The sequence below is a fragment of the Cronobacter malonaticus LMG 23826 genome, from assembly GCF_001277215.2.
Taxonomy (GTDB): domain Bacteria; phylum Pseudomonadota; class Gammaproteobacteria; order Enterobacterales; family Enterobacteriaceae; genus Cronobacter; species Cronobacter malonaticus.
Window position 1 is genome coordinate 1,655,948 of sequence record NZ_CP013940.1, and the last position, 223,234, is coordinate 1,879,181.

The following is a 223,234-nucleotide window of genomic DNA, read 5'->3' on the forward strand; positions in this document are numbered from 1 at the left end:
GCGCGAGCGCGATATGGCGGTAAATTTCGTGGTGCGCGAAGAAAACCTCTGGAAGGTGGCGCGCCATATGCCTGGCTCGCTTGGTGAGCTTGACGGCATGGGGCTTTCCGGCAGCGAAATCCGCTTCCACGGCAAGACGCTGCTGGCGCTGGTCGCCGAGGCGCAGGCGCTGCCGGAAGACGCGCTGCCGGAGCCGCTCTCGAATCTGGTCGATATGCCGGGCTATCGCAAGGTGTTCAAAGAGATCAAAGCGCTGGTGCAGGAGACGAGCGAGGCGCACAAGATCAGCGCCGAGCTGATGGCGTCGCGCCGCCAGATTAACCAGTTGCTGAACTGGCACTGGAAGCTGAAACCGCAGAATCAGCTACCGGAATTAATCAGCGGCTGGCGCGGCGAGTTATTAGGCGATGCGTTAAAAAAGCTACTGCAACATTATTAATGGCGTGACCTGTAATTATTTACAGGAAAAGTTAATTTCACTGAGAATATATACAGTGAAGCGGCTAAAAAAATACCCCGGCATGCCGGGGTATTTTTTATCGTTATTTCGTCTCTTCCGCTTCCGGTAAAGTGACGTTAAGTTCGAGAATCGAAATATCGTCGCCTTTTTGTTCCAGCTGAACGGTGACCATTTCCGGATCAATCTGAACGTATTTGCAAATCACTTCCAGAATATCCCGCTTCAGCTGCGGTAAATAATGCGGTTCAGCATCGCTACGACGACGCTCAGCAACAATAATTTGTAAGCGCTCTTTGGCGATACTGGCGGTGTTCTTTTTTCTGGAGAGAAAAAAGTCGAGTAATGCCATAACTTATCCTCCGAACAGGCGTTTGAGGAAACCTTTCTTCTCTTCTTCAATGAAGCGGAAAGGACGTTCTTCTCCCATCAGGCGATCAACGGTATCGGCGTAGGCTTTGCCTGCATCGGATGTGGCGTCAAGAATGACCGGCTCGCCCTGGTTAGAGGCGCGAAGCACAGACTGGTCTTCCGGGATGACGCCCACCAGAGGAATACGCAGGATCTCCAGCACATCTTCCATGCTGAGCATGTCGCCTTTGCTGACGCGGCCCGGGTTGTAGCGGGTCAGCAGCAGATGCTCTTTAATCGGCTCTTCGCCATTCTCGGCGCGGCGCGATTTGGAAGCCAGGATGCCCAGGATACGGTCGGAGTCGCGCACGGAGGAGACTTCCGGGTTAGTGGTAATGATGGCTTCATCAGCAAAATAGAGCGCCATCAGCGCACCGGTTTCGATACCGGCAGGGGAGTCGCAGACAATAAAGTCGAACTCCATCTTTTTCAGCTCATCCAGCACCTTTTCCACGCCTTCGCGGGTCAGCGCGTCTTTGTCGCGGGTCTGCGACGCAGGCAGGATATAGAGGCTTTCGGTGCGTTTATCGCGGATAAGCGCCTGATTCAGCGTGGCATCGCCCTGAATCACGTTCACAAAATCGTAGACGACACGGCGTTCACAACCCATGATGAGATCAAGGTTACGCAGGCCGATATCGAAATCGATAACTACGGTCTTCTTTCCCTTCTGGGCCAGACCCGTAGCGATGGCCGCGCTGGAGGTGGTTTTGCCAACGCCCCCTTTACCTGATGTAACTACAATAATGCGTGCCATAAAGGAATTCCTTGTTAAAAGGGCTTAATTTAATGGTTGAACCGTCAGCGCGCCGTCGGCCAGTCGCAGGCGTGCCGCTTTGTTGTAAAACTCGGCCGGGATTTGATCGCTCAGCCAGTAAACCCCGGCGATGGAAACCAGCTCCGCCGCGAGATTCGTTGAAAATATTTGTGCTTCTTTATCGCCGCTGGCGCCTGCGAGGGCGCGCCCGCGCATGGTGCCGTAGACGTGAATATTGCCGTCGGCGATAAGCTCCGCGCCCGCGCTAACGTGGCTTGTGACCACCAGATCGGCGCCCGGCGCGTAGATCCGCTGGCCGGAACGCACCGGCAGATCGATTAACCGGGTGCGTAGCGCAGCCGTGGGGGCTGGCGGAACTGGCGCTTCAGCAGGCTTTGCAGCGCGTGGTGCGCTGGCCTTTCCTTCGGTGAGCAGCGCCAGGCCCGCACGCGAAATTTCCGCTTTCAGCGCGTCATCCTGACAGCCGCTGATGCCGACCAGATGCAGCCCGCTGTCGATAAATGTCTGATGCAGTTGCTGCCAGTTTATCGACCCATCAAGCCCCGCAACATTCACCACCACCGGCGCATTTTTGAGAAAGGCCGGCGCCTGAGCAATTTTTTCTTCAAGCGCCTTGCGAATAACCTCAGGGTGAGCATCATGCAAATGAACCACTGATAAAGTGAAACTACTGCCTTTTAGCTCGATGGGCGTGTTTGACATCCTGGCCTTACTCAATTCAGTTTAAATCCCCACCGCAGTGGGATGATATTCCGAAGCACATCAGGCATGTTATAGTCACCCTTATATTCAGGCAAGTAACCATCTGGCTAAATTAGAGTAAAAACATGTTTTGTGTGATCTATCGAAGCGCGCGTCGCGAACAAACTTATCTTTATGTTGAAAAAAAAGACGATTTTTCGCGAGTGCCGGAAGAATTGCTGGCCAGTTTCGGGCAGCCAATTATGACCATGATGCTTCCGCTGGATGGTCGTAAAAAATTAGCCAACGCCGATCTCGAAAAAGTGAAACAGGCGCTAAAAGATCAGGGCTATTATTTACAGATCCCGCCGCCGCCGGAAAATTTGCTTAAACAGCATCTCGAATCGCTCGGTAAAAAATAGTCTGACGCGCCGTTTTATACGGCGCTTTTTTTTGCCCCGACGTCCGCGGTTTGACTTTTGGCGTGACCAGGACGAATAGTTACGTACTGTCTTACCACGAATACAGAGGGAAGCTATGTACCAACATCATCACTGGCAGGGCGCGCTGCTTGATTATCCTGTCAGCAAAGTGGTTTGCGTCGGCAGCAACTACACGAAGCATATTCAGGAGATGGGCAGCGCCACGCCGGAAGAGCCGGTGCTCTTCATTAAGCCGGAAACCGCGCTGTGCGATCTGCGCCAGCCGCTTGTGCTGCCGCAGGGACTTGGCTCGGTGCATCATGAAGTGGAGCTGGCGGTGCTGATTGGCGCAACGCTGCGTCAGGCGAGCGAAGAGCATGTCGCCAAAGCGATTGCCGGTTATGGGGTTGCGCTCGATCTCACGCTTCGCGATATTCAGGGCAAAATGAAAAAAGCCGGACAGCCGTGGGAGAAGGCGAAAGCGTTTGATAATTCCTGCCCGATCTCCGGGTTTATTCCGGCAGGGGAGTTTACCGGCGATCCGCAAAACACGTCGCTCAGCCTGTGTATTAACGGCGAGGTGCGCCAGAGCGGCAATACCGCCGATATGATCCATAAGATCGTGCCGCTTATCGCCTATATGAGCCGCTTTTTCACGCTGCGCGCAGGCGATGTGATCCTGACCGGCACGCCGGAAGGCGTCGGCCCGCTCAACAGCGGCGACGCGCTGGAAATCACCTTTGACAATCACTCGCTCTCGACGCGCGTTCTGTAAAGATGCCGCCCGCAGGGCGGCAAAACTTGCATCCTGGCGTCAGAGTGTTTATAAGGTGCAGCTTAATTTTTGATGTGCGGACACCGTTATGACCGAAACGCCTTTCTGGCAGCGTAAAACCCTGGATGAGATGAGCGACGCCGAGTGGGAATCGCTCTGCGACGGGTGTGGTCAGTGCTGCCTGCATAAGCTGATGGATGAAGACACCGACGAAATCTATTTCACCAACGTCGCCTGCCGTCAGCTTAATATCAAAACCTGCCAGTGTCGCAACTATGAACGGCGCTTTGAATATGAACCGGACTGCATCAAGCTGACCCGTGAAAACCTGCCTACATTTGAGTGGCTACCGCCGACCTGCGCGTACCGTCTGCTGGCCGAAGGGAAAAACCTGCCGCTGTGGCATCCGCTGCGTACCGGCTCCAAAGCCGCGATGCACGCCGAACGTATTTCGGTGCGTCATATTGCCGTTAAAGAATCGGAAGTGCGCGACTGGCAAGCCCATATTTTAAACAAACCGGATTGGGCAGATTGAGGCGTTGATATGAAAGGGATTTGTTACTTCTGATTTACTGCCTGGGGCATCTGTGGGGCATTTCCTCCAAAATTAGCGTTCAGTATGCTCATTTGATCCACATTGTTATCGTTCATCCATTTCCCGTAAACGCTGTAAACCATCTGCGCTGAATTGTGACCCATCTGAGATGCTATGAAGTTAGGGTTGGCCCCGGCACTTAATGCCCAGCAAGCGTATGTGTGTCGAGACTCATACGCCTTCCTGTGCTTAATCTTCGCGCGCTTCAAAATTTCATTCCAGGTGGCACCGAAAGAGCCAGGGGCATACCAGTCACCACCTTTCCCATTTCTTGCTGTTAGCCGCGGCACAAATACGAATGTGCATAAGTCCATCCGTGTCCTGCCAAATTCCCTCAAATTAACTTCTATGTGGTGCTGCTTGCCCATCCTTGTGTATGCCATTTGGCTTTTTAGAGCCTCTATCGCCGGGAGAGTCAGGTTTATCACCCTATTGCCTGAATCCGTTTTAGGCGGCGTAAAGTGATCCTTAATTGCCATATTCCTCGACACCGTTATTGTCCAGTTGACCATGTCGATATCTTCCCAGGCTAGTGCGCATATTTCTCCGTGCCGCATGCCGGTATTGATTGCCAGAATCCACAGGTTCTTTATTTGCTCGGAAGGGCAAGCCATCAGTAGACGCTCATACTCATCCTTCGTAAGTGGCTCCGGTTCGGACCTGCTCTTTCTGAGCGGATCAATACCTGTCATTGGCGATTTATCTATGTAGCCATTAAGCTCCGCAAACCTCATCATGCTGCCCATCGTTGACATATAGACATTTACAGTCCTCACTGTTCTTCCCTTTTTGGAAAGGCGTGACTTTTGGTGGTTGCTGACAATTTGGTTTCCTGTAAGCAACTCCTTTCTTAGTCTAAGCATGTCCTCATTATTAAGGCTGGAAACAGTACGTGATGCCCCAAGAATATCTGTAGCGATGGTTATATATGATACGTATCTAAGATGAGCATTTTTTGTTATCTCCATTTTCTTAAGTTCCAGCCATCGCGCAGCAAGCTCGCCCAGCGTCACACCCTGCCTCACAAAACCGAATCGCTTGAGGTTAGGCGACGATGGAAAGCGGGCTGCGTAGTTAAACGTGCCGGTCTTAATCTCATAGCCGATTGAGGTCCTTAACTCTCCGGCCATTTTCCTGTTTTTTGGTGTATCAGGGACGCCGAGGTTTTCCCTTACCCTGGCGCCCTTATAGATGAACCATATCCGCAGTGTTCCGCCGTGATTCTCCACTCCTGTTGGATACTTCGTCATAACGATTCCTCGTCAGTTAATGGGGAAGGGTATTTAAGCAGATTTCTGGCGGGGGATCGCTGGGCGTTGACGCTCAACCCATGCGTCGACTTCATGCCGGTTGTAGAGGATAGGGGAGTTGTCCTTAGGCTGGCAGTCGCCGGAGTAGTGTCGGTACTCCTTACCTTCCATCCAAGACTTCTCTCGCGCTGACTTAATGGCGTTTTTCGTCAGTCCGGTGATCGCCATCAGCACTTCTTCGGATACCCATTTGTTGGGGACAAGCTGAATCACTTCATTCATTCGATTATCTCCAGGCGTAAAAAAGCCGCCATCAGGCGGCTCACTCGATGCGGATGCCAGCTATTTCACCGGCTGCTATTATGTCGTACAGTTTGTACCATCCGGGCGATGACAGTTCGCCATCAATCGTCTTTCTGCCATATTCGAAATGGACATCACCTCCGGCCTTTGCTAAAGCTGTTACGACTGCCGCTCGCTTCCTGTCAGCTTCTGAGCGGATGGGGCGGAACATCCAATTATTCCCTTGAAACTCTTCCGTAAAATTTCCAATCTCAACAAGACGCATTCCATTATTTTCGCTGGTCGCCTTATACGAACACCATGAGCGACCACCATCGACAGACACTTCAGCATTCACGCCAACCGGCGGCAAACCTTCGCCATCCCATACCGGCTCTTGCGCAGCGGCGAGTGCGGCTTCGTATTGCTCGCGAGTGACCTGGTCGCCATCCCAATCCTCAAAATACGAGTAATGATGATTAACAAAAAAGGTTAATTTGTTTCTTTTAAGAAAATCATTCAGGTACTGGGAAAGCCCTTCCGGCCACCCGCCACGCTTCGGCAATTCCTGCACCAGTAAATCAATCAGCTTCATATCTTTGCTCCAATAAAAAACCCGCCGAAGCGGGTCATGGTGTTAACTCAAATTCATCGTCCCAAGGTGGGAATGTGCTCATCCGTCTGTGCGACATGATGTATTCCGATGCCACGGTCATCGAACATGGCTTCTCGAACTCAAGCATGAACACATCGTCGTATGCCCGTCCTAGCCACCACCCTCCGCCGTACTCCTTAGCACGCTGAATGAGCACCCACCGACCTGGCGTTATGCGGTGATGTATCTCGCCGCGATAGATGATTAAGTAGTCCGAGTCTTTGCTCATGACGCACCCCAAAATAACTGTATTTATATACAGTAAATTGAGGTTGGCGGGCTGTCAATTCTTGGCCTTACTGCTTTTCTTTAAGTGTCCACTTAACAGGCTTGCTAGTCTTTTCCTGCCCCTTATCGAAACCTGATTTCGCATCGTTGTAACCACACGGAACGCAAACATAATCTCCAGACCAACCACGCATTGTTGTCTCTTTGGAAATTGCAGTAGAACCACATTTTGGACAAATCATATTAATGAACTCCTCGCTGTTTGAGAGGGTATGATAAACAGTGGGAAGGTCATTTATGCAGCAGAGAATTGAAAAGGTTGTGTAAGAGCTGCTTTGCGCTCTGCTGCGGATTTAGCCATTACTTCCAACTCCTGAAGTCTTAACGCAAGTTTGATAGGTGTCACGAGTTATTTTTTTGACATCATCATTCCATGCCTTGGCAGCCTTTAAACACGCCTCCTCAGTTGCAAAGTTTGCCTTCTGAATAGAAACCCCCGTAGGGCCAATGAGAGTTAAAATTAAAAGCCACTCACCCATCATCACCCATCCTTGCCCGGCGCTGCGAGCATGGCTGCGCAGCAGGCGTTCCAGGTTATCTCGGCAACTTCGCGGAATTCCGGGCGGTACAACGTGAGCTGGATTTCGCATCGACGCGACCATTCTTCAAAGGTTTCAACAGGCACAACCGGCGCGGGCGGTGCGGGCGGGTAGTTAGCCAGCATCCAGCTAATTACATAATCGGCTTTAAACCTTTCAACCGGAAACCCTTCATTCAAGTCTCGGAAGTGGTAAATGACTTTATGCAGATCGGGCGCGGTCACAGGCTCCGCCCGCTCCCGCAGCGCCAGCAGCGCAAGACCGGCCAGCGCTTTAACCTCACTCGGCTTTACGTCATGACATTCGAGAATATTCGATGCCAGCGCCTCAACTCGTTCTTTGCCCAGTGTCATGGATTAGTCCTCCCACTCCGTATCCCATTCAACCCAGGCACCTTCACCATCAGCATTGATAACGCCCTGATTTCCACACTGAGGGCATTTCACAGCGTCACCAGCGTAGAGGTATATGCCTGATAGCGATTGGCTTGTAACTTCAATTCCATGACTGCACTGGCAGTGTTCGCAAGCATTCAGCCAGTCAACACGGTATAGCGTGGGATCCCACAGCATTGTCCTTTTGTCGCGTTGGAATAGTTCTCTGCTCACGCTTCACCCCCTGTCTCAAGATTGATGCCCGCAGCACCGACGCGCTTCTCAAGCTCCGCGATGCGGCCTTCCACTGCGTCTACAGCATCAGCGTAACCAAACCAATTGCTCAACTCCGGGGCTTCTCCGGTCGCCGCCTTGTACATATCGGCCAGCGCTGCCTCGGCATAGTCGCGCTCTTTGATTAGCTGATATTCGCTCTGCTCCAGCTCAACTACACGCTTCTCTGCGGCTTCCAGCGCTGCTATCAGCTCGCCAACCAAATCAGCCGAGCGCCGGCACTCTTCGACAATGCTCACGTCGCAGCCGGTGTCACAGCCGTTTTCATCTTCGAAACGTAAATCAACTGTGTCGCTGTCGATATCGCCTGGCTCATAGCTGGCGATATACGCAAGAATAGATTTTTGGCGTTCAGCAGCCGCTTTCAGTTTTGCTGTGCTTGTCATGCGGCACGCTCCTGCTTCTGTTTGTTGTACACAGCCCAACTAAGCGCATCGAGTTTGTCACGTCCCGCTTTATCGTACATGTGGATACCGTCACTAGCGGCGTGCTCTTTCTTGACCTGCTCTTCAAGCTCAGATAGCTGATCGTATGACAGCGTTGCGAGCTTAAGACGATTCCAACCAAAGTTTCTTATTCTGCTCATGCGGCACCGCCTTTAACAAAAATAATCCAGTGCGTTTTGTCGGATTTGCCCGTTCGTTGCCAGATAGCTGGCTTCTCGTCTGTGAGTTCCAAAATACGGCGAACAGGTATCTGTGTTTCGTTCCATTTGAAAATGAGCACGCCGTGTGGCCGCAATACGCGAAATGCCTCTTCGAACCCGGTGCGCAGGTCATCACGCCAAGTTTCCCGGTTTAATTTTCCGTATTTTTTCCCCATCCAGGCGTTATCACCGACACGCTCAAGGTGTGGCGGATCAAAAACTACAACAGGGAATGAAGCATCAGAGAATGGCAGCGCGCGGAAATCGGCAACTACGTCTGGACTGATAACAAGACTCCGGCCGTCGCAGAGGGTGTGCCGCTCAGCGCGGATATCGCTGAAAATCGCTCGCTCGTCCTGTTTATCGAACCAGAACATACGGGAGCCGCAGCACATGTCGAGAATGGATAAATCTGTCATGCGGCACCGCCTTGACGCAGCTCGGCTGCGAAGACATTTCCATCATCAGCTACAACACGATTGTGGTCAGCCCATTCATGACGTCCGTTTTTATCGTAAATATCAGCTGAATCACGCAGACGTTTTACAAATTCCTCCACACCCTGCGCCCTTACTTCGCGCAGGAATTCGTCGGTGGATGGAAGCACCATAACCGCAAGTTTCCTGATGATTTTCTGCACTTGCGGAGGGCATTGGTCGTAGTGATCATCAGTAATGAATACGGCGTCGCTGTGAATGGCTTCTACGGCGTTAAGTTCATTAGCCAGCGCGTCGCACTGCTTCGTCTTTTCGCGCAGCGCCAGAGTGGTAACTTCAATGCGGTCATTCAGATCGGTAAACTTACGCACCAGGTATTGCGCATCGGTTTCGTTAACCAGCATGTCGCCCGGAACGCATTTGCCGCGCAGGAATCCTTCCATTTCGTAGAGTTTCATTTCTTCGCTCCAAACCAGCGATTCAGATAGCGGTTGTTATTCACAGAGCCGAAGCTGTTGCGCTTCATCAATTCTTCGCGGCTCGGCATCGGAGTGTGTTTGCGGTCAGACTTACCGCCGACCGTGACGGTTAAATAATTTGCCTGGTCTCTGGACATGGTTAACTCCTTAATCGATACGAACGTGACCGTAGCGACCGAGGAAGCGGCGCATACGGTTATCTGTTTCTTCAGGGCGGCGCGGGCCTGTAGTGACGAATCCGGGCATGAACGATGCCGCAAGGTTGTCGTCCCACAGCTGCCGGTCAGCCAGCGCATCAGCCTGGCGGGTCATGCGAGCTTCCTTGCTCTCGGTTTCGTACTGCTTTCCTAACGTCTCGCACAGGTGTGCTTTAATGCGCGCCAGCACCTCTTCTTTGGTGCCGGATCGTTTTGGCGGGCGTGCGTATCCCGCCCCGGGAAGAGGTGATGACATTTGGTTGGCCTTATTTGGTTAAATCAGGATGGGGAGGCGTATTTGCCGGATTATCTTCTGGATAGATAGGTTTGTTATTCCGATGCCATTCGACATGACATTCATGGCAAAGCCACATAACGTCTGTTGGCTTGCTGTAGTCACAGTGGTGCGCCTGTGGTTTGCATTTTGATCCGCACTGCTCACATTGAAGTGGCCGCGCTATCTTTCCATCGCGTAAAAAATTGCCCACGATGATGTGGGCTTTTCTTTTCCATGGATTGCGCTGAATGAACCGTTTTTTGGCTGCATTACATCGCTTTCTACCGTGTTCGGAAGATTGATATTCCTTCCTGGCGGATATTCTATGTGGCAACCCGGCGCGGGCTTTGTCGTACTTCGACAGACATGACCTGCACGCCGCTGTTAATCCATCATTGGACGCTCTTCTTATCTGAAAATCCCTTTCTTCCTTCTGCTGATGGCATCTGGAACAGACTTTCATCTTCCCTCCTTCTAAAAAGGAATATCCGAGTCATCAAAATCCATCGGAGGCGCTTCCTGTGCTGGTCGCGGCTGCGCCTGCTGCCGACGTTGAACTGGCTGCGAAGGCGTTGATTCCTGATGTTGCGCTCCACGCGGCGGCAGGTCGATATCCCGCACGAGAATTGTCGGTGTTTGCGCCTGCGTACCATCAGTACGAGTCCATTCTTCAATCAGGAATTCCCCGGAAACGGTGACCTTTGCGCCTTTGACCACAGATGCGGAAAGCTTTTCAGCCATCGCGCCAAACATCTTGCAGTTAAGCCATGAGGTTTTTTCGTTATCCCCAAAACCTGACTTGGCAGGAATGGAGAAATTTGCAATATGCTTCCCGTTAGGAGTGACGCGAAGAACGGCGTCCTTTCCAACATTCCCTGAAATTGTGATTACGTTAATTGCCATTTATGCCGCCTGTTTCAGTTCTTTGATTCGGATTCCGGTTACGTCTTTGCACTTCGCCTGGTGCTCAGGGAAGCCGTTAAGGCGCGTCCATGTTGATGCGTAATGCTCCTGCAATTTCTTCGCGTCGTTCTCGGTGCCTGCATACTGGGTGAACTCAGCCAGAATGGTGTCAGCATCAGCAGGATGGATGTGGTGAACCTCCGCGTCAGCATCAATCGCCGTCTCTTCTGTCGGAATGCAGAACGCCTGAAACGCTGCGTATTTGTAGGCAATCGACATGGCCTTGTTCGTTGCCTTGTCGCCGCTATCCATCGCTTCGCCGTAGGTGACTACCGTGTGAACGCTGCCGTCCTTTGTGCTCACAAAATCGAACTCTGCTTTAACCACCACATAGAACAGGACAGTGCCTTTTGGAGTCGTGCGCTCGGTTACGGTGCGCTCAGTGATGCGGGGGAGGATGAGGAGTCCGTGATTAACCAGCGCCGGAGCCAGTGCGTTATAGACCTGATCGATGCCGCGAAACTTGAAGTTTTGCTGGGTGTTCGTCCTGTCCTTGCTGATGCCCGTTGCCGCCATTTCCTTGGCTACAGCGCTGATTGCCTGATAAACAAGCTTCTCTGTCATGAGTAATTCCCCGCGAACTCTTGCCATGTAATAGGCTGATTCATGCGTTCAGCCGCCAGGTTAATTTGCTGCTCCACCTCTTCTTCAATTTCAGGAGAGATGAGAGCGATAAAGTCGTCGTCTTCTAATTCATGCAGCATGTTTTTTGTTCCAGTCGTCGTCCTGAATATCATTCCATCTCATCGCGATTTCCCACGCCCATTCATAGGCTAAGTGCCGTCCGTCATCCGTGTCCGGGAATGCAGCTTCATAGAGCTTGTTGAACTCGCGATTACCTTGTTGAACCAGAATGGTTCCGTTAACAGGGACAATAGTCATGGTTAGGCACTCCGGGTTGAGAGAGGATGTCGGCCAGCTTTTTCCAGCCAGTGCGTAACTTGCGTGTGATGCGATCGAGTAGGGATTCGTGTAGCTGGAAAGCACCCATGCGAGCGCCTCCCGCGATTGCTAGAATCATGGGTGGTTCCTTTTGTTTAGATTTATTAGTAAGCGATGCGAGTGGCGAAGACTTCGCCTTTTACGATTGCGGTGATGATGCTCTTGGCTACATCCTCGCTTGCTCCGACCTTGATAAGGTCAGCGAGTATTTTGTTATTCACTTCTTTGCGATGCGCTTTATCTTGTGCGCGGCGCTTTTCTTCATCCTTGATTCGTTTTTCCTCTGCCAGTCGTGCCGCTTCTTTTTCTTCTGCTTCACGACGAATGCGGTCGGCTTCATCCTGAGCTTTCTTTCTCTCTGCTTCTATAGCTTCCTGCTTCTCACGTTCGGCTCGCTCTAGCGACTCTTTGGCTTCGCGTTCAGCTTTTTCTTTTTCCTGCTTAGCAAGAAGCTCTGCCTGTGCTTTTGCAGCAATGGCGTCTTCTTCGCGCTTCTTGGCTGCTGCTATTTCTGCTGCTGCTTTTTCCTCTGCCTCACGCTTAGCGCGCTCTTCAGCCTGCCGTTTGATTTCCTCTTCATGTGCAATGCGCTGGCGTTCCTGTTCAGCTTTCTTTTCTGCTAACTCACGGTCGAAAGCGTCATTCATCAGCAAAGCCATTTCATGATCTGATTCAATCTTCTTAGCTAGCTCCTCTGCAGCCCGCTTAGCTTCTTCTTCCTGCTTAATGCGTTCTTGCTCGACTTCATAATCAGTCAATGGCTGACGGGCTTTTTCTTTCAGCTCATCCAGGCGATCGCGAACTGTCTTGCGGTTTGCATCGATTAGCTTTGGAATCTCTTTCAGCTCAGCAACTAGGTCTTTGCCAAGACCATCAAGATAGGTTTTTGTCTGTGCAACTTTATATGCCAGAGAAGCGATCTCCTTTCTGCCCTTTGCCGTAGTAACATCAGGCACAAAGGACATAACTTCACGCTCAACTTTCTGGAGAATATCTTCAATCTGGTCAGTAGATTTGAAGACTGTCATTGCATTCGCTTTCTCAATAACAACTAAATCCGTTGTTTCACTCATGGGCTGGTTCCTTATGTTGTGTGTGATTGCATAGCGATAGAGACTCGTGAATCTCTGTTGATATGCAGGCATGAAAAAGCCGCGCTTAGGCGGCTTCAGTATCGTCAGTGATTGTGTATCCTTTCTTTTTAAGCCACTCGATCACATCCTGTTCTGATAAACAATCCAAGGCTTCCTCAATGTCTCCATTGCGTTTAATTGCCTCCATTACATCATCAGTATCAACCCAGTCAGCAACCACTCGAATAAGGTCATAGCGCACACCTTCAATGCGAACTTCACGGCAGTCGATTTGCATTTCTGCAATGCTCATATTTCCTCCAGGCGAAAAAAAGCCCTCCGGAGAGGGCGAACAACTTCAGGGGATGATGAGGGTTTCTCCAATAACCAGAACAGGTCTTCGTCTCCTGTCTTGGTTATGATGCGGATTGCATCAGATAACCGACTCCATGAATCGGCTATCGGATATCGGCTGATATTCAACGGCCTCATCATCAATGTCGTAAATGTCGTGATAACATTCGTGGCACAGCTCTTCATTGCCATCTCCGCTGTAAACTGCAACCGCAGCAATACCTTTGCCGCATACGTCGCATTCGACTTCATCATCCATATCTCACCTCAGATAAGTGGCTTGCTGCCAAAAAGAAAGGCCGACTATTCGGCCTGTGATTATTTGACCAGTGATGCTGCGTATTCGATAAGGTAAAGCTTGGGAGCCAGCCAAATTTTCAGCCAGTCAAGCTCAGTAACGGCACCAAGGGAAATGACAAAAAGAACAATAGAAGACAATCCAGCAACAAGTGTAATCGCCCAGCCCGATCCTGTAATTGAATCAAAAGAATTGCTAGTGACACTGCTTCCGGGTCTGTATCTAGTCCATGCCTTGCCTTGCTCAAAGTCAGCTAGAGCCTTTTGAACAGCATTCTCGTGCCATGATTTGGCTCTCTTGTAATAACGGGCTATGAATTTAGGGCCAAAACAAATAAGGCATAACCCTATGAAGAAGATTAAGAAACTACTGGCTGCTTTCCAGAGCAACAATTGGTTTATGACATCAGGAATCTGAGCCTGACTAAACGACACCGCTGCATCAATGCCATTACTGGCTTTTTGCAGCAGGTCTACAAGTATCTTGTTAGCTTGTTCGTTCACATGTCACCTCGGTCATAATAAGCAGGAATCGATTTACCGCGCATTTTCTGGTGCGCGTTAATCAAGTGGGTAGGGTGGTTAACCGGCTTGCGGTTGGCCGGGTTACGCTTGCGTTCGGTTACTTCCGGCTTCTTGCCGCGGAGAGCTACGAGCGAAGTGGCCCGGTCTGCTCTGACGCAACCAGAGAGCTTCTGTTCGATTCGGCGCGCAAGAGAAGCGTCTTGCTGTGCCTGTTCAATCTTGGCGGCCCGGCGCGCTTTATAGCGGCTCTTGGCAGTGCCTTTTGCTTCTTTCCAGATGATGGTTGCCATGCTGACCTCCGGTTAAGTGGTTTAGGTACATGGCGCGCCAGATGCTTATCTTCTGGTTGCTTCTGTGAGCTGCAATTCGCGCCATCTCCAAAACCACCTGGGTTCTGGTCTCAACGGTTAGGTTGAGAGTTCATCGATGTTAAAGAGCGTTGCCAATCTGTTCCGTTTGGCTACCAGCGTCCTGCTGTTGAGATGAATAATATGCGTATAGCGCATATGCGTCAAGCGCATAATATGAGGGTGTAGTTAAAAAAGTTGGGAATTTTATGTATGCGTATGAAACAGAAAGAGAAAAATATTTAGGCAGGGTTTGCTACAGGCACAAAAAAGCCCGCACGTGGCGGGCTTAGTAAGCAAAAGGTGGGTTATCCGTGACGGCGGAACTGCTGAGACTGGCTCAGCATTACACGTCCAGCCACATGAAACATATGCATTTCTTCTTCTGAAATTGTCCACTCACGATAGCGAGGATTGTCAGAAATCACGATCAGCTGGCTCTTCACCTTTTGCAGTCGTTTAACAAACATGTCGCCATTGAAGCTGAAAACGTAAATGCCATCACCGTCAAAAACACTGACTCCGACATCTACAAAGATGAGATCGCCTGGCTCTATGGTTCCTTCCATGCTGTCACCGCGAACGTTGATGAGCTTCACAGATGATTCCGGCCGGTTGCCAAAAATTACCCTGGCCTGGTCAGGCACGTACTCGATAGACCGTATAACTTCTACAACGTCTTTCGAGGCAGCCCCATCACCTGCGCTTGCTGAAACATCAAGAACGTCAATTCGATACACATCATTCCTCCCCTTTTTTATAATGGAACCAACACTGTATGTATCTACAGTATCACTGGCTTCATTAGAAGAGAATAGCTCAGCTACAGGAACTCCGAGAGCTTCTGCAATCTTTTGAATGAGGGTGTCGCTATAACCCTGCATGCCGCGCTCCAGGCGAGACAGATTCCCTACGTCGCTATCGACGCGCAACGCAAGCTCGCTGAGGGTCATCTTATTCGCTTTGCGAATTTGTCGGATCTTGTCGCCTATTTTCATGGCTCATATTCAATCTTTTTTATGCGTGACACGCAAAGCGCCTTGCGCATATTTTTTATTTCGCATATTATGCGTATAGCGCATTACGGAGGTGCAATATGCAGACGCCACTTAGAAAAATGCGTGTAGAGAAAAAGCTGACAATCGCCGAAGTAGCCATCGCAACACAGTTGGACGTTGGCAACCTGAGTCGAATCGAAAGGGGAATGCAGGTTCCATCTCTCGAAACAGCTGAGAAGCTCGCAAAGTTCTTCAAGGGGAAGATTAGCGAGATGCAGATTCTCTACCCGCACCGATACATGAAGGCGACTGATTCAGCCGCCTAAGCAGTACCCGCTCTTTAACAGTTCTGGTCGCTCACCTCTAACCGGGTAAGCAAACATCTAGTGGCAGACCCCACGGTCTGCGCACGTATCTATCTAAACAACAAAGGAAGAATACCGAATGGAACTTACAAGCACACGCAAGAGAGCCAACGCAATTACCAGCAACATTTTCAACCGCATCGCTATTCGCGGTCAGCGAAATATCGCATCGCAGCTGGGCGTTGATGAGTCGCAAATTACCCGTTGGAAATCCAGCATGATCCCGAAGATGTCGATGCTGCTGGCAATTCTGGAGTGGGGAGTTGAAGACGAGGAATTATCGAAGCTGGCAAAGCAGGTAGCGTTGCTGCTTACAAAAGATAAAGCCCCTAAGAACGGTGAATTCTTAGAGGCTTAAGCACACTGTGTTACGCCGAGTAACAGGAGTAATTATGTCAAAAACACTCAGTCCTGACCAGGACAAATTACACAAAAATATTATTCGTGATCGCTACCTGTCCGGTTTTAAGCAGCCTGGTCGATTCCGGGCTGAGTGGGAACGGGTGAAACAGTCATTCAGAGGTAAAGGTCATGAGTAATCTCGCAACAGTAACACCAATCAGGCCTCAGGTTGAGGTCGTGGAGTCACGCGTGGCAGAACTCGAAGATGGCTACACGCGGACTGCTAACGCATTGCTTGAAGCGGTGATGCTTTCTGGCCTCACTCAACACCACCTCCTGATAGTTATGGCCGTATGGCGTAAGACGTATGGCTATAACAAAAAAATGGACTGGATAGGCAATGAGCAGTTCGCAGCGCTTACTGGTATGGCAGCAACTAAATGCTCCACTGCCAAAAACGAATTAATCAGGATGGGGGTTCTCACTCAGGCAGGGCGTCTGGTAGGCATGAACACCAACCTGTCAGAGTGGAAAACTAAGTTTAACGGAATCAGTAAAAGCTTTACCGAATCAGTAAAAGAAAGCTTTACCGAATCGGTAAAACGCACTTTACCGAATCAGTCAAACACAAAAGACAATATACAAAAGAAAGAAAGACAATATAAAAACACTATGCCTGAACAGGTTCAGGCGAAGCAGGAAAAAGCACCTTCCCGGCACGAAGAAACGGACAAGGCTTTCGAGAGCATTTTCTGGTGTGCAGGCATGGTAAAAAAGGGCAAGCAGAAAGCCATGTCTGCATTCAGATCTCAGTTTCAGGAGTGGAGGAAAGAATCACGCGGAACGCCGGAGCAGTTTGCTCAGATGCTGGCAGAAGACATCGCCTGCCGGAAGGGTAAGCAGTTCGGCTTCGATAATCTGCATCCTGCAACGTACCTCAACGGGAAGCGCTGGAACGACGACAAGCCGACTTCCGAAACCCCACAGGCCAAATCATCTTCCACCATCACCGTGTCGAAAACCGGTTATGTATTCTTCGACAGGTGAGACATGAAATCCAGAATCAAAGCGTTACTCATCGCTGGCTATAACCATGGCTTGCTAAGTCCTGCATTCGTTGAGTTCTGGTTTAACCGTCTGGATCTGAGGTCAGTTTGATGACACCAAGCGAACTAAGTGACCTGCTGTGGTCGCAGGTCGACAGGGTAGCGCCGCACCTGTTGCCGAACGGCAAGAAAGACGGGCATGAGTGGGTGACGGGCAATGTCCACGGCGACAAAGGCTCCAGCCTGAAAGTAAACCTCAACGGCAAAAAGAAATGGGCTGACTTCGCTGAAGGCGATGGCGGCGACATGCTTGACCTGTGGATGGCGTGTCGTGGTATCAGCCTCCATCAGGCGATGCAGGAAGCCAAAGCGTTTCTCGGCATCCGTGACGATGACCACCACTTCGACGCAAAGCGCGAAAAGAAATTCTCCCGTCCTGACCGAAAGAAAGTCGCCCGATACTGCAATAAAACCGAGCATCACATCGAATACCTCCAATCACGCGGCATCTCTCCGGAAACGGCGAAAGCGTACGAAGTCGTCAGTGGCAAGGTGTGGAACGGCGAGAGGGAGCTGGACGCTCTGGTATTCCCGTATAAGCGCGATGGAGAGCTGATTCAGGTAAAACGCATCAGTACCGAGCGACCCAACGGCAAGAAGGTCATCATGGCTGAAGGTGACTGTGAGCCCTGTCTTTTTGGCTGGCAGGCGCTGGACAGTAAAGTTCGCTCTGTTGTTCTGTGCGAAGGCGAAATCGACTGCATGAGCTATTCACAGTACGGCATCAACGCACTGTCAGTACCGTTCGGCGGCGGCAAGGGGGCGAAGCAGCAATGGATTGAGTTTGAGTTTCACAACCTCGACCGCTTTGAAGAAATCTGGATATCGATGGACAACGACGAAGTAGGACAGGAAGCCGCCAGAGAGATAGCCAGCCGCCTCGGTGAGCATCGTTGCCGGATGGTCAGGCTACCACGTAAGGACATCAACGAGTGTCTGATGGATGGCATCTCCGAAGATGAAATCTGGCAGTGTCTTGGCGGTGCCGCATTCTTTGACCCGGAAGAACTCTACAGCGCCCGCGAGTTTTACCAGGATACCATCAACGCGTTCTACGGTAAGCAGCAATACCTGTTTAACCCGCCATGGGAATCCCTTGCCTATAACTTCCAGTTTCGCGAAGCCGAGTTGACGCTTGTCAACGGCGTTAACGGCCACGGCAAAACGGAAGTCGTCGGTCATATGGCTCTGGAAGCCATGAGGCAGGGCGTAAAAACATGCGTTGCTTCTCTGGAGCTTAAGCCCGGCATACTGCTTAAGCGCCTTACGCGCCAGGCCACATGCTGCAAAATGCCTCCGGTTCTGGAGATTGAGTCGGCATTCAACTTCTACGATGACCGGTTATGGTTATTCGGTCTGACTGGAACGGCGAAAGCCGAACGCCTGATTGAGATATTCACCTATGCCCGCCGCCGATATGGAATCCGGCTTTTCATCATCGACAGCCTCATGAAGTGCGGCATTGGCGATGACGATTACAACGGGCAAAAAGCGTTTGTCGACGCACTGTGCGACTTCAAGAACAAAACCAACTCTCACATCATCCTCGTCACTCACTCCCGAAAAGGAGACAGCGAGGAAAAGCCCACCGGCAAAATGGATGTGAAAGGCTCTGGTGCCATCACCGACCTCACGGACAACCTGTTCATCATCTGGCGCAACAAAGGCCGGGAGAGAGCATTACAGCGCGTCCAGGCGGGTGAGCAACTCAACGATAAAGACCAGCAACTGTTAGCCGCTCCGGCATCTGTTCTGATGTTGGAAAAGCAGCGAAACGGAGAAGGCTGGGAAGGTGGCGTACCGCTGTTTCTCGATGACCAGTCTCACCAGTTTCTACAGGTCGAAGGCGCATCCCCATACAACTACGTCGCTAACATGCCTAAGTCGGAATATGACGAGGTGTGGCAGCAGGAAAACGTTTCTCAAATCTGACATTACAAGGATTAACCATGAGCACGATTAGCACAGAACAAGCCAAAGACCTGCGCAACGCATTTGAATGCTGGCAGCAGGACTATGACCCGGTAGAAGACAAAGAGCAGTACGAGATGTTTGGTCTCGGCGTTGTAGCGATGGACGAGCTTCTGGCGCTGCGCAAAGATCGGGAGCGGGTGGTGCCGGCTGCATGGGCGCACCGGTTGGTCAACAAGCATAGTGGTGTTATTCATCCGTGGGTTTACGGTAGCGCCGAGAAGTCACCGAGCGAATGTGATGTGTTCCGTATTGAGGTGATGCCACTCTACGCCGCCCCGCAGCCCGTCGCGGTGCCGGATGCAGCTACAGCAATCCGTGCATGTCTGGATGAGTTTCCTGAATCGGTGCATGACATTGTTGAAGAATGCGCAGCCATTGCAGAAAACGCCAGTCGTGCCGCGATGATTAAGTCTGCTATGCAGTCATGCGAAAAATGCGGATTAACAGGCATTCATGCTTGCATGGGGAGCATGGAAACCGACACCACATCACAGCAGTTCGAATCGCTGGCAGGTAAGGCGGTTGGCGGCAGTGATGGTTTCGAGTATACGCCTGTAGCTGACCTGTATGAGCTTCTGACCAAGTGCGGGGAATGTTACGACTATACAACCTCGGCAAAAGTCGCCGCTGACTGGATTAATTATGGTTATTCGGCACGGGAATACGTGAAGCTTGAACGCCTGCAGGAAGCTCTCCTTTTTGCGGCACCCGAGCCATGCAAATAACACTCGACGACATCCATGTAATCTCTGCCTACATCGGCACTCCTCGCTTCATCGACATCGAAACACTCACTAAACAATATCTCTTTACCGGCCAGCTGATAATGCTTCAGGCAATCAGTAAGGCGAGGTATTGAGCGGAGCAATCCCATGAAAACGATACGAGCCAAAATTCTCGCCATCATGAATACCGGGATGGTTTTAACCACGAACGAAATATCCCGTAGGACAGGTAACACTCTCGAAGCAGTGCGTGTCGTACTCAACCGTATGCAGAAAGACGGCGAGCTGACCGGAACAAGCCAGAAGCCCCGGCGCTGGTGTCTGGTCGACTCTGTTAATCACAGAGCCGAGCTTATCCGCTGCGTGAAAGAGTTCGGCGCGCTCACTGCGATTCAGGCCAGCGAGATTACCGGGCTATCTCCGGTGTACTGCATCAACACCCTGCGCGTGCTGGAGATGAACGGCGAGCTGACACGTAAGTATGTCCACACCGAGCTATCGGATGGCCGCAAAACGCGCTGCTACGAGTATTACCCGGCACCTGAACGCAAGCCGATTAACCAGACTGCGCCGATAAGCCCCTTCGCAAAACTCATCACCTCACGAATCGGAGCCTGATATGAGCATCATAATGCTGGTATTCATCGGTCTGTGCTTCATGTTCGCGGCCATCGTTCAGCAGGACGGCCTGATGTTCACTGACGCACTGATACTGCTGTGCAGTGCATTCGTATTGGCTAAAGAGGAGAAGCGCCGTGGATAAGAGCAGAGAACAGTTTGAAGCCGCAATAAAACAAAAGTATGACGACCTTATCGACCAACGTGTCTGTAAGAACGGCGATGGCGATTATATGGCGTGGGATATGCAGGTCGCATGGTGGGCATGGCAGACATCCCGCGCAGCGGTGGAGATTGAGCTGCCAAAACCAGCATATCAACGTTATGAAATTCAGGCTATTGCCAACCACACAATACACAAATGCAAAAGGTCAATTATCTCAGCCGGCCTCAAGGTTAAGGGGGAGTGATGACTAAAGAAGAGCAAACAAAGTTCATTATGAACCTGTGCGATCAAATGAGAAGCCGTCAAATCCCTGACCTGATGGAGTTGTGGCGGAAAACTGAGGAAGGATATCGTCGACAGCTAAGCCAGTCTGGATATTCAAATTGCACATCAGCATACAGAACAGGATATAGCCTATACACATATTGAGGCGCATCATGAGGAAACAAACGTTTGAAATCCGCACCCCGCTAGTCCAGCAAAACGCCATCCGCACCATCCAGCAGATTAACCCCGACCCCGAAAGACCTCTCATCGTGACCATTCAGGAAATGACGCGCTCAGTAGAGCAGAACAAGCGTCTTTGGGCCACGCTGCGCGATGTGTCTGAGCAAGTCGTCTGGCATGGCATGAAGCTGGATAGCGAAGACTGGAAGCACATCTTCACCGCGGCTCTCAAAGGCCAGCGCTCAGCACCGGGCATCAAAGGAGGTTTTGTCGTGCTCGGCCAGTCGACCTCAAAGATGCGAGTAAGCGAATTCAGTGAGCTTCTGGAGCTGATTTACGCATTCGGCGCAGAGAGAGACGTCCAGTGGAGCGAGGACGCTCAGGAGGCGATTGAATGGGCAAAACGAACAGGAAGGAAGGTGGCAGCATGACAGACAAATCAAATACGCCAGTTGAGATAAAAGACCTCTGGCAAACCCCGCCGGAAATATACCGAGCATTGCGTAGCGAGTTTCCGTTTTTCCTCGATGCGGCGGCCAGTCAGAGCAATACGCTTTGCACCAAATTCATTGATGAAAAGGAAAACACTCTCGAAGCGAATTGGCTCTCGAAAATGCCGATCGGAGTAGGCCGGGCTTACGCATGGCTGAACCCACCATACAGCGCGCCCATGCCTTTCATTAAGAAAGCAGCACAGGAGAATGCAGATCACAGTGTTGGCTGTGTGATGCTTCTACCGGCTGATACCTCTGTCCAGTGGTTCAAAGAGGCAATCAGGACAGCGCATGAAGTCAGATTCATTACTGGCGGGCGGCTCTCATTTCTGAACGCAAGCACAGGAAAGCCGGCAGAAGGAAACCCCAAAGGTTCAATGCTCATCATCTGGCATCCATGGCCGCGAGCTGGCGAATGTCGGATGACGACCGTCGAGCGCGATGAGCTTATGGCGTATGGCAGAAAACGCCTGGAGGCGCTGAAATGCGAAAACGGAAAAGCAGCCTAGTCGCTGTAATGGAAAACTGCATATTCATCGTCCGACCCCGCCGCAAGAAGAAACCTGAATTACCTCCCTCTCAAATCCCAACTTTCGCGTATACGGCCCACCTGGCTGATGTCCGGTGGCTGCGTCAACGCGCCAGGATGAAACATGACAGCTGAATATGAGTACGCAGAGCGCTTCGCCGATTTGATGGAAGACATGCAAGGTGATGGCGTGGACGCCATGAACATCCCGATGAATTACCTGATGGGCTTCGTCGAGCAGGCGACAGAAGGTGACGAGGACAAAGGGCTCATCTGGCAACTGGAAGACAAAGAGCTGGTTATCACCATTGAGCCAGTCGACGGCACAAACACAGCGAGGCTGCACTGATGGACTATTCAAAGTTAAGTGATTTCGAAATTAATAAACTGGTTGCTGAGGCTACCGGCACGAAGGTAGAGGAAACTTATCAGTTCGTAAATGGCGGTGAAGACATTTCTGACCACATGAGCGGCATTGTGCTGATGCGCAAGATAACCAGCAACCGCAAGCACTGGAAGCTGTATGACCCATGTAATAACCCGTCAGACGCATGGCCGATTATTGTTAAAAACCGAATCAGCATCATTAACCTCGATGAAAACGAATGGGGCGCGCGTGGAGTTGCTGACCGCAATTCTAAGCGAGCTATACATGAGAACTCCCTCCGTGCCGCCATGATTGTCTTCCTCATGATGCAGGAAAGCCACCATGCTTAACCCCATCCAAACCCAAACCTACGAGCAGCAGAGCATAGCCAGGGCTCTCTGCGCAGGATGCAACAAGCAGCTGGATGCCGATGAGGTATATGCCTGCGGCGAGTGCATCAACGAATGGCTTGTGTATCGAGATCCGAATCATTTTGTGGCGGAGGATGAAGATGAGTGAGTTACGAGCTGGCGGATTTGCAATAATCATCGGACTTAAGCGATACGCGCATTACAACGGTAAATGCGTGCAACTCGATCAATTAGTGAATGAAGGTGAGATATTCAAATCACCAATAAACGATCGCAGGTGGATACAGGATATGGATGGATATTCCTGGATTGTTACCGGAGATGTTACACACCCTGAAGGTGAGTATGGATGGGGTGCATTATCACCAGAAAATCTCATGCCAATCGACGGAGAAGATTTCTCTCACGAAGATGAAGAGCATAAGGAGATTACCAATGGCTAACTCACCTCGCAGGCGCTGTAAAAACGAAGAGTGTAGGGAATGGTTCCACCCGGCATTCGCTAATCAGTGGTGGTGTGGACCGGAATGCGGCGCAAAGATAGCGCTGGAGCGACGAAGCAGGGAGCGTGACAAAGCACTCAAAGCAGCAGAGAAGAAACGACGAAGAGAAGAACAGCAGCAGAAAGACAGACTCAAGATTCGAAAGCTCGCCTTAAAGCCCCGCAGTTACTGGATTAAACAAGCCCAACAAGCCGTAAACGCCTTCATCAGAGAAAGAGACCGCGACCTGCCATGCATCTCGTGCGGAACGTTCACGTCTGCTCAGTGGGATGCCGGTCACTACCGGACGACTGCTGCGGCACCTCAGCTTCGCTTTGATGAACGCAATATCCATAAGCAATGCGTCGTATGCAATCAGCACAAGAGCGGCAACCTCGTGCCGTACCGCGCAGAGCTTATCCGGCGCATTGGCCTGTCAGCAGTCGAAGACATTGAGTCCAACCACAACCGCCACCGCTGGACTATCGAAGAGTGTAAAGCGATCAAGGCGGAGTATCAGCAGAAGCTTAAAGACCTGCGCAATAGCCGGGAGGAGGCAGCATGATTATCGTTCAGACAGTTCCTCGCTTACTTCAGGAATGTAACGGATGCCTCAGCGAGGTAGCCCGTAAGCTTTCATGCCACCGTGATACTGTCAGGAAGTACATCGGTGATATTCACGCTCAGCGTCACGCAGTCATTAATGGCGTGCTGATGACCAGCGCCCGCTCTCATGAGGAGGCATCATCGTGACCACAGTAACCAGTATCGCATTAGCACAGCAGCGCCAGAAAGATAAGGAGATGCTTGAAGACCTCGACCATGCGTTAAGGACGAATGACGAGACGCGCAAGCGGCTCGAAGCAATGCGCCGGGAAGTCATCAATCGACTCGGACTCAATAAGCCTGATGGAGGAAGCGCAGCATGACGGCATCTGAAATGACGATTTACACCCTGGCATTCATTGGCCTCGTTTGCTCAATGCTATTCGGCTTCGTGTGGATTTGCGCGGCGTTCAGGATTCTCTGGTGCTATGCGAATTACTCAGCAAGAAAAGCTATTCGGGCTCATCGGGCATGCCTTCGAATTAAAGCCAGAACGAAAGCAGCCTGGAAAGAGTGGGGTATTGAAGAATGAGGCACACACCAGTATTCAGCATGGTTAATTTCATTGACGATGCGCACTTCCGCCGCGTGTGGAAGCATCCGAAGAAAACCATCAACTCCCGCCAGAAAGCATGGGTACATTACATGCTGCAGGTCTGGGGTAAAGTTAATGCAGGTGACGATTCGCCCGCCGGGGCTATCAACGTTATCGGGCGTCTAATGATTCGCAGTCAGTGGAGCGATGATAAGGCTAAGCAGATAGAAAGCGTTGTCATGCGGCTATACGAGGAAGAAGGCTTGCGGGGTGACGCTCTGTATCAGAAAGCTCGCGAACTGGTCATCCCGCAATCTTCATTCAGCAACATCATCGCTCTCGCCAAAGAATCAGATGATGCTGCGTTTGTTGAGCGCGTAATGGTTAAAACCTTTCACCGTGAAAGCCCCGTCCGCGATGTAGCTATTAAGCGATACTGCAACCGCAATTGCACGCAAGATATCGCTAAGCTGATGAGCCATGTCACCGGAATGGATGTGCAGTCATGTCGGCGTCGTGTTGTCTGGTGCGAGAATGTGCTCGACTCGGAAATATTTTTCGCAATGAAGCGTGAAATTGAGAATGAATTTCCTCAATTAGCGGCTTAAGTAATAAATATTTTCCGAAAGCATTGCAATCGCGAAATCGAAGTAGTACATTTTGTGTATGCTCGGAGCAAAAGCGAACTGAGCAGCCAAACAAAAGAAAAAAGCCCTGAGTTAATAGCTCGGGGCTTTTTTATTGGCTCAACCCAACCAACAGGTGTTCATATGAAAAGCTGCAACGCTACTCAGGGTTTCGATAACCCGACTAAATTTCGTGAAGAGTGGGATCGTCAAACCAAAGAAGCATGAGACGAAACCGGCAAGGGCATTTATGGAACAGGCAGCGTAACCCTCTCAATGCTCTTTCCAGTTTTCGTCACGTTAGCGACTTTGCGGCATTTTAGAAACTGACCACAAAGATAAATGCAAACGATGATCTGATGTTGATGGCGGCGTAACAGCCTTAAATCACGGGGTCTTCCGACTCCCCGCTACCAAATTCGGCGCACTGGCCCGGTGTGATTAATAATGGGCGCACACCAATGAGAGCATTACAGAACAGGTAGCGTAACCGCTTGGCGGAACAGGCAGCGTAACTGATAGTGCTTTCATTCGTGGGTAACAACGGGCATATCGCCTTAGTAAATCCCATATCGGTGCTGGGTTGATCGCCAGCCGTTGCTCCACGAAACGGAGCTCATAACAGGTAAGGGAGCTGAACTTTTTAAGCCAGGTAAGCGCTGGCGTCGGTGCGATTCCGGGCAGTTTCCTTTCCGTTGTGGTGAATGCGCAGGCTGATGCGCTATAGCTGTATATCTCTATGTGGGGTCATCGTAAGCGGGTCACGGAAACCACTGAGGAGTTGCGACCTCGGTAATAAATCGCGATATACAGGAAACGCTATGACCGGAGATCAGCACCGGCCACCACACATATTCAGACGGCAGAAAAGAAAATCCCCGCCGAAGCGGAGAACATCTTAACTTGGTTGGTTATGGGACATCTCTTCGCGGACTGTAAATCTTCCCGTTGAGCACTATGCACCCCATGCTAATCCACTTAGTAACCTGTTGAGGTAGCACTCCACACGCTAAGGCGAAATCAGCCTGGCTCGGGAAGTTCTTCTCAATGTACTCTTTGATCGGCATAGTCGCAGATCAAAACTCAGCGAAACATTTTTCGACGAATCGCTCGCTTTCTTCGTCAACTGAAATTGCTTCATCAAACGCCACGTCATAACCGAGAGACTCGGCCTTGCGCTGAACGAAAGCGAAAAACTCTTTCGCTTCCTCCTTGCTCATGTCGAAACGTGAATCCGGTGCGTAGGTGTTAATGGTGATAGTAGTCATGATGTTCCCTCTTGTTAAGATGAACTCATCATAAGCCATTTTGGTTTATAAGGCGTGATTTGAATCATGACTTCACACAAATTTTAAGGCTCGCTTCGGCGGGCCTTTTTCGTATTAGGCCACAGGCAATCAATCACAGATGAACCCTCGCATCCAATGCCTCGCTGGCCTTTCCTAACTACACCACAGCACTTCCTATCGGAGGTGTGAGATGTCACATATGAGCAAATTAGCTTCTGGCGCAGCTTATGGCGCATCTGCCGGGACGGTGGCTAATGGGTTGTTGACCCGGCTAAGTCCTGACGAGTGGAGCGCAGTAGGCGTTATCGCCGGTATTGTCGTGGCGCTACTGACGTTCGGTATCAACTGGTATTACAAACGCAAAACCACGCTGGCGCAGATACAGGCGTATGAGCGATGGCCTTCCGCAGCCGGGCAGTTATCAAAGGAGGACTAACGATGGCTATCCCGTCCTCACTGAGAAATAAACTGATTGCCGCAGCGGGTGCAGGTTCGATGGTCATCGCCACGATATTCATCGGTGGCAAGGATGGCGTAGAGGGTCGCAAGTATCAGGCCTACAAAGATGTCGCTGGCGTCTGGACTGTCTGCGACGGCCATACTGGCAACGACATCATTCGCGGTAAGACCTACACCGACAAAGAATGCGATCGGCTTTTATGGAAAGACCTGCAACCAGCTAAAGCGACAGTAGACAGGCTGGTCAAGGTTCCGCTTAACGAATACCAGCGCGCCTCGCTTTACAGCTTCGTTTTCAACGTAGGCAGTGACGCCTTCGCTAAATCGACGCTTCTTCGCAAGCTGAACAAAGGCGACCAGGAAGGGGCGTGTGAAGAAATGCGCCGTTGGGTGTACGCAGGAAAGCAGAAATGGGCGGGCCTCGTTAATCGCCGAGAAATGGAAAGATCGCTTTGTATAGGCGATTTCGACGGAAAGAAATAAATCCCCTACAGCGCCATGCCCGGCGCTATCACGCAGAGCCTTTCAGAAACGAACCTTGGAGAATCACCGCTAAAGACGGCGGCCTCTCTGCGGGCGGTGCTTCTGGGCAACAAGGCTCGTTTTTTAAAGGTAATACGCATGAAAATATCTCAAGATCAACTAAAAGATAACTTCCATTTCCGCAATGATATCGGCCGATTCATATGGAAAGTCGCAAAAGGCTGGGTGAAGCCAGGAAGAATCGCTGGGACTTTAAATGAGGCTAGCGGGTATAGATACATCAAACTTAACGGTGTGCATTATCTCGAGCACAGAATGGTTTGGTTATTTACCCATGGTCGCCTACCAAAAGGCGAAATTGACCACATTAATGGCGATAAGCAAGACAACAGGATTGAAAACTTGCGGGAATGTACGCGTTCGCAAAACGAGATAAATAAGGGCTTGTCATCTGCAAATACAAGCGGATGCAAAGGTGTTAGCTGGCATGCGCAAAGCAAAAAATGGCGCGCCAGAATCAAGGTAAACAAAAAAGAAATACACCTTGGAACGTTCGAATGCAAGGCTGATGCTGATATGGCCTATAGGTCTTTCCTTGAAAGGACGCATGGTGATTTTTTAGCATCAGGGATGCGCTCCATGTGCCTGGCGGAAAGCGAAAATGACCTTTAACTGGAGGCTCATTCTATTCGCCGTGATGGCTCTGCTACTGGCAATCGCTATTGTCATCGCCAGTCATTACCGGTCAGCGCTCACAGAAACGAAGGCATCTTTAACCAGGGTAAACCAAGAATTAAATCTGGCTAAAGACACTATCACAGATATGCAGACTCGCCAGCGCGATGTCGCAGCGCTCGACGCCAAGTACACACAGGAGCTTGCAGATGCTCAGAGCACTATCAATCAGCTTGAGCGCGATGTTGCTACTGGCAAGCGTCGGCTGCAGCTCAACGCAACCTGCGCTGCGAACGGAACGACCGGCACCGGCAGCCTGGGCGATGCTTCCACCGCCCGACTTACAGACTCCGCTCAACGGGATTATTTCACCCTCAGAGAGCGAATCGAAACAGTGACCAAACAGGTTAACTATCTGCAGGACTACATCCGGCAGCAGTGCCTGAAGTAACCGAGCCTCGCAATAGCGGGGCTTTTTTATGCGCTTCGCACGCGCAAACAATAACCCGAGCCTTTCAGAAAGCTGAGCCTGAGAACAACCGTTGGCATCATGGCGGCCTCTCGGGTGGCGGCTGTTCTGTGCGACAGGCTCATCTTCCTAAAAGGTAATTGTCATGAAAGAGATGATCTCGGTAGAGCGTGAAGTGTCCATGAGCAGCCTGGACTTCCTGAATAGCATTATTAACCCGGCTCGCGTCGAAGCCGGAGAAACCCCTCATGAGCCACGTAAGTTTCTGGCAAAAATTGAGGATGAGCTGGAGCTGGACGGAACCGGAAAAAAATTCCGGTTAAACAATAACCACACTCAAACAGCTTATTACGATCTCGACTTTGACCAGATGATGCTGGTAGGCATGAGAGAGTCAAAGGCTGTAAGGCGCTCAGTGCTGGCAAAGCTGAAAGTGATGCACGGCCCGCAGATTCCGCAGACGCTTCCCGAAGCACTTCGTCTCGCAGCAGACCTCGCAGAGCAGAATGCCCAACTGGAAAGCAAGCTCGCTATTGCCGCGCCTAAAGTCGAATTCGTTGATCACTACGTCGAGGCAACAGGCGCGATGGGCTTCCGAGAAGCAGCGAAACTGCTGAAGGTGAAAGAAACAGACTTCCGGTTGTTCCTGATTGAGCAGGGCATCATGTATCGCCTGGCCGGAAAACTGACGCCGTATGCTCAGCATCTCGATGCTGGCCGCTTCACCATGAAAACCGGAGAGAACCAGAATAACGGCCATGCCTTCACTCAGGCCAAGTTCACTCCGCGTGGCATTCAGTGGGTAGCTGCATTGCTGGCAGGTCACGACCTCAATGACCAGGCAGCCTAAGAAGATGTGAGAGCCCCTTTCACAACGGCTTTCATCACAAGGCGCATTTGCGAGTGCGCCTGATGATGATATTTTGATCACTGTTGAAACAGGAGGTCATATGTCAGGCGAATCAATCAGCATTAAAGAAGTTTATGAGTTAGCAAGGAAAATAATTCCTGAAGGCCATCTAGCTGTAGAAATTTGGGACATAGGGTTACGTTTTGTTTGGGAATCGGAGTCAAATAGCGGATCCGCTTTCCTGCAAGAGCCTCTCAACAAAATTTCTGCATCAACCATCTTAGGTTTTCTGGACGCTGAATTTAAAGAGCCTAATTACTCAGAAAATGGCTCAACACACTAACCGCCTTCGGGCGGTTTTTTCTTGGGGCAAACATGGCTGAAACCTACCGCATCACCGTCAAAACCAAAACAGGCGAAACGCATGAAGGTCTGATGAAGCGATCTCAGCCAGAGATTATTAACGGCTTCATCGGCATTGCTCGCGAAGACGGCTCATGGGTATACCTGGCACCTGATAACGTGCAGGAGATGGAATACGTGCCCGAGCCGGACAAAGGGGAACAAACATCGTAAGGAATGACTATGGCGACCGAATCAAAAACTGGCCGCCCTTCTGATTATCTACCAGAGGTGGCTGCTGACATCTGCTCACTGCTTGCCGATGGTGAAAGCCTGCGCAAGGTGTGTGAGCGTCCAGGCATGCCGAATAAGTCGACTGTCTTCCGCTGGCTTGCTCAGCATGAAGAGTTTCGCGACCAATACGCGAAAGCCACGGAGACGCGCGCCGACGCAATTTTCGAAGAGATGTTCGACATCGCTGATACGGTAGCTGAAGAGGCTGCCGCAGTAGGTAAGGCGCGGCTTCGAATTGATACCCGCAAGTGGGCACTGGCCCGAATGAACCCTAAGAAGTATGGCGACAAGGTCAGTCAGGAGATCGACCACAAGTCTTCCGATGGCAGCATGACCCCTCAGCCAACAACCATTCAACTCGTACCGGTAGAGCCAACACATGAGCCAGACAGTACAGCTACCGATACCGGCGAAACTGGCACCACTTTTCATAGCGCCGAATAAGCGATATCGCTGCTCACATGGCGGGCGAGGTAGCGCAAAAACACGAACATTTGCACTAATGACAGCCGTTAAGGCCTATCAGGCTGCCAGTAATGGTGAGTCAGGCGTCATTCTGTGCGCCCGTGAGTTTATGAACTCGCTGGAAGAGTCGAGCATGGAAGAGGTGAAGCAGGCCATCAGGGCCGTTCCATGGCTCGCTGCTAACTTCGATATCGGTGAAAAGTACATTCGCACGCTGGATAAGCGGGTGAGTTATGTGTTCTGCGGCCTCCGCCACAACCTCGACAGCATTAAGTCGAAAGCGCGCATCCTCCTGTGCTGGGTGGACGAAGCCGAGACAGTCAGCGAGGTAGCATGGCAGAAGCTTGACCCCACCGTGCGCGAGGATGGCTCTGAAATATGGGTTACCTGGAACCCTGAGCGCGATGGCAGCTCAACAGACAGGAGATTCCGCAAGGAAGTTGGAGATGACTGCATAACGGTCGAAATGAACTACCAGGACAACCCTTGGTTCCCTTCAGTACTTGAAGGCGTCAGAAAGAATGACCAGAAACGTCTCGACCCAGCAACTTACGCCTGGGTATGGGAAGGTGCTTACCTCGAAAACTCCGATAAACAGGTACTGGCTGGCAAATACCGAATAGCCGAATTCTCTGATGAACTGTGGAAAGAGGCAGAGCGCTTGTTCTTCGGTGCCGACTTCGGATTTGCTAAAGACCCGAACACGCTGGTTCGCTCCTTCATCCTGCACAACCGGCTGTACATCGAGTACGAGGCTTATGGGCAGCAAACTGAACTTGACCACATGCCAGCGCTTTACGACACCGTTCCGGGTGCGCGCGAATGGCCCATTAAGGCTGACTCAGCACGACCAGAGACAATCAGCTATCTCAAACGCCAGGGATTCAATATCTCCGCCGCTGATAAGTGGCAAGGCAGCGTAGAAGACGGCATAGCTCATCTGCGAGGCTTTGACGAAATCATTATCCATCCACGATGCAAAAACGTCGCTCGTGAGGCTCGTATGTGGTCGTACAAGACCGACCGCATTACCGGTGAAGTGCTGCCTAAACTCGCTGATGGTGACGAGCATACATGGGATGCGATCCGCTACAGCCTCGACGGATACATCAAGCGTAAAGGTCAGATGGCCGGGATGATGATTCCTAAGCGCCTGCAAGGGCGTTAAAATTCATATGTGATGAATGCGTAGGCTGATACGCCAAACCAGACCCTTTAAGGTCGGGAGTCAGGCAAGACAAAGCCGATAAATCCGGTGGCACGCCTCTGAACACGGAAAGGTCAAAACGACCGATTGGATCAGGGGGTTTTACTCGCGGGATGGCAATAAATATCACTGCTACTGCGGCCAGATCCCGGTGCTGCTCAACGACGACCACAACCTGTTCAACAAAGGCCTTGCGGAGAAGCTCGAAGAAGAGCGTAAGAGGTGGGTTAAGTAATGATTTATCCTTTCGATGCCGCATACGCTCAGGAAGTCCTGCGAAAAAACTATGAGTATGCAGCAATGCTCAGCACCACACGGGAAAGGCTGGCGGCAAAAGCTCAGGGGCTTGTTAGTCACGACAGGCTGCTTGCCAATTGGGATTCTGAGACGGAGAAAGCCCACATCAGGAGCATAGCTCTTGATAGATATGGATGCCTTACAAAAAACCCATCATGAATTTTAACAGGTCGCTCCGGCGGCCTTTTTTATTGCCATAAATCCACCAACCGGATAAACCATGACTGACAAATTAACACTGGCCGTCAACCATGCGTTGAACGATGCCAGGCTTGCGCGCGCCCGCATGATGATGGCTAACCCGTCTATGGGTCTGGATGCAAAACGCAGCACGGCGTGGTGCGAATATGGCTTCAAGGAAGATTTAGACTTCCATGACCTCTATAAGCTTTATCGCCGCGGCGGCATCGCTAACGGTGCTGTAAATAAGTTGGTATCCAACTGCTGGAAAAATAACCCTGAAGTCATTGAGGGTGATCCGGATGATGAATCACGCCAGGAATCGACGTGGGAGAAGTCCAGCAAAGAGCAGGTATTTACGCACCGCTTCTGGCGCTCATTCGCTAAAGCCGATACGCGCCGACTGGTTGGTCGCTGGGCTGGCATCCTTCTGCACATCAAAGACAACAAGCGCTGGGATGAGCCGGTAGTAAAAGGCAGGGCGCTGCAAAAGATTACTCCAGCATGGGCCAGCGCACTGAAGGTTGCCAGTCGTGATAACAACGGCAATGTCACTAAATGGCAGTACACAGAAGTGCAGCCTGACGGGAGTAGAGTTCAGCGCGATATCCACCCTGACCGAATCCTGATTATCGGTGATATGTCCGATGATGAGATCGGATTTCTGGAGCCTGGCTACAACGCAGCCGTAAGCCTCGAAAAGGTAGAGGGAGGTAGTGGGGAATCTTTCCTGAAGAACGCAGCACGCCAACTGAACGTCAATTTCGATAAAGAGATTAACTTCAGCAACCTCGCGTCACTTTATGGCGTTAGCGTCACAGAGCTGCAGGAGAAGTTCAATGAGGCTGCCGTAGAAGTTAACAGCGGCAATGATGTGCTTCTGACCACTCAAGGGGCATCTGTTACGCCTCTGGTAACTTCGGTTGCTGACCCTTCACCTACTTACGATGTAAACCTGAAGACCTTTGCGGCATCGGTTGATATTCCCTCTCGCATTCTCGTTGGCAACCAGTCAGGCGAGCGCGCCAGCACGGAAGACCAGATTTACTTCAACGCTCGTTGTCAGTCTCGGCGAGCAGAACTGTCATTCGATATTGAGGACATGGTGGACAAGCTGATAGACCTGCAAATCCTCAAACCGGTAGCGAAGTTCAGTATTATCTGGGATGACCTGAATGAACAGTCATCAGCCGACAAGCTGGATAGCGCCAGCAAAATGAGTGACATCAACCAGAAGACGCTGGCAACCGGAGAGCAGGTATTTACTGCTAACGAAATCCGCGTTGCTGCAGGATACGAGCCGCTTGGCGAACTGCTGACTGAGGATGAAGATGACCAAGAAAGCGAACAAGCCAGCGAAACCAGCGATACTGCCAGCCAATAAGCAAGACCCGACCGGTGTGGACAGGCTGGAGCGCGGCGCAATGCGCGAGTTCAGCAGACGGCTACGGAAAATAGGAAAGGGGTACATAGAGTTACTTAACCGTATACCTTCAGAGCCAGCAGTAAACCAGCGCTACACCTTCCGCCTTGACCAGACACTTCTTTCCATGCTGCTTCAAAACGGTGAATCGCTCGTCGATGAAATTTTGTTGCAGGGTGGTGAGTTGAATCTGTGGTTCTGGCAGGACTACGTGTCTACGGCTTATCAGCGAGGAACGGCGCAGGAGTTTAGCAATCTGTCGCAGCAATCCCCGGCATACGCCGCCGACAGGGAAAGCATTGAGAAGATCCTGCTAAGTGACGCCTATCAGTCACGCTTGATACTTGTCAGGGCTCGCGAGTTTGAAGAGATGAAAGGCCTGAGCAATCAGGTTAAAGCCAATTTGTCTCGTGTGCTGACAGACGGTATCGGACGCGGACTGAATCCTCGTGACGTCGCCAGAAATATAACCGCGCAGACAGATATCGAGCGCAGCAGAGCCAACCGCATCGCACGTACGGAAATCACTACCGCACTCCGGCGTGCGCGATGGGACGAACATGACCAGGCAAAAGATGATTTAGGCCTTAACGTCATGTTGCTTCATATGTCCGCTTTAAGCCCCACAACGCGACGCACACACGCTCTCAGGCACGGACACCTCTATACCTCGGATGAGGTCAGGGAGTGGTACAGCATCAACGGCAACGCGATTAACTGCAAATGCACACAGGTCACCGTTCTGGTTGATGAGAAGGGCGTGCCGCTTAACTCCAGCGTTATCGATATTGCCAAAAAAGAGTTTGCCCAGACATGGGGCAAGCGCATGGCTGCGAATAAATCACATCACTGCTGCAAACACGCGGCATAGACAAGAGTAATCACCCATGACAATGCAGGTTAACGTCACCACAAAGGTGAACAGCCAGTCTATTCGCCGTGAAACGTATAACGGGCGCGAACATCTGGTTCTCCCCAGCTATACGCTGCCGGCTAACGTAGTAATGAACGGTGGTCTTTACCCCGCATCAGAAATCGACGCGCACTATCAGGGGCTGGAAGGCACTCTGGCACCATTGGGTCACCCAACGGTCAATGGTCAGTTTGTATCAGCTTTCTCGCCTGAGGGAATCAACGTAGGCCACATCGGCGCATGGAACCGCAACGTGAAGAAATCCGGCAATCGGGTTTATGCGGAGAAATGGGTTGATGTTCAGGTTGCTAATCAGAGTGAGGGCGGGCGTGAACTGCTGGAGCGCGTTGCAGCGATTGAACGCGGCGATGATGTACCACCAATTCATACCAGTGTTGCAGTATTTCTCGACCAGCTTGAGGCGAGCGAGCAACAGAAGTCTCAGGGCATTGAATGGGTCGCCAAAATCAACGCAATGGACCATGACGCCATCCTCCTTCATGAAGTCGGTGCGGCACAGCCAGAGCAGGGCGTTGGTCTGATGGTTAACGCTGACCAGGCAAAGTCCATCAAAACCAACTCTGGCGCACTGGTAGGCGAGTCCTACCGCGAACGTGAACGCCGCCTTGAGAAAGCTGCCCGCGACAAATTTGCGACCGGGCCTGACGATTACGCATGGATTGCTGACTTTACCGATTCACAGGCGATTGTCATCCGTAACGGCGGTGATGCACAGGTGTACGGGTATAACAGTGATGGTGGGCAGATCACCTTCGACGACACCGGCACCAAAGTAACGCGCCAGGAGTCGTGGGTCGCAATTGTAGCCAACAAATTCAAATCTCTTTTCACACCGCAGGATGCTCCTGCAACAAACCATAAAACGGAGGGCGACATGCCTTTAACCAAAGAAGAACTGGAACAAATCGGCAGCATGATTGGTGAGGCTGTGGCTACCAATACGGAGAAGGCAATTAAGCCGCTTTCCGAGAAGGTTGAAGCGCTACAGGCCAACCAGGAAAAGCTGACAGAAACCCTGACCGCCAACTCTCGGGCTGAAGAACAGACCAAGCGCGCCGCAGTAGCCGCTAAGCATGGCGAGGTCGTAGCTAACGCGCTGTCAGGCGAAGCGCTCGATGCAATGTTTAAATCTCTGGGCGAAGCCGCTCCGCTGGGTACTAACTCTGCACAGAACCAGGCAGAAACCGGCGCGCCTGATTACAAAACCTACTTTGGAGGTGCTGCGTAATGGCACGTTATCGTCGAATCAATATTGACGGTCAGTCGCTGTACAAGACCGAAACCCGAGTGGTCGCTGCTGATACCCTGCCGGGAACTGCAGTAGTCATTAATGGCGACAACGAGTTTGCACAAGCAACTGCTCTGACTGGTCGTCTCTACATCGTTGAAACCGGTTATCACCAGGGCCTGACCGTTAATGAGCCAATCCCTGCCGGTGATTCTGCCGTCGGCAACTATCTGGAGGAGGGTCGCGAACTGGCGCTACGGTGTGCTGCTGGCACCTACGCAAAAGATGACCCGATCAAGCTTGGCACTAATGGTCAGTTCACCAAAGCGACCGCCGACACTGACTCAGTGATTGGCTACAGCCAGGATGACGCCACCATCGCCGCCAGTACTACCGATTTAATCCGCGTACGCGCTCGCGTAGGCACCGTTGCCGCAGCAGCTGGCGCTTAATCAGGAGAATAAGAATGTATTTTACCGCTGAAACACTGGCTGCTAACAGCCGACTGCGCGGACACTGGAACGAGCTGTGGGCTAACCGCAACATCTTCAATCAACAGCATGACATGATGGTTAATGCCTACCGACCAAGCATGACCGCAGAAATGCTGGCGGCTAACGCTGTTGGCGGTTTTACCCGCGAATTCTGGGCTGAGATTGATCGCCAGATTATCCAGATGCGCGATCAGGAAGACGGCATGGAAATTATCAACGATCTTCTGGCTGTCCAGACCGTACTGCCTATCGGCAAAACCGCGAAGCTCTACACCGTTTCCGGTGATATTGCTGATGACGTATCAATCAGCATTGATGGTCAGGCACCATATTCCTTCGACCACACCGAATACGGCGGCGATGGCGACCCTATTCCGGTGTTCACCGCAGGTTATGGCGTTAACTGGCGTCACGCTGCAGGCCTGAGCACTGTTGGTATTGACCTGGCGCTGGACTCGCAGGCGGCCAAGATGCGCAAGTTCCACAAAAAGCGCGTCGGGTACTACCTGAATGGCGATGACAGCATTTCTGTCGATGGCTACAAAGGTCAGGGCATCCGTAACCACCGAAACACTGCGAAGATTAACCTCGGCAGCGGCGCTGGCGGCGCGAATATCGACCTGACTACGGCCTCACCGGCTGACATGCTGGCATTCTTCGGCCCGACTGGTGCTTTTGGCCTGACTGCTCGCCGTAACAAAGTTGCTGCCTATGATGTTCTGTGGGTGAGTGCTGAGATTTGGGCAAACATGTCCAAACCATACCTCATCAACGTAAACTCCGGCAGCAACGCTCTGGTAAGCGGGACTGTGGCTGATGCGATCTCTCGCTTCATTCCTGCCAAGGAAATCCGCCCGACCTTCGCGCTAAGCGGCAATGAGTTCTTCGGATATCAGCGTCGCCAGGACGTAATTTCACCGCTGGTAGGCATGGCTGTTGGCGTAGTTCCGCTGCCGCGTCTGATGCCGCAGAGCAATTACAACTTCCAGATCATGTCTGCAGAAGGCTTGCAGATTAAGAAGGACGGCGAAGGCCTGTCTGGTGTGGTTTACGGCGCTAATCTGGCATAAGGGATAAATCATGGCTGATAAATACGAAGTAACACGTCCTTGGCATGGTGTCTCTTTAGGCGATGTGGTTGAACTGGAAAACCTGCACCCTTCGTTGAAAGCTCATGTCCGTAAGCTTTCCGGTAAGGCGTCAGCAGAGCTGACTCCGACTACTCCTGATGCATCTACCGATAAGCAGGCCCGCAAGCAGGCTATCACCCAGCGACTTGATGATCTTGGCATTGAGTACAAAGGCAATATGGGCGTCGACAAGCTCGCAGACCTTCTGCCAGATGGCGAGCTGGATAAGCTTTTCCCTGCTGAGTAACATCCGCCTCGATGGCGGTTTTTTATGCCCTCTGCGGAGGGCTATATCTGAGGTCAGCATGATAACCACAGCACAGGCGAAGGAATACCTATCGTCGGTCGGCATCACGCTGCCCGACTTTATTCTTGACGCGCTGATTGAGCAGGTGAACAGCATTCAGGAATGCCTTGATGCTCATTACCCACCTGCGACAGCGCTGCTAATTCAGATGTATTTGTTAGGACTGATGGGGCTGGGGCAGGGCGATCGCTATATCAGCTCTCAGACAGCCCCGTCAGGTGCCTCAAGGTCGTTTCGATATCAGTCGTTTGCGGATCGGTGGTCAGGCTCTCTGTCCTTACTGCGAGGGCTTGATAAGTATGGCTGTGCAACCTCGCTGATTCCCCCAGACCCCAGCAATAAGGCTTTTGCAGGAATCTGGATAGGGAAAGGTGGATGCATGTGTAACGGTGAACGCTAATGACGTGGATATCCGTTAAAAATCGACTCCCGCGGTCATTCGAGCGCGTATGGGTACTTACTGACACAGGTCGGCAGACAACCGGATACGTTAAATCGGATGGGGAGTGGTTTATCAACTGCCCGCGCATCCGGGAGAGTGGTGCGAAGGTGCTGCGCTGGAGGGAATAAGAATGTCAGAGTTGGCCCGCTGGTCATACACCGGCAAAGCGACGTTCTGGAAGCGACTGGAAGGCCAGAATGACTATGGTGATCCGTTGGGTTTCGCAGCTCCGGTGGTCATCGATTGCGGATATGAAGGTGGGTTAAGCAAGCGGCTCGGCGACATAGGCGCTGAGCGGGTTGTTAAAAACACGTTCTGGACTGAGTACGCCCTGGCGGACACCGGCGATTACATACTGATTGGCATATCCACCGAACCCGATCCGCTGGTGGCAGGCGCAGATGAAGTGATGCAAGCGGTGCGGTTTGAAGACACCTTCGACCGTCTTGTTGATGACTGGGCCATTATCACAGGGGCATAGCGTGGGCGTAAAAGTTAATGGTATTCCTCAGGTCGTCATGAAGTTGAATAAATTCGTGAAGAACACTGATAAAAAGGCCATCCGCGCGATTTATATGGCGCTCGATGTGGTTGCCGCTGACGCAGCGCTAATGACGCCAATCGACACCTCCAATCTCGTTAACTCCCAGTTTAAGGATGTGGACTTGAGCGGCGTCCGCATTACCGGAAAGATCGGTTACTCGGCTGCATATGCGCTCTACGTCCACAACGCATCCGGCAAGCTTAAGGGCAAGCCGCGTGCCCACTTCGGTAAAACCAGCAACCGTTCCGCTGTGGGACCGCAGAAACCGAAAGAGTTTGGCGGCGGTACCGGGCAAGGCAACTACTGGGACCCGGGCGGCGAACCTCAGTTCCTGGTAAAAGCGATGAACAACAACAAAGAGATCATTAATGACATCTTCAGCAAGGAGCTTAAGCCATGAAGCCACCAATGTACGAAAGGGTGAAAAACATGCTCACCAGTGCAGGCCTGACGGATGGCTATAAGGTGCAGATGCTTCTTTTTGTCGATAGCGGAAAGCCTGCCGAAGCCTTTCTTGTTTTTCGTCCTGCCGGGGGCACGACAATTCGCGATGACCTGGCGTCGGATTACTACGTCGAGGCGCTGCTGATAGGCGCAAAAGAAAATCTTCGGGCGGCAACCGGGCGGATGCTTGAAATCATCGACTACGTTCAAGGCAACCCCACCGCTGACGAGTGCGTGAACTACATCGAGTGCATGGGAATCCCATCACCGACACTGTCCGCTGAGGGTCGGCCGATATTCACGATTCGCTTTCGCTGCGTTTACGGCGATTAAACTTTTCCCAACCAACAGGCTGCCATCAGGCGGCCTTTTTTATTTGAGAGGTAACACATGCAAGGCTGTGCTAATGACTTTGGCAAGCTGATCGGGAAAGTAGCTGTGCTCCGCATGGCCTTAGGCTGCCCCGACACTGTGCCAGCGCTTTCGGAATGGAAGCGTCTCGGCGCTATGACGACAAAGGGTTTCGACTACTCAATGAACACCGTCACTTCGGAAGCGGATGATTCAAAAGGGCTGGTAGAGAACCTCGTCAATAACATGGACTTTACTATTTCTGGCGATGGTGAGTTCCGTAAAAAGGATAAGGGTAGTGAATTTGGCGCCATTCGCATGGCGAAGTACATTTTCGACGAAGTGCAGGCTGGCCGACAGCCAACCGTCTGGGTGCGTTTCGATTTCGCAGGCGAAGATGCAGGCACTTACATCATGGGGTATTTCAACACCACTTCATGGTCAGGTGACTTTGGCACCAGCGATATTTCCACCTATTCCGGTGAGTGGAAGGTTTACGACGCAGATACCGTGGTGTTTAACATCGCCGATCCAATCGCCGCAACTGGCGTAAGCGTGACCCCTGCTACTGCCTCGCTGGTGGAAGGGTCAACGCAACAGCTCAGCGCCATGATTGCACCGAACGATGCCACCAACAAATCGGTAACCTGGGAAAGTTCCGCTCCGGCTATCGCGACGGTCAGCACCACAGGCCTGGTTACAGCAGTCAGCGAGGGTACGGCAACAATCACCGCCACCACCGCTGACGGCGGCTTTACTGACACCTGTGCAGTAACAGTGACCGAAGCCCCGTAAACAGTACAAAAGGCACCGAATGGTGCCTTTGATAGTGCTTATGGAGATGTCAGATGATTCCTTTAACAGACCTGGGCGAAGTGGTGCTGAGTGACCGCGATGAGCGGGGGAATGACTATCTTCTCCGGCCCTCGTTCGCTGCTATGACGCGCATCGGAACCGGGGAAGAGATAGTTCGCGTTTATGCCACGATTCACGGTGTGGAGGTGCAGAACCTGCTGGCTCAGTGCGCAGCGCACCTCGGCGGGATTCCCTCCTGGCTTAACCCGCAGCTCTACCGGATCGCTGATAAGGTTCTGAAAGCAGCAATGCAGGTCTTGCAGGCCTGTTGTGATGATGACCTTACGCCAATGATCGGGGAGTGGAAGGGCTGGTCACGCTATATCGTTTACCGACCGGGAAAGCTGAGCCGCAATGACATCATCGTGATTGCGCAGCATCTGATGACGCACGGGATAATTGGCAAAGCCAGGGTTCGCAAGTTGCAGCGGCATGAAACGAACGAAACCACCAAAGAATTCAATGCGGTTGAGTACATCAACGCGGCGCGAACTCACTTTGGGCTTACGGCTGAAGAAGCCGCACGGCTTACGATGACCGAATTTGCCCTGTTGCTTAACGCAAAATACCCGAACCAGAAAGGCCTTACCCGCGAAGAGTATGACCAGGTGATGGACGAAGATGAGCGTCGATGGCAGGAGATGATGGAGCGAGAAATGACCACACCTCGTTCGGCTGCATGATTTTGATTAATCATCTGCTCTGCCCATTAACTGATATGATTTAATGTATTCATTAAGGGATAGGGTAACAAAGTGAAAAGACTTGCTTCATGCGCTCTGCTGATGACGCTGCTTGCTGGTTGCAACGACAGTGACCAGGCTAAGGATCATGACAACAGCGCCAAAGCCATTGAGATATTCAAGGTCAAAGCGAGTGAGGAGAACAAAATTGCTCCATTCACATACTCTGGCCTGGCTTTTCATCCTGATGAAAATAACTCGGCAACTACTACCAGCGGGTGGGTTTGCGGCGACGCCAAAATGACTCACTCGGGTGGGACATTTGAATTTAAGGTCAGAGGTCATGTCCTTCAAAACGGAAACATTAAGCAGGTTGGTGACCTGGCCGCGTTACCAGCTGGTTCTGAGATAGAGTCGAATGACGCGCTTTATAATCGACACTGCAAATAAATAAAACAGATTTCATGCAACCCCGCTTCGGCGGGTTTTTTATTGCCCGGAGAAAATAAATGTCTGAGAACCTCGGCGGCATTGATATCACTATCTCGCTGGACACCGCGCAGCTCCTTGATGGTGCGAAAGACGTTGAAAAGGCGCTAAAGCAGATTGATTCGGCCTCGAAAACCACCGGGCAGGAGATGGCTGGTCTCGACAAGAGCACAGCTGCGACAGGTGACTCGTTTACGGAGCTTGCCGGGTATGCGAACTCAATGGACAGTTCGCTGAAAAAGCTAAATACGAACGTTACCGCCATCGCGCGGGCAATGGATGAAGCCAGAAGCGGAGCTGGTGGAGCGAGCAGCGAATTTAGCCGTGCAGAGTCCATTATCGAGGCTTTGGGCAATCAGTTGGCTGTGCTGGAAGAGGCGCAGGAAGGTTCGGCTCGTAGTGCGGCTATCCTGGCTGCTCAATTGCGCGCTGGCTCAAAAGCCACGGATGAAGAGAAGCAGCGCATCGGAGAGCTCACCGGGCGCCTTTACGATATGAAAACCGGCGCTGAAACGGGGGCAAAGGGAACCGGAAGCTGGAAAACGAGCCTTCAACAGGCTGGCTTTCAGATGCAGGACTTCATTGTGCAGGTGCAGGGCGGGCAATCCGTGCTGGTGGCATTCGCCCAGCAGGGCTCGCAACTGGCTGGGGCTTTCGGCCCGGGCGGGGCAGTCGTGGGCGCCCTTATCGCGCTCAGTTCTGTACTGGCTGGCGTGCTGATCACATCGCTCAACGGTGGCAAGAACGCCATGGACGCGCTGAAAGATGCTGCTGAAGCGATGGATAAGGTCATTACCGTATCGCAAAACGGTGTGGCCGCGCTTTCTGATAAATACGCCTACCTGGCTAAAACCAATGCCCAGGTAGCTACTCTTATGCGCAATCAGGCGCTGCTGGAGTACAACGAGGCGATCAACAAAATACCGAAAGCTATCAGCGACGCATCAAGTTCGCTGCTCTCGTTCGGCGATAAAGCACTTTCCGCGCTTGGCGGTGGTTATGCCTCCGTTGATGGGTTCAATGACCGCCTTGCCGCGCTGAACATTACTACCAGCAATTACGCGCAGGCTATGAAGCAGGCTCTGGCCGCAGGACAGCGTTTCAGCGCTACCACGAACAGCATTGCTAACACTGTTGGTGCAGTAGCGGATAAGTTCGGCATATCTGAACAGCAGGCGTTTGAGTTCAGTAAGCAGTTATCTGACATTGCCAAAAACCCGTCACCAGAAGCTCTTCAGCGGCTCGCCACTGAATTACAGAACACGAAGAGCTCAACACAGGATGGGCAGACGGCCCTCACTGCATTTATCGGGACGCTGGTTAATCTTTCACGGGAAGCCGTTGTCGCAAAAGGCAACGTCGCCGCGCTGAAGCAGGAAACGGATAACCTGACCGCAGGACAGAAAAACCTGATAAAGCAGTCAGAGCGCAACCTGGCTCTGTCGAAGCTGCAAGGAGAGGCGCGCGCCAGATTACAGGCACAGTATGCGGCTGAAGACGCGGGTCTATCCAAAGACGATCCGCATACAAAGCAAATGGAAAACGACGCCGCGGCAACGTACCAGAACACGGAAGCCCAGAAGAAGCTCAACGCGGAAAACAAAAAGGGAGCATCGCAAGCTGAGTCCATCGCACAAAAGCTCGCAAACCTGAAGCAGCAGGCAGAGATTGCCGCCGGCACAACGAATGAGCTTAGCCGCGAGCAGGCAATGCTCAACGCTGAGCAATCACTGGGCAAAGCGGCGACACAGGCGCAGATTGCAGAGGCCCGCTCCTATGCTGCGGCAAAATGGGATACCGCCAACGCAATCAAAGCACAGGCGGCCGCAGAAAAGCTTTTGCCTGAGGCGCGGGAGAACGCGAGCTATAAGCAGGATGTCGAGGCGCTGAACACTGCGCTGAATGCCAAAAAGATAAGCCAGGAGCAGTACAACGAGACGGCTGAGAGGCTTGAGGCTACGCACCAGGCGAATCTTGCCAAAATTCGCTCGCAACAGGCGGTAACACCGCAGCAGGAAGCTGTCGGTTCAGTCGATCCGGTGCAGCAGCTTGCTAACGAGAATGCCCGCAAAATTGCACTCATCCAGGCTTTTGAGCAGCAGAGCCTGATCACTCATCAAAACGCCCTGGCGCTGCGGGCGGCAGCTGATAATGAGTATGAAAAAGCACGGATTGCCGCCCAGTGGGAAATCTGGCGCAACCAGAGCGCTGGCAATGAGGCGCTGGCGGCATCTTTTGATGCCCTGGCTGGCAACGCCTCTAACGCTTTGACCGGAATCATAACGGGCAGTATGACCGCTTCCGATGCCCTCCGCTCTGTTGGCAACACCGTCCTGAACAGCCTCATCAATAGCTTCGTCCAAATGGGTGTTGAGTGGGTTAAGTCAGCAATCATGGGCCAGGCGGCACAGACAGCGGCCATCGGCACGGTAACTGCTGTTCAGACGGCTGCAACCGGCGTGCAAACAGCAACTAGCGTTGCTGCGGCTGGCACTGTGGCTGCTGCATGGACGCCTGCGGCAATCCTTTCTTCTATCGCGTCTATGGGCACCGCTGCGGCGATTGGGCTCGGTGCGGTCGCTGGCGTAATTGGTGCGAATCTACTTGGCAAGCGCAAAAATGGTGGCCCGGTATCAGCGGGTGGGATGTATCAGGTTGGTGAAGGTGGCATGCCAGAAATTTATCAGGCCAGTACCGGGAAGCAATATATGATTCCTGGCGACAATGGCCGGGTGATAAGCAACAAGGAGATGACGGCGGGGGCAGGTGGCGGCGTGGTAATCAATATCCAGAACTACACATCGTCCTCTGTGGATGCTCAGGCCGGAACTGATGGCAATGGTGGAGTGACTGTGGATGTAATCGTCGCCGACCTTAACAATGGCGGTCCAATCAGCAATGCCATAACCAGCAATATGAACGTTAAACGCACGCCAAGAGGGCAGGGCTGATGGCTATTATCGACTATCCTGACTGGCTGCCGCTGGCGCAGAAGGCCAGCAAAAATATGACCTTCGACACCGGGTTTCAGACTGACCAGCCAGCAGTCGGCCCGGCTATTTTCCAGAATCTTACTGACGACCTAAAAACCACATGGTCACTGACGTGGATTTTCACACTTGATGAAGAACGCGCTTTCCAGCAATGGTTGCGCAGCCCGAACTACCTTAACCGCGGCGTTAACTGGTTTCGGATGCCCATCAACATTGGCGGCAGTGGCCTACAGGTTCAGGAGCTTCATTTCACGCAGATGCCGGTGCAAACCAGTATAGACGGCGGCGTGGTGACCTGGACTGGTACCGTTATAGCCAACCACCTCTATAACCCTGACGACGAGTTCGACGACATCATTGTTGAGCTGCCGCCGCCGTGGGATTCGTGGCTGGATATCGTTGTAACGGGTTATCCTGACAACAGAGACCCAGAATCACTACCGAGGGTGCCGTAATGCCGTCCTTTCGTGAATACAAGCAACAGCGACCGACGCGCGGACTGTTCGATACCATCACTTTCTATCACCCGTCATTCGGATACGTCCGCCTGGTAGATAAGCAATTCTTCGACAAAACGCTTGGCGGCCAGGTTTACAAGCCTGCGCGTTTCGAGATTGAAGAGAGCCAGCAAAGCGGGACTCCTGTGATTGATGCCACTGTGAAACTTGGCCGCCTTTCATCGGACATCAAAACGCTGATGAAGAAGTGGAAGGGAGTATCCCGATTGACGGCAATCACAGCGACGCGGCAGATATTCGACAGTGGAGATGTGTCTGCGCCGATTAAGTCGTGGCAACTGTACGTCAAAACGGTAGATATCGACGCAGATGCTGCATCGGTAACCCTTTCAGTAACTAACCCGTTAAACAACAACGTAGGCCGACTTTATGATCCGCAAGAATACACGGGACTTCAGTACCTCTGAGTTCGTCAGGCGGGTTATTGGCGTGCCTTGGGCGAACCGCGCCTGCTCGTTCGAGAAAGTAGACTGTTGGGGGCTGGTTGTTCTCTATTACCGCCACGTGCTCGGTATTGAGCTACACCAGACACCGGACTACGAAGCTGGCGAGGACTTCTTCACCTGTTATCAGGGCGACGTAGTCTTCTGGCGTCAGGTCGATAATCCGGTAGAGGGTGGAATATTCGTGGGATACCGAGGCGCACAACCGGCGCATGTTGGACTGGTGCTCAACAGGCAAGCGTTGCACTCTCGCGGCGAGAACGGAAGCGTGCGCATGGACTCGTTGCTGGTCATTCAGCGGGCATTCACTAAAGTGGAGTTTTTCGAATATGGCGTTGATTGAGATTCAGCGTTTCCCAGGGACGCCAAAAGAACGCTACAGGGTGCCAAACGGCACCCTTTTTTATGACTGGCTGGCGGCCAATGACGCCACCTTTCACCGTGACCTGCTGATCATCCGCAACGGCGTGAAGCTGAGTGACGACGATGAGCTGGCGTTTGAGCTGAGCGAGCTGGATGTCATTCAGATTTTCGACCAGCCAAAAGGCATTGTGGAAGACATACTCAGCCCTATCTTTAAAGTTGTTGGGCAGGTCTTTTCGTTTCTTGCGCCCAAACCTGCTATCGCTAATACGGGTGGAAATTCGGTTGACTCGCCCAACAACAGTCTGACAGGGCAAACTAACACCGCTAGGGTATATAAGGCTAAGCCTGACATTTACGGGCAAATCAGATCGTTCCCTGACCTGATTCAGGAATCCTTGTTTGAATACGTCCGGCAAAGCGAAAATGATGGCGGGCTGAAGTACGTCACAGAATGGATGTGCGTAGGCATAGGGAAATATGACTACGAGTCGGTAAGATATTCAGAATCCAGCCTTGGCAGTATGGCTGGCGCTGAATATCAGTTTTATCAACCAGGGGAAACCATCCCTACGATTAATGAAGGATATTCCTTTGATGATGTGGACGGACAGGAAATTCCAGGCCCTAACGAAAGTGATAATTTTCCTGTTGAAACTGCATCGGCTAACACGGTAGTTAGTGGTAACTATGCAGGCGGACAAATATCCATGAAGATAGTCAAACAGACTGAGTTCGACTATTTTATGGGTCTCGTATTACCTCACGCGGTAACCTTCACCATAAACGTTACTTACAATACTTCCACGGGCTCTGTTACGAAAGACGCGCTTTTTTCAGGCGTGTTAATATCGGCTGTCGAGACGAATGATGGAGCAGTCACCAACCCTGTCCGCTGGTATACATTTACTATGAACCAGTTGAGTGGTCCTCCAGATATTCCGGCAGGGGCAAAAATTAATACTACCAAATTTATACTTAATGATAACGAGGCTTTGGTGGTTGGGCCGTTTTTCTCGCCAGTAGAATCACGAGAGCTATGGCTGCACACTCAATCGTCGCTGGGTGGGGGAGACTACGCTGACTGGAAAGTTGTCATCTGGAAAATAGACGACAACTATAACCAGATTCCTGGTACTCAGCAGACTTTTGTTTATCATCAGGGAACGCCACACGATTCTGATAGTGAAGTATTTTACCGAACAGACAAAATAAGGCCTGCGGGAGGTTTTGGTAAATATGCCATCAATTTCCAGCGCACCAACAATTCAAATGACCACTCAATTTTAAAGGTCGAAGAGATACACGCCGTTAACGTGAGGAGTAATGTTGTTCATCCTACAGATACCCTCGTTCGCGTAAAGGTAAGGGCAACAGAAAATGCGTTAGGCAGTCGCGATCGAAAATACAATGCGTTGGTAACCCGTCACACCATCAGTTACAACCTGGACACCCAGGTTGTAGATTACACGCTGAGGCCGTCGCGCTCCTTTGCGGATGCTGTTGCGCACACCTGGCTGATTATGGGGGAGCAACCCGAAAGCAGCATTGATTTATATGGCCTGTACTCTATTGCAGAAAGTTTGCCTGACGAGCGTCTTGGCTACTTCGACTATACGTTTGACGACGAGAACGACTCGCTCGGAGATCGTGTCCAGGCTATCTGTAATGCTGCCAGTGTTGTCGCTTATTGGGATGATGGTGTACTGACATTCACCAGAGACCAGAAAGTGGACTACCCGGCGGCAGTATTCAACCGGGCAAACATGAAGACGGACGAGTACAAAATGACGTACGAAGCCACGCTACCAGGAGGGTATGACGGTGTGCAGGTGTCCTATGTTCATCCCACAACGAACAACAAGACATACATCAATTATCGCGTGCTGAACGGCGCTATCGTTGAGCAGGAGGCAGAGAATCCGAACAAACTGGAGATTGTCGGATTCCGCAACGAGTATCAGGCGCGTGAAAGGGCGATGAGGGAAGTTAAACGCCTTATTTATTCGCGTGTGAAGATGAATGCAAAAGTTTTCGAAGACGGGATCATTCAGGTGGGTAGTGTCATTCAGATGCCTGACATCTACGACAGTAATCAGCAGCAGGGTTATATTACCGGGCGCGCCGGAAACAACTTCGATACCAGCGAACCGATCACATTCTCTGGTTCGATGTATGTGCTTGTCACAGACAGCCTGGGAAATCCGACGTTACGCTATCCAGCTTCGCCTCGAACGGACACCAAATACGGATTTACCGCGGCCATACCCAACATTCAGCTCAATATCTGGAATGGAGACACGGTGCAGCTACCGTCGCGTTATCTCATTGCGACAGTAGAAGAACTGGATAGCCAGTTATGGACGGTCAACAGCATCAAACCAAATACCGATAATACCGTATCACTAACAGTCTCAGAATATAGCGACTCGATTTACTCATAACACCCATTCAACCATCACGACCCGGCTACCGAGCCGGGTTTTTTTATGGAAAAAATATGGCTACGCAACCTACTCAAAATGCAGTTCCCAGTGAATCGCCGCGCGACCTCAAGTTTAATGCCGGGAAGATCGACGAGTTCGTCACTTCGCTGGTAAATACCTACACTGACCGATTTGGAAATCAGCATTACACCATTGAAGGGCTGCGTTGGTTGGCGCAGCAAACTATCGCACAATATGGATGGATTCTTGTCGAATCATTCCAGGATGGTGCTGTTATCACTCTGCCTAATCAGGCTCTACGTGATGACTCAACAGGTGAATACTATCGCTGGGATGGGGCTCTTCCCAAGACGGTTCCTGCTGGATCTACCCCTGCCTCAACAGGCGGCATTGGCATAGGGGCGTGGATTGGCATTGGTGATGCTGCTCTTAAAACTATGCTGTTGAGCAATGCCGGGAGCTCAATGATAGGTATGCAGGAAGGAGGGACGTTAAAGGATGTAATTAAATGGGTTACTCCAGAGCAGTTCGGAGCAAAAGGTGATGGGGCTACAAATGACACCGCAGCCATTCAGGCTGCTATCGACTGGTCATTCAACAATGGTGGCGGGGTTGTTCGATTGGGTCCAAAGGTTTACCGGGCAGCGAATTTAACACTGAAACCGCGAGTGGTAATCGAAGGTGTTACAAAAGAAACGTCCATGATCATGGCACCAAATGGATGGACTGGTAATGCTGTAATTATGGGGCAGGGATATCTGACCTATAAGACCGATAGCGCCTCTCAGGTGGTTCCAGCTTGCTATAGCTCTGGTCTGCGTAACGTTACCGTTCATGGTAACAAGTCCAACTATTCAGGCACACCGGCTAAAGACGTTGGTTGCGGCGTTCTTTTGGCTGGAGCCAACATTATCCTGGATAACATCAAGATAATTTACGTTCCTTCAGTAGGGCTGGTTACTCTCGATTGGGGGACGAACCGTAGTCTTTATATGGCTGCAGATCCGAACCGAGGTTGGGCGCACATAGGCATGATCCGCACCATCCGAATCCAGTTCTGCGGTAATGACTGCTGGCACTGTGAAGCACAAGATTACTTTCTTGATGACGTTGAAATTGTAGGGGCTGGCGACGGTTTCACATCAGCAACTGACACGTTTTCATTCTGGCAGCCAGATGAGCTCGTGGCTAACTTCAGGGTGTGGCGAAACGTAGATCTTGGTTTCTTCCATAGCTATGGTAATTACAATGGCTACGGGTTGGTGGCTGGAGGAAACACCTCTACATTCTTTATCAGGATAAAGTATGACTCACTCATCCTTGAAAGTTGCTGCGTAGCAGGGTGGTTTAAATCCAGCAGCTACGTACAAGGTGGGAAACTTGATTATCACGAAATAAGCCAACAAAAAGTCATAGCAAAACACGGCTCACTGATGCCTGCCGCGTTAATAATTGAGTGCTCTAATACCCGGGCCAGCAACTTTGGCTCTGTTGAGTGCGTGCAATCTGGAGGTGATGCGACTATCCCGGACTACTCTGGCGTGTTGCTTTATATGGCAGGACAATTCAATATAATTGAATGCCTAAAAATTAGCAGGAGCCCTACGGTAGGAGACGCCTTGAGAGGAACTGGTGTAGTTCTGGAAGGGGCGAACAATCGAATAAACAGCGGAGTATTGAAAGGGTTCTTTGGAACCGATAACCGTGCTACAGCCAGTAGCTGCATAGTAGCAAGCTCTGGATATCACTATATTAACATTGCTATCGGTTTTGCAAATGTCGGCGTACGTCTGGTTGGCGGTCACCTGCAGGGTGAAATTAAGAATATGGGGAATCTCACTACATGGCAAATTGGCATGGAAAGTGAGACAACCCATAATAGAGCAATGCTAAAACTTTATTCTGATTCAGGTTCTAACATTGGAGTTATACGAGGAGGAGCGGGGGCTGTTAACACTGGAATCACAACAGTGCAGACAATATCGATAACCGGACTTTCTCTACCCTATCTGCCAGCAGCCTCAGAAGTAACTCCCCACATTGTTATTGACGCTTCCAATGGGAGCTCTATACCTCCTCAGGTTGATTCAATAACCTACATTGCATCCTCAAGCACGGTAAATCAGCTTACATTCTTGGTAAGGCTAACCAACTCCAACAGTCCAATGCAGGTAACAATAGGCGCAAGGCTTAACTAAAAAAAAGCCCCGAAAGGGGCTTATTTGAATTGAACATAAGGGACTCCATCGCAATCACTTATGGTGTAATTTCTTCTAACTATCAATGGCTTGGTTGCGCATAATTCTTTTGTATATGTGACATTCATTCCAATATTCTTGTAACGCAGAAGAGCATTTGTTTGATAGGCAGAATAAAAGTAATCCATAACCATCATTCTTAACGGCGGAAAATAATTCAGGTTGTTTATCATTTCTCCGCTTTTAGATGGTGTCTTGCTCATCGGAACATATATCGTCACAGATCCATCGTCACTGAAATAATTATCAGGAACATGATAATAAACATCACTCAGAATCATTGATGTTCTTTCTGTAGAGTAATTTTGAGCAGAAACAAAAGCGGATGCTGTCATAATATTAAATACAGAAAGTATAGAGATGCACCAAACAGAAATTCTATTGGCAAGCCTTATATTAATGCAAAGACATACAAGCAACGCCAGAACAAGTGAAACAGTAGTTAATGTTCGCTGTTCAATAACAGGGTTATAAACCAATAAAGATGGAAGAACAACCATTAAGCATACTACGGGCGGCGCAATCAATAAAGATAATGCAGAGCCAGCATCCCGTCTGGATGACGCTTTAATCATCATGTATAACCAAGAAGCAAATGATAGGAAAGTCAGGATTTTAAAAACTAATAGTTGTAGATTATTATAAGTTAAGGATAACGCCCAAGACATTACGTTAATATTTCTAGTTAGCCTGCCGTTAAGAAAATCCTGAACTGTCATAAATGAACTGTGCTCATTAAAATATTGATCATGAGCGAAAAAGTGTTTATACAGCAAGGCCATGGATACGGCACAAAAAATTGGAATCAACTTTACTAACGATGCCCTTGCAATTGCATATGTGGGTACTTTATTGTGCAGAGAGTGCAACAGTAAAAATATTGCACTTGCTGCTATATAGTAATTAAAAGATAATTGATAAAAAAAGGTTGCCACACATAGTGTAAGAGTTTGTGCTAAAACACATCTTAAACTCAAGTTTCTCACAAATGACCCTGCAATTACAGACGCCATCATTGAGATAGTCATTCCTATGTTGTCAACATGAAACGCCATGCTCTGAATTATTCCAGGTGAGGAAAATATGCAAATAAAAAGAGCGGTAACTGGCACTTTCAGATTTTCATCATGCTTTCTGACTACAAGAAAGTAAGACAAAATAGATATAAACCATATGGCAACTAGGTTGAAATTGTATATATTGGGAAATATTTTACTTTCAAAAAGGTTGTAAGTAAAATATAGCCACTCCGTGAAAGGTCTACCTTGATTAGCTAGGTTGGTTGTTGTTGAGCTAAATCTATGTAAATCGTCATAGTATGGCGTTAACCCCCAAAATTGTATTAGGAAGATAGCAAGAAATATCGGAAAAATAGCATGTATTTTTTCTAAACGGAAATCCCTCATTTTTTACCCCTCAATATGTAGCGCGGGCGCTTTTTAACCTCAGTGTAAATTCTTCCAATATACTCACCCAAAACTCCTATCCCGATTAGCTGCACGCCACCCAGAAAAAGAATAGATACCAGCAGGGATGGGTATCCGCGAACAGGGTTACCAAAGGCCAACGTGTCGACAATCATCCATGCACCATAGAGGAAAGACAGCCCGGCCACTAACAAGCCAATGTACGTCCACATCCGCAGAGGGAAGGTTGAGAAGCTGGTAATCCCTTCCAGCGCAAGGTTCCAGAGCTTCCATCCGTTAAATTTGGTACTTCCTGCCACGCGTTCTGCGCGCGAATACTCAACCACATCAGTGCGCCCACCTACCCATGACAGCACTCCTTTCATGAACAGGTTTCGCTCAGGAAGCAGCTTGATATTCTCTACAACCTCCCGAGACATCAGGCGAAAGTCGCCGACATTCTCTTCAATCTGCGGATTGCTGATTTTGTTGTGAAGTTTATAGAACATTTCAGCGCTCTTGCGCTTCAGCCTACCGTCTGTGGAGCGGTCTGTGCGCTTAGCCAGCACGACATCTGCGCCAGCCTGCCAGCGTTCTATCAGTTGCGGGATAACTTCAATCGGGTCCTGCAAATCTACGTCTATTGGAATCACTGCGTCGCCGGTGGCGTGGTCCAGACCTGCAAATAGCGCGGGCTCTTTGCCGAAGTTACGAGTAAAGGACAAAGGCACCACGAGCGGATCTGAAACGGCCAGCGCATTGATAATCGACTCTGTAGCGTCTTTACTACCATCATTAATGAATACGATCTCCACCTCAAATGATTTAAGCGGCTCATATTCCCTGACGGTTTTATAGAAAATAGGGATAGTGTCTTCTTCATTGAAGACAGGGACGACGAGTGAAATCTTCATTTTGCTTCCCTGAAGACGATGTATTTCGAATAGATAAACCCGCACACCAGGCTGATAGCAGAGAACACGACAAGCGTTAACAGTGGCGGGAGAGAGCATTTATCAGCAGCCCATCCGACAGCCGCGCTAAGCGATCCCATGAAACCTACGTAAAGCATGTAGCGCGTCGTGGTCGTAGAACTGTTGAACGTAAAGCGGGCGTTTGCAAAGAAGCTAAAGCTTACCGCAACAACGAATCCGCTGAAGTTCGCCAGCGCCTGGCTGGTTCCTAATGCATAGAAGCATGCTGCGAATACTACCCAATGGATTAGCGTGTTGAGCACGCCCACGGAGGCGTACTTCGTGAAGAGCTTGAGCATATCTAAGTCCGTTAGATTTGAAGGGGAAGAGTCTATCATCGGACGCGGCATCGATCGACGGTGAGTGGGGCATGCATGGGGCAAAAAATTAGCGCAAAACAACTCAAAACCTCGGAAGGTGTCGATTCGTCTTGCGCTAATGCATTGCTTGTAGCCTAGTTTTCTACCACATCAACACGCTTCCACGCTGAACGGCTGCCTATTTTAAACAAACCGGATTGGGCAGAATAATCGCATATCGCCTTTTATGATGGCCGCGAATATTAACGCCGCTAAATAAAACATATAAAAAAGCCGCTAATCAGGAGCGGCTTTTTTTTATCCGGTATATCAGCTTTTGCGCTTCTTCTCGCCCGCCAGAGCAGGGGGACACCACATGGCCAGCGGGTTTGCTGAGGGGCGCGAGGCTCAGTGGGCCTCAGATCCAGCCAAACCTGACGGATAAGGAAAGGAGTAGACCAGCAAAGGCGAACATATTAAGTAAAACCGCAGTTCTGCTTGAAATCTCCATACGATACTCCGGGGCATCTTGTTTACGACACAGGGAGTATAGCTATTGTTTATTGCGGCGCATCTTCAATTTTCAAAAATCAGATTATTCGCGCAGTGCATTCTGAGATATTTCTTAAGCATGCCTGAATAATTGCATTTTCATTTATTGCCGCGCAATAACCAATTATTCCGGTTCGCCGAATTGCTCAAGGAACTGACGCAGCGCAATGCGTTCATCATCTGTAAGGGACAAAAAGCGGACAACCTGCTCTTCAAGATGACTGCAGGGCTGTGCAATGATGGTCATCAGCGTTTCATTATCAGATTGTCGAATAAGCGAGACGCCGCGCAGCGTACCGGACGCCGTAAGAACGGCTTTAATGCAAATATCGTCACGTAAAATCAGTGGGTTCATAGTGCCGGGAAGGTTTAGCAAAATCATCTGCCCACACAAATAGCACATCTCTTGCCTTGATACAATTCACCTTTTTATAGTGATTGAACTGATAGCCTTTATCTATTGTAGTAATAATTAACTCTTTGTTTTGACAGTAAAGATACGTAAATCTCTGTCTGTGTAATAAAGCAGCATTTGTAAATAAAAAGTATAAAAAAAGGCCGCCTGCGCGACCTTAGGATTACTTCTGATTCGGACTGGGTCTTTTATCGCCAGATTCCGGTGCTTCGTTCGGATCATCTTTTTCGACGTTCAGCGGATAGTTATTCATCACGTTCTCCTGTCGTTAATCAAACACCTGTTAAGTATAGACAGCAGAAAGCAGAACAAGCCAGGCGGCAGAGGGCAATGCGTATCCAGAACCAATAAAAACGCCCACCGGCCGGAGCGCGGTGGGCGTGGTGTGGCGCAAGTGAGAAGCTCTCAGTAGCGGCCGAAAAGATCGCGTTTTTTGGGTTTGAACGCCTGCGCCAGCAGCACCAGCAGGGCAACCACCAGATAGGCGGTGAAAATGCCTATCAGCCACTGCGGCATCTCCAGCGTCAGGAAGGACCACTGGCGCTCGGCGCAGTCGCCGCTGGCGACAAACACCTGTGGCAGCCATTTGTCGAGCGGCAGCCAGGTCGGGAAACGGGCTGCGAAATCGCAGGTGACAAACGGCGAAGGGTGCAACTGGATGTTTGTGTGCTCAATGGAGAGCATCAGGCCTTTCCAGGCGCTGTAGATCCAGATGCCCATCGCGACAAAGCGTAACGGGGTTTTTGGTGCAATGGCTCCCACCAGCCCTGCGCCCATGACGCCAAACAGCGCACAACGTTCATAAATACACAATACGCATGGCTTCAGCATCATGACATGCTGGAACCACAGCGCCACCATCTCCAGCGCGAAAGCGGTGAGCGCCAGCAACAGCCATGCGCCGCGCCCACGCGAACACTGGTTTAAATATCGCAACATAATGATTATCTCTGCAATCTGCGTTGAACCGGCAGTGTAAACGAAAACGGGTTAGACGCCACTAGCCACATCAAAAATAACGCATTAAACCCCTGCCTATAAACAAAAAATCGGGCCGCGAAGGCCCGATTTGCGATTAATGCAGCAGCGCCGTGGTGGCAGGCGTGCTGACCCAGCCGCTTTGCAGCAGCCAGTCGGTGAACGGCACCAGCGTAAACTGTACACAGGCGAGCCCCACCAGCGTCAGTACGATTGTATACGGCAGCGCCATCCAGACCATGCGGCCATAGGAAAGACGGATTAGCGGCGCCAGGGCTGACGTCAGCAGGAACAGAAACGCCGCCTGGCCGTTAGGCGTGGCGACGGACGGCAGGTTGGTGCCAGTGTTGATTGCCACCGCCAGCATCTCAAACTGTTTCGCGTCGATAACGCCCTGTTGCAGCGCGCTTTTCGCCTCGTTGATATACACAGTGCCGACAAACACGTTATCGGAAATCGACGACAGCAGGCCGTTGAAGAGATAGAACAACGACAGTTGGTTATGCGGCGAGGCTTCTAGCACATACGCGATAATCGGCGCGAACAGATGCTGGTCGATGATAACGGCAACTACGGCGAAGAACACAGTCAGCAGGGCGGTAAAGGGCAGCGCTTCGGTAAATGCTTTGCCGATAGCGTGCTCGTCGGTGACGCCGCACAGCGAGGAGGCGAGAATAATGACCGAAAGACCAATCAGTCCCACTTCAGCCAGATGCAGCGCCAGCGCGGTAATCAGCCACACGCCGATAAGCGCCTGGATAATCAGCTTCATGGTGTCCTGACGGGTACGCTTCTGACGGCTCTTGTCGTCGTATTCGCGCAGGATCTTACGCACCGGCTCCGGCAGCGGTTCGCCATAGCCAAACGATTTGGTTTTCTCTACGAGAATGCAGGTGAGGATGCCGCAGATAAAGACCGGCACGCTCACGGGCGCGACGCGCAGCAGGAAATCGCCGAAGCCCCAGCCTGCCGCGTGCGCGATAATCAGGTTCTGCGGCTCACCGACCATCGTCATCACGCCGCCAAGCGCAGTGCCGACGCCCGCGTGCATCATCAGACTGCGCAGAAACGCGCGAAAGCGCTCAAGCGTGGCGCGGCGTTCGTCGTCAAGCTGGGCATCATCTACCAGCTCCTGCCCCTCATCACGATTCGACGCGACGCGATGGTAGATACCGTAAAAGCCCACCGCCACGCTAATCACTACAGCAACGACCGTCAGCGCGTCGAGAAACGCGGAAAGAAACGCCGCCGCAAAGCAGAATGCCAGCGAGAGCAGGGTTTTAGAGCGAATGCCCAACAGCAGGCGGGTGAAAATGAGCAGCAGCAACTGCTTCATAAAATAAATGCCCGCCACCATAAAAATCAGCAACAGCACGACGGCGAGGTTATTTGCCACTTCTTCGCGCACGTGTTCGGCGCTGGTCATCCCGATAAACAGCGCCTCGACGGCCAACAGCCCGCCCGGCAGCAGAGGGTAGCACTTCAGCGCCATCGCCAGCGTGAAGATAAACTCAATGACCAGCAGCCAGCCGGCGGTGAAGGGGCTTACCCAGAAAACCAGAGGATTAAGAATCAAAAAGCCAAGTAAACAAAGCTTGTACCAGTCCGGAGATTGTCCTAAAAAGTTACGATACAACGCCCGGCCATATGAAATTTCCATGCCATGATCCTTTACGGTTATTTTTCGTTAACATGTCAGGGTACCCGGCAGTGGTGCGGCAATCAAGCCGCAGGCGCGTATGGCGGGCCGGTGGGGATTGTTAAAAACCGAACCACGATCCCTTTTTTACATTTCGTCATGCTATCTGCGCCCCGGCGCGTCTGGTATGATGAGTGAATTTTGCATCTCAGGTGTATTGGAAAGCTCATTATGGTGATTAAGGCGCAGAGCCCGGCGGGTTTCGCGGAAGAGTACATTATTGAAAGCATCTGGAATAACCGCTTCCCTCCGGGATCTATTCTGCCTGCTGAACGCGAACTCTCTGAACTGATTGGCGTTACGCGCACCACCCTGCGCGAAGTGTTACAGCGCCTGGCGCGCGATGGCTGGCTGACTATCCAGCACGGTAAGCCAACGAAAGTAAACAACTTCTGGGAAACTTCAGGCCTCAATATTCTCGAAACGCTGGCGCGTCTCGACCACGAAAGCGTCCCGCAGCTTATCGACAACCTGCTTTCCGTGCGCACCAACATCGCGACGATTTTTATTCGTACCGCGCTGCGTATGCACCCGGATCGCGCGCGCGAAGTGCTCGCGACGGCGGATGAAGTCGAAGACCACGCAGACGCTTTCGCGGAGCTCGATTACAACATTTTCCGCGGTCTGGCGTTCGCCTCCGGCAATCCGATCTACGGGCTGATTCTCAACGGCATGAAAGGGCTTTACACCCGCATCGGCCGCCACTATTTCTCCAACCCGGAAGCGCGCAGCCTGGCGCTGGGCTTTTACCATAAGCTCGGCACGCTCTCGCGCGAAGGGCTGCACGATCAGGTCTACGACGTGGTGCGTACTTATGGCCGTGAAAGCGGCGAGATCTGGCACCGGATGCAGAAAAACCTGCCGGGCGATCTGGCGATGCACAGCCGTTAACGCATGGCGCAAACATAAAAAAGGCTTCCTTCGGGAAGCCTTTTTTGTTGGGCGCGCGTCAGAGCGTATTGATCCGCGGCGGGCAGCGCTCCAGCAGCTCCACGCTGCCGTCTTCGTTCTGCTGCTCCAGCAGCACGTCGAAACCCCACAGGCGATGCACATGTTTCAGCACTTCCCGACGGCCCTTATCGAGCGGCGCGCGGTGCTGCGGAATGTAGCGCAGCGTCAGCGCGCGGTCGCCGCGCAGGTTAACGTTCCACACCTGAATATTTGGCTCCAGGTTGCTCAGGTTATACTGTGCCGACAGCTCATTACGAATCGCCCGGTAGCCCTCTTCGTTGTGGATCGCCTCAATTTCCAGATAGTTGTTGCGATCGTCATCGAGCACCGTAAAGAAGCGGAAATCGCGCATGACTTTTGGTGACAGGAACTGGCTAATAAAGCTCTCGTCTTTGAAGTCGCGCATCGCGAAATGCAGTGTTTCCAGCCAGTCGGATCCGGCGATATCCGGGAACCAGTGGCGGTCTTCGTCGGTCGGGTTCTGGCAGATACGCTTGATATCCTGGAACATAGCGAAGCCGAGGGCGTACGGGTTAATGCCGCTGTACCACTGGCTGTTATACGGAGGCTGGAATACCACGTTGGTGTGGCTGTGTAAAAATTCCAGCATAAAGCGCTCGGTCACTTTCCCTTCATCATAGAGATGGTTCAGGATGGTGTAATGCCAGAAGGTTGCCCAGCCTTCGTTCATCACCTGCGTCTGTTTCTGCGGGTAGAAATACTGGCTCACCTTACGCACGATGCGCAGGATCTCGCGCTGCCACGGCTCCAGCAGCGGAGCGTTCTTCTCCATAAAGTAGAGCAGGTTCTCCTGCGGCTCGGCCGGGAAGCGGTGGTGCGCCTCGACGGCTTTCTCCTCTTCACGTCTGGGGAGCGTGCGCCACAGCATATTGACCTGGCTTTGCAGATACTCTTCGCGGCTTTTCTGGCGCGCTTTCTCTTCCTGGAGCGAGATCTTCTGCGGGCGTTTATAACGATCCACGCCGTAATTCATCAGCGCGTGACATGAATCCAGCAGCTTCTCCACTTCATCCACGCCGTAGCGCTCTTCGCACTCGGTAATGTAATGACGGGCGAAAATCAGGTAATCAACAATCGAGCTGGCGTCGGTCCAGCTGCGGAACAGATAGTTATTTTTAAAAAACGAGTTGTGGCCGTAACAGGCGTGCGCCATTACCAGCGCCTGCATGGTAATGGTGTTCTCTTCCATCAGATACGCGATACACGGATTGGAGTTAATCACGATTTCATAGGCCAGCCCTTGCTGCCCATGTTTGTAGAGCCGCTCGGTCTCGATGAATTTCTTACCAAATGACCAGTGCGGGTAGTTAATCGGCATCCCGACGCTGGAATACGCGTCCATCATCTGTTCGGAGGTGATTATCTCAATCTGATGCGGGTAAGTGTCCAGCCGGTAGAGTTTCGCCACGCGATCGATTTCAGCGAGATAGACATCCAGCAGCTCGAATGTCCAGTCCGGTCCGTCGCTCAGACGTTGGGTATCCTTTTTCAGGGAATCAGTTACGGTAGCCATCAGCGCGCCCTCATTGTTAGCGGCTCTCATCCGGGGAGAGCTTTAATTTCAAGCATAGATCACCCCCGACTTATCAGCGCCACGGCAAAAATTTTTTCTGCGCGATTTCCTGAGCCTGCCTGTCGGTAAATGCCGGGCGTCACAGAATTTTATTTTGTCGGAAAGGGAAGGGAAGCAGGAGATTCTGAAAGCGCCATCCATGCTGCGACGGGGAAAGTTGTGAGTCGGTTCACCATAAAAAAGCCATATGTTGAATAATATTTTCTTCTGGGTTATCAATTTGTAATCAGTTAATTATTCTTTAGCCTGAGAAGGAAGAGGACATGCATGTAGTCGTGCTGGGGAGTGGAGTTGTCGGCGTCGCCAGCGCCTGGTATTTACGCCAGGCGGGGCACGAAGTGACGGTTATCGATCGCGAGCCGGGCCCGGCGCTGGAGACCAGCGCCGCCAACGCCGGCCAGATCTCGCCCGGTTATGCGGCACCCTGGGCCGCCCCCGGCGTGCCGCTGAAAGCCATCAAGTGGATGTTCCAGCGTCACGCGCCGCTGGCCATCAGCCTTGACGGCACGCACTTTCAGCTTAAGTGGATGTGGCAGATGCTGCGCAACTGCGACACCCGCCACTACATGCAGAATAAAGGCCGCATGGTGCGGCTTGCGGAGTACAGCCGCGACTGCTTAAAAGCGCTGCGCGAATCCACCGGCATTCAGTATGAGGGCCGTCAGGGCGGGACGCTGCAACTGTTCCGCACCGAACAGCAGTATGAAAACGCCTCGCGCGATATCGCTGTGCTGGAAAGCGAAGGCGTGCCGTTCCGTCTGCTGAAAGCCGCTGAACTTGCGCAGGTTGAACCGGCGCTGGCTGAAGTAGCGCATAAACTCACCGGCGGGCTGCAACTGCCGAACGATGAAACCGGCGACTGCCAGCTTTTCACCACGCGCCTCGCGCAGATGGCGGAAGCGGCGGGCGTGGTGTTCCGTTACAACACGCCGGTAGACAGACTTCTCTCGGAAGGCCAGCGTATTTACGGCGTGAAGTGTGGCGATGAAGTCATCAAAGCGGATGGCTATGTGATGGCGTTCGGCTCCTATTCCACCGCTATGCTGAAAGGCATCGTGGATATTCCGGTCTACCCGCTGAAGGGCTATTCGCTCACCATTCCGATTGCCGATGAAAGCGGCGCGCCGGTCTCAACGGTGCTCGATGAAACTTATAAAATCGCCATTACGCGCTTTGATGACCGTATCCGCGTCGGTGGTATGGCTGAAATTGTCGGCTTTAACACCGAGCTTTTGAAACCGCGTCAGGAGACGCTGGAAATGGTGGTGCGCGATCTCTACCCGCGCGGCGGCCATATCGAACAGGCGAAATTCTGGACCGGCCTGCGCCCGATGACGCCGGACGGCACGCCGGTGGTCGGGCGTACCGAATTTAAAAACCTGTGGCTCAATACCGGCCACGGCACGCTTGGCTGGACGATGGCCTGCGGCTCAGGCCAGCTTCTGAGCGATATTATCTCCGGCCGCACGCCCGCCATTCCGTTTGAAGATCTGTCTGTCGCCCGTTACGCGCCGGGCTTTACGCCGTCGTCCTCCCACCGCCTGCACGGCGCGCACCCCTGATAAGGAACCCGCATGTCTCGTCCGATACAGGCGAGCCTGGATTTGCAGGCTCTGCGTCACAACCTGGAGGTGGTGCGCCGCGCGGCGCCCCGATCGCGCGTCTGGTCAGTGGTCAAGGCGAACGCCTACGGCCACGGGCTTGACCGCGTCTGGTCGGCGCTCGGTGCCACCGACGGTTTTGCCATGCTCAATCTGGAAGAGGCCATTCTGCTGCGCGAGCGCGGCTGGAAAGGGCCGATTCTGATGCTGGAAGGTTTTTTCCACGCCGATGAACTGCCGCTGTTTGATAAATACCGGCTCACCACCAGCGTGCACAGCAACTGGCAGTTAAAGGCGCTGGCGGAGGCGAAGTTGAACGCGCCGCTGGATGTCTATCTTAAAATCAACAGCGGCATGAACCGTCTCGGTTTTGTGCCGGAGCGGGTGCATACCATCTGGCAGCAGCTTAAAGCGATTGCCAACGTGGGGCAGATTACGCTGATGGCGCACTTCGCCGACGCCGATCGCCCGGACGGCATCGACGCGGCGATGGTGCGCATTGAGCAGGCGGCGGAAGGCATTGACGCGCCGCGCTCGCTCGCGAACTCCGCCGCCGCGCTCTGGCATCCGCAGGCGCATTTCGACTGGGTACGCCCTGGTATCGTGCTTTACGGCGCGTCGCCGACCGGGCAGTGGCGTGATATCGCCACCAGCGGCCTGCAACCGGTGATGACGCTGAAAAGCGAGATCATCAGCGTGCAGACGTTAAAGCCGGGCGACACCGTGGGCTACGGCAGCCGCTACCGCGCAGCTGGCGAACAGCGTATCGGCATTGTGGCGGGCGGCTACGCTGACGGTTATCCGCGTCATGCGCCGGACGGCACGCCAGTGCTGGTGGATGGCGTGCGTACCGGCATTGTCGGTACCGTGTCGATGGATATGCTGGCGGTCGATCTCACGCCCTGCCCGCAGGCAGGCATCGGCAGCCCGGTGGAGCTGTGGGGCAACGAGATTAAAATTGACGATGTCGCCGCGGCCTGCGGCACGATTGGCTATGAGCTGATGTGCGCGCTGGCGCCGCGCGTGCCGGTCAGCACGCGCTAAGCGCGCTATAAAGGCGATAAAAAAGGGAAACCCGCGGGTTTCCCTTTTGCGTTTGTGTTGTGCGATACCGTCAGTCGTCGCTGTCTTCGGCCACTTTCAGACCGATGCGGCGGATCTGGTTATTCTCTTTCTCCGCCACCGTCCACGTCATGCCCGCGAAATCGACCTGGTCGCCCACGACAGGCGCGGCGCCAATCAGCGCCAGCACCACTTCGCCAATGGTGCGGTTTTGATCCACCGCCGACTGGTCATCCAGCCCGTAGATAAACGCCACGTCGGAGAATTTCGCGTCGGCTTCGAGGATAAAATCACCGAAGAAGCGCTGGTCAAGCGCCACCGGCGGAGACTGGCTGAAAAGCTTGCCGAGCGCAGGCAGGTCGCGCTCGCGGCCAATCACACACAGCACATCGCCTTCACGCAGCCGGGTACTGCCGGTCGGGTGCATCAGCTGGTTTTCACGAAACAGCGCCGCGATGCGCGTCTCTTTCGGCATATGCAGGTCGCGCAGCGCCGCGCCGACGCACCATTTATCGGCGCTCAGCTGATAAACAAACTGCTCCCACGGGTTTTCCGGGTGAATGTCCAGCCCCACGCGCGACTGCGGGCGGCCCACTTCCGGCACCACCACTTTGGCCTTTTTCGCGGCCCAGCCGAGCGTCGTTCCCTGGAAGAGCAGCGACACCAGCACCACGAAAAACGCCACGTCGAAGAACAGATTCGCGCGCGGCAGCCCGGCCATCATCGGAAACACCGCGAGGATGATCGGCACCGCGCCGCGCAGACCCACCCAACTGATAAACACGCGCTCACGCAGCGTAAAGCCGCGAAACGGCAGCAGTCCGGTAAAAATAGAGAGCGGGCGGGCGATGAAAATCATCCACAGCGACAGCAGCAGCGCCGGAATGGCGATCGGCAGCAGATGTGACGGTGTCACCAGCAGGCCGAGCACCAGGAACATGCCAATCTGCGCAAGCCAGGCGAGACCGTCAAAGGTTTGCTGAATGCCGTAGCGGTTGCGAATCGGCTTATTGCCGAGCACAAACCCGCACAGATAGACCGCCAGAATGCCGCTGCCATCCAGCGCGGTGGTCACGGAGAACACCATGATGCCGCCGCTTAACGCCAGCAGCGGGTAAAGCCCGGAGGGGAGCGGAATACGATTAATGGTTTTCAAAAGCAGCCAGCCGCCGCCGAGACCAATAAGTATCCCGAGCCCGAACTGCTGAATGATATGCACCAGGAACAGCCAGCTCAGCGCGGTCTGATGTTCCTGTATCATCGAAATCAGCGTGATGGTGAGAAACACCGCCATCGGATCGTTACTGCCGGACTCAATCTCAAGCGTTGAGCTGACACGCTCGTTCAGGCCTTTGCCGCCGAGCAGCGAGAAAACCGCCGCGGCGTCAGTAGAGCCGACTATGGCGCCTATCAGCAGCCCTTCCATGATGTCCAGATGGAACAGCCATGCGGCGGCCATGCCGGTCAGCCCGGAGGTAATCAGCACCCCGACGGTCGCGAGCGACAGCGCAGGGCCGAGGGCCACTTTAAAGGAGCTGGCCTGGGTGCGCATCCCGCCATCCAGCAGGATGACGGCCAACGCAAGGTTACTTATCAGATACGCGAAAGGGTAGTTGTCAAACGGAATTCCGCCCACGCCATCCACGCCCGCGAGCATGCCGATAGCCAGGAAAATCACCAGGATGGGGATACCAAGACGTGACGAGAATGAACTTAACAGGATACTGCAGGTGACCAGTACCGAACCCAGAATAAAAAGACTAATTATCGTCCCGGCGTCCAACGTGCGCGATCTCCTCTGCTGATGGGTTTTCTAAAAACTTAACATACTAATTATGAATCAATCGGTTTAATTAGCATGGTGAATGACATTTTCCCGATGTTTGCGTAGCGTAACTGTCAATCAGGGTAGCAGATCACAAGGGCCAGCCGGTTACCCATTCGCAACATCTTTGCCCTCAGGGCGCTGTTTCGCAGGCGGTTCGGGATTTATCTTACGTCTCACTGGCAGCCAAATGCGCTGTCTCGCTGTCGCTAATGCTCGCGTCAGGCAAAGGACGGTTGCAGGATCTGCGTCCAGCCCGTGAAGCAGCTGAAGCGCTGCGATATTCCCGTGTCGATTATTCCTCTTTCAGGTAACAGTGTGTTCTGTTTTTGCGTATTTATAACCCTCTCTGTACCTAATAGACTGCCTCACATCGCGTAACCGCATGACACCTGCTGGTATTGATACAAAAAACAACAAACCCACCTTGCGCCCGTTCGGTCTCTCGCCAGCGCGAGCATAAAATCCACTGTTATTAAAGGAAAAGAAAATGAAGAAAGGCTATCTGGTGGCTCACGTGACCATCACCGATCCGGCTGCCTACGCGGAATATGCTGAAGCTGCCGCACAGGCTCTGCAGCCCTTTAATCCAAAAATTGTGGCCTGGTCAGGGCAGTATGAAAATCTTGAAGGCGAGGCCCACGGGAAGCACCTCGTTCTGGAATTTGATTCGTTCGACGACGCGAAGCGCTTTTACGAAAGCCCGGCGTATCAGGCCGCCAAAGCCATGCGGCTGAAAGCTGCAACCGGCACGCTGGTGTTAGTCGAAGGGCCGGAAGTGTGATGCGTTAAAGCCGGAACGTCCGCTTCGTGAAGGGAGCGGACGTTGCGAATAATGCACATTGTCAGATTGATGTCTCAACATATTATTTTTATTAAACAGATAGTCATATTCTGGCCTTAATCAAATAACATTGGTCAGCTTAATTAAATTATCTCTGGCTGAATAGATTGCTGAATAAACGTCAGGCGGTTTTTTAGCGTATAGTGAGCTTTTTGTAACGCTCTTTATCTCCAGCTATAGCTGCGCCAGGGAACGGAATAATACACCTCTGGCAACTCCAGAACGCCACTACGAAAAACCATGGAAAAACAATGAGGGAAATATTATCTTTACTGATGTCTGGAATGGACGACAATGGCCTAATGAGGTGAGTGTATGGATACTACTGAATGGACTTCATTCTGATGACTATTACTGATGAAGTTCTGGCGCTTTTTCGTGAAGAAATACCGGGTTATCTTGATCGGAACTGGAAAGAAGTACCGTTAGAACTGGATTCGGATTTATATGATTGCCCGCGTGACGATTTGGAAGATGCAATCAGGAAGTATAAGGAAAGATTTAATATTAGTCTTGAAGATTTAAATTGGTCTTTATATTTTCCGTGGGAATATAAATCATGTTTACAACGCTGGTTTAAGCTGAATAAAAAAGAGGTTGAGCTGACCCGTCGGCCTCTGACGATAAGAATGTTTGCAGCATCAGCGCAAGCAGGTAAATGGTTGTATGATTAAGCCAAGCCAGGAAGCGGTATTTAAAAAAATATAATTTCCGCCCCGTGCGTATTCTGAATAAAGTCCTTTGTGCCTGAGCAGCCATGCTGCTCAGACACATCTTTCACTCACTTCCCTTACTTAAACCCCGTAGCTATCGAAGCAGGTAACACCGGATGACCGCTCAGGCGCAGCTCGGCGCGCTCGCCGTCGTGGTGCAGTTCGCCATGCGCGCCGAGCGGCAGCGTGACGGTCTCCTGTTCATGACCGAAGGCAAGGCCAGTCAGCACCGGGATCCCGAGCCGCTCGCGCAGCAGGGCGGCGACGCTTTCAAGGTTATAGCCGTCGTCGTAATCGTTAACGGCGGCGGCGGTGAAACTGCCCAGAATCAGCGCCTTCTGACGCGCAAGAATCCCGGCCGCGTGCAGTTGCAGCAGCATTCGCTCGACGCGGAACGGGTGTTCGTTGATGTCTTCGACCACCAGAATGCCGCCGTCGATGACCGGCATCCACGGCGTGCCGGTGATGGACGCCAGCATCGCCAGGTTCCCGCCCCAGACGGTGCCTGCGGTTTCGCAGGGCGCGCCGTCGCTGCGCCACGCAAGCGTAAATTGCGGTTCGGTGAGCGCCTGCCAGAAGTGTCGCCAGGTAAAATCGTTCATCTCCGGCGCGCCGAAATTCCCGGCCAGCATCGGCCCGCTGAAGGTTACGGTGTTGCCGCGCGCCAGCAGGAGCATCTGTAGCGCCGTGAAATCGCTGTGGCCGCAAATCAGCAGCGGGTTTTCCCGCTGACGGGCGATTAAGGGCTTCGGATCAAAACGCTCCAGCAGGCGCGTCATCCCGTAGCCGCCGCGTACCGGCATCACGATCGCGCCATTTTCAGACAATGCGCTTAACGCCTGTAAATCGCCAAGTCGTTCGTCGTCGTGCCCGGCGAAACGCTGCATTCGTCGCGTGATAACTTGCTGATTTTTTACCACTATTCCGGCATCTTCGAGACGGCGAACGCCGCGCCAGGCCGCCTCCTGATTAATGCAGTAACCTGACGGGGCGATAAGATGAACAGAGACCATAACAAATCCTTGCTGACATACCAGGCGAAACCGCTATCATGCCGCTAACCTTAGCGGTTGTCATCCGGATGCCCGCGTGGCGGCCCGGTGTGATGCGTCGTTTAGCACTGATATCGAAAGGAAAGTTGCGTGAAATTAAGATGGTTGATGTGGTTAGTGGTGTTCCTCGCCGGGTGTTCTTCCACGCCGGATTATAAAAACCCGCCCTGGAACCCCGAGGTGCCGGTGAAACGCGCAATGCAGTGGATGCCGATTACGGAAAAAGCCGGCAACGCGTGGGGCGTAAGCCCGCGTCTGGTCACGGCGATTATCGCAGTGGAATCGGGCGGTAATCCGACGCTCGTCAGTAAATCCAACGCGGTCGGGCTGATGCAGATTAAAGCGTCCACCGCCGGGCGCGAAGTCTACCGTTATATGGGCTGGAGCGGACAGCCGTCGTCCAGCGAGCTGAAAAACCCGGAGCGTAATATTTCGATTGGCACGGCGTACTTAAGCATTCTTGAGCACGGCGTGCTGAAGGGCATTGAAGCCCCGGAAACGATGCAGTATGCGCTGGTGGTCTCTTATGTGAATGGCGCGGGCGCGCTGCTGCGCACGTTCTCTTCAGACCGCAAAGCGGCGATTGAGAAGATAAACGACCTGAGCCCGGATGAGTTTGTCGAACATGTCGCGAAAAATCATCCGGCGCCTCAGGCCCCGCGTTATATCTGGAAAGTGCAGCAGGCGATGAACGCCATGTAATCAGCGCACCCGGCTGGCTTTTTCCCGGGCGATACGCTCCAGCGCGAAGATAATGCGCTGGAGTTCACGCTCTGTGCCCGGGCTTACGTTCATAAAACGAAAGCTCAGGCGCGGCGTGGCGATAGTCTCGTTTTTACTGTCCACCACTTTGCGCTCGCTGATGGTCAACAGCTGCGCATCGACGCGGAATTTTCCCCACTCCAGCAGATCAAGCTCCAGCGGCGAAAACTGCATTCCCGCTTCCAGTCCTTCCGGCAGGGTGCCTTCCAGCAGCGTGCCCATCCCGCCAAGCGAGAGATCCTGCAGGCGGCCGCGAAACAGTTTGCCATCCGGCATCCGCGCCAGGCTGTAGAACTGCGGCTGTACTGGCGCGGTGATGCGAAAATGCTCGCGGCGCTGCACAAACCAGACGGCTTCTGGCAGCGGGGCGACAAAGGCAGGCAGATCCTGAAACTCCCCGACGTTCAGCGCAGGCAGGTTAAATTCCACCTTGGCGCCCTGGGCTTCAGCGCTGAACTGGATATTTTTCGCTTTTTGCACGGCCTGGTTTTCGCTCGCCTGGCTACCGAAATCCAGCACCAGCTGTTCCGGCGAGGCGTCAAGAATACGGCTGATAAACTGCCAGCCGCCCCAGGAGAGGCGTATCGGCGCCTGGCTTTTTTGCAAGTCGCGTAAAATCCCCAGTACGGCCAGCGGATTTTGCTTCAGAAACTGCTCACTGTAATTGCTCACGTCGCGTGATTCCTCAAATGACTGACAGAGAGATGTGAACGGTTATCGGCCCGCCCGGCAGAAACTTAAGATTTATCCTAAAATAAATTGTTTTTAGTATGAGGATAATCCGAGCTTACCGGAAGAATCTTTTTTTATTACCTATACTTGAACCACTTCGGTTTGTCGCGCGTTGCGGTGAACCATTCAATGAGACTTAACCAAGAGGGTGGAGACTATGGGTATTTTGTCCTGGATCGTATTTGGGCTTATTGCGGGCATCATTGCCAAACTGATCATGCCGGGCCGTGATGGCGGCGGTTTTATCCTGACCTGCGTGCTCGGTATTGTCGGTGCGGTGGTCGGCGGCTGGCTGGCGACCTTCTTTGGTATCGGCGGCAGCGTGACGGGCTTTAACCTGCCGAGCTTCCTGGTGGCGGTGGTCGGCGCCATTGTGGTGCTGCTGATCTTCCGTATGCTGCGCAGGGATTAAAAACGGTCCATTTGAACCGTCTTAATCACCAGAAAAAACGGCCCCGCGGGGCCGTTTTTTTACGTCAGAAATCGTAGCCGACCGTTGCGGTCACGCTGCGCTCCGCGCCCCAGTAGCAGTAACCGGTGCCGTAGCAACCCGCCACGTAGTCACGTCCGGTCAGGTTATTCGCATTAACCTGAACAAACGCACCTTTCAGCGCGCTGTTCCACGCCCCCAGATCGGCTTTAACCATCGCGTCTACCAGCGTGACGGAAGGCACGCGGCGCGTGTTTTCGTTATCCGCCCACTGTTTGCCGATGTAGCGCACGCCCGCGCCCGCGCTTAAGCCATAATCGAACTGATAATGGCCCCACAGGTTCGCCATCTGATCCGGCGTTACGTATGGCGTGTTCTTGTTGTTGCCGTCGATGGCGTCTTCAAAGCGCACATGGTTCCAGGTGTAGTTGGCGATAGCGGAGAAACGCGATGTCAGCTGCGTGTGCGCTTCCAGCTCTACGCCCTGCGAATGCACTTTGCCTGCCGGTTCGAAATAGCTGCCGACCACGACGCGGTTGCCGACATCTTTCTGCATCAGATCGTAGACCGCGATGCTGTAGAGATCGGACGTGCCCGGCGGCTGATATTTCAGGCCGCCTTCATACTGCTCGCTGGTGGTGGGCTTGAGCAGCTTGCCGCGGGCGTCGGTCAGCACCTGCGGCGTCACCGCCGTGCTGTAGCTCAGGTACGGCGACAGGCCGTTTTCAAACGCGTAAAGCAGCGAGGCGCGGCCGCTGAAATGATCATCCTTGCGGTGATCGGTGGTATCGGTGCCTGCCGACGGCGTGATCACGCGGTTTTTGGTTTCCAGATGGTCAAAACGCCCGGAAAGATCCATATGCCAGCGGTTCCAGACCATCTCATCCTGCAGATAAACGCCGGTTTGCTCATAGACGCGCTTCATGTCCTTGCGTTGCAGGCCCTGCAGACGGGTGGCGAAGGTCGGGTCGAGCGGGTCGTAATACCAGAAGCCGCCCGCGCCGCCGGAGACGCCGGTCCACGGGTTGAGACTGGTGGTGTAGCCCGCGTCGTCGGAAAGATTGTTGGTGAATTTATGGTATTCGCCGCCCAACACCACGGTATGCGCGAGGTCGCCCGTGTTAAAGCGCGCCTCTAACTGATTGTCCATCGCCCAGGCGTTCAGCGAAGAGTGTTCGCCGCTGTAGTAGCGGGTCAGCTCGTTCTTCGATGCATCGGCCCAGCCAATCTGGTAAGCCTGCTTTAGATCCAGATTTGAGTGCGTGTAGCTGCCGTTCGAGCGGAATGACCAGGTGTCGTTGAAGTCGTGCGAAAACGCGTAGCTGTAGAGCTGCTGGTAGCGTTTGAATTCGTCGTTGCCCGGCTCGACGTCCGAGAAGCCCGTGTCGAGCTTGCCGTGCGAGGTGGCGTCGAGGCTGCCGCTTGCCGGTACCGAGCCGTGATAGCCACCGGACGGATCTTTTTCCAGATACGCGCGCAGCAGCAGCGACGTGGATTCGCCCGGCTGCCACAGCAGCTGCGGAGAAATCGCGTAGCGTTCGTCACGCGTTTTTTCATACTGCGTGTCGGTGTATTTCGTCAGGCCGGTAATGCGGTAAGCCCACTCGTCGTTAATGGCGTCAGTGTAATCAAAGGCGGTGTTGCGGGTGTTGTGATTGCCGACCGAGGCGCGCAGGTGGCCTTCCGGGCTAAAGAGCGGGCGCTTTGAGCTTTCCATCACCACGCCGCCGGGAATGGTCTGGCCGTAAAGCGCGGAAGAGGGGCCTTTAATCACATCAATACGTTCAAGGAACCACGGGTCTACCTGTAAAACGTTATAGCTGCCGCCGTCGCTCATCAGACGCAGACCGTCTAAAAACGTGTTATTGACGTCGCCGCCGTGGAAGCCGCGCAATGAAATGGTGTCGTAACGGGTTGCCCCGCCGGAGAACCCGGTAAACGCGCCTGCGGTGTAATTCAGCGCGCTGTTAACCGACAGCGCCCCCTGGTCTTCTATTTGCTGGCGTGTGACGACGGAAACCGACTGTGCGGTGGTGATCAGCGGCCGATCGGTTTTAGTCGCCCCCGTGCTGGTTTTCACCGTATAGCCTTCGGTGGGGGACGCAGCGGTTTGCGCCGGAGCGGCGCTTACGGTGATGGTCTCTTCGGCGAGCGAGGCGTGCGGTGCCGCCAGCGCCAGCGCGCACAGCGCGGCGGAGCGTTTCAGGGTTAAAGCCATTGTCATTATTGTCTTCTCTGGTTGCCAACTGCTCCCTGTGTGACAGGGGCGTAACGATGCTAATAAAGAATGCGAATTATTATCGTTATCAGCGAGAGGGGCAACTAGCAGAATTGGCGGGGAGGATATATCGGGTTGGAGGAGGTAAAAACTGCCCTCCGCAGAGGGCAGTGGTGTGGAGCATGTGAATTACTGGGCCGGCGCGGGTTGCGCAGCGGCGTTATCCTGCGCGCTGCTGTTCGGCGCGCCCGGTGCGTTATCAGCAGGCGCGCTATTGCTGGCGGGCGCAGCGGTGTCGGTTTTCGCCGGGGCAGACGTTTCCGTTTGCGCCGGAGCCGGTGCTTCTGTTTTCGCTGGTGCTGACGTTTCGGCTTTTGCTGGCGCAGAGGATTGTGCCGGTTGGCTCAGCATTTTGCCTTCCTGCTTCTGCTGCGGCGCAGGCTCGCTGCCCGGACGGGTCTGCGGCACGTCGTCGCATGGCTTTTCGGTGCCGCACAGCAGGTCGAGCATTTTCAGCGTCACGCCGTTGGTCCAGCCAAAGCCGTCCTGGAGCGGGTATTCACCGCCGCCGCCGCCCGTACCGGTCGAAGAAACGTCATATTTCTCCACCAGTTTCTGCTCGCGGTTATAGGTGTGCTGAACGTTGGTCAGGAACCGCCAGGTGACGTCCATCGCCAGATCTTTCTGCCCGTAATTCATCAGGCCTTCGGTCGCCACCCATTGCAGCGGTGCCCAGCCGTTCGGCGCATCCCACTGCTGGCCGGTCTTCTCGGTAGTGGTGACAAGACCGCCCGGTTTCAGCAACTGCGCACGCGTTGCCGCCGCCACTTTCTCGGCGCGATCCTGCGCGGCGGCTTTGACATACAGCGGGAACAGCGCGGCGGCGGTCAGCTGGTCACGCACCTTGTTGGTTTTCAGATCGTAATCCGCATACCAGCCATGTTTCCCGTTCCACAGATGGATTTCGATCGCCTGCTGACGCTGGCTGGCGAGCGATTCATAGCGGGCGGCACCTGTGCTGTCGCCTGCGGCTTTGCTGGCGCGAGCCAGCGTTTTTTCCATCTGGAACAGCAGGGCGTTGAGATCGACAGGCACGATGCTGGTAGTGCGGATAGAGCCAAGCTGCTGCGGATTATCCATCCAGCGCGAGCTGAAATCCCAGCCGGACGCCGCGCCCGCGCGCAGGTCGCGATAGATGTCGGTCGCCGGACGATCCGGGTTATTTTTGGCGGTGGTCACGTCATCAAGCCAGGATTCGGTACGCGGCGCGTCGCGATCGTCCCAGTAGCGGTTCAGCACCGCGCCATCTTTCAGTTTCACTACGCGTTCATGGGCATCGCCCGGCGCCAGATTTTCGCTGCCTTCCATCCAGTAGGCGTACTCTTTCTGCAATTGCGGCAGGTATTTTTTCAGCGTCTCGTCGCCGCCTTCATGGGTCGCCAGCAGTTCGACCATAAACGCGAAGAACGGCGGCTGGGAGCGGCTCAGGTAGTAGCTGCGGTTGCCGTTCGGAATATGGCCCCAGGCATCGATTTCATGGGCGAAGTTATCGACCATATCCTGCACTTTATCCCAGTGATTGCTCTCGGCGAGCCCCAGCATGGTGAAGTAGGTGTCCCAGTAATAGACCTCGCGGAAACGCCCGCCCGGCACCACGTAAGGCTTCGGCAGCGGCAGCAGAGAATCCCATTTGCTGGCGGAATCGGTCGAGCGCGTCAGTACCGGCCACAGGCCGTCGATATGCTCGCGCAGGCTTTGTCCGGCTGGCGGAACATAGGCTTCGCCTTTCTGCGGCAGGGTAAAGTTAAGCTCAACGAAATGGCGCAGGTCGAAGCCCGACTGGTTACGCTGCATACGGTAGTCGGCCAGGATCATCAAAGGATCGCTGTTGGGTACCGCGTCGGCGAACGTTTTCTGATCGGGGAACAGTTTGGCGCTCTGTACATCCGTAAACAGCGGGCCAAGAAGCTGGTCCGGTGATTGCGGGGCGGGGCGCTCTGCGCCAGACGCCTCTTCCGCGCTGGCGGGAAGGGTGGAGAACGCCAGCAGCGCGCCGCTAAGGGCGACCTGAATGGCGAAAAACAGCGTCCGGGGACGGCGCGTGACGGATTGTGACATCAATGAATTCTCCTTAAGGGGGGCAGCGCACACCACTGCGAATCAACCATATGAAAACCTTAGACGAATATTCCCGTTTCGAGCGTACGTAAACGGGAAATTTCTGTTTTTCGCGTTCGGTTAAGCTGCCGTTTACGTCAACCGTTAAGCAGCGCCAGCGTCTCTGCACGGGCGCGCGTCAGCAGGGCAACGGCCTCTTCTGCGGAGCGAAGATTGGCGTAGCCGATAATCAGGCCGTAGCGCTTGTCGGGCCGCCGGTACCAGGGCGACAACGCACTGACCTGCAACTGGTGCTGGTGCCAGAGTCGGGCCAGCGCCTCGTCGCAGGTAGCGTTTTTCAGATATGCCACCACGTGCATGCCGCCATCTTCCAGCGGCGTTTCGAACACGCCAGGGTAAACCGCGTGCAGCGCTGTGATAGCCATCGTCCGCCGCTGCTGATAGAGCGTGCGCATTTTCCGCAGATGGGTATAAAACTCGCCGCCGGTCAGAAACGCGGCGAGGATCTTCTGTATCAACAGCGGCTGCCCGCCCGTCAGCAGCGCGCCACTTTCCAGAAACGCGTGCCTTGCCGCACGCGGCATCACCAGATAACCAATACGCACCGACGGCATAATGGTTTTACTGAAGGTGCCGATGTAAACGACACGGTCATCGGTATCCAGGCTTTTGAGCGATGGCAGCACGTTGCGGGTGAAGTGAAACTCGCCGTCATAATCATCTTCCACAATCCATGCGTTATGGCGCGACGCCCACGCCAGCAACTGCTGCTTTCGCGGCAGCGACAGCGACACGCCAAGCGGGCTGTGGTGCGTTGGCGTGACAAACGCGAGCCTGGCATCCGGGTGATGGTGTTGCAGAGCGTCCACCTGCAACCCTTCGGTGTCCACCGGAATGGCGTGCAGACACGGCGTGAGCGTTTTCAGCAGACGCTGCCCCAGAAAATAGCCAGGATCTTCCATTGCCACGCTCTCACCCGCGCCGAGCAACGCCTGGACAGTGAGCAGCAGATTGCCGCGGTAGCCGTTCGTAATAAAAATGTCGTCAGCGGTGCACACCACGCCGCGCGACAGCGTGAGATAGCTCGCAATAGCCGCCCGCAGCGGCGCGAAGCCTGCCACCGGCGGGTTGACCATCTCTTCAGGGCGCATGGCGCGCGTCGCTCTCGCGCTCAGCAGCAGCCACTTTTTATAAGGAAATCGATCCAGCGCTGGCAGGCCAGGGCGCAAAAATCCCTCGTGCTCGTTCAGCGCCAGAAGATCGTGGTTATCGCACTGACGTACAGGCGCTGTCTCTGCCGCGCGCGGCGGCACCGTAAGCGCCGGGTTCACCTGCGTGCCCTGCGGGCCGCGGCTCACCAGATACCCTTCGCCCACCAGCACGGCATAGGCCGCCTCCACCGTTTTCTTCGCCACCTGAAGTTCCTGCGCCAGCACGCGGATGGACGGGACGCGGTCGCCGGGCTTTAGCAGACCGTCGTGGATATTCTGGCGATAGCGTTGGTAGATTTCCCGATAACCCGGTTTCATGTCCTGCCTTGTTTCACACTTTTTGACCCTTTTTACTATGTCATGGCTCCGTATGATAGACGAGAAGAATCTGACACGCTCCGCACCGCGCGGGGTGATTTCTCTTGTGATGTAAGGAGTTTCCATGAGTACGCGCGTGAACCATTACCAGACCATTCCGGCGCTGGTTAACACTCTGATGAACGCCAGCGCGGCGCTGAAAAAAAGCAGCCTGACGCCAACGCTTAAACAGCTGATCGACATGCGCGCTTCGCAGCTCAACGGCTGCGCGTTTTGCGTCGATATGCATGCGAAAGAGGCGAAGATGGCGGGCGAGCGTGAATTGCGCCTGTACCATCTGCCGGTATGGCGCGAATCGCCGCTGTTCAGCGCGAAGGAGAAAGCGGCGCTGACCTTAACGGAAGCGATGACGCATATCAGAGAAGAAGGAATCAGCGATGCGGTTTACCAGCAGGCGCGTGAGCATTTCTCTGAAACGGAGATCGCGGAGATCGCGTTTGCCGTTGCCATTATCAATAGCTGGAACCGTCTCCAACTGGTGTCGCAAATGGCACCCGGCAGCCAGGACGCGGCGTTTGGTCTGGCTCGCGCCGGGCTTGAATAACCTTGTTTTTAACCTTCTGAAAAGCCCGCCTGCGCGGGCTTTTTTTTTATGGGTGCTGTTGGCAAGTGTCGCGGGAGGTAGCAAGAAGGGTTTAATTTTTAATCACATAGCGGACCACTCATCGCAGGCCGCGTCTCGCCTGTAACTTAAGTAAAACCGATTAAAAAATCTACTGGATATTTAAACAGGTGCCTGTATACTATTTCTACAAAGCACCAGGTGTTGTTGTAATTGAGTTAGTGAATGAGTGGTGAAACCTATGATGATTCCGCTGGAAAATCTTAATGCTCAGGATCAATCGGTCACAATGAGCAGCCGTGAAATCGCGACGTTAACAGGGATTGCCCACAGTGAAGTGAAGCGCATGATTAAAAGCCTGGAAACGGCGCAGCGTCTGTCCCAGCCCATCGGCATTAATTTGTACGAGCGGGAAGGGGAGATGCGTCAGGAGTTCTTACTGAATAAACGCGACTCGCTGCTGACGGTGGCGCGCATTTCGCCCGCCTTTACCGCCGAAATGCTCGATCGCTGGCAGGAACGTGAGCGTAACGCCAGCCTGCCGGATTTTACCAACCCGGCCGCCGCCGCGCGCGCCTGGGCTGAGCAGTATGAAAAGCGTCAGCGGGCGGAGCAGCAGCTGGCTCTCTTCGCCCCTAAAGCCGAGTTTTTCGACCGTTTCGTCCAGGTCGATGAGTCGCTTGGCTTTCGCCAGCTGTGCAAAATGCTCAAGGTGAAGGAGCCGGAATTCCGCCAGTTCCTGCTGGAGCGCAACATTATGCAGCGCGCCAACGGCACGCTGGTGCCGCAGCACCATCACCTGCAGGCGGGTTACTTTACGCTGCGCTCAGGCGTGGGTGAAAACCTGCATACTTTCGCCCAACCGCGCTTTACCGCGCGCGGCGTGAAATGGGTGGCGAGCCTGTGGGCCGCGCACCTCGCCGCACAAACCAACGGCGCTGCGGCCTGACGGCCCGGCGCACTGTGAGTGCCCGGCAGCATCTTGATTCGCTTTTCGCCTGCGTTTAGTGGTGGGCTTTAGTGCAAAAGCGTGGCGCGCCGGGTGTCAGTTTCCCCCGCTGTTATTCCCGTTTTATCTCTGTAAACCTTCCCATAGCGGATGCGCTTATGCGGGTGCGGTAAAAATCTCCGCGCCCAGCGCGCGTGCGCGCTCAAGGGCATCTTCCGGCGCGCTGAGATCCGGCAGAAATAAAGTTTCGTTAGTAATGACCGGCGCGCCGCAGTAATCGAATATTCCGTGGGCAATCTGCGTGTCCCAGGCCTGGTGATAACCGTGTTTATCGAACGTTTTTCTGTCCGCGCCGCCGATGCTCACCAGGTGCACCGGCAGATGGCCCAGTTTTTTGATTACCTTCCCTTCAGGGTTTTCTTCATACGCCCAGCCGTTAGAGAAAACGCGATCGATCCAGCCTTTCAGCAGCCCGGGCATGGACCACCAGTACACCGGAAACACCAGCACCAGCGCGTCGGCGTTTTCAATACGCGCCTGCTCGCGGGCGACGTCCGGCGGTACCGGCGCGGTTTTTATAAACGCGGCGTAGTCGTGCTCATTAAAGACCGGGTTGAAACCTTCGCGTGTGAGATCGGCAATCTCGGCGGTATGGCCGCTGCTGGCGCGGGTAATGCCTTCGGCCAGCGCGTGCGCCAGGCGGTGGGTCAGGGATGACGCTAACGGATGGGAAACCACGATTAATGCGTGCATATTCACTCCTCCTGCGTTGCCAACAGGTGACAACAGACGTAATCTGATATACCAAAGGTAACCTACCAATAGTAAGTTACTTTTAGTAGGTAATTCTGTCAAGGAGAATACCCGTGTCTGAAATTCGCACGCGCCAGCGGTTGAGCCGCGATGCGCGCCACACCCAGCTTATCGAAATGGCCTGGCAGATTATCCGTGAAGAGGGCACCGAGGCGCTGACGCTCGGCAGGCTCGCAGAGCGGGCGGGCGTCACGAAGCCGGTGGTCTACGATCATTTCACCAGTCGATCCGGCCTGCTGGCGGCGCTTTATCACGAATATGAAGTGCGCCAGAACCGCAAAATGGATGAGGCGATAGCGTGTACCCCGCCTGAACTGTCGCCGCTGGCTACGGTGATCGCCGATGCGTATATCGAATGCGTGCTGCTGCAGGGGCGTGAAATGCCGAACGTGATGGCGGCGCTCACCGGCACACCGGAGCTTGAAAAACTGCGCCAGGATTACGCGGTGGAATTCATCAATAAATGCCGTACGCTGTTTGCGCCGCTGCGGGCGGATAACGCGCTGCGCGACGCCGCGCTCTGGGCGATGTTCGGGGCCGCCGAAGGGCTTTCCTGGGCCGTAACAATGGGTGCTATCGATGCCGGGCAGGCAAAAGCCGAATTACGCAATGCGATTGTCGGCATGGTGGAGGGAAAATAAGTTCTTCCTGAAGCGTATAAGCCATATCAGGCGCGGAACAGACAGGTGAACAGGAGTGCCGCACAGAAAAGTTTACGGCGGCCTGCCCGGTTTATTCAGACCATACCGTTATTACCATGACGCAAAAAGGCGGGACGGCTATTTAACCTGGCAAACCAGGCGTCGATGGCGGGCACTTCAGGGTGATCAAAGGGCGTCATTTTCCAGCGATTGACGGACAACCCGATCACAATATCCGCCAGCGTAAATGTTTCACCGGCAACCCACGCACCTGTGGCGCGCAACTGCTGTTCAACGATAGCAATGCACTGGTTCCATGCGACAATGCCCTGGGCAATAGCGTTTTTATCGTTATAAGCGGGGTTGTTACGGGCGAGCGCCGGGAAGACATAACGCCAGGCATTGTTGAATTCCGTCGCCTGCCAGTCCATCCAGTGCTCCACATTTGCGGCGGCCTGCGGTTCGCAAGGGAGAAGATCGACTCTTATGGCCTTACGCGCCACATAGCGGCAAATGGAATTGGATTCCCATAAAACGAACTCGCCGTCCATCATCACCGGAACCAGCGCGTTTGGATTCAGCGCTTTAAACGTCGCGGTTTGCGTCGAGGCAAAGCCGCTGCCGTAATCTTCCTGGAGATAATCGATACCTGCCTCTTCACACGTCCACAGTACCTTGCGCACGTTAATGGACGTTTTCTTGCCCAGTATTTTTAGCATATCCCTGTTCTCTGTAAGTGAAATGGTTAAACGCCATATGACTGTTATTTATCATGACGGGATTTATTTAACAGAGTAAAGCCCTTTTAAGGATATTCTCCCTGTTTATCTTATTGTGAGTAAAACTCACACTGTGTGCGATTATTTGTCGTTTTTCAAAACCATGCCCAGCCGGATATTATTTTGTCAGCAAATTCACTCCGACAGGGTGACAATGAATGTGCTAACGACAAATAAAAACATGGATAACGGGGGGCGCATGACACTTGATGTTTTAATCCATTTAATAAACGCGCTGTCAGACGATAAAATCGATGATATTCACTATGCCATAAATACGCCCGAGGCAGATCTACAGAGGCTTATCGCGCGGCTTTCAGCAGACGCCAGTCGCACAGCAGGCCTGTCAACGTTGATACAGCGATTGCATGTGCTTTCTGCTGCCAGTGGTGATGCGACAAAAGCGGGAGAGTTGCTTAGCGCGCATCTGATAGAGGTGGAGAAAACGCTGCCGGTGCTTGACTTCACGGGCTGGCCAGAGGTGCGTTACGCGGTTTCCGGGGAATTACAGACCGCAGAGTCACAGGCCTGGTTCCATGCGGTAACGGGCGCGGCCAGCGTGCTGTGCGCGGCTATCGTCCATGCGGAGCACACCAGCGGAACGCCTTCACTTTATATTCTCGATAAAGTGATTAACCTGAAAAGCGCTTTACCGGAAAGATATAAGGCAATGGCGAGCATCCTTTATTAATCTTTTCAGGAAACCATTCTTTAATAAAATACTGATGTGGCACGTTATTAAAAAATAATTTCAGGTGCGCGCCGGGCTACATTCACCATCGGTTTTATAGTGAGGAGTGCTCCTCGTGGAGTACTCCTGAAGAAAGGGTTTTCTGTTTGATCTATTCATCAGCAGTAAGATACAGAATATCGCAAGAAGGGAGCGCCGGGATATGAGCATTAAGCCACGCCAGCAACAGTGCGATGCTCTTTTTTCTGGCGGCATTTTTGGGCCAGACGATGTAATAGGCGTCACCGGTTGCCACCGCTTCTCTGAAAGGCAGCGCGAGCAGGCCGTTATTCACGGCTTCCAGCGTAAGACGAAGGTCGACGATGGCGACACCGTGGCCGTTCAGGGCGGCGAGGGTGCCCTGTTCGAGCGTGTCAAACACTTTCCCGCCGCTCATATCAACCCCAGAGGGGAAGCCCGTATTTTTCAGCCAGCGCCGCCAGTCACGCCGGTCCTGAGAAGGATGAATGAGATCGCACCCGGAGAGATTTTGCCGCGCCGCGTTGACCATCCCGGGTGCGCACACCGGAATGAGCCATTCATCGAACAACAACCGGCATTCTGTCGACTCGCCAAAATGGCCATTACCGAGCAGGATGGCGCAATCATAGGGCTCACGAGTGAAATCAACGTTATCGATATCCATCCAGACGCTGACCATTTCAATTTTCGGGCTCGGATGGTTTTCGCGAAACGATTTCAGGGCTTCAAGAAGCCATCGGATAGTCAGTGTGGTCGGCGCTTTAAGACGCAGAAGATGGCTTTCGCTTTTAAAGGCGCGGCAGGCCCATTCAATATGGGTGAAACTCTCGTTGAGCTGGCCTGCGAGCACGCGCCCGGCATCACTGATTTCCACTCTCGGGCCTTGTCTTTTAAAAAGCTCACAGTCGAACCACATCTCCAGGGTTCTGACATGTCTGCTGACCGCGCCCGGCGTGATATTCAGCGCTTCGGCGGCTTTACTGAATGAATTTAACCGCGCGGCGACTTCAAAAGCACGCAGCGCATACAGCGGCGGTAAAGACATGGTTTTCCTTAAAAGCGAAAGGAGCGTCAGCCATGACGGGCTTTGCTAACCCATTAAGACCTTTCCCAAAACAGAGCATAACGGGAGTGATATGTATACCAGCAAGCGCGATGGCTCGTGATTCATGCTTTTTCCGGCCGGCTTTCAGTGGGAAACGTGAGTAATAACGTTCTCAACAGTGATTCGAGTTGCGCGCGTTGAGGCGCGGATAAATTTTTCAGCATCGATTCCTGTGTCGCCGTGTGGACGACCAGCGCCTCTTCGATACGTTGAACCCCTGAAGCGGTCAGGCTCACCAGGGTGCTGCGCTTGTCATCAGGATCGGCGATTCGCTTAATCAGCCCTTGCTCTTCGAGATGATTAAGACGATTGGTCATGGCGCCGGATGTGACCAGCAGCGAGGTATAAAGCTGTGTGGGCGAAAGACAATAGGGCTTGCCTGAGCGACGCAGGGTGGCCAGCACGTCGAATTCCCCTTCGCGAAAGCCGAACGGTGCCATGGCCTGCGCGCGTATTTTTCCAAGATGTTTTATGAGCCGCAGCATTCGACCAAAAATTTTCATCGACGAGGCATCCAGCTCCGGCATGGCGCTGTTCCACTGGCTGACAACAACATCTACATGGTCTTTCATCGTTACCCCTTGACGTAAGAATTTATCGAGTTGTGCGGTACATCTTACACCTGTGGTTATTTTATCTTAACGTTAAGATAAATGCTCGCGGCATTTTGCCGGGGCGATCATCGCTTAAAAGGAGCCTGGTTTGAAACGCATCGCACCTTCGCCGTTTATCTTCGCTATTATCGCTTTTATCGTCGGGTTAAACCTGCGCCCAATTCTGGCTTCCATCGGGCCGTTATTCACCGTACTCCAGCGCGAAGCGGGGTTATCGGCCACGGCATTTAGTCTACTGACGACGCTCCCGGTGGCGATGATGGGCGTGGCGGCCTTAAGCGGGCCCTGGCTGTTGGCAAACGTCGGGGCCGTTCGCGGTATTATGGCAGCGCTTGTGATTTTGCTTCTGGCCTGCTTAGTCCGGGGCTTCACGGCAACGTTGACTGGCCTGATGATCACCGCGTTAGCGGGCGGAACGAGTATCGGGATAGTCCAGGCGTTGATGCCCGCGCTGATTAAAAAAGCGTACGCGACATCGGCCAGCACATTCATGTCGCTATTCAGCACCGGCATTATGGCGGGGGCGGCGATGGCAGCCGCCAGCGCCGAGCCGCTCTTTGCACGAGTGGGGCTGAAACCTGCACTTGCCAGCGCCGGTGCGTTAGCGCTGCTGGCATTAGTGCTCTGGTTTGCGCTGGTCCGGCACCGTCAGGCGCAAGAGACTGTCTCTGCGCCGGTTTCTGTGTCTTCGTCCCGTACGTGGCTGCTGTTACTGTTTTTTGGCATTGGCACTGGTGCCTACACGCTGGTGCTGGCATGGCTGCCGCCTCTCTATATTCAGGCAGGGTGGAGCGCTCGCCACAGCGGCTATATGCTGGCCTGGCTCACGTTAACGGAAGTCGTCGCGGGTTTTGTGGTGTCCGCGCTGATCCATCGCTTCCCCGATCGCCGTTTTCCGCTGATCGTCGTGTTGCTGGTGCTGCTGGCGGGGTTACTGTGTCTCGTGTTTTCTCCGGGTACGACGCCGGTACTGTCAACGTTGCTGCTCGGGACAGGCATTGGCGCGCTGTTCCCGCTCTCGCTGATTGTCACCTTTGATCACGCACGCACGCCAACCGAAGCCGGAAAGCTACTCTCAAAAGTCCAGGGCGGCGGCTATATGATAGCCGCGCTCATGCCACTGATTGCGGGTATCGTGCGTGACAGCAACGTCCCGCTAACGGCCGCGTGGCTCGTTATGAGCGCAGGGGTGGTTGTGCTGATGCTGATGGTCACCGCGTTTAAACCCGTGGCTTTGCGTTGAGCGTCAACAGAAAGCCGCAATGAAGTAAAAATACGCCTGGCTCCAGCCAGGTAAAGTATGGCGGATACGTCATTTAGCCCGGTAAGGGAGTGTCTGTAATGAATAAATTGCCCGGAGTAGACGTGCTGTTTGTCGCAGGGTTTGGCCCGGTCTCACTGAGTACGTCAGCCAGTGCTGCGTTTTATATTGATGCGCTCGGACTGCCGCTTAAACCCCTGGAAGGGAACAACGATTATCTGCTGGCGGAAGAGGGCGCGCTTAACGGCGTCGCCCACTTTGCGGTCTGGCCGCTCGCCCAGGCCGCCAGCGCCTGTTTTGGCGTCGCGCAGTGGCCCGCACAGATGCCGGTACCGCAGGGGTGGATTGAATATGAAGTCGACAATCTCGAAACGGCAACCCGCAAACTGCGTGAACTGGGCTATGACCTGCTGGTGGAAAACCGCGAGGAACCCTGGGGGCAAACCGTCACGCGGCTCCTGAGCCCCGAAGGGTTGCTAACCGGGCTTACGGTGACGCCGTGGCTTCGCCAGCAGGAACAAAAGCGCTGATGTAAGTAAAAAGCATTGCGCCTGCCGTGGCCTAAAAAAATGCGCCCGCAGGCGCATTGTGTTCAGTGCAGGCAGCAGTGCTTATACTTTTTACCGCTGCCGCAAAAGCAGGGATCGTTGCGGCCCGGCTTCTGTTCGGCCACCACCGGCTGCTGCGCTTCTGGCACCGCTTCCGGCTGGGCTATCCAGTAATCGTGCAGCGCCAGCGCGGCGGGGCGGATAGCGGCGAAACTCGCTTCGAGTTCTTCCGGGGAGAGTGACTCCAGCTGTGGGAAATTCTCTTCCTTGCCGTGCAAAGCGATAGCGTCCAGCGCGGGCTGCAACGATTCCGGCAATGATGACCAGTCGCTGAGCGCCACGCCGCGCAGATAGCCAAAGCACCACTCTTCAACGACGGTAAACTCCTGGCCTTCGGTCTCGCGCACGCCAAACAGCGGATCGAACTGATCGGGTAACTCCGCGAGACGATCGGCAATATCGTTCATATGCTGGAAGCACAGATCCATAAAGCGGTTCATCTCACGCTCGTTGCTCCAGCGGGGAATGCGGTTCTGTCCGCCCCAGAGCGCGACCAGCCATTCGCTCGGCTCAATCGTTTTTGGGCCGGAGAGCACGGCGGTCAGCAGGCCATCGAGCTCGGCGACATCGACAATCGAATCTTCGCTGCCATATTTTTCCAGCATCTCATCAAGCCATTCCAGCTCTTTCTCTGTCAGCGGGCCTTCTTTCATCATGTTGCCTCCTGGGCGCTTAGTTTCAAAACCGCAGCAGTGTACACGCTTCTCATCTCACTTTAGCCATCAATCTGGTAAAAGCGGCGTTATCAGTGCCGATTTCAAAACAGCAATATAAAAAAGAAAAATCCACGCCGGAGCGTGGATTTGAATAATGGCATCTTATGAAGCTTTACCACTCATAAGACAAAAGCAACGGTTTAGACGTTAAACAGGAAGTTCATGATGTCGCCATCTTTGACGATATAGTCTTTCCCTTCGGCACGCATTTTACCGGCTTCTTTCGCGCCCTGTTCGCCTTTGTAAGCGATGAAGTCGTCATAGGCGATGGTTTGCGCGCGGATAAAGCCTTTTTCGAAATCGGTATGGATTTTACCTGCCGCCTGCGGGGCGGTCGCGCCGACAGGGATAGTCCAGGCGCGTACTTCTTTCACGCCCGCGGTGAAGTAAGTTTGCAGGTTCAGCAGGGCGTAACCGGCGCGGATCACGCGGTTCAGGCCCGGCTCTTCAAGGCCCAGCTCCTGCATAAACTCATCGCGCTCTTCATCGTCAAGCTCAGCGATATCTGCTTCCACAGCGGCGCACACCGGCACGACCACAGAGCCTTCTTTCGCGGCGATTTCACGCACCTGATCCAGGAACGGGTTGTTCTCGAAACCGTCTTCGTTGACGTTCGCGATGTACATGGTCGGCTTGAGCGTCAGGAAGCTCAGGTATTTGATGAGATCTTTCTCTTCTTTGCTCAGATCCAGCGCGCGCAGCATACCGGCGTTCTCAAGCTGCGGCAGGCATTTTTCCAGTACGGCCAGCTCGGCTTTAGCGTCTTTATCGCCGCCTTTGGCTTTCTTGGAGATGCGGTGAATCGCACGCTCGCAGGTATCGAGGTCAGAAAGCGCCAGCTCGGTATTGATGGTATCAATATCTTCCGCCGGGTTTACTTTGCCCGCGACGTGAATGATGTTGTCGTTTTCAAAGCAGCGCACCACGTGGCCGATAGCTTCGGTTTCGCGGATATTGGTCAGGAACTGGTTGCCCAGACCTTCACCTTTAGACGCGCCTTTAACGAGACCGGCGATATCCACGAATTCCATCGTGGTCGGCAGAATACGCTGCGGCTTGACGATCTCGGCGATTTTGTCCAGACGCGGATCGGGCATAGGCACGACGCCGGTGTTCGGCTCAATGGTACAGAACGGGAAGTTCGCCGCCTCAATACCTGCTTTGGTCAGCGCATTGAACAGAGTGGATTTACCGACGTTCGGCAAGCCGACGATACCGCATTTGAATCCCATGGTTTACATTACCTTAATTGCTTGTTTATCAGGGGGTTAAGATTAACCCGATGATGAGAAATGATGTTATTTGGCTATTATACACGTAACAGGCGCGTAACGGGGGAGAAATCGCCCTCACGCCGCGCCGCCGCGCGGTTTATTGCGCTTTAAAACTGTGCAGACGGTTAGTGGCTTTGGTTAAGCCGTCCTGTAGCCAGATTTCGGTGCAGCGCGCCGCTTCGTCCACGGCCTCGTCAATCAGCTTTTGCTCGCTCACCGGCGGCTTGCCGAGCACAAACCCGACAACTTTGTTTTTATCGCCCGGATGGCCGATACCAAGACGTAAACGGTGAAAATTAGGGTTATTGCCCAGCTTGCTGATGATGTCTTTCAAGCCGTTATGACCGCCATGACCGCCGCCTAACTTGAACTTCGCCACGCCCGGCGGGAGATCAAGCTCATCATGCGCCACCAGAATTTCATCCGGCGCGATACGGTAAAAGGTGGCCATCGCCGCCACGGCTTTGCCGCTCAGGTTCATAAAAGTGGTCGGCACCAGCAGGCGCACGTCATTGCCGTTCACATTGATGCGCGAGGTATAACCAAAAAATTTGGCTTCTTCTTTCAGCGGGGCGCGAAAGCGATCCGCCAGCAGATCCACATACCATGCGCCCGCGTTATGACGGGTGGCAGCATATTCCGCGCCGGGGTTCGCCAGCCCGACTATCAGTTTAATCGTCACGTTACTGTTCCTGAAAACCTCTGTTTGCGGCGTAGTTTACTGTGGTGTAGCGCAGATCACAAAACCGCGTCGCTTCGCTAAGAATAAATCAATAATCACGATTATGAATCATTAGATTTTCATGTAATTCATTGGTTTATTTGTAAAGTTTCGTCCTCAGAATGTTCATAAATGTGATCCCCGGCGCAATCCTCACTCATAAGCGTTGCCTATACTTTACACATAAATCGCAGGGATAATTTCCCGCCCACCAATCCGGAGGTGACTATGAAACGCAAAAACGCGTCGTTGCTCGGCAATTTTCTGATGGGTCTGGGGTTAGTGGTTATGGTTGTTGGCGTCGCTTACTCCGTTCTGAACCAGCTGCCGCAGCTTAACCTGCCGCAGTTTTTTGCGCACGGCGCGATATTAAGCATCTTCGTTGGCGCCGTGCTGTGGCTGGCGGGTGCCCGCGTCGGCGGCCATGAACAGGTGTGCGACCGCTACTGGTGGGTGCGCCACTATGACAAACGCTGTAAGCGCAATCATCACTCCAGCTAATGCTAAACGCTGTGAAAAAAGCTCCCGCCGGTCGGGAGCTTTTTTTATGGTACGCTCTTGACCCTTACGTTACGTCAGGGCTCACAGTGGGCTTCGCAAGGGAAGAGGAGAGGCGTTATGTTGCTACAGGTAGGTGAACTCGCGAAGCGGGCCGGACTGACGGTTCGCACGCTGCATCACTACGAAAGCCTCGGTCTGCTCATTCCCTCCGGCCGCACGGCCGCCGGTTACCGGCTCTATAACCGCGATGATATTCAGCGCCTGCATCATATTCAGGCGTTAACGCGAATGGGGCTGAGCCTGGCGCAGGTGCGGGAATGCCTGGAGAGCGGCAGCATGACGCTGCCGGAAGTCATCGATGCGCAAATCACCCAGCTTAACGCGCAGCTTACGCGTACCGCACTACTGCGTGACCGGCTGGTGGCGCTGCGTGACGGGCTTCTGGCCGGATGTGAGCCGGATCTTCAGGAGTGGCTGAAAACACTGGAGTTAATGACGATGTATGAGAAATGGTTTTCGCACGACGAACTGAAACAGTTGCCGTTTGCACAGGAGAACGCCGAGCGCGAGGCGCAGTGGACAGCGCTGATTAATGAAGTTAGCGATGCGGTGTCACAAGGGGTGCCGGTCAGCTCCCCGGCTGCGCAGGCGCTCGCCACGCGCTGGATGGAAACGCTGGAGCGGGATACCGCGGGCAACCCTGCGTTCCTGACACGCCTCAACGACATGCATGCCGCCGAGCCTGCGATGCGTGATAAAACCGGCATCACGCCGGAGATTATCGACTGGATCACGCATGCATTTGCCGAAAGCAAGCTTGCTATCTACGCGCGTTATCTCACGCCTGAAGAGTACGCATTCACCCGTGAGCACTATTTCGATCGCATGATGGAGTGGCCGCCGCTGGTGGCGAAACTTCACGCGGCGGTGAACGCGCAGCTCTCCCCGCAAAGCGAAGAAGCGCGAGGGATTGCGGCGCACTGGCTGACGCTGTTTTCTTCGTTCGCCGGCAATGACCCGCAGACGCAGCAGAAGTTTCGTGAGGCGATGATGCGGGAACCGCATCTTTCTAAAGGCACCTGGATGACGCCGGAAACGCTCGCCTGGCTGCAACAGGCGTTTGCCGCGCTGATGCAGGCGCAGGGGGCTGCGCCTGCGCGTTGAGTTACGGCGCGGCTAAGGCGGCGTCGCTCCCCGGGAAGAAAGCAAGACGCCTAGGGATGGGCTGAACGCCTGCGCGCGCCAGCGTGCGCAGCGGCTGGAATTCGAGATGACAGATGCGCAGCTCGCAGCCATCCGGCAGGCGTTCAATAAAGCGTTGCAGCGCATCGAGGCCGCCCGCGTCCAGCACTGGCACCGCGTCCCACTGCATCACGATGACGCGTTTGCCTGCCGCCTGCGCCAGCAGCGGTGTGAAAATGCCTTCCGCGGCCGCGAAGAATAGCGGCCCGGTTACCCGCACGGCCAGCACATCCTCCGGAACCGAGACATTCAGCGGCGCGAGTCGCGTCATGCGCGCCACGCGGCGCATAAAGAGCAGCGACGCCAGCACCACCCCGACGCTAATAGCAATCACCATATCAAACAGCACCGTCAGCGACAGGCAGATAAGCATTACGACGATGTCATCCTTCGGCGCGCGGCGCAGCAGGCCAATCACCTTATGCGCCTCGCTCATGTTCCACGCCACCATCAGGAGCAGGGCGGCCATCGCCGAAAGCGGCAGCCAGGAGAGCAGCGGGGCGAGTGCCAGCAGCGCTAACAGTACCAGCAGCGCGTGAAACACCGCCGCGAGCGGCGAGGTGGCTCCGGCGCGTACGTTGGCCGCCGAACGGGCAATCGCGGCGGTGGCGGTAATGCCGCCAAAGAACGGCGCAACCAGATTCCCTAAGCCCTGGCCAATCAGCTCGCTGTTGGCGTTGTGGCGCGTGCCCGTCATGCCGTCCAGCACCACCGCGCACAGCAGGGATTCGATAGCGCCCAGCATCGCCATGGAGAATGCGGCGGGCAACAGCGCGCGCAGCGCATCAAAACTAAGTGTGAACGACGACCCAGGCAGATCCCACGGCAGCACCAGCTGCGGCAGGAGCGGCGGAATACCGCTGCCCTGGGTGCCGTCTGCCAGCAGGTAGTGAAAGCGCGAACCAATGGTTGCGACATCGCCGCCCAGCAGATGAACAACGCCCATCACCGCGCAGCCCGCCAGCAGCGCCGGTAAATGCCCCGGCAGGCGGATGCCGAGACGCGGCCAGAGCACCAGCACGCCCAGCGTGACGATGCCGATCGCCGCATCGCCAGGATTCAGGCCAGGCAGGGCCACCGCCAGCGCCGCCACCTTCGGCAGGTAATGTTCCGGCATATGCGCGATTTCGAGGCCAAAGAAATCTTTGATCTGCATGGTGGCGATGGTAATGCCGATACCAGAGGTAAAGCCCAGCGTGACCGGCAGCGGAATGTATTCGATGAGTCTTCCGAAACGCGCCAGTCCGAACAGGATCAGAAAGACGCCGGAGAGCAGCGTCGCCATCAGCAGCCCTGAAAGCCCGAACTGCTGCGCGACCGGGTAGAGAATGACGACAAACGCAGCGGTCGGGCCGGAGACGCTGTAGCGCGAGCCGCCGCTCAGCGCGATGACAATCCCTGCAATCGCGGAAGTATAAAGACCATACTGCGGCGGCACGCCGCTGCCGATGGCCAGCGCCATCGCGAGCGGGATGGCGATAATGCCGACCGTGATACCGGCAATCAGATCGCGGCTCAGCCGGGAAACGGTATATTTTTCACGCCAGCAGGCATCCACCAGCGCGCGGAAAGGAAGAATTTGCGAGAGATACTGTGTGTTCATGATACGTCATCCATGCGTTCATCATCATGTAAACAAATATAAGATGGTGAATACATAAATCATACAAATAAAACAAAAGAATAAAAAAACCCGCCGGGGCGGGTTTTTAAGCTCAGTCCGATTAATGTTCGAACATGGCGGAGATAGATTCTTCGTTGCTGATACGACGAATCGCTTCGGCCAGCATGCCGGAGAGGGTCAGCGTGCGCACGTTCGGCAGCGCTTTGATCTCTTCCGCGAGCGGGATAGTGTCGCAGACGACCACTTCATCAATCACGGAATTACGCAGGTTGTTCAGCGCATTGCCGGAGAAGATCGGGTGGGTGGCGTAGGCGAACACGCGTTTGGCGCCGCGCTCTTTCAGCGCTTCAGCCGCTTTGCACAGGGTGCCGCCGGTGTCGATCATGTCGTCAACCAGCACGCAGTCACGGCCTGCGACGTCACCAATGATATGCATCACCTGAGAGACGTTCGCACGCGGACGACGTTTGTCGATGATCGCCATATCGGTGTCGTTGAGCAGTTTCGCGATGGCGCGGGCGCGCACCACGCCGCCGATGTCCGGAGAAACCACAATCGGATTATCCAGGTTCTGCTGCAGCATATCTTCCAGCAGAATCGGGCTGCCGAAGACGTTATCTACCGGCACATCGAAGAAGCCCTGAATCTGTTCTGCGTGCAGGTCCACAGTGAGAACGCGGTCAACCCCTACGCTGGACAGGAAATCCGCCACCACTTTCGCGGTGATAGGCACACGCGCGGAACGTACGCGACGGTCCTGACGGGCATAACCAAAGTAAGGGATAACGGCGGTAATACGACCTGCGGAAGCGCGGCGCAGGGCGTCGACCATAACAACCAGTTCCATCAGGTTGTCGTTGGTGGGGGCACAAGTGGACTGGATGATGAAAATATCACCACCGCGTACATTTTCATTGATTTGTACGCTGACTTCGCCGTCGCTAAAGCGACCGACAGCAGCGTCGCCGAGGGAAGTGTACAGGCGGTTGGCAATACGTTGTGCTAGTTCCGGGGTGGCGTTACCAGCAAAAAGCTTCATATCAGGCACGAGAAGAACCTCAGGCATGCGTCCAGTGGTGGATGGCGGCGCCGCAAAACGCGACAGGAAGCAGGTTCGCCATCCAGGCGGTGTATTTAAAGAGCATGGCGCAACGTCTGGAACAGGGGTGACGTTGTCACCAGGACTCAGTTTGCCCGGCGATGGCTTGCTGTAACGGGGAGTGGTTGACGCCTCGCGCAACAAAACCCTTCAGCCATTCCGGGGCTTTCTCAAGCACCCGGCGGGCCTCGGATTCGGTGTTAAATTCAGCAAACACACAAGCTCCGGTGCCGGTCAGGCGCGACGGCGCGTATTCTAACAGCCAGGAAAGCGCGGCATCAACCTCACGAAAACGTTTTCTTGCGATATGCTCGCAATCGTTGTGAAATTCACATTTTAGTAACGTTTCCATTGACCGGACAGGCGTATCGCGCGTCAGTTCCGGATCGCCGAAAATCACGGGGGTCGGAATGCTCACGCCAGGGTGCGCCACCAGATACCATTTCTCCGCCGGGCTTGCAGGCGTCAGTAGCTCACCCACCCCTTCGGCGAAGGCCGCGCGGCCGCGCACAAACACCGGCACGTCGGCACCGAGTTGCACGCCAAGTTGCGCCAGTTCATCTTCGCTAAAGCCGGTTTGCCAGAGGTGATTGAGCGCCACCAGAACCGTCGCGGCGTTAGACGAACCGCCGCCCAGCCCGCCGCCCATCGGTAAGCGCTTCTCCACGCCCAGATCGGCGCCCGCGCCTTCCGGCAGTCGTCCGGTTTCACGGGCGCGCGCCATCAGTAGCCTTGCTGCGCGCACGATGAGGTTGTCTTCTTGCGCCACACCATCGACCGGCGTCACCAGCCGAAGCTCGCCGTCCTTGCGCGGTGTTATTAACACCGTGTCGCCATAGTCGAGAAACTGAAACAGCGTCTGCAGATTGTGGTAGCCGTCATCACGACGGCCAGTGATATACAAGAAAAGATTAAGCTTCGCCGGAGAGGGCCAACGGGTCATTATTTAACAATCCAGTTATCCATTTTGAGCTTAATGCGCTGGTCGCCTTCGCGCAGCTCCAGGTTCGACGGCATGGCGGGCTGGGTTTTGGTGTCATAACCGCCATACACCACTTTCCAGGTTTTACCGTTCTGGGTGTAGTTCACTTCGCGTAAGCGGTATTGATCGTCGAGCGAGTAGTCGGTCGCGTCGCCCGGCAGGCCGACAATCCACTGGCGCAGGCTGTTCAGAGGAATCGGCATACCGGTCAGTTTGCCAATCATCTCTTCGGCGTCCGTCGCCTGATAGTGTTTACCTTTGTTATCCACCAGTTCCACGGCACCCGGTTTCGCGTTCAGCTCAAGCTCGGTGCTGCCAAGCGGATTGGTGAGCAGCAGGCGATAGTTTTCTTTGCCGGTCTGCTGCCAGAAGAAACGCGCATAGACTTTTTGCTGGTCTGAAAGATAGGCGAAGGCGCCGCGGGTCTGGAACTGAGCGAGGTTTTGCACCTGCTGCTGATGCTGTCGCCACTGAGGGGAGTCGGGGCTTTTGCCAGGGCCTTGCGGGGCGTGGCTGACGCAGGCGGTCAGCACCAGGCTCGCCAGCGGGGCGAGAGACCAAAAACGCACAGAAGAAATCGCCATAACAGGAACAAATCCTTGATGTTGATTGAGGTTATAACCCTTCATGCTAGCGTCAGGGGCTAAGGGCGTCTATGGTCAAGTTGTCTTAAATCATGAATCTGTCTATTACTCCAAAAGAGGCGGTTCTCTTTTATTGACCTTACGCATCCTGTATGATGCGCACAGCAAACCTTATCAACGCTGGTACTATTCCCGCTCCATGACCCTGTTAGCTCTCGGCATCAACCACAAGACGGCTCCTGTTTCGCTGCGAGAACGCGTGACGTTTTCGCCGGATACGCTCGACCAGGCGCTGGAAAGCCTGCTGTCGCAGCCGATGGTGCAGGGCGGTGTGGTGCTCTCGACGTGCAACCGCACGGAGCTTTACCTGAGCGTTGAGGAGCAGGACAACCTGCACGACAAGCTCGTGCGCTGGCTGTGCGATTATCATCATCTCGATGAAGAAGAAGTGCGCAACAGCCTCTACTGGCACCACGATAACGACGCCGTCAGCCATCTGATGCGCGTCGCCAGCGGTCTCGATTCGCTGGTGCTGGGCGAGCCGCAAATTTTAGGCCAGGTGAAAAAAGCCTTCGCCGATTCCGGCCGCGGCCACGCGAACGCCAGCGAGCTGGAGCGCATGTTCCAGAAATCCTTCTCCGTCGCCAAACGCGTGCGTACTGAAACCGATATCGGCGCCAGCGCGGTGTCGGTGGCGTTCGCCGCCTGTACGCTGGCGCGGCAGATCTTCGAATCGCTTTCAACGGTCACCGTGATGCTGGTCGGCGCGGGTGAAACTATCGAGCTTGCGGCCCGTCACCTGCGCGAACACAACGTACAGAAAATGATCATCGCCAACCGTACCCGCGAGCGCGCCCAGCGTCTGGCGGATGAAGTCGGCGCAGAAGTCATCGGGCTTGGCGATATCGACGAGCGCTTAAAAGACGCGGATATCATCATCAGCTCCACCGCAAGCCCGCTGCCGATTATCGGCAAAGGTATGATGGAGCGCGCGCTGAAGGCTCGTCGCAACCAGCCGATGCTGCTGGTGGATATCGCCGTACCGCGCGATGTCGAGCCGGAAGTGGGCAAGCTTGCCAACGCCTATCTTTACAGCGTCGACGATCTCCAGAGCATCATCCAGCACAACCTCGCGCAGCGTAAAGCGGCGGCGGTGCAGGCGGAGTCTATCGTCGAGCAGGAAGCCTGCGAATTTATGGCCTGGCTGCGCGCCCAGAGCGTCAGCGAGACCATCCGCGAGTATCGCGCCCAGGCCGATCAGGTGCGCGAAGAGCTCACCAGTAAAGCCCTGGCAGCGCTGCGCACCGGCGGCGACGCCGAAGCCATCATGCAGGATCTGGCGCGTAAGCTGACCAACCGCCTGATCCACACCCCAACTAAATCTCTTCAGCAGGCTGCCCGTGACGGGGATGATGAACGCCTGCATATTCTGCGCAACAGCCTCGGGCTGGAGTAGCACAACACAATTCTAATTACAGGGTGATCTACCGCCTATGAAGCCTTCTATCGTTGCCAAACTGGAAGCCTTGCAGGAGCGTCATGAAGAAGTTCAGGCTCTGCTGGGCGATGCGGGTACGCTTGCCGATCAGGAGCGTTTTCGCGCGCTGTCGCGCGAGTATGCCCAGCTGAGCGACGTTTCGCGCTGTTTTCTTGAATGGCGTCAGGTCCAGGAAGATATGGAAACCGCCCGTCTGATGCTAAGCGACCCGGAAATGCGCGATATGGCGCAGGATGAGCTGCTGGAAGCCAAAGCGAAAGGCGAAGCGCTGGAGCAGGAGCTTCAGCTATTGCTGCTGCCGAAAGATCCTGATGATGAACGTAACGCGTTCGTCGAAGTGCGTGCGGGCACCGGCGGCGATGAAGCCGCGCTCTTCGCAGGCGATCTCTTCCGTATGTACAGCCGTTATGCCGAATCGCGCCGCTGGCGTGTGGAGATCATGAGCGCCAGCGAAGGCGAGCATGGCGGTTATAAAGAAGTCATCGCCAAAATCAGCGGCGAGGGCGTCTACGGGCGTCTTAAATTTGAGTCCGGCGGGCATCGCGTACAGCGCGTTCCGGCGACCGAATCCCAGGGCCGTATCCATACCTCCGCCTGCACCGTGGCGGTGATGCCAGAGCTGCCGGAAGCCGAACTGCCGGACATCAACCCGGCGGATCTGCGTATCGACACCTTCCGCTCCTCCGGCGCGGGCGGTCAGCACGTTAACACCACCGACTCCGCCATTCGAATCACCCACCTGCCGACCGGCATCGTGGTGGAGTGCCAGGACGAGCGTTCTCAGCATAAAAACAAAGCCAAAGCGCTGGCGGTGCTGGGTGCGCGCATCCACGCCGCGGAAGTGGCTAAACGCCAGCAGGCGGAGGCCTCCACGCGCCGCAATCTGCTTGGCAGCGGCGATCGTTCGGACCGCAACCGCACCTACAACTTCCCGCAGGGCCGCGTGACCGACCACCGCATCAACCTGACGCTTTACCGTCTTGACGAAGTGATGGAAGGTAAACTGGACGCGCTCATCGAGCCGATTATCCAGGAGCATCAGGCCGATCAGCTGGCGGCGCTGGCTGAGCAGGAGTAATGGAATATCAGCAGTGGCTGAAACAGGCCATCCATCGTCTCACTACAAGCGAATCTCCGCGCCGCGACGCGGAGATCCTGCTGGAGTTTGTGACCGGCAGGACGCGCACGTTTATCCTCGCCTTTGGCGAAACCGCGCTGACTGACGATGAACACGCGCGGCTCGATGCCCTGCTGGCGCGCCGCGCCGCGGGCGAGCCGGTGGCGTATCTCATCGGCCAGCGTGAGTTCTGGTCGTTGCCGCTGGAGGTTTCCCCGGCAACGCTTATCCCCCGTCCCGATACCGAATGTCTGGTTGAGCAGGCGCTGGCGCGTCTGCCGGCCACGCCGTGCCGCATTCTCGATCTCGGCACCGGCACCGGCGCGATTGCGCTGGCGCTCGCCTCCGAGCGGCCTGACTGTCACGTCACCGCGCTGGATGTTATTCCTGAGGCCGTCAAACTTGCGAAACGCAACGCGCAGCGGCTCGGCATCGATAACGTCACGGTTTTGCAAAGCCATTGGTTTTCCGCGCTGACGGACGGGCGTTTTTCGCTTATCGTCAGCAATCCGCCCTATATTGACGGCGATGACCCTCATCTTTCGCAGGGCGACGTGCGTTTTGAGCCGAAAAGCGCGCTGGTGGCGGATAACGCGGGCCTGGCAGATCTTGAAACGCTGGTGACTGAAGCGCGGCGCTTTCTTGCGGATAACGGCTGGCTCATGCTGGAGCATGGCTGGCAGCAGGGCGAGGCGGTGCGCGAACTTTTTATGCGTGCGGGCTATCAGGGCGTTGAAACCTGCCGCGATTACGGCGGTAATGAACGTCTGACGCTGGGACACTATCGCGACACACAGGATCGCAACACACAGGAGTAAGGCAGCATGGCCGCTTATTTTGCAGTAAAACACCTACATATTCTGACGGTGGTAATTTCCATCAGTCTGTTTGTTTTGCGCTACTGGTGGCAGTACCGCAGCTCGCCGATGTCCTCAAAGCGCTGGGTGCGCATCGTGCCACACGTCAACGACACCGTGCTGCTCGGCAGCGGCGTCGCGCTGGTGCTTATCACGCATTTTTATCCGTTCACCCCGCAGGGCGCATGGCTGACTGAAAAACTCTTTGGCGTTATCATCTATATCGTTTTAGGCTTTATCGCGCTCGGGCGTCGCCCGCGCAGCCAGCAGGTCCGCTGGATTGCCTTCCTGCTTGGGCTGGTGGTGCTTTACATCATCGTGAAACTCGCCACCACTAAAGTACCGCTATTGGGGTTGATATGAAGTCGTTGGCCGATTTCCAGTTTAACAACGCGCCGCTCTGTGACGGCATGATTTTGATTTCACAGCATATTCGCGACGATTTTCCGGTGCAGGACGTCTACGACCAGCTCGAAAGCCTGGTGTGTCTCGCCCGCGAGGAGATCTGCGAAGGCTCGCATCAGGATACGCAGCTTGAGCGCCTGCTGGAGCTGTTTTACGGCGAATGGGGTTTTAGCGACGCGCGCGGCGTTTACCGCCTGTCTGACGCGCTGTGGCTGGACAAAGTGCTGAAAAAGCGCCAGGGCAGCGCGGTATCGCTCGGGGCGATTCTGCTGTGGATAGCCGGGCGTCTTGATATTCCGCTGATGCCGGTGATTTTCCCGACGCAGCTTATCCTGCGCGCCGACTGGATGGATGGCGAAATGTGGCTCATCAATCCATTTAACGGCGAAACGCTGGATGAACATACGCTTGAAGTGTGGCTCAAAGGTAACGTCAGCCCGGTGGCCGAGCTTTATATGGACGACCTCGAAGAGTCTGAACACAGTCTGGTCATCCGCAAACTGCTCGACACGCTGAAATCGGCGCTGATGGAAGAGCGGCAGATGGAGCTTGCGCTGCGCGCCAGCGAAGCGCTGCTGGAGTTCAACCCGGAAGATCCGTATGAAATCCGCGACCGCGGACTGATTTACGCCCAGCTCGACTGCGAGCACGTGGCACTTAATGACTTAAGCTATTTTGTGGAGCAGTGCCCGGAAGATCCGATTAGCGAGATGATTCGGGCGCAGATTAACTCGATTTCGCACAAGCAGATTACCCTGCACTAAGCGCGGCGTGTACCGATTTACACAGGATAAAGGCGACAATATGAAACAAAAAGTGGTTAGCATTGGCGACATCAACGTAGCGAACGATCTGCCGTTCGTACTCTTTGGCGGCATGAACGTGCTGGAGTCGCGTGACCTGGCGATGCGCATCTGTGAGCACTACGTCACCGTGACCCAGAAACTCGGCATTCCTTACGTTTTCAAAGCGTCTTTTGATAAAGCCAACCGCTCCTCCATTCACTCCTACCGCGGCCCTGGCCTCGAAGAAGGGATGAAAATCTTCCAGGAGCTGAAGCAGACCTTTGAAGTGAAAATCATCACCGACGTGCACACCGCCGAGCAGGCTCAGCCGGTTGCGGATGTGGTGGACGTTATCCAACTGCCGGCCTTCCTGGCGCGTCAGACCGATCTCGTTGAAGCGATGGCGAAAACCGGCGCGGTTATCAACGTGAAAAAACCGCAGTTCATCAGCCCGGGGCAGATCGGCAACATCGTCGATAAATTCAAAGAGGGCGGCAACGAGCAGGTTATCCTGTGCGATCGCGGCACCAACTTTGGTTACGACAATCTCGTGGTCGACATGCTGGGCTTTGGCGTGATGAAGAAAGTCTCTGGCAACGCGCCGGTCATTTTTGACGTGACCCACGCGCTGCAGTGCCGCGACCCGTTCGGCGCCGCGTCCAGCGGTCGTCGCGCCCAGGTCACCGAGCTTGCCCGCGCGGGTATGGCGACCGGCCTTGCAGGGCTGTTTATCGAAGCGCACCCGGACCCGGAAAACGCGAAATGCGATGGCCCGTCCGCGCTGCCGCTGGCGAAGCTCGAAGCGTTCCTCACGCAGATCAAAGCGATCGACGATCTGGTGAAAAGCTTCCCGGAACTCGATACCGAGCATTAATCGACCCGGCCGTAAAAAGAAAAACCCCGCGATGCGGGGTTTTTTATTGGGCACGCGGCGTGCCGCTCAGTTGTTATTACGATAACAAGGCGGGTGCGCAGGCTTACCCGCCCTACATTGCTGCTTGCCTGTTTTTGTAGGGTGGGTAAGCGCAGCGCACCCACCGTCGGAAGCAGAGACCCTTTGTAGGGTGGGTAAGCGAAGCGCATCCACCGCCCCAATGCACCAATTAAGTTGACGTAGGGTGGGTAAGCAATGCGCACCCACCGTCCCAGTGCAGCGCACCCACCGAAACCTACGCAAAAATCGTCATCAGATAGGCCGCGAACAGCGCCAGATGTGCGCTGCCGTTCAGCACATTCGTGCGCCCGGTCGAAAACGAAATCTGACATAGCATCAACGCCGCGAGCATCACCACCATCTCCGGCGCGCCAAGCGCAAACTGCAAATCGTTGCCGGTCAGAATCGCGATAATCGTCACGGTCGGCACGGTCAGCGAAATGGTCGCCAGCACCGAGCCGAAAAAGAGATTCATCGCGCGCTGCACCTGATTATTCAGCACCGCTTTCAGCGCGCCCAGGCCTTCCGGCGAGAGGATCAGCAGCGCCACCAGGAACCCCGTGAACGATACCGGCGCGTTAAGATGACTCAAGAGCGCTTCAAGCGGGTTCGCGTTCATCTTGGTCACCGCGATCACCGCAACCAGATGTACAACCAGCCATACCGCGTGCCAGAGGCTGCTGTGCGCCGACGGTTTGCCGTGGTGCGGGTCGTCGTCGTCGCTCTCGTCTTCATGCTCGTAAACAAAGAGGCTCTGGTGCGTTTTGGTCTGGATCAGCAAAAACACGCCGTACATCGCGGCGGAAATCATCGCCACCAAAAGCGACTGGCCGGTAGAAAAGTTGCCGCCCGGCAACGCCATCGGAAAAACCAACACAATCACCGCCAGCGGGAAAAGGGCGATCAGGTACTGTTTAATCCCGAAGAGATTCACATATTGCGTGGCGAACTTGCGCCCGCCGAGCAGCAGCGCCACGCCCACCAGGCCGCCGCTGACAATCATAATGATCGAGTAAAGCGTATCGCGCATCAGCGTCGGCGCGGCATCGCCTGTCGCCATGAGTGCGGAGATCAGGCTCACTTCGAGGATAACGACGGAAAGGCTCAGAATCAGCGATCCGTACGGCTCGCCGAGGCGATGCGCCAGCACATCCGCGTGGCGCACCACGCTAAACGCGCTGCTAAGGATAGCGACGAGCGCCAGCGCGTTGATGCCAACAATCACTGGCAGCGACTGGCTGGAACCCCAGAACGCCAGCACCGCCAGCGCTAATACCGGGAAAATGAGAGAAGACTCCTTATGGCGGGTCTTCACCGCCTCATGGCTTGTTTTGGTCACGTTAATTCTCCAGAGAAGCAGGTGATAATCATTATAGTGAGGAGTAAGGCTGACCGTAAAACTACCAAAAAATGCGCGGTTATGAGGGTTTATTTACGCTTTTTTACGGCTACACGCTAACTTTGCATTAAGTGAGGCAAAAAACGCATTTTCATTGAGAATCCATTTATCAAACAGGGCATTGTGAGCGTCTGAATTTACGCTTCGTTTACGGCTGGCGCGGAAGCTGTTCGTGTTCCACACTTATCTTTTTGTCAGATAAAGGAGCGTAGCGATGCCTTACTCTTCAAGAACCGATTTGCCCGATAATGTCCGCAACGTGCTTCCGGCGCATGCGCAGGATATCTATAAAGAGGCGTTTAACAGCGCCTGGGATCAATATAAAGACGAAGATGACCGCCGCGGCGACGCCAGCCGCGAGGAGACCGCGCATCGCGTCGCGTGGGCTGCCGTTAAACATGAGTATGAAAAAGGCGATGACGATAAATGGCATAAGAAAAAATAATGCTTTGTTAATCGCCTGATTCCTCTCCATCTTTGCCTTTATCTCCGCGCCCTGCGCGGGGACAGATAAGTTTTTTGTCGGTTGAAAACGCCGCTGCGGTCTTGTCAGCGGCGCGTTAATCCCCTATCGTCACCCCGTAATTGCTTTCTGATTGAGCGATAAAAAGATTCTGAAAGCGCTTAAAATCGCAGGGAAGCAGCCGTGGTGGAGGTAGAAGGTGTTAACACGTGATTTCTTAATGACAGCAGACTGTAAGACGGCTTTCGGAGCCATTGAGGAATCGTTACTGTGGACGCCAGAGCAGCGGGCGGCGTCACTGACCGCCACGCTCGCCTGTCGTCCTGAAAACGAACCGGTCTGGATTTTTGGTTACGGATCCCTGATGTGGAACCCGGCAATGGTCTTTGAAGAGCGCTGCGCTGCGACGCTTAACGGCTGGCACCGCGCGTTTTGCCTGCGGCTCACCGCCGGGCGCGGCAGCGCCTGCAAGCCCGGGCGCATGCTGGCGCTGAAAGAGGGCGGCGCCACGACCGGCGTGGCGTATCGTCTGCCGGAGGCGGAACTTGAAACCGAACTGACGCTCCTGTGGAAGCGCGAGATGATCACCGGCTGTTATCTGCCAGGCTGGTGCAAGCTCACGCTTGACGACGGCCGCACCGTCCATGCGCTGGTGTTTATCATGGATCCGAGCCACCCGCTGTATGAAGCCGACACCCGTCCTGCGACCATCGCGCCGCTGATCGCCCGTGCGAGCGGCCCGCTCGGCACCAATGCCCAATATCTCTTCTCGCTGGAGCAGGAGCTGAAAAAGCTCGGCATGTGTGAAGCATCACTTGATGAGCTGGCGTCTGAAGTGCGCGCGTGTCAGGCGCAAGATGATGACGAGAGTGGCGATCTGCAACCGCATTTCGCCTGAAAAACCCCGGCGGGCGCCGGGGGAGAATGGTCAGGCCGGAACGTAGCTGATGGAGTGTTCCAGCGTCTGGCTGTGACTGTCGATAAGCACATCCCAGACCCCGCTGTAAGGCACGCTGATGTACGCGCTGTTGCGGTTCTGGACGCTCAAAATATCTGCGCCCGCGCGCTTAGCGCGTTCACCCGCGTTCATTAAATGGATATGGCAATTCGCTGAACAGCGCACCACCACCGTGTCTCCGCCAAACAACTTCAGGCTTGCTTTTACCCGCGCCATCTTTAACCCCTCTGTCAATGATAAATCCTTCAGGACAGCCTTTCGAACGTGAGGCTGTTCACAAAACCTGTCGGAAATAACACCAAAGGGGGAGGCCGCGAACGCTGATTTTGATCAAAAAATGCGGCCGCAGCTCGATATTCATCACATTGTTCGTTAAAGCGGCGGGCAGGCGCGCGAAAAATGTCTGAATGCGCGCCTGCGCCTGATTAAATGCGGAAATGTCCGGCGGTCTGGGCGAGTTCTCCGGCCTGGCCCTGCAACGCGCCCGCGGCAGCGGCCGACTGCACCACCAGCTCGGCGTTCTGCTGCACCATCTGATCGAGCTGCAACACCGCGTGGTTAATCTCCTGAATGCCTTTCATCTGCTCGCTGGTAGCGACGGTGATTTCACGCATAATGCCGGAAACGTTGCCGATGCTGCTGACAATCTCCTCCATCGACTCACCTGCGAGGCGTACATAGCGCGAGCCAGTCGCGACGCTCTGCGTCGTTGAGTCGATAAGCGATTTAATCTCTTTCGCCGCCTGGGCGCTGCGGCTAGCGAGGTTACGCACTTCGCCCGCCACCACCGCGAAGCCGCGGCCCTGTTCACCGGCGCGCGCCGCCTCCACCGAGGCGTTCAGCGCCAGAATGTTGGTCTGGAACGCGATACCGTCGATAACGCTGGTGATATCGCCGATTTTCGCCGAGGCGCTTTCAATCAGCTGCATGGTGGAGATGGCTTTGGAGACCACTTCACCGCCGCGCGAGGCGGCATCCGTCGCGCTCTGCGCCTGGCTGTTAGCCTGCGCCGCCGCGTCGGTGGAGTTGGCGACCGACGCAGTTATTTGTTCTACCGCGCTTGCCGTTTCACGCAGGCTGGAGGCGGCCTGTTCGGTGCGCCCGGAGAGATCCTGGTTCCCGGCCGCGATTTCATTCGCCGCCACTTTCACCGAGGCGCTGGCGTCGCGCAACTGGCCCATTACGCCTGCGAGCTTATCGCAGAAGGCGTTAAACGCATGGGCGATTTGCGCCACTTCGTCACGGCCATCTTCCGGCAGGCGCTGAGAAAGATCGTTGGTGCCGCTGCTGATAGCCACCAGCGCGTCGCGGATCATCAGCAGGCGTTTTAACAGTCGGGTGACCAGGAAATGCATCAGCGCGCCGGTAATCAGCAGCAGCACCAGTACCGAAATGGCCGACGTGCTGAGCAGGGCGCGCATGCCTGACGTCGCGTCGCTTTCATCAAGCGCGACCACCAGATACCACTGGGTGCCCGGCACGCGCGTGGCCAGTAGTTCTTTTTGCGCGCCGCCGATATCGCCTTCCAGCGCCGTATCGCTCGCTTTCAGTTCGCTGAACGCGACGCCTGATACCGCTTTATCAAAGGGTTTTGACGTCAGCGCCGGGTCTTTCGCGGCAATCAGCGTCCCGTCGTCGTTTACCAGCAGCCCGCTGCTGTTTTCCGTCGGGTGAATGCTGCGTACGTTGGCAATCACGCTCTCCATAGAGAGATCGCCCGCGACCACCGCCGCAATGACGCCGTTTTGCTTCACCGGCACCGCGAACGTCACCACCAGCTTGCCGGTGCCGGCGTCCACGTAAGGCGCGGTCACGACCGGCGCGTCGGCTTTCACCGCCTGCTGATACCAGGGGCGGATCGTCGGATCGTAATCCGCCGGTACGCCTTCCGGGTTGGAGAATTTGGCGGTTTTGGTGGCGTAACCGGCGTAGACGTTCATAAAGCCGCCCGCTTTGGCCATCTGCGTAAAGACCGGCACCGGATCGGCACCCAGCGCGACGGTATCCAGCGACTGGATCATGGCGGTCTTGCTGTTCACCCAGTCGCCAATGGCGAGATTGTGGCTGGCGCTGGTGCTGCGCAGCGTATTCAGGCTCGCCTGCTGATTATCCAGCCGGGTGACCTGGTAGTTCATGATGGTATTGAGTAACAGCGCGGCGACCAGGCAGCCTGCGGTGGCTGCGATGATGCGCGCGCGAATGGACGTTAACATAGGCGTATACCCTGCTGTGTGTTGTGTGAGCGTTATGTTTGGGACGAGCGTGTTGTAATAGGTTTTAAGTAAAATATCGGCACACAGGGCGGGGACTTGATGGGCAGCGCAGGTGAATAAGTAAATATTATTACACCTGCGTGATTATCAGAAGGTCAGGACTTTGTCAGCCTCGAGCGTCCACCCGGCAAGCTCTACCAGCGTGCCAATCTCCACGCCGTCAATCAGCGGCAGCGCGCTCACGCCGCGCCCGTCGGCGCAGGTTTTGCACAGCTTCACCGGGACGTTCTGGGCGGTCAGGATCTCCAGCATCTGCTGCACGTTATAGCCTTCAGCGGGTTTCTGGCCGCGCAGCCCAGCGGTGACGGCATCCGACATCAAAAAGAGCTTCAACTCAGGGGACTGCGGCTGGTCGCGCAGGGCGATGGCAAGACGCAGGCTGTTAAACAGCGATTCGCTGCCGTAAGCCGCGCCGTTGGCGATAATCACGATTTTTTGCATCCGGAACTCCTTTGCCATACCGGCATAGTTATTGCTTAGTTCCTGTAAAGGCGATAACAGGAGAATGAGCGATGGCAACACCCGCGACATCTTTGCAGGACGCGCAGGCATGGTTTCGTTTCGCCCGGGAGAGAAAACGCAGCCAGCTTGAGGCGTGGGCGGGCGTCGGCGACTGGGCAAGCCAGATAAGCCATCTGGTGCATATGCTACAGCGCGAGCGCGGCGCGTCCAACATCTGGCTCTGTTCCGGCGGGCAGCTATTCGCGCGCGAGCGCGCCTTTTGCGTGACGGAGACGGACCAGCGCGCGGCGCAATTTCGCGCGGCGCCTGTGCCGCTTGCCGCCGCGGGCAGCCTGCTTTCCTGGCACATGGCCTGCGCGCTCTGGCAGCTTGAGCAGTTGCCGGCGTTGCGCGCGCGCATCCTCGCCCGGGAAATTGAACCCGGCGAAGCGATGGAGAGTTTTAATCTGGCGATCCGACATCTGCTGGATCTGGTGCCGGAGGCGAGTGAAAGCGTGGATGAAGCCTCGCTCGCCCGCGCGCTGACGGCGCTCTACAGTTTTATGCAGGGTAAAGAGCTGGCGGGCCAGGAGCGCGCCACCGGGGCTATCGGTTTTACGCAAGGCGCGTTCAGCGAGCCGCTGCGCCAGCGGCTGGCGGATCGTATCGACGGCCAGCAGCGCTGTTTCGAGACGTTTTTATCGCTTGCCAGCGCGGATATTCGCGAGCGTTTCTACCGTCACGGCGAAGCCACGCGCGAGCTTGAGCGGTTGCGGCGTCTCGCCTGTACGCGGCTGCCAGCCGATGATGACAACCGCGCGCGGGCGGTGCGCTGGTTTGGGCTGCAAACCACGCGGCTCGACGCGCTGCGCGATATCGAGGAGGCGTTGATCGCCGCATTGCTGGCGGAGGCCCGCAGGCTTCTGGCGCAGGAGACGCACAGCGAAACACCGGAGGCGGCCCTGGCGCGTCGCGCGAGCCTGCGAGACGAGCCGCAGACGCCAGCGCTTGAGCGCCATCTTTTGCCGCTGGTGCGCCAGCAGGCCCGCGAGGTGGAATCGCTTACGCGCCAGCTCGCCTCGCTGCAGGCGAACCTTGAAGAGCGCAAGCTTATCGATCGCGCCAAAAGTTTGTTGATGAGTCATCAGCAGCTCAGCGAAGAGCAGGCGTGGCACCAGTTGCGCAAGCTCGCAATGGATCAGAATAAACGGATGGTGGAGATTGCCGAAGCGATGCTGGCGGTGGCCCAGCTCTGGCCCGTAACCCCAAAGGAGTAGCTGCACAGCGAGCGGGCATTTGATGCATGGAAATGGGGCAGAGTGGGGGAATAGCGCGGCGCGTTTCTTCGGATGTCACTGGCGGGTGCGCTGCGCTTACCCGCCCTACAATATCGGTCCTCATGTTTTACGTAGGGTGGGTAAGCGCAGCGCACCCACCGCCCCTCCCGATACCCAGGAAAAGAAGGCTTGAGGAGAGGGTTTTGCTCCGGCTAAAAAATCGGCCTCGCCGTTTCGTCGCAGCTCCGTAGGGTGGATAAGCGTAGCGCACCCACCATCAGGATTACACTTTTTCCTTCAGGCTGAGGGATATATATACACGACCGGTGAACATGTTCCGTTCGCCATAATCTCACCTTTATATGAGCGCTCCCCTCACGCGAACGTGCAAAGGGGGCTCGCCGCCGCCCCCTTTGCAATCCCGGCTCCCGGCGGAAAATCGCCCCGTTGGGGCGATTTTTTTTAGCCGGAGCAAAACCACCGGATTTGACCATATCTCCTTTGTAGGGCGGGTAAGCGCAGCGCACCCGCCACGGTACCCACTCTAAAACCTGGCACACCCCTTGCTTAATAAATCCTGACAACCATTTCCCGGCAGCTCGCCAACGGCGGCGGGCAGACCGGAAAGGATAAAGGCGTCCTGCAATGTCTTCGGGCATTGGCGGACGCCTTTTTTATTTTCAGGAGCAGCCATGAGCGATTCATCCTTTTCTCTTTCCCGCCGCCGCTTATTGCAGGCCGGAGCCGCGCTTAGCGGCGCGATGTTGTTACCGGGGCTGATGGGCAGCGTCTGGGCCGCGGGATCTGACAAACCCGAGCTCAACACCGTACGCGTCGGTTTTATTCCGCTCACCGACTGCGCGCCGGTGGTGATGGCCGCGCTGAAAGGCTTCGATAAAAAATATGGCATCCGCATTCAGCCCAGCAAAGAGGCGAGCTGGGCGGCGGTGCGCGACAAACTGGTCTCCGGCGAGCTCGACGCCGCCCATGCGCTCTACGGGCTCATCTACGGGCTGGAACTCGGCATCGCCGGTAAAGCACAGCCGATGGCGACCCTGATGACGCTCAACCAGAACGGCCAGGCGATTACGCTCAGCGCCGATCTCCTGGAGAAAGGCATCACCACGCCCGACGCGCTGCAAAAGCTGATTGCCGCAAGCGAGCCTGGCGCTTACACCTTCGCCCACACCTTTCCGACCGGCACCCACGCCATGTGGCTCTACTACTGGCTGGCGGCGGCGGGCATCCATCCTTTTAACGATGTACGCACCGTCGTGGTGCCGCCGCCGCAAATGGTGATGAACATGCGCATCGGCAACATGGTCGGCTTCTGCGTCGGCGAGCCGTGGAACGCCCGCGCCATCAACGACCGCATCGGTTTTACCGCCGCCACGTCGCAGTCCATCTTCCCGGATCACCCGGAAAAAGTGCTTGGCACCCGCCGCCTGTGGGTGGACCAGCACCCGCACACCGCCCGTGCGCTCACCGCCGCCGTGCTGGAGGCCGCCCGCTGGATAGACGCCTCGGACGATAACCGCCGAGAAACCGCGCAGGTGCTGGCGAAACGCGCGTATCTCAACACCAAAGTGCAATACCTCACGCCGCGCATGCTCGGCGAGTACGACGACGGCGCAGGAAAGCGCTGGAAAGATGACCATGCCATGCGCTTCTTCCGCGACGGCGAAGTGAGCTACCCGTGGCACTCAGACGGCATGTGGTTCTTAACGCAGTTCCGCCGCTGGGGGGTATTGAAAACCGATCCGGACTACGCGGCTATCGCCGCCCGCATCAACCGCACCGACATCTATCAACAGGCCGCAGCGGCGGTGGGCGGCGTCGCGCTGCCCGCGTCAACGTGGCGGACGAGCCGTCTGATGGACGGCAGCGTATGGGACGGGCGCGATCCCGCCGCGTATGCCGCCAGTTTTGCCATGAAACGTTAAGGGGAAACCATGAAAGAGCGTAAACAGACCGTGAGCGCGGTGCCTGAACAGCCCGCCGGTGAAGTGATAGTGATGCCCCGCGTGGCGGTGCGTAAACGCCGCACGCCGCTCGCGGCCACGGTAAACGCGCTGCTGGCCCGCGTGGTGCCGGCCATTCTTGGCCTGGCGCTGTTGGTCATTGCCTGGCAAATCGCGGCCGTCAGCAGTAAAGGCTTTCCGACGCCGCTCAGCACGCTCGACTCGGCGCTGACGCTGTTCGCCGACCCGTTCTACAACGAAGGGCCGAACGATCAGGGCATCGGCTGGAATGTGCTGGCCTCGCTCAGCCGAGTGGCTGTGGGCTTCGGGCTGGCGGCGCTGGTGGGGATCCCGCTGGGTTTTCTGATTGGTCGTTTTACCTTTCTCGGGCGCATGTTTAATCCGCTCATCGCGCTCCTGCGCCCGGTCAGCCCGCTTGCCTGGCTGCCTATCGGCCTGCTGCTGTTTCAGAAGGCCGAGCCCGCCTCCAGCTGGACCATTTTCATCTGCTCTATCTGGCCGATGGTCATCAACACCGCCGAAGGGGTGAAGCGCATCCCGGAGGACTACCTCAACGTGGCGCGGGTATTACAGCTCTCCGAATGGACCGTCATGCGCCGCATTCTCTTTCCGGCGGTGCTGCCCGCGGTGCTTACCGGCGTGCGGCTCTCCATCGGCATCGCCTGGCTGGTGATCGTCGCCGCCGAAATGCTCACCGGCGGCCTCGGCATCGGCTTCTGGATCTGGAACGAGTGGAACAACCTCAACGTGGAAAACATTCTCATCGCCATCGTCATTATCGGCGTGGTGGGGCTGTTGCTGGAGCAGGGGCTGATGCTTATCGCCCGCCGCTTTAGCTGGCAGGACAAATAAGGAGCGAACATGAAACCGATCATTCAGGTACAGAACGTCAGTCAGCGCTTCAACACCGCCAGCGGCGAGTTCCTGGCGCTGCAAAATGTCAGTTTCGACATCAACGCGGGCGAAACCGTGAGTCTTATCGGCCACTCCGGCTGCGGCAAATCGACGCTGCTCAATCTTATCGCGGGCATCACGCTGCCGAGCGAGGGCGGGCTGCTGTGCGATAACCGCGAAATCGCCGGGCCTGGCCCGGAGCGCGCCGTGGTGTTTCAGAACCACTCGCTGCTGCCCTGGCTCACCTGCTTTGACAATGTGGCGCTGGCGGTGGATCAGGTGTTTCGCAAAACCATGGATAAAGCGCAGCGCCGGGAGTGGATTATTCACAACCTGGAGCGGGTGCAGATGGGACACGCGCTCAACAAACGCCCCGGCGAGATCTCCGGCGGCATGAAGCAGCGCGTCGGCATTGCCCGCGCGCTGGCGATGAAACCGAAAGTGCTGCTGATGGACGAACCGTTCGGCGCGCTCGATGCGCTGACCCGCGCGCATTTACAGGATGCCGTGATGCACATCCAGCAGGAGCTTAACACCACCATTGTGCTGATTACGCATGACGTGGACGAGGCGGTGCTGCTCTCCGACCGCGTGCTGATGATGACCAACGGCCCGGCGGCGACGGTGGGCGAGACGCTGGAGGTGAATCTGCCGCGCCCGCGCAACCGGGTGCAGCTCGCCGACGACAGCCGCTATCACCAGATGCGTCAGCAGATCCTGCATTTCCTCTACGAAAAGCAGCCGAAAGCGGCGTAAGGAGCGGCGATGGCGCAACGACTGGTGATTATCGGCAACGGCATGGCGGCGGTGCGTCTGGTGGAGCAACTGCTGGCGCGCGCGCCGGAGCGCTTCGCCATCACGCTTATCGGCGATGAACCGTTGCTCCCTTATAACCGCATTCTGCTCTCGCCGGTGCTGGGGGGCGAAAAGCCTGCCGCGCAGACGCAGCTGCACGAGGCGTCATGGTATTCACGTTACGGTGTCACGTTATTAACTGGTGAGCGGGCGCTGGCGGTGGATCTAACCGCGCGCACCGTCACCACCGCGGCGCGCACGCTGTCCTGGGATGAACTGGTGTTCGCCACCGGCTCGACGCCGTTTATTCCGCCTATTGAGGGCAGCAAGCTGCCGCACGTACGCGCCTTTCGCACGCTGGCGGATGTCGGGGCGCTTCTCGCGACGCCCGGCCCCGCCGTGGTGCTGGGCGGCGGCCTGCTTGGGGTGGAAGCGGCCGCGGCGCTTGCCCGACAGGGCGCGGCGATGACGCTGGTGCATCGTCACCCGTGGCTGATGGAGCAGCAACTGGATGCGCAGGCGGGCGAGTGGCTCGCCGAAAGCCTGCGCGCGCGCCACATTCGCGTGGTGACCGGCAGCGGCATCACGCGTATTACGCCAGATGACGTCACGCTCGCCTGCGGCGAAACCGTCGCGGCGCAGCGGGTAGTGATCGCCACCGGCGTGCGTCCGGCCATTACGCTGGCGCAGTCCGCCGGGCTCGCTTGTCAGCGCGGCATTGTGGTGGATGGCACGCTGCACGCCTCGCACCCGGCGGTAAGCGCCATCGGCGAGTGCTGCGAAATCAACGCGCAGACGTGGGGGCTGGTGGCGCCCTGTCTGCAACAGGCGGACGTGCTGGCGGCGAGGCTCTGCGGCGAGACGGCGCGCTTTGGTTATGAGGAAAAAGGCACGCGGCTCAAAGTCACCGGTATCGCGGTTTTCAGCGCGGGCGCGGTGACGCCCGGCCCGCAGGCGCAGACGCTGATAAGCCTCGACCCAATAGCCCGCCATTATCGCCGCCTGATTATTGAGGGCGGCAGGCTCACCGGCGTGCTGCTGTATGGCGATACCGACAGCGCCGGCGCGCTGATGAATCACTTCGGGCAGCCGCTGCGCGCCAGCGCCGGGCTGCTGTTTGATGAAACCGATGAAACGCAGCCCGCGGCTGCAGGATATGACACGATGACAAAACAAACTCTGGTGGTCGTGGGCCACGGCATGGTTGGGCACCATTTTCTGGAGCAGTGCGTCAGCGCCGGGCTGCATGAGCGCTTTCATATCATCGTCTTTGGCGAAGAGCACCACGCGGCCTACGATCGCGTGCATCTCTCGGAATATTTCGCGGGGCGCAGCGCGCAGTCGCTCTCGATGGTGCAGGGCGATTTCTTCGCGCAGACGGGCATTGAACTACGCACCGGCTGTCAGATTGTGGCGCTGGATCGCGCGCGGCAGATCGTGCGCGACGCGCAGGGCCACGAGACGCATTTCGACCAACTGGTGCTCGCCACCGGCTCCTGGCCGTTTGTCCCGCCCGTACCGGGTCGCGACCTGCCGGGCTGTTTCGTCTACCGCACGCTTGACGATCTTGATGCCATCCGCGAGCGCGCGCAGCACGCCACGCGCGGCGTGGTGGTGGGCGGCGGCCTGCTGGGGCTTGAGGCGGCGAATGCCCTTAAACAACTGGGGCTGAAAACGCATGTCGTGGAGTTTGCGCCGGGGCTGATGGCGGTGCAGCTTGATGCGCCAGGCGCTGCGATGCTGCGCGAGAAAATCGAGGCGCTGGACGTCAGCGTGCATACCAGCAAATCCACCACCGCGATTGTGGAAGAAAATGGCGGCCTGACGATGCAGTTTGCCGATGGCGACAGCCTGCATACCGATCTGATTGTCTTTTCGGCGGGCATTCGCCCGCAGGACAGTCTTGCGAAGTCGGCGGGGCTCATGATTGGCGAGCGCGGCGGCATTGTGATTGACGACCAGTGCCGCACCAGCGACGCGCCTATTTTCGCCATCGGCGAATGCGCGCTGTGGGAGAACAAAATTTTCGGGCTGGTGGCGCCCGGTTATCAGATGGCGCGGGTCGTCGCGGCGACGCTTGCGGGCGAGACGGCGGCATTCCGCGGCGCGGACATGAGCACCAAACTGAAGCTGCTTGGCGTCGAGGTCGCGTCGTTTGGCGACGCGCACGGACGCACGCCGGGTAGCCAGAGCTATCAGTGGACCCACGGGCCGAAGCAGATCTACAAGAAAATCGTCGTTTCGGCAGACGGCAAAACGCTGCTCGGCGGCGTGCTGGTGGGCGACAGCAGCGAATACGCCACGCTGCTACAGATGATGCTCAACGGCATGGCGCTCCCCGCCGAGCCGGAGACGCTGATCCTGCCCGCCAGCAGCGGCGCGCCTGCGAAAGGGCTCGGTGTGGCGGCGCTGCCGGAAAGCGCGCAGATCTGTTCGTGCCACAACGTCAGCAAGGCGGATATTTGCGCGGCGGTGTCGGGGGGCGCAGGCGATATGGGCGCGGTGAAAAGCTGCACCAGAGCGGCGACCGGCTGCGGCGGCTGTAGCGCGCTGGTTAAACAGGTGATGGAATATCAGCTTGAGCAGCAGGGCGTAACGGTCAAAAAAGATATCTGCGAACACTTTGCGTATTCGCGCCAGGAGATTTATCACCTCGTGCGCGTTAATCATATCCGCACGTTTGACCAGCTTATCAGCCGCTACGGCCAGGGCCACGGCTGCGAAATCTGTAAACCGCTGGTCGGCTCGGTGCTGGCGTCGTGCTGGAATGAATACCTGCTGAAACCGGCGCATCTGCCGCTCCAGGACACCAACGATCGCTACTTCGCCAATATCCAGAAAGACGGCACCTACTCGATCGTCCCGCGGATGGCGGCGGGCGAAGTGACGCCGGACGGGCTTATCGCCATCGGCCAGATAGCCAAACGCTATCAGCTCTACAGTAAAATCACCGGCGGCCAGCGCATCGATCTCTTCGGAGCGCGGCTTGAACAACTGCCTGCTATCTGGGCCGAACTGGTGGCGGCGGGCTTTGAGACCGGCCACGCCTACGGGAAATCGCTGCGTACCGTGAAATCGTGCGTCGGCTCCACCTGGTGCCGCTACGGCGTGCAGGATTCGACGGGGCTCGCGGTAACGCTTGAGAACCGCTACAAGGGGCTGCGCGCGCCGCACAAAATTAAAATGGCGGTCTCCGGCTGCACGCGCGAATGCGCCGAGGCGCAGGGTAAGGATGTCGGCGTGATCGCCACCGACAAAGGCTGGAATCTCTACGTCTGCGGCAACGGCGGCATGAAGCCGCGCCACGCGGATCTCTTCGCAAGCGATCTCGACCGGGAGACGCTGCTGCGCACCATCGACCGCTTTCTGATGTTTTACATCCGCACTGCCGACCGCCTGCAACGTACCAGCACCTGGATGGATAACCTGGAAGGCGGCATTGAGTATCTGCGCGAGGTCATTCTTGAGGATTCGCTCGGGATTGGCGAGGAGCTGGAGCGCGAAATGGCGCAGGTGGTCGAAAGCTACCAGTGCGAATGGCAGACCACGCTGGCAAGCCCCGACCGGCTGGCGCTGTTCCGCTCGTATGTCAACAGCGATAAACCGGATGAAGCCGTGCAGCGCCGCGAGCTCAGAGGCCAGCCGCAGCCGGTGGAGGTCGTGCAGCCGGTGACGCCGCGCGCGCCGGAGCGCCCGTGGCAGGCGGTATGTGAGCTGAAAGACATTCCACCGCAGGCGGGCATCGGCGCGCGGCTTGGCGACATGCAGATTGCGCTGTTCCGCTTCGGCGATCGCGTTTACGCGCTCGATAACCTGGAGCCGGGCAGCGACGCCAATGTGTTGTCGCGCGGGCTGCTGGGAGATGTCGGCGGCGAACCGGTGGTGATTTCACCGCTCTACAAGCAGCGCATCCGGCTGCGCGACGGGCGGCTCGCGGAAGGGCTCGCCGAGGCGGTGCGCGCCTGGCCGGTGAAAGTGGAGGGCGGCAAGGTGTGGGTAGCTGGTCAGGCGCTGCTGTTACAGGCGCAGGCGTCATGAACGGCGTTAACACCACCTGCCCCTATTGCGGGGTGGGCTGCGGCGTGGTGGCGCAGCGCGACGAGAGCGGCGCGGTGAGCGTGCGCGGTGATGAAAACCATCCGGCGAACTTCGGGCGGCTGTGCGTCAAAGGCGCGGCGCTTGGCGAGACGACCGGCCATGACGGGCGTCTGCTCTACCCGGAAATCAACGGCGAACGGACGAACTGGGAGACAGCGCTCGACGCGGCGGCCTCGCGGCTTGGCGCAATTATCGATACACACGGCCCGCAGGCGGTGGCGTTTTACGCCTCCGGGCAGTTGCTTACCGAGGATTACTACGCCGCCAACAAGCTCATGAAAGGGTTTATCGGCGCGGCGAACATCGACACCAACTCGCGGCTCTGCATGTCTTCCGCCGTGGTGGGCTATAAGCGGGCCTTCGGCGCTGACGCGGTGCCGTGCAGCTATGCGGATCTGGAGCAGACCGATCTGCTGATTTTTGTTGGATCGAACGCCGCCTGGGCGCATCCGGTGCTGTATCAGCGCATCGCGGCCGCGAAACAGGCGCGCCCGACGATGAAAGTCGTGGTCATCGATCCACGGCGTACCGCGACCTGCGATATTGCCGATCTCCATCTGGCGCTGGCACCCGGCAGCGACGCCGGGCTGTTTGTCGGGCTGCTGAACGCGCTTTCAGAATCGCTCGCGCCTGAGACGTTCGACGGCCAGGCGCAGGCGCTCGCGGCCGCACGGGAATGGAGCGTGGCGCGCGTGGCGCAGTTCTGTGGGCTGCCAGAAGCCGAAGTGGCGCGCTTTTACGACTGGTTTTTGCACGCGCCCACGGCGATGACGCTCTACACCATGGGCATTAATCAGTCCTCCAGCGGCAGCGACAAGTGCAACGCCATCATTAACGTGCATCTGGCGAGCGGACACATCGGGCGGCCCGGCTGCGGGCCGTTTTCGCTGACCGGTCAGCCGAACGCGATGGGCGGTCGTGAAGTGGGCGGGCTGGCTAATCAGCTCGCGTGCCATATGGGTTTTGATCCGGCAGACATCGCCCGTCTCGGGCGGTTCTGGGGCAGCGAGCGCATCGCGCAGACGCCCGGCCTGATGGCCGTGGAACTCTTCGAGGCCATCGGGCGTGGCGAGGTGAAAGCCGTCTGGGTAATGGGCACCAACCCGGCGGTGTCGCTGCCGGACAGCGACGCGGTGCGCCAGGCGCTGGCGCGCTGTGAACTGGTGATGGTCTCCGACATTACCGCGCAGACCGACACGGCCGGTTTTGCGCATATTCGCTTTCCGGCGCTGGGGTGGGGTGAGAAAAACGGCACGGTAACCAATTCAGAGCGGCGGATCTCGCGCCAGAGGCCTTTTCTGTCTGCGCCCGGCGAGGCGCGCCCTGACTGGTGGATAGTCGCGCAGATGGCGCGCCGGCTGGGCTTTGGCGAGGCGTTCGGCTGGCAACATCCGCACGAGATTTTCTGCGAGCACGCGGCGCTGTCGGGGTTTGAGAACGACGGCGCGCGGGCGTTTGATATCAGCGCGCTGGCCACGTTAACCCGTGAGGCGTATGACGCGCTCGCGCCGGTGCAGTGGCCGGTGACGAACAAACAGCCGCAGGGCACGCCGCGCCTGCTGGAAACCGGGACAGGCTGGCGCGGCGGCAGGCTGAATATGGTTGCTGTTTCTCCGGCGCTGCCGCAGGCGCGGCCCGACGCGCGTTACCCGCTGTGGCTTAATACCGGGCGCATCCGCGATCAGTGGCACACCATGACCCGTACCGGCCGCGTGGCGCGGCTGATGCAGCACCAGCCGCTGCCGCTGGTGGCGATGCATCCTGACGATGCGGCGCGCTACGATGTGCGCGAAGGCGATCTGGTGGAGGTGGCATCCACGCAAGGCTTTATGGTGGGCTGGGCGGCGCTTGATGACGCCCTGGCACCCGGCGCGCTGTTCGCCCCGATGCACTGGAACGCGCAGTTCGCAAGCCACGGGCGCGTCAATACGCTGGTGGTGCCGGTCTGCTGCCCGCATTCCGGCCAGCCGGAAAGCAAGCAGACCGCGGTGCGCCTGCAACCGCGCCGCACCGCGTGGCAGGGCGAGCTGTTCTGCCGCGATCCTCTGACGCTTGCACCCGATCTGCTGTGGTGGCGTCAGGCGCTGGACGGCTGTCTGCACTTTACGCTGGCGGGCAATGAATCGTCGCAGCGCTGGCTGCGTGAAATGGCCGCCCGCGAAAGTTGGCAACTGCAGTATGCGCAGGGAGAAGGGTTTTTTCATCTGCTGGCGTGGCGCGATGGCGCACTGATGCTGGCGTTTTACAGCGCGGCGCGTCGTCCGGCCGTTCAGCGCGAGGCGATCGCGGCGGCGTTCGTCGCTCCGCCCGCAGACGCTGCCGCGCGCCATGCGCTGCTGGCGGGCAAAAGTGCACAGTATGCGCCCGCGAAGGGACGCACAATCTGCAGCTGTTTTAGCGTGGGTGAGAACGCCATCCGGGCCGCCATCAGCGCCGGGTGCGACAGCGCCCGGAAGCTTGGCGATGCCCTGCGCTGCGGCACGAACTGCGGCTCGTGTATCCCGGAGCTGAAAGCGCTGCTGGCGCAGACGGCGTCACTGCCCGAAGCGGCCAATCAGACCGGTGGCGGCGAGCGCGTGGCCCTTGAGTTTCGTGAAGAGTTCCTCGCGCGTCAGGCCGGGCGGGAGATCGGCCGGTAGGTCGGTTGCGATAAGCGTGAAGGTGTAATGGTGCGCGCCGCTGCCCGGCGGAGGGCAGGGGCCGTGCCAGACGCGGGTGCCCGGCGTATTTTTCCCGCCGGTAAAGCCTTTGCCTTCCGTCAGCGCATTGGCGGCAAGGCCGGTGGTGGTGGCGGGAATGTTGTAGGCCACCAGGTGCGTCACGCCGAGTCCCTTCGCGCCTTCCGGATCGTGCACCACCAGCGCGAAACTTTTAGTACCCTGGGGCGCATGGCTCCAGATCAGCGCAGGCGACTGATTTTCGCCGGTACAGTTCGGGTTTTGCTTCGCGTTACCGGCGAATTTTTTCTCCATCATGCCGTTATCGGCAAACGACGGGGACTGCAACATAAAGATACCGTCATCGGGCGCGGCGGCGGCGTTAGCAGCGGCAACCGCCAGCAGGCAAGCGAGCAAGGTTTTTTTCATCGGCGTGTCTCACGCAGGGTGGGAATCATAAGCGTAGCGCACCGCGCGTAAACGGGCTGAGGATTATCCTTAAAAGCCGCGCCGGGGCTTGCCGGGAGCGGCAAACGCGATATGGTATACTGTATGAATGTGTACATTTTCCGGCAAAACCGGTCCAGGAGAGAAAACTTCATACGTGATGCGGTGGTTATTCGTTGTCCTTCCCTCAGTGGTTACCGCCGCGCTGTTGCCGGTCCATGCATTGCCGGCCAGCCAGAGCGACGACTACGTGCGCCAGGCGCAAAATCCCTTCGATGAAAATGGCGATAACCTGCCCGATCTCGGCATCGCGCCGGAGAATAACGCGGCGGAGAAACATTTCGCCCGCGTACTGAAAGCCTTCGGTGAAGCGAGCCAGACCGACAGCGAGCTCTCGCCCGGCCAGCAGGCGCGCCACTTCGCGTTTACCCGTCTGCGTGACGCGGTGAGCAGCAGCATTACCAGTGAGGCCGAAAGCCTGCTGTCGCCGTGGGGCAACGCCACGGTGGATCTGCTGGTGGATGAAGAGGGCAATTTCAACGGCAGCAGCGGATCGCTGTTTACGCCCTGGCAGGACAATAATCGCTATCTCACCTGGAGCCAGGTTGGGGTCAGCCAGCAAAATCAGGGGCTGGTGGGCAATGCGGGCATCGGCCAGCGCTGGGCGGCTGGTCGCTGGCTGCTTGGCTATAACACCTTTTACGATCGCCTGTTTGACGACGACACCTCGCGCGCCGGGTTTGGCGCAGAGGCGTGGGGCGACTATCTGCGTCTTTCCGCTAACTATTATCAACCTCTCGGCGGCTGGCAGCATCGCGCTGGCCTGCTGGAGCAGCGCATGGCGCGCGGTTACGACGTCACCGCGCAGGCGTATCTGCCGTTTTATCAGCACATCAATACCAGCGTCAGCTTTGAGCAATATTTCGGCGATCAGGTGGAGCTGTTTGACAGCGGCACCGGTTATCACAACCCGGTCGCGGTGAAAGTGGGGCTGAGCTATACGCCGGTGCCGCTTGTCACCGTGAGCGCGCATCACCGCCAGGGCGAGAGCGGCGTGAGCCAGAATGATTTAGGGCTGAAGCTGAACTACCGTTTTGGCGTGCCGCTCACTAAGCAACTCTCGCCGGATGAAGTGGCGGCCTCGCGTTCGCTGCGCGGCAGCCGCTATGACCGCGTGGAGCGCACGAACGTGCCGGTGATGGAGTTCCGCCAGCGTAAGACGCTGTCGGTGTTCCTCGCGACGCCGCCCTGGGATCTCAGCGCAGGTGAGACGGTGGCGCTGAAGCTGCAGGTGCGCAGCCGCCACGGGATCCGCCAACTCTCCTGGCAGGGCGACACCCAGGCGCTGAGCCTGACGCCGCCGCTCGACAGCGCGAGCGCCGATGGCTGGACGGTGATTATGCCCGCCTGGGATAACACGCCGGGAGCCAGCAACAGCTGGCGGCTGTCGGTGACGGTTGAGGATGAACAGGGCCAGCGCGTAACGTCAAACTGGATAACCCTGAAGCTGTCAGCGCCGGTACAGACGCTGCCGCAGGACGATCCGCGCTACGAATTGCTGGCGCCTGTACCTTAGAAAATGCGTTCCTGATGCACCCAGACCGCCGCTTCGACGCGCGATTTGAGCTTCATCTTTTTCAGCAGATGCTTCACGTGCACTTTGACGGTGCTTTCGGTGATATCGAGCTTGCGGGCGATCATTTTGTTCGGCAGGCCCTGGGCGATGAGCTTGAGAATATCGCGCTCGCGCGGCGTGAGCTGGGAGACATCGCGCCCTGACGTCGCGCGGCTCGCGCGCAGGCTCGCCGCCAGCACCGGTGTTAGCGCTTCGCTTAATACCATCTCGCCTGCCGCCGCCTGTTGCAGCGCCTTGAGCAGATCTTCCGGCTCCATATCTTTCAGCAAGTACCCGTCCGCGCCGCGCTTGAGCGCCGTGACCACATCCTCTTCATGGTTCGAGACGCTGAACACCACTACCCGGCCCGACAACGCTTTTTCGCGCAGTTTATCGAGGGTCTCTAGGCCGTTCATACCGGGCATGTTGAGGTCAAGCAGGATCAGATCCGGGTCGAGCGCTTCGGCCATTTCAATGCCTTGCTCGCCGTTTCCGGCTTCGCCGACCACCGTGATAGCGGGCGCCATGCTGACCAGCTGTTTTACGCCGCTGCGCAGCATCGGGTGGTCGTCTATCAGCAGAATGGTTGCCGGTTCCGGGTTATTCATGAACTTCTCCTTCTGGAATAGCGGGTACGGATGAGAACGGCGCATCGGGGATAAAGGTCACCACCACTTCGGTGCCGCCTTCTGTCCGTCGCCGTACCTGACAGTCGCCGCGCAAACTCTGCGCGCGGTCGCGCATAATAATTAAGCCGTAATGATTGGTGCGCCCGGCGTTGTCCGGCAGGCCGCGGCCATTATCGGCCACGCACAGCCGCACCTGGCCTTCCTGCAGCGTGACGCTGACGTAAATTTCGCTCGCGTCGGCATGCTTAAACGCATTGTTGAGCGCCTCGCGCGCGATCTGCACCAGATGAATCGCCTGATGCGACGGCACCAGCCGCGGCGGAAGCTGATAATCGAGCACCACCGGGAAACCGAGCCGCGCGCTGAACTCCTGACAGCTGGCCACCAGCGCCGCTTTCAGCCCCGGCTCGTTCAGCTGCAAACGGAAGGTTGTCAGTAGCTCGCGCAGCTGCCGCCAGGAGGCGTTAAGTTCATGGCGGATCTGGCCGAGCAGCTCGCGGCTCTCCTGCGGCAGCGCGTCGCCCTGCATTTGCAGGCAGCTTACCTGCATCTTCATGCAGGAGAGCGACTGGGCGATAGAATCGTGCAGCTCGCGCGCGATGGCGGCGCGCTCTTCCATCACCAGCAACTGCTGTTTACGCTCCTGCTGACGCTCGAGCGCCAGCGTCGCGGTGAGCTGTTCCATCAGGGTATCGAGCATCTGCTGCTGATCGCGGCTCAGGTGGCAACCCGCAGGCAGCGTCGCCAGCAGAAGGCCGTACTGGGTATGAAGATCGCCAAGCCGCCATTTCAGCGTGGTGCCGGTTTCGCTCTCTGTGGGCAGGCGACGCGGGCAGAGATGACAGCCGATTTCGTCGCAGTGCTCGTCCGGCTGCCAGACAAATTCCTGATAATGCTCTTCGTCATCCACTTCATACACGCGCAGCGCGATATCGCGCAGCAGCGTGAGATTTTGCAGGCGCGTCAGCACCGGCGCCAGGCGCTCGCACAGCGGCACATCGGAGTGCAGGCGGCGGTTCGCCTCCCACAGAAACGACAGGATCTGGTTTTTCTGCTCAAGCCCGGCGGTTTTCTCCTGTACGCGTTGCTCAAGGCTCGCGTAACTTTCGGCAAGCTCCGCCGACATGCTGTTAAGCGCATGGCCAAGCGTTGCCATCTCATCGCGCCCGGAGACGCAGGCGCGCTGGCTGAAATCGCGATGGCCGACGGCGCGGGCAATCTCAAGCAGCTGACGCCACGGACGCAGCAGACGGCGGCGCAGCCAGAGCAGGGTAAAGAGCAGCAAAAGGCCCATCAGCAGCGCCATACCGCGTTGCAGCATGACTATCTGCGCGATGCGGTGTTCGGTGGAGCTGTCGAACGCGCTGACCAGTGCGTCTATCTGGCCGACAAACTGCGTGACCTGCTCGCTCACTTCCTGCGGCGAGCGGGCGTCGCGCAGCGCGGGCGCCAGTTGCTGACGCCAGTAGCGCTGGATAGCCAGCAGCGCCGCCTGCTGCCCGTCGCGTACCGCCGCCTGTTGCAGCTCATCGCTCCACGCGGTGCGTTCCATCTCGTTAAACATGTCGGTGCGGGTAGTGCCGACCGGTACGGCGGCGAGCAGGCGGTAGCTCTGCATACGCAGTGAACCCGCTTTGTTAATCGCGTGCGCGCTGCCCTGAACGCCCTGCGCCAGCCATCCCGCCAGCGCCATGCCGCCCATGCCGAGACCGGCAAGCAGCAGAACGATGATCGCCAGTTGATTAGCGAGAGTGAGCGGGGAAAAGCGTCGTTTCAGCATGGCGGTGCACGCTCCTTAACATGACGTCGGGACAGACGTGGGTTCTATTCTCAGGTATCCCCCGGAGTATACCCATACCCATTGTGGATTACTCCTTAATTGCCATTCATGTCACCCATTGTACTCCCGCGACACAGGTAGCAGCGCTGCGTCTGAAAAACCACACTTTTTTTAGCGCTTAAGCCTACTCCCTGGGGAGTAAGGCGGTTTTTTGCACAGATCACAGAGCGTATATCCATTGATTTACATCAACTTAAGCGCGCGTCCAGGCTCTATCGTGGCGGCATTATCCCCATCATGTTTGAGGTGTTTATGAGTGACTCTTCCGCTGCGGCACGTTCCACAAGCGGGTTGATTACCGACTGGCGGCCTGAAGATACCCAGTTCTGGCAGCGTACCGGCCAGCACACCGCCCGTCGTAATCTGTGGATCTCCGTGCCTTGTCTGCTGCTTGCGTTCTGCGTCTGGATGTTGTTCAGCGCAGTGGCGGTCAATCTGAATAAGGTGGGCTTCCGTTTTACCACCGATCAACTGTTTATGCTGACCGCGCTGCCGTCGGTTTCCGGCGCGCTGCTGCGCGTGCCATACTCCTTTATGGTGCCGATTTGCGGCGGCCGTCGCTGGACGGCGTTCAGCACCGGCATTTTGATTATTCCGTGCGTGTGGCTGGGTTTCGCGGTGCAGGATCCTTCCACGTCCTTCGGCACGTTTATCATCATCTCCCTGCTGTGCGGCTTTGCCGGGGCGAACTTCGCCTCCAGCATGGCGAACATCAGCTTTTTCTTCCCGAAACAGAAACAGGGCGGGGCGCTCGGCATTAACGGCGGCCTCGGCAACCTGGGCGTCAGCGTGATGCAGCTGGTCGCGCCACTTGCGATTTCGCTCTCCATCTTTGCCGCGTTCGGCAGCGAAGGCGTGGCGCAGGATGACGGCACGCGCCTTTATCTGGAAAACGCGGCATGGGTGTGGGTGCCGTTCCTCGCCGTGTTTACGCTGGCGGCCTGGTTTGGCATGAACGATCTGGCGACCTCGAAAGCGTCTTTCCGTGAGCAACTGCCGGTGCTCAAACGCGGCCACCTGTGGGTGATGAGCCTGCTCTATCTCGCGACCTTCGGCTCGTTCATCGGCTTCTCGGCGGGCTTTGCGATGCTCTCAAAAACGCAGTTCCCACAGGTGAACGTGATGCATTTCGCCTTCTTCGGGCCGCTGCTCGGCGCGCTGGCGCGCTCGGCGGGCGGGGCGATTTCCGACCGTCTGGGCGGTACGCGCGTGACGCTGGTGAACTTCATTCTGATGGCGATATTCAGCGCGCTGCTGTTTGTGACGCTGCCGTCAGGCGGCGTCGGCGGGAATTTCGCGGCGTTCTTCGGCGTGTTCCTGGCGCTATTCCTGACCGCCGGGCTGGGTAGCGGCTCGACGTTCCAGATGATTTCGGTGATTTTCCGCAAGCTGACGATGGATCGCGTGAAAGCGGCGGGCGGCAGCGATGAGCAGGCGATGCGTGAAGCGGCGACGGACACCGCTGCGGCGCTCGGGTTTATCTCCGCGATTGGCGCCATCGGCGGGTTCTTTATCCCGAAAGCCTTTGGTACGTCGCTGGCGCTGACCGGCTCACCGGCAGGCGCGATGAAAGTTTTCCTGGTGTTTTATATTGCTTGCGTGGTGCTGACCTGGGCTGTGTATGGCCGTAAAGCAGCACGCTAACCCGTTAACTTTTTGGTTATCCTTTGCGCGGCCTGGCCGCGCTTTTTTTATGTTCGAATTAGTTACAACATACTTTTTATTCGCGCTGGCGTTTCAGCGCGGGCGGCTGGCAGGAAAACGGCAAATAAGCGTGGCGGGGAGCACCGTCACTTTCAGACTACCCCTTAATACCCGACGGTTAACCGAAAGCGATTAAAAACACGCCGTTTTTATAAAAAACATAATATATCCAAGAGGTTGTTTAATCTCACCAGATTACCCTTTGGGGGTACTGGCGTTCTGGCGCGCATTTTCTAAGCCAGACCGTGTTGATCGCCGTCAATTCTGTACCTTAAGCCGCGCGTTACCGTCCCGCACATTGAGCCAATGTCGATTTGACCAGAGAGCCAACAGGCTCCACACAGGAGAACACCCCGATGAGTAAATTCCTGGACAGGTTCCGCTATTTCAAGCAGAAAGGCGAAACCTTTGCCGATGGGCATGGACAACTTCTGGATACGAACCGGGACTGGGAAGAGGGTTACCGTCAGCGCTGGCAGCATGACAAAATTGTCCGCTCCACTCACGGCGTTAACTGCACCGGTTCCTGCAGCTGGAAGATTTACGTCAAAAACGGTCTGGTTACCTGGGAAACCCAGCAGACCGACTACCCACGCACCCGCCCCGATATGCCGAACCACGAGCCGCGCGGCTGCCCGCGTGGGGCCAGCTACTCCTGGTATCTCTACAGCGCCAACCGTCTGAAATATCCGCTGATGCGTAAACGCCTGATCAAACTGTGGCGCGAAGCGAAAGCGCAGCACAGCGATCCGGTGAACGCCTGGGCGTCCATCATGGAAGACAGCGAAAAAGCGAAAAGCTACAAACAGGCGCGCGGACGCGGCGGTTTTGTGCGCTCTTCCTGGCAGGAGGTGAATGAGCTTATCGCCGCCGCCAACGTCTGGACCGCCAAAACCTTTGGCCCCGACCGTATCGCGGGCTTCTCGCCGATCCCGGCGATGTCGATGGTCTCTTACGCCTCCGGCGCGCGTTACCTGTCGCTTATCGGCGGGACGTGCCTGAGCTTCTATGACTGGTATTGCGACTTGCCGCCCGCCTCGCCGATGACCTGGGGCGAACAGACGGACGTGCCGGAATCCGCCGACTGGTATAACTCCAGCTACATTATCGCCTGGGGTTCAAACGTTCCACAGACCCGTACCCCGGACGCCCACTTCTTTACCGAAGTGCGCTACAAAGGCACCAAAACCGTCGCCGTGACGCCGGACTACGCCGAAATCGCCAAACTGTGCGACCTGTGGCTCGCGCCCAAACAGGGCACCGACAGCGCGATGGCGCTGGCGATGGGGCACGTCATGCTGCGTGAATTCCACCTCGACAAACCGAGCCAGTATTTCACCGATTACGTGCGCCGCTACACCGACATGCCGATGCTGGTGATGCTCGAAGCGCGCGACGGCTTCTACGCCGCAGGCCGTATGCTGCGCGCCTCGGATCTGGTCGATAATCTGGGCCAGGAAAATAACCCGGAATGGAAAACCGTCGCGTTTGATAACCGTAATGGCGATATGGTCGCGCCGAACGGCTCTATCGGTTTCCGCTGGGGAGAAAAAGGCAAATGGAACCTGGAACAGCGCGATGGCACGACCGGTGAAGAGACCGAACTGCGCCTCTCGATGCTGGGCCATCACGACGAGGTGGCAGAAGTTGGCTTCCCGTATTTTGGCGGCGAAAGCAGCGAACATTTCCAGAGCGTGAAGCTTGAAAACATCCTGCTGCATAAACTGCCGGTGAAACGCCTGCAGCTTGCCGACGGCTCCAGCGCGCTGGTGGCGACGGTCTATGACTTAACGCTTGCCAACTACGGTCTGGATCGCGGTCTTGGCGATGGTAACTGCGCGGCGAGCTACGACGACGTGAAAGCCTATACCCCGGCCTGGGCCGAACAGGTGACCGGCGTGCCGCGTGCGCAGATTATTCGTACCGCGCGCGAATTTGCCGATAACGCCGATAAGACTCACGGCCGCTCAATGATCATCGTCGGCGCCGGTATGAACCACTGGTATCACATGGATATGAACTACCGTGGGCTTATCAATATGCTGGTGTTCTGCGGCTGCGTCGGTCAGAGCGGCGGCGGCTGGGCGCACTATGTGGGCCAGGAGAAACTGCGTCCGCAAACCGGCTGGACGCCGCTGGCGTTCGCGCTGGACTGGAACCGTCCGCCGCGCCATATGAACAGCACGTCGTTCTTCTATAACCACTCCAGCCAGTGGCGATACGAATCCCTGACGACCGACGATCTGTTGTCGCCGCTCGCGGATAAGTCGCGCTACAGCGGCCATCTGATTGACTTTAACGTGCGCGCCGAGCGTATGGGCTGGCTGCCGTCCGCGCCGCAGCTTGGAACCAACCCGCTGCGCATCAAAGCCGCGGCGGACGCCGCCGGCATGAGCCCGGTGGATTACACCGTGAACGCGCTGAAATCGGGCGACATTCGCTTTGCGGCCGAAGAGCCGGAAAACGGCAAAAACCACCCGCGCAACCTGTTCGTCTGGCGCTCCAACCTGCTGGGTTCTTCCGGTAAAGGGCATGAGTACATGCTCAAATACCTGCTCGGCACCGAGAACGGCATTCAGGGCAAAGATCTGGGCCAGCAGGGCGGCGTGAAGCCGGAAGAGATCGAATGGCAGGACAACGGCCTCGACGGCAAACTGGATCTGGTGGTCACGCTCGATTTCCGTCTCTCCAGCACCTGTCTCTACTCCGATATCGTGCTGCCGACCGCCACCTGGTATGAGAAAGACGATATGAATACCTCGGATATGCATCCGTTTATTCATCCGCTTTCCGCCGCGGTGGACCCGGCCTGGGAATCCAAAAGCGACTGGGAGATTTACAAAGGCATCGCGAAGAAATTCTCCGAGCTGTGCGTCGGCCATCTTGGCGTAGAGACAGACGTAGTGACGCTGCCCATTCAGCATGACTCCGCCGCCGAACTGGCGCAGCCGCTCGATGTGAAAGACTGGAAAAAAGGTGAGTGTGACCTGATCCCCGGCAAAACTGCGCCGCACATCATCGCCGTACAGCGCGACTACCCGGCGACCTACGAGCGCTTCACCTCCATCGGCCCGCTGCTGGAGACCATCGGCAACGGCGGCAAGGGCATCGCCTGGAATACCCAGAGCGAAATGGATCTGCTGCGCAAGCTTAACTACACCAAGCAGGACGGCCCGGCCAAAGGCCAGCCGATGCTGAACACCGCGATTGACGCCGCCGAGATGATCTTAACGCTCGCGCCGGAAACTAACGGCCAGGTGGCGGTAAAAGCCTGGGCGGCGCTGAGTGAGTTCACCGGCCGCGACCATACGCATCTCGCGCTGAACAAAGAAGACGAGAAGATTCGCTTCCGCGATATTCAGGCGCAGCCGCGCAAAATTATCTCCAGCCCCACGTGGTCCGGGCTTGAAGATGAGCACGTTTCGTACAACGCCGGTTATACCAACGTTCACGAGCTGATCCCGTGGCGCACGCTCTCTGGTCGTCAGCAGCTCTATCAGGATCACCCGTGGATGCGCGACTTCGGCGAGAGCCTGCTGGTGTATCGCCCGCCGATCGATACCCGTTCGGTAAAAGCCGTGATGGGGCAGAAATCCAACGGCAACCCGGAGAAGGCGCTGAACTTCCTGACGCCACACCAGAAATGGGGCATTCACTCCACCTACAGCGACAATCTGCTGATGCTGACGCTGTCGCGCGGCGGCCCGATTGTCTGGATGAGCGAGGACGACGCGAAAGATCTCGGCATTGCGGATAACGACTGGATTGAAGTGTTTAACGCCAACGGCGCGCTGACCGCCCGTGCGGTGGTGAGCCAGCGTGTGCCTGCCGGGATGACCATGATGTACCACGCGCAGGAGCGCATCGTGAATATTCCGGGCTCGGAAATCACCGGCCAGCGCGGCGGTATTCATAACTCGGTGACCCGCATCAGCCCGAAACCGACGCACATGATTGGCGGCTATGCGCAACTGGCCTACGGCTTTAACTACTACGGCACCGTCGGCTCTAACCGCGACGAGTTTGTGGTGGTACGTAAGATGAAGAACATTGACTGGTTGGACGGCGAAGGCAACGACCAGAAACAGGAGAGCGTAAAATGAAAATTCGTTCACAAGTCGGCATGGTGCTGAACCTTGATAAGTGCATCGGCTGCCACACCTGTTCGGTGACCTGTAAAAACGTCTGGACCAGCCGCGAAGGGATGGAATACGCCTGGTTCAACAACGTCGAAAGCAAGCCGGGCGTCGGCTTCCCGAACGACTGGGAAAACCAGGAGAAGTGGAAGGGCGGCTGGGTGCGCAAAATCAACGGCAAACTGCAACCGCGCATGGGCGGCCGTGGGATGCTGCTCGGTAAAATTTTCGCTAACCCGCATCTGCCGGGCATCGACGATTACTACGAGCCGTTCGACTACGACTACCAGCATCTGCATAACGCGCCGGAAGGTAAACACCAGCCGATTGCCCGCCCACGCTCGAAAATTACCGGCCAGCGGATGAACAAAATCGAAGCCGGTCCGAACTGGGAGGAGATCCTGGGCGGCGAGTTCGAGAAACGTTCGCAGGACAAGAACTTCGAAAACATGCAGAAGGCAATGTACGGCCAGTTCGAAAACACTTTCATGATGTATCTGCCGCGCCTGTGCGAGCACTGCCTGAACCCGGCGTGTGTGGCGACCTGCCCGAGCGGCGCGATTTACAAGCGCGAAGAAGACGGCATCGTGCTGATTGACCAGGACAAATGCCGCGGCTGGCGTATGTGCATCACCGGCTGTCCGTACAAAAAAATCTACTTCAACTGGAAGAGCGGGAAATCTGAGAAGTGTATCTTCTGCTATCCACGTATTGAAGCAGGGATGCCGACGGTCTGCTCTGAAACCTGCGTGGGCCGCATCCGTTACCTCGGCGTGCTGCTGTATGACGCAGATGCTATCGAGCAGGCGGCGAGCACCGAGCATGAAACCGATCTCTATCAGCGCCAACTGGACGTATTCCTCGACCCGAACGATCCGGCGGTCATTGAGCAGGCGCTGAAAGATGGCGTGCCGCAAAGCGTGATTGACGCGGCGCAGCAGTCGCCGGTGTGGAAACTGGCGATGGACTGGAAGCTGGCGCTGCCGCTGCACCCGGAATACCGCACGCTGCCGATGGTCTGGTACGTGCCGCCGCTGTCGCCGATTCAGTCCGCCGCCGACGCGGGCGAGCTTGGCCGCAACGGCATTCTGCCGGATGTCGACAGCCTGCGTATTCCGGTGCAGTACCTGGCGAACCTGCTGACCGCGGGCGATACCGCCCCGGTGCTGCTGGCGCTGAAACGTATGCTTGCGATGCGTCACTACAAACGTGCTGAAACCGTTGACGGCGTGAACGATACCCGCGCGCTGGAAGAGGTGGGCCTGACCGAAGCGCAGGCGCAGGAGATGTACCGTTACCTGGCTATCGCGAACTACGAAGACCGCTTCGTGGTGCCGTCGAGCCACCGTGAACTGGCGCACGACGCGTTCCCGGAACGTAACGGCTGCGGCTTTAGCTTTGGCGACGGTTGCCACGGTTCGGACAGCAAATTCAACCTGTTCAACAGCCGCCGCATCGACGCCATCGACGTGACGGTGAAAACGGAGCCGCGCCAATGACCGAACTGCTGATTATCTCCCGCCTGCTGGAGTACCCGGATGCTGCCCTGTGGCAGCATCAGCAGGAGCTGTTCGACGCGCTGACCGATACGCAACATCTGTCGCTGCAAAACGCCCATCATCTGGGCGTCTTTATCCGCGATCTGTTACAGGAAGATTTGCTGGATGCGCAGGCGGCTTACGGCGAGCTGTTCGACCGCGGCCGCGCCATGTCGCTGCTGCTGTTCGAGCATGTCCATGGCGAATCGCGCGATCGCGGCCAGGCGATGGTGGATCTGCTGGCGCAGTATGAACGCGCGGGTCTTATGCTGGACAGCCGTGAGCTGCCGGACCATCTGCCGCTCTATCTGGAATACCTGGCGCAGCTTCCGGCGCAGGACGCCATTAACGGCTTGCGGGATATCGCGCCGATCCTGGCGCTGCTCGGCGCGCGTCTTCAGCAGCGCGAAAGCCGCTACGCGGTGCTGTTTGATCTGCTGATTGCGCTTTCTGACACGCAGGTGGATACCCACAACGTGCGCGAGAAAATCGCCGATGAGGCGCGCGACGACACGCCGCAGGCGCTGGACGCCGTCTGGGAAGAAGAACAGGTGAAATTTTTCGCCGACCAGGGCTGTGGCGAGTCTGACATCGCCGCGCACCAGCGCCGCTTCGCCGGAGCGGTCGCTCCGCAATATCTGAATATCTCTGCCGGAGGACAGCAATAATGCACTTCCTGAATATGTTCTTCTTTAGTATCTACCCGTACATTGCCGGTACGGTATTTCTGGTGGGCAGCTGGCTGCGTTACGACTACGGGCAATACACCTGGCGCGCCGCCTCCAGCCAGATGCTGGATCGCAAAGGGATGAACATGGCCTCGAACCTGTTTCATTTCGGTATTCTCGGGATTTTCTTCGGCCACCTGTTCGGGATGCTGACCCCGCACTGGATGTACGAATCGTTCCTGCCGATTGCCGTGAAACAGCAACTGGCGATGATCGCAGGCGGGATCTTCGGCGCGATGACGCTCGTTGGCGGCCTGCTGCTGCTCAAGCGTCGCCTGTTCAGCCCGCGCGTGCGCGCGACCTCCACCGGCGCCGATATTCTCATCCTGGCGCTGCTGCTGACGCAGTGTACGCTCGGCCTTATCACCATTCCGTTCTCCGCGCAGCATATGGACGGCAGCGAGATGATGAAGCTGGTGGGCTGGGCGCAGAGCGTGGTGACGTTCCGTAGCGGCGCGGCTGAACATCTGGACGGTGTGGCGTTTATCTACCGCGTGCATCTGGTGCTCGGTATGACGCTGTTCCTGGTATTCCCGTTCACGCGTCTGGTGCATGTCTGGAGCGCGCCGGTGGAATATCTGACCCGCAAATACCAGGTGGTACGCGCGCGTCGCTAAGGTTGTTGATACGCAACGCTAAACGCCAGTCCCGTCGGGCCTGGCGTTTTTTTTTACGGCTTTACAGGCCGTTACGGCGTTACCCGCTTCTCTTTCTTTCCCTGATTTCACCGGGCTAAAAAACGCTTTTAACAGTGATGCCCATTATCAGGCCAGTGGCTCCTCTTCGTGCAGGGCTGTCTGAACCGACCGCGCAGTTCTGCTCCGGCGGCGAAATTCGCCAGGCGGCATGCCCGCGTGTTTAGTGAAGGCGACGCTGAACGCGCTCGCTGACTGGTAGCCTGTTCGCAACGCAATCTGTTCGATTTTATCCTGGCCACTCATCAGGGCTTTTCTGGCAAGCGACATGCGCCAGAAAAGCAGGTATTGCATGGGCGACATGCCGACGGTCTCGCTGAAGGTGGCGAAAAAAGAGGATCGGGACATCGCACACTCACGGGCGAGGTGCTCGATTTGCCAGTCCGCGCCGGGCTTTTCATGGATGAGATGCAGGGCGGTAGCGATCTTTTCGTGTTGTAACCCGCGCAGAATACCTGCCGTTTTCGCGAGCTCCGGATCGCTTCGCAACGACTCCACCAGCAACAGTTGCAAAAGATGCGTCATGACCACCTCACGCCCTGGCCGCCGTGTCCGGCTTTCATCCAGCAGGAGTTCAAAGAGCGTGACGAAACGGCGTTGTCCTTTAATCAGGATCTCATTTGGCAGTAACGCGACGATAAGCGCTTTATCCGGCGTGTCGAATTCACAGTGACCCACATTCATCAGCAGTTCAGCCGGCCCCGCTGTTGCGCCAATTCTTACGTGCCCGTCGCCGAGGAGGGTTGGCATTGAGATATCTGCGGGCGGCGCGGCGCCCGCGCTGGTGGTCTCAAAGGTATACGTGGCAGGGATCAGTATGAAATCACCGGCTACCAGCAGTCTGGGCGCTTTACCGTTAATGCTCATCAGACATTCGCCCTGCAACACGGCGCAGTAAAACGCCTCGCCGGCAGACTCGCGGAGAATACGCCACTGACCTGCGCCTTCAACGAGTTTTGCACGCGTTGGCCTGGGGTTAAGCAAAGCAACAATATCGGTTAACGGATCGGACACTGGACGCTCTCTAAAGTTAAGCGGATTTTTGATTATATATTGTCCAGCTGACGGCGGCTATGATTGCCGCTCTTGCCAACAGAGAGGATGAACCATGTCAACTGCACTGATTACCGGATGCTCTTCAGGTTTTGGGCTCGTCACAGCTCAACTTTTTTTAGACAAAGGCTGGAATGTGATTGCCACCATGAGAACGCCTGACCCGACACTGTTTCCTGAAAGCGACAGGCTGACTATCCTGCCGCTGGATATTACCGCTGAAGAGAGCATCAACGAGGTGGTGCAAAAAGCGGGCGCAATTGACCTTCTGGTGAATAATGCAGGCGTCGGCGCGCCGGTCCCGGTTGAACTGACGCCGCTTGCCACCGCGCGGCAATTAATGAATACCAATGTTCTGGGCACGCTGTTATTGACTCAGGCATTTCTCCCGCTAATGAGAGAACAAAAATCAGGAGTGATCATCAATGTGTCGTCGTCGGTCACCACCAAAGCGATGCCGCTGATTGGGGTGTATCGTGCCAGTAAAGCGGCGCTGAATGCCTGGAGCGAGTCATTAGCCCTTGAGGTTCGGCCTTTTGGTATTCGCGTTCACGTGGTGTTACCGGGGCGCTCGCCTGAGACGAAGTTTGGCGAAAATGCCCGCGCGTTTTTTGGCGGGCGGGACGATCCGGCGTATGGAAAAATGGTGGATGAGTTTATCCGCATGGCAGGTGATGCCGGCTCGCCCGTGACGCATGCCGATGATGTGGCGAACGCCATTTTTGCCGTAGCTCGGGATCAAAACGCACCGCTGTACACCGCGGCGGGTGAAGATGCCCGGCAATTTCTTACAGAAGCGCAGCAACATTCCCCGTTTGCTTACTGAGAACCTGTAAGTCACTACATGGCGGATAAGCGAAGCGCATCCACCAAAAGCAGATGACGCGAAATACGATTTTTCTGTCGCTCGGCTCGAACCTTCGTCGACGCTTCTCATCCTTCCCCGGTCCATGACATATGTAAGATGGGAGAGTGCATGAGTCTGGGGAGATATTTGAAGGAGATGGTGGTGGGGGAAGGATTATTCGTCGCTTCGCTCCTCACCCTTCGGGCCGTTGCCTGCGGCAACGTTGTCTCGCTGTTGCTCGACTCGAACCTTCGTCGACGCTTCTCATCCTTCCCTGGTCAATAACATATGAGGCGTGGGAGAGTGAATTAGCGTGAGGAGTACTTAAAAGAGATGGTGGTGGGGGAAGGATTATTCGTCGCTTCGCTCCTCACCCTTCGGGCCGTTGCCTGCGGCAACGTTGCCTCGCTGTTGCTCGACTCGAACCTTCGTCGAAGCTTCTCATCCTTCCCTGGTCAATAACATATGATGCGTGGGAGAGTGAATTAGCGTGAGGAGTACTTAAAAGAGATGGTGGTGGGGGAAGGATTCGAACCTTCGAAGTCGATGACGGCAGATTTACAGTCTGCTCCCTTTGGCCGCTCGGGAACCCCACCAGGGGTAATTCAAATTGTAGAGGTAGTGCGTGAGATGGTGGTGGGGGAAGGATTCGAACCTTCGAAGTCGATGACGGCAGATTTACAGTCTGCTCCCTTTGGCCGCTCGGGAACCCCACCACGGGGTAAAACGCTTTATTCCGCATTATCGTAGCATGGAAGGATTATTCGTCGCTTCGCGACTCACCCTTCGGGCCGTTGCCTTCGGCAACGTTCTCTCACTACGCTCGAGTCGCACCTTCGAAGTCGATGACGGCAGATTTGCAGTCAGCTCCCTGATGTACGCTCGGGAACCCCACCACGGGGTAATGCTTTTTACTGGCCTGCCTCCGCTGCGGGAAGCGGGGCGCATAATATCAAATGTCGCGCCCCTGTAAAGCCTTCCGTTAGCGAATAACGATTGTTTGCGTAATTTTTGCCCGTAACGTTTTAAACCTAAACAGAAACGGGCAATGGCTTACAAAATAATCGTCCGGTTGCCGTAAACAAACACGCGCTGGGCCAGTACCTGGTAGAGCGCGCGGCTGAGCACGTTTTTCTCAACGTCGCGGCCCGCGCGCATCATATCTTCCGCCGTGTAGGTATGATCCACATGAATCACGTCCTGCATAATGATCGGGCCTTCATCCAGATTGTCATTCACGTAGTGCGCGGTCGCGCCGATGATTTTCACGCCGCGCTCGTACGCCTGGTGATAAGGGCGCGCGCCAATAAACGCCGGCAGGAACGAGTGGTGAATATTAATAATCTTGTTCGGGAAACGGGCGACGAAATCTGGCGTCAGGACGCGCATATATTTCGCGAGCACCACGTAATCCGGCTGATGGGCATCAATGGCGTCCGCCATTTGTTTATCGTGCGCTTCGCGGGTCAGCCCTTCATGGCTCACCAGCTCAAACGGAATATCGAAACGCTCAACCAGCGGGCGCAACGTTTCGTGATTGCCGATGACTGCGGCGATATCCACATCCAGACCGCCATAATTGGCTTTCATCAGCAAATCGCCAAGGCAGTGCGCCTCTTTAGTCACCAGAATGACGATGCGGCGGCGTCCGGCCGGGTTCAGCTCGCGAACGGAGCCTGCAGGCAGCGCGCTGTCGAGATCGGCCAGCAGCGTGGCGTCATTGAAGATCCCTTCAAGCTCGGTACGCATAAAGAAGCGGCCGGTGCGGTGATCGACGAACTCATTGTTCTGTACGATGTTCAGCTCGTGCTTGTAGCAAATGTTGGTGATGCGCGCGATAAGCCCTTTCTGATCCGGGCAGATGGTGCGCAGTACTTTACGTTGTAATGCTTGCATTGCAGGGGTGATCCTGTTGATGGTTTGCCAGTGTGTTGTCAGTCAGCGGTATTATTGCCCGCAACACTTTTTAAATTTTTTCCCGGAGCCGCACGGGCACGGATCGTTGCGGCCGAAAACCGGACGCGTGCCGTCGATGTAGTACCAGCGGCCCTGTTCGTTGAGAAAACGCGAACGCTCAATAATCGCGCCGGATTTGCCATTTTCCTGGAAACGCGCCACAAAACTGACGTACGCTTCGCTTTCGCTATGACCCGGCGCTTCTTCAAAAATCGTCAGGCCAAGCCACTGTGTATGGGCGAAACCCGCTTCAATCTCGGTTCGAAAGCTGTCTGCATGACAGGCGGGATGCCAGGTCTTAATCAGATATTCCGCATTTTTCATCACGAAAGCGCAGTAGCGAGAGCGCATAAGCTGTGATGCAAGGGCTGCGCTCTTGTTGCCGGAAAGATAAGGCTGGCAACATAGGCTATACTCCAGAGCGCTACCGCAAGGACAAAGTTGCGACACGATTTCTCCTTGAGGACAAAATTAAGGCGTTAAACGCCACAGCGGCACTATGTTAACCGAGCGACGGCCTTGATGCCACGCCGCCGCCAGATATGCAGACTTTTACGCCCGTGGCGTGATGCCGGGGCGAACACACACAGCAAGGCTTAGCCTTACACAAAGGTATAAAATAAAGTATCCACATGCTGCAGTTTATCTTTTGGTCACAGGGCACTATCACTCCCGCTTCATTGCGCCAGGCGCAAAAGCGTTATGTTTCTTCCTGTTGCGCTGACATTCTTCGGGCAATTCTGACAGGCACAGCCCGCCTGAGCATGCCAAACTTGGCAACAAGTCATTCAGGGGGGGAGAGATGACGCAACCATTAGCCGGCAAACAGATCCTCATCGTTGAAGATGAAGCCGTTTTTCGTTCAATGCTTGACGCATGGCTGTCATCACTGGGCGCGCAGACGCATCTTGCTGAAGATGGCGTTGACGCGCTGGAGAAAATGCACGACGCCGCGCCAGATCTGCTGATTTGCGATCTGGAAATGCCGCGCATGAATGGCCTGAAACTGATCGAGCGTCTGCGCAACGACGGCAATCAAACCCCGATTCTGGTGATTTCCGCGACGGACAATATGTCCGATATCGCCAAAGCGCTGCGCCTTGGCGTGCAGGACGTGCTGCTAAAACCCGTCAAAGATTTTAACCGGTTGCGTGAAACCGTTTACGCCTGCCTCTATCCCAACATGTTTAATTCGCGTGTTGAGGAAGAAGAACGCCTGTTTCAGGACTGGGACGCGCTGGTCAATAACCCTCACGCCGCCGCGAAGTTACTGAAAGAGTTACAGCCGCCGGTACAGCAGGTGATGTCGCACTGCCGCGTGAATTACCGCCAGTTAGTTGCCGCCGATGAACTTGGGCTGGTGCTGGATATTGCGCCGATTTCCGACAACGATCTGGCGTTTTATTGTCTCGACGTGACGCGGGCGGGCGACAACGGCGTGCTCGCTGCGCTGTTATTACGCGCGCTGTTTAATGGATTACTTCAGGAACAGCTCTCGCAACAGCGTCAGCGTTTACCCGAGCTTGGGGCTTTACTTAAGCAAGTAAATCAATTGCTGCGCCAGGCAAATTTGTATGGTCAATTTCCTTTGCTGGTTGGTTATTACCACAGCGAATTAAAAAACCTCATATTAGTCTCTGCGGGCCTTAACGCGACGTTAAATACCGGAGATAACCAAATTCAGCTCAGTAATGGTGTTCCTTTGGGCACCCTGGGTAATACTTACTTAAATCAAATCAGCCAGCGCTGCGAATCCTGGCAGTGCCAGGTATGGGGCGCAGGCGGCCGCTTAAGACTCATGTTGTCTGCGGAATGAGCATTTGATTTATCTGATGCAGATAGCTTTTCCCGGCTGTCTGCACGGGTGGTAATATCGCGTCAGTTTTCTTCGTATTTGTCCTAAATTGCCATGACGCAAGGGTATTCAGACTCTTTCCCCATTTTTTAACTGATATACTCGAACGCGTTTTTAATTGACGAACAAGTGTGAAACTTGAACAGTCCAGGAGAATATTCAATGGCTGCCATTAATTCGAAAGTGAAAAAAGCAGTAATCCCGGTTGCGGGATTAGGAACCAGGATGTTGCCGGCCACGAAGGCGATTCCAAAAGAGATGCTGCCGCTGGTGGATAAACCGTTAATTCAGTATGTCGTTAATGAGTGTATTGCCGCTGGCATTACTGAGATTGTTCTGGTCACTCACTCCTCAAAAAATTCCATCGAGAACCACTTCGATACCAGCTTTGAACTTGAAGCGATGCTGGAAAAACGCGTTAAGCGCCAGCTGCTGGAAGAAGTGCAGTCCATCTGCCCGCCGCACGTGACCATCATGCAGGTGCGTCAGGGTCTCGCGAAAGGTCTGGGCCACGCGGTGATGTGCGCGCATCCGGTTGTCGGCAACGAGCCGGTCGCGGTCATCCTGCCGGACGTTATCCTCGATGAATTTGAATCCGATCTCTCCCAGGATAACCTGGCGGAAATGATCAAACGTTTCGACGAAACAGGCCGCAGCCAGATCATGGTGGAGCCGGTAGAAGACGTTACCGCGTATGGCGTGGTGGATTGCCAGGGCGCGCAGCTGCAGCCGGGCGACAGTGTGCCGATGGTCGGCATCGTTGAGAAACCGAAAGCCGACGTGGCGCCGTCTAACCTCGCGGTAGTTGGCCGTTACGTGCTTGGCGCGGATATCTGGCCTCTGCTGGCGAAAACGCCTCCGGGAGCGGGCGATGAGATCCAGCTGACCGATTCCATCGCCATGCTGATGGATAAAGAAACCGTCGAGGCGTACCACATGAAAGGCAAGAGCCACGACTGCGGCAACAAACTGGGTTACATGCAGGCCTTTGTGGAATACGGAATTCGCCACAATACGCTGGGTGAAGAGTTCAAAGCCTGGCTTAATGACACCGTCGGCGGCAAGAAGTAATTAATCACCCGGGACAACGTAATGAAAGTAACCGTATTTGGTATTGGCTACGTGGGGCTGGTACAGGCCGCTGTACTGGCGGAAGTAGGGCATGACGTTATGTGCATTGACGTTGATGCCAACAAGGTAGAAAACCTGAAGAAAGGGATTATCCCGATCTATGAGCCAGGTTTGACGCCGCTGGTGAAGAAAAACTACGAAGAAGGGCGTCTGCATTTCAGCACCGACGCCGCGGAAGGGGTAAACCACGGCGTGATGCAGTTCATCGCTGTGGGTACGCCGCCAGACGAAGACGGCTCTGCCGACCTGAAATATGTCACCGCTGTGGCGCGTACTATCGCCCAGCATATGACCAGCCATAAAGTCGTGCTGGATAAGTCCACCGTTCCGGTGGGCACCGCCGATAAAGTGCGGCAGGTCATGAGCGAAACGCTGAAGGCGCGCGGCGCGGATTTCCCGTTCGATGTGGTTTCCAACCCGGAATTCCTCAAAGAAGGGGCGGCGGTTGCCGACTGCATGCGTCCTGAGCGTATTGTTGTGGGTACAGACAACGACGATGTGGTCGAATTGCTGCGTGAGCTCTATGAGCCGTTCAACCGCAACCACGACCGCATGATCCTGATGGATATCCGTAGCGCCGAGCTGACCAAATATGCCGCCAACTGTATGCTGGCGACTAAGATCAGTTTTATGAACGAGATCTCAAACCTGGCGGAGCGTCTGGGTGCGGATGTCGAGAAAGTGCGTCAGGGTATCGGCTCCGATTCCCGTATCGGTTACCACTTTATCTATCCTGGCTGCGGTTACGGCGGCTCCTGCTTCCCGAAAGACGTTCAGGCGCTGATCCGTACTGCTGAGCATATCGGCTATGTGCCGCGTCTGCTGAAGGCTGTGGAAGACGTCAACAACGATCAGAAGATGAAGCTGCCAGAGTTTATTCGCCGTCATTTCGGCGAGAATCTGGAAGGCAAAACCTTCGCGCTGTGGGGACTTTCTTTCAAACCGAATACCGACGATATGCGTGAAGCTTCCAGCCGCGTGCTGATGGAAGAGCTGTGGAAACATGGCGCAACCGTACAGGCTTACGATCCGGAAGCGATGGATGAAACCCAGCGTATTTACGGTCATCGCGCAGACCTGCGTTTAATGGGCACCAAAGAAGCGGCGCTGCAGGGCGCGGACGCGTTGATTATCTGCACCGAGTGGCAGGCATTCCGCGCGCCGGATTTTGATTTCATCAAAAATTCCCTGAAAGAACCGGTTATCTTTGATGGACGTAACCTGTATGATCCGGCAAGGCTCAGCAAACGCGGCTTTGTTTATTATGCAATCGGCCGTGGAGCATCCATTAACATTGCATAATTAATGAGGATCGTATGAAATTTCTGGTTACCGGCGCAGCAGGCTTTATTGGTTTTCACGTTAGCGAACGTCTGCTGGCAGCCGGTCACCAGGTTATCGGTATCGATAACCTGAATGATTATTATGACGTCAACCTCAAACACTCCCGCCTCAATATTCTTAAACAACACACCGCATTTCATTTCGAAAAAATTGATCTGGCCGATCGCCAGGCAATGGAAATGTTATTTACGCAGCATCAGCCACAGCGCGTCATCCATCTGGCTGCGCAGGCAGGGGTGCGTTATTCGCTGGAAAATCCTCATGCCTATGCGGATGCCAACCTGACCGGGCATTTAAATGTGCTTGAAGGCTGCCGTCATCATAAGGTTGAGCATTTATTATACGCGTCATCAAGTTCCGTTTACGGACTGAACCGTAAAATGCCTTTCTCTACGGATGATTCGGTCGATCATCCGGTCTCTTTATATGCCGCGACGAAAAAAGCCAACGAGCTGATGTCGCATACTTATTCGCATCTGTATGGCCTGCCGACGACGGGGCTGCGCTTTTTTACGGTATATGGCCCCTGGGGGCGTCCGGATATGGCGCTTTTTAAATTTACCCAGGCGATTGTCAAAGGCAACAGCATTGATGTTTATAATCACGGCCAGATGCGACGCGATTTTACTTATATCGACGATATTGCTGAGGCGATTGTCCGTTTGCAGGATGTTATTCCACAGGCTGACCCGCAATGGACCGTGGAAAACGGCTCTCCGGCCACCAGTTCCGCGCCGTACCGTGTTTATAATATCGGCAACAGCTCTCCCGTTGCGCTAATGGATTATATTTCCGCACTGGAAAAAGCGCTGGGTAAAGAAGCGCAGAAAAATATGCTGCCGATGCAGCCGGGCGACGTACTTGAAACGAGCGCTGATACGTCAGCGCTTTATAAGGTGATTGGGTTCAAGCCGCAGACCTCGGTAGAAGAGGGCGTTAAACGCTTTGTAGAGTGGTATAAAGCGTTTTATAACGTAGCAGGCTGACCCTCGCTGTGTAGCCGCAGAAAGCCTCTTACTTATTGTGAGGGGCCTTAAAAACAAAAATCCCGCCGAGGCGGGATTTTTTATACAGCACCAAAAGCACTGTCTGAGAGAAATTAATCCTTGATCAGGAAATCGTCCAGCTGTTTACCCTGCTCGTCGATGGCTTTCTTGATCACTGCAGGGGTACGGCCCTGGCCAGTCCAGGTTTTGCTCTCGCCGTTTTCATCGGTGTAACGATATTTAGCCGGACGCGCAGCACGTTTAGCTTTAGTACCGGTTTTAGCGGCAGACATGCTGTTCAGTAATTCATTCGGATCAATACCGTCAGCGATCAGCATTTCACGGTACTGCTGTAATTTACGAGTACGTTCTTCGATTTCCGCAGCGGCGGCGCTTTCTTCTTCACGGCGCTCATTTACAACCACTTCTAATTTCTCCAGCATCTCTTCCAGAGTTTCCAGAGTACATTCTCTCGCCTGTGCACGAAGAGTACGGATGTTGTTCAGAATTTTAAGTGCTTCGCTCATTGTAGTAATCTCAAACTTATAATGGGGTGGTGTGTTGAGCTAATAATAGAGCCTTAAATTCAGTTCTGCAATAGGCCGAAATGTAAGGAAGTCAAAATATCGGATTATTTGTGCGCATTTAATAATGCGACACTTAAATTTTTCTTGAACTGACGCACAAAGTTATCGGCACAAAATGCGCTTGTCCTGCACGGCACCAGGCACCAATTCTTCAGAGAAACACCATTTTTTAAGGGATTATTATCAGCCCGGTGAAATATCCCTCCTTTGTATTAGCGGAACCTTGAGCAGCCTTTAGCGGCCACTTATTAGAATAGCTGGCGCCAAAAGCATATTTGATTAAGCGGCTAAAATGACTGCTGTCTCCACAGTTTATCCACAATAAGAGCCATAAATGTGTTTCAAAGTGTTGGGCGTCGCTCCTTGCTATAGTCGCCATATAAGAAATATCTGCTGCGGTTCAGGGCAGCTGCATGCCAGTTGCAGAGAATATGATACACTGGCGTCAATGTACCAACACTTAAGCCAGGGTTATCGAGCAGATGGCGCAACTCTATTTTTACTATTCGGCAATGAATGCCGGTAAATCGACAGCATTACTCCAGTCGTCATATAACTACCAGGAAAGGGGAATGCGTACCCTGGTTTATACCGCGGAAATTGACGATCGTTTTGGCGCAGGCAAGGTGAGTTCGCGTATAGGATTATCCTCGCCAGCACGCCTTTATAATGTGCATACCTCTTTATTTGACGATATTCGCGATGCCCACCAGGAAGCACCTGTTCATTGCGTTCTGGTGGATGAAAGCCAGTTTCTGACTCGCGAGCAGGTTTACGCCCTTTCTGAAGTTGTCGATAAGCTGGATATTCCCGTGCTCTGTTATGGCCTGCGTACCGATTTCCGTGGCGAGCTGTTTGGCGGGAGTCAGTATCTGCTGGCGTGGTCGGATAAACTGGTGGAGCTGAAAACCGTCTGTTTTTGCGGTCGTAAAGCAGGCATGGTGCTTCGTCTCGATCATGAGGGGCGGCCTTACAATGAAGGCGAGCAGGTCGTCATAGGCGGGAATGAGCGCTATGTGTCGGTGTGTCGTAAGCATTATAAGGAAGCCTTAGAAAAAGGCTCTTTAAAAGCGATTCAGGGCCGTTAAAACACAACAGGCTGTTGTCACCCATTATCGCTAATGAAGAAGCCTCACAATCGCGTTGAGGCTTTTTTATAGATGCTAACAACCTGAACGTGCATTTTACGAGCAGGTTAGCGTTGCGCTGTACGCAAGAGAATAAGTTAAAAATTTCTTTATCGTCACAACGACAGCCGAAAGAGGGAACAGGCGATATTCATACGTCATGCTTCTGTAAAACGCGGCAGGATATTGACAGCTCTGTTTTATAGCAGGCAAAAAAAACCCGCCATACGGCGGGTTTTTGAGTTCAGACAACCTTAAACGGTTTTCTTCGCTTTCTTGTCAGCTTTCGCGACAGGAGCGGCTTCAGCTTTTACCGCTTCAGCGCCTTCTTTGTATTCACGACCGTAGAAGCTGTCCAGCAGGATCTGTTTCAGTTCGGCAATCAGCGGGTAGCGCGGGTTAGCACCAGTACACTGGTCATCGAAGGCATCTTCAGACAGTTTATCGACATTGGCCAGGAAGTCGGCTTCCTGAACGCCTGCTTCACGGATAGATTTCGGAATACCCAGCTCAGCTTTGATGCTTTCCAGCCATGCCAGCAGTTTCTCAATTTTCGCTGCGGTACGGTCGCCCGGAGCGGTGAGACCCAGGTGGTCAGCGACTTCAGCGTAACGACGACGTGCCTGCGGACGGTCATACTGGCTGAAAGCTGTCTGCTTGGTCGGGTTATCGTTCGCGTTATAGCGGATAACGTTCGAGATAAGCAGGGCGTTCGCCAGACCGTGCGGGATGTGGAACTGCGACCCCAGTTTGTGGGCCATAGAGTGGCACACGCCCAGGAAGGCGTTCGCAAACGCGATACCTGCGATGGTAGCGGCACTGTGAACACGTTCACGCGCTACCGGGTTTTTCGAACCTTCATGGTAGGACGCCGGCAGGTTTTCTTTCAGCAGTTTCAGTGCCTGCAGAGCCTGACCATCGGAGAATTCAGACGCCAGTACGGAAACGTAAGCTTCCAGCGCGTGGGTTACCGCATCCAGACCACCGAAGGCGCAGAGCGATTTCGGCATGTCCATCACCAGGTTGGCATCGACAATTGCCATGTCCGGCGTCAGCGCGTAGTCCGCCAGCGGATATTTCTGGCCGGTTTCGTCATCGGTAACTACCGCAAACGGCGTTACTTCAGAACCGGTACCGGAAGTGGTGGTGACAGCGATCATTTTCGCTTTCACGCCCATTTTCGGGAACTTGTAGATACGTTTACGGATGTCCATAAAGCGCAGCGCGAGTTCTTCGAAGTGGGTTTCCGGATGTTCGTACATGACCCACATGATTTTCGCAGCATCCATCGGGGAGCCGCCGCCCAGTGCGATGATGACATCCGGTTTAAAGGAGTTCATCAGCTCGGCGCCTTTACGAACCACGCTCAGGGTTGGGTCAGCTTCTACTTCAAAGAACACTTCAGTTTCAACGCCAGCCGCTTTCAGCACGGAAGTGATCTGATCGGCATAACCGTTGTTGAACAGGAAGCGGTCAGTCACGATCATTGCGCGTTTGTGACCATCAGTAATCACTTCATCCAGCGCAATCGGCAGTGAGCCGCGACGGAAGTAGATAGATTTCGGAAGTTTATGCCACAACATGTTTTCAGCTCGCTTAGCAACGGTTTTCTTGTTGATCAGGTGTTTCGGACCAACGTTTTCAGAGATGGAGTTACCACCCCAGGAACCGCAACCGAGCGTCAGAGACGGTGCCAGTTTGAAGTTGTAGAGATCCCCGATACCACCCTGAGAAGCCGGCGTGTTGATAAGGATACGCGCGGTTTTCATTTTGTCGCCGAAGAAGGTGACGCGAGCCGGCTGGTTATCCTGGTCGGTGTACAGGCAGGAGGTATGACCGATACCGCCCATCGCAACCAGTTTTTCCGCTTTTACTACTGCATCTTCGAAATCTTTTGCGCGGTACATTGCAAGAGTCGGAGAGAGTTTCTCGTGCGCGAACGGTTCGCTTTCATCAACCAGAGAAACTTCGCCAATCAGAATTTTGGTGCTGGATGGCACGGTGATACCTGCCATCTCGGCGATTTTAACGGCTGGCTGACCTACGATAGCCGCGTTCAGCGCGCCGTTCTTCAGAATGATATTTTGCACTGCTTTCAGTTCTGCGCCCTGCAACAGGTAGCCACCGTGGCTGGCGAAACGTTCGCGCACTGCATCATAAACAGAATCAACAACGATGACAGACTGTTCTGATGCGCAGATAACGCCGTTATCGAAGGTTTTGGACATCAGGATAGACGCGACAGCGCGTTTGATATCGGCCGTTTCATCGATAACTACCGGCGTGTTACCGGCACCTACGCCGATAGCCGGTTTACCGGAGCTGTATGCCGCTTTCACCATGCCCGGGCCGCCCGTGGCCAGAATCAGGTTGATATCCGGATGATGCATCAGTGCGTTAGACAGCTCAACGGAAGGCTGATCAATCCAGCCGATCAGATCTTTCGGCGCACCAGCGGCGATAGCGGCTTGCAGCACAATATCCGCTGCTTTATTGGTTGCATCTTTCGCACGCGGATGTGGGGAGAAAATAATCGCGTTACGGGTTTTCAGGCTGATAAGCGATTTGAAAATAGCGGTAGAGGTTGGGTTAGTGGTCGGAACGATACCGCAGATGATGCCGATAGGTTCAGCGATAGTGATAGTACCAAAGGTGTCATCTTCGTCGAGGATGCCGCAGGTCTTCTCATCTTTATAGGCGTTGTAGATATATTCAGAAGCAAAGTGGTTTTTGATCACTTTATCTTCGACGATACCCATTCCGGATTCGGCAACGGCCATTTTAGCGAGGGGGATTCGAGCATCTGCAGCGGCCAGGGCGGCGGCGCGGAAGATTTTGTCAACCTGTTCTTGGGTGAAGTTGGCATATTCACGCTGGGCTTTTTTGACGCGCTCGACGAGGGCGTTTAGTTCAGCGACATTAGTAACAGCCATAATGCTCTCCTGATAATGTTAAACTCTTTTAGTAAATCATCTGCTCGAAACGACAGTATAGTCAGCCCCAAACAGCGTGCGTTACAGACAGGTTTATCAGCACAACGACCACAAACCTCCGCTGATTTACTAAAAGAGCCTTGCCTTAAAACATTTTTCTGGAAAATGTCTTACTCCCTGGCGGCATCATCAAGATACTCACTTCTGGTTACCAAAAGCGTGATCTAAATCAATTTAACCCCATGCTGACTCCTTTCAGCAGCCCTTATAGCGGTATTTCAGCGATGGTTAATATATTTACTACACTTTTGAATAATTACATCACCATAAATCAACAAAAGAATAACACAGGTCGACGCGGTCAAACGGGCGCGAGATCAGGAATGTTTAAAGGGGTAATGGCGTAGCGTAAGGAAGGGTTTTGGATTACATTACGCTCGCTGTCGCCTCACCAATCTGCGGAGCTTCCCTTGAATTCTATGCTGTTTGATTTGCCAACCTTTTTTAAGTTCTTTATTGGTCTGTTCGCGCTGGTAAACCCGGTGGGTATCATCCCTGTCTTCATTAGTATGACGAGTTACCAGACGGCGGCGGCGCGTAACAAAACCAACCTGACTGCAAACCTCTCCGTTGCCATCATTCTCTGGACGTCACTTTTTCTCGGCGACGCCATTCTCCAGATATTCGGCATCTCTATTGATTCTTTCCGAATCGCTGGCGGCATCCTGGTCGTCACTATCGCCATGTCGATGATTAGCGGGAAACTGGGCGAGGATAAACAGAATAAGCAGGAGAAGTCGGAAACGGCGATCCGCGAAAGTATCGGCGTTGTGCCGCTGGCGCTGCCGTTGATGGCAGGGCCAGGGGCTATCAGTTCAACCATTGTCTGGGGCACGCGCTATCACAGTTGGGAATATATGCTGGGTTTTACGGTGGCTATCGCGCTTTTCGCCGCATGCTGCTGGGGGGTGTTTCGTCTGGCACCGTGGCTGGTTCGCCTGCTTGGACAAACGGGTATTAACGTCATTACCCGTATCATGGGCCTGCTGCTGATGGCCCTTGGCATAGAGTTTATTGTAACGGGGATTAAAGCGCTCTTTCCCGGCCTGGTAAGCTAGTCATTTTATTCCTTTATAAAAGCGAAGCGGAAGCTTCGCTTTTTTCTTTCATTATTAGCATTTCGTATAACACTCCGCGTTTCGATTTATTACTCATAACTTTATCTGATATCTGGCAAAGCATTATTAAAACAATGAATTACAGTATCAGTTACATTCTTTGCGTTCATAAATAAAGCAATCAGTCTGTTATTTTTGTCACATGATAGTTTGAGTATTGATGCGGGTTTAACGAAATGATATTAGTAATTTCAACGCCACTGCAGATAAATGTGCTAATTTTTGTTCAATTGTTAACTTTATGTTGCGATGTACTGTGAGCAACGTGACACGGTGCGTAAGCGGTGCCGGCTTCAGTTAACCCATTGATTATAAGCAACAAATATCAGTATCTGGCGCTTTTGCGCTCCGATGTCTTCACGACAGCCTTTGCGACAAAAGAGAAGCGGTTAACAAATTTGTAAATTGTATTGGCGCACAATTCACGCATTTGATACTTTCCGGCAAAACATTTGCCTGCGAATTATCAACAGGTGAGAACGATTTTCGTATGAAAGCGCTTTCCCTCAACAGGTAGCGCGAAAAGAAACTGTCCTTAAAACAGGGAAGGGCAGTCAAGAATCGACGACAGGCTGCCAGAGAGCGGCCGTGATAAATAAAGTCGGTGATAGCAAGCTGTAAAAAAGAAAACCACCTGGCAGACGCGAAAGCTCCTGCGCTGCACAGGTCCCCGTCAGGGGAGAACGGGCTGACTTTCGTCAGTAATAATAATGAGTGGAGTACCAACACAATGTCCATCATCACAAAAAAAAGTCTGGTAGCTGCGGGGATCCTTTCTGCGCTAATCGCGGGTAACGCAATGGCTGCGAATGTACCTGCGGGTGTGCAACTGGCGGAGAAACAAACGCTGGTGCGCAACAACGGTTCAGAAGTACAGTCTCTCGACCCGCATAAAATTGAAGGCGTGCCGGAGTCCAATATCAACCGTGACCTCTTCGAAGGTCTGCTGGTCACTGATGTTGAAGGCCACCCGAGCGCGGGTGTTGCCGAAAAGTGGGAAAACAAAGATTTTAAAGTCTGGACCTTCCATCTGCGTAAAGATGCAAAATGGTCCAACGGCGAGCCGGTCACGGCACAGGATTTCGTTTACAGCTGGCAGCGCTTGGCTGACCCGAAAACCGCCTCTCCGTATGAAAGCTATCTGCAGTACGGCCACATTACCAATATCGACGACATCATTGCCGGTAAAAAACCTGCCACCGATCTTGGCGTAAAAGCGATCGACGACCATACGCTTGAAGTCACCCTGAGCGAGCCGGTCCCGTATTTCTATAAGCTGCTGGTTCACTCCTCCATGTCTCCGGTGCCGAAAGCCGTCGTTGAGAAATTTGGCGAGAAATGGACCCAGCCGGCTAACATCGTGTCTAACGGCGCGTACAAACTGAAATCCTGGGTGGTGAACGAGCGCATCGTACTTGAGCGCAACACCAACTACTGGGATAACGCGAAAACCGTTATCAATGAAGTGACTTACCTGCCTATCTCTTCTGAAGTAACGGATGTTAACCGCTACCGCAGCGGCGAAATCGACATGACTTATAACAACATGCCGATTGAACTGTTCCAGAAGCTGAAAAAAGAGATCCCGAAAGAAGTGCACGTCGACCCGTACCTGTGCACCTATTACTACGAAATCAACAACCAGAAAGCGCCGTTTAACGATCCGCGTGTCCGTACCGCGCTGAAGCTGGGCCTGGATCGCGATATCATCGTGCATAAAGTGAAAAACCAGGGCGACCTGCCAGCCTATGGTTACACCCCGCCGTACACCGATGGCGCGAAATTCACCGAACCGGCCTGGTTCAAAATGACCCAGGAGCAGCGTAACGCCGAAGCGAAAAAACTGCTGGCCGAAGCGGGCTATACCGCTGACAAGCCGCTGACGTTCGATCTGCTGTACAACACCTCCGATCTGCACAAAAAACTGGCGATCGCGGCCGCGTCCATCTGGAAGAAAAACCTGGGCGTGAACGTGAAGCTGGAAAACCAGGAGTGGAAAACCTTCCTGGATACCCGTCATCAGGGCAACTTTGACGTGGCGCGTGCAGGCTGGTGTGCGGATTACAACGAGCCGACGTCCTTCCTGAACACCATGCTGTCCAACAGCTCGAACAACACCTCGCACTATAAGAGCGACGCGTTTGATAAAGTGATGCAGCAGACGCTGCAGGTGAGCGACGAAGCCCAGCGCAGCGAGCTGTACAATAAAGCGGAGCAGCAGCTGGATAAAGATTCCGTCATCGTTCCGGTTTATTACTATGTGAACGCCCGCCTGGTGAAACCGTGGGTCGGTGGTTACACCGGTAAAGACCCGCTGGATAATGTCTACGTTAAAAACCTGTATATTATCAAACATTAATGGCAATGCGTGGGGCAGGGTTTCTTGCCCCACTGTGTCTTATTTTTCCGTGAGTCAAAGGCACACGCCAGAAGGTACGGGCAATGTTGAAATTTATTTTACGTCGCTGTCTGGAAGCGATTCCGACGCTGTTTATTCTAATTACTATCTCCTTCTTTATGATGCGTCTCGCGCCGGGCAGTCCTTTTACCGGTGAACGTAATCTGCCGCCGGAAGTCATGGCGAATATCGAGGCGAAATATCATCTTAACGACCCCATCATGACCCAGTACTTCAATTATCTGAAGCAACTGGCTAAAGGTGATTTCGGTCCGTCCTTTAAATATAAGGATTATTCGGTAAACGATCTGGTCGCGGCCAGCTTTCCGGTTTCCGCAAAATTAGGTGCCGCAGCGTTTTTACTGGCGGTCGTTTTAGGCGTGGCGGCAGGTGTGATGGCTGCGCTTAAGCAAAACACAAAGTGGGATTTCGCCGTCATGGGGGTGGCGATGACCGGCGTGGTCATTCCGAGCTTCGTGGTTGCACCGCTGCTGGTGATGATCTTCGCGATAACGCTGCACTGGCTGCCTGGCGGCGGCTGGAACGGCGGGGCGCTGAAATTCATGATCCTGCCAATGGTCGCGCTGTCGCTTGCTTATATTGCCAGTATCGCGCGTATCACCCGTGGCTCCATGATTGAAGTGCTGCACTCCAACTTCATTCGTACCGCTCGCGCCAAAGGGCTGCCGATGCGCCGCATTATTCTGCGCCATGCGTTGAAACCCGCGCTGCTGCCGGTGCTCTCCTATATGGGTCCTGCGTTCGTCGGCATCATCACCGGGTCGATGGTTATCGAAACTATCTACGGCCTGCCGGGCATCGGCCAGCTGTTCGTGAACGGCGCGCTGAACCGCGACTATTCGCTGGTATTGAGCCTGACGATTCTGGTTGGCGCGCTGACCATTCTGTTTAACGCGATCGTCGATGTGCTGTATGCCGTTATCGATCCGAAAATTCGTTACTGACACTGGAGTACGCCATGATGTTGAGTAAGAAAAACAGCGAGGCGCTGGAAAACTTCAGTGAAAAACTGGAAGTAGAAGGGCGTAGCCTGTGGCAGGACGCCCGCCGTCGCTTTATGCATAACCGCGCGGCGGTGGCGAGTCTGATTGTGCTGGCGCTGATTGCGCTGTTCGTCACCCTCGCGCCAATGCTGTCGCAGTTCAGCTATTTTGATACTGACTGGGGCATGATGTCCGCGCCACCTGATACCGAATCAGGCCACTGGTTCGGCACTGACTCCTCCGGTCGTGACCTGCTGGTGCGTGTCGCTATCGGCGGCCGTATCTCGCTGATGGTGGGCGTTGCGGCGGCGCTGGTGGCGGTGATCGTCGGCACACTCTACGGCTCGCTTTCCGGCTATCTCGGCGGCAAAGTGGACTCGGTGATGATGCGTCTTCTGGAGATCCTTAACTCCTTCCCGTTCATGTTCTTCGTCATTCTGCTGGTGACCTTTTTCGGTCAGAACATCCTGCTGATTTTCGTCGCCATCGGGATGGTCTCCTGGCTTGATATGGCGCGTATCGTGCGCGGCCAGACGCTCAGCCTGAAACGTAAAGAGTTCATCGAAGCAGCCCAGGTGGGCGGCGTGTCGACGGCGAATATCGTGGTGCGTCATATCGTGCCGAACGTGCTGGGCGTGGTGGTGGTTTACGCCTCGCTGCTGGTGCCGAGCATGATCCTGTTTGAATCTTTCTTAAGCTTCCTCGGCCTCGGTACGCAGGAGCCGCTTAGCTCCTGGGGCGCGCTGCTGAGCGATGGCGCTAACTCCATGGAAGTGTCGCCCTGGCTGCTGCTCTTCCCGGCGGGTTTCCTGGTGGTCACCCTGTTTTGTTTTAACTTTATCGGCGATGGCCTGCGTGATGCCCTCGACCCGAAAGATCGTTAAGGAGTGCCGCCATGAGCACCATTGAACTCTCTGCGCCGCAACAGACCGCGGCGTCTCAAGCGACACTGCTTGACGTGAAAGATTTGCGCGTCACCTTCGCGACGCCCGACGGCGACGTTACCGCCGTCAACGATCTCAACTTCAGCCTGCGCGCCGGCGAAACGCTCGGCATCGTCGGCGAGTCCGGCTCCGGCAAATCCCAGACGGCGTTCGCGCTGATGGGGCTGCTGGCCGCCAATGGTCGCATCGGTGGTTCGGCGACATTTAACGGCCGTGAGATCCTCAATCTGCCGGAGCGCGAGTTAAATCGCCTGCGCGCCGAACAGATTTCGATGATTTTCCAGGATCCGATGACCTCGCTGAATCCGTATATGCGCGTCGGCGAGCAACTGATGGAAGTGCTGATGCTGCATAAAAGCATGAGCAAAGCCGAAGCGTTTGAAGAGTCGGTGCGGATGCTGGATGCGGTAAAAATGCCGGAAGCGCGCAAGCGCATGAGCATGTACCCGCACGAATTCTCCGGCGGTATGCGCCAGCGCGTGATGATCGCGATGGCGCTGCTGTGCCGTCCGAAACTGCTGATCGCCGATGAACCGACCACCGCACTCGACGTGACTGTTCAGGCGCAGATCATGACGCTCCTGAACGAACTTAAGCGCGAATTCAACACCGCCATCATTATGATCACCCACGACCTTGGCGTGGTCGCGGGCATCTGCGACAAAGTGCTGGTGATGTACGCAGGCCGCACCATGGAATATGGCAAAGCGCGTGAGGTCTTTTACGATCCGGCGCATCCGTATTCTATCGGTCTGCTTAATGCCGTACCGCGCCTCGACGGGGAAGGCGAATCCCTGCTCACCATTCCGGGCAACCCGCCGAACCTGCTGCGCCTGCCAAAAGGCTGCCCGTTCCAGCCGCGCTGCCCGCACGCGATGGAAATCTGCAGCACGACGCCGCCGCTGGAAGAATTCGCCCCTGGCCGCCTGCGCGCCTGCTTTAAACCGGTGGAGGAGCTGAAATGAGCACCGTAGCTGAAGAGAGAAAAGTTCTGCTCGAAGTGGCCGATCTCAAGGTGCATTTCGACATTAAAGACGGCAAGCAGTGGTTCTGGCAGCCGGCCAAAACGTTAAAAGCGGTCGATGGCGTGACGCTGCGGCTGTATGAAGGCGAAACGCTGGGCGTGGTGGTGGAATCCGGCTGCGGAAAATCCACCTTCGCGCGCGCCATTATTGGTCTGGTCAAAGCCACCAGCGGCCGCGTGGCGTGGCTTGGTAAAGATCTGCTGGGTATGCAACAGGAAGAGTGGCGCGATGTGCGCAGCGACATCCAGATGATTTTCCAGGATCCGCTGGCCTCGCTGAACCCGCGTATGACCATTGGCGATATTATCGCCGAGCCGCTGCGTACTTATCATCCGAAAATGCCACGTCAGGAAGTCCGTGACCGCGTAAAAGCGATGATGATGAAAGTTGGGCTGCTGCCAAACCTGGTCAATCGCTACCCGCATGAATTTTCCGGTGGCCAGTGCCAGCGTATCGGCATCGCCCGCGCGCTGATCCTTGAGCCGAAGCTGATTATCTGCGATGAACCGGTTTCTGCGCTCGACGTGTCAATTCAGGCGCAGGTGGTGAACCTGCTGCAAAAACTGCAGCGTGAGATGGGCCTGTCGCTGATTTTTATCGCCCACGATCTCGCGGTGGTGAAGCACATTTCCGATCGTGTGCTGGTGATGTACCTGGGGCATGCCGTAGAGCTTGGCACCTATGATGAGGTCTATCATCATCCACTGCATCCTTATACCCGTGCGCTGATGTCGGCGGTGCCGATCCCGGACCCGGATCTCGAAAAGAACAAAACCATTCAGCTGCTGGAAGGCGAGCTGCCGTCGCCTATCAATCCGCCGTCAGGCTGCGTGTTCCGCACGCGATGCCCGATGGCTGGCCCGGAATGCGCCCAGACGCGACCGGTGCTGGAAGGCAGTTTCCGCCATGCGGTTTCCTGCCTGAAGGTGGACCCGTTATAATCGCAAGGGCTGGCAGGTGCCAGCCCTTTTCTTTTGCGAGGACAACGTGTCACGGATAACCGAATATCGTCAGCGCGCCTACCACTTTCTTTTCGACCAGCATCAGCGCAGCGGTCGCCGCTTTGAGGCGCTTTGTGGGCTGTTTGCGCTCTTCAGCGTCATTGTCGTGTTTATCGAGTCTGGCCTCGGCACGCAATATCATCTCACTTATGACGAATGGCATATCTTTGTACTGATTGAGATAGGCATTACGTTTGTCTTTACTGTCGAGTATCTGCTGCGGCTGCTGGTCTGGCCGAATCCGGCGCGCTACGCGCTGAGCTTCTGGGGGCTTATCGATCTGGCGACCGTGATGCCGCTCTATGTGCTCTGGCTCTGGCCTGAGCTTGGCATGAACTATCTCTTTATCTGGCGTACGCTACGCGCCGTGCGCGTGCTGCGCATTCTGAAACTGCTGCGCATCATGTCGTCTTCCAGCCTGCTCTGGCAGGCGATTGTGAACGCCCGCCATCAGCTCATCGCATTTTACGCCTTTATTTCTATCGTCATGGTGATTGCCGGCGCGCTGATGTATGGCATTGAAGGGGCCTCGAGCGGTTTTAATACGCTTGGCACCTCGGTCTACTGGGCGGTCGTGACGGTGACGACGGTCGGTTATGGTGATATCACGCCGCATACCGCGGGTGGCCGCGCGGTAGCGTCACTGCTCATTCTGATCGGCTATTCTGTGATTGCTATTCCGACTGGCATTATTACTTCGCAAATGACCAGCGCGCTGGCGGATAAAAAAGCAGCGCAGCGCTGCCCGGCCTGCGGCGCGAAATATGAAAAACAGGCGAATTATTGTCAGGCGTGCGGTGAGAAAATTACGGGCGGGAAATAATAGCGCGGCGAATGCCGCGCGGCTTGCGATTACTCACGCCACAGAATGTGGCACAGTTTGTGGTCTTTTTCGCGGCACAGCAGCACGCGGGCGAAAACGTCGGTAATTTCGTCGCCGTCTTTCTCCGCAAGCCCGATAACCACTTCCGAGAAGAAATCCGGGTTCAGATCGTAATCGACATGCGACAGCCACTCTTCAGATGGATCGAACAGCTCCGCGCCGCCGCGCTCTTCAAACTGTAAGTTAAACAGAATGATATCCGCCGGATCGAGATTATCCGCCGCCAGCTCCAGAAAAATATCGTAAGCCTGTTCGAGCGTTTCGTCTTCCGTCAGGCGGTTATTCAGATCCATTTCCATCGTGACTACCCCAGTAAATGATGTTGGGCACGTTTTACAGCAACGGGCTGAAGAAGTAAAACAGTCGCTCCACTACGCGCTGCCAGAATGGACGTTTTACCCACAGACGCGCATCCAGCAGGCGCGAGCGGGAAATATAATCATCCTGCACTTCGGCCAGATCGGCACCGAAACCGGCGTCATCAATGACCAGCGTAATTTCAAAGTTAAGCCAGAGGCTACGCATATCCAGATTAACGGTACCAACCAGACTCAGCTCGCCATCGACCAGCACGCTCTTGGTGTGCAGCAGTCCACCTTCGAATTGATAAATCTTCACGCCTGCTGCCAGCAGTTCGCTAAAGAACGCGCGGCTCGCCCAGCCCACCAGCAGGGAGTCATTTTTGCGCGGCAGAATAATGCTCACGTCCACGCCGCGCTGTGCCGCCGTACAGATGGCGTGCAGCAGATCGTCGCTCGGCACAAAGTAGGGCGTGGTCATAATAAGATATTCGCGCGCCGCATACACAGACGTCAGCAGGGCCTGGTGTATAAGATCTTCCGGGAAGCCAGGCCCGGACGCGATGGTATGGATCGTATGACCGCTCGCCTGCTCAAAAGGCATGATGTTGGCATCCGGCGGTGGAGGAAGCAGGCGTTTGCCGGTTTCAATCTCCCAGTCGCAGGAGTAGACGATGCCCATCGCGGTCGCGACCGGGCCTTCCATACGCGCCATTAAATCCACCCACTGACCGACGCCCGCGTCCTGCTTGAAGTAACGCGGGTCAACCATGTTCATACTGCCGGTGTAGGCAATATAGTTGTCGATCATGATCATTTTGCGGTGCTGGCGCAGGTCCATACGGCGCAGGAACACACGCATCAGGTTAACCTTCAGCGCTTCGACGACTTCGATGCCCGCGTTGCGCATCATGCCCACCCAGGGGCTGCGAAAGAACGCGACGCTGCCTGCGGAGTCGAGCATCAGGCGACAGTGCACACCGCGACGCGCTGCGGCCATCAGCGATTCGGCGACCTGATCGGCCATTCCGCCGGGCTGCCAGATATAAAAGACCATCTCGATATTATGGCGGGCGAGCTGAATATCGCGGATCAGCGCCTGCATTACGTCGTCGGAGGAGGTGAGCAACTGAAGCTGGTTGCCTTTAACACCCGCGATGCCCTGGCGGCGCTCGCAAAGCTGAAACAGCGCGCTCGCTACCGCGCTGTTTTCTTCGGCGAAAATATGTTTACAGGCTTTAAGATCGTTAAGCCATTTCGCGGTCGACGGCCACATGGCGCGGGCGCGCTCGGCGCGGCGTTTGCCCAGATGCAGTTCCCCGACCGACAGATACGCGACTATCCCTACCAGCGGCAGAATATAAATGACAAGCAGCCAGGCCATGGCGGAAGGAACGGCGCGACGTTTCATCAGAATGCGCAGCGTGACGCCCGCGATGAGTAGCCAGTATCCCAGAATGACCAGCCAACTCACTACCGTGTAGAAGGTTGTCATAGATTAAAAATCCTTTAAAAAGCGTATCGTTAAGAGTTTACGCACAACCCTTTCGCACTCCAATAAGAACCTGTCAGAAAAGCGCTGGTCTGCGGGCGGGAAGGGGTTATAATGACGGTTCTGTTTCAGTCAAGAGTATCAGAAATGAGGCGTAGTAGAACCGAAGTTGGGCGCTGGCGCATGCTGCGGCAGTCTCAACGGCGTAAAGCTCGCTGGCTGGAAGCACAATCCCGACGCAATATGCGAATTCACGCTATCAGAAAATGTCTTGTGAATCGTCAGCGCAATTCGTTGCTGTTCGCCATCCACGATCGCTAAACGTAGTGAAAGGGCACCGCCTGCGGTGCCCCGAAATATCCCCAGAATCGTTCCTTCGTAAACCTTCATTCCTGCCGCCTGAATTACGTCAAAAAGCTCGCTTTATCCTTTCTTTAATCTGGCCTGCATTAAGGTAAATTTAGCCGAGTGGATTCCCGCGTCGCGCTAATGGATTTAAATAAAATTAGGAATATTCTGGTATAAGAAATCGCCAACCGAAAATTGCTGCTCTGGAATATTCCCGGTTTGGGATTATGCTGAGTGAATCAAGATAAAATCATTAAAATCAAAACTTTAAAATACTTTTCCTAACTTAACATAAATTCACAAATTGTCATATATCGTGTATTTCCGCCGGTGATAATTGCTCTTATGTAAAATGAAGCCTTTTTAATGTTATTTCCGGCGATTGTTTCTGGTCAGTCCAGGTTAGATTATCTCCATCGACAGCTTGTATTCCTACAGGTGCAACTTTCATCCGTGACTGCTGGAGCGTTTATGACTAAGCAAGAGGAATTTCTGACAGAAATCCATAAATTTTTGTTACGCAAGGGAGCCTGCGGCGCGCGCCCCAGAACCGTTGACGAAAGAACGTTAACCAGCGGCATTTTCGGCTTTGCTAAAGAAGCGGTTACCGTGAGCCAGCGCCTGCCTGAGAGTGTTTCGGCCTGTGAAGCGGCTCGCCAGTTTGTGACGTCCCACCGGTGCCATAACGCGCGGAACCACACCACGGCTACGGTGCTGCAACTGGTGACGGGCGGGAAATAACACCCGCCAGCTAAAATGATCGCGCAAAAAAAAGGGCACACCGTCGGTGAATGCCCTTTGCACTACGCAGCCTGTCGGACGCGGTCAGAATACTTTTTTGTAAGGCTTCACTGCGACGGTCTTATAGACGCCTGCGGCAATATACGGGTCTGCTTCTGCCCAGGCCTGCGCTTCTTCAAGCGAGGCGAACTCCGCAATGACCGTTGAACCGGTAAAACCCGCCACACCTGGATCGTTGCTGTCCACCGCAGGCATAGGCCCTGCGGTCAGCAGACGCCCCTCATCACGTAATAACTGCAAACGCGCCAGGTGCGCCGGGCGTACGGACTGACGCTTTTCCAGAGAATCAGCCACATCTTCCGCGTAAATGACATACAGCATGTCGCACTCCTTTTTATGAAACGGCAAGGTGAATAACGGTAGGTGAAAGCCGTCAGGTGTGCAACGCAAAGTTAAATGTCCTGTTAAATCCTTAACATTAACGCGGGATTTTTCAGCGGTTCGCCAGAGAAACGGTGCAGAACCGGGCTGAGTTGTTGAATATGATTGCTATTTGCATTTAAAATTAAGCTCTCATTCATTCAGTGAAACGACTATGACTTCAATGACCCTTGATATGCCTCGCCGTTTTCCGTGGCCGACGCTGCTTTCCGTCGCGATCCATGGCGCCATTGTGGCGGCGGCTGTGCTTTATACCTCGGCAAATCAGGTGGTTGAGATGCCCGCGCCGTCGCAGCCGATTTCCGTGACGATGGTCGCGCCTGAATCACTGGAGCCGCCAAAGCCCGAAGTGGTGCAGCCGCCACCGGAGCCTGTCGCTGAGCCTGAGCCGGAACCCGAGGTTGTACCGGAGCCGCCGAAAGAAGCGCCCGTCGTTATCGAAAAACCAAAGCCGAAACCGAAACCTAAGCCGAAACCCAAACCGGTGAAAAAGGTAGAGGAGGCACCGAAACGGGAAGTTAAACCTGCTGAGCCGCGCCCCGCGTCGCCGTTTGAGAATAATTCCCCGGCGCGCACCGCAGCCCCCGCGTCGCGCCCGGCACCCGCCGCGCCTGCGAATTTCGCACCCGCCGGCCCGCGTGCGTTAAGCCGCAACCAGCCGCAATACCCGGCGCGCGCCTATGCGCTGCGGATGGAAGGGCAGGTTCGTGTGAAATTTGACGTCGCGCCAGACGGCAGCGTGGAGAATGTGCAGATCCTTTCTGCCAAACCCGCCAACATGTTTGAGCGCGAAGTAAAACAGGCGATGCGCAAATGGCGCTACGAAGCCGGTAAGCCTGGCACAGGGCTGATTGTGAATATTGTGTTCCGCATTAATGGCGGCGCTACGATGCAGTAGCGCTGCATGTGAAAAAAAGCCAGAGCATTGTCTCTGGCTTTTTTTTATGCCGTTACGCCGCAGGCGGCAGCGGACGCGGTTTGCCGTCGTCATCAACCGCAACATAAATAAACAGCGCTTCGGTCGCGCGGTAGCGCTGGCCAATCGGCTCGGAAGAGACCTTTTTCACCCACACCTCGATATTAATCGTCACCGACGTGTTGCCGCGCTTAACGCAGCGAGCGTAGCAGCACACCACATCACCCACCGCGACCGGGCGCAGAAACGTCATGCCGTCGACGCGCACCGTCACCACGCGGCCATGCGCTATCTCTTTGGCAAGGATCGCGCCGCCAATATCCATCTGGGCCATCAGCCAGCCGCCGAAAATATCGCCGTTGGCGTTGGTATCGGCGGGCATCGCCAGGGTACGTAAAACCAGTTCACCTTGAGGAGTGGTTTGCTCTGTCGTCATGGGGCTTCTCAGCTAGTGTTATCAGTGAATTGCCTGCGGCCTGAAGGGCGCGAAGCGACGGTATAATAACACCGGTTATAGAGCGGTAAAGGCAGGAAAAAACGGGGAAAGCGGGGTTATCTTGCTGTAGTTAAAAGGGAGGCGAGCCTCCCAGGGTATGCATCAGAACGACATCGTTACGCCAGCGTAGTACGCGCGGCCCGGTTCGTTGTAGGTGGAAGCGCCTTCGTTTTCGCGATACAGCGTTTTATCGAACAGGTTGCTGACGCCGCCGTTAAGACGCAGATCTTTGGTCAGCGCATAGTTTACGCCCACGCCGACGATGGAATACGCGCCGACTTCTTTACGGGACAGATTGCCTCCGTCTTCGAGACGAATTTCCGCCGCCTGGCGCGGCTTCTGGCGGCCGTAGAAGGTCCAGTTCAGGTTAGTCGAGAGCTTATCCGTCACCTGCCAGTCCAGCATGGTGTTCACGGTATATTTCGGGATAACCGACAGCGGGTTGCCGTTCTTTTTCATCTCCGACTTAATCATATATGTGGCGTTAGTACGCCAGTTCAGCGCATCTTTCACCACCGGAATGGTCAGGTTGCCTTCAAAACCTTCCACCACGGCTTTACCACCGTTTTCCCAGCGCAAAATATTGTTGCCGTTAGAGGCGATGCCCACCACGCGATCGCCGGAGACGATTTTGTTACGGTAATCGTTACGGAACCAGGTCAGGCCGGCGTCAAAGCCATCTTTGGTGTATTCCAGTCCAATTTCTTTATTGATGCTGATTTCTGGTTTCAGATCGTCATTGCCGAGCAGATAGCAACTGCCGCTCACCCCAATCGGGCAACCGTTGCCGCGCGTGGAAAGCAGATAACCTTTACTGGACTGATACAGATTCGGCGCTTTAAAAGCGCGCGCGATACCGGCTTTCAGTTTTACGTTATCGCCAAGCTCCTGAGAAACGTTCAGGCTCGGGCTCCAGTTGCCACCGAACTGGTTATGGTGATCGTAACGCAGCCCCGGAATGACGGCAGTGCCGGGCAGCACGTCGATATTATCTTCGAACCAGACTGCGCCGATGGTCGCACTGTTTTTGCTGCTGCGCGACGCGGCATCACCGGATATGTCGCCAATGGTCGTGCCGCTGGCATTGGTGGCCTGCATGGAAGCCGGATCGTTAAGCTCCTCGCGATCCCATTCGGCACCGAGTGTGACGGTCTGATCGACCAGCAACTGGAGCGGTACATTGATTTCGCTGCTGGCGCGATAGTTTTCCAGGCGGCTGGTGCTGTATTTTTCGTTGGTGATCATCCCTTCAACGCGGCCCGTGGTGCCTTCCTGAAGTCGGGTGTTATTGGTTTTTTCGTAATAAAAACCGGTTTTTGACTGACCCCAGTCCCAGATGCCGTTGTGGGTAATACCGTAGCTCTGACGATACATCCGGTTGGTTTCGTGGCCGTATAGCGACGGAACAAGACCGTTAGGGCTGGCGTTACTGTTGCTATTCTGCGTGTCGCCCGCGTAAATATTGCCCTGGCGGCTGTAGCCGTATTCAAAATCCAGGATCTGCTCCGGCGTAATTTTCCAGGAGATAACGCTGTTAATATCCTTGTTACGCACGCCTTCGCGCCCGGCGGCGTAAGAGCCGTTCTGCGCGGTATTGATGTCGTAATCGTCGGCATCGGTTTTATTGATATTGCCATAGAGGCGCATCGTCAGCGCGTCGCCCGCCAGCGGACCGCTCAGGCTGAAGTTTGCGCGTCGGGTGGCACCTTCTTTGTCGTTTTCCGGCTGGTTGGTGAAAAGCGACAACGAGCCGTGCCAGTCATTGGTGGGGCGTTTAGTGATGATATTCACCACGCCGCCCGCGGCCCCGCTGCCGTAACGCGCCGCCGCCGGGCCGCGCAGCACTTCAATGCGCTCGACCATTTCCGCCGGCACCCAGTTGGTGTCGCCACGCGTGTCGCGCTCGCCGCGCCAGCTATAGCGTACGGAATTGCGTGAAGTGACCGGGACGCCATCGACCAGGATTAAGGTGTTTTCCGGCCCCATACCGCGAATGTCAATCTGACGGTTGTTGCCGCGGCTGCCGCTCGCGCTGTTACCGGTCAGGTTTACACCGGGCATTTTACGAATAATGTCTGAAAGGTCATTCACAGGTGGGTCTTTCTCGATGTCATCAGCGGTGATAATGGAGACGCCGGGCTGCTGTTTCAGCGCCTGTTCGGCCGTTGCCTGAACCACCATTACGTCGCCGTCGTTCATTTCCGCCGCCTGCACCACACCAGCGCCGCTGCCGAGAAGAGAGGCTACCGCCAGCGCAAGCGGTCTGCGAATGCCATGCTTTTTTTCAAACATTATCAATTATTCCATTATGTGTAGAAATGTAATCACCTGTCCGCATGATAATGATAATAATTATCATTACAACACAAAATCGGGATTCTCCATGATTTCTCCACAATCGCTTCATCATTGTGCAGGTGACTGTAATGGCTTACAAAAGCTGGCGTGTCGCGGGGAAGGCACATAAAAAAACGCCCCGGGCGTTAACCTCGGGGCGTTGTTTTTCAGTAAAGCGGAAGGGGGTTATTTCTCTTCCTGCGGCATATGGCGGTAGATGTAAACACCGCTCAGCAGGGTGAAAACCAGCGTCAGGCCAGGGATGCCAAACACTTTAAAATTCATCCATACCGCTTCCGGGAGCCAGAACGCGACGTAAATATTCAGCAGGCCACAGAAGATGAAAAAGAGCGCCCAGGCGATGTTAAGACGCGACCACGCATGCGCGGGCAGGGTAATTTCTTTGCCGAGCATGCTCTGGATCAGCGGCTTTTTCATCACCCACTGGCCAATCAGCAGCGCGCCTGCGAACAGGGCGTAAATGATGGTGACTTTCCACTTAATAAATTCCGCGTTGTGGAAATAGATAGTCAGCCCGCCGAACACCGCGACCAGCACAAAGGTCACCAGGGTCATTTTTTCGACCTTGCGGTATTTGTACCAGCTATAAATCACCGCCAGCGCGGTGGCGACGATCAGCGCCGCTGTCGCCCAGAAAATGTCGTGCAATTTATAGACGACAAAAAAGACAATCAGCGGCAAAAAATCGAGTAACTGCTTCATACATCGGTTCCGTAAAAGGCCCGCGAACGACCACCGCCGCGGGCAGAAGGGTTATTCCCGGATAAGCATATACAACCGGAAGAGATAAATAAGGAGCAGCGCAGTCAGCAGGTTGCTCAGCGTTCCCGCGACCACCGCGCCGATTTGCGGCGTCAGCGCGGCAAACGCGGGCGCGAACAGCAGCAGGGCGGCGCGGGCCAGCAGCCACAGCAGTACCGCAGGCGCAACGAGACGCATATTGCGCCACGCAAGACGCATGCTGTTACGCATCGCGCCGAAAATCCCGGCTTTATCCTGCGCCATCATTACCGGTGCCAGCGACAATACAATCGCGAGGATCACACCCGGCACCACCACCATCAGGATGCCCATCTGCACCAGAAAGGTGGTCAGGAAGATCAGAATAAACAGGCGCGGCAGCAGCGGGGCGGAGGCACCGATGGCGCGCAGCGCGCTGATGTTCTGCCCGGCGGAGACCGCCTGAATGAGAAGCAGCACGCCGCCTACCAGCAGGGTATTACCGAACATGCCGGAAAAGGTGGACGCTGCCGAGGCTTTCAGCAGAACCTGCTGCTGCTCCGGCGTCATATTTTGCACCAGTTCGAACAGACTGGCGCTGTTGGTCATAGCGTCGCCCTCGCTCAGAATAGCCAGCTGATCCGCGTCAGGCGTAAAGGCGTGGCCGAGGATCATAGAAACAAAGGCGCAAAGCAGCGCAATCAGCAGGATGGTAACGAGCTGATTGCGGAAAAAATTACCCGTGTCACGGTAAACGGATTTTGCCGTGATTGACATGCACACTCCTTGGGTTGGCAGACATTATTCCGCCGGCAATTGTACCCTGGATGATGGCGCAGTGGCAGCGCTGTAAAGCGGCGCGGCGGGTAAGGAATTGTCAGGAAGCGGCGGCAGGCCGTAACGGGCGCGGGCGCGATTACACGCCTCGTTCACCACGCCGCCCTCGCCGGACATGGCGAACTCGCGACACGGTGACGGCCGGTTTTCATAAACCGTACAGCGCACCGCCTCGCCAGGCGTGCCTTCCAGCGCCACGCAGCGGCTCTGTTTCTGGTTAGTGCCGCTCATGCAGCGCAGAAAAGGGGTAAGCGGCTCGGTAAGCGCCGCCGGGACAGGGCCGCCCGCGTCATCCGCTTCGGCCCAGTAGAAAGAGACACGAAAATAAGCACAACAGGCTCCGCACGTCATGCACGGGTTCAGATCGCTCATCATTCACCTGCAACTAAACAACGCATCGTTTCAACATTGTGAAGAAGCTAAATTATTCCCGGCCGGGACGACTTTCAATAGGGGGCGAAAGATATATTTCCGCCCTGTGAAAACGGAAAAATTGACCTGAAATCAAATTCATCGAAGCCGTAAGGCTGGCAAAAATTAATTCAGATCAATGAATGTTAAATTAGCGGCCCGAATGTGATCTCTGTTGGATCACTTATTAACTCGTAGTGAGTATATTCACCCGGCAAATAAAACCACAAAAGGGAAACGGGAATGAAAAAACTTATCGTGGCGCTGGCATTAGCGGGTTGTTTTTCGGGTATGGCCTCTGCACATGAAGCAGGCGAGTTCTTTATGCGCGCCGGTACGGCGACGGTGCGTCCGACGGAAGGCTCAGACGATGTGCTGCACATGGGCGGCTTTAAGGTTAACAATAATACCCAGCTCGGCCTGACCTTTACTTATATGGCAACTGACAACATCGGCGTGGAACTGCTGGCGGCAACGCCGTTCCGTCATAAAGTGGGCCTGGGGCCGACAGGCGATCTCGCAACCGTGCATCAACTGCCGCCCACCTTAATGGCGCAGTGGTATTTCGGCGATTCGCAAAGCAAAGTGCGCCCGTATATTGGCGCGGGCATTAACTACACCACCTTCTTTGACGAAGATTTCAACGATACCGGTAGAAAAAGCGGTTTAAGCGATCTGAGCGTTGACGATTCCTGGGGCGCGGCGGGTCAGGTGGGTCTGGATTACATGGTGAATAAAGACTGGCTGATTAACATGTCCGTCTGGTACATGGATATCGACACCACCGTGAAATTCAAGGCAGGCGGCCAGCAGCAGAATATCGATACCCGCATCGATCCATGGGTCTTTATGTTCTCGGCGGGCTACCGCTTCTGAGTTTGCGCACTCGCGTTTCTCAGCAATAAAAAAACCAACCCGTTGAGGTTGGTTTTTTTATTGCTGCCGGGTGAAGCGGAAAACCGGTGTCTCGCATCTTGCTGCACTTAACATCCTCAAGCTCCGCGCCTCAATTGAATGCGCTGGCGGCAGCCTGGCGCATAATGCGGTTGGCTTCATCCCATTTGCGGGCGTTTCGTTTGGTCAACGCTTCACGTGCTGCACGGCGAGCTTTATTCATCATATGCTGGTTAATCATCTTCACCTCCACCCTTTCCCGTAATCCAGCCAGACCGTTCTGGCTGCGATTGCGCGTTACGTTTTCACGCGGCTTATGGTCTGAAGTCAGTTGCCTCACCTTGCTCCGGTTGTCCTGCCGGGACGGCATTACTGCCGCGAGATGTGGCTCCAACGCTTGATGTCATCGAAACCTGCTGAATCCTTTGTGGCGGGCCTGCAAGTGCGGCCGGGCTTCGTTGTCATGAGAATAAGTTTTGGTCAGAAATGCGACGTGTGCCTTAAGATTTTGCTCAAAACACGATCGTTCTACTGGACGCGCAGGGAAAATTATGAATGTAAAGCCGGATGTCCCTGATATTCAGGGAAATAAAAAGCGCGACGGCTCGCGCTTTTTTTAAGAAGAGAATGCTCAGGCAGGCAAACTGGCCGCTTTAAGCTGGCGCACAAACGTTTTCAGCGCTTCCAGCATCGCCGCGCGATCGTTCAGGTTGTTCTCAATGATCTTCACGATCGCCGAGCCAGAAATCGCGCCCGCGGCACCGGCCTCAATGGCGGCTTTCACCTGCGCAGGCTCTGAGATCCCGAAACCCTGCAACGGCGGCGCGGCGTGGTATTCGGTTAGCTTATCAATCAGGTGGTTCAGCGGCAGTGCAGCGCGGTTTTCCGCCCCTGTAACGCCTGCGCGAGAAAGCAAATAGGTGTAGCCTCGGCCGTAAGAGGCAATCTGGCGCAGCAGATCGTCATCGGCGTTGGGCGGGCAGATGAAAATCGGCGCGACATTGTGGCGCATCGCCGCCTGGCGGAAAGGCGCGGATTCTTCCACCGGCACATCGGCCACCAGAACGGAATCGACGCCCACGGCGGCGCAGCGGGCATAGAATTCGTCCACGCCACGGCTGAACACCAGGTTGGCGTACATTAACAGCCCGATGGGCAAGTCCGGGTATTTCTGACGCACCGCGGCCAGCATTTCAAAGCATTGATCCGGTGTCGTACCGGCGGCGAACGCACGCAGCGTCGCGCTCTGAATCGTCGGGCCATCCGCCAGCGGGTCGGAGAACGGGATACCAAGCTCCAGCGCGTCGGCACCGCCTTCCACCAGCGCGTCGATAATCTGCAACGACTGCTCGGGCGAAGGGTCGCCGAGCGTCACAAAGGGAACAAACGCGCCTTCCTTACGGGCTGCCAGGCGGTCAAACAGCTGCTGATAACGCTCCATTACATTTCCCCTCGTGCTTTGAAAATATCGTGAACGGTGAAGATATCTTTATCGCCGCGCCCGGACAGGTTAACGACCAGCAACTGCTCTTTTTCCGGATCGGCGCGCATCATTTTCAGCGCATGGGCGAGGGCGTGCGATGACTCCAGCGCCGGAATGATCCCTTCCTGACGGCAGAGCGTTTTAAAGGCTTCCAGCGCTTCGTCATCGGTAATCGAGACATACTCCGCGCGCCCGGTGCTGTTCAGGTACGCGTGCTGCGGCCCGACAGACGGGAAATCGAGACCAGCGGAAATAGAGTAAGACTCTTCAATCTGGCCGTCGTCCGTCTGCATCATCGGCGCTTTCATGCCGAAGTAAATTCCCACGCGTCCGTGTTTGAGCGGCGCGCCGTGTTCGCCGGTTTCGATACCGTGACCGGCAGGTTCAACGCCAATCAGGCCGACGCTCGTTTCGTTAATGAAATCCGCGAACATGCCGATGGCGTTGGAGCCGCCGCCGACGCAGGCGATCACGGCGTCCGGCAGGCGGCCTTCTTTTTCCATGATCTGCGCGCGCGTCTCTTCACCGATCATGCGCTGGAACTCACGCACGATGGTCGGGAACGGGTGCGGGCCTGCGGCGGTGCCGAGCATATAGTGCGCGCGGTCATAACTGCCGGACCAGTCGCGCAGCGCCTCGTTGCAGGCGTCTTTCAGCGTCGCCGAGCCGCTGTAGACCGGAATAACTTCCGCGCCCATCAGCTTCATGCGGAACACGTTTGGCGACTGGCGCTCGACATCTTTCGCGCCCATATAGATACGGCACTTCAGGCCGAGCAGGGCGCTCGCCAGCGCTGACGCCACGCCGTGCTGCCCCGCGCCGGTTTCGGCGATAATTTCCGTTTTGCCCATGCGTTTAGCGAGCAGCGCCTGTCCCAACACCTGGTTGGTTTTATGCGCGCCGCCGTGCAGCAGATCTTCACGCTTGAGATAGAGCGTGGTGCGGGTGCCAGCGGTGAGATTCTGACATTTAGTCAGCGCTGTCGGGCGTCCGGCGTAGTTCTTCAGCAGATCGGTAAACTGCGCCTGAAACTCGGCGTCGCTCTGGGCGCTGACGAACGCCTCTTCCAGCTGACGCAGGGCGGGCATCAGGATCTGCGGCACATACATGCCGCCAAATTCGCCAAAATAAGGGTTTAACAGTGTGCTCATTATTGCCTTCCTTTAGTAAGCCCGCAGGGTTCTGAATACCGCCGCCAGTTTGTCGCTGTCTTTGATGCCCGGCGCGCTCTCCACCCCGGAGTTAAAATCGAGTCCCGCGCAGCCGAGCTGTGCGGCCTGCACGCAGTTATCCGCACCGAGGCCGCCCGCCAGCATCACGTTGTCCAGCGTCTGCCCTTCAAGCAGTGACCAGTCGAAGCGCTGGCCGGTGCCGCCCTGGCCATTATCCAGCACGTAACGGTCAACATACTGGAGATTCCGCGGCGGCAGGGCGTGGCTGACGCTCTGCGCTTTCCAGATAGCGGTTGTTTCCGGCAGGCTGGCGCGCAGGGCGCTGATGTAAGTCTGGTCTTCGTCGCCGTGCAGCTGTACGGCGGCGAGGGAAAATGTATTGGCTTTCGCGACGACGTCTTCAACCGGCGCGTCACGGAAAACACCGACATAGCGCAGCGGCGCGGCGTCGATCACCGCACGGGCCTGTTCATCGGTGACGGCACGCGGCGATGAGCCGACAAAAATCAGGCCACCGTAGAGCGCGCCCGCCTGCCAGGCGCTTTGTGCGTCCTGCGGGCGAGTCAGGCCGCAGACTTTGTTTTCTCCAAGCAAGACCTGACGCACCGCCGACTCTAAATCGTCGTGTTCCATCAGCGCGGAGCCAATCAGGAAACCGTTGGCGAAACGGCTCAGCTCCCGCACCTGGCCGTAAGTATGAATGCCGGATTCGCTAATCACCGTCACGCCATGGCCTAAACGCGGGGCGAGTTCGCGGGTGCGGTTCAAGTCGATGGAGAGATCGCGCAGGTCGCGGTTATTGATGCCAACCACTTTCGCTTCGAGGTGCAGCGCGCGCTCAAGCTCTTCTTCATTGCTGACTTCGGTCAGCACGCCCATACCGAGGCTGTGCGCTACCGCCGCAAGCTGGCGGTATTGGTCATCGTCCAGCACCGAGAGCATCAGCAGGCAGGCGTCCGCCTGGTAAAAGCGCGCCAAGTAAATCTGGTACGGGTCGATAATAAAGTCTTTGCACAGCACCGGCTGGTGGGCGATCGCGCTGACGATGGGCAGGAAATCGAAGCTGCCCTGGAAATATTTCTCGTCGGTCAGCACCGAGATCGCCGAAGCGTGATGTTTGTACACGCCTGCGATGCGCGCCGGGTCGAAATCGCTGCGGATCACGCCTTTGGACGGCGACGCCTTTTTGCACTCCAGGATAAAAACGGTGCGGGCGCCCTGCAGCGCGTCATAAAAGCGGCGCGTGCTCGGCACGACATCATTCTGAAAGCTCGCCAGCGGCTGCTGTGCCTTGCGGGCTTCCACCCACAGCGCTTTATCCGCGACGATTTTCGCTAAAACGGTTTCCATTTCTTATCCTCTTGCTGCCAGTGCGGTAACACGGTCATAAGCGGCGCCGCTGCGCAACACCGCCAGCACTTTACGTGCGTTGGCCTGCAAATCCTCTTCGCCGTACAGACGCATCAGCATGGCGACATTGGCGGCCACGGCGGCCTCGTGAGCACGCTCACCTTTACCTTGTAACAGGCGGCTGAGAATGTCACGGTTTTCTTCCGGCGTGCCGCCCGCCAGATCCGCCTGTTCATAAGGCTCAAGGGCGAAATCCGCAGCTGTAAGCTGATAGCTGTGAATCTCGCCGTCGCGCAGTTCAGCGACCTGCGTCGGCGCGTGCAGCGACACCTCATCCATGCCGCCGCTGTGCACCACGGCCGCGCGCTGATAGCCCAGCACCCGCAGGGTTTCGGCAATCGGCAGCACCAGCTCCGGGCTGTAGACGCCAATTAACGCCAGTGGCGGATGCGCCGGGTTAATCAACGGCCCCAGCACGTTAAACAGCGTGCGGGTTTTCAGCTGCTGGCGCACCGGCATCGCGTGGCGAAATCCGGTGTGGTATTTCGGCGCGAACAGGAAACAGACGCCCAGTTCATCCAGCGCCTTGCGCGACGCGTCGGCGTTCATCTCAAGATTAATGCCAAACGCGGCGAGCAGATCCGACGACCCTGAGCGGCTGGAGACGCTGCGGTTGCCGTGTTTGGCGACTTTCAGCCCCACCGCGGCCGCCACAAAGGCGCTGGCGGTGGAGATATTAATGCTGTTGCTGCCGTCGCCGCCGGTGCCGACGATATCCGCAAAGGCGTAATCCGGGCGCGGGAACGGCGCGGCGTTTTCCAGCAGGGCGCTGGCGGCCCCGGCAATCTCAACCGGGTGTTCGCCGCGCACTTTCATGCTCACCAACGCGGCAGCCAGTTGTTCGGGTTTCAGCTCGCCGCGCACCACCGCGCTGAAAAGCTGATGGCTCTCTTCGCGGCTCAGCACCTCGGCCTGATAGAGTTTTTCCAGGATCGGCTGGACGCTGTTTTGCTGCTCGGCGCGGGTCAGCGCCCAGGCGAGCGTCTGCTCCAGCAGGCGGGCACCCTGCGTCGTCAGGATCGATTCCGGGTGAAACTGGAAGCCGCAGACGCGATCGGCGTCGTGACGCACGGCCATCACCATGCCGTTAAAGTGCGCGTTCACCGTCAGCCCAGCCGGGATGTCGCTGCCCACCAGCGAGTGGTAGCGCGCCACCGGCAGCGGGTTCATCAGCCCGCTAAACATCGCCTGGCCGTCATGTTCAATGCTGGAGGCTTTGCCATGCAGAATTTCGCCCGCCTGGCCGACATAGCCGCCGTAGGCTTCGACGATAGCCTGATGGCCGAGACAGATGCCGATAATCGGCAGCTTGCCGCGCAGACGGGTTAACAGCTCCGGCATACAGCCGGCGTCTGACGGCGCGCCAGGGCCTGGCGAAAGCATCAGCACCGGGTTGTCCATAGTGGCGAGGCGCTCAATCAGCGTCTGTGCCGGAATATGGTTACGGTAGATAACTACGTTATGTCCGTTCGCGCGCAGCTGATCCGCCAGGTTGTAAGTAAAGGAATCGATATTATCGAGCAGCAGAATGTCGGCCATCAGAAAGTCTCCTGTGCGTGATGGGCAGCGGCGATGGCGCGCAGTACCGCGCGGCCTTTATTACGGGTTTCGTCAGCTTCGGATTGCGGGACGGAATCGAGCACGACGCCCGCGCCCGCCTGCACCGTGGCGATGCCGTTCTCCACCCAGGCCGAGCGGATAACAATGCAGGTGTCAAGATCGCCGTGGCCGGTGAAATACCCGACCGCGCCGCCGTAGCTGCCGCGACGCTCGCCTTCCGCTTGCGCGATAAGCTGCATCGCGCGCACTTTCGGCGCGCCGCTCAGCGTGCCCATGTTCATGCAGGCGCGATAGGCGTGCAGCACGTCGAGATCGCGGCGCAGTTCGCCGACCACGCGAGAGACCAGATGCATAACGAACAAGTAGCGGTCCACTTTGGTTAAATCCGCCACATAGCGGCTGCCCGGCGTACAGATGCGTGCCAGATCGTTGCGCGCCAGATCCACCAGCATCAGGTGCTCGGAGAGCTCTTTATGGTCGGTGCGCATTTCAAGCTCGATGCGGCTGTCGAGATCGCGGTCCAGCGAGCCGTCCGCACGGCGGCCGCGCGGGCGGGTGCCGGCTATCGGGTAGATTTCAATCTGGCGTGACGGCGCGTCATATTTCAGCGAGCTTTCCGGCGACGCGCCGAACAGTGCGAAATCGCTGTCCTGCATGAAAAACATATAGGGGCTGGGGTTGCTCTTTTTCAGCGTGTCATAGGCCGCGAGCGGCGACGGGCAGGGCAGGCTGAAGCGGCGCGACGGCACCACCTGGAAAATCTCACCGGCGCGAATCGCTTTTTGCATCTCTCGCACCACCGCGCCGTACTCTTCATCGCTCTGGCTGCATTCGCACTGCATCTGCGGCACGCTTTCTACCGGCAGCGGCGCGGGCGGCTCCTGGAGTTGCAGTTGGATCTGCGCGAGGCGCTGGTTCAGGCGGGCTTTTTCCGCGTCATCCGGCGTAAAGAGGCTCGCCTGAATGCGGGTGGTGCGCGTCTGGTGATCGATAATCAGCAGCGTTTCGGCGAGATAAAAGCAGTAATCCGGGCAGCTATTGTTGTGCGCAAGCGGCGGCAGTTCTTCAAACCCGGCGACCAGGTCATAGGCAAACAGCCCGCCGAAGAACATCGCTTCGCGCTCATCCTGCGGCAGCGTTACTAACGCCTGCAACAGACGAAACGCGTCAAACACTGACAGCGAACGCAGGCGCTCGTCTTCGTCCAGTAACGCGCTCACGGGCGGGAAACGCAGCGTGCGCCCCTGCGGATGGGCCTCAACGGTGACGGTTTCCGGCAGCGCGTTATCCAGCAGTGCCAGCAGTGACGCGCCATTGGCGCTCAGTGCTTCAATCGTGACAGTGTCACCATTGGCGGTAATGCGCAGCGCGCTGTCGACAAGAAGCAGGCTTTTCAGATCGTCTTTGCTGTCGATATCCGCCGATTCCAGCAGTAGCGTTGCCGGGCGGTCACCGCAGAGCTGGTGAAAAACCGCGGTCGGGTTTTCGCGATAAAGGCCGTCGCAGGTGAGCAGTTCAAGTGCCGGTTTGTCTGTTTGCATGGTCTGTATCTCTGTATTGTGTTCAAAAAAAAGCCCGCACTGAGCGGGCCTGGTATCTGATTGCTTGCGCATACGTGAAGACACCGCCCGGGATCAGGAGGTACGCCACCAGCCATGCAGAGAAAAAATGTGAGCCATTTTCAGATACCTTCTTTGTGTGAACTTGCGTACTAGTTAACTGGTTCATGGCGGGAATGTCAACACTGATTTTTGATAATTTCCACAAACCGTTATGATGAACAGGACGATATAAAAGACCATAGCCACTGGAGCCGTTTTGAGCGAACCTGAATTAGCGATTATTTATGACCTGCACAGCCATACGACGGCCTCCGATGGCCTGCTGACGCCGGAGCAACTGGTACACCGCGCCGTTGAGATGGGCATTCATACGCTCGCGATAACCGACCACGACACTACGGCGGGCCTGCCAGCCGCCCATGAAGAAATTGCCCGCGCAGGCCTTGCGCTGCGGCTGATTAACGGTGTCGAAATTTCTACGCTCTGGGAAAACCACGAAATTCATATCGTCGGACTGGGGATTGATTTCGCGCACCCTGAGATGATCGCGTTTCTTGACGGGCAGGCGCAGCGCCGCACGCGGCGTGCTGAGATGATCGCCGAGCGCCTGGAGAAAGCGCGCATTCCGGGCGCGCTGGAGGGCGCGAAGCGTCTGGCGGACGGCGGCGTCGTCACGCGCGGGCATTTCGCGCGTTTTCTCATCGAAGACGGACGCGCCACCAATATGGCGAACGTCTTTAAACACTATCTGGCGCGCGGGAAAACCGGCTATGTTCCTCCCCAGTGGTGTACAATAGAACAAGCCATTGATGTGATTCATCATTCTGGCGGGCAGGCGGTGATAGCCCATCCCGGACGCTATCAGCTCAGCGCCAAATGGCTCAAGCGTCTGTTAAACCAGTTCGCTGCGGCGGGCGGCGACGCGATGGAAGTGGCCCAGTGCCAGCAGGCGCCCAATGAGCGCAACCAGCTGGCAAGCTACGCCGGGCAGTTTGGTCTGCTGGCGTCCCAGGGCTCTGATTTCCATCAGCCGTGTCCGTGGATTGAGCTGGGCCGCAGGCTGCGGCTGCCGGAAGGGTTAACGCCTGTCTGGCACCGCTGGCCGCCGGAACTGAGTAAAGAGAGGGCAGTATGAGTCAATTTTTCTATATCCACCCGGACAACCCGCAGCCGCGCCTTATCAAACAGGCGGTAGAGATCGTGCGTAAAGGCGGCGTTATCGTTTATCCGACCGATTCCGGCTACGCGCTTGGCTGTAAGCTTGAAGACAAAGGCGCGATGGAGCGTATCTGCCGCATCCGCGACCTGCCGGACGGCCATAACTTTACGCTGATGTGCCGCGATCTCTCGGAGCTGTCGACCTATTCGTATGTCGATAACGTCGCGTTCCGTCTTATCAAAAACAACACGCCGGGCAACTACACCTTTATTCTTAAAGGGACGAAAGAGGTGCCGCGCCGTCTGTTGCAGGAGAAGCGTAAAACCATCGGGCTGCGCGTGCCGTCTAACCCGATTGCGCTTGCGCTCCTTGAAGCGCTTGATGAGCCGATGCTCTCCACATCGCTAATGCTGCCGGGCAGCGAGTTTACCGAATCCGATCCGGATGAAATTAAAGACCGTCTGGAAAAGCAGGTGGATCTGATTATTCACGGCGGTTATCTCGGCCAGCAACCTACAACCGTGATCGATTTAACCGACGATGCGCCGGTCGTGTTACGTGAGGGCGTGGGCGACGTTAAGCCTTTCCTGTAAGGGGGCTTACCGCTATACTACGCGGCCTGAAATCGGGCGGCTGAAACCGGGGTGTGGCCAGACGGCGGCACCCCAGCCCGGTTATCCTGTTCGACGCCTGGGAAGGCGACACCTGAAGGAAGCTCCATGAGCGAAAAGTTACAAAAAGTGCTGGCGCGAGCCGGTCATGGCTCCCGCCGTGAAATCGAAGCCATGATCGAAGCCGGTCGCGTCAGTGTCGATGGCAAAATCGCCACCTTAGGCGATCGCGTTGAAGTCACGCCTGCGCTGAAAATCCGTATCGACGGCCATCTCATCTCGGTAAAAGAGTCCGTAGAGCAGATCTGTCGCGTACTGGCCTATTACAAACCGGAAGGCGAGCTGTGTACGCGCAGCGATCCGGAAGGTCGCCCGACCGTCTTTGACCGTCTGCCGAAACTGCGCGGCGCGCGCTGGATCGCGGTAGGGCGTCTTGACGTCAATACCTGCGGCCTGCTGCTGTTCACCACCGACGGTGAACTGGCGAACCGCCTGATGCACCCGAGCCAGGAAGTCGAACGCGAGTATGCTGTGCGCGTTTTCGGCCAGGTGGATGACAATAAAGTTCGTGAGCTGGCGCGCGGCGTTCAGCTTGAAGACGGCCCGGCGGCGTTTAAAACCATCCGTTTTAGCGGCGGTGAAGGCATCAACCAGTGGTACAACGTGACGCTGACGGAAGGGCGCAACCGTGAAGTTCGCCGTCTCTGGGAAGCGGTCGGTGTGCAGGTGAGCCGCCTCATTCGCGTGCGTTATGGCGACATTCCGCTGCCGAAAGGCCTGCCGCGCGGCGGCTGGACCGAGCTTGACCTGGCACAGACCAACTATCTGCGCGAGCTGGTGGGTCTTGAGCCTGAAACGGCAAGCAAAGTGGCCGTGGAAAAAGATCGTCGTCGCCTGAAGGCGAACCAGATTCGCCGTGCAGTAAAACGCCACAGCCAGACGGCGGGCGGCGCTCGTCAGGGCACGCCTGCGCGTCAGGGCCAGGCGGGTGCTGCGCGCCCGGCAGGCAACGTGCGTGCGGCAGAAAACACCCGCTCAGGCAACAGCACCTCGCGCGCCAGTGGTAATGCCCGTCCGGGCGGCAATGCACGCTCAGGCGGCGCTCGCGCCACCGGCAATGGCCGTCCAGGCAGCAGCAGCGGACGCCCGAACAGCGGCGGTAACCGTCGCTCCGGCGGCGGTCGCGGAAACTAAGAAAAACGCCCTCTGATGAGGGCGTTTTTTTATCCCTGCATGAACACCACCTCCTGTGAAGGGGATCAGCAACAGGTTTTGGCTTTGCCTTATCGTCTTTGGATTTAAATCTTTCAGAACAGGTCGAGATTTTTTCAGGGCTTTTAGTACGCCCTATGGGGCGTTATCAATGCCACCTGCTATGCAGGTGGTTTTTTACGGCAGCGAATCAGGGTGTACGCTAATAATCGATACCGATCTGCGCTTTTATGCCTGCATCAAACGCGTGTTTTACCGGGCGCAGCTCACTCACCGTATCGGCATACTCCAGAATATCGCGGTGGCAGCCCCGGCCAGTGATAATCACAGTCTGGTGCGCCGGACGCTCACGCAGCGCCGTCAGTACTTCTTCCAGCGCCAGATAATCGTAAGCCACCATATAAGTCAGTTCATCCAGCACCACGAGATCGAGCGAGGCGTCCGCCAGCATGCGTTTGCCATGCTGCCACACGGCCCGGCAGGCCGCGGTATCGCTTTCTCGGTTCTGGGTGTCCCAGGTAAAACCTGTCGCCATGACCTGAAACTCGACGCCATGCGGCTCCAGCAGATTGCGCTCGCCGTTCGGCCACTCGCCCTTGATAAACTGTATGACCGCCGCTTTTTTACCGTGGCCGACCGCGCGCGTGACGGTGCCGAAGGCGGCGGTGGTTTTGCCCTTGCCGTTGCCGGTAAAAACGATAACGATGCCGCGCTCATCCTGGGCGGCCGCGACGCGCGCTTCGACTTTCTCTTTCACGCGCTGCTGGCGCTGCTGGTAACGTTCATCGCTCATTCGGCTATTCCCGGTTTACGTCCTGGCTGGGCGTCAAAGCTAATGCCGGTTTTCCGGCGGCTGTCGTCACCCATCAGCCACAGGTAGAGCGGCATGAGATCGGCAGGCGTTTTCAGCTTTTCGGGATCTTCCGTCGGGAACGCGCTGGCGCGCATTTTAGTACGTGTGCCGCCAGGATTGATGCAGTTCACGCGCAGATGCCGGCTTTGATACTCTTCGGCAAGTACCTGCATCATACCTTCGGTGGCGAATTTCGAGACGGCATAAGCACCCCAGTTGGCCCGCCCCTGACGGCCGACGCTTGAGGTGGTAAACACCAGCGAGCCTGACTCAGATTTCAGCAGCAACGGCAATAGCGCCTGGGTTAGAAAGAAGGTGACATTCACATTCACCTGCATCACTTCGCTCCAGACAGCCGGGTTTTGCTGGTCCATTGGAACGATGTCGCCGAGCACGCCCGCGTTATGCAGTACGCCATCGAGGCGAGGCACCTGTTCGCCGATAGCCTCAGCGAGACGCTGGCAGGCGTCGGGCGTCGCGGTGGCGTAATCCAGGGTAAACCAGTGCGCCTGCGCGAGTCCTTCCTGTTCGATTTCACGGGCAACACCGCGCAGTTTCTCTTCACTGCGGCCAAGCAGCAGGACGTGCGCGCCGTAGCGGGCGTAGGTCAGCGCCGCCTCGCGGCCAATACCGTCGCTGGCGCCGGTGACAAGAATGATTCGGTTTTGCAGCAAATCGCGTTGGGGTTGATAGTGCACGGGTCACTCCTTGCAGGGGCGAAACGGCGCGCCGCAAGGCTTCGCTTCGCATCGGGTAAAAACGCTTTATGCCTTAATCCTTCGCGTATTTCAATCGGGCAGCGGGAGGGTTGTGCCGTTGCGCCGTCATTTGCAACTGTTTCATCGGTAAAGAAAACTTCAGCGAGAGGTCTCGCACAGTTTCGCTTTGTTACAAGACGCGGGCCCGGTGCTCGGTTACACTAACGCCCGGGTCATGCCTGAATAAAAGGTGGAGAAGTGAATTTACTTGCAGAGTATGGACTGTTTTTAGCCAAAATCGTCACGGTAGTCGTGGCGATTGCGATTGTCATCGCGCTTATTGCTAACCTGACGCAGCGCAAGAAAGCCCAGCGCGGCGAGCTGCGCGTCACGCGTCTCGGGGAAGAGTATAAAGAAATGAAGGAAGAAGTGGCCGCCGCGCTGCTCGATCCACATCAGCACAAGCTGTGGCATAAGAATCAGAAAAAGAAAAACAAGCAGGAAGCGAAAGCCGCGAAAGCACGTGCTAAACGTGGCGATTCGGCGCCTGCCGGTAAGCCTACGCTCTATGTGCTCGATTTCAAAGGCAGCATCGATGCCCATGAAGTCAGTGCGCTACGCGAAGAGGTGACGGCGGTGCTGGCTGTTGCAAAGCCCGCCGATGAGGTTCTGGTGCGTCTGGAAAGCCCAGGTGGTGTGGTGCATGGTTACGGGCTTGCCGCGTCGCAACTCCAGCGTTTGCGCGAGCGCCAAATCCCGCTGACCATCGCCGTAGATAAAGTCGCCGCCAGCGGCGGGTATATGATGGCCTGTGTGGCGAATAACATCGTGGCGGCGCCGTTCGCCATCATCGGTTCTATCGGCGTGGTCGCGCAGATCCCGAACTTCAACCGCCTGCTCAAGCGTAACGATATCGATATCGAGCTGCATACCGCCGGGCAGTATAAGCGCACGCTGACGCTGCTTGGCGAAAACACTGAAGAAGGGCGCGAGAAGTTCCGCGAAGATCTCAACGAAACGCATCATCTCTTCAAAGAATTTGTGCACAGCATGCGTCCTTCGTTGGATATTGAAGCGGTCGCGACTGGCGAGCACTGGTACGGTGTGCAGGCTAAAGAGAAAGGTCTGGTGGATGAAATCAGCACCAGCGACGATCTCATCATTGCCCGCATGGCAGAGCGTGAGGTTGTCAGTCTGCGCTATATGCAGCGTAAACGACTCATGGACCGCTTCACCGGCAGCGCGGCGCGAAGCCTGGATCGCCTGCTGCTGCGCTGGTGGCAGCGCGGGCAGAAACCGCTGCTGTAAGGCAAATAAAAAAGCGAGGCGTTAAACCTCGCTTTTTTTCTGGCTAACCGGTAATGGCGTGTTCACGCGGTGGAAGCGCTCAGGGCAGCAGGTGATATTTTTCGGAAAGCTGATGGGCCAGGTATTTAAACATATTAAATACCGCTGTGGTTTTTGCCGTGGGTAAGCCTTGCTCGTCCATAAAATATTCGCCGCGAAAGACGAGTACGCCATTTTTTTGCTCAACGTCGGTGGCCACCATGCCGGCAATATAGTCTTCATGCTCGCGGATCATTTTATTGGCCTGCTCCAGCAGCGTGGCGCGGTCGATAGGCTGAGTTATCTTTTGCATAATCATCTCCTTACAAACAGGATGATAGTGTACGTCGCACCAGGTGCCATGGGCAAATTTTCCCTGCGGTTTTCAGGGCTTTTCAAAAAGGCCCGGTGGTGGCGTTAATCACTTTTGCATGCTAATAAAGTTGCGTAACGAATTTTATCAGGTAGAGTGTGACGCTTTCGCAAATCTGGCAACAGAATTGCTTGACATTCGACCGAACTTCCGTCGTGCTGTAGCGCATTTGCACGATAAAACCTGACGACTCAGCCACCGGTAGTAGCGTGAACCACGCCTGGTGATGGATTAAGGGGTTGATAACCTTTGGGGCGGCCACAATATACGAGGCTTGTCGCCAGTGACGGTGAATCAACGTGCGACGTATTCTGGAAGAATCAAATCAGGTAAAGGTGAATATGGGTAAAGCTCTCGTCATCGTTGAGTCCCCGGCAAAAGCCAAAACGATCAACAAATATCTCGGTAAAGACTACGTGGTGAAATCCAGCGTCGGTCATATCCGCGATTTGCCGACCAGTGGCTCCGCCCCTAAAAAAAGCGCTGAATCCGCCCCGACGAAACCGGCTAAAAAAGTCAAAAAAGATGAACGTGGCGCGTTAGTCAACCGCATGGGCGTCGATCCCTGGCACAACTGGGAAGCGCACTATGAAGTGCTGCCCGGCAAAGAAAAAGTGGTTTCTGAACTGAAGTCGCTGGCTGAAAAAGCTGACCACATCTATCTCGCAACCGACCTTGACCGCGAAGGGGAAGCCATTGCCTGGCACCTGCGGGAAGTGATCGGTGGTGATGACACGCGTTACAGCCGCGTGGTGTTTAACGAAATTACCAAAAATGCGATTCGCCAGGCGTTTGAAAAGCCGGGTGAGCTGAATATCGATCGCGTTAACGCCCAGCAGGCGCGCCGCTTTATGGACCGCGTGGTGGGTTATATGGTTTCCCCGCTGCTGTGGAAAAAAATCGCCCGCGGGCTTTCCGCTGGTCGCGTGCAGTCCGTCGCGGTCCGTCTGGTGGTCGAACGCGAGCGTGAAATCAAAGCGTTTGTACCGGAAGAGTTCTGGGAAGTTGACGCGCTGCTCTCAACGCCAAAGAGCGATCAACTCAGCGTTCAGGTCACGCATCATAAAGATAAAGCGTTCCGCCCGGTAAACCGCCAGGATACCGAAGCGGCGGTTGCGCTGCTGAAGGCGGCAAGCTATCAGGTTATCGAGCGTGAAGATAAGCCGACCAGCAGCAAACCGGGCGCGCCTTTTATTACCTCCACGCTCCAGCAGGCGGCGAGTACGCGCCTGGGCTTTGGCGTGAAGAAAACCATGATGATGGCTCAGCGTCTCTACGAAGCGGGTTACATCACTTATATGCGTACTGACTCCACCAACCTGAGCCAGGACGCGGTCAGCATGGTGCGTAACTATATTGGCGAGGAGTTCGGCAAGAAATATTTGCCGGAGAACCCGAACCAGTACGCCAGCAAAGAGAATTCACAGGAAGCGCACGAAGCGATTCGTCCTTCGGACGTCAGCGTGCTGGCGGAATCGCTGAAGGATATGGAAAACGACGCGCAGAAACTGTATCAGCTGATCTGGCGTCAGTTTGTCGCCTGTCAGATGACGCCGGCGCAGTACGACTCCACGACGCTGACAGTCGCCGCAGGCGATTTCCGCCTTAAAGCGCGCGGTCGCATCCTGCGCTTCGACGGCTGGACGAAAGTAATGCCTGCGCTGCGTAAGGGCGATGAAGACCGCACGCTGCCAGCCGTGAATCAGGGCGATAAACTTTCTCTGGTTGAACTGACGCCTGCGCAGCACTTCACCAAACCGCCTGCGCGCTTTAGCGAAGCGTCACTGGTGAAAGAGCTCGAAAAACGCGGTATCGGCCGTCCGTCTACCTATGCGTCTATTATCTCGACCATTCAGGATCGCGGCTATGTGCGTGTTGAAAACCGTCGTTTTTATGCCGAGAAAATGGGTGAAATTGTTACCGATCGCCTGGAAGAGAATTTCCCGGAGCTGATGAATTTCGACTTCACCGCGCAGATGGAAGACTCTCTCGATCAGGTGGCTAACCACGAGGCCGAATGGCGCGCGGTGCTGGACACCTTCTTCGACGATTTCTCAAGACAGCTGGATACCGCCGAAAAAGATCCTGAAGAGGGCGGTATGCGCCCGAACCAGATGGTGCTTACCAGCATTGACTGCCCGACCTGCGGCCGCCCGATGGGCATCCGAACTGCCAGCACGGGCGTATTTCTGGGCTGCTCCGGTTACGCGCTGTCGCCGAAAGAGCGTTGCAAAACCACTATTAACCTGGTGCCGGAAAACGAAGTGCTGAACGTGCTGGAAGGCGATGACGCGGAAACTAACGCGCTGCGCGCCAAACGTCGCTGCCAGAAGTGCGGCACCGCGATGGACAGCTACCTTATCGATCCGAAACGCAAACTGCACGTTTGCGGTAATAATCCTTCCTGCGACGGTTATGAGGTCGAAGAGGGCGAGTTCCGCATCAAGGGTTATGACGGCCCGGTGGTGGAGTGCGAGAAATGCGGTTCTGAAATGCACCTGAAGATGGGGCGTTTCGGTAAGTATATGGCCTGCACCAACGACGAGTGTAAAAACACCCGTAAGATCCTGCGTAACGGTGAAGTTGCGCCGCCGAAGGAAGATCCGGTGCCGCTGCCTGAACTGCCTTGCGAGAAGTCGGATGCTTATTTCGTCCTGCGTGACGGCGCAGCTGGTGTCTTCCTCGCGGCGAATACGTTCCCGAAATCGCGCGAAACCCGCGCGCCGCTGGTGGAAGAGCTGCAACGCTTCCGTGACCGCCTGCCGGAAAAACTGCGTTATCTGGCGGATGCGCCCGCGCAGGATCCAGATGGCAATCCGGCCGTGGTTCGCTTCAGCCGTAAAACCAAACAGCAGTATGTGGCGTCGGAAAAAGACGGTAAAGCCACTGGCTGGTCTGCGTTTTACGTTGACGGTAAGTGGGCGGAAGGCAAAAAGTAATCTTGCCGCGTGCAAAAACGAAGGCCAGCGTAAGCTGGCCTTTTGCGTTTATAACGACCTTATTATTTTTTTCACTGAACTATACACATAAGCTATAAAAGCCAGCCCGGTTATAGTATCTTCCTTTTTTATTATCAAATCGTCTTAAGCCTGATTGCAGGCGTCACTGATTCTGGATGGTCGGTCATGAAACTACAGCAGTTGCGCTATATCGTTGAGGTGGTGAACCATAACCTGAATGTCTCGTCCACAGCGGAAGGGCTTTATACCTCGCAACCCGGCATCAGTAAGCAGGTGCGTATGCTGGAAGATGAACTCGGGATTCAGATCTTTGCCCGCAGCGGCAAACATCTGACGCAGGTGACGCCCGCTGGTCAGGAAATTATCCGCATCGCACGTGAAGTGCTCTCCAAAGTGGATGCTATCAAATCGGTGGCGGGCGAGCATACATGGCCGGACAAAGGCTCACTGTATGTCGCGACCACGCATACCCAGGCGCGTTACGCGCTGCCGGGCGTGATCAAAGGCTTTATCGAACGCTATCCGCGTGTGTCATTGCATATGCACCAGGGGTCGCCCACGCAGATTGCTGAAGCCGTCTCTAAAGGTAACGCCGATTTTGCCATCGCGACCGAAGCGCTGCATCTTTACGATGACCTTGTAATGCTGCCGTGCTACCACTGGAACCGTTCGATAGTCGTCACGCCGGATCATCCGCTGGCATCTAAAGAGAGCGTGAATATTGAGGAGCTGGCGCAATATCCGCTGGTGACGTATACCTTCGGCTTTACGGGGCGCTCAGAACTCGATACTGCGTTTAACCGCGCCGGACTGACGCCGCGTATCGTTTTTACCGCCACTGACGCTGATGTAATTAAAACTTACGTAAGGCTGGGGTTGGGCGTCGGGGTTATTGCCAGTATGGCGGTCGATCCAGTATCTGATCCAGATCTGGTGCGTCTCGACGCGCATGATATTTTCAGCCACAGCACGACGAAAATTGGTTTTCGCCGCAGCACATTCCTGCGTAGCTACATGTATGATTTTATTCAGCGTTTTGCGCCGCATTTGACGCGTGATGTGGTGGATGCCGCTGTAGCGCTGCGTTCGAATGAAGATATCGAAGCGATGTTTAAAGATATTAAATTACCTGCCAAATAATCCCTGCGTGTACCTTTCCACTGGTGCAAAGGTACGCTGACTTTCCCTTCTTTATTCAAATTAAAAACATAATCATTCGTACTAAGTTAAATTATTCTCGCACTTATCCATACAAAATGCATGGATAAGGTGTCGTCTCGTCACGACAAAAGTAGGAAATAATTCTCAGCTACGCAAATTCACAACTTCAATAATTTATTTCACGTCAAAAGATTGAATATTTTCTCCAAAAATGATCGTAAAGGTGCTGGATTTTTGGCTGGTTTTTATTTAGGATTTATCTCAACTGATGATTACTTCTGCCAATTGTTTGGTGACACTATGATAAGCAATGTCGATTGTACGAGGTTAGCAATGCCATCAGAAAGCGACGATTCGCAAAGAGATCCCGATCTTAAGCGTAAAGCGTGGCTGGCGGTGTTCGGCATCTCAACCCTGTTCTGGATTGGGATTGCGCTTCTGGTGTGGACATTTTGGGGTTAAGCATGGCTTTACAACAGCACGCTTTCACTCGCTCACCAATATGTCAACCAGATGACAGGCACGAAAACGGTCTAAAAGGGGGTTTTTCGACTCTCCCGACGGGCTGGAAGCTAACAAAAGAGCAACAAGATTTTATCGCTTTATTTTCGGAAGAAGATCACAAAAACAATAAACGCTAACTGGCGTAGATAATAAAAAACAAGAATTTAATTTAAGCTAAATTTATCTGTTCTCGTTGTTAACGCAGCGAGAAAAATTACACACAGCAATCTTTACATTTCTGGCAAGCGCCAGAGCGATCAATGGTTTTAATTATTGGTGTAACAGGTATGAATAATCAGCTCACGCTCAAATACTGGTCATGGATTGGCGTATTTACCGTTTCCTCCTTGTTCTGGTGTCAGCTTGTCTGGATGCTTGCTCACTGATTCCTCTGCGCCCGGCTCCCGCCGGGCGTTTTGTTTTCTCTCCCCGCGTCTCCTCACTTTTAGCGATTTGGGTTGTTATCAAATCGTTACGACATGTTTGTGTTATCTTTAATACAGACCCTGATAACAATCGGGGCATCGCTATCTCAGGACTGAAGGAGGAGCTATGTCGTCGACCCTACGCGAAGCCAGCAAGGATACATTACAGGCGCAGGATAAAACCTATCACTACTACAGCCTGCCGAAAGCCGCCCGGGAGTTGGGCGATATCGCGCGGTTACCTAAATCACTGAAAGTTTTACTCGAGAACCTGCTGCGCTGGCAGGATGGCGAGACCGTCACGCTTGAAGATATTCAGGCGCTGGCGGGCTGGCTTGAACATGCGCATGCCGATCGCGAAATCGCGTATCGTCCGGCGCGCGTACTGATGCAGGATTTCACCGGCGTTCCGGCGGTGGTGGATCTCGCGGCTATGCGCGAAGCGGTGAAACGTCTCGGTGGCGACGTCTCGAAAGTGAACCCACTCTCACCGGTTGATCTGGTCATTGACCACTCTGTGACCGTCGACCATTTCGGCGACGATAACGCGTTTGAAGAGAACGTGCGTCTGGAGATGGAGCGCAACCATGAGCGTTATGCGTTCCTGCGCTGGGGCCAGCAGGCGTTCAGCCGCTTTAGCGTGGTGCCCCCAGGCACCGGTATTTGCCACCAGGTAAATCTTGAATATCTGGGGAAAGCCGTCTGGAGCGAACTCCAGGACGGCGTAATGGTGGCGTACCCTGACACGCTTGTCGGTACAGACTCCCACACCACCATGATCAACGGTCTCGGCGTGCTCGGCTGGGGCGTCGGCGGTATCGAAGCGGAAGCGGCGATGCTTGGTCAGCCCGTGTCGATGCTTATCCCGGATGTCGTCGGTTTTCGTCTTACCGGCAAACTCAGTGAAGGTATCACCGCAACCGACCTGGTACTGACAGTAACCCAGATGCTGCGTAAACATGGCGTGGTCGGGAAATTCGTTGAATTCTTTGGCGACGGGCTGGATTCGCTGCCGCTGGCAGACCGCGCCACTATCGCCAATATGGCCCCCGAATATGGCGCGACCTGCGGCTTTTTCCCGATTGATGACGTTACGCTTGGTTATTTACGCCTGAGCGGGCGCAGCGAAGAGCAGGTGGCGCTGGTGGAGGCGTATGCCAAAGCGCAAGGTATGTGGCGCAACCCTGGCGACGAGCCGGTGTTTACCAGCACGCTGGAGCTGGACATGGGCACCGTTGAAGCCAGTATTGCCGGACCGAAACGTCCGCAGGACCGTGTGAGCCTTGGCGACGTGCCGAAGGCGTTCGCCGCCAGCACCGAGCTTGAGGTGAACTCGCCGAAAAAAGATCTGCACGCCATTGAATATACGCTGAACGGGCATCAGTATGAGCTGCCGGACGGTGCGGTGGTGATTGCTGCTATTACTTCCTGTACCAATACGTCCAACCCGAGCGTGCTGATGGCGGCGGGCCTGCTCGCCAAAAAAGCCGTCAAGCTTGGGCTTAAGCGCCAGCCGTGGGTGAAAGCGTCGCTGGCTCCCGGCTCTAAAGTCGTCTCCGATTATCTGGCCCACGCGAAGCTGACGCCGTGGCTCGATGAACTGGGCTTTAACCTGGTCGGATATGGCTGTACCACCTGTATCGGTAACTCAGGGCCATTACCGGAGCCTATCGAACAGGCGATCAAAAAAGGCGATCTGACCGTCGGCGCGGTGCTTTCCGGCAACCGTAACTTTGAAGGTCGCATTCATCCGCTGGTGAAAACGAACTGGCTGGCGTCGCCGCCGCTGGTGGTCGCTTATGCGCTGGCGGGAAACATGAACATCAACCTGTCAACCGATCCGATTGGCCACGATCGTAAAGGCGATCCGGTTTATCTCAAGGATATCTGGCCCACCGGTCAGGAGATTGCGCAGGCGGTGCAGGAAGTTTCCACCGATATGTTCCGCAAAGAGTACGCGGAAGTTTTCGAAGGAACCGAAGAGTGGCGTTCCATTCAGGTTCAGGCGTCAGACACCTACGACTGGCAGAACGATTCCACCTATATCCGCCTGTCGCCATTTTTCGATGACATGCTTTCGGAGCCTGCGCCGGTACAGGATATCCACGGTGCGCGCATTCTCGCGATGCTGGGCGATTCCGTCACCACCGACCACATTTCGCCAGCGGGCAGCATTAAGGCGGACAGCCCCGCCGGGCGCTATCTGCAAAGCCACGGCGTGGAGCGCGCAGACTTTAACTCCTATGGCTCACGTCGTGGTAACCATGAAGTCATGATGCGCGGCACCTTCGCCAATATTCGCATTCGTAACGAAATGGTGCCGGGCGTGGAAGGCGGCATGACGCGTCTTATTCCGGGTAACGAAGTGATGTCGATTTATGACGCCGCTATGCGTTATCAGGAGCAGGGCACGCCGCTTGCGGTGATCGCCGGGAAAGAGTACGGCTCCGGCTCCAGCCGCGACTGGGCGGCCAAAGGCCCGCGTCTGCTTGGTATTCGCGTGGTGATTGCCGAGTCGTTCGAGCGTATTCACCGCTCCAACCTTATCGGCATGGGCATCCTGCCGCTGGAGTTCCCGCAGGGCGTGACGCGCAAAACGCTGGGCCTGACGGGCGACGAGACGCTGGATATCGGCAATTTACAGTCGCTGACGCCAGGCGCAACCGTGCCGGTAACGCTCACGCGTGGTGATGGCTCAACCGAAGTTCTGGAATGCCGCTGCCGCATCGATACGGGTAATGAGATGACCTATTACCGTAACGACGGCATTCTGCATTACGTGATCCGTAACATGCTGCGCTAAGGCGCGGTATGCGGTGCAACAAAAAGGCCTGCGTTTGCAGGCCTTTTTTATAACGCGCTCTGGTTAGTTACCGGAGAGCAGATGCCCCATTTTGGCGGCTTTGGTATCGAGATAATGCTCGTTTTTCGGGTTACGCCCGACAATCAGCGGCACGCGCTCGACGATATTAATTCCCGCTTCGGTCAGGATCTCCACCTTGCGTGGGTTATTGGTCAGCAGGCGCACTTCATCCACGCCCAACAGCTTAAACATATCCGCACACAGGGTGAAATCGCGCTCATCGGCGGCAAAGCCAAGCTGATGGTTCGCTTCTACGGTGTCGTAGCCCTGATCCTGCAACGCATAGGCGCGGATTTTATTCAGCAGACCAATGTTACGCCCCTCCTGGCGATGATAGAGGAGCACGCCGCGCCCGGCTTCCGCGATGTGCGACAGCGCCGCTTCCAGCTGGAAGCCGCAGTCGCAGCGCAGGCTGAACAGCGCGTCGCCGGTCAGGCATTCGGAGTGCACGCGGGCCAGCACCGGCTCCGCGCCGGAAATGTCTCCAAATACCAGGGCTACGTGATCCTGTCCGGTTGCCAGTTCTTCAAAACCCACCATCAGGAAATCGCCCCAGGGGGTTGGCAGTTTGGCTTCTGCCACACGTTTAAGCTGCATGTGATTCTCCGGATATTATAAACGCCCGCAGGCGCCTGCCAGTCTGTTGGCTTTCTGTCGTTACTATCTATTTTGCCACATCCCGACAGGGTTCGCCTCACTCTGTCGTGCTCTCAATATCAATCGCATCAATAGTTAACTATCCTGCATGGCGCGATTTTCGGTTATTCTTGAAGGACTTCAGGAAAAAGGAGAAAACATGCTGGCAATTGCAAAACGTACCGCGGTTGGCGCCGCGCTGTTGCTCATTATGCCGCTGGCCGTCTGGATCTCAGGCTGGCAGTGGCAACCGGGCGGCGGTTCGCTGTGGCTTAAAATGCTGTTCTGGGTGACAGAAACGGTTACGCAGCCCTGGGGCATTATTACTCACGTTTTGCTGTGCGGCTGGTTCTTGTGGTGTCTGCGCTTCCGGCTGCGCCCGGCGCTGATGCTGTTCGCGATTCTGGGTATCGTCATTATGGCGGGGCAATGGTCTAAATCGCTGATTAAAGAAAAGGTTCAGGAACCGCGCCCGTTTGTTATCTGGCTTGAAAAAAACCGTAACATCCCGGTTGACGAGTTCTACAATTTAAAGCGCAAGGAAAGAGGGGCGCTGGTGAAAGCACAGTTGCAGAACGAAACCGATATCCCGGCCTGGTTGCGTAAACACTGGCAAAAAGAGACCGGATTCGCGTTTCCGTCCGGGCACACCATGTTTGCCGCAAGCTGGGCGATGCTGGGCTTTGGACTTCTCTGGCCGCGCAGGCGAACCATTACGCTTGTGGTGTTGACCGCCTGGGCTATCGCCGTGATGGGTAGCCGGATGCTGCTCGGTATGCACTGGCCACGCGATCTGGTGGTGGCAACACTGCTCTCCTGGCTGCTGGTGACCATCGCCGCCTGGCTTGCGCAGCGCCTCTGCGGCCCGCTCACGCCGCCGGTGGAAGAGAAAGTCGAAATCGCCCGGCGCGAGACAGAAGAGTGACGGCGGCTTGAGTTTCGCCGTTCCGCCCCTATTAATAAGGGATGTCCTGGCGCTTTATCATTTCACGCAAAGGGTGGAAATGATAACGTATAGCGCGTTGAGCCGAGGCCGGGACATTGGTCGCACAAAACACATACGGGATGTCATGTGAAATATCTGATTATTTTTTTAGTGGTATTAGCGATTTTCGTCGTTTCCGTCACGCTGGGCGCGCAAAACGATCAACAGGTTACTTTTAACTTCCTGCTGGCGCAGGGCGATTATCGAATCTCTACGCTGCTTGCGACCTTATTTGGCGCGGGTTTCATTATCGGCTGGATCATCTGTGGACTGTTCTGGCTACGCGTTCGTCTGCAACTGGCGCGCGCCGAACGTAAGATTAAACGCCTTGAGCAGCAGATCGCGCCTGCAGAGCCGGCTCCGGCCAACGCCACTGCGCCTGCTGTTAAGGATTAACCCTCTATGCTGGAGTTGTTGTTTCTGCTGTTGCCTGTCGCCGCTGCGTATGGCTGGTATATGGGCCGCAGAAGTGCGCAACAGGATAAAGAGCAGGAAGCGAACCGCCTGTCACGCGACTACGTCGCAGGCGTGAACTTCCTGCTGTCCAATCAGCAGGATAAAGCGGTGGATCTGTTCCTTGAAATGCTCAAGGAAGATACCGGCACCGTTGAAGCCCATCTGACGCTTGGCAACCTTTTCCGCTCGCGCGGCGAAGTTGACCGGGCTATCCGTATCCACCAGTCGCTGATGGAAAGCGCGTCGCTTACCTACGATCAGCGGCTGCTCGCCGTACAGCAGCTTGGCCGCGACTATATGGCCGCCGGGCTCTACGATCGCGCCGAAGATATGTTCAATCAGCTGGTGGATGAAACCGATTTCCGCATCGGTGCGCTCCAGCAACTCCTGCAGATTTATCAGGCCACCAGCGACTGGCAGAAAGCCATCGATGCCGCCGAACGGCTGGTTAAGCTTGGCAAAGAGCACCAGCGTGTCGAAATCGCGCATTTTTACTGTGAGCTGGCGCTTCAGGCGATGAGCAATGAAGATATGGATCGCGCCATGTCGCTCCTGAAAAAGGGCGCGTCGGCGGATCGCAACAGCGCGCGCGTCTCGATTATGATGGGGCGCATTTTTATGACGCGCGGCGATTATGCGCACGCCGTCGAGACGCTAGAGAAAGTCATCAGCCAGGATCGCGAACTGGTGAGCGAAACGCTGGAGATGCTCCAGGTCTGCTATCAGCAGCTCGGTAAACCTGAGGAATGGGCCGAATTCCTTAAACGGTGTGTGGAAGAAAACACCGGCGCAGAAGCGGAGCTGATGCTCGCGCAGGTGCTTGAGCAGCGCGAAGGCCCAGACAGCGCGCAGGTCTATATCACGCGCCAGCTGCAACGCCACCCGACCATGCGCGTGTTTCACCGGCTGATGGATTACCATCTGCACGAGGCGGAAGAAGGGCGCGCGAAAGAAAGCCTGATGGTGCTGCGTGATATGGTGGGCGAACAGGTGCGCACCAAGCCGCGCTATCGCTGCCAGAAGTGTGGCTTCACCGCGTTCACACTCTACTGGCACTGCCCGTCGTGCCGTGCCTGGTCGACTATCAAACCTATCCGTGGCCTTGACGGCCAGTAAGTGATTTGCTCCTGCTACCGCATATCTTGTTGCGGCTGGCTTGCACACGCACTTTAGTTACAACATACTTTAAGTTAGCTGGTCGCCTGGGTTAGCGACAGGGCACTTAGGGCAGGTACAACGTCTGGCAGGGCGATCTTGCCTGTAAATTTTTGCAGACGGCGGGTAGAATGCTTGCCGTTTATCAATCCCGCGCCACGCCGGTGCGCCTGTCAGAAGGTCTGGTCATGACATCAATTGCCTCATCCTCTCATTCTGTAACTCATTCTCCCGTCGTCGTCGCGCTTGATTACGACAACCGCGACAGCGCGCTGGCTTTTGTGGACGGTATCGATCCGCGCGACTGCCGCCTGAAGGTCGGTAAAGAGATGTTCACGCTGTTTGGGCCGCAGCTGGTGCGCGACCTGATTTCCCGCGGCTTTGACGTCTTTCTGGATCTGAAATTTCACGATATCCCGAATACTACCGCGCGCGCCGTTGCGGCGGCGGCAGAGCTTGGCGTCTGGATGGTGAATGTGCACGCGGGCGGCGGCGCGCGCATGATGACGGCGGCGAAAGAGGCGCTGATGCCATTTGGCAACGACGCGCCGTTACTGATTGCAGTGACGGTACTGACCAGTATGGAAGCTGAGGATCTGCAAGGTCTCGGCATTACCCTCAGCCCGGCAGAGCAGGCAGAGCGTCTTGCACGCCTTACGCAGCAGTCAGGTCTGGATGGCGTGGTCTGTTCCGCGCAGGAAGCGGTGCGCTTTAAAACCGCGTTCGGGCGCGAATTTAAGCTAGTTACGCCAGGCATTCGTCCTGCAGGCAGCGACGCGGGCGATCAGCGCCGTATCATGACGCCAGCCGAGGCACAGCAGGCGGGCGTGGATTATATGGTTATTGGCCGGCCCATCACCCGCGCGGCTAATCCGGCGCAGGCGTTGCGCGATATTCTGGCGTCTCTGAAACAGGGGGATTAATGAGCGATAATAACAGTCGTCTGGTCTATTCCACAGAAACCGGGCGTATTGACGAACCCAAAACGGCTCCCGCGCGCCCGAAAGGCGACGGCGTGGTGCGTATTCAGCGCCAGACCAGTGGTCGCAAAGGAAAAGGCGTGTGCCTTATCACCGGCATTGATGCAGACGATGCGACATTAACCAGCCTTGCTGCCGAACTGAAGAAAAAATGTGGCTGCGGCGGGGCTGTGAAAGATGGCGTGATTGAAATTCAGGGCGATAAAAGGGAATTAATTAAAAGTCTGCTCGAGGCGAAAAGAATGAAGGTGAAACTGGCGGGCGGTTAATTGTTAGCCACGGCGAAAACGCCGTGGCTATTTTGTTATGCTTACTGCGGTATAGCCAGACCTGTAATTATTCGGTGATGCGAGTAATACGTCAAAGCGTTATGCTTTTGCGGGCCGCAGATTAATGAACCTGATGACCGATAATACCGCCTACCGCTGCGCCGCCGAGCGTGCCGAGCGCGCTGCCGTTGGTCAGCACAGAGCCGCCAATTGCACCTGCACCCGCGCCAATAGCGGTGTTACGGTCACGTTTAGACCAGTTTGAGCATCCGCTCAGAGAGGCTACCAGAGTTACGGCCAGCACTGCCGCGGCTACTTTTTTGTAATTTAATGACATAATACTTTCTCCTGAATAATTGATTCACGGAAAGGCTGCTCACTTTAAGTATAGTGGCTAAATCACAGCTCAAAGCGCCAGTCCATGAAACGGTGCAGCGATACGGAATAAAGAATCACGCAGGTGACAATCAACACTCAGTAATATCGCTGAGGTTAATTTTAATTTCTTAAGCGAATTCAGACAGGTAAAAAGTCTTAATTGACGCTGAGAATAGTCTCAAGCGAAGGCGCGCCGTAACGACGCGCTGTACTTTATTCAGGCAGGAAAGGGCGAAATAATATCGAGGGTCAGACCGGAGGCGCTGAGCGCATCGCGAGTGGCGTCATTCAGATTGTCATCGGTAATCACCCGGTTAAAGCGCGACACCGGGCCGAGCGTATAGGGATGCACCGCACCAAATTTGCTGCTGTCGGTGAGAATAATGGCCTCGCTGCCTTTTTCCAGCACCGCGTTCACTACGTCTGCGCGCATCATGTCGCGACCCGTAAATCCTGTCTCCGGCGACCAGCCGTCAATCCCGATAAAGGCTTTGCTGAAGTGCACCTGTGAGATGTACTGGCGCGTCAGCGGGCCGACCATGGTTTCGCTTTTTTTCTGGTAGATGCCGCCGAGCAGGATAATTTCGCATGAGGTTTCTTTCAGCAGGTGCGCGATAAAACTGCTTACGGTAATCAGCGTAATTTTCTTTTGCTCAGCCAGCGCCCGCGCCAGCAGGGCGTTGGTACTGCCGTTCTCGATAAACACCGTTTCGCCATCGTTGACAAGCGAGCAGGCGAAATCCGCGAGCCGCCGCTTGAGTGCGAAATTGTTCATCATGCGGGTTTCTACGTCGTCGCTGTCGAGCGGTACAGCAAAGCCATGAGTGCGGCGCAGATAACTTTGCTTTTCGAGAAGGTTAAGATCCTGACGAATGGTGACTTCTGAAACGCCGGTGACTTTAGCCAGTTCCGCCACACTCATGCGGCCGCGGTCAATCACCATCTGTAAAATAATTTGTTGTCGGGAGTTCATATCTGCATCGTTATGCGCGGTGGCGTGACGCCACCGCGGTTTCATTTAAAGCGTATGTTCGGTACGGGCGATAATATCATCCTGCGCATCAGGGGATAAGGCCGTAAAGAACGCGGAGTAACCCGCCACACGCACGACCAGATCGCGGTACTTATCCGGATGTGCTTTGGCGTCCAGCAGGGTTTCACGCGAGACAATGTTGTACTGAACGTGCCATCCTTTATGCACCTCAAAGAAAGTGCGCAGCATCTGCATCAGTTTCTGGCGATCGCGTAAGTTATCCAGTGTGGACGGGTTAAGCTTCTGATTCAACAGCACGCCGCCAAGTATTTTCGCCACCGGCAGTTTTCCGACCGAGTTAATCACTGCGGTAGGCCCCAGACGGTCTGTGCCTGACGCCGGGCTTGCGCCTTCGGCGAGCGGCGTTCTGGCTTTGCGTCCGTCCGGCGTCGCCATCGTCGCCGCGCCAAAAGGCACGTTCGCGGAGATAGACGATGTACCGGCGTAGTAGGTACCACCAATCGGGCCGCGCCCGAAACGGGTGTTGTGATACTGCTTAAGCTCGTCGATATACGTCTGGTACGCACGTGCCAGCAGCAGATCGACATCGTCGTCGTCATTGCCATATTTCGGCGCGCTGTTAATCAGGCGCTGGCGCAGCTGTTCACCGGTCAGCCCTTCGAAATCGTTACTCAGCGCCTGCGCCAGCTGCGGTTGCGTCACCGTACCCTGTTCAAACACCAGCCTGCGCACAGCGGCGAGACTGTTGCCGAGGTTGGCGATCCCGACCTGCAACCCGGAAACCCAGTCATATTTCGCGCCGCCCTGCTTAATGCTCTTGCCGCGCTCGATACAGTCATCGACCAGCGCCGAGCAGAGAATATCGTGCGCGTTCTCTTCCAGAACGGTATCCACCACGCACTCGATTTCAATCGATTTGCGGGTGTAATAGCGGATCTGATTATCCCAGGCGTCCATGACTTCACTAAAATGGCTGAAATTTCCGGCGGAGAGCGCTTTTGACTGCGGCAGGAAAACCTTACCGGTGGTCGCGTCGCGGCCGCCTTCCAGCGCCGCCAGCATCACGCGGGCGAAGTTAATAAAGCTCATGCCGGTGCAGCGATAACCCCATTTGCCGCCAACCGCCGTTTCAATGCAGCCGATGGCCGCGTAGTCATAGGCGTCTTCGCGGCTGACACCAAGCTTAATAAACTCGTCGATAACGATTTCATCGTTATTAAATGCGGGCATCCCGAAGCCGCAGCGGATCACCTGGACGCAGGCGTCGAGGAATTCATTACTCATCCCGGGGTGGTAGCGCACGCTGAGGTTCGGCTGGGTGGAGCGCAGGCGACCGCATGATTCCAGCACAGCCCACGAGAGCGGGTTGACCGCATCCACCGGCTCGCCGTTAAGCAGGCGTTGCCCGCCAATCGTTACGTTCTGGTAGAGCGGGCTGCCCGCCGAGGCTTTGGAATGCGAGCCGGAGCGGATTTTGTTGACCTCCAGCAGCTTCAGCCAGCAGCTCTGCAACAGTTCGATGGCGCGCTCGCGCTCCAGCGTCTGTTCAAGTTCGACATCGCGGCGATACCAGGGATAGAGATATTGATCGAGACGGCCAAACGATACGGAATGACCGTTGGACTCAATCTGCAAGACAAGCTGCACAAAATAGCAGAGCTGCAACGCCTGCCAGAAAGACGCAGGCGGCTGGTGCGCGATATGTTCGCAGTTAGCGGCAATGGCAAGCAGCTCATCGCGCCGCGCCGGGCGGCTTTCCTCCTGCGCCATCTGCGAGGCCAGCGCCGCGAAGCGCTGGATATGCTCGCTGAGCGCGCTGAATGTAATGTCGATCGCCTTAAGAAACTGCTCTTTATGCAGGTCGCCCTGATCGGTGAGCAGAAGGCGTGCGCGGCGCTCCGCCACTTTAGCGCGCAGGCCGTCGAGACCTTTTTCCAGCAGCAGCGGGAAATTCACCGCCAGATGCGCGTCGCCGGAGGTCATATTGCCTTCCGCTTTGATAATGCCCGACGCCAGCAGTTCTTTCTGCTCATCAGTAAACATGCCATAGCAGCGATCCTGCACGGTCTGGCCGCGCCACCACGGACAGACTTCATGCATGACGGCTTTATCCTGCGGGCTAACGGAGAACCCCGCGCCGGGGCGGTCGGCGAGATCGTCTATCTCTTTCTCTATCCAGCTGACGGTATATTCCGGGAAGAAGGGGGCGGCGCGAACCTGGCTTGCCTGATTGCCGACGATCAGCTCGTCATGTTTGATCCAGATAGTGCGGTTCGCCAGATGGTGCGCGAGCGCGAGCGCGCGGCGTACCGGCAGCGGTTTATCCTGATGCTGCTGGTACATTGCGGTGTAATGCTGCGCACGCTCGGTACAGACGGGCGGACGGACGATCTGCACCAGCGCCGCTTTGTGGGCTTTAATGCGCTCGGGGAGAAAAGCGAGATTGAGTTCAGTCATGATGGTTATCCTCTTATCCATGCGGTGAGCCCTTTCTGGCGGGCGTAATCTTCGGCAAACGCCAGCAGCGCCGGTTCGTCGAGCGGCGTTGCGGGTGCCAGATAGGGCCAGTCCAGCAGGCGGTACTTGTTGATGCCAAGGGTGTGGTAGGGCAAAAAATGAATGTCGCGGGCGCCGGTTTCATCGGCGGCGAAATCCGTGATAGCGCGAATGGAGGCTTCATCGGCGTTAAAATCGGGGATCAACGGAACGCGGATCGTCATCTTCACGCCAGCCGCCGCCAGCCGCCGGAAATTATCCAGCACGCGTTCAGCGCTGCCGTCGGTCCAGGCGTGAAAGCGCTTAGAATCGACATGCTTTAAATCAGCCAAAAGAAGATCAAGAAACGGCAGAGACGGGGCGATATGTTTCCACGGCACATGCAAACACGATTCCACCGCCGTATGGATGCCCGCTTCACGGCTGCGCTGTAACAACATTTTCGCCATCTCCGGCTGCATGAACGGCTCGCCGCCGGAGAGCGTGATGCCGCCGCCGCTGCGGGCGTAGAAGGGGCGATCGCGCAGCACGGTGTCCATGATCGCCTCGACGCTTCGGGATTCACCACAGACGCTCAGCGCCTGGGTGGGGCAGCAGTCGGTCAGCGCGTCCAGCGCGGCGTCATCAAGCGCTTCCCGGTTGATGACCAGAGCGTCGACCTGGCGGCTAATCGCCTGCGGGCATGCCGCTTTACAGAGCTCGCAGCCTTGCAGGCACAGCCGTTCATCAAACAATACATCGCGCTGGCGGCGACGGCTTTCGGGGTTCTGGCACCAGCGGCAGCCGAGCGAGCATCCCTTAAGGAAGACGACGGTTCGAATGCCCGGCCCGTCATGCGTGGAATAGCGTTGCAGGTTAAAGATCATCGTCGTTACGCCAGTTGTGTTTCATTAGAAAATAATCTTACTTTCGAATGAAAGTTTTATTAACGGCGATCAGCTTTATCTGCACCGGCTAATTTAAGATGGCGGCAATGTTAACTTGCTCAAAACAGGAGTCGTTATGGAACTGTATCTCGACACGGCGGACGTCGCGGCCGTCAAACGTCTGGCGCACGTTTTGCCGCTACAGGGCGTCACTACCAATCCTTCTATTGTGGCGCGCGCGGGCGTGAAACTCTGGGATCTGCTGCCTGCGTTGCAGGACGCACTGAACGGTGAAGGCAAACTTTTCGCCCAGGTTGTGGCGTCAGACACGACGCAGATGGTTCGGGAGGCGGAACTGATGGCGCAGCGCGTACCGGGGCTGGTAGTGAAAATTCCGGTTACCCAGGCGGGGCTTGCGGCGATGAAAATCCTCAAACCGTCCGGCATTCCACTGCTCGGCACGGCGGTTTACGGCGCGATGCAGGGCTTAATGGCGGCGCTGGCGGGTGCGGAATATGTCGCGCCTTATGTGAATCGGCTGGATGCGCAGGGCGGTGACGGCGTGGCGACGGTCAGTGAATTGCAGGAACTGCTGACGCTGCACGCGCCGCAGTCAAAAGTGCTCGCTGCGAGTTTCCGCACGCCACAGCAGGCGCTCGGCTGTCTGCTCGCCGGGTGTCAGTCGATTACGCTGCCCGTGGATGTCGCCGATCAGTTGCTCAATACGCCCGCTGTCGCGGCGGCGGTTGAGGGTTTCGGGCGCGAATGGCAGCAGGCGTTCGGCTCGCTCAGCCTGTAATCTCTGCAAGGCGTCATATCTCCCAGGGCGCCTTCTCTTTTTTCTCCCCCGGTTCATCATTCTGCTGGCTCTGCGCCAGCAGTTCCGCCTTCAGAATTTCCAGATTATGAATGGCGGAGTGGTAATCGCCCGCCACCAGAATATCCAGAACGGTATCGATACGGTCAGCCAGCTGCTGCGGATTTACTGTCGGCATAATGCTTCCTTTTTACGGTCGGTACAGGCCCATGATGCAGAAAAGCGGCGCTAAAGAGAAGCGGGCTGCCCGCTTAATATGCTACCAGAATCAATCATTTCGCTTTAACAGATAAATATTGGTTATAAAACAGGCCAGCTTCCCGTGTGAAACGCCGCTGTGAATTAGTCTGATCCTGCGCATAACGCGTTAACTTACATGAGGAAAGACTATGTCAGTATTCAACCAATCGACCTGCAAACTCTTTACCGATACAGCGCGTTTTACTCAACTTTCCGGCTTTTACGAGGAAGAACGCCACATTATGTGGATGATGTTGCGGGCCCAGCCGCGTCCCTGTTTTAACCACGCGCTCATCGAAGAAATCATGAACCTCAGTTATCTGGTGCAGGAGGCCAGACTGGAGGTGGATTTCTGGGTCACCGGCTCGCTGGTGCCCGGCATGTATAACACCGGCGGCGATTTACAGTTTTTCGTCGACTGCATTCGCAACGGCAAACGCGAAGCGCTGCGCGCCTATGCGCGCGCCTGCGTGGACTGCGTACACGCCGCCTCGCGCGGCTTTGACTGCGGAGCCATCAGCCTTGCCATGGTAGAAGGCAGCGCGCTTGGTGGCGGTTTCGAGGCGGCGCTCGCGCACCATTTCGTACTGGCCCAGCGCGACGCCCGCATGGGGTTTCCGGAGATTGCTTTTAATCTCTTTCCCGGCATGGGCGGCTATTCGCTGGTGACCCGCCGTGCCGGTATGCGGCTTGCCGAGGAGCTAATCTGGCAGGGCGAATCACACACCGCCGAGTGGTATCAACCGCAGGGGCTGGTAGACCTGCTCTTTGAACCAGGCCAGGGGTTTGTGGCGACGCGCACGTTCATCGATACCCTCAAACCGCGCCTTAACGGGGTGAGGGCGATGCTTCGTGCTCGCCAGCGCGTGCTGCGTCTCTCGCGTAACGAACTCATGGAGATTACCGAAGACTGGGTGGACGCGGCGTTTAGCCTGGAGCCAAAAGATGTGGGCTACATGGAGCGCCTGATCCAGCTACAAAATCGCCACACCGCCGCGGCCCTGCGTAAAGCAGGCTAACGGCCATTCCTCAGACGCCGGTTACGGCGTCTGTTTCCCGGCCTGATAACGCTGATACCAGTGTTCAAGCTCGGTTGCCGTCATCGGACGGGCGAAGAGAAACCCCTGCCGTTGATCGACGCCGTTTTGCATCAGAAACGCATCTTCTTCTTCACTTTCCACGCCTTCGGCGATCACCTGCAAATTCAGCGCTTTTGCCACTGCGACGATGGCGTGAACCAGCGATTGCGACACGGGCTGCTTATGGACATCGCGCACGAAGCTTTGATCGAGCTTAATGGCATCCAGCGGAAACCGCGCCAGCTGCGAAAGCGACGAATAGCCGGTGCCGAAATCATCCAGATGCACCTGCGCGCCCAGCGCGCTGAATTCATTAATCACCGACAGCGCCAGCTCGGCATTTTCAATCAGACAGCTTTCGGTGATCTCCACGTCAATGGGGCTTTGGGTGAAGCGCATGTCAGTCAGTGCCTGACGCAGATCGCTTATCAGCGTCTGGTCAGCGAGCTGGCGCGCTGATACGTTCACCGCAACCCGCAGGTCGATACCCGCATCGCGCCACGTTGCCACCTGACGCACCACATTCAGCATGACCCAACGCCCGAGCGGTACGATAAGCCCGGACTCTTCGGCGTAGGAGATAAAATCAAGCGGCGAAATCAGCCCGCGCTCCGGCGACTGCCAGCGCACCAGCGCTTCCAGGCTGTGTACATCGCCGTTGGCCAACATTTTCGGCTGATAGTGAATAACCAGCTGATTTTTCTCCAGCGCCTTACGCAGGTTGGTATCGAGCCAAAGATATTCGAATACCCGCTGATTCATCTCCGGGCAAAAGACGCAGAATTTACCGCGCCCGTTCTCTTTGGCGGTGTACATCGCGGTATCGGCGTTGCGGATGACGCTTTCGCGATCGTCGCCGTGCTGTGGAGCCAGCGCAATGCCCAGCGAGCAGCCGGTGTAAACTTCGATAAGCCCGATCCGAAACGGGTGCTTCAGCCGGGTGATAATGCGTGAGGACATGGCTTCCAGCGCCGCCTGCGAGGTATCCGTCGCCATCACGATAAACTCATCGCCGCCAAGCCGCGCCAGCACCTGATCTTTTTCAAGACAGCTTAAAATCGCGAGCGACACCGCCTGGAGAAGCTGATCGCCGAACATATGCCCGTAGGCGTCATTAACTTTCTTGAAATTGTCGAGATCGAGATAGACCACGCCTACCTGCGTGTCGCCACGTTTAGCGATGGCGTCGCTAATCATCTCATGGATAGCGTTGCGGTTGGGCAGGCCGGTGATGGCGTCGGTGTTGGCAAGCACGCGCAGGCGCTCCTGCGCGCGGCGCTCTTCGGTGATATCGGTGCCGGAGCAGATCAGGAAAATTTCGTTTCGCCCGCTGCCGCTGTGGACAAACTTATTGCGAAACAGAAACAGCCGCTGGCCTTTGCGGGTTTTGATCCAGCGCTCGACCTCATAGGAACTGCCGTTGCGAAAAAAACCGGTGATATTACGCCGCGACGCGGACGCTTCAGCAGGCGTCATAAACAGCTTAAAGACATTCTGCCCGATCACTTCGTGTTCTTTCAGGCCCGTATATTCTTCGCTCAGCCGGTTGAAGCGCTGGATATTGCCGTGGCGATCGAGGATGACAATTACCGAGTTGGCTTCAGAAACCACCTGCTCCGCGAAGGAGAGTCCCTGCACGAGATCGCGCGCCACCGAGGTGGTGTCATGCCACGCCGACGCCGTGCCCGCCCACTCTTTACGGGAGACTTTGCGGCCCACCAGATGCACCGGCACCGGTTCGCCAAACAGCGATAACGAGAGCGTGACGCTTGAGGTGATCACACTCATGTTGCGGATTTGCGCGGCCTGTTCCGGCGTCAGCGGCACCACGTGGCTGGTGACGGCCTGTTCGCTGGCGGCAAGCTGCAACGCGTTGCTGTCCAGCGGCAGTCGCCAGAAAGGACTAGCGGCGCCGCAGTAGCGGTACAGCAGATTATTCTCCAGGTCGTCTTTCATGCTCTCTCCCGAACCCACACCATGCGCTATGCAAACGGCACAGCCGGACTCTGCCGGCAATAAGAGGCAAAACGTTTGTTTTTACGGGAATATATTGTTGGCGAAGGCGGCAAGCCGGTGTCGGTTACGGCCATTTCGCTTAATTCTCAACGCGTTAAATTACGACGCACTCTGTTAGTGTGATCGTTTTTTAGAAAAATGCCCAAGTGAGACGGGAAAAATGTGCGCGCTCACACAGAGGGAAGGCGAAGGCGGCAGAGAAGAAAACTCCCCGGCGGGGCCGGGGAGTGGAGGGTCAGGCGACCGGGCGTGCGATGACGCTGCGGGTTTCCATACGCACTTCGGCGATGGTCACGTCGATAACGTCGGTGACTTTATAAACGGTCTCGCCTTTGATCTGCACAGTGCCGTTTTCCTGGCTGCAGACCAGTTCATCGCGCACTGCGTGCAGGAACGGCGCCGGAATAAAGGCGACCGCGCCATTATCCACCAGGCGCACGCGCATGCCGCCGCGGCTGACATCGATAATTTCCGCCGCGAAGCGGGTATCGGTGCCGGCTTTGTCTTTCAGGAAGCGGGCATACAGCCAGTCGCCCACGTCGCGCTCCGCCATGCGGTTGAGACGACGGCGCTCGGCCATCTGTACGGTGGCTTCATCCTGTGGACGCGCAGCGCTTTCGCCTTTGATGATGGCTTTCAGCAGACGGTGGTTGACCATATCGCCATATTTACGAATCGGCGAGGTCCAGGTCGCGTAAGCTTCAAGGCCGAGGCCGAAGTGCGGGCCTGGCTCGGTGCTGATTTCGGCAAACGACTGGAAGCGGCGGATGCGGCTGTCGAGGAAGCCGGACGGCTGTGCGTCCAGCTCACGACGCAGTTTGCAGAAGCCCGGCAGGGTGAGCACGTCGTTCGCATCCACATGCATACCGTGGCTTTGCAGCAGCGTCGCCAGTTGTTCGGTGCTCGCCGGGTCGAAACCCGCGTGGACGTTATAAACGCCGAAGCCCAGCTTGTCGCGCAGCACGCGCGCGGCGCAGATGTTCGCGGCAATCATCGATTCTTCAACGATACGGTTAGCGATGCGGCGCGGCTCGGCCACGATATCCAGCACTTCGCCTTTCTCGCCAAGCACAAAGCGGTAATCCGGACGGTCTTTAAACACCAGCGCGTGTTCGGTACGCCAGGCGCTGCGGCGCTGGCAAATCTGTTGCAGCAGGCGGATCTGCGCGGCAATCGCCTCGCTGCCCGGCTGCCACTCGCCTTTTTCTTCCAGCCAGTCGGAAACGTCGTCATAGGCCAGTTTGGCTTTCGATTCGATGGTCGCTGCGAAGAAGTGAATGTCGTCGCTGATGGCGCCGTCGGCGTCGATAATCATGCGGCAGACCAGAGCCGGGCGCTGCACGCCTTCACGCAGCGAGCAGAGGTCGTCAGACAGCTCGCGCGGCAGCATCGGGATGTTAAAGCCCGGCAGGTAGTTGGTGAACGCGCGCACTTTCGCGATGTTATCAAGCTTGCTGCCTTCGGCGATCCACGCGGTCGGGTCGGCAATCGCGACGGTCAGTTGCAGGCGGTCGCCCTCCAGCGCTTCCACATACAGCGCATCGTCCATATCTTCGGTGCTGGCGCTGTCGATGGTGACGAAATCAAGCGCGGTTAAATCTTCACGCGTCAGGTTTTCATCCAGCATTTCGGTCGCCACGCCGTCCGGCGCTTCGCGCTCAAGATTGTGGCGTGCCAGCGTCACCCACCACGGCACGAAGTGGTCGTCGCCGAAGGTAATAAACTGGGTCAGTTCCGCGTAGAAACCGCGATCGCCTTTCAGCGGATGACGGCGCATCTCCGCCACCGCCCAGTCGCCATTCTGAAAATCATGGCTGACGCCGCGTTCAGCGCGGCACGGGATGGCGTCTTTCAGCAGCGGATGATCGGGAACGATAGAGAGACGATCGTCTTTCTTTTGCACCCGGCCCACAAAGCGGGTCAGGAAGGGTTCGATAAGCTCTTCCGGCTCGGCGGATTCTTTTTCCTTTTCCGTATGGATAACGGCAATGACGCGATCGCCGTGCATCACTTTCTTCATCTGCGGCGGCGGAATGAAGTAGCTTTTCTGCGCGTCAACCTCAAGGAAACCAAAACCTTTTTCCGTGGCTTTTACTACCCCTTCGGCGCGCGGCGTCTGGGAATGCAGTTGCTGTTTAAGCTGCGCAAGCAGCGGGTTATCCTGAAACATAGTGTCGAATTTTCGTGGCCAAAAGAGCGGCTGACAGTTTTACGCGATTGCGCGCCTCCCGGCAAGCGCTCTTTAGGCAACCGCAGGCTACGCGGCGACGCCAAGACCAAGCCGCAGACGGTTTATCCAGCCGCAGGCGCTGCCAAAGGCGAGCAGGCGCAGGGCGTCCTGGGCATCAAAACCGGCGTCTGTCAGCGGCTCAAGCTGGGCGTGGCCAAACCGCGCCGGGGCGCGGGTCAGCATCTGCATCGCCTGAATAATCGCGCGCGCTCTGGGGTGGTTATGGCTCCAGGCGAGCAGCGCCCGTTCACCGTTGCGCGCCGCGTCTGCAAGCCCTGGCTCGTCGCGCAGGCGCAGCGCGGCCTCATCAAAACAGCTTGCGCTGCCGTTGATGCGCGCGGATACCAGCGCCACCAGCGCAGCGTCAGCCGCATCCTCCGGCCTTTGCAGCACGACGAGCAGCGCGGCGAGGCCCGCTAAGGCGCTCGCGTCATGAGCCAGCAGAGAGAGCATCGGTTGCAGCAGCGGCTCATCCAGCGCCGCGTTATAAGCAGCTTGCTGGTCGGCGCTGGCCCAGCCCATCTCCAGCGCCGGGAGATCGGGCTGCCAGCGCGACTCAGCGGCGCTAAAGAGTGAGGCAGGCGCGTCCTGTTGCATGTCGATGCCCGGCAACCAGCGCGCCGGCTGGCCGGGCTGCGCCTGTAACAGCGCCACCGCGCGAGCCTGAAAGCCTACGAAACCGATAATCTGCGTAAACGTCACGATGTCATGCACTGACAACCCCGCGTCTTCCAGTTGCGCACGTGCCGCGCTGTCAATCAACGTCGGCTGACTGGCGAGCTGGCGAGCGGTCTGGGTGAGCAGCGTCAGGCGGCGGTTGCTTTCCCGCGAGGAATCCGGCCCCGGCTCGGGCGCCAGACGGGCGGCGTAATGGTTGCAAAGCCGCTGCACGCCGCAGACCTGTGCGACGGTCAGTGCGGCGCTGAGGCGGTCATAGACGCTCAGCGTATGAAGACGGGTGACGTCGCGTTTATCAGGCAGCAGGGAAGGGATAAGCGCACGCGCGGCGTCGCACCACGGCGCATGGGCGGCGATGTTCACGTCGTCCAGCGGCAGGTCGAGCAGAAAACGGTCCTCCACCTTTGCGGCTTCGGGAACTAACGGCAGCGGATCTGCCGGACAGAGGCTGGACTGGGTTTCATGATACCAGTGGCTTTTGCCGGTAAGGCGGCGTTGTTCCATGGTCGTTCCTTGTCTGAAAATGAGCGCCCGGAACGGCGGAAACAATACGCGGCGCCGGGCAGGTCACGCACGACTATCCTGGCGTAACACTTCGCGGCGATAAAAGATTGTTCGGTGATAACAAATATCAGAAAGGTATAAATAAAAAGGGCAGGTTGAAAACCTGCCCTTTGGCGAGAACCCGGAAGATTATTTCAGTTCCAGCTCGTTCATCGCAGCGATGCTGAAACCGCCGTCAACGTGAACCACTTCACCGGTGATACCGCCGGAAAGGTCAGAGCACAGGAACGCCGCGGAGTTACCCACGTCTTCAATGGTGACGGTGCGGCGGATCGGGGTGACCGCTTCGCAGTGCGCCAGCATTTTACGGAAATCTTTAATGCCGGAAGCCGCCAGCGTGCGGATCGGGCCTGCGGAGATGGCGTTAACGCGCACGCCTTCCGGACCCATCGCGTTCGCCATGTAGCGTACGTTGGCTTCCAGAGACGCTTTCGCCAGACCCATCACGTTGTAGTTCGGGATAGCGCGCTCTGCGCCCAGGTAGGAGAGGGTCAGCAGCGCCGCGTTCGGGTTCAGCATAGAACGGCACGCTTTCGCCATTGCCACAAAGCTGTATGCGCTGATGTCGTGCGCGATTTTGAAGCCTTCACGGGTCACGGCGTTAACGTAGTCGCCATCCAGCTGGTCAGCCGGCGCGAAACCGATGGAGTGTACGAAACCGTCAAATTTCGGCCAGACTTTGGCAAGCTCGGTGAACAGCGCGTCGATGCTTTCATCTTCCGCAACGTCACACGGCAGCACGATGCTGGAGTCCAGTTGAGCGGCAAACTCTTCCACGCGGCCTTTCAGCTTGTCGTTCTGGTAGGTGAACGCCAGTTCAGCCCCTTCACGGTGCATTGCCTGTGCGATACCGTACGCGATGGACAGTTTGCTGGCTACGCCAGTCACCAGAATGCGCTTACCGGTAAGAAAACCCATAGCTTTTAATCCTTATCGTCATTGTTATGGCGGCTGGCCGAAAGCGCCAGCCGTCGTTAAAACGCGGCGATTCTAACATGACTCGCCGGAGGAGTTAATCCGACCACTACAGATGGCGGATTAGCGGTCTTTCCGCCAGGCGTCGGCGGTTAAGGCTTCGCCGAAATGACTGGCGATAAGCCGTTTGGTTAAATCGTGCAGCGGCGAGGCGAGAACATCGGCCGTACTGCCGCGCTCCACCACTTCGCCCTGATGCATCACCATCACCTGATCGCTGATGTGTTTCATCATGCCGATGTGCTGGGTGACATAAATATAAGAGATACCCTGTTTTTCCTGTAATTCCAGCATCAGGTTGATTAACTGCGAACGCATCGACATATCGAGCGACGCCAGCGCTTCGTCGGCGATAATGACTTTCGGGCGCAGGATGAGCGCGCGCGCGAGGCCCAGACGCTGCTTCTGGCCCGGTGCCAGCATATGCGGATAGTAACTCACGTGATCGGGCAGCAGACCGACCATACGCAGCGTCTCTTTAATGCGCTTCGCGCGGGCTTCCGGCTCCAGATCGGTGTTAAGCCGCAGCGGGAAGTCGAGAATTTGCGAAATCCGCTGGCGCGGGTTGAGCGACGTCGACGGGTCCTGGAAAATCATGCGGATCCGCTGGCTGCGAAACGAATAATCGCCAAACGTCAGCGGATGATCGTCAATCACCAGATCGCCTGTGGTCGGCGCGACCATGCCAGCCAGCATTTTGGCGAGCGTGGATTTACCCGAGCCGTTCTCGCCGATGATAGCCAGCGTCTGGCGCTCGCGCAGGGTAAAGCTCAGCGGCTTTACCGCCTCGACGGTCTGGCGGCGAAACCAGCCGGTGCGGTAACGATAGGTTTTACTCAGGTTGCGAACCTGCAACAGCGTTTCCACCATTTCACTCTCTCTCCATATTCAGCGGGAAATGGCAGGCGAAAAGATGATTTTTCGGCCCGTCGAGACGCGGGGTTTCGATACATTTGCGCTGGGCATACGGGCAGCGCGGCCCCAGGCGGCAGCCAATCGGCAAATGCTCAAGCAGCGGGATCGCGCCCGGCAGCGTATTGAGGCGGCTTTTATGCGGCATCGCGCTGCCGAAATCCGGAATCGCGCGGATCAGCGCCTGGGTATAAGGGTGGTGCGGGGTGGAAATCAGCTCCTCGCTCGGCGCGGTTTCCACCGTCTGCCCGCAGTAGAGCACGTCGATACGGTCAGCCCACTGGCTCAGCATCTGTAAATCGTGGCTGATAAGCAGAATCGTGGTGTTGTTATTCTGGTTAAGCCGCGACAGCAGGCGGAAAATCTGCGCCTGGGTGGTTGGCTCCATCGCGTTGGTCGGCTCATCGGCAATCAGCAGGCGCGGCTGGTTGGCGAGCGCAATCGCTATCATCACCTTCTGGCATTCGCCTTCCGTCAGTTCATACGGGAAGCTGCGCATCGCGTCTTTATGATCTTTTATCCCGACACGGTGCAGCAGTTCGATGGCCCGGCGCTTGCGCCAGCCGAAACGCTGCCACCAGCGGCCTTTGTACGTCCAGCCGGGGATGTTTTGCATCAGCTGGCGGCCAATTTTCTCGGACGGATCGAGACAGGATTGCGGCTCCTGGAAAATCATCGACACGTTATGGCCCACCAGACGGCGGCGCTCGCGCGGCGACAGGCGCAGCAGGTCGATATCGTCAAAGCGCATACGGTCGGCGGTGATACGCCAGTTATCTTTGGTCACGCCGCAAATCGCTTTTGCAATCAGGCTTTTACCGGAGCCCGATTCGCCCACCAACCCGCGAATGTCGCCTTCCGGCAGGCTCAGGCTCACGCGATCCACCGCTTTCACCCAGCCTTCGCTGGTTTTAAATTCAATCGTCAGGTTACGAATATCCAGCAGCGGCATTATTCCACCCCCGCGTCGATGGCGCGACGAATGCCGTCGCCCAGTAAATTGACCAGCAATACGCTAATCATAATGGCGGCCCCCGGCAGCATTACTGTCCAGGGCGCGACGTAAATCAGCTCCAGCGCGTCGCCGAGCATCGCGCCCCATTCGGGCGAGGGGAGCTGCGCGCCGAGATCGAGAAAACCGAGTGCTGCGATATCCAGAATCGCAATCGACAGCGCGCGGGTGATTTCGCCGACCAGCACCGAGGCGGTGTTAGGCAGTACGGCGAACCACAGAATATTAAAGGTGGTCGCGCCATCCAGCCGCGCGGCGATCACATACTCTTTTTCCAGTTCGTCATGCACCATGCTGTATACCGAACGCACCATGCGCGGCACCAGCGCCAGCCAGACGGCCAGCATCGCATGGCTTAGCTGCGGCCCGGCGAAGGCGACCACGATAATCGCCAGCAGCAGTGACGGAATCGAGAGCAGCGTATCCAGCACATGATTGAGCACCGCCGAGCGCAGCCCGTGGGTGGCACCCGCCAGCACGCCCAGCAGCAGCCCGCAGGCGGTCGCCGCCAGCGTTACGACGAACGCGCCACCGATGGTAGGAGCCGCGCCGCTCAACAGGCGGCTTAGCAGATCGCGTCCTAAATCGTCGGTGCCGAGGAAGAACGAAACTTCGCCATAGCGCGACCATGACGGCGGCAGCAACTGATAGCCGAGAAATTGTTGATCGATGCCGTAGGGCGCAAAGAGCCTGCCGAACACGCACAACAGCACCAGACCCGCACAACCGTACAGGCCCACCATCGCGACGGTGTCGCCATAAAATTTACGCCAGACGGTGCGCAGCGCGCCCGGCGCGCGTTTCTCGCGATAGACGCTATCGTAAGGCATACCATTCCTTATGTTTCAGCGGGTTCGCCAGCGCGCCCAGAATATCCGAAATCACGTTCACCAGAATCACCAGCGACCCGACGACCATCACACCCGCGGAAATCGCGGCGTAGTCCTGCTGGCGAATGGCGTTAATCAGCCAGCGGCCAAGGCCCGGCCAGCTAAAGACCATTTCGGTGATCATCGCGAGCGTCAGCATGGTGGAAAATTGCAGCCCCAGACGCGGGATAACCGGCGGCAGGGCGTTATGCAGCACGTGGCGGCGCAGAATAGTCAGACGCGACAGCCCGCGCGTGGCGGCCGCTTTGATGTAGTTGCGCTCCAGGATTTCAACAGTGCTGACGCGCACCAGGCGGATCACTTCGGTGGTTGGCGCGACGGCGAGCGTCAGCACCGGCAGTACCATATGGCGCAGCGCGCTTAAAATCATCTCGTGACGCCACGGCGAGTCCGAAAGCCAGGCGTCAATCAGCGCGAAACCCGTCACCGTTTTCACTTCATACAACAGGTCGAAGCGTCCGGAGACCGGGAACCAGCCGAGCGTCAGCGAAAAGAACAGCGTAAAAAGCAGCGCCAGCCAGAACACAGGAATCGAAAAGCCGAGCAGCGCCAGCGCGCTGATGATTTTATCCTGCCATTTATGGCGCAGAATGCCCGCCGCCATGCCGACCGGAATACCCACCAGCAGCGCCAGCCCGAAGGCCAGCACGCACAGCTCCATCGTGGCCGGGAACACTTCGCGCAATTGGGTGGAGATAAGCTGGCCGTTGATGCTGGAGACGCCAAAATCCCAGTGCAATACGCTGTCGCACCAGAACAGCCACGCGTTCCAGAGCGAGGCACCCTGAAGCGGCGCGTGCGGCGTAAAATAGCTCAGGCAGAAGCCGACAATGGTCAGGAAAAACAGCGTGATAAACAGCAACACCAGACGGCGCAGGGTAAAGATAATCATGGCTGTTTGTCCTCAGTGGGTTCGCGCGAAACGCCCGCGAACGAGGCGTTGCCGAACGGGCTTAACACCAGGCCCTTCATATCATAACGGTACGCCTGCAACCGCAGCGACGACGCCAGCGGCAGCACCGGCAACTGTTCCGCGAGGATCGTCTGCGCGCGGGTGTAGGCTTCAATCCGGTATGCCAGCTGCTGCGAGGAGAGCGCCGATTGCAGTACGCCGTCAAAATCGCGGTCGCACCAGTGGGCGTAGTTGGTTTGCGAGCGAATGGCCGCACAGCTTAACAGCGGGCGGAAAAAGCTATCCGGATCGTTACTGTCCGTCGCCCAGCCCGCGAGCGTTAAATCGTGGTTCATATCCATAAGGCGGGCCTCCTGGAAGCGGCCCTCCACCGGGACGATATCCACCGTCACGCCCACCTGCGCCAGATCTGCCTGCAACAGTTCGGCGGTTTTGAGCGGGCTTGGGTTCCAGGCCTGGGAGCTGGTCGGCACCCAGAGTTTCAGCGTCAGGTTTTCAAGCCCCAGCGCTTTCAGCTGCGCGCGCGCTTTATCGGGGTTGTATTCGGTGATTTTCGCGTTGTTGTCATACGCCCAGGAAGCACGCGGCAGAATCGACGCGGCGGTTTCCGCCGTACCGTAATAGATAGACTGCATCAGGCGCTGGTTATTAATGGCCAGCGCCAGCGCGTGGCGCACTTGCGGGTTATCGAGCGGCGGTTTATGGGTATTAAACGCCAGATAAGCGATATTCATGCCGGGGCGCAGCGTCAGGCGCAGGCGCGGGTCATCTCTGAGACTCGTAAGCTGGCTCGCCGCAGGCCAGGCCAGCACGTCGCACTCGCCGGTAAGGAGCTTCGACAGACGCCCGGTGCCGCCAGAGCCGAGATCGATAACCACCTGCGGCATCTGCGGTTTGCCGCGCCAGTAGGCGTCGTGACGCAGCAGGCGAATATACTGCCCGGCGCGATACTCGCCGAGACGGAACGGCCCGGTGCCGACCGGTTCGCGATCCAGTTCCTCCTGATCGCCGCTACGCTCAAGCGCCGCGGCGTACTCCGCCGACATCACCGACGCGTAATGCGTGGCGAGATGCCATAAAAAAGAGGCGTCCGGCTGGCGTAAGCGAAACTCCACGGTGCGGTTGTCGAGCTTGCGCACGCTGCGGACGTTATCGGCGAACTGGAGACTGTCGAAATAGGGGTAGCTGCCGCCGTTGACGTTATGCCACGGGTGTTTCGGGTCGATAATACGCTGAAAGCTGAACACCACGTCGTCGGCGTTAAGCGCGCGCGTGGGCGTAAACCAGCGGGTGTGCTGAAACTGCACGTTCGGGCGCAGGCGAAAACGCCAGGTGATGCCGTCATCCGGCGTCTCCCAGCTTTCGGCAAGCTCCGGCACCAGCCGGTAGGTATAAGGATCGACATCCAGCAGCCGGTCATAAAGCTGGGCGGCGAGCGTATCGACCGTCAGCCCGCTGCCCGCTTTTTGCGGGTTAAAGGTATTAACCTGGCCATTAACGCAATAGACAAATCCGCTCTGGCGAATATCGCCGGGCGATTCGGCGGGAGGCGCAGCATAAGCCGGTACGCTCAGTAGCCCGAGCGTCGCTAAAAAAGGGGAGAGAATTCCGCGCATAAGTTTTTGAGTTGTTTTAGTCACCAGGCAAAGTGTATCGCACTTACGCGGCCTGCGTAAAAAACTCTGCGGGCGTTTGGGTTAAAAGTATCCGCCCTTAGCGAATTTCATGTTTTTTTAGCAGCGCGCGCAGCTGGTGATAGGTCAGACCGAGCAGTTCCGCGGCCTGTTTCTGATTATATTTCGCTGCCTGCAGGCTCGTCTCCAGCAGCCGTTTTTCTTCATCATGCTGCCATTTACGCAGGTTCAGCGGCAGCGACGGGCCGCTGCGCTGTGCATCGGTCGTCGTCGCGGGCGGCGTCTCCGCCTGCTCGCGGCGAAACGGATCGAGAATAATGTTATCCACCGGCTCGTCGCTGCTGGCGTGACGGTAGACCGAGCGCTCCACCACGTTTTTCAGCTCGCGAATGTTTCCCGGCCAGCGGTAGCCGAACAGCGTCTTACGCGCGCGATCCGTAAAGCCCGGAAAGAGCGGCAGGCCCAGTTCACGGCACATCTGGATGGCGAACTGTTCCGCCAGCAGCATGATATCGCTGTCGCGCTCGCGAAGGGCAGGGAGCAACACCACATCAAAGGCGAGGCGGTCGAGCAGGTCGGCGCGGAATTTCTCTTCTTCCACCAGACGCGGCAGGTCGGCGTTGGTGGCGCAGATTAGCCGCACGTTGACCTGCAACGGCTGGCTGCCGCCGACGCGCTCCAGCTCGCCATATTCAATCACGCGCAGCAGTTTTTCCTGCACCAGCATCGGCGCGGTGGCGAGCTCATCCAGAAACAGCGTGCCGCCGTCGGCGCGCTCAAAGCGACCCGGGTGGCGCTTCTGCGCGCCGGTAAACGCCCCAGCCTCGTGGCCGAACAGCTCGGAATCCAGCAGATTTTCATTTAGCGCTGCGCAGTTCAGCGAGATAAATGGCCCCTGCCAGCGGCGCGACAGGTAATGAAGACGATGCGCGATAAGCTCTTTGCCGGTGCCGCGCTCGCCGATAATCAGCACCGGTTTATCGAGCGGCGCGAGCCTTGAGACCTGTTCCAGCACCTCAAGAAACCGGTTAGCCTCGCCAATCAGGTTATCTTTGTATTCCGTCATGATGAAATTCACCACTTAGTAGCGTATATCACTACTCTAGCCTGGAAGGTCGCAACGGTAAAATTTTAACTATCCTTTATAATCAATGAATTAAAAAACTGGCACGGAGTTTGTATTAAGCCATACAGCAAGGGCTTAGCCCGTCTTACCATGTAGAGGATGAAATTATGGGTATTTTTTCTCGTTTTGCCGACATCGTGAACGCCAACATCAACGCCCTGCTGGAGAAGGCTGAAGATCCGCAAAAACTGGTCCGCCTGATGATTCAGGAGATGGAAGATACGCTGGTGGAAGTGCGTTCAACCTCCGCCCGCGCGCTGGCGGAAAAGAAACAGATTGCGCGTCGTATTGAGCAGGCCAACGCGCAGCAGGCCGAATGGCAGGAGAAAGCCGAGCTGGCGCTGCGTAAAGATAAAGACGATCTGGCCCGCGCCGCGCTGATTGAAAAACAGAAACTGACCGACATTATCCGCGTGCTGGAAGAAGAAGCGTCTCAGCTTGATGAAACGCTTGCGCGCATGAAACAGGAAATCGGCGAGCTTGAGAATAAACTCAGCGAAACACGCGCACGTCAGCAGGCATTGACTCTGCGCCACCAGGCGGCGTCTTCCTCGCGCGACGTCCGCCGTCAGCTCGACAGCGGCAAAATTGATGAGGCGATGGCGCGTTTCGAATCGTTCGAGCGTCGCATCGACCAGATGGAAGCCGAAGCGGAAAGCCACGGTTTTGGTAAGCAGAAATCGCTGGATCAGCAGTTCGCCGAACTGAAAGCCGATGATGATATCAGCGTGCAGCTGGCAGCGCTGAAAGCGAAAGTGCAGCAGCGCGACGGCGAATAATCGCCCGCGTTGACAAGGAGCGCGGCGGCAGCGTGCCGTCGCAATATTGACCCGTAAGGAGAACCCATGAGTGCACTGTTTCTGGCTATTCCGTTAACGCTGTTTGTGCTGTTTGTGTTGCCGGTCTGGCTCTGGCTTCACTACAGCAACCGCTCCGGGCGCGACGCGCTATCCCAGAGCGAACAGCAGCGTCTGGCACAATTAAATGAAGAAGCGCAGCGCATGCGCGAACGCATCCACGCGCTGGAACAAATTCTTGATGCTGAGCACCCGAACTGGAGAAACCAATAATGACGCGTACGTTTAGCGGCAAAAAGCTGGGGCGTCTTCCCCGCGAAGGGATGGTGAAGGGCGTCTGCGCCGGTATCGCGCACTATCTCGACGTGCCGGTCAAGCTGGTGCGGCTGATAACCGTGCTGTCGATGCTCTTCGGGCTGTTTTTTATCACCATCGTCGCCTATATCGTTCTGACCTTCGCGCTCGATCCGCTGGATGAGACGCAGGAAGGGGAGGCAGCGCCCACCAGCAGCGAACTGCTGAATGCGGTGGATGCCGAGCTTGCCGCAGGCGAGCAGCGTTTGCGGGCGATGGAACGTTATGTCACGTCAGACGCCTTCTCGCTGCGCAGCCGTTTCCGCCAGCTATAATGATGCTATCAGGGGGCGACGCCCCCGGTTATAAAGGAGCCGCTATGAATTCCACCAGCCGTTGGCAACGAGTCTCCCGCCGTGCGAAGCCCGGGCTTAAAATCGCCGGTAAACTGGCGCTGATGACCGCGCTGCGTTACGGCCCGGCAGGGTTTGCCGGTTGGGCGGTGAAATCGGTCGCCCGACGACCGCTTAAAATCGCGCTGGCGTTTGCGCTGGAGCCACTGCTAAACCGGCTCGCGAAACGCGTCTCGGCGCGTTATATCAATAAACCTTCCCGCAAATAGCCCGAGCCTGTCGGGCTTTTTTATTTCTGGCGTTTTTTGCGCTACTTCACAATTACTCACACTGATTTCCGGAAACCGGGTTTTATTCCTAAAAGGAAATTTATCGCGCGTTGACACCTCTATTTGCCAGGGGTAGCCTTTCTTCGTGGGACCGCTACCATGGAAATGTTATCAATGGAAAAAATAACAAACGACGCGATAAATCTGGATGTTATTAAAAATCTGATTACGCGAATTTATGGCGACGTATTTACTGCTTCGCATTTCGAAATGCTTGAAAATCATATTTTACAGACGCGCAACGCCATTATCGCGCCGCGTAAAAAAGGCTGGGATGAAACGGATGTCGTATTAATTACCTACGCCGATCAGTTCAGCGCGCCAGGTGAAAAACGCCTCGCGACTTTTCAGCGTTTTTTTGAGCAATGGTTAAAACCGTATTTTTCGCATATCCATCTTTTGCCGTTTTATCCCTGGTCCTCTGACGACGGGTTTTCGGTTGTGGACTACCACCGTGTCGACCCACAGTGCGGCGACTGGGACGATATCGCGAGGCTTAATACCCAGGCGCGCCTAATGTTTGATTTCGTCTGCAACCATATTTCTGCGCAAAGCGAATGGTTTGCGGATTATCTCGCGCAAAAACCGGGCTATGAAGATTTCTTTATTGCGGTCGACCCGGCGACGGATTTATCCGCCGTCACCCGACCGCGCGCGTTGCCGTTATTAACGCCGTTTACGATGCAGAACGGTCGGGTGCGTCATCTCTGGACGACATTCAGTGAAGATCAGATTGACCTTAATTTCGCCAGCCCGGCTGTGTTGCTGGCGATGGTGGATGTCCTTTTGCATTATCTGCGCGAAGGAGCCCAATATGTTCGCCTCGACGCCGTCGGGTTTATGTGGAAAACACCCGGAACGAGCTGCATCCATCTGGAAAAAACACATCTGTTAGTGAAGCTTTTCCGTGCTATCGCCGATGTGGTGGCGCCGGGTACCGTAATCATCACTGAAACCAACGTGCCGCATAAAGACAATATCGCCTATCTCGGCAACGGGTTTGATGAGGCGCAGATGGTGTATCAGTTCCCGTTGCCGCCGCTGGTGCTGCACGCTATTCATACCCGTAATGCCCGCACGCTCTGCGAGTGGGCGCAGGGGCTAAGCGAGGCGCGCGTGGGAGAAACCACCTGGTTTAATTTCCTGGCCTCGCATGACGGGATTGGGCTTAATCCGCTGCGCGGTATTCTCCCGGAAGACGCTATTTTACGTCTGGTTGAAGACCTTCAGGCCGAAGGCGCGCGGGTCAACTGGAAAAATAACCCCGATGGCACGCGCAGTCCGTATGAAATCAACGTCACGTATATGGATGCCCTTAGCGCACGGCATGACAGCGACGCGACGCGCCTTGAGCGTTTCCTGCTGGCCCACGCGCTGTTATTAACGTTCCCGGGCGTTCCGGCCATTTATATCCAGAGTATTCTTGGCTCGCGCAATGATGAAGAGGGCGTTGCGCGTCTTGGATATAACCGCGCTATTAACCGCCAGAAATACACCGAGACGGAAATAGCCACGGCGTTACAGACCGAAGGCAATTTACGTCACGATACGTGGGAGCAGCTTGGTAAGCTTATTACGCTTCGCCGCCAGCATTCGGCATTTCATCCCGACAGTGCATTTACCGCGCGCTGTATTAATGATGAAGTGCTTGAAATTATCCGCACCGCTGATAATGGCGCGTCTGTTATTGCTCTCTTTAATATCAGTGATAAATCGCAGGTGATTTCTTATGACGCCCTCGGCTGTCATGAATTAATCACCGGCGCGACGATAAATAGCGCCTCGCTCACTCTCGCCCCGTGGAAAGCAATGTGGCTTAGCAAAGCCTGAAAGGACTGAATATGCGAAACAATAATATTGTGCTGGTTTCAGCACTGGTTGCCTGCGCCCTGATGTCAGGCTGTGACGACAAGAAAAAAGAGAATGTCGCCATTGAATTTATGCATTCGTCGGTGGAGCAGGAGCGCCAGGCGGTCATTACGCGGCTTATCGATCGCTTCGAAAAAGCGAATCCTGGCATCACCGTAAAACAGGTGCCGGTCGAAGAAGACGCCTATAACACCAAAGTCACTACGCTTGCCCGCTCCGGCGCGCTGCCGGAGGTCATTGAGATTAGCCACGACTACGCCAAAGTGATGGACAAAGAGCAACTGCTCGATCGCGAGGCCATCAAAGCAGCCGTGGCTCAGGTAGGGGAAACCCGGTTCTTTGATGGCGTGCTGCGCATTGTACGTACCGAAGACGGCACGGCCTGGACCGGTGTGCCCATCAGCGCCTGGCTTGGCGGCGTCTGGTACCGCAAATCGCGTCTGGCGGAAGTTGGTGTCAGCGAACCGCAGGACTGGCAGTCGCTGCTGAACGCCGCGACGCTGTTGAATAAGCCTTCCGATAAAAAATATGGCATCGCGCTGCCGACCGCTGAGAGCGTCATGACCGAGCAGGCGTTTTCGCAGTTTGCGCTCTCTAATGGCGCGAACGCCTTTGACGCCAGCGGCAAAATTACGCTCAACACGCCCGAAATGCGCGAGGCGCTGGAGTACTACCGGGAACTTGCCGCGCTCTCCATGCCTGGCTCGAATGACGTCATGGAAATCAAAGACGCCTTTATGAACGGCACTGCGCCGATGGCTATTTATTCCACGTATATCCTGCCTGCGGTCTTTAAAGAGGGCGACCCGCAGGATCTCGGGTTTATCGTGCCGACTAAAAAATCCGCTGCCGCCTACGGGATGCTGACTTCTCTCACCATCACGGCCGGACAGCGCGAAGAGGAAACAGAAGCAGCAAAGAAATTTGTGGTCTTTATGGAGCAGGCGGAAAACGCTGCTGACTGGGTATTGATGTCGCCGGGCGCGGCGCTGCCGGTCAACAAGGCGGTGGTGGAGACACAAATCTACCAGCAAAACCCGGTCATTAAAGCCTTCGGTGGCCTTACCCGCGAGCTTATCGCGCAGTTCCCTAACGTGCAGGTCTTCGGTTCGGTCGGTGACAAAAATTTTACGCGGATGGGCGACGTGACCGGCTCCGGCGTCATTAACGAAATGGTCAACAGCGTCACGGTCGGCGGTAAATCGCCGGATGCGGCGCTGGTTAACGGGCAAAAACGCCTCGACGAACTGGTCGCCAGACCGTAAACCCGACGCAGGAAATGGCTCTCATGAAGAAGTTAACTTCAGGTGGTTCTGATATGCCATTCGCCATGCTGCTCCTGGCCCCCAGCCTGCTGTTGCTGGGCGGCCTGGTGGCCTGGCCGATGCTGTCGAATATCGAAATCAGTTTTCTACGTTTACCGCTCAACCCTCGCCTGCCGTCGCAGTTCACCGGGCTTGAGAACTACCTCAAAATCCTCAGCGATCCGGGCTTCTGGCACTCGTTGTGGATGACCTGCTGGTACACGGCGCTGGTGGTGGCGGGCAGCACTGCGCTGGGGCTGGCGGTGGCGATTTTCTTTAACCGTGAGTTTCGCTTTCGCAAAACCGCGCGCTCGCTGGTGCTCCTCTCTTACGTCACGCCGTCCATTTCACTGATATTTGCGTGGAAATATATGTTCAACAACGGCTATGGCGTCGTGAACTGGGTGGCGGGCGATCTGCTGCATCTCTACGACCAGGCACCGCTGTGGTTCGATAACCCCTCCAGTAGCTTCGCGCTGGTGGTGCTGTTCGCCGTGTGGCGTTATTTCCCCTACGCCTTTATCTCATTCCTGGCCATTTTGCAGACCATCGACAAATCGCTCTACGAGGCGGCGGAGATGGACGGCGCCAGCGCCTGGCAACGGTTTCGCATCGTGACGCTGCCCGCCATCATGCCGGTACTGGCGACCGTCGTGACGCTGCGCACCATCTGGATGTTCTACATGTTCGCGGACGTTTATCTGCTGACGACCAAAGTCGATATCCTGGGCGTGTATCTCTACAAAACTGCCTTTGCGTTCAACGACCTCGGTAAAGCGGCGGCCATCTCCGTCGTGCTGTTCATCATCATTTTCGCAGTGATCCTGATTACCAGAAAGCGGGTGAATCTCCATGGCAACAAATAAACGTTTTGCACGGCGCGCGGGGTTTTACTTCGGGCTGGCGCTGTTCCTGATTATGACGCTGCTGCCTTTCTTTGTGATGCTGATGACCTCGTTCAAAAGCCCCAAAGAGGCGATTTCGCTGCATCCGACGCTGTTCCCGCAGCACTGGACGCTGGAGCACTATATCGACATTTTCAATCCGCTGATCTTCCCGTTCGTCACCTATTTTCGCAACAGCCTGGTGGTGTCGGTGGTGTCGTCCGGCGTCGCGGTGTTTATCGGCATTCTCGGGGCCTACGCGTTGTCAAAGCTGCGCTTTAAAGGCCGCATGACCATCAACGCCAGCTTTTACACGGTCTATATGTTCTCGGGCATTCTGCTGGTGGTGCCGCTGTTCAAAATCATTACCGCGCTTGGCATCTATGACACGCAGCTCGCCATTATCGTGACGATGGTGACGCAGACGCTGCCGACCGCCGTATTCATGCTGAAAAGCTACTTCGACACCATTCCGGATGAAATCGAAGAGGCGGCAATGATGGATGGCTTAAACCGTCTGCAAATCATCTTTCGCATCACCGTGCCGCTGGCGGTTTCCGGTCTGGTCTCGGTGTTCGTCTACTGCTTTATGGTGGCGTGGAACGATTACCTCTTCGCCTCGATTTTCCTTTCCAGCGCCTCGAACTTCACGCTGCCCGTCGGGCTGAACACGCTCTTTAGCACGCCGGACTACATCTGGGGACGCATGATGGCCGCGTCGCTGGTGACGGCGCTGCCGGTAGTGGTGATGTACGCGCTTTCCGAACGTTTCATAAAAAGTGGGTTGACCGACGGCGGCGTTAAGGGCTGACCGGGTCATTTTCAGGGAGATAGTAATGAAAAAATTAGTGGCTCAGGCGCCGCGCGTGGCGGCGCTGGTGGAGTATCAGGACCGTGCAGTCGCGGATAATGAAGTAAAAATCCGCGTGCGCTTCGGCGCGCCGAAACACGGCACCGAAGTGGTGGATTTCCGCGCGGCCAGTCCGTTTATTGATGAAGAGTTTTCCAGCGAATGGCAGCTCTTTACGCCGCGCCCGGAGGGCGCACCGCGCGGCATTGAGTTCGGCAAATTCCAGCTCGGCAATATGGTGGTGGGCGAGATTATCGAGCGCGGCGCACGCGTCACCGGTTATGCCGTGGGCGATATGGTCTGCACCTATGGTCCGCTGATGGAAACCGTCATCGTTAACGCCGTGGATAACTATAAGCTTCGCAAAATGCCGCAGGGCGGCAGTTGGAAAAACGCCGTCTGCTATGACCCGGCGCAGTTCGCCATGAGCGGCGTGCGTGACGGCAACGTGCGCGTCGGCGATTTCGTCGTTGTGGTAGGTCTTGGCGCTATCGGGCAGATTGCCGTACAGCTGGCGAAAAAAGCGGGCGCGTCAGTGGTCATCGGCGTCGATCCTATTGAGCACCGCTGCACCATCGCGCGCCGTCATGGAGCGGACACCACCTTTAACCCCATTGGCGCGGACATCGGGCTTGAAATTAAAAAGCTCACCGGCAAACAGGGCGCGGACGTCATTATCGAAACCAGCGGCAACGCTGATGCGCTTCAGGCCGCGCTGCGCGGTATCGCCTACGGCGGCACCATCTCGTATGTGGCGTTCGCCAAGCCATTCACCAGCCTTAACTTCGGGCGCGAAGCGCACTTTAACAATGCGAAAATTGTCTTCTCCCGCGCGTGTAGCGAGCCGAACCCGGACTATCCGCGCTGGAGCCGCAAGCGTATCGAAGAGACCTGCTGGGAGCTGCTGATGAACGGCTATCTCAACTGCGAGGATCTGATTGACCCGGTCGTGCCTTTCGCACAGAGCGCCGAAAGCTACATGAAGTATGTCGACCAGCACCCGGAACTGAGCATCAAAATGGGCGTCACTTTTTAATTCACGGATGAAACAACAATGAAAATCGCAACGCAAAACCAGGCTTTTTTCCCGGAAAATCTTCTGGAGAAATTCCGCTACATCAAGGGAATGGGCTTTGACGGCTATGAAATCGACGGCAAGCTGCTGGTGGATAATCTCGCAGAGGTCAAAGCCGCGATTCAGGAAACCGGCCTGCCGGTGACGAGCGCCTGCGGTGGTTACGACGGCTGGATCGGCGACTTTATCGAGGAGCGCCGCCTGAACGGTCTTTCACAGATCACCCGCATTCTGGAGGCGCTGGCGGAAGTGGGCGGCAAAGGGATTGTGGTGCCTGCGGCCTGGGGGATGTTCACCTTCCGTCTGCCGCCGATGAAATCGCCGCGAAGCCTGGCGGGCGACAGAAAAGCGGTCAGCGATTCACTGCGCTATCTCGATGAGGTGGCGGCGCGTACCGGCACCACGGTTTTCCTTGAGCCGCTCAACCGCTATCAGGATCACATGATCAACACGCTCGCCGACGCGCGGCGCTATGTCGTTGAAGGCGGCCTGAAGCACGTCAAAATCATCGGCGATTTTTATCACATGAATATCGAGGAAGATAACCTCTGCAAGGCGTTCCACGATAACCGCGATCTCTTAGGCCACGTCCACATCGCCGACAATCATCGCTACCAGCCGGGCAGCGGGGCGATCGATTTTCACAGCGCGTTCGATCAACTGCGCGCCGACGGCTATGACGGCTATATCGTCTATGAATGCCGCATCCGGGCCGACGACCCGGCGCAGGCCTACCGGCAGTCGCTCGACTTCCTGCGTCAGTGTTAAGAGGCGGCGTGCGAAATGAGTGCTCATCAAACCTCGCCGCTGAAGGTGGCCATTATTGGTGCCGGTCAGGTGGCGGATAACGTTCATGCCTCGTTTTACCGCACGCGTGAAGAGGTGCAACTGGTGGCTGTCTGCGACAGCCGCCCTGAACAGGCGCAGGCGTTCGCAGAACGCCACGCCATCAGGCACGTTTTCACGGATGTCCCCACGCTGCTGGCAGAGGCGCGCCCCGATGTGGTCAGCGTCTGCTCGCCAAACCGTTTTCATCATGAACATGTGATGCAGGCGCTGGCAGCAGGCTGTCACGTGATGTGTGAAAAGCCGCCCGCCATGACGCCTGAACAGGCTAACGAGATGCGTCTGGCCGCCCGGCGGGCCGGTAAAGTGCTGGCCTACGATTTTCATCATCGCTTCGCGCACGATACGCAACTGCTGCGCGAACAGGTAGCAAGCGGCACGCTCGGAGACGTGTATGTCACCAACGCGCGGGCGCTACGACGCTGCGGCGTGCCAGGCTGGGGCGTGTTTACCAACAAAGCGCTACAGGGTGGCGGGCCGCTTATCGACATCGGCATTCATATGCTGGATGCCGCGCTGTTTGTGCTCGGGTTTCCGCAGGTATCTCGCGTGACGGCGCACACGTTCCAGAAGCTTGGCACCACCAAAAGCAGCGGTCAGTTTGGCCGCTGGGACCCACAACAGTACTCGGTAGAAGACGCGCTGTTCGCCACGCTGGAGTTTGCCAGCGGCAATATCCTGCGGCTCGAAACCTCGTTTGCGCTCAATATCGCCCCGCAGTCGCTGATGAACGTGGAATTCTGCGGCGACAAAGCGGGTGCGACGCTCTTTCCGGCGCACATTTATCAGGACTGCGACGGCGAGCTGCTGACGTTAATGCAGCGCGAAAAGGCAGACGATCGACGTCACCAGCGCAGCATGGAAGCGTTTCTTGACTGTGTGCAGGGAAAACCTGCACCAATTGCCGACGGCGAGCAGGGCTGGCAGATCCAGCGGCTGGTGGCGGCTATCTATCAGGCGGCAGAAACAGGGACGTGTGTCGAGCTATGAATCCATTAACCACGCTTGTCGAGGCGCGCTTCGATCCGCATTATCACAATAAATACGCCACGCTGATGGCCGCCGGTAACGGCGCGCTGGGCGTGCGCGCCACGCATGAAGAAGCCTATACCACCCAGACGCGCGGCATGCTTTTCGCCGGGCTTTACCACCGGGCTGGCGAGGGCGAAACCACAGAACTGGTCAATCTGCCAGATCTGGTTGGAATGGACATTGAGCTTAACGGCGAAATTTTCAGCCTGCTCAGCGGCGAAATACTGAGCTATCGCCGCGAGCTATGCTTTGCGACCGGCGAGCTGACGCGCACCGTCGAGTGGCGTTCGCCACGCGGGCAGCGTTTTATGCTCAAAAGCGAGCGCTTTGTCTCGGAAACGCGGCTTGGGCTGTTCTGCCTGCGGCTCGCCATTACGCCTGTTGATAGTGCGGCCACCGTGCGCGTGGCGACGGGCATCGACGCCACGCAGACCAATAGCGGGCGTCAGCACCTGGCTGAGCGTGAACTCCGCGTTTTTGACAACAGCTACCTTCAGGCGCGCTATCGCACACTCGATAACGTCTCGGATGTGACGCTGGGTTGCGCCTGTCGGGTGAGCCCGCAGGCGCAGGTGAGTTTCTCGGCGAAAAACCGTCGGCTGTTGCAGCACAGCCAGCAAACGCTTGTTGCGGGCGAAAGCTTCACGCTTGAGAAATGCGCCTGGGTCAGCGCGTCGCTTGACGCGCCGGATGATAGCGCGGCAGCGACGGCGCTGGCTGCGCTCCGTGAATGCGCCACAATGGGTTATGACGGACTGCTGGCGGAATCCTCAGCGGCCCGTCGCGTCTGGTGGCAACAGGCGCGCGTCGAGGTCGAAAGCGATAGCCGTCAGGATCAGCAGGCGCTCGATTTCGCGCTTTATCATCTGCATGACATGACGCCGCGCCACGACGAGCGCAGCAGCATCGCCGCCAAAGGTCTGACCGGCGAAGGCTATAAAGGACATGTGTTCTGGGATACGGAAGTTTTCCTGCTGCCGTTTCATCTGCATACCGCGCCAGCGGTCGCGCGCCAGCTTCTGCGCTACCGCTGGCTGAATCTTGCCGGCGCGAAGCGTAAGGCCGCGCGCGGCGGCTGGCAGGGGGCGCTGTTTCCGTGGGAGAGCGCGCGCAGCGGCGAGGAAGAGACGCCCGAATTCGCGGCGATCAACATCCGCACCGGCCTGCGCCAGAAGGTGGCGTCTGCGCTTGCCGAGCATCATCTGGTGGCGGATATCGCCTGGGCGGTGGCGGCGTACTGGCAGGCGTCGGGTGACGATGTGTTTATGGCGCACGAAGGCCGCGAACTGCTGGAAGAGACCGCGCGCTTCTGGTTGAGTCGCGCACAGACGGTGAACGGGCGGCTGGAATTGCATGACGTGATTGGCCCGGACGAATACACCGAGCACATCAATAACAACGCTTATACCAGTTATCTGGCGCACCATAATGTCGCGCTGGCGCGGGATATCCGCCGCCGCTTCGGTATGCCGGACGACGCGTTTACGGCGCAGTGCGACGATTTTCTCGCGCGGCTGTATCTGCCCGGTACGCGTGAAGATGGCGTGATCCCGCAAGACGACTCGTTCTTCAGCAAACCGACTCTCGATCTCACGCGCTATCGCGCAAGCGCGGGCAGCCAGTCAGTGTTGCTGGATTACTCGCGGGCGGAAGTGAACGAGATGCAGATTCTTAAGCAGGCGGATGTCGTGATGCTGCTCTACATGCTGCCGTGGCGGTTCGATAACGCGACGGCGGCTGCGAATCTCGACTACTACGAGCCGCGCACTATTCATGACTCTTCACTGAGTAAAGCCATCCACGGCATTGTCGCGGCCCGTTGCGGGCGACGCGATGAGGCGTATCGTTTCTGGCGCGCAGGCTGTGAGATCGATCTCGGCGATGCGCCGCACAGCAGCGACGACGGCATTCACGCGGCAGCGACTGGCGCTATCTGGCTAGGCGCGGTACAGGGTTTCGCAGGGATCAGCGTCAAAGCCGGGGAACTTCACGTGACGCCGTCACTCCCTCGCGCATGGCGTCGGCTGGCGTTTCCCTTCTGCTGGCAGGGGCAGCAGCTTCATTTTGAGATAACCCAGGCGTCGCTGACGGTCAGAAGCGATCGCGCCGTCAGGTTATTGGTTAACAATACGGCAGTGGAGATTGAAGGTGAGTGGACGTTCTCCCTGTCAGCAGACGAACGCAGGGAGGCGAAATGAAACCGGACGCCGTAATTTTCGATCTCGATGGCGTGATTACCGACACCGCTCACCTGCATTTTGTGGCCTGGCGCAAGGTGGCGGCAGAGGTGGGGATCGCTATCGACGAGCAGTTTAACCAGCAGCTAAAAGGCATCAGCCGGATGGGCTCGCTGGAGCGTATTCTCGCCTGGGGCGGGAAAGCGAATGTATTCAGCGAGGCGGAAAAAGCGTCACTCGCCACGCGCAAAAACGCGCTTTACGTTGAATCATTACGCACGCTGACGCCGCAGGCAGTGCTGCCGGGCATCGCGTCGCTGCTGGCGGCGCTGCGCCAGGAGGGTATCGGTATCGGGCTGGCATCGGTGTCGCTCAACGCGCCTGCAATTTTACAGGCGCTGGGCCTTGCCGCGCAGTTTGACTTCTGCGCCGACGCCGCAAGGCTTATGCACTCCAAGCCCGACCCGGAGATATTTCTTGCCGCCTGCGCCGGGCTTGGCGTGGCGGCGGCGCGTTGTATCGGCGTGGAGGATGCGCAGGCGGGTATCGATGCTATCAACGCCTGCGGTATGGCGTCCGTAGGCATCGGCGAAGGGCTTTGCGGCGCGCAGCTGCGGCTGGATAACACCGCGCAGCTCACCTGGCCGCGGCTACACGCGCTCTGGAATCAACAACAGCGCGCCGCGGCGCGCTGACAACAAGGACAGATTATGGCTCAACTCTCTCTACAACATATTCAGAAGATTTATGACAACCAGGTTCACGTCGTTAAAGACTTCAATCTGGAGATTGCCGATAAAGAGTTTATCGTCTTTGTCGGGCCGTCAGGCTGCGGGAAATCCACCACGCTGCGTATGATCGCGGGCCTTGAGGCTATCAGCGGCGGCGATTTGCTGATTGATGGCGTGCGGATGAACGACGTGCCAGCCAAAGCGCGCAATATCGCGATGGTGTTCCAGAACTACGCGCTGTATCCGCATATGACGGTCTATGACAACATGGCGTTCGGCCTGAAGATGCAGAAGGTGTCGCCTGCGATTATTGAAGAGCGCGTCGCCTGGGCGGCGCAAATTCTCGGGCTGAAAGAGTATCTGAAGCGCAAACCGGGTGCGCTTTCCGGCGGCCAGCGTCAGCGCGTGGCGCTGGGGCGCGCGATTGTCCGCGAGGCGGGTGTCTTTCTGATGGATGAACCGCTCTCGAATCTCGATGCCAAACTGCGCGTCCAGATGCGTGCTGAGATAAGCAAGCTGCACCAGAAGCTTAACACTACCATGATCTACGTGACTCACGATCAGACTGAAGCGATGACGATGGCAACCCGCATCGTGATTATGAAAGACGGGATTGTGCAGCAGGTCGGCGCGCCGAAAGAGGTCTATAACCATCCGGCGAATATGTTTGTGGCCGGTTTTATCGGCTCGCCCGCGATGAATTTTATTCGCGGGGCTATCGACGGCGACTATTTCGTGACGGAAACGCTGAGGCTGCCGCTGCCGGAAAATAAACTCGCGCGTCTCAATGACAGCGACTATCAACGCAAAGGCGTGGTATTAGGCATTCGCCCGGAAGATATTTTCCCCGGCGTTACCGGCGATGACGCCGTTGAAGCGAAAATTGCCGTTGCAGAATTAACGGGCGCGGAATTTATGCTTTACGCCACGGTGGGTGGGCATGAAATGGTGGTGCGTGCAGGCGCGGATAAAGATTATCAGGCCGACCAGCGTATTAATATCGCCTTTGATATGAAGAAATGCCACGTCTTCGACAGCGAGACGGAAGCCGCGATCGCCTGAGTTTCATACCGATGAAAAATAAGCTCTGCCTGTAGCGGAGCTTATTTTTTTCAGATAATCGTTGTAGGAATTAACGTACGAGGCGGAACAGATTCACCGGCGATACGGGAGAATAACAACGCGCTGCTGACATCGCCTAATTGTCGGGTGGGAACGTTAATACCTCCGGGCGGTGGAGTGAGCAGGAAAGAGAGCGTTTCGTTGCTATACCCAACCACTGTCAGCGCGTCCGGGATCGCGATGCCGCGCTCGGCGGCGGCGCGGTAGACGCTCATCAGTTTCAGGCTGTCGGTGGCGAAGACCGCATCGGGCGGTTTGGGCAGCGCCAGCAGGCGACGCGCCGCATCCAGCGCGCTCTCCTGGGTATAACCGCCATCGACCACCAGCGCGGCGTCGTCAGGCCGCTGATGCTTCGCCAGGCTTGCCCGAAACCCGGCCAGACGGTCGACCGAGACGTGATAATCCAGCGGCGCGTGCACACAGGCGATACGCTGGCAACCTTTCGCGACAAGCGTATCGGTCAGCGCGATGCTGTCGTGATAATTATCGGTATCGACGGAGGCGATATGCTGATAATCCCCTGCGACTTTACCGATGACTATCACCGGAATAGCGCATTCATCAAGCCTTTCGAAAAAGGTTTCATCGGCTGGCGCGCTCAACATAATAATACCCTTAATCATTTTCTGACGAATACGCGTCAGGCATTTCTGTAAATCATCTTCACTGTTACGGGACGTCTGAAGAATAACGTCGAAGCCGGTTTCTTCCGCGCGCGCCATAATCGCATGCAGCACTTCCGAGAAAAAAGGATTACCGGCCGTGGTTTTGGTCGAGCGTGCGGAAATCACCATAATAGCGTCGAAACCGGAGGAGGTGAGCGCGCGCGCCATTTTATTCGGCTGATAGTTTAATTCTTCAATCGCTTTTAATACCCGCTCGCGCGCAGCATCGGAAATATTGGTCTGATTATTCAGAACGCGCGATACCGTCGATTTGGAAACTTTTGCCACGCGGGCAATATCGTAAATGGTCGGGGACATTCGACCGTGCTCCATTACATCGCTTCAACAAAATTATCTTACTGAAGCCCCGCAGCAGTGTCCATGCGCCATGTTTTTGTAAATCGGCGTCAGCGGGGCTTGAATCGCCGCGCCCGGACCTTACTGTTATTATCAGAGGATATAAACGCATCGGGCAGGGATATGATTAAACAACTTCAGAGTGAAATGCAGGCGCTGATGAATCGCAGCGTCGACAGGCATTTGCGCCTCGCGGTAACCGGGCTTAGCCGTAGCGGGAAAACCGCCTTTATTACTGCGCTGGTGAATCAGTTGCTATCTGTTAACAGCGGGGCGCGGCTGCCGCTCTTTTCGCCGGTGCGCGAAGAACGGCTGCTCGGCGTGCGCCGCGTGCCGCAGCAGGATATGGGCGTCGCGCGTTTTACCTATGACGAAGGGCTGGCGCAGCTTTTCGGTACGCCGCCCGCGTGGCCGACGCCGACGCGCGGCGTGAGTGAGATCCGTCTCGCGCTGCGCTATCGCTCGCGAGAATCGCTGCTGCGCCATTTTAAAGATACCTCCACGCTCTATCTCGATATTGTCGATTACCCCGGTGAATGGCTGCTCGACCTGCCCATGCTGGCGCAGGACTATCTCACCTGGTCGCGGCAGATGACGGGCCTGCTGCAGGGCGACAGGGCCGTCTGGGCGCAGCGCTGGCGGAGCCTGTGCGAAGGGCTGGATCCGCTGGCGCCGGGCGATGAAAAGCGTCTGGCGGAGATAGCGGAAGCCTGGACCGACTACCTGATGCAGTGTAAACGCGAAGGGCTGCACTTTATCCAGCCGGGGCGTTTTGTGCTGCCGGGCGATCTGGCGGGCGCGCCGGTGTTGCAGTTCTTCCCGTGGCCAGGTGTGGATGAAGTTGGCGAGACAAAACTGGCGCAGGCGGGCAAACAGACCAATATCGGCATGCTGCGCGAGCGCTACCAGTACTACTGCGAAAAGGTGGTTAAAGGTTTTTACCGGGAGCATTTTGTGCGTTTCGACCGCCAGATAGTGCTGGTGGATTGCCTTCAGCCGCTCAACAGCGGGCCGCAGGCGTTTAACGATATGCGCCTTGCGCTGACGCAACTGATGCAAAGCTTTCATTACGGCCAGCGCACGCTGTTCCGCCGTCTCTTTTCCCCGGTGATCGACAAACTGCTGTTCGCCGCCACCAAAGCGGATCACGTCACGCACGATCAGCATGCGAATCTGGTGTCGCTGCTCTCGCAACTGGTGCAGGAGGCGTGGCAGAACGCCGCGTTTGAAGGTATCGAGATGGACTGCACGGGCATCGCCTCTATACAGGCGACAGAAAGCGGCATGGTGGAAAGCCGCGGCGAAAGCGTGCCGGCGCTGCGCGGCAACCGCTTAAGCGACGGCGCGCCGCTGACCATTTACCCTGGCGATGTGCCGGCGCGGCTGCCGGGCAGCGCGTTCTGGCAGCAGCAGGGTTTTCAGTTTGAAGCCTTTCGTCCGCGCGTGATGGACGTTGACCGGCCGCTGCCGCATATCCGCCTGGACGCGGTGCTGGAATTTTTAACAGGAGATAAGCTGCGATGAGCGAGATTAAACCGCGCCGCGAATTTGACGAGCCGCTGCGCCCGGAAGAAGGCCCGACGCTTCGCGCCACCCAGGCATTTGACGAGGCGCAGGCGTTTGTACCGGCCGTTGAGGAAGAGACGCTGAACGCAGATGCGCCCGAGCGTGTGGTGGAGAACGCGCTCAAACCCCGGCGCAGCCTGTGGCGGCGCATGGTGGTGGCCGGGCTTGGCCTGTTTGGCGTAAGCGTTGTGGCGCAGGGCGTGCAGTGGGCGACAAACGCCTGGTACACGCGCGACTGGATAGCGCTTGGCGGCTGCGTCGCCGGTGGGCTGATTGTGGCGGCGGGCGTGGGTGCGATCGCGAGCGAATGGCGGCGGCTTTATCGCCTGCGCGAACGCGCAGAGGAGCGCGACGAGGCGCGCGAGCTGCTGGCAAGCCACGGCAGCGGCAAGGCGCGCGCGTTTTGTGAAAAGCTGGCGAGCCAGGCGGGGCTGACGCAGGGGCATCCGGCGCTGGCGCGCTGGCATGCCGCGATCCATGAAACCCACAGCGATCGCGAAGTGGTGACGCTTTACGCGCATATCGTCCAGCCGGTGCTGGACAGCCAGGCCCGCAGCGCTATCAGCCGCTCGGCGGCCGAATCAACGCTGATGATTGCGGTGAGCCCGCTGGCTCTGGTGGATATGGCGTTTATCGCCTGGCGCAACCTGCGGCTGGTCAACCGTATCGCGACGATCTACGGCATTGAACTCGGTTACTACAGCCGCATTCGTCTGTTTCGTCTGGTATTGCTCAATATGGCTTTCGCGGGCGCGAGCGAAATGGTGCGCGAAGTCGGCCTTGACTGGATGTCACAGGATCTTGCCGCGCGCGTCTCCGCCCGCGTGGCGCAGGGGCTGGGCGCGGGGCTGCTGACCGCGCGTCTTGGCGTAAAGGCGATGGAGCTGTGCCGTCCGCTGCCCTGGACGGAAGACGACAAGCCGCGCCTGGGCGATTTCCGCCGCCAGCTGTTGAGTGAAGTTAAAGCCACGCTGCAAAAACAGAAGCGTGAGCGCGAAGAGTAACCCCAACGGCGTTATGCCTGCTCAGGTTTACAGCATGACGCCGCATTTTTCCGCACTCTGTCAATTTTTGTTGACAGACTACTCCCCCGGTTGCGGCAACTGAAGTATCATCTCGCCATTCGTTGGATCAATGCGTGAAGGTGCTGCCATGCGTCTTGAAGTGTTTTGTGAGGACCGCCTCGGTCTGACCCGTGAGTTGCTCGATCTCCTGGTGCTGCGCAGTATCGATTTACGTGGTATCGAGATAGACCCGATCGGGCGAATCTATCTCAATTTTTCCACGCTGGAATTTAACGCCTTCAGTAGCCTGATGGCGGAAATCCGCCGTATTCCCGGCGTTACCGACGTGCGCACCGTGCCGTGGATGCCCTCCGAGCGTGAACACCGTTCGCTGAGCGCGCTGCTGGAAGCGCTGCCGGAGCCGGTGTTTTCGGTGGATATGAAAAGCAAAATCGAGCTGGCGAACCCGGCGAGCTGCGCGCTGTTCGGCCAGAATGAAGCGCGCCTGCGCAACCATAACGCCGCGAGCCTTATCAGCGGTTTCAACTTTCAGCGCTGGCTGGAGAGCAGCCCGACGGCGTCCCATACCGAACACGTGGTGATTAACGGCCAGGATTTTGTACTCGAGATCACGCCGGTGCATCTGGAAGAAGAGAGCGGCAGCAGCGTGCTGACCGGCGCGGTCGCGATGCTGCGCTCAACCGTGCGCATGGGCCGCCAGTTGCAGAACCTGACCAGCCTCGATCTGCACGCGTTCAGCCATATCATCGCGGTCAGCCCGCGCATGAAACAGGTGGTGGATCAGGCGCGCAAACTGGCGATGCTGAACGCGCCGCTGCTCATCACCGGCGACACCGGCACCGGTAAAGATCTGCTGGCGCACGCCTGCCATCTGGCAAGCCCGCGCGCCGACAAGCCCTATCTGGCGCT

236 protein-coding genes, 2 tRNA genes, 3 other RNA genes, 3 pseudogenes and 1 other annotated feature (2 of these 245 cut by a window edge) are annotated in these 223,234 nt (G+C 56.0%); of the genes and pseudogenes, 138 read left to right on the forward strand and 106 right to left on the reverse strand.

All coding sequences use genetic code 11. From position 1 onward, the window contains the following. Positions 1–439, forward strand: partial view of a ribonuclease D gene (gene rnd, locus AFK66_RS07820; protein WP_023898551.1) — the 3' portion only. It extends 683 nt beyond the left edge of the window; only the last 439 of its 1,122 coding nucleotides appear in the window; its start codon lies off the left edge, out of view; the stop codon is at positions 437–439. A gap of 103 nt (positions 440–542) precedes the next feature. On the opposite strand, the gene minE is transcribed toward rnd, so the two are convergent. The 3 genes from minE to minC are packed head-to-tail and all read right to left on the reverse strand — an operon-like array spanning position 543 to position 2,348. After that, positions 543–809 (reverse strand): cell division topological specificity factor MinE, encoded by a 267-nt coding sequence (gene minE, locus AFK66_RS07825; RefSeq protein WP_004384978.1) that lies wholly within the window; start codon positions 807–809, stop codon positions 543–545. A 3-nt stretch (positions 810–812) separates the two neighbouring features. Continuing rightward, on the reverse strand, positions 813–1,625 hold the full coding sequence (gene minD / locus AFK66_RS07830) for a septum site-determining protein MinD (RefSeq protein ID WP_007775787.1): 813 nt from the start codon (positions 1,623–1,625) through the stop codon (positions 813–815). Between the two features lie 24 nt (positions 1,626–1,649). Beyond that, on the reverse strand, positions 1,650–2,348 hold the full coding sequence (minC, locus tag AFK66_RS07835) for a septum site-determining protein MinC (RefSeq protein ID WP_007775786.1): 699 nt from the start codon (positions 2,346–2,348) through the stop codon (positions 1,650–1,652). Positions 2,349–2,473: 125 nt separating this feature from the next. Here minC and AFK66_RS07840 point away from each other — a divergent pair, with 125 nt between their 5' ends. From AFK66_RS07840 to AFK66_RS07850, 3 genes are all read left to right on the forward strand, one after another. Beyond that, the gene (locus tag AFK66_RS07840) at positions 2,474–2,749 is read left to right on the forward strand and encodes a YcgL domain-containing protein (protein ID WP_032968246.1); all 276 of its coding nucleotides are present in this window, start codon (positions 2,474–2,476) and stop codon (positions 2,747–2,749) included. 115 nt (positions 2,750–2,864) lie between these two features. Further along, positions 2,865–3,524, forward strand: coding sequence for a fumarylacetoacetate hydrolase family protein (locus AFK66_RS07845; RefSeq protein ID WP_007775784.1), 660 nt, complete (start codon positions 2,865–2,867; stop codon positions 3,522–3,524). An 88-nt stretch (positions 3,525–3,612) separates the two neighbouring features. Next, positions 3,613–4,059 carry a YcgN family cysteine cluster protein gene (locus AFK66_RS07850; protein WP_007777839.1) on the forward strand — a complete coding sequence of 149 codons (447 nt, stop codon included), beginning with the start codon at positions 3,613–3,615 and terminating at the stop codon, positions 4,057–4,059. 23 nt (positions 4,060–4,082) lie between these two features. Here AFK66_RS07850 and AFK66_RS07855 read toward each other — a convergent pair whose 3' ends face one another. The 23 genes and pseudogenes from AFK66_RS07855 to AFK66_RS07950 form a co-directional block, all read right to left on the reverse strand. After that, complete coding sequence (locus AFK66_RS07855; protein ID WP_007777843.1) at positions 4,083–5,369, reverse strand: tyrosine-type recombinase/integrase; 1,287 nt, start codon at positions 5,367–5,369, stop codon at positions 4,083–4,085. A 33-nt stretch (positions 5,370–5,402) separates the two neighbouring features. Continuing rightward, the gene (locus tag AFK66_RS07860; RefSeq protein WP_032804352.1) at positions 5,403–5,651 is read right to left on the reverse strand and encodes an excisionase family protein; all 249 of its coding nucleotides are present in this window, start codon (positions 5,649–5,651) and stop codon (positions 5,403–5,405) included. A gap of 40 nt (positions 5,652–5,691) precedes the next feature. Next, positions 5,692–6,246 (reverse strand): hypothetical protein, encoded by a 555-nt coding sequence (locus AFK66_RS07865; protein WP_050555921.1) that lies wholly within the window; start codon positions 6,244–6,246, stop codon positions 5,692–5,694. Positions 6,247–6,887: 641 nt separating this feature from the next. Continuing rightward, the gene (locus AFK66_RS07875; protein WP_012125677.1) at positions 6,888–7,076 is read right to left on the reverse strand and encodes a hypothetical protein; all 189 of its coding nucleotides are present in this window, start codon (positions 7,074–7,076) and stop codon (positions 6,888–6,890) included. After that, positions 7,076–7,486, reverse strand: coding sequence for a hypothetical protein (locus AFK66_RS22825; RefSeq protein ID WP_007777844.1), 411 nt, complete (start codon positions 7,484–7,486; stop codon positions 7,076–7,078). Before AFK66_RS22825 ends, AFK66_RS07875 begins: the two co-directional genes overlap by 1 nt. 296 nt (positions 7,487–7,782) lie before the next feature. Further along, a pseudogene (locus AFK66_RS22990) lies at positions 7,783–7,965 on the reverse strand (ead/Ea22-like family protein); the annotation flags it as partial. 218 nt (positions 7,966–8,183) lie between these two features. Next, complete coding sequence (locus AFK66_RS07890) at positions 8,184–8,387, reverse strand: hypothetical protein (protein ID WP_032967863.1); 204 nt, start codon at positions 8,385–8,387, stop codon at positions 8,184–8,186. Further along, entirely contained in the window at positions 8,384–8,866 is a 483-nt protein-coding gene (locus tag AFK66_RS07895; RefSeq protein WP_007777849.1) for a class I SAM-dependent methyltransferase, read from the reverse strand. The genes AFK66_RS07890 and AFK66_RS07895 overlap by 4 nt, the downstream gene beginning before the upstream one ends. Beyond that, positions 8,863–9,342, reverse strand: coding sequence for a hypothetical protein (locus tag AFK66_RS22995; RefSeq protein ID WP_050570127.1), 480 nt, complete (start codon positions 9,340–9,342; stop codon positions 8,863–8,865). Before AFK66_RS22995 ends, AFK66_RS07895 begins: the two co-directional genes overlap by 4 nt. Then, on the reverse strand, positions 9,339–9,500 hold the full coding sequence (locus tag AFK66_RS21285) for a DUF2737 family protein (RefSeq protein ID WP_071601099.1): 162 nt from the start codon (positions 9,498–9,500) through the stop codon (positions 9,339–9,341). The genes AFK66_RS22995 and AFK66_RS21285 overlap by 4 nt, the downstream gene beginning before the upstream one ends. Positions 9,501–9,510: 10 nt before the next feature. Then, positions 9,511–9,816, reverse strand: coding sequence for a hypothetical protein (locus tag AFK66_RS22335; protein WP_144432653.1), 306 nt, complete (start codon positions 9,814–9,816; stop codon positions 9,511–9,513). 10 nt (positions 9,817–9,826) lie between these two features. Continuing rightward, the gene (locus AFK66_RS21290) at positions 9,827–10,300 is read right to left on the reverse strand and encodes a hypothetical protein (RefSeq protein WP_071603024.1); all 474 of its coding nucleotides are present in this window, start codon (positions 10,298–10,300) and stop codon (positions 9,827–9,829) included. Between the two features lie 11 nt (positions 10,301–10,311). Then, on the reverse strand, positions 10,312–10,740 hold the full coding sequence (locus AFK66_RS07905) for a single-stranded DNA-binding protein (RefSeq protein WP_032967864.1): 429 nt from the start codon (positions 10,738–10,740) through the stop codon (positions 10,312–10,314). Then, complete coding sequence (locus AFK66_RS07910; protein ID WP_007778080.1) at positions 10,741–11,364, reverse strand: ERF family protein; 624 nt, start codon at positions 11,362–11,364, stop codon at positions 10,741–10,743. Continuing rightward, the gene (locus AFK66_RS22610; protein ID WP_007841605.1) at positions 11,361–11,504 is read right to left on the reverse strand and encodes a hypothetical protein; all 144 of its coding nucleotides are present in this window, start codon (positions 11,502–11,504) and stop codon (positions 11,361–11,363) included. The genes AFK66_RS07910 and AFK66_RS22610 overlap by 4 nt, the downstream gene beginning before the upstream one ends. Continuing rightward, entirely contained in the window at positions 11,494–11,682 is a 189-nt protein-coding gene (locus tag AFK66_RS07920) for a DUF5444 family protein (RefSeq protein ID WP_038882406.1), read from the reverse strand. Before AFK66_RS07920 ends, AFK66_RS22610 begins: the two co-directional genes overlap by 11 nt. Next, a complete protein-coding gene (locus AFK66_RS21295; protein WP_071603025.1) occupies positions 11,663–11,821 on the reverse strand; it encodes a protease FtsH-inhibitory lysogeny factor CIII in 159 nt (52 codons plus the stop codon). Before AFK66_RS21295 ends, AFK66_RS07920 begins: the two co-directional genes overlap by 20 nt. A 25-nt stretch (positions 11,822–11,846) precedes the next feature. After that, positions 11,847–12,815, reverse strand: a complete 969-nt coding sequence (locus tag AFK66_RS07925) for a hypothetical protein (RefSeq protein ID WP_007778130.1) — start codon at positions 12,813–12,815, stop codon at positions 11,847–11,849. A gap of 85 nt (positions 12,816–12,900) precedes the next feature. Beyond that, a complete protein-coding gene (locus AFK66_RS07930; protein WP_007893358.1) occupies positions 12,901–13,128 on the reverse strand; it encodes a hypothetical protein in 228 nt (75 codons plus the stop codon). A 120-nt stretch (positions 13,129–13,248) separates the two neighbouring features. Continuing rightward, positions 13,249–13,428: a hypothetical protein gene (locus AFK66_RS21300; RefSeq protein WP_007778131.1), complete on the reverse strand. Its 180-nt coding sequence runs from the start codon at positions 13,426–13,428 to the stop codon at positions 13,249–13,251. A gap of 59 nt (positions 13,429–13,487) precedes the next feature. Further along, positions 13,488–13,970, reverse strand: coding sequence for a hypothetical protein (locus AFK66_RS07940; protein WP_032967867.1), 483 nt, complete (start codon positions 13,968–13,970; stop codon positions 13,488–13,490). Then, positions 13,967–14,281: a hypothetical protein gene (locus AFK66_RS07945; RefSeq protein WP_032967868.1), complete on the reverse strand. Its 315-nt coding sequence runs from the start codon at positions 14,279–14,281 to the stop codon at positions 13,967–13,969. Before AFK66_RS07945 ends, AFK66_RS07940 begins: the two co-directional genes overlap by 4 nt. 365 nt (positions 14,282–14,646) lie before the next feature. Next, positions 14,647–15,336: an XRE family transcriptional regulator gene (locus AFK66_RS07950; RefSeq protein WP_038882408.1), complete on the reverse strand. Its 690-nt coding sequence runs from the start codon at positions 15,334–15,336 to the stop codon at positions 14,647–14,649. Between the two features lie 98 nt (positions 15,337–15,434). Between AFK66_RS07950 and AFK66_RS07955 the strand changes: the two genes are divergently transcribed. From AFK66_RS07955 to AFK66_RS22615, 20 genes are all read left to right on the forward strand, one after another. Continuing rightward, a complete protein-coding gene (locus AFK66_RS07955) occupies positions 15,435–15,662 on the forward strand; it encodes a helix-turn-helix domain-containing protein (protein ID WP_012815642.1) in 228 nt (75 codons plus the stop codon). A gap of 118 nt (positions 15,663–15,780) precedes the next feature. Beyond that, complete coding sequence (locus tag AFK66_RS07960; RefSeq protein ID WP_032971330.1) at positions 15,781–16,059, forward strand: CII family transcriptional regulator; 279 nt, start codon at positions 15,781–15,783, stop codon at positions 16,057–16,059. A gap of 34 nt (positions 16,060–16,093) precedes the next feature. Further along, positions 16,094–16,240, forward strand: coding sequence for a DUF2740 family protein (locus AFK66_RS22340; RefSeq protein ID WP_085959971.1), 147 nt, complete (start codon positions 16,094–16,096; stop codon positions 16,238–16,240). Next, entirely contained in the window at positions 16,233–17,090 is an 858-nt protein-coding gene (locus tag AFK66_RS07965) for a replication protein (RefSeq protein ID WP_032967871.1), read from the forward strand. Before AFK66_RS22340 ends, AFK66_RS07965 begins: the two co-directional genes overlap by 8 nt. 110 nt (positions 17,091–17,200) lie before the next feature. Next, positions 17,201–19,081, forward strand: coding sequence for a toprim domain-containing protein (locus AFK66_RS07970; protein WP_038882411.1), 1,881 nt, complete (start codon positions 17,201–17,203; stop codon positions 19,079–19,081). Between the two features lie 17 nt (positions 19,082–19,098). After that, positions 19,099–19,848 (forward strand): hypothetical protein, encoded by a 750-nt coding sequence (locus AFK66_RS07975; RefSeq protein ID WP_038882413.1) that lies wholly within the window; start codon positions 19,099–19,101, stop codon positions 19,846–19,848. A gap of 147 nt (positions 19,849–19,995) precedes the next feature. Continuing rightward, a complete protein-coding gene (locus AFK66_RS07980) occupies positions 19,996–20,466 on the forward strand; it encodes a winged helix-turn-helix domain-containing protein (protein WP_236610875.1) in 471 nt (156 codons plus the stop codon). A gap of 1 nt (position 20,467) precedes the next feature. Beyond that, complete coding sequence (locus tag AFK66_RS22725) at positions 20,468–20,611, forward strand: hypothetical protein (protein WP_007778496.1); 144 nt, start codon at positions 20,468–20,470, stop codon at positions 20,609–20,611. Next, the gene (locus AFK66_RS07985; RefSeq protein ID WP_038882415.1) at positions 20,604–20,876 is read left to right on the forward strand and encodes a phiTE_015 family protein; all 273 of its coding nucleotides are present in this window, start codon (positions 20,604–20,606) and stop codon (positions 20,874–20,876) included. The genes AFK66_RS22725 and AFK66_RS07985 overlap by 8 nt, the downstream gene beginning before the upstream one ends. Before the next feature lie 193 nt (positions 20,877–21,069). Continuing rightward, positions 21,070–21,510, forward strand: coding sequence for a recombination protein NinB (locus AFK66_RS07990; RefSeq protein WP_041461066.1), 441 nt, complete (start codon positions 21,070–21,072; stop codon positions 21,508–21,510). Further along, on the forward strand, positions 21,507–22,082 hold the full coding sequence (locus AFK66_RS07995; protein ID WP_032967872.1) for a phage N-6-adenine-methyltransferase: 576 nt from the start codon (positions 21,507–21,509) through the stop codon (positions 22,080–22,082). Before AFK66_RS07990 ends, AFK66_RS07995 begins: the two co-directional genes overlap by 4 nt. Next, a complete protein-coding gene (locus AFK66_RS21305) occupies positions 22,058–22,237 on the forward strand; it encodes a NinE family protein (RefSeq protein WP_071603027.1) in 180 nt (59 codons plus the stop codon). The genes AFK66_RS07995 and AFK66_RS21305 overlap by 25 nt, the downstream gene beginning before the upstream one ends. Next, positions 22,227–22,451: a hypothetical protein gene (locus tag AFK66_RS08000; protein WP_007778601.1), complete on the forward strand. Its 225-nt coding sequence runs from the start codon at positions 22,227–22,229 to the stop codon at positions 22,449–22,451. Before AFK66_RS21305 ends, AFK66_RS08000 begins: the two co-directional genes overlap by 11 nt. After that, on the forward strand, positions 22,451–22,819 hold the full coding sequence (locus AFK66_RS08005; RefSeq protein WP_007778604.1) for a phage protein NinX family protein: 369 nt from the start codon (positions 22,451–22,453) through the stop codon (positions 22,817–22,819). The genes AFK66_RS08000 and AFK66_RS08005 overlap by 1 nt, the downstream gene beginning before the upstream one ends. Beyond that, positions 22,812–22,988, forward strand: coding sequence for a protein NinF (locus AFK66_RS08010; RefSeq protein WP_038882428.1), 177 nt, complete (start codon positions 22,812–22,814; stop codon positions 22,986–22,988). The genes AFK66_RS08005 and AFK66_RS08010 overlap by 8 nt, the downstream gene beginning before the upstream one ends. After that, positions 22,981–23,283 (forward strand): hypothetical protein, encoded by a 303-nt coding sequence (locus AFK66_RS08015; protein WP_038882429.1) that lies wholly within the window; start codon positions 22,981–22,983, stop codon positions 23,281–23,283. Before AFK66_RS08010 ends, AFK66_RS08015 begins: the two co-directional genes overlap by 8 nt. Beyond that, a complete protein-coding gene (locus AFK66_RS08020; protein WP_032968653.1) occupies positions 23,276–23,887 on the forward strand; it encodes a recombination protein NinG in 612 nt (203 codons plus the stop codon). Before AFK66_RS08015 ends, AFK66_RS08020 begins: the two co-directional genes overlap by 8 nt. After that, a complete protein-coding gene (locus tag AFK66_RS08025) occupies positions 23,884–24,075 on the forward strand; it encodes a hypothetical protein (RefSeq protein ID WP_050570128.1) in 192 nt (63 codons plus the stop codon). Before AFK66_RS08020 ends, AFK66_RS08025 begins: the two co-directional genes overlap by 4 nt. Next, on the forward strand, positions 24,072–24,251 hold the full coding sequence (locus AFK66_RS08030; RefSeq protein ID WP_032967874.1) for a hypothetical protein: 180 nt from the start codon (positions 24,072–24,074) through the stop codon (positions 24,249–24,251). Before AFK66_RS08025 ends, AFK66_RS08030 begins: the two co-directional genes overlap by 4 nt. 205 nt (positions 24,252–24,456) lie before the next feature. Then, positions 24,457–25,071: a hypothetical protein gene (locus AFK66_RS22615; RefSeq protein WP_032967876.1), complete on the forward strand. Its 615-nt coding sequence runs from the start codon at positions 24,457–24,459 to the stop codon at positions 25,069–25,071. A gap of 1,094 nt (positions 25,072–26,165) precedes the next feature. On the opposite strand, the gene AFK66_RS08045 is transcribed toward AFK66_RS22615, so the two are convergent. Next, on the reverse strand, positions 26,166–26,357 hold the full coding sequence (locus AFK66_RS08045; RefSeq protein ID WP_007778777.1) for a hypothetical protein: 192 nt from the start codon (positions 26,355–26,357) through the stop codon (positions 26,166–26,168). A 220-nt stretch (positions 26,358–26,577) separates the two neighbouring features. Between AFK66_RS08045 and AFK66_RS08050 the strand changes: the two genes are divergently transcribed. From AFK66_RS08050 to AFK66_RS22620, 29 genes and pseudogenes are all read left to right on the forward strand, one after another. Then, complete coding sequence (locus AFK66_RS08050) at positions 26,578–26,814, forward strand: phage holin (protein WP_012125411.1); 237 nt, start codon at positions 26,578–26,580, stop codon at positions 26,812–26,814. A 2-nt stretch (positions 26,815–26,816) separates the two neighbouring features. Beyond that, positions 26,817–27,320 carry a lysozyme gene (locus AFK66_RS08055; protein WP_038882432.1) on the forward strand — a complete coding sequence of 168 codons (504 nt, stop codon included), beginning with the start codon at positions 26,817–26,819 and terminating at the stop codon, positions 27,318–27,320. 138 nt (positions 27,321–27,458) lie between these two features. Beyond that, positions 27,459–27,992: an HNH endonuclease gene (locus AFK66_RS08060; protein ID WP_158506671.1), complete on the forward strand. Its 534-nt coding sequence runs from the start codon at positions 27,459–27,461 to the stop codon at positions 27,990–27,992. Further along, on the forward strand, positions 27,982–28,446 hold the full coding sequence (locus AFK66_RS08065) for a lysis protein (RefSeq protein WP_032967889.1): 465 nt from the start codon (positions 27,982–27,984) through the stop codon (positions 28,444–28,446). The genes AFK66_RS08060 and AFK66_RS08065 overlap by 11 nt, the downstream gene beginning before the upstream one ends. Before the next feature lie 163 nt (positions 28,447–28,609). Next, a complete protein-coding gene (locus AFK66_RS08070; RefSeq protein ID WP_007779579.1) occupies positions 28,610–29,314 on the forward strand; it encodes a phage antirepressor KilAC domain-containing protein in 705 nt (234 codons plus the stop codon). Between the two features lie 100 nt (positions 29,315–29,414). Further along, positions 29,415–29,657 carry a hypothetical protein gene (locus AFK66_RS08075; RefSeq protein ID WP_038882433.1) on the forward strand — a complete coding sequence of 81 codons (243 nt, stop codon included), beginning with the start codon at positions 29,415–29,417 and terminating at the stop codon, positions 29,655–29,657. A gap of 32 nt (positions 29,658–29,689) precedes the next feature. Further along, positions 29,690–29,890 (forward strand): hypothetical protein, encoded by a 201-nt coding sequence (locus AFK66_RS08080; protein WP_007779657.1) that lies wholly within the window; start codon positions 29,690–29,692, stop codon positions 29,888–29,890. Between the two features lie 9 nt (positions 29,891–29,899). Then, entirely contained in the window at positions 29,900–30,394 is a 495-nt protein-coding gene (locus tag AFK66_RS08085) for a terminase small subunit-like protein (RefSeq protein ID WP_032967891.1), read from the forward strand. Then, complete coding sequence (locus tag AFK66_RS08090; RefSeq protein ID WP_007779660.1) at positions 30,330–31,583, forward strand: PBSX family phage terminase large subunit; 1,254 nt, start codon at positions 30,330–30,332, stop codon at positions 31,581–31,583. Before AFK66_RS08085 ends, AFK66_RS08090 begins: the two co-directional genes overlap by 65 nt. 88 nt (positions 31,584–31,671) lie before the next feature. Next, positions 31,672–31,857, forward strand: a pseudogene (locus AFK66_RS23005) (phage minor head protein); the annotation flags it as partial. A 282-nt stretch (positions 31,858–32,139) separates the two neighbouring features. Beyond that, complete coding sequence (locus tag AFK66_RS08105) at positions 32,140–33,483, forward strand: anti-CBASS protein Acb1 family protein (protein WP_007779663.1); 1,344 nt, start codon at positions 32,140–32,142, stop codon at positions 33,481–33,483. Then, positions 33,431–34,393 carry a phage minor head protein gene (locus tag AFK66_RS08110; protein WP_032968667.1) on the forward strand — a complete coding sequence of 321 codons (963 nt, stop codon included), beginning with the start codon at positions 33,431–33,433 and terminating at the stop codon, positions 34,391–34,393. The genes AFK66_RS08105 and AFK66_RS08110 overlap by 53 nt, the downstream gene beginning before the upstream one ends. 16 nt (positions 34,394–34,409) lie before the next feature. After that, a complete protein-coding gene (locus tag AFK66_RS08115; protein WP_038882434.1) occupies positions 34,410–35,684 on the forward strand; it encodes a hypothetical protein in 1,275 nt (424 codons plus the stop codon). Further along, positions 35,684–36,136 carry a gp53 minor capsid family protein gene (locus tag AFK66_RS08120; protein ID WP_007786504.1) on the forward strand — a complete coding sequence of 151 codons (453 nt, stop codon included), beginning with the start codon at positions 35,684–35,686 and terminating at the stop codon, positions 36,134–36,136. The genes AFK66_RS08115 and AFK66_RS08120 overlap by 1 nt, the downstream gene beginning before the upstream one ends. Positions 36,137–36,150: 14 nt before the next feature. Beyond that, positions 36,151–37,248 (forward strand): major capsid protein, encoded by a 1,098-nt coding sequence (locus tag AFK66_RS08125; protein ID WP_032986381.1) that lies wholly within the window; start codon positions 36,151–36,153, stop codon positions 37,246–37,248. Between the two features lie 10 nt (positions 37,249–37,258). Further along, positions 37,259–37,555, forward strand: a complete 297-nt coding sequence (locus tag AFK66_RS08130; RefSeq protein WP_032967896.1) for a hypothetical protein — start codon at positions 37,259–37,261, stop codon at positions 37,553–37,555. Positions 37,556–37,613: 58 nt separating this feature from the next. Further along, positions 37,614–38,015, forward strand: coding sequence for a DUF7370 family protein (locus AFK66_RS08135; RefSeq protein WP_032967897.1), 402 nt, complete (start codon positions 37,614–37,616; stop codon positions 38,013–38,015). A gap of 172 nt (positions 38,016–38,187) precedes the next feature. Further along, positions 38,188–38,538 carry a hypothetical protein gene (locus AFK66_RS08140; RefSeq protein WP_007779732.1) on the forward strand — a complete coding sequence of 117 codons (351 nt, stop codon included), beginning with the start codon at positions 38,188–38,190 and terminating at the stop codon, positions 38,536–38,538. Between the two features lies 1 nt (position 38,539). Further along, the gene (locus tag AFK66_RS08145; RefSeq protein ID WP_007779733.1) at positions 38,540–39,001 is read left to right on the forward strand and encodes an HK97 gp10 family phage protein; all 462 of its coding nucleotides are present in this window, start codon (positions 38,540–38,542) and stop codon (positions 38,999–39,001) included. Then, positions 38,998–39,378 carry a phage tail termination protein gene (locus AFK66_RS08150; protein WP_032967899.1) on the forward strand — a complete coding sequence of 127 codons (381 nt, stop codon included), beginning with the start codon at positions 38,998–39,000 and terminating at the stop codon, positions 39,376–39,378. The genes AFK66_RS08145 and AFK66_RS08150 overlap by 4 nt, the downstream gene beginning before the upstream one ends. A 57-nt stretch (positions 39,379–39,435) precedes the next feature. Then, a complete protein-coding gene (locus AFK66_RS08155; RefSeq protein WP_032967901.1) occupies positions 39,436–40,191 on the forward strand; it encodes an Ig-like domain-containing protein in 756 nt (251 codons plus the stop codon). A 53-nt stretch (positions 40,192–40,244) separates the two neighbouring features. Beyond that, positions 40,245–40,934 carry a DUF6246 family protein gene (locus AFK66_RS08160; RefSeq protein WP_007779740.1) on the forward strand — a complete coding sequence of 230 codons (690 nt, stop codon included), beginning with the start codon at positions 40,245–40,247 and terminating at the stop codon, positions 40,932–40,934. Between the two features lie 72 nt (positions 40,935–41,006). Then, complete coding sequence (locus AFK66_RS08165) at positions 41,007–41,384, forward strand: hypothetical protein (protein WP_032967902.1); 378 nt, start codon at positions 41,007–41,009, stop codon at positions 41,382–41,384. A gap of 59 nt (positions 41,385–41,443) precedes the next feature. Then, positions 41,444–44,374, forward strand: coding sequence for a phage tail length tape-measure protein 1 (locus AFK66_RS08170; RefSeq protein ID WP_007779743.1), 2,931 nt, complete (start codon positions 41,444–41,446; stop codon positions 44,372–44,374). Continuing rightward, positions 44,374–44,871, forward strand: coding sequence for a hypothetical protein (locus AFK66_RS08175; protein ID WP_007779747.1), 498 nt, complete (start codon positions 44,374–44,376; stop codon positions 44,869–44,871). The genes AFK66_RS08170 and AFK66_RS08175 overlap by 1 nt, the downstream gene beginning before the upstream one ends. Then, complete coding sequence (locus AFK66_RS08180) at positions 44,871–45,341, forward strand: hypothetical protein (protein WP_032967903.1); 471 nt, start codon at positions 44,871–44,873, stop codon at positions 45,339–45,341. The genes AFK66_RS08175 and AFK66_RS08180 overlap by 1 nt, the downstream gene beginning before the upstream one ends. Beyond that, positions 45,304–45,720 (forward strand): NlpC/P60 family protein, encoded by a 417-nt coding sequence (locus tag AFK66_RS08185; protein WP_050555926.1) that lies wholly within the window; start codon positions 45,304–45,306, stop codon positions 45,718–45,720. The genes AFK66_RS08180 and AFK66_RS08185 overlap by 38 nt, the downstream gene beginning before the upstream one ends. Further along, positions 45,707–48,184 carry a host specificity factor TipJ family phage tail protein gene (locus tag AFK66_RS08190; protein WP_032967906.1) on the forward strand — a complete coding sequence of 826 codons (2,478 nt, stop codon included), beginning with the start codon at positions 45,707–45,709 and terminating at the stop codon, positions 48,182–48,184. The genes AFK66_RS08185 and AFK66_RS08190 overlap by 14 nt, the downstream gene beginning before the upstream one ends. A gap of 56 nt (positions 48,185–48,240) precedes the next feature. After that, positions 48,241–50,385 (forward strand): tail fiber/spike domain-containing protein, encoded by a 2,145-nt coding sequence (locus AFK66_RS22620; RefSeq protein ID WP_038882437.1) that lies wholly within the window; start codon positions 48,241–48,243, stop codon positions 50,383–50,385. A gap of 20 nt (positions 50,386–50,405) precedes the next feature. Here the strand turns inward: AFK66_RS22620 and AFK66_RS21325 are convergent, their stop codons facing one another. The 8 genes from AFK66_RS21325 to nhaB all read right to left on the reverse strand — a co-directional run bounded on the left by AFK66_RS21325 (position 50,406) and on the right by nhaB (position 56,729). Then, on the reverse strand, positions 50,406–51,851 hold the full coding sequence (locus AFK66_RS21325) for a glucosyltransferase domain-containing protein (RefSeq protein WP_007775782.1): 1,446 nt from the start codon (positions 51,849–51,851) through the stop codon (positions 50,406–50,408). Continuing rightward, a complete protein-coding gene (locus AFK66_RS08200) occupies positions 51,848–52,765 on the reverse strand; it encodes a glycosyltransferase family 2 protein (protein WP_059223196.1) in 918 nt (305 codons plus the stop codon). The genes AFK66_RS21325 and AFK66_RS08200 overlap by 4 nt, the downstream gene beginning before the upstream one ends. Next, complete coding sequence (locus AFK66_RS08205) at positions 52,762–53,124, reverse strand: GtrA family protein (RefSeq protein WP_007775768.1); 363 nt, start codon at positions 53,122–53,124, stop codon at positions 52,762–52,764. The genes AFK66_RS08200 and AFK66_RS08205 overlap by 4 nt, the downstream gene beginning before the upstream one ends. A gap of 418 nt (positions 53,125–53,542) precedes the next feature. Next, the gene (yncL, locus tag AFK66_RS23235) at positions 53,543–53,635 is read right to left on the reverse strand and encodes a stress response membrane protein YncL (RefSeq protein ID WP_071603029.1); all 93 of its coding nucleotides are present in this window, start codon (positions 53,633–53,635) and stop codon (positions 53,543–53,545) included. A gap of 165 nt (positions 53,636–53,800) precedes the next feature. Then, positions 53,801–54,031: a hypothetical protein gene (locus AFK66_RS08210; RefSeq protein WP_007775767.1), complete on the reverse strand. Its 231-nt coding sequence runs from the start codon at positions 54,029–54,031 to the stop codon at positions 53,801–53,803. 223 nt (positions 54,032–54,254) lie between these two features. Continuing rightward, positions 54,255–54,344 (reverse strand): hypothetical protein, encoded by a 90-nt coding sequence (locus AFK66_RS23240; protein ID WP_085958917.1) that lies wholly within the window; start codon positions 54,342–54,344, stop codon positions 54,255–54,257. 152 nt (positions 54,345–54,496) lie between these two features. Further along, positions 54,497–55,030, reverse strand: a complete 534-nt coding sequence (gene dsbB, locus AFK66_RS08215; protein ID WP_007775765.1) for a disulfide bond formation protein DsbB — start codon at positions 55,028–55,030, stop codon at positions 54,497–54,499. Between the two features lie 136 nt (positions 55,031–55,166). Then, a complete protein-coding gene (gene nhaB, locus AFK66_RS08220; RefSeq protein ID WP_007775763.1) occupies positions 55,167–56,729 on the reverse strand; it encodes a sodium/proton antiporter NhaB in 1,563 nt (520 codons plus the stop codon). A 210-nt stretch (positions 56,730–56,939) separates the two neighbouring features. Here nhaB and fadR point away from each other — a divergent pair, with 210 nt between their 5' ends. Next, complete coding sequence (fadR, locus tag AFK66_RS08225) at positions 56,940–57,659, forward strand: fatty acid metabolism transcriptional regulator FadR (protein WP_007775758.1); 720 nt, start codon at positions 56,940–56,942, stop codon at positions 57,657–57,659. Between the two features lie 58 nt (positions 57,660–57,717). Here the strand turns inward: fadR and AFK66_RS08230 are convergent, their stop codons facing one another. Further along, positions 57,718–59,253: a SpoVR family protein gene (locus AFK66_RS08230; RefSeq protein WP_007775756.1), complete on the reverse strand. Its 1,536-nt coding sequence runs from the start codon at positions 59,251–59,253 to the stop codon at positions 57,718–57,720. Between the two features lie 323 nt (positions 59,254–59,576). On the opposite strand from AFK66_RS08230, the gene AFK66_RS08235 reads away from it, so the two are divergent. Then, on the forward strand, positions 59,577–60,875 hold the full coding sequence (locus AFK66_RS08235) for a D-amino acid dehydrogenase (protein WP_023898553.1): 1,299 nt from the start codon (positions 59,577–59,579) through the stop codon (positions 60,873–60,875). A 12-nt stretch (positions 60,876–60,887) separates the two neighbouring features. Next, positions 60,888–61,958 (forward strand): catabolic alanine racemase DadX, encoded by a 1,071-nt coding sequence (dadX, locus tag AFK66_RS08240; RefSeq protein WP_023898554.1) that lies wholly within the window; start codon positions 60,888–60,890, stop codon positions 61,956–61,958. Positions 61,959–62,028: 70 nt separating this feature from the next. On the opposite strand, the gene AFK66_RS08245 is transcribed toward dadX, so the two are convergent. Further along, positions 62,029–63,759 (reverse strand): potassium/proton antiporter, encoded by a 1,731-nt coding sequence (locus AFK66_RS08245; RefSeq protein WP_007775751.1) that lies wholly within the window; start codon positions 63,757–63,759, stop codon positions 62,029–62,031. A gap of 532 nt (positions 63,760–64,291) precedes the next feature. On the opposite strand from AFK66_RS08245, the gene AFK66_RS08250 reads away from it, so the two are divergent. Further along, positions 64,292–64,585 (forward strand): DUF1330 domain-containing protein, encoded by a 294-nt coding sequence (locus tag AFK66_RS08250; RefSeq protein WP_007775742.1) that lies wholly within the window; start codon positions 64,292–64,294, stop codon positions 64,583–64,585. A gap of 389 nt (positions 64,586–64,974) precedes the next feature. Next, positions 64,975–65,319, forward strand: a complete 345-nt coding sequence (locus tag AFK66_RS08255) for a DUF1493 family protein (RefSeq protein ID WP_023898555.1) — start codon at positions 64,975–64,977, stop codon at positions 65,317–65,319. A gap of 116 nt (positions 65,320–65,435) precedes the next feature. Here AFK66_RS08255 and ldcA read toward each other — a convergent pair whose 3' ends face one another. Then, a complete protein-coding gene (ldcA, locus tag AFK66_RS08260) occupies positions 65,436–66,371 on the reverse strand; it encodes a muramoyltetrapeptide carboxypeptidase (protein WP_007775741.1) in 936 nt (311 codons plus the stop codon). A gap of 129 nt (positions 66,372–66,500) precedes the next feature. Between ldcA and emtA the strand changes: the two genes are divergently transcribed. Further along, the gene (emtA, locus tag AFK66_RS08265; RefSeq protein ID WP_007775739.1) at positions 66,501–67,112 is read left to right on the forward strand and encodes a membrane-bound lytic murein transglycosylase EmtA; all 612 of its coding nucleotides are present in this window, start codon (positions 66,501–66,503) and stop codon (positions 67,110–67,112) included. On the opposite strand, the gene ycgR is transcribed toward emtA, so the two are convergent. Continuing rightward, positions 67,113–67,844, reverse strand: coding sequence for a flagellar brake protein YcgR (ycgR, locus tag AFK66_RS08270; protein WP_007775738.1), 732 nt, complete (start codon positions 67,842–67,844; stop codon positions 67,113–67,115). A 217-nt stretch (positions 67,845–68,061) separates the two neighbouring features. Here ycgR and AFK66_RS08275 point away from each other — a divergent pair, with 217 nt between their 5' ends. After that, positions 68,062–68,316, forward strand: a complete 255-nt coding sequence (locus AFK66_RS08275) for a GlsB/YeaQ/YmgE family stress response membrane protein (RefSeq protein WP_007698637.1) — start codon at positions 68,062–68,064, stop codon at positions 68,314–68,316. A gap of 64 nt (positions 68,317–68,380) precedes the next feature. On the opposite strand, the gene AFK66_RS08280 is transcribed toward AFK66_RS08275, so the two are convergent. From AFK66_RS08280 to pdxR, 3 genes are all read right to left on the reverse strand, one after another. After that, complete coding sequence (locus AFK66_RS08280) at positions 68,381–70,558, reverse strand: TonB-dependent siderophore receptor (protein ID WP_007775737.1); 2,178 nt, start codon at positions 70,556–70,558, stop codon at positions 68,381–68,383. Between the two features lie 183 nt (positions 70,559–70,741). Beyond that, positions 70,742–72,670, reverse strand: a complete 1,929-nt coding sequence (locus tag AFK66_RS08285) for an alpha,alpha-trehalase TreA (protein WP_007775736.1) — start codon at positions 72,668–72,670, stop codon at positions 70,742–70,744. A gap of 137 nt (positions 72,671–72,807) precedes the next feature. Then, positions 72,808–74,199: a MocR-like pyridoxine biosynthesis transcription factor PdxR gene (pdxR, locus tag AFK66_RS08290; protein ID WP_023898559.1), complete on the reverse strand. Its 1,392-nt coding sequence runs from the start codon at positions 74,197–74,199 to the stop codon at positions 72,808–72,810. 124 nt (positions 74,200–74,323) lie between these two features. Between pdxR and AFK66_RS08295 the strand changes: the two genes are divergently transcribed. Together AFK66_RS08295 and AFK66_RS08300 are read left to right on the forward strand one after the other, a co-directional pair. After that, positions 74,324–74,803, forward strand: coding sequence for a carboxymuconolactone decarboxylase family protein (locus tag AFK66_RS08295; RefSeq protein WP_007775732.1), 480 nt, complete (start codon positions 74,324–74,326; stop codon positions 74,801–74,803). 259 nt (positions 74,804–75,062) lie between these two features. Beyond that, positions 75,063–75,770 carry a phage antirepressor KilAC domain-containing protein gene (locus AFK66_RS08300; protein WP_004387862.1) on the forward strand — a complete coding sequence of 236 codons (708 nt, stop codon included), beginning with the start codon at positions 75,063–75,065 and terminating at the stop codon, positions 75,768–75,770. Positions 75,771–75,926: 156 nt separating this feature from the next. Here the strand turns inward: AFK66_RS08300 and AFK66_RS08305 are convergent, their stop codons facing one another. After that, the gene (locus AFK66_RS08305; protein ID WP_007775728.1) at positions 75,927–76,523 is read right to left on the reverse strand and encodes an NAD(P)H-dependent oxidoreductase; all 597 of its coding nucleotides are present in this window, start codon (positions 76,521–76,523) and stop codon (positions 75,927–75,929) included. Positions 76,524–76,636: 113 nt separating this feature from the next. On the opposite strand from AFK66_RS08305, the gene AFK66_RS08310 reads away from it, so the two are divergent. Then, on the forward strand, positions 76,637–77,224 hold the full coding sequence (locus AFK66_RS08310) for a TetR/AcrR family transcriptional regulator (protein WP_007775727.1): 588 nt from the start codon (positions 76,637–76,639) through the stop codon (positions 77,222–77,224). A 95-nt stretch (positions 77,225–77,319) separates the two neighbouring features. Here the strand turns inward: AFK66_RS08310 and AFK66_RS08315 are convergent, their stop codons facing one another. Continuing rightward, positions 77,320–77,943 carry a glutathione S-transferase family protein gene (locus AFK66_RS08315; RefSeq protein ID WP_007775725.1) on the reverse strand — a complete coding sequence of 208 codons (624 nt, stop codon included), beginning with the start codon at positions 77,941–77,943 and terminating at the stop codon, positions 77,320–77,322. Positions 77,944–78,157: 214 nt separating this feature from the next. Here AFK66_RS08315 and AFK66_RS22030 point away from each other — a divergent pair, with 214 nt between their 5' ends. Continuing rightward, positions 78,158–78,694, forward strand: coding sequence for a hypothetical protein (locus tag AFK66_RS22030; RefSeq protein ID WP_230586647.1), 537 nt, complete (start codon positions 78,158–78,160; stop codon positions 78,692–78,694). A gap of 151 nt (positions 78,695–78,845) precedes the next feature. On the opposite strand, the gene AFK66_RS08325 is transcribed toward AFK66_RS22030, so the two are convergent. After that, positions 78,846–79,760, reverse strand: coding sequence for a LysR substrate-binding domain-containing protein (locus AFK66_RS08325; protein ID WP_007775722.1), 915 nt, complete (start codon positions 79,758–79,760; stop codon positions 78,846–78,848). A gap of 122 nt (positions 79,761–79,882) precedes the next feature. Beyond that, a complete protein-coding gene (locus tag AFK66_RS08330; protein ID WP_007775720.1) occupies positions 79,883–80,392 on the reverse strand; it encodes a MarR family winged helix-turn-helix transcriptional regulator in 510 nt (169 codons plus the stop codon). 130 nt (positions 80,393–80,522) lie between these two features. On the opposite strand from AFK66_RS08330, the gene AFK66_RS08335 reads away from it, so the two are divergent. Next, positions 80,523–81,677 carry an MFS transporter gene (locus AFK66_RS08335; protein WP_007775719.1) on the forward strand — a complete coding sequence of 385 codons (1,155 nt, stop codon included), beginning with the start codon at positions 80,523–80,525 and terminating at the stop codon, positions 81,675–81,677. Between the two features lie 98 nt (positions 81,678–81,775). Further along, on the forward strand, positions 81,776–82,225 hold the full coding sequence (locus AFK66_RS08340) for a VOC family protein (RefSeq protein WP_032968243.1): 450 nt from the start codon (positions 81,776–81,778) through the stop codon (positions 82,223–82,225). A 62-nt stretch (positions 82,226–82,287) separates the two neighbouring features. On the opposite strand, the gene AFK66_RS08345 is transcribed toward AFK66_RS08340, so the two are convergent. The 3 genes from AFK66_RS08345 to pth form a co-directional block, all read right to left on the reverse strand. Then, positions 82,288–82,956 carry a YecA/YgfB family protein gene (locus tag AFK66_RS08345; protein WP_032983249.1) on the reverse strand — a complete coding sequence of 223 codons (669 nt, stop codon included), beginning with the start codon at positions 82,954–82,956 and terminating at the stop codon, positions 82,288–82,290. 203 nt (positions 82,957–83,159) lie between these two features. After that, positions 83,160–84,251 carry a redox-regulated ATPase YchF gene (gene ychF / locus AFK66_RS08350; RefSeq protein WP_004387866.1) on the reverse strand — a complete coding sequence of 364 codons (1,092 nt, stop codon included), beginning with the start codon at positions 84,249–84,251 and terminating at the stop codon, positions 83,160–83,162. A gap of 139 nt (positions 84,252–84,390) precedes the next feature. Beyond that, positions 84,391–84,975: an aminoacyl-tRNA hydrolase gene (gene pth, locus AFK66_RS08355; RefSeq protein WP_004387867.1), complete on the reverse strand. Its 585-nt coding sequence runs from the start codon at positions 84,973–84,975 to the stop codon at positions 84,391–84,393. A 267-nt stretch (positions 84,976–85,242) separates the two neighbouring features. On the opposite strand from pth, the gene ychH reads away from it, so the two are divergent. Continuing rightward, entirely contained in the window at positions 85,243–85,515 is a 273-nt protein-coding gene (gene ychH, locus AFK66_RS08360; protein WP_007775715.1) for a stress-induced protein YchH, read from the forward strand. Between the two features lie 117 nt (positions 85,516–85,632). Further along, on the forward strand, positions 85,633–86,679 hold the full coding sequence (locus tag AFK66_RS08365; RefSeq protein ID WP_007775714.1) for a MerR family transcriptional regulator: 1,047 nt from the start codon (positions 85,633–85,635) through the stop codon (positions 86,677–86,679). Position 86,680: 1 nt separating this feature from the next. Here AFK66_RS08365 and dauA read toward each other — a convergent pair whose 3' ends face one another. The 4 genes from dauA to lolB all read right to left on the reverse strand — a co-directional run bounded on the left by dauA (position 86,681) and on the right by lolB (position 91,046). After that, positions 86,681–88,360, reverse strand: a complete 1,680-nt coding sequence (gene dauA / locus AFK66_RS08370) for a C4-dicarboxylic acid transporter DauA (protein ID WP_007775699.1) — start codon at positions 88,358–88,360, stop codon at positions 86,681–86,683. 121 nt (positions 88,361–88,481) lie between these two features. Continuing rightward, the gene (gene prs, locus AFK66_RS08375; RefSeq protein WP_007729920.1) at positions 88,482–89,429 is read right to left on the reverse strand and encodes a ribose-phosphate diphosphokinase; all 948 of its coding nucleotides are present in this window, start codon (positions 89,427–89,429) and stop codon (positions 88,482–88,484) included. Between the two features lie 127 nt (positions 89,430–89,556). Further along, positions 89,557–90,423: a 4-(cytidine 5'-diphospho)-2-C-methyl-D-erythritol kinase gene (ispE, locus tag AFK66_RS08380; RefSeq protein WP_161573973.1), complete on the reverse strand. Its 867-nt coding sequence runs from the start codon at positions 90,421–90,423 to the stop codon at positions 89,557–89,559. Beyond that, complete coding sequence (gene lolB / locus AFK66_RS08385; RefSeq protein WP_004386062.1) at positions 90,423–91,046, reverse strand: lipoprotein insertase outer membrane protein LolB; 624 nt, start codon at positions 91,044–91,046, stop codon at positions 90,423–90,425. The genes ispE and lolB overlap by 1 nt, the downstream gene beginning before the upstream one ends. 199 nt (positions 91,047–91,245) lie before the next feature. Between lolB and hemA the strand changes: the two genes are divergently transcribed. The 6 genes from hemA to kdsA are packed head-to-tail and all read left to right on the forward strand — an operon-like array spanning position 91,246 to position 96,582. Then, entirely contained in the window at positions 91,246–92,502 is a 1,257-nt protein-coding gene (gene hemA / locus AFK66_RS08390; protein ID WP_032807408.1) for a glutamyl-tRNA reductase, read from the forward strand. 37 nt (positions 92,503–92,539) lie between these two features. Further along, a complete protein-coding gene (gene prfA / locus AFK66_RS08395) occupies positions 92,540–93,622 on the forward strand; it encodes a peptide chain release factor 1 (protein WP_007775685.1) in 1,083 nt (360 codons plus the stop codon). Then, on the forward strand, positions 93,622–94,479 hold the full coding sequence (gene prmC / locus AFK66_RS08400) for a peptide chain release factor N(5)-glutamine methyltransferase (protein WP_023898568.1): 858 nt from the start codon (positions 93,622–93,624) through the stop codon (positions 94,477–94,479). Before prfA ends, prmC begins: the two co-directional genes overlap by 1 nt. 6 nt (positions 94,480–94,485) lie before the next feature. Further along, complete coding sequence (gene sirB2 / locus AFK66_RS08405; protein WP_007775678.1) at positions 94,486–94,881, forward strand: invasion regulator SirB2; 396 nt, start codon at positions 94,486–94,488, stop codon at positions 94,879–94,881. Beyond that, positions 94,878–95,687, forward strand: a complete 810-nt coding sequence (gene sirB1, locus AFK66_RS08410; protein WP_007775676.1) for an invasion regulator SirB1 — start codon at positions 94,878–94,880, stop codon at positions 95,685–95,687. The genes sirB2 and sirB1 overlap by 4 nt, the downstream gene beginning before the upstream one ends. A gap of 40 nt (positions 95,688–95,727) precedes the next feature. Next, entirely contained in the window at positions 95,728–96,582 is an 855-nt protein-coding gene (gene kdsA / locus AFK66_RS08415; RefSeq protein WP_007775671.1) for a 3-deoxy-8-phosphooctulonate synthase, read from the forward strand. Between the two features lie 295 nt (positions 96,583–96,877). Here kdsA and chaA read toward each other — a convergent pair whose 3' ends face one another. After that, entirely contained in the window at positions 96,878–97,981 is a 1,104-nt protein-coding gene (gene chaA / locus AFK66_RS08420) for a sodium-potassium/proton antiporter ChaA (RefSeq protein ID WP_007775660.1), read from the reverse strand. A gap of 274 nt (positions 97,982–98,255) precedes the next feature. Here chaA and chaB point away from each other — a divergent pair, with 274 nt between their 5' ends. Both chaB and AFK66_RS08430 read left to right on the forward strand, forming a co-directional pair. Beyond that, positions 98,256–98,486, forward strand: coding sequence for a putative cation transport regulator ChaB (gene chaB, locus AFK66_RS08425; protein WP_004388054.1), 231 nt, complete (start codon positions 98,256–98,258; stop codon positions 98,484–98,486). A 217-nt stretch (positions 98,487–98,703) separates the two neighbouring features. After that, positions 98,704–99,402, forward strand: coding sequence for a gamma-glutamylcyclotransferase (locus AFK66_RS08430; protein WP_023898572.1), 699 nt, complete (start codon positions 98,704–98,706; stop codon positions 99,400–99,402). Between the two features lie 30 nt (positions 99,403–99,432). On the opposite strand, the gene AFK66_RS08435 is transcribed toward AFK66_RS08430, so the two are convergent. The 3 genes from AFK66_RS08435 to AFK66_RS08445 form a co-directional block, all read right to left on the reverse strand. Next, on the reverse strand, positions 99,433–99,678 hold the full coding sequence (locus AFK66_RS08435) for a DUF1883 domain-containing protein (RefSeq protein ID WP_007762087.1): 246 nt from the start codon (positions 99,676–99,678) through the stop codon (positions 99,433–99,435). A 209-nt stretch (positions 99,679–99,887) separates the two neighbouring features. Next, entirely contained in the window at positions 99,888–101,675 is a 1,788-nt protein-coding gene (locus AFK66_RS08440) for a methyl-accepting chemotaxis protein (protein WP_007775653.1), read from the reverse strand. Positions 101,676–101,822: 147 nt separating this feature from the next. Beyond that, positions 101,823–102,176 carry a DsrE/DsrF/TusD sulfur relay family protein gene (locus AFK66_RS08445; protein ID WP_007775651.1) on the reverse strand — a complete coding sequence of 118 codons (354 nt, stop codon included), beginning with the start codon at positions 102,174–102,176 and terminating at the stop codon, positions 101,823–101,825. A gap of 71 nt (positions 102,177–102,247) precedes the next feature. Between AFK66_RS08445 and AFK66_RS08450 the strand changes: the two genes are divergently transcribed. Further along, on the forward strand, positions 102,248–103,453 hold the full coding sequence (locus tag AFK66_RS08450) for a nitrate regulatory protein (RefSeq protein ID WP_032982944.1): 1,206 nt from the start codon (positions 102,248–102,250) through the stop codon (positions 103,451–103,453). A 544-nt stretch (positions 103,454–103,997) separates the two neighbouring features. Here AFK66_RS08450 and AFK66_RS22730 read toward each other — a convergent pair. Continuing rightward, a complete protein-coding gene (locus AFK66_RS22730) occupies positions 103,998–104,147 on the reverse strand; it encodes a hypothetical protein (protein ID WP_007775644.1) in 150 nt (49 codons plus the stop codon). On the opposite strand from AFK66_RS22730, the gene AFK66_RS08455 reads away from it, so the two are divergent. From AFK66_RS08455 to AFK66_RS08475, 5 genes are read left to right on the forward strand one after another with little or no spacing between them, the layout of a single operon-like run. Continuing rightward, a complete protein-coding gene (locus tag AFK66_RS08455; RefSeq protein WP_007775642.1) occupies positions 104,146–105,396 on the forward strand; it encodes a CmpA/NrtA family ABC transporter substrate-binding protein in 1,251 nt (416 codons plus the stop codon). The genes AFK66_RS22730 and AFK66_RS08455 overlap by 2 nt on opposite strands. A gap of 9 nt (positions 105,397–105,405) precedes the next feature. After that, positions 105,406–106,287, forward strand: coding sequence for a nitrate ABC transporter permease (ntrB, locus tag AFK66_RS08460; RefSeq protein WP_007775640.1), 882 nt, complete (start codon positions 105,406–105,408; stop codon positions 106,285–106,287). A gap of 9 nt (positions 106,288–106,296) precedes the next feature. Continuing rightward, positions 106,297–107,085, forward strand: coding sequence for an ABC transporter ATP-binding protein (locus AFK66_RS08465; protein WP_007794137.1), 789 nt, complete (start codon positions 106,297–106,299; stop codon positions 107,083–107,085). A gap of 9 nt (positions 107,086–107,094) precedes the next feature. Beyond that, complete coding sequence (gene nirB / locus AFK66_RS08470; protein ID WP_075191713.1) at positions 107,095–111,162, forward strand: nitrite reductase large subunit NirB; 4,068 nt, start codon at positions 107,095–107,097, stop codon at positions 111,160–111,162. Further along, positions 111,159–113,861: a nitrate reductase gene (locus tag AFK66_RS08475; RefSeq protein WP_038882443.1), complete on the forward strand. Its 2,703-nt coding sequence runs from the start codon at positions 111,159–111,161 to the stop codon at positions 113,859–113,861. The genes nirB and AFK66_RS08475 overlap by 4 nt, the downstream gene beginning before the upstream one ends. Here the strand turns inward: AFK66_RS08475 and AFK66_RS08480 are convergent. Next, positions 113,757–114,308, reverse strand: a complete 552-nt coding sequence (locus AFK66_RS08480) for a YbhB/YbcL family Raf kinase inhibitor-like protein (protein ID WP_007775634.1) — start codon at positions 114,306–114,308, stop codon at positions 113,757–113,759. The genes AFK66_RS08475 and AFK66_RS08480 overlap by 105 nt on opposite strands. 178 nt (positions 114,309–114,486) lie before the next feature. Here AFK66_RS08480 and AFK66_RS08485 point away from each other — a divergent pair, with 178 nt between their 5' ends. Then, a complete protein-coding gene (locus tag AFK66_RS08485) occupies positions 114,487–115,902 on the forward strand; it encodes a YchO/YchP family invasin (protein ID WP_071603030.1) in 1,416 nt (471 codons plus the stop codon). Here the strand turns inward: AFK66_RS08485 and narL are convergent. Both narL and narX read right to left on the reverse strand, forming a co-directional pair. Then, positions 115,899–116,549 carry a two-component system response regulator NarL gene (gene narL / locus AFK66_RS08490; RefSeq protein WP_007698510.1) on the reverse strand — a complete coding sequence of 217 codons (651 nt, stop codon included), beginning with the start codon at positions 116,547–116,549 and terminating at the stop codon, positions 115,899–115,901. The genes AFK66_RS08485 and narL overlap by 4 nt on opposite strands. Then, complete coding sequence (narX, locus tag AFK66_RS08495; protein ID WP_023898583.1) at positions 116,542–118,350, reverse strand: nitrate/nitrite two-component system sensor histidine kinase NarX; 1,809 nt, start codon at positions 118,348–118,350, stop codon at positions 116,542–116,544. Before narX ends, narL begins: the two co-directional genes overlap by 8 nt. A gap of 312 nt (positions 118,351–118,662) precedes the next feature. Here narX and AFK66_RS08500 point away from each other — a divergent pair, with 312 nt between their 5' ends. The 5 genes from AFK66_RS08500 to narI all read left to right on the forward strand — a co-directional run bounded on the left by AFK66_RS08500 (position 118,663) and on the right by narI (position 127,133). After that, positions 118,663–120,054 (forward strand): NarK family nitrate/nitrite MFS transporter, encoded by a 1,392-nt coding sequence (locus AFK66_RS08500; protein ID WP_144432654.1) that lies wholly within the window; start codon positions 118,663–118,665, stop codon positions 120,052–120,054. 416 nt (positions 120,055–120,470) lie between these two features. Then, the gene (locus AFK66_RS08505) at positions 120,471–124,217 is read left to right on the forward strand and encodes a nitrate reductase subunit alpha (RefSeq protein ID WP_023898585.1); all 3,747 of its coding nucleotides are present in this window, start codon (positions 120,471–120,473) and stop codon (positions 124,215–124,217) included. Next, the gene (narH, locus tag AFK66_RS08510) at positions 124,214–125,749 is read left to right on the forward strand and encodes a nitrate reductase subunit beta (protein ID WP_007775614.1); all 1,536 of its coding nucleotides are present in this window, start codon (positions 124,214–124,216) and stop codon (positions 125,747–125,749) included. The genes AFK66_RS08505 and narH overlap by 4 nt, the downstream gene beginning before the upstream one ends. After that, positions 125,746–126,456: a nitrate reductase molybdenum cofactor assembly chaperone gene (gene narJ, locus AFK66_RS08515; RefSeq protein WP_007775612.1), complete on the forward strand. Its 711-nt coding sequence runs from the start codon at positions 125,746–125,748 to the stop codon at positions 126,454–126,456. The genes narH and narJ overlap by 4 nt, the downstream gene beginning before the upstream one ends. Beyond that, positions 126,456–127,133 (forward strand): respiratory nitrate reductase subunit gamma, encoded by a 678-nt coding sequence (gene narI / locus AFK66_RS08520; RefSeq protein ID WP_004386024.1) that lies wholly within the window; start codon positions 126,456–126,458, stop codon positions 127,131–127,133. Before narJ ends, narI begins: the two co-directional genes overlap by 1 nt. A 147-nt stretch (positions 127,134–127,280) precedes the next feature. Here narI and AFK66_RS08525 read toward each other — a convergent pair whose 3' ends face one another. Further along, positions 127,281–128,225: an AraC family transcriptional regulator gene (locus tag AFK66_RS08525; RefSeq protein WP_023898586.1), complete on the reverse strand. Its 945-nt coding sequence runs from the start codon at positions 128,223–128,225 to the stop codon at positions 127,281–127,283. A gap of 94 nt (positions 128,226–128,319) precedes the next feature. Between AFK66_RS08525 and AFK66_RS08530 the strand changes: the two genes are divergently transcribed. Next, positions 128,320–129,090, forward strand: coding sequence for an SDR family oxidoreductase (locus tag AFK66_RS08530; RefSeq protein ID WP_007775604.1), 771 nt, complete (start codon positions 128,320–128,322; stop codon positions 129,088–129,090). 178 nt (positions 129,091–129,268) lie between these two features. Here the strand turns inward: AFK66_RS08530 and AFK66_RS08535 are convergent. From AFK66_RS08535 to AFK66_RS08565, 7 genes are all read right to left on the reverse strand, one after another. Beyond that, positions 129,269–129,400, reverse strand: a non-coding RNA gene (locus tag AFK66_RS08535) — RtT sRNA. A 45-nt stretch (positions 129,401–129,445) separates the two neighbouring features. Next, positions 129,446–129,577, reverse strand: a non-coding RNA gene (locus tag AFK66_RS08540) — RtT sRNA. Between the two features lie 45 nt (positions 129,578–129,622). Continuing rightward, a tRNA-Tyr gene (locus AFK66_RS08545) sits at positions 129,623–129,707 on the reverse strand. A 35-nt stretch (positions 129,708–129,742) separates the two neighbouring features. After that, positions 129,743–129,827, reverse strand: a tRNA-Tyr gene (locus AFK66_RS08550). 28 nt (positions 129,828–129,855) lie between these two features. After that, positions 129,856–129,996: non-coding RNA, RtT sRNA (locus AFK66_RS08555), on the reverse strand. Between the two features lie 168 nt (positions 129,997–130,164). After that, a complete protein-coding gene (purU, locus tag AFK66_RS08560) occupies positions 130,165–131,007 on the reverse strand; it encodes a formyltetrahydrofolate deformylase (RefSeq protein WP_023898588.1) in 843 nt (280 codons plus the stop codon). 51 nt (positions 131,008–131,058) lie between these two features. Next, positions 131,059–131,517, reverse strand: a complete 459-nt coding sequence (locus AFK66_RS08565; protein ID WP_071603031.1) for a YchJ family protein — start codon at positions 131,515–131,517, stop codon at positions 131,059–131,061. 352 nt (positions 131,518–131,869) lie between these two features. Here AFK66_RS08565 and rssB point away from each other — a divergent pair, with 352 nt between their 5' ends. The 4 genes from rssB (at position 131,870) to AFK66_RS08585 (ending at position 136,383) form a co-directional block, all read left to right on the forward strand. Continuing rightward, complete coding sequence (gene rssB / locus AFK66_RS08570; RefSeq protein WP_007775600.1) at positions 131,870–132,883, forward strand: two-component system response regulator RssB; 1,014 nt, start codon at positions 131,870–131,872, stop codon at positions 132,881–132,883. 201 nt (positions 132,884–133,084) lie between these two features. Next, positions 133,085–133,993, forward strand: a complete 909-nt coding sequence (gene galU / locus AFK66_RS08575; RefSeq protein WP_007775591.1) for a UTP--glucose-1-phosphate uridylyltransferase GalU — start codon at positions 133,085–133,087, stop codon at positions 133,991–133,993. Positions 133,994–134,014: 21 nt separating this feature from the next. Next, positions 134,015–135,355: a UDP-glucose dehydrogenase family protein gene (locus AFK66_RS08580; protein WP_007775589.1), complete on the forward strand. Its 1,341-nt coding sequence runs from the start codon at positions 134,015–134,017 to the stop codon at positions 135,353–135,355. 14 nt (positions 135,356–135,369) lie between these two features. Then, positions 135,370–136,383, forward strand: coding sequence for an NAD-dependent epimerase (locus AFK66_RS08585; RefSeq protein ID WP_023898590.1), 1,014 nt, complete (start codon positions 135,370–135,372; stop codon positions 136,381–136,383). A gap of 113 nt (positions 136,384–136,496) precedes the next feature. On the opposite strand, the gene hns is transcribed toward AFK66_RS08585, so the two are convergent. Then, positions 136,497–136,910 carry a histone-like nucleoid-structuring protein H-NS gene (gene hns / locus AFK66_RS08590; RefSeq protein ID WP_007679581.1) on the reverse strand — a complete coding sequence of 138 codons (414 nt, stop codon included), beginning with the start codon at positions 136,908–136,910 and terminating at the stop codon, positions 136,497–136,499. 542 nt (positions 136,911–137,452) lie between these two features. Here hns and tdk point away from each other — a divergent pair. Further along, positions 137,453–138,058: a thymidine kinase gene (gene tdk, locus AFK66_RS08595; protein ID WP_007775581.1), complete on the forward strand. Its 606-nt coding sequence runs from the start codon at positions 137,453–137,455 to the stop codon at positions 138,056–138,058. A gap of 293 nt (positions 138,059–138,351) precedes the next feature. On the opposite strand, the gene adhE is transcribed toward tdk, so the two are convergent. Further along, positions 138,352–141,030, reverse strand: coding sequence for a bifunctional acetaldehyde-CoA/alcohol dehydrogenase (gene adhE / locus AFK66_RS08600; RefSeq protein ID WP_007775579.1), 2,679 nt, complete (start codon positions 141,028–141,030; stop codon positions 138,352–138,354). A 479-nt stretch (positions 141,031–141,509) separates the two neighbouring features. On the opposite strand from adhE, the gene AFK66_RS08605 reads away from it, so the two are divergent. The 7 genes from AFK66_RS08605 to AFK66_RS08635 all read left to right on the forward strand — a co-directional run bounded on the left by AFK66_RS08605 (position 141,510) and on the right by AFK66_RS08635 (position 149,403). Then, positions 141,510–142,148: a YchE family NAAT transporter gene (locus AFK66_RS08605; protein WP_007775574.1), complete on the forward strand. Its 639-nt coding sequence runs from the start codon at positions 141,510–141,512 to the stop codon at positions 142,146–142,148. 790 nt (positions 142,149–142,938) lie between these two features. After that, positions 142,939–144,567 (forward strand): oligopeptide ABC transporter substrate-binding protein OppA, encoded by a 1,629-nt coding sequence (gene oppA, locus AFK66_RS08610; protein WP_007775571.1) that lies wholly within the window; start codon positions 142,939–142,941, stop codon positions 144,565–144,567. Positions 144,568–144,650: 83 nt separating this feature from the next. After that, entirely contained in the window at positions 144,651–145,571 is a 921-nt protein-coding gene (gene oppB / locus AFK66_RS08615) for an oligopeptide ABC transporter permease OppB (RefSeq protein ID WP_007794078.1), read from the forward strand. Between the two features lie 14 nt (positions 145,572–145,585). Further along, positions 145,586–146,494 (forward strand): oligopeptide ABC transporter permease OppC, encoded by a 909-nt coding sequence (gene oppC / locus AFK66_RS08620; protein WP_004385004.1) that lies wholly within the window; start codon positions 145,586–145,588, stop codon positions 146,492–146,494. Between the two features lie 11 nt (positions 146,495–146,505). Continuing rightward, complete coding sequence (gene oppD, locus AFK66_RS08625; RefSeq protein ID WP_007775567.1) at positions 146,506–147,519, forward strand: ABC transporter ATP-binding protein; 1,014 nt, start codon at positions 146,506–146,508, stop codon at positions 147,517–147,519. Continuing rightward, positions 147,516–148,520, forward strand: coding sequence for a murein tripeptide/oligopeptide ABC transporter ATP binding protein OppF (gene oppF / locus AFK66_RS08630; protein WP_059223197.1), 1,005 nt, complete (start codon positions 147,516–147,518; stop codon positions 148,518–148,520). The genes oppD and oppF overlap by 4 nt, the downstream gene beginning before the upstream one ends. Positions 148,521–148,566: 46 nt before the next feature. Continuing rightward, a complete protein-coding gene (locus tag AFK66_RS08635) occupies positions 148,567–149,403 on the forward strand; it encodes an ion transporter (RefSeq protein ID WP_023898592.1) in 837 nt (278 codons plus the stop codon). A gap of 29 nt (positions 149,404–149,432) precedes the next feature. Here the strand turns inward: AFK66_RS08635 and AFK66_RS08640 are convergent, their stop codons facing one another. Further along, the gene (locus tag AFK66_RS08640; protein WP_004385008.1) at positions 149,433–149,762 is read right to left on the reverse strand and encodes an HI1450 family dsDNA-mimic protein; all 330 of its coding nucleotides are present in this window, start codon (positions 149,760–149,762) and stop codon (positions 149,433–149,435) included. Positions 149,763–149,796: 34 nt separating this feature from the next. Beyond that, entirely contained in the window at positions 149,797–151,257 is a 1,461-nt protein-coding gene (gene cls / locus AFK66_RS08645) for a cardiolipin synthase (RefSeq protein WP_023898593.1), read from the reverse strand. Between the two features lie 144 nt (positions 151,258–151,401). Between cls and AFK66_RS21350 the strand changes: the two genes are divergently transcribed. Both AFK66_RS21350 and AFK66_RS08655 read left to right on the forward strand, forming a co-directional pair. Continuing rightward, the gene (locus tag AFK66_RS21350; RefSeq protein ID WP_085958956.1) at positions 151,402–151,575 is read left to right on the forward strand and encodes a YciY family protein; all 174 of its coding nucleotides are present in this window, start codon (positions 151,402–151,404) and stop codon (positions 151,573–151,575) included. Positions 151,576–152,073: 498 nt separating this feature from the next. Then, on the forward strand, positions 152,074–152,343 hold the full coding sequence (locus AFK66_RS08655; protein ID WP_023898594.1) for a hypothetical protein: 270 nt from the start codon (positions 152,074–152,076) through the stop codon (positions 152,341–152,343). Positions 152,344–152,427: 84 nt separating this feature from the next. On the opposite strand, the gene AFK66_RS08660 is transcribed toward AFK66_RS08655, so the two are convergent. Further along, positions 152,428–152,724, reverse strand: a complete 297-nt coding sequence (locus AFK66_RS08660) for a YciI family protein (RefSeq protein WP_007775551.1) — start codon at positions 152,722–152,724, stop codon at positions 152,428–152,430. 223 nt (positions 152,725–152,947) lie between these two features. Between AFK66_RS08660 and tonB the strand changes: the two genes are divergently transcribed. After that, positions 152,948–153,682, forward strand: a complete 735-nt coding sequence (gene tonB / locus AFK66_RS08665; protein WP_007775549.1) for a TonB system transport protein TonB — start codon at positions 152,948–152,950, stop codon at positions 153,680–153,682. A gap of 52 nt (positions 153,683–153,734) precedes the next feature. Here tonB and yciA read toward each other — a convergent pair whose 3' ends face one another. The 5 genes from yciA to AFK66_RS08690 all read right to left on the reverse strand — a co-directional run bounded on the left by yciA (position 153,735) and on the right by AFK66_RS08690 (position 158,483). Further along, a complete protein-coding gene (gene yciA / locus AFK66_RS08670) occupies positions 153,735–154,136 on the reverse strand; it encodes an acyl-CoA thioester hydrolase YciA (RefSeq protein WP_007775548.1) in 402 nt (133 codons plus the stop codon). Between the two features lie 162 nt (positions 154,137–154,298). Then, positions 154,299–156,488: a TonB-dependent siderophore receptor gene (locus AFK66_RS08675; RefSeq protein WP_023898597.1), complete on the reverse strand. Its 2,190-nt coding sequence runs from the start codon at positions 156,486–156,488 to the stop codon at positions 154,299–154,301. Positions 156,489–156,719: 231 nt separating this feature from the next. Then, on the reverse strand, positions 156,720–157,256 hold the full coding sequence (locus AFK66_RS08680) for a septation protein A (protein ID WP_007775538.1): 537 nt from the start codon (positions 157,254–157,256) through the stop codon (positions 156,720–156,722). A 51-nt stretch (positions 157,257–157,307) separates the two neighbouring features. Continuing rightward, positions 157,308–158,051 (reverse strand): YciC family protein, encoded by a 744-nt coding sequence (locus AFK66_RS08685; RefSeq protein WP_007775536.1) that lies wholly within the window; start codon positions 158,049–158,051, stop codon positions 157,308–157,310. A gap of 24 nt (positions 158,052–158,075) precedes the next feature. Then, entirely contained in the window at positions 158,076–158,483 is a 408-nt protein-coding gene (locus tag AFK66_RS08690; protein WP_007775534.1) for a YkgJ family cysteine cluster protein, read from the reverse strand. A gap of 282 nt (positions 158,484–158,765) precedes the next feature. Here AFK66_RS08690 and ompW point away from each other — a divergent pair, with 282 nt between their 5' ends. After that, positions 158,766–159,398 (forward strand): outer membrane protein OmpW, encoded by a 633-nt coding sequence (gene ompW, locus AFK66_RS08695; RefSeq protein ID WP_007775532.1) that lies wholly within the window; start codon positions 158,766–158,768, stop codon positions 159,396–159,398. 130 nt (positions 159,399–159,528) lie between these two features. Here the strand turns inward: ompW and AFK66_RS08700 are convergent, their stop codons facing one another. From AFK66_RS08700 to trpL, 7 genes are all read right to left on the reverse strand, one after another. Then, a complete protein-coding gene (locus tag AFK66_RS08700; protein WP_032968222.1) occupies positions 159,529–159,756 on the reverse strand; it encodes a hypothetical protein in 228 nt (75 codons plus the stop codon). Positions 159,757–160,047: 291 nt separating this feature from the next. Continuing rightward, a complete protein-coding gene (gene trpA, locus AFK66_RS08705; RefSeq protein WP_007775527.1) occupies positions 160,048–160,857 on the reverse strand; it encodes a tryptophan synthase subunit alpha in 810 nt (269 codons plus the stop codon). Next, complete coding sequence (trpB, locus tag AFK66_RS22345; RefSeq protein WP_007775526.1) at positions 160,857–162,050, reverse strand: tryptophan synthase subunit beta; 1,194 nt, start codon at positions 162,048–162,050, stop codon at positions 160,857–160,859. Before trpB ends, trpA begins: the two co-directional genes overlap by 1 nt. Before the next feature lie 12 nt (positions 162,051–162,062). After that, entirely contained in the window at positions 162,063–163,421 is a 1,359-nt protein-coding gene (gene trpCF / locus AFK66_RS22350) for a bifunctional indole-3-glycerol-phosphate synthase TrpC/phosphoribosylanthranilate isomerase TrpF (RefSeq protein ID WP_007775525.1), read from the reverse strand. Between the two features lie 3 nt (positions 163,422–163,424). Then, positions 163,425–165,020 (reverse strand): bifunctional anthranilate synthase glutamate amidotransferase component TrpG/anthranilate phosphoribosyltransferase TrpD, encoded by a 1,596-nt coding sequence (trpD, locus tag AFK66_RS08720; protein WP_023898601.1) that lies wholly within the window; start codon positions 165,018–165,020, stop codon positions 163,425–163,427. Then, positions 165,020–166,582, reverse strand: a complete 1,563-nt coding sequence (locus tag AFK66_RS08725; protein WP_032983663.1) for an anthranilate synthase component 1 — start codon at positions 166,580–166,582, stop codon at positions 165,020–165,022. The genes trpD and AFK66_RS08725 overlap by 1 nt, the downstream gene beginning before the upstream one ends. A gap of 24 nt (positions 166,583–166,606) precedes the next feature. After that, positions 166,607–166,699, reverse strand: a sequence feature (Trp leader region). Next, positions 166,676–166,720 (reverse strand): trp operon leader peptide, encoded by a 45-nt coding sequence (gene trpL, locus AFK66_RS23245; RefSeq protein WP_108695807.1) that lies wholly within the window; start codon positions 166,718–166,720, stop codon positions 166,676–166,678. (Overlaps the previous feature by 24 nt.) A 139-nt stretch (positions 166,721–166,859) precedes the next feature. On the opposite strand from trpL, the gene rnm reads away from it, so the two are divergent. The 3 genes and pseudogenes from rnm to rluB all read left to right on the forward strand — a co-directional run. Beyond that, complete coding sequence (rnm, locus tag AFK66_RS08730; RefSeq protein WP_007775523.1) at positions 166,860–167,738, forward strand: RNase RNM; 879 nt, start codon at positions 166,860–166,862, stop codon at positions 167,736–167,738. Continuing rightward, positions 167,735–168,355 carry an L-threonylcarbamoyladenylate synthase gene (locus AFK66_RS08735; RefSeq protein ID WP_007775522.1) on the forward strand — a complete coding sequence of 207 codons (621 nt, stop codon included), beginning with the start codon at positions 167,735–167,737 and terminating at the stop codon, positions 168,353–168,355. The genes rnm and AFK66_RS08735 overlap by 4 nt, the downstream gene beginning before the upstream one ends. A 126-nt stretch (positions 168,356–168,481) precedes the next feature. Continuing rightward, positions 168,482–169,336 (forward strand): annotated as a pseudogene (gene rluB / locus AFK66_RS08740) (23S rRNA pseudouridine(2605) synthase RluB); the annotation flags it as partial. A gap of 451 nt (positions 169,337–169,787) precedes the next feature. Here the strand turns inward: rluB and cobO are convergent. Together cobO and AFK66_RS08750 are read right to left on the reverse strand one after the other, a co-directional pair. Continuing rightward, the gene (gene cobO / locus AFK66_RS08745; protein WP_007775519.1) at positions 169,788–170,378 is read right to left on the reverse strand and encodes a cob(I)yrinic acid a,c-diamide adenosyltransferase; all 591 of its coding nucleotides are present in this window, start codon (positions 170,376–170,378) and stop codon (positions 169,788–169,790) included. Further along, positions 170,375–171,136 carry a YciK family oxidoreductase gene (locus AFK66_RS08750; RefSeq protein ID WP_007775516.1) on the reverse strand — a complete coding sequence of 254 codons (762 nt, stop codon included), beginning with the start codon at positions 171,134–171,136 and terminating at the stop codon, positions 170,375–170,377. Before AFK66_RS08750 ends, cobO begins: the two co-directional genes overlap by 4 nt. A 258-nt stretch (positions 171,137–171,394) precedes the next feature. Here AFK66_RS08750 and sohB point away from each other — a divergent pair, with 258 nt between their 5' ends. Then, positions 171,395–172,444, forward strand: coding sequence for a protease SohB (sohB, locus tag AFK66_RS08755; protein WP_007775514.1), 1,050 nt, complete (start codon positions 171,395–171,397; stop codon positions 172,442–172,444). A 79-nt stretch (positions 172,445–172,523) separates the two neighbouring features. On the opposite strand, the gene AFK66_RS08760 is transcribed toward sohB, so the two are convergent. Further along, complete coding sequence (locus AFK66_RS08760) at positions 172,524–172,775, reverse strand: YciN family protein (protein ID WP_007775512.1); 252 nt, start codon at positions 172,773–172,775, stop codon at positions 172,524–172,526. 401 nt (positions 172,776–173,176) lie between these two features. On the opposite strand from AFK66_RS08760, the gene topA reads away from it, so the two are divergent. From topA to acnA, 5 genes are all read left to right on the forward strand, one after another. Beyond that, positions 173,177–175,774 (forward strand): type I DNA topoisomerase, encoded by a 2,598-nt coding sequence (gene topA, locus AFK66_RS08765; protein ID WP_032983347.1) that lies wholly within the window; start codon positions 173,177–173,179, stop codon positions 175,772–175,774. Positions 175,775–175,960: 186 nt separating this feature from the next. Further along, a complete protein-coding gene (gene cysB / locus AFK66_RS08770) occupies positions 175,961–176,935 on the forward strand; it encodes an HTH-type transcriptional regulator CysB (protein WP_004387670.1) in 975 nt (324 codons plus the stop codon). Between the two features lie 354 nt (positions 176,936–177,289). Continuing rightward, positions 177,290–177,418 (forward strand): YmiA family putative membrane protein, encoded by a 129-nt coding sequence (locus AFK66_RS21365; protein WP_007775505.1) that lies wholly within the window; start codon positions 177,290–177,292, stop codon positions 177,416–177,418. 329 nt (positions 177,419–177,747) lie between these two features. Next, positions 177,748–177,846 carry a small membrane protein YmiC gene (ymiC, locus tag AFK66_RS23010; protein ID WP_226993417.1) on the forward strand — a complete coding sequence of 33 codons (99 nt, stop codon included), beginning with the start codon at positions 177,748–177,750 and terminating at the stop codon, positions 177,844–177,846. A 166-nt stretch (positions 177,847–178,012) separates the two neighbouring features. After that, on the forward strand, positions 178,013–180,688 hold the full coding sequence (gene acnA / locus AFK66_RS08775; RefSeq protein ID WP_007775501.1) for an aconitate hydratase AcnA: 2,676 nt from the start codon (positions 178,013–178,015) through the stop codon (positions 180,686–180,688). Positions 180,689–180,751: 63 nt separating this feature from the next. Here the strand turns inward: acnA and ribA are convergent, their stop codons facing one another. After that, positions 180,752–181,345, reverse strand: a complete 594-nt coding sequence (gene ribA, locus AFK66_RS08780; RefSeq protein WP_023898609.1) for a GTP cyclohydrolase II — start codon at positions 181,343–181,345, stop codon at positions 180,752–180,754. A 199-nt stretch (positions 181,346–181,544) separates the two neighbouring features. Between ribA and pgpB the strand changes: the two genes are divergently transcribed. The 5 genes from pgpB to yciH all read left to right on the forward strand — a co-directional run bounded on the left by pgpB (position 181,545) and on the right by yciH (position 185,229). Then, entirely contained in the window at positions 181,545–182,309 is a 765-nt protein-coding gene (gene pgpB, locus AFK66_RS08785; RefSeq protein ID WP_032968219.1) for a phosphatidylglycerophosphatase B, read from the forward strand. Positions 182,310–182,456: 147 nt separating this feature from the next. Beyond that, entirely contained in the window at positions 182,457–182,765 is a 309-nt protein-coding gene (locus AFK66_RS08790; RefSeq protein ID WP_007775494.1) for a LapA family protein, read from the forward strand. Positions 182,766–182,771: 6 nt separating this feature from the next. Continuing rightward, positions 182,772–183,941 carry a lipopolysaccharide assembly protein LapB gene (lapB, locus tag AFK66_RS08795; RefSeq protein WP_007775491.1) on the forward strand — a complete coding sequence of 390 codons (1,170 nt, stop codon included), beginning with the start codon at positions 182,772–182,774 and terminating at the stop codon, positions 183,939–183,941. A 227-nt stretch (positions 183,942–184,168) separates the two neighbouring features. Further along, the gene (gene pyrF, locus AFK66_RS08800; protein WP_105609441.1) at positions 184,169–184,903 is read left to right on the forward strand and encodes an orotidine-5'-phosphate decarboxylase; all 735 of its coding nucleotides are present in this window, start codon (positions 184,169–184,171) and stop codon (positions 184,901–184,903) included. Beyond that, on the forward strand, positions 184,903–185,229 hold the full coding sequence (yciH, locus tag AFK66_RS08805) for a stress response translation initiation inhibitor YciH (protein WP_007775485.1): 327 nt from the start codon (positions 184,903–184,905) through the stop codon (positions 185,227–185,229). Before pyrF ends, yciH begins: the two co-directional genes overlap by 1 nt. A gap of 121 nt (positions 185,230–185,350) precedes the next feature. On the opposite strand, the gene osmB is transcribed toward yciH, so the two are convergent. From osmB to AFK66_RS08825, 4 genes are all read right to left on the reverse strand, one after another. Further along, positions 185,351–185,566, reverse strand: a complete 216-nt coding sequence (gene osmB, locus AFK66_RS08810; protein ID WP_004386703.1) for an osmotically-inducible lipoprotein OsmB — start codon at positions 185,564–185,566, stop codon at positions 185,351–185,353. A 258-nt stretch (positions 185,567–185,824) separates the two neighbouring features. Continuing rightward, on the reverse strand, positions 185,825–186,580 hold the full coding sequence (gene yciT / locus AFK66_RS08815; protein ID WP_007775481.1) for a DNA-binding transcriptional regulator YciT: 756 nt from the start codon (positions 186,578–186,580) through the stop codon (positions 185,825–185,827). A 45-nt stretch (positions 186,581–186,625) separates the two neighbouring features. After that, positions 186,626–189,058 (reverse strand): formate C-acetyltransferase/glycerol dehydratase family glycyl radical enzyme, encoded by a 2,433-nt coding sequence (locus AFK66_RS08820; RefSeq protein ID WP_032983173.1) that lies wholly within the window; start codon positions 189,056–189,058, stop codon positions 186,626–186,628. Positions 189,059–189,063: 5 nt separating this feature from the next. Continuing rightward, entirely contained in the window at positions 189,064–189,963 is a 900-nt protein-coding gene (locus AFK66_RS08825; protein WP_007775473.1) for a glycyl-radical enzyme activating protein, read from the reverse strand. Between the two features lie 136 nt (positions 189,964–190,099). On the opposite strand from AFK66_RS08825, the gene fsa reads away from it, so the two are divergent. Further along, positions 190,100–190,762 (forward strand): fructose-6-phosphate aldolase, encoded by a 663-nt coding sequence (gene fsa / locus AFK66_RS08830; RefSeq protein WP_007775472.1) that lies wholly within the window; start codon positions 190,100–190,102, stop codon positions 190,760–190,762. A gap of 13 nt (positions 190,763–190,775) precedes the next feature. Here fsa and AFK66_RS08835 read toward each other — a convergent pair whose 3' ends face one another. Next, entirely contained in the window at positions 190,776–190,958 is a 183-nt protein-coding gene (locus tag AFK66_RS08835; protein WP_007775470.1) for a YciZ family protein, read from the reverse strand. A gap of 211 nt (positions 190,959–191,169) precedes the next feature. Here AFK66_RS08835 and AFK66_RS08840 point away from each other — a divergent pair, with 211 nt between their 5' ends. Then, entirely contained in the window at positions 191,170–192,039 is an 870-nt protein-coding gene (locus AFK66_RS08840) for a crotonase/enoyl-CoA hydratase family protein (protein WP_007775468.1), read from the forward strand. A gap of 21 nt (positions 192,040–192,060) precedes the next feature. Here the strand turns inward: AFK66_RS08840 and pdeR are convergent, their stop codons facing one another. From pdeR to pspF, 10 genes are all read right to left on the reverse strand, one after another. Further along, positions 192,061–194,055, reverse strand: coding sequence for a cyclic di-GMP phosphodiesterase (gene pdeR, locus AFK66_RS08845; RefSeq protein ID WP_007775465.1), 1,995 nt, complete (start codon positions 194,053–194,055; stop codon positions 192,061–192,063). A gap of 295 nt (positions 194,056–194,350) precedes the next feature. Further along, a complete protein-coding gene (locus AFK66_RS08850; RefSeq protein WP_007775463.1) occupies positions 194,351–196,285 on the reverse strand; it encodes an exoribonuclease II in 1,935 nt (644 codons plus the stop codon). A gap of 87 nt (positions 196,286–196,372) precedes the next feature. Further along, the gene (locus tag AFK66_RS08855) at positions 196,373–197,527 is read right to left on the reverse strand and encodes a carboxymuconolactone decarboxylase family protein (RefSeq protein ID WP_023898613.1); all 1,155 of its coding nucleotides are present in this window, start codon (positions 197,525–197,527) and stop codon (positions 196,373–196,375) included. Between the two features lie 189 nt (positions 197,528–197,716). Beyond that, positions 197,717–198,505 carry an enoyl-ACP reductase FabI gene (gene fabI, locus AFK66_RS08860; RefSeq protein ID WP_004385358.1) on the reverse strand — a complete coding sequence of 263 codons (789 nt, stop codon included), beginning with the start codon at positions 198,503–198,505 and terminating at the stop codon, positions 197,717–197,719. 120 nt (positions 198,506–198,625) lie between these two features. Next, entirely contained in the window at positions 198,626–199,432 is an 807-nt protein-coding gene (sapF, locus tag AFK66_RS08865) for a putrescine export ABC transporter ATP-binding protein SapF (RefSeq protein WP_007698262.1), read from the reverse strand. A gap of 1 nt (position 199,433) precedes the next feature. Beyond that, positions 199,434–200,426, reverse strand: coding sequence for a putrescine export ABC transporter ATP-binding protein SapD (gene sapD, locus AFK66_RS08870; protein WP_004385360.1), 993 nt, complete (start codon positions 200,424–200,426; stop codon positions 199,434–199,436). Then, positions 200,426–201,316 carry a putrescine export ABC transporter permease SapC gene (sapC, locus tag AFK66_RS08875; protein WP_007775458.1) on the reverse strand — a complete coding sequence of 297 codons (891 nt, stop codon included), beginning with the start codon at positions 201,314–201,316 and terminating at the stop codon, positions 200,426–200,428. Before sapC ends, sapD begins: the two co-directional genes overlap by 1 nt. Then, positions 201,303–202,268, reverse strand: coding sequence for a putrescine export ABC transporter permease SapB (gene sapB, locus AFK66_RS08880; protein WP_007775455.1), 966 nt, complete (start codon positions 202,266–202,268; stop codon positions 201,303–201,305). The genes sapC and sapB overlap by 14 nt, the downstream gene beginning before the upstream one ends. Beyond that, complete coding sequence (gene sapA / locus AFK66_RS08885; protein ID WP_023898614.1) at positions 202,265–203,905, reverse strand: ABC transporter substrate-binding protein SapA; 1,641 nt, start codon at positions 203,903–203,905, stop codon at positions 202,265–202,267. Before sapA ends, sapB begins: the two co-directional genes overlap by 4 nt. A 97-nt stretch (positions 203,906–204,002) precedes the next feature. Then, entirely contained in the window at positions 204,003–204,989 is a 987-nt protein-coding gene (gene pspF, locus AFK66_RS08890) for a phage shock protein operon transcriptional activator (protein ID WP_032983445.1), read from the reverse strand. 167 nt (positions 204,990–205,156) lie between these two features. Between pspF and pspA the strand changes: the two genes are divergently transcribed. The 14 genes from pspA (at position 205,157) to AFK66_RS08960 (ending at position 218,652) form a co-directional block, all read left to right on the forward strand. Next, entirely contained in the window at positions 205,157–205,828 is a 672-nt protein-coding gene (gene pspA, locus AFK66_RS08895) for a phage shock protein PspA (RefSeq protein ID WP_007782094.1), read from the forward strand. A 66-nt stretch (positions 205,829–205,894) separates the two neighbouring features. Then, positions 205,895–206,119 carry an envelope stress response membrane protein PspB gene (gene pspB, locus AFK66_RS08900; RefSeq protein ID WP_004385364.1) on the forward strand — a complete coding sequence of 75 codons (225 nt, stop codon included), beginning with the start codon at positions 205,895–205,897 and terminating at the stop codon, positions 206,117–206,119. Continuing rightward, a complete protein-coding gene (pspC, locus tag AFK66_RS08905; protein WP_007776398.1) occupies positions 206,119–206,475 on the forward strand; it encodes an envelope stress response membrane protein PspC in 357 nt (118 codons plus the stop codon). Before pspB ends, pspC begins: the two co-directional genes overlap by 1 nt. 44 nt (positions 206,476–206,519) lie before the next feature. Continuing rightward, the gene (pspD, locus tag AFK66_RS08910) at positions 206,520–206,762 is read left to right on the forward strand and encodes a phage shock protein PspD (RefSeq protein ID WP_007782096.1); all 243 of its coding nucleotides are present in this window, start codon (positions 206,520–206,522) and stop codon (positions 206,760–206,762) included. A gap of 174 nt (positions 206,763–206,936) precedes the next feature. Next, positions 206,937–208,652, forward strand: a complete 1,716-nt coding sequence (locus AFK66_RS08915; RefSeq protein WP_032986322.1) for a sugar phosphorylase — start codon at positions 206,937–206,939, stop codon at positions 208,650–208,652. Positions 208,653–208,663: 11 nt separating this feature from the next. After that, positions 208,664–209,956 carry an ABC transporter substrate-binding protein gene (locus tag AFK66_RS08920; RefSeq protein ID WP_007782103.1) on the forward strand — a complete coding sequence of 431 codons (1,293 nt, stop codon included), beginning with the start codon at positions 208,664–208,666 and terminating at the stop codon, positions 209,954–209,956. 23 nt (positions 209,957–209,979) lie between these two features. Further along, positions 209,980–210,861, forward strand: coding sequence for a carbohydrate ABC transporter permease (locus AFK66_RS08925; RefSeq protein ID WP_007782106.1), 882 nt, complete (start codon positions 209,980–209,982; stop codon positions 210,859–210,861). Continuing rightward, positions 210,848–211,690, forward strand: coding sequence for a carbohydrate ABC transporter permease (locus AFK66_RS08930; protein ID WP_007782109.1), 843 nt, complete (start codon positions 210,848–210,850; stop codon positions 211,688–211,690). The genes AFK66_RS08925 and AFK66_RS08930 overlap by 14 nt, the downstream gene beginning before the upstream one ends. Positions 211,691–211,715: 25 nt before the next feature. Then, entirely contained in the window at positions 211,716–212,765 is a 1,050-nt protein-coding gene (locus AFK66_RS08935; RefSeq protein WP_023898619.1) for a D-guloside 3-dehydrogenase, read from the forward strand. Between the two features lie 18 nt (positions 212,766–212,783). After that, positions 212,784–213,572, forward strand: a complete 789-nt coding sequence (locus AFK66_RS08940; RefSeq protein WP_007782115.1) for a 3-dehydro-D-guloside 4-epimerase — start codon at positions 212,784–212,786, stop codon at positions 213,570–213,572. Between the two features lie 15 nt (positions 213,573–213,587). Beyond that, positions 213,588–214,640, forward strand: coding sequence for a D-glucoside 3-dehydrogenase (locus AFK66_RS08945; protein ID WP_007782118.1), 1,053 nt, complete (start codon positions 213,588–213,590; stop codon positions 214,638–214,640). Continuing rightward, positions 214,637–216,880 (forward strand): glycoside hydrolase family 65 protein, encoded by a 2,244-nt coding sequence (locus AFK66_RS08950; protein WP_023898621.1) that lies wholly within the window; start codon positions 214,637–214,639, stop codon positions 216,878–216,880. Before AFK66_RS08945 ends, AFK66_RS08950 begins: the two co-directional genes overlap by 4 nt. Further along, positions 216,877–217,554 carry a beta-phosphoglucomutase gene (pgmB, locus tag AFK66_RS08955; RefSeq protein ID WP_023898622.1) on the forward strand — a complete coding sequence of 226 codons (678 nt, stop codon included), beginning with the start codon at positions 216,877–216,879 and terminating at the stop codon, positions 217,552–217,554. Before AFK66_RS08950 ends, pgmB begins: the two co-directional genes overlap by 4 nt. Before the next feature lie 15 nt (positions 217,555–217,569). Then, positions 217,570–218,652 (forward strand): ABC transporter ATP-binding protein, encoded by a 1,083-nt coding sequence (locus AFK66_RS08960; RefSeq protein WP_023898623.1) that lies wholly within the window; start codon positions 217,570–217,572, stop codon positions 218,650–218,652. A 50-nt stretch (positions 218,653–218,702) separates the two neighbouring features. Here the strand turns inward: AFK66_RS08960 and AFK66_RS08965 are convergent, their stop codons facing one another. Further along, the gene (locus AFK66_RS08965; protein ID WP_023898624.1) at positions 218,703–219,695 is read right to left on the reverse strand and encodes a LacI family DNA-binding transcriptional regulator; all 993 of its coding nucleotides are present in this window, start codon (positions 219,693–219,695) and stop codon (positions 218,703–218,705) included. A 162-nt stretch (positions 219,696–219,857) separates the two neighbouring features. On the opposite strand from AFK66_RS08965, the gene AFK66_RS08970 reads away from it, so the two are divergent. The 3 genes from AFK66_RS08970 to tyrR all read left to right on the forward strand — a co-directional run. Then, the gene (locus AFK66_RS08970; RefSeq protein WP_202628961.1) at positions 219,858–221,258 is read left to right on the forward strand and encodes a YcjX family GTP-binding protein; all 1,401 of its coding nucleotides are present in this window, start codon (positions 219,858–219,860) and stop codon (positions 221,256–221,258) included. Beyond that, the gene (locus AFK66_RS08975) at positions 221,255–222,304 is read left to right on the forward strand and encodes a YcjF family protein (protein WP_007782139.1); all 1,050 of its coding nucleotides are present in this window, start codon (positions 221,255–221,257) and stop codon (positions 222,302–222,304) included. The genes AFK66_RS08970 and AFK66_RS08975 overlap by 4 nt, the downstream gene beginning before the upstream one ends. A 148-nt stretch (positions 222,305–222,452) precedes the next feature. Next, a protein-coding gene (gene tyrR / locus AFK66_RS08980; protein ID WP_007782141.1) for a transcriptional regulator TyrR crosses the window boundary here: on the forward strand, positions 222,453–223,234 show its 5' portion. 781 nt of this gene lie beyond the right edge of the window; 782 of the gene's 1,563 nt are visible here — the first part of the coding sequence; its start codon is at positions 222,453–222,455; the stop codon falls past the right edge of the window.

Excerpts from the sequence above, each read along its gene's own strand:
- minE (WP_004384978.1), bottom strand. The coding sequence starts at position 809 with ATGGCATTACTCGACTTTTTTCTCTCCAGAAAAAAGAACACCGCCAGT.
- minD (WP_007775787.1), bottom strand. The coding sequence starts at position 1,625 with ATGGCACGCATTATTGTAGTTACATCAGGTAAAGGGGGCGTTGGCAAA.
- minC (WP_007775786.1), bottom strand. The coding sequence starts at position 2,348 with ATGTCAAACACGCCCATCGAGCTAAAAGGCAGTAGTTTCACTTTATCA.
- AFK66_RS07840 (WP_032968246.1), top strand. The coding sequence starts at position 2,474 with ATGTTTTGTGTGATCTATCGAAGCGCGCGTCGCGAACAAACTTATCTT.
- AFK66_RS07845 (WP_007775784.1), top strand. The coding sequence starts at position 2,865 with ATGTACCAACATCATCACTGGCAGGGCGCGCTGCTTGATTATCCTGTC.
- AFK66_RS07850 (WP_007777839.1), top strand. The coding sequence starts at position 3,613 with ATGACCGAAACGCCTTTCTGGCAGCGTAAAACCCTGGATGAGATGAGC.
- AFK66_RS07855 (WP_007777843.1), bottom strand. The coding sequence starts at position 5,369 with ATGACGAAGTATCCAACAGGAGTGGAGAATCACGGCGGAACACTGCGG.
- AFK66_RS07860 (WP_032804352.1), bottom strand. The coding sequence starts at position 5,651 with ATGAATGAAGTGATTCAGCTTGTCCCCAACAAATGGGTATCCGAAGAA.
- AFK66_RS07865 (WP_050555921.1), bottom strand. The coding sequence starts at position 6,246 with ATGAAGCTGATTGATTTACTGGTGCAGGAATTGCCGAAGCGTGGCGGG.
- AFK66_RS07875 (WP_012125677.1), bottom strand. The coding sequence starts at position 7,076 with ATGATGGGTGAGTGGCTTTTAATTTTAACTCTCATTGGCCCTACGGGG.
- AFK66_RS22825 (WP_007777844.1), bottom strand. The coding sequence starts at position 7,486 with ATGACACTGGGCAAAGAACGAGTTGAGGCGCTGGCATCGAATATTCTC.
- AFK66_RS07890 (WP_032967863.1), bottom strand. The coding sequence starts at position 8,387 with ATGAGCAGAATAAGAAACTTTGGTTGGAATCGTCTTAAGCTCGCAACG.
- AFK66_RS07895 (WP_007777849.1), bottom strand. The coding sequence starts at position 8,866 with ATGACAGATTTATCCATTCTCGACATGTGCTGCGGCTCCCGTATGTTC.
- AFK66_RS22995 (WP_050570127.1), bottom strand. The coding sequence starts at position 9,342 with ATGAAACTCTACGAAATGGAAGGATTCCTGCGCGGCAAATGCGTTCCG.
- AFK66_RS21285 (WP_071601099.1), bottom strand. The coding sequence starts at position 9,500 with ATGTCCAGAGACCAGGCAAATTATTTAACCGTCACGGTCGGCGGTAAG.
- AFK66_RS22335 (WP_144432653.1), bottom strand. The coding sequence starts at position 9,816 with ATGTCATCACCTCTTCCCGGGGCGGGATACGCACGCCCGCCAAAACGA.
- AFK66_RS21290 (WP_071603024.1), bottom strand. The coding sequence starts at position 10,300 with ATGAAAGTCTGTTCCAGATGCCATCAGCAGAAGGAAGAAAGGGATTTT.
- AFK66_RS07905 (WP_032967864.1), bottom strand. The coding sequence starts at position 10,740 with ATGGCAATTAACGTAATCACAATTTCAGGGAATGTTGGAAAGGACGCC.
- AFK66_RS07910 (WP_007778080.1), bottom strand. The coding sequence starts at position 11,364 with ATGACAGAGAAGCTTGTTTATCAGGCAATCAGCGCTGTAGCCAAGGAA.
- AFK66_RS22610 (WP_007841605.1), bottom strand. The coding sequence starts at position 11,504 with ATGCTGCATGAATTAGAAGACGACGACTTTATCGCTCTCATCTCTCCT.
- AFK66_RS07920 (WP_038882406.1), bottom strand. The coding sequence starts at position 11,682 with ATGACTATTGTCCCTGTTAACGGAACCATTCTGGTTCAACAAGGTAAT.
- AFK66_RS21295 (WP_071603025.1), bottom strand. The coding sequence starts at position 11,821 with ATGATTCTAGCAATCGCGGGAGGCGCTCGCATGGGTGCTTTCCAGCTA.
- AFK66_RS07925 (WP_007778130.1), bottom strand. The coding sequence starts at position 12,815 with ATGAGTGAAACAACGGATTTAGTTGTTATTGAGAAAGCGAATGCAATG.
- AFK66_RS07930 (WP_007893358.1), bottom strand. The coding sequence starts at position 13,128 with ATGAGCATTGCAGAAATGCAAATCGACTGCCGTGAAGTTCGCATTGAA.
- AFK66_RS21300 (WP_007778131.1), bottom strand. The coding sequence starts at position 13,428 with ATGGATGATGAAGTCGAATGCGACGTATGCGGCAAAGGTATTGCTGCG.
- AFK66_RS07945 (WP_032967868.1), bottom strand. The coding sequence starts at position 14,281 with ATGGCAACCATCATCTGGAAAGAAGCAAAAGGCACTGCCAAGAGCCGC.
- AFK66_RS07950 (WP_038882408.1), bottom strand. The coding sequence starts at position 15,336 with ATGAAAATAGGCGACAAGATCCGACAAATTCGCAAAGCGAATAAGATG.
- AFK66_RS07955 (WP_012815642.1), top strand. The coding sequence starts at position 15,435 with ATGCAGACGCCACTTAGAAAAATGCGTGTAGAGAAAAAGCTGACAATC.
- AFK66_RS07960 (WP_032971330.1), top strand. The coding sequence starts at position 15,781 with ATGGAACTTACAAGCACACGCAAGAGAGCCAACGCAATTACCAGCAAC.
- AFK66_RS22340 (WP_085959971.1), top strand. The coding sequence starts at position 16,094 with ATGTCAAAAACACTCAGTCCTGACCAGGACAAATTACACAAAAATATT.
- AFK66_RS07965 (WP_032967871.1), top strand. The coding sequence starts at position 16,233 with ATGAGTAATCTCGCAACAGTAACACCAATCAGGCCTCAGGTTGAGGTC.
- AFK66_RS07970 (WP_038882411.1), top strand. The coding sequence starts at position 17,201 with ATGACACCAAGCGAACTAAGTGACCTGCTGTGGTCGCAGGTCGACAGG.
- AFK66_RS07975 (WP_038882413.1), top strand. The coding sequence starts at position 19,099 with ATGAGCACGATTAGCACAGAACAAGCCAAAGACCTGCGCAACGCATTT.
- AFK66_RS07980 (WP_236610875.1), top strand. The coding sequence starts at position 19,996 with ATGAAAACGATACGAGCCAAAATTCTCGCCATCATGAATACCGGGATG.
- AFK66_RS22725 (WP_007778496.1), top strand. The coding sequence starts at position 20,468 with ATGAGCATCATAATGCTGGTATTCATCGGTCTGTGCTTCATGTTCGCG.
- AFK66_RS07990 (WP_041461066.1), top strand. The coding sequence starts at position 21,070 with ATGAGGAAACAAACGTTTGAAATCCGCACCCCGCTAGTCCAGCAAAAC.
- AFK66_RS07995 (WP_032967872.1), top strand. The coding sequence starts at position 21,507 with ATGACAGACAAATCAAATACGCCAGTTGAGATAAAAGACCTCTGGCAA.
- AFK66_RS21305 (WP_071603027.1), top strand. The coding sequence starts at position 22,058 with ATGCGAAAACGGAAAAGCAGCCTAGTCGCTGTAATGGAAAACTGCATA.
- AFK66_RS08000 (WP_007778601.1), top strand. The coding sequence starts at position 22,227 with ATGACAGCTGAATATGAGTACGCAGAGCGCTTCGCCGATTTGATGGAA.
- AFK66_RS08005 (WP_007778604.1), top strand. The coding sequence starts at position 22,451 with ATGGACTATTCAAAGTTAAGTGATTTCGAAATTAATAAACTGGTTGCT.
- AFK66_RS08010 (WP_038882428.1), top strand. The coding sequence starts at position 22,812 with ATGCTTAACCCCATCCAAACCCAAACCTACGAGCAGCAGAGCATAGCC.
- AFK66_RS08015 (WP_038882429.1), top strand. The coding sequence starts at position 22,981 with ATGAGTGAGTTACGAGCTGGCGGATTTGCAATAATCATCGGACTTAAG.
- AFK66_RS08020 (WP_032968653.1), top strand. The coding sequence starts at position 23,276 with ATGGCTAACTCACCTCGCAGGCGCTGTAAAAACGAAGAGTGTAGGGAA.
- AFK66_RS08025 (WP_050570128.1), top strand. The coding sequence starts at position 23,884 with ATGATTATCGTTCAGACAGTTCCTCGCTTACTTCAGGAATGTAACGGA.
- AFK66_RS22615 (WP_032967876.1), top strand. The coding sequence starts at position 24,457 with ATGAGGCACACACCAGTATTCAGCATGGTTAATTTCATTGACGATGCG.
- AFK66_RS08045 (WP_007778777.1), bottom strand. The coding sequence starts at position 26,357 with ATGACTACTATCACCATTAACACCTACGCACCGGATTCACGTTTCGAC.
- AFK66_RS08050 (WP_012125411.1), top strand. The coding sequence starts at position 26,578 with ATGAGCAAATTAGCTTCTGGCGCAGCTTATGGCGCATCTGCCGGGACG.
- AFK66_RS08055 (WP_038882432.1), top strand. The coding sequence starts at position 26,817 with ATGGCTATCCCGTCCTCACTGAGAAATAAACTGATTGCCGCAGCGGGT.
- AFK66_RS08060 (WP_158506671.1), top strand. The coding sequence starts at position 27,459 with ATGAAAATATCTCAAGATCAACTAAAAGATAACTTCCATTTCCGCAAT.
- AFK66_RS08065 (WP_032967889.1), top strand. The coding sequence starts at position 27,982 with ATGACCTTTAACTGGAGGCTCATTCTATTCGCCGTGATGGCTCTGCTA.
- AFK66_RS08070 (WP_007779579.1), top strand. The coding sequence starts at position 28,610 with ATGAAAGAGATGATCTCGGTAGAGCGTGAAGTGTCCATGAGCAGCCTG.
- AFK66_RS08075 (WP_038882433.1), top strand. The coding sequence starts at position 29,415 with ATGTCAGGCGAATCAATCAGCATTAAAGAAGTTTATGAGTTAGCAAGG.
- AFK66_RS08080 (WP_007779657.1), top strand. The coding sequence starts at position 29,690 with ATGGCTGAAACCTACCGCATCACCGTCAAAACCAAAACAGGCGAAACG.
- AFK66_RS08085 (WP_032967891.1), top strand. The coding sequence starts at position 29,900 with ATGGCGACCGAATCAAAAACTGGCCGCCCTTCTGATTATCTACCAGAG.
- AFK66_RS08090 (WP_007779660.1), top strand. The coding sequence starts at position 30,330 with ATGAGCCAGACAGTACAGCTACCGATACCGGCGAAACTGGCACCACTT.
- AFK66_RS08105 (WP_007779663.1), top strand. The coding sequence starts at position 32,140 with ATGACTGACAAATTAACACTGGCCGTCAACCATGCGTTGAACGATGCC.
- AFK66_RS08110 (WP_032968667.1), top strand. The coding sequence starts at position 33,431 with ATGACCAAGAAAGCGAACAAGCCAGCGAAACCAGCGATACTGCCAGCC.
- AFK66_RS08115 (WP_038882434.1), top strand. The coding sequence starts at position 34,410 with ATGACAATGCAGGTTAACGTCACCACAAAGGTGAACAGCCAGTCTATT.
- AFK66_RS08120 (WP_007786504.1), top strand. The coding sequence starts at position 35,684 with ATGGCACGTTATCGTCGAATCAATATTGACGGTCAGTCGCTGTACAAG.
- AFK66_RS08125 (WP_032986381.1), top strand. The coding sequence starts at position 36,151 with ATGTATTTTACCGCTGAAACACTGGCTGCTAACAGCCGACTGCGCGGA.
- AFK66_RS08130 (WP_032967896.1), top strand. The coding sequence starts at position 37,259 with ATGGCTGATAAATACGAAGTAACACGTCCTTGGCATGGTGTCTCTTTA.
- AFK66_RS08135 (WP_032967897.1), top strand. The coding sequence starts at position 37,614 with ATGATAACCACAGCACAGGCGAAGGAATACCTATCGTCGGTCGGCATC.
- AFK66_RS08140 (WP_007779732.1), top strand. The coding sequence starts at position 38,188 with ATGTCAGAGTTGGCCCGCTGGTCATACACCGGCAAAGCGACGTTCTGG.
- AFK66_RS08150 (WP_032967899.1), top strand. The coding sequence starts at position 38,998 with ATGAAGCCACCAATGTACGAAAGGGTGAAAAACATGCTCACCAGTGCA.
- AFK66_RS08155 (WP_032967901.1), top strand. The coding sequence starts at position 39,436 with ATGCAAGGCTGTGCTAATGACTTTGGCAAGCTGATCGGGAAAGTAGCT.
- AFK66_RS08160 (WP_007779740.1), top strand. The coding sequence starts at position 40,245 with ATGATTCCTTTAACAGACCTGGGCGAAGTGGTGCTGAGTGACCGCGAT.
- AFK66_RS08170 (WP_007779743.1), top strand. The coding sequence starts at position 41,444 with ATGTCTGAGAACCTCGGCGGCATTGATATCACTATCTCGCTGGACACC.
- AFK66_RS08175 (WP_007779747.1), top strand. The coding sequence starts at position 44,374 with ATGGCTATTATCGACTATCCTGACTGGCTGCCGCTGGCGCAGAAGGCC.
- AFK66_RS08180 (WP_032967903.1), top strand. The coding sequence starts at position 44,871 with ATGCCGTCCTTTCGTGAATACAAGCAACAGCGACCGACGCGCGGACTG.
- AFK66_RS08185 (WP_050555926.1), top strand. The coding sequence starts at position 45,304 with ATGATCCGCAAGAATACACGGGACTTCAGTACCTCTGAGTTCGTCAGG.
- AFK66_RS08190 (WP_032967906.1), top strand. The coding sequence starts at position 45,707 with ATGGCGTTGATTGAGATTCAGCGTTTCCCAGGGACGCCAAAAGAACGC.
- AFK66_RS22620 (WP_038882437.1), top strand. The coding sequence starts at position 48,241 with ATGGCTACGCAACCTACTCAAAATGCAGTTCCCAGTGAATCGCCGCGC.
- AFK66_RS21325 (WP_007775782.1), bottom strand. The coding sequence starts at position 51,851 with ATGAGGGATTTCCGTTTAGAAAAAATACATGCTATTTTTCCGATATTT.
- AFK66_RS08200 (WP_059223196.1), bottom strand. The coding sequence starts at position 52,765 with ATGAAGATTTCACTCGTCGTCCCTGTCTTCAATGAAGAAGACACTATC.
- AFK66_RS08205 (WP_007775768.1), bottom strand. The coding sequence starts at position 53,124 with ATGCTCAAGCTCTTCACGAAGTACGCCTCCGTGGGCGTGCTCAACACG.
- yncL (WP_071603029.1), bottom strand. The coding sequence starts at position 53,635 with ATGGAGATTTCAAGCAGAACTGCGGTTTTACTTAATATGTTCGCCTTT.
- AFK66_RS08210 (WP_007775767.1), bottom strand. The coding sequence starts at position 54,031 with ATGAACCCACTGATTTTACGTGACGATATTTGCATTAAAGCCGTTCTT.
- AFK66_RS23240 (WP_085958917.1), bottom strand. The coding sequence starts at position 54,344 with ATGAATAACTATCCGCTGAACGTCGAAAAAGATGATCCGAACGAAGCA.
- dsbB (WP_007775765.1), bottom strand. The coding sequence starts at position 55,030 with ATGTTGCGATATTTAAACCAGTGTTCGCGTGGGCGCGGCGCATGGCTG.
- nhaB (WP_007775763.1), bottom strand. The coding sequence starts at position 56,729 with ATGGAAATTTCATATGGCCGGGCGTTGTATCGTAACTTTTTAGGACAA.
- fadR (WP_007775758.1), top strand. The coding sequence starts at position 56,940 with ATGGTGATTAAGGCGCAGAGCCCGGCGGGTTTCGCGGAAGAGTACATT.
- AFK66_RS08230 (WP_007775756.1), bottom strand. The coding sequence starts at position 59,253 with ATGGCTACCGTAACTGATTCCCTGAAAAAGGATACCCAACGTCTGAGC.
- AFK66_RS08235 (WP_023898553.1), top strand. The coding sequence starts at position 59,577 with ATGCATGTAGTCGTGCTGGGGAGTGGAGTTGTCGGCGTCGCCAGCGCC.
- dadX (WP_023898554.1), top strand. The coding sequence starts at position 60,888 with ATGTCTCGTCCGATACAGGCGAGCCTGGATTTGCAGGCTCTGCGTCAC.
- AFK66_RS08250 (WP_007775742.1), top strand. The coding sequence starts at position 64,292 with ATGAAGAAAGGCTATCTGGTGGCTCACGTGACCATCACCGATCCGGCT.
- AFK66_RS08255 (WP_023898555.1), top strand. The coding sequence starts at position 64,975 with ATGGACTTCATTCTGATGACTATTACTGATGAAGTTCTGGCGCTTTTT.
- ldcA (WP_007775741.1), bottom strand. The coding sequence starts at position 66,371 with ATGGTCTCTGTTCATCTTATCGCCCCGTCAGGTTACTGCATTAATCAG.
- AFK66_RS08275 (WP_007698637.1), top strand. The coding sequence starts at position 68,062 with ATGGGTATTTTGTCCTGGATCGTATTTGGGCTTATTGCGGGCATCATT.
- AFK66_RS08280 (WP_007775737.1), bottom strand. The coding sequence starts at position 70,558 with ATGACAATGGCTTTAACCCTGAAACGCTCCGCCGCGCTGTGCGCGCTG.
- AFK66_RS08285 (WP_007775736.1), bottom strand. The coding sequence starts at position 72,670 with ATGTCACAATCCGTCACGCGCCGTCCCCGGACGCTGTTTTTCGCCATT.
- pdxR (WP_023898559.1), bottom strand. The coding sequence starts at position 74,199 with ATGAAACCGGGTTATCGGGAAATCTACCAACGCTATCGCCAGAATATC.
- AFK66_RS08295 (WP_007775732.1), top strand. The coding sequence starts at position 74,324 with ATGAGTACGCGCGTGAACCATTACCAGACCATTCCGGCGCTGGTTAAC.
- AFK66_RS08300 (WP_004387862.1), top strand. The coding sequence starts at position 75,063 with ATGATGATTCCGCTGGAAAATCTTAATGCTCAGGATCAATCGGTCACA.
- AFK66_RS08305 (WP_007775728.1), bottom strand. The coding sequence starts at position 76,523 with ATGCACGCATTAATCGTGGTTTCCCATCCGTTAGCGTCATCCCTGACC.
- AFK66_RS08315 (WP_007775725.1), bottom strand. The coding sequence starts at position 77,943 with ATGCTAAAAATACTGGGCAAGAAAACGTCCATTAACGTGCGCAAGGTA.
- AFK66_RS22030 (WP_230586647.1), top strand. The coding sequence starts at position 78,158 with ATGAATGTGCTAACGACAAATAAAAACATGGATAACGGGGGGCGCATG.
- AFK66_RS08325 (WP_007775722.1), bottom strand. The coding sequence starts at position 79,760 with ATGTCTTTACCGCCGCTGTATGCGCTGCGTGCTTTTGAAGTCGCCGCG.
- AFK66_RS08330 (WP_007775720.1), bottom strand. The coding sequence starts at position 80,392 with ATGAAAGACCATGTAGATGTTGTTGTCAGCCAGTGGAACAGCGCCATG.
- AFK66_RS08340 (WP_032968243.1), top strand. The coding sequence starts at position 81,776 with ATGAATAAATTGCCCGGAGTAGACGTGCTGTTTGTCGCAGGGTTTGGC.
- AFK66_RS08345 (WP_032983249.1), bottom strand. The coding sequence starts at position 82,956 with ATGAAAGAAGGCCCGCTGACAGAGAAAGAGCTGGAATGGCTTGATGAG.
- ychF (WP_004387866.1), bottom strand. The coding sequence starts at position 84,251 with ATGGGATTCAAATGCGGTATCGTCGGCTTGCCGAACGTCGGTAAATCC.
- ychH (WP_007775715.1), top strand. The coding sequence starts at position 85,243 with ATGAAACGCAAAAACGCGTCGTTGCTCGGCAATTTTCTGATGGGTCTG.
- AFK66_RS08365 (WP_007775714.1), top strand. The coding sequence starts at position 85,633 with ATGTTGCTACAGGTAGGTGAACTCGCGAAGCGGGCCGGACTGACGGTT.
- dauA (WP_007775699.1), bottom strand. The coding sequence starts at position 88,360 with ATGAACACACAGTATCTCTCGCAAATTCTTCCTTTCCGCGCGCTGGTG.
- ispE (WP_161573973.1), bottom strand. The coding sequence starts at position 90,423 with ATGACCCGTTGGCCCTCTCCGGCGAAGCTTAATCTTTTCTTGTATATC.
- lolB (WP_004386062.1), bottom strand. The coding sequence starts at position 91,046 with ATGGCGATTTCTTCTGTGCGTTTTTGGTCTCTCGCCCCGCTGGCGAGC.
- hemA (WP_032807408.1), top strand. The coding sequence starts at position 91,246 with ATGACCCTGTTAGCTCTCGGCATCAACCACAAGACGGCTCCTGTTTCG.
- prfA (WP_007775685.1), top strand. The coding sequence starts at position 92,540 with ATGAAGCCTTCTATCGTTGCCAAACTGGAAGCCTTGCAGGAGCGTCAT.
- prmC (WP_023898568.1), top strand. The coding sequence starts at position 93,622 with ATGGAATATCAGCAGTGGCTGAAACAGGCCATCCATCGTCTCACTACA.
- sirB2 (WP_007775678.1), top strand. The coding sequence starts at position 94,486 with ATGGCCGCTTATTTTGCAGTAAAACACCTACATATTCTGACGGTGGTA.
- sirB1 (WP_007775676.1), top strand. The coding sequence starts at position 94,878 with ATGAAGTCGTTGGCCGATTTCCAGTTTAACAACGCGCCGCTCTGTGAC.
- kdsA (WP_007775671.1), top strand. The coding sequence starts at position 95,728 with ATGAAACAAAAAGTGGTTAGCATTGGCGACATCAACGTAGCGAACGAT.
- chaB (WP_004388054.1), top strand. The coding sequence starts at position 98,256 with ATGCCTTACTCTTCAAGAACCGATTTGCCCGATAATGTCCGCAACGTG.
- AFK66_RS08435 (WP_007762087.1), bottom strand. The coding sequence starts at position 99,678 with ATGGCGCGGGTAAAAGCAAGCCTGAAGTTGTTTGGCGGAGACACGGTG.
- AFK66_RS08440 (WP_007775653.1), bottom strand. The coding sequence starts at position 101,675 with ATGTTAACGTCCATTCGCGCGCGCATCATCGCAGCCACCGCAGGCTGC.
- AFK66_RS08445 (WP_007775651.1), bottom strand. The coding sequence starts at position 102,176 with ATGCAAAAAATCGTGATTATCGCCAACGGCGCGGCTTACGGCAGCGAA.
- AFK66_RS08450 (WP_032982944.1), top strand. The coding sequence starts at position 102,248 with ATGGCAACACCCGCGACATCTTTGCAGGACGCGCAGGCATGGTTTCGT.
- AFK66_RS08455 (WP_007775642.1), top strand. The coding sequence starts at position 104,146 with ATGAGCGATTCATCCTTTTCTCTTTCCCGCCGCCGCTTATTGCAGGCC.
- AFK66_RS22730 (WP_007775644.1), bottom strand. The coding sequence starts at position 104,147 with ATGGCTGCTCCTGAAAATAAAAAAGGCGTCCGCCAATGCCCGAAGACA.
- ntrB (WP_007775640.1), top strand. The coding sequence starts at position 105,406 with ATGAAAGAGCGTAAACAGACCGTGAGCGCGGTGCCTGAACAGCCCGCC.
- AFK66_RS08465 (WP_007794137.1), top strand. The coding sequence starts at position 106,297 with ATGAAACCGATCATTCAGGTACAGAACGTCAGTCAGCGCTTCAACACC.
- nirB (WP_075191713.1), top strand. The coding sequence starts at position 107,095 with ATGGCGCAACGACTGGTGATTATCGGCAACGGCATGGCGGCGGTGCGT.
- AFK66_RS08475 (WP_038882443.1), top strand. The coding sequence starts at position 111,159 with ATGAACGGCGTTAACACCACCTGCCCCTATTGCGGGGTGGGCTGCGGC.
- AFK66_RS08480 (WP_007775634.1), bottom strand. The coding sequence starts at position 114,308 with ATGAAAAAAACCTTGCTCGCTTGCCTGCTGGCGGTTGCCGCTGCTAAC.
- AFK66_RS08485 (WP_071603030.1), top strand. The coding sequence starts at position 114,487 with ATGCGGTGGTTATTCGTTGTCCTTCCCTCAGTGGTTACCGCCGCGCTG.
- narL (WP_007698510.1), bottom strand. The coding sequence starts at position 116,549 with ATGAATAACCCGGAACCGGCAACCATTCTGCTGATAGACGACCACCCG.
- narX (WP_023898583.1), bottom strand. The coding sequence starts at position 118,350 with ATGCTGAAACGACGCTTTTCCCCGCTCACTCTCGCTAATCAACTGGCG.
- AFK66_RS08500 (WP_144432654.1), top strand. The coding sequence starts at position 118,663 with ATGAGTGACTCTTCCGCTGCGGCACGTTCCACAAGCGGGTTGATTACC.
- AFK66_RS08505 (WP_023898585.1), top strand. The coding sequence starts at position 120,471 with ATGAGTAAATTCCTGGACAGGTTCCGCTATTTCAAGCAGAAAGGCGAA.
- narH (WP_007775614.1), top strand. The coding sequence starts at position 124,214 with ATGAAAATTCGTTCACAAGTCGGCATGGTGCTGAACCTTGATAAGTGC.
- narJ (WP_007775612.1), top strand. The coding sequence starts at position 125,746 with ATGACCGAACTGCTGATTATCTCCCGCCTGCTGGAGTACCCGGATGCT.
- narI (WP_004386024.1), top strand. The coding sequence starts at position 126,456 with ATGCACTTCCTGAATATGTTCTTCTTTAGTATCTACCCGTACATTGCC.
- AFK66_RS08530 (WP_007775604.1), top strand. The coding sequence starts at position 128,320 with ATGTCAACTGCACTGATTACCGGATGCTCTTCAGGTTTTGGGCTCGTC.
- purU (WP_023898588.1), bottom strand. The coding sequence starts at position 131,007 with ATGCAAGCATTACAACGTAAAGTACTGCGCACCATCTGCCCGGATCAG.
- rssB (WP_007775600.1), top strand. The coding sequence starts at position 131,870 with ATGACGCAACCATTAGCCGGCAAACAGATCCTCATCGTTGAAGATGAA.
- galU (WP_007775591.1), top strand. The coding sequence starts at position 133,085 with ATGGCTGCCATTAATTCGAAAGTGAAAAAAGCAGTAATCCCGGTTGCG.
- AFK66_RS08580 (WP_007775589.1), top strand. The coding sequence starts at position 134,015 with ATGAAAGTAACCGTATTTGGTATTGGCTACGTGGGGCTGGTACAGGCC.
- AFK66_RS08585 (WP_023898590.1), top strand. The coding sequence starts at position 135,370 with ATGAAATTTCTGGTTACCGGCGCAGCAGGCTTTATTGGTTTTCACGTT.
- hns (WP_007679581.1), bottom strand. The coding sequence starts at position 136,910 with ATGAGCGAAGCACTTAAAATTCTGAACAACATCCGTACTCTTCGTGCA.
- tdk (WP_007775581.1), top strand. The coding sequence starts at position 137,453 with ATGGCGCAACTCTATTTTTACTATTCGGCAATGAATGCCGGTAAATCG.
- adhE (WP_007775579.1), bottom strand. The coding sequence starts at position 141,030 with ATGGCTGTTACTAATGTCGCTGAACTAAACGCCCTCGTCGAGCGCGTC.
- AFK66_RS08605 (WP_007775574.1), top strand. The coding sequence starts at position 141,510 with ATGCTGTTTGATTTGCCAACCTTTTTTAAGTTCTTTATTGGTCTGTTC.
- oppA (WP_007775571.1), top strand. The coding sequence starts at position 142,939 with ATGTCCATCATCACAAAAAAAAGTCTGGTAGCTGCGGGGATCCTTTCT.
- oppB (WP_007794078.1), top strand. The coding sequence starts at position 144,651 with ATGTTGAAATTTATTTTACGTCGCTGTCTGGAAGCGATTCCGACGCTG.
- oppC (WP_004385004.1), top strand. The coding sequence starts at position 145,586 with ATGATGTTGAGTAAGAAAAACAGCGAGGCGCTGGAAAACTTCAGTGAA.
- oppD (WP_007775567.1), top strand. The coding sequence starts at position 146,506 with ATGAGCACCATTGAACTCTCTGCGCCGCAACAGACCGCGGCGTCTCAA.
- oppF (WP_059223197.1), top strand. The coding sequence starts at position 147,516 with ATGAGCACCGTAGCTGAAGAGAGAAAAGTTCTGCTCGAAGTGGCCGAT.
- AFK66_RS08640 (WP_004385008.1), bottom strand. The coding sequence starts at position 149,762 with ATGGAAATGGATCTGAATAACCGCCTGACGGAAGACGAAACGCTCGAA.
- cls (WP_023898593.1), bottom strand. The coding sequence starts at position 151,257 with ATGACAACCTTCTACACGGTAGTGAGTTGGCTGGTCATTCTGGGATAC.
- AFK66_RS21350 (WP_085958956.1), top strand. The coding sequence starts at position 151,402 with ATGAGGCGTAGTAGAACCGAAGTTGGGCGCTGGCGCATGCTGCGGCAG.
- AFK66_RS08655 (WP_023898594.1), top strand. The coding sequence starts at position 152,074 with ATGACTAAGCAAGAGGAATTTCTGACAGAAATCCATAAATTTTTGTTA.
- AFK66_RS08660 (WP_007775551.1), bottom strand. The coding sequence starts at position 152,724 with ATGCTGTATGTCATTTACGCGGAAGATGTGGCTGATTCTCTGGAAAAG.
- tonB (WP_007775549.1), top strand. The coding sequence starts at position 152,948 with ATGACCCTTGATATGCCTCGCCGTTTTCCGTGGCCGACGCTGCTTTCC.
- yciA (WP_007775548.1), bottom strand. The coding sequence starts at position 154,136 with ATGACGACAGAGCAAACCACTCCTCAAGGTGAACTGGTTTTACGTACC.
- AFK66_RS08675 (WP_023898597.1), bottom strand. The coding sequence starts at position 156,488 with ATGTTTGAAAAAAAGCATGGCATTCGCAGACCGCTTGCGCTGGCGGTA.
- AFK66_RS08680 (WP_007775538.1), bottom strand. The coding sequence starts at position 157,256 with ATGAAGCAGTTACTCGATTTTTTGCCGCTGATTGTCTTTTTTGTCGTC.
- AFK66_RS08685 (WP_007775536.1), bottom strand. The coding sequence starts at position 158,051 with ATGTCAATCACGGCAAAATCCGTTTACCGTGACACGGGTAATTTTTTC.
- AFK66_RS08690 (WP_007775534.1), bottom strand. The coding sequence starts at position 158,483 with ATGAGCGATCTGAACCCGTGCATGACGTGCGGAGCCTGTTGTGCTTAT.
- ompW (WP_007775532.1), top strand. The coding sequence starts at position 158,766 with ATGAAAAAACTTATCGTGGCGCTGGCATTAGCGGGTTGTTTTTCGGGT.
- trpA (WP_007775527.1), bottom strand. The coding sequence starts at position 160,857 with ATGGAGCGTTATCAGCAGCTGTTTGACCGCCTGGCAGCCCGTAAGGAA.
- trpB (WP_007775526.1), bottom strand. The coding sequence starts at position 162,050 with ATGAGCACACTGTTAAACCCTTATTTTGGCGAATTTGGCGGCATGTAT.
- trpCF (WP_007775525.1), bottom strand. The coding sequence starts at position 163,421 with ATGGAAACCGTTTTAGCGAAAATCGTCGCGGATAAAGCGCTGTGGGTG.
- trpD (WP_023898601.1), bottom strand. The coding sequence starts at position 165,020 with ATGGCCGACATTCTGCTGCTCGATAATATCGATTCCTTTACTTACAAC.
- AFK66_RS08725 (WP_032983663.1), bottom strand. The coding sequence starts at position 166,582 with ATGCAAACAGACAAACCGGCACTTGAACTGCTCACCTGCGACGGCCTT.
- AFK66_RS08735 (WP_007775522.1), top strand. The coding sequence starts at position 167,735 with ATGAGTCAATTTTTCTATATCCACCCGGACAACCCGCAGCCGCGCCTT.
- cobO (WP_007775519.1), bottom strand. The coding sequence starts at position 170,378 with ATGAGCGATGAACGTTACCAGCAGCGCCAGCAGCGCGTGAAAGAGAAA.
- AFK66_RS08760 (WP_007775512.1), bottom strand. The coding sequence starts at position 172,775 with ATGCAAAAGATAACTCAGCCTATCGACCGCGCCACGCTGCTGGAGCAG.
- topA (WP_032983347.1), top strand. The coding sequence starts at position 173,177 with ATGGGTAAAGCTCTCGTCATCGTTGAGTCCCCGGCAAAAGCCAAAACG.
- cysB (WP_004387670.1), top strand. The coding sequence starts at position 175,961 with ATGAAACTACAGCAGTTGCGCTATATCGTTGAGGTGGTGAACCATAAC.
- AFK66_RS21365 (WP_007775505.1), top strand. The coding sequence starts at position 177,290 with ATGCCATCAGAAAGCGACGATTCGCAAAGAGATCCCGATCTTAAGCGT.
- ymiC (WP_226993417.1), top strand. The coding sequence starts at position 177,748 with ATGAATAATCAGCTCACGCTCAAATACTGGTCATGGATTGGCGTATTT.
- acnA (WP_007775501.1), top strand. The coding sequence starts at position 178,013 with ATGTCGTCGACCCTACGCGAAGCCAGCAAGGATACATTACAGGCGCAG.
- ribA (WP_023898609.1), bottom strand. The coding sequence starts at position 181,345 with ATGCAGCTTAAACGTGTGGCAGAAGCCAAACTGCCAACCCCCTGGGGC.
- pgpB (WP_032968219.1), top strand. The coding sequence starts at position 181,545 with ATGCTGGCAATTGCAAAACGTACCGCGGTTGGCGCCGCGCTGTTGCTC.
- lapB (WP_007775491.1), top strand. The coding sequence starts at position 182,772 with ATGCTGGAGTTGTTGTTTCTGCTGTTGCCTGTCGCCGCTGCGTATGGC.
- pyrF (WP_105609441.1), top strand. The coding sequence starts at position 184,169 with ATGACATCAATTGCCTCATCCTCTCATTCTGTAACTCATTCTCCCGTC.
- yciH (WP_007775485.1), top strand. The coding sequence starts at position 184,903 with ATGAGCGATAATAACAGTCGTCTGGTCTATTCCACAGAAACCGGGCGT.
- osmB (WP_004386703.1), bottom strand. The coding sequence starts at position 185,566 with ATGTCATTAAATTACAAAAAAGTAGCCGCGGCAGTGCTGGCCGTAACT.
- yciT (WP_007775481.1), bottom strand. The coding sequence starts at position 186,580 with ATGAACTCCCGACAACAAATTATTTTACAGATGGTGATTGACCGCGGC.
- AFK66_RS08820 (WP_032983173.1), bottom strand. The coding sequence starts at position 189,058 with ATGACTGAACTCAATCTCGCTTTTCTCCCCGAGCGCATTAAAGCCCAC.
- AFK66_RS08825 (WP_007775473.1), bottom strand. The coding sequence starts at position 189,963 with ATGATCTTTAACCTGCAACGCTATTCCACGCATGACGGGCCGGGCATT.
- fsa (WP_007775472.1), top strand. The coding sequence starts at position 190,100 with ATGGAACTGTATCTCGACACGGCGGACGTCGCGGCCGTCAAACGTCTG.
- AFK66_RS08835 (WP_007775470.1), bottom strand. The coding sequence starts at position 190,958 with ATGCCGACAGTAAATCCGCAGCAGCTGGCTGACCGTATCGATACCGTT.
- AFK66_RS08840 (WP_007775468.1), top strand. The coding sequence starts at position 191,170 with ATGTCAGTATTCAACCAATCGACCTGCAAACTCTTTACCGATACAGCG.
- pdeR (WP_007775465.1), bottom strand. The coding sequence starts at position 194,055 with ATGAAAGACGACCTGGAGAATAATCTGCTGTACCGCTACTGCGGCGCC.
- AFK66_RS08850 (WP_007775463.1), bottom strand. The coding sequence starts at position 196,285 with ATGTTTCAGGATAACCCGCTGCTTGCGCAGCTTAAACAGCAACTGCAT.
- AFK66_RS08855 (WP_023898613.1), bottom strand. The coding sequence starts at position 197,527 with ATGGAACAACGCCGCCTTACCGGCAAAAGCCACTGGTATCATGAAACC.
- fabI (WP_004385358.1), bottom strand. The coding sequence starts at position 198,505 with ATGGGTTTTCTTACCGGTAAGCGCATTCTGGTGACTGGCGTAGCCAGC.
- sapF (WP_007698262.1), bottom strand. The coding sequence starts at position 199,432 with ATGGTGGAAACGCTGTTGCAGGTTCGCAACCTGAGTAAAACCTATCGT.
- sapD (WP_004385360.1), bottom strand. The coding sequence starts at position 200,426 with ATGCCGCTGCTGGATATTCGTAACCTGACGATTGAATTTAAAACCAGC.
- sapC (WP_007775458.1), bottom strand. The coding sequence starts at position 201,316 with ATGCCTTACGATAGCGTCTATCGCGAGAAACGCGCGCCGGGCGCGCTG.
- sapB (WP_007775455.1), bottom strand. The coding sequence starts at position 202,268 with ATGATTATCTTTACCCTGCGCCGTCTGGTGTTGCTGTTTATCACGCTG.
- sapA (WP_023898614.1), bottom strand. The coding sequence starts at position 203,905 with ATGCGCGGAATTCTCTCCCCTTTTTTAGCGACGCTCGGGCTACTGAGC.
- pspF (WP_032983445.1), bottom strand. The coding sequence starts at position 204,989 with ATGACGGAATACAAAGATAACCTGATTGGCGAGGCTAACCGGTTTCTT.
- pspA (WP_007782094.1), top strand. The coding sequence starts at position 205,157 with ATGGGTATTTTTTCTCGTTTTGCCGACATCGTGAACGCCAACATCAAC.
- pspB (WP_004385364.1), top strand. The coding sequence starts at position 205,895 with ATGAGTGCACTGTTTCTGGCTATTCCGTTAACGCTGTTTGTGCTGTTT.
- pspC (WP_007776398.1), top strand. The coding sequence starts at position 206,119 with ATGACGCGTACGTTTAGCGGCAAAAAGCTGGGGCGTCTTCCCCGCGAA.
- pspD (WP_007782096.1), top strand. The coding sequence starts at position 206,520 with ATGAATTCCACCAGCCGTTGGCAACGAGTCTCCCGCCGTGCGAAGCCC.
- AFK66_RS08915 (WP_032986322.1), top strand. The coding sequence starts at position 206,937 with ATGGAAAAAATAACAAACGACGCGATAAATCTGGATGTTATTAAAAAT.
- AFK66_RS08920 (WP_007782103.1), top strand. The coding sequence starts at position 208,664 with ATGCGAAACAATAATATTGTGCTGGTTTCAGCACTGGTTGCCTGCGCC.
- AFK66_RS08925 (WP_007782106.1), top strand. The coding sequence starts at position 209,980 with ATGAAGAAGTTAACTTCAGGTGGTTCTGATATGCCATTCGCCATGCTG.
- AFK66_RS08930 (WP_007782109.1), top strand. The coding sequence starts at position 210,848 with ATGGCAACAAATAAACGTTTTGCACGGCGCGCGGGGTTTTACTTCGGG.
- AFK66_RS08935 (WP_023898619.1), top strand. The coding sequence starts at position 211,716 with ATGAAAAAATTAGTGGCTCAGGCGCCGCGCGTGGCGGCGCTGGTGGAG.
- AFK66_RS08940 (WP_007782115.1), top strand. The coding sequence starts at position 212,784 with ATGAAAATCGCAACGCAAAACCAGGCTTTTTTCCCGGAAAATCTTCTG.
- AFK66_RS08945 (WP_007782118.1), top strand. The coding sequence starts at position 213,588 with ATGAGTGCTCATCAAACCTCGCCGCTGAAGGTGGCCATTATTGGTGCC.
- AFK66_RS08950 (WP_023898621.1), top strand. The coding sequence starts at position 214,637 with ATGAATCCATTAACCACGCTTGTCGAGGCGCGCTTCGATCCGCATTAT.
- pgmB (WP_023898622.1), top strand. The coding sequence starts at position 216,877 with ATGAAACCGGACGCCGTAATTTTCGATCTCGATGGCGTGATTACCGAC.
- AFK66_RS08960 (WP_023898623.1), top strand. The coding sequence starts at position 217,570 with ATGGCTCAACTCTCTCTACAACATATTCAGAAGATTTATGACAACCAG.
- AFK66_RS08965 (WP_023898624.1), bottom strand. The coding sequence starts at position 219,695 with ATGTCCCCGACCATTTACGATATTGCCCGCGTGGCAAAAGTTTCCAAA.
- AFK66_RS08970 (WP_202628961.1), top strand. The coding sequence starts at position 219,858 with ATGATTAAACAACTTCAGAGTGAAATGCAGGCGCTGATGAATCGCAGC.
- AFK66_RS08975 (WP_007782139.1), top strand. The coding sequence starts at position 221,255 with ATGAGCGAGATTAAACCGCGCCGCGAATTTGACGAGCCGCTGCGCCCG.